This is a genomic window from Paenibacillus sp. Soil750, assembly GCF_001428045.1.
Taxonomy (GTDB): Bacteria; Bacillota; Bacilli; order Paenibacillales; family NBRC-103111; genus Paenibacillus_E; species Paenibacillus_E allorhizoplanae.
In genome coordinates this window covers 288,358-466,639 of record NZ_LMSD01000042.1, presented here as the reverse complement: position 1 = coordinate 466,639, position 178,282 = coordinate 288,358, and the positions used below count along the sequence as shown (strand labels likewise).

Here is a 178,282-nt window from a genome sequence, read left to right as displayed (position 1 = left end):
ATTAAAAAAGATGACTCCTGATGAATTCAGAAGTCACCTTTTAGCGGCCTAATTAGGCCATGGGGTCTTTCTTTTAAAACGTCCACAATTAGGGTCACAGTTCACTATGTGGATGAGGCTTTTTTCTGTTCTGCTTGATGGAGTCCTAAACTTAAGCGTAAGACTCCTTAATAACAGGCTCCGTTAATTTATAGCCGACGTTGCGGATGGTCATGATGTATTCAGGGTGACGGGCATTTTGCTCAATCTTATCACGGAGATGAGAGATATGGACATCAACGATGCGCGTATCCCCAAGGAAGTGATAGTCCCACACGCCGTGAAGCAGTTGTTGTCGACTTAACACTTTCCCACGATGCTTGCAGAGGAAAAGAAGCAGTTCAAATTCTTTCGGAGTCAGCTCGATAGGTGCGCCATTCATTGTCACTTCGCGTTGCTCGGCTTTGACGGAGATTTGGCCGATGGCAATCGGTGCTTCTTCCGTCGTAGAAGGCAGGGTCTGGATACGACGATGAATCGCTTGAATACGGGAGACGAGCTCGAGCGGTGAGAAGGGCTTCGTCATATAGTCGTCTGCACCATTGTCCAGACCAGCTATTTTATCCGTAAGGTCTTGCATGGCCGTCAACATAATAATGGGTACGAGGTTATTCTGACTTCTCAACTTGCGGCATACCTGTAAGCCGTCCATTTTGGGCAGCATAAGATCAAGGACAATGAGGTCGGGGCGGAATGATTGAATGGCACCAAAGACAGCTTCTCCGTCGAATACACAATGTACCTCGAAACCGGCAAGCTTCAGGTTGAATTCAATGAGCATGGAGATGGAAGGTTCGTCATCAACAATTAATATCTTTTTTTTCATTGTTAGCAAGGCTCCTTTTTAATGAAGGATAACTCTAGTATGACGTACCACTATCATCGCGATATTAAGATAAAGTTAACCCAGTGTTAAATTGCAATCGGGCACAGGTTATAATAGGATAGAGAATGAGGTGAATGAATAAAGATGGCTTTTCATATTGTATTAGTAGAACCCGAGATTCCTGCGAACACAGGCAATATTTCTCGCACATGTGCGGCAACAGGTGCTCATCTTCATTTGGTGAGACCCCTTGGCTTTGACACCGATGATAAGACCCTGAAGCGAGCTGGCTTAGATTACTGGCATTCTGTGAAGATTCACTACCACGATTCTTTCGATGAAGTTATGGCAGCGTATGAGGGGCATAGATTCTTCTTTGCGTCGACGAAGGCTAGCAAACGTTACTCTGATTTTGCCTTCCAAGATGGCGATTTCTTCGTGTTTGGTAAAGAGACCAAAGGACTGCCAGAGGAGCTGCTGCGTCAGCATCCGGACACCTTGATCCGGCTGCCAATGTCAGACGCGGTAAGATCATTAAATCTTTCCAACTCTGCGGCTATTATTTTATATGAGGGATTACGTCAAACGGGATTTATAGGTCTTGAGTAGGGAGGCTCATGACCTATATTTTTTGTCGCTCAACCGACATTTCTGACAAGAAAAGAAAGTTTTTGGGGCTTTAGCAGAAGGAATTTCATGATTCACGGCGAATAGTATCGGTAAGCTCGATATGGAAATGTTGGTCGATGTGAAATTGCCGGAAGTGTAGAAAACGTCTGGGAAAAGAGAGGTGAAGTCCTATGATGAAGCCAGCTGGAGTCGTACGTAAAGTCGATCAATTGGGACGAATCGTATTACCTAAATCGTTACGAAAGCGATACCAAATGAACGAGGGAGATCCTGTTGAAATTCTTGTACAGGGTGACCATATCATTCTCGAGAGATATCGTCCGAAATGTGTGTTCTGCGGTAGCATGGAAAGTGTCAGTGAATTCAAAGAACGTTATATCTGCGGCGTTTGCGTAACTGAAATGAACCTGCTTAAGGCGAGAGCCTAGTAGTTAAAAAAAGAAAAAGCATCGTTTCTCCAACTGGAGAAGACGATGCTTTTTTTCTTGGCTTAAAGGCCTTTTGTTTTGTCCTCGTTATAGGAAGCCGTCAACATAGCGACGATAAATAATAGAAAAACGGAATTAACGAGCCAAAATGTTGTGGATAAACCGAACATTGCTGCACCTCCTAAAAGTTTTCGGCAGAAAACTGACTTCGTAAGTATTCCCTATAGGGTTAAAGAACATTTTTGCACATAGTTAAGGCTTATTATACCCAACCATCCCCAAAAAAGAAACGAATATTGTGTGAATAATTTGGGTCATTTGAAAAACAAAAAGTTCGTAGCAAGCGGTCGCAGTCTGCCATCTGATGGGCGATTGATTACGCTGCCACCCCAGACAAGCGTTGTCGAGCCGCCACCATCCAAGTTATAAGCATCCACGACGCCTAGTTGCTGCATTTTATCCTGCAGCTCAGCAAGCGTAGCGCCAGAATTGCCGCTCTCATCGTAGCCATCTGTGACAAGGAATAAGAGTTGGTCATGCTTATAGTTAGCCATCACGGTTCGCGCTGCTCGTGCTGGAGAGCTTTGCCATTGATAAGGAATGGATGTCTTGCTGCCATTTTTCATCAGCACAGGGACGAAGGTTGAACCCATCAACGGGTTCAGCTTATCGAGCTCCGATTGCGAGCTGAACTTGCCGCCGATCAACTTGCGATCTTTGTTCAAGCCGATGAAGGCTGTGTCATTGTTGGTGGGGAAGAAGCCGTTCACATATTTCCCATTCATCACCGTCGTGTCGAGCGGATAGCGTTTTCCACGGTTATCATCCGCGAATCCGCCAGCGTTAATGCCAACAACTGCGCCGTAGCGCGAAGCTGCGGCTAATGTCGTTTCACTGGAGCCGAGCTTATCATTCCCCAGTACGAGCTTGATCGCTTTATCGCTTTTGAGGTTCACTTTAAGAGCATAACCTGAATAATTTTTTTCATTCAAAGCGAATAGCTGAATATCGATATTGCCAGAAGTGGCCTGGCGGATCGGACTGCCAAGCTTAGCTGTAATCCGTGCGTCATAGATAAGTCCGGGTTTGGCGATTTGGGAAGCTGCGCTTTGGAGCATAGCGGTAACTTCTGCCGTGCTCTTCTCGTACAGCTGGAAATACTGCTGAATAACGGTTTTCGTTTGGATCGCGTCATTGTTCGCCTGTGTCAACAGGCTGTTTAAACTGGTCGTCTCTTGTGCAAGATTGATCGGTGTTGAAACAACTGACGATTTCACTGGGATGGAAATATGAAGGGAGACGAAGAGCAGCCAAATCAGCATACCTAGAAAAGGTGCGCAGGCTAGCAACATAACACGATTGATTTGCTGAATCGAATTCGCTGTCATTATTTCAACACATCCAGATTTTTGGTCAGTTCATCTAGCTTCTTCTTGACGTCTGCGAGTTGGGTATAAAGTTGATTACTATTATCGGTCTTGCTGTTAGCGCTATCCTTGGTGAATGCCAGTAATTCATTCAATGAATCTACCTTGGCTTGCAAAGTCTTCATATCGGTAGAGACACTATCCTTCAACTCAGAGACTTGCTTCTGATAATCTTGCTGAACAACTTGTAATTGCTGCTGGGTTTGCTGTGCGATATCGGTCGATATTTGTTGCCTCAGATGTTCAGTGTACATCATCGTAGCTGTTACTCCGACTGCGATCAGCATGACCCAACCCACGAATAGGAAGACATACGTTTTCTTCTTGACCCGGGTTGCTTTCGACGTGCGGGGAAAAGAATTCGCCGTTGCGCTCTCAATGGGCATACTCATGAAAATCACCTCTTACTACTAGTATAGCATATTCCATTATTTTCTCGGAACTTTAGATAGAATTCGCTGTTTTTCGATATTCACCCGGGGTCATGCCCGACATTTTTTTGAAAACTTTGCTGAAATACTTCTCATCCTGATAACCAACCATCTCAGCAACCTGAGAAATGCGAAGATTAGGATTGCAGAGCAGTACCTTGGCCTTACTCATTCGAATTTGTCCTAGGTAATCAGAGAGATTGACGCTAAACTCCTGTTTGAATTTACGGGAGATGTATTCGCGGCTCAGATAGAAACGGCTGGCAATATCCGCAAGCGAAATATCTTCATGATAATGCTTTTCTAGAAAGCTAGCGATTTCGAAAATCACATTGTTATCTTTATGTTGGCTCTCCAAATGGAGCTTGGATACTTGAATGAGGCTGCGTGTCAGCTCTTGCTGCCAGAGGGAAAGGGACAGAATGCCTTTCTCGTCAAGCGTAATAATCGAGGCTGCGTTATCCTCAAGAAGCAGCGGCTGTATGTCTTCCTCACGGCTATCCGGTATTAATTGCTGGATCCAGCGGCGCATCATAACCCGATATTCTCCCCACCAATGCTCAAGCTGAGCAGGCGTAATGACATCACTACTCTTGATGGCGTCAATCCAGATCTGAACAATATCCTGAATCTGCTCGACATTCCCACTGCGCAGAGCTAGATGAATTTGCTCCTCAAATTGGTGAAAAGTCAACGTTTGCTGGGATCCCTTGCTCGGGAGCCAGTTCGTATGAATCCACGTTTCTTTGGTTGTTAGGTTACGTTGCCGCAGGGCATCTCGCGCTTCTTGATAGGATAGTTTCAAATGACTAGGGAAGTTGTGGCTACTCCCAATCCCGAAATCTACACGGGCATGTAAGGCGGTGCGAATGCCGTCATTAATCGTTGCCAACAGTTCTTCTGCTACGGATGGAGCCGACCATAAGAAGAGCACAATTTCATTCGAATTATGCAAGTGTCGGAAGGCGTAGCCGCGCTTATGCGGAACAAGAAATTCATTGCAAATATTAATCAGTGAGAAGAGGAGAAGATCAATATTTTGACTGAATTTATTTTTAATACTAGCTTCCATAGTATCTAAAGAGAGAATCGCAACACGACAAGTTGCAACACTTCTGGATAAGTGAAGTTCACGCTCCAGCTGGTCAGCCACTGGTTCGTAGGTGGAAGGTTCGGCAATTAACGCGGAAAGCAGCTTATCCCAGTAAATAGGTTTAAATTGGTTAACCTCGATATTCAGTTCGCGGTTGGCATGCCGCTGCTCCTCGTCTTTGAGCCAAGTTTGAATCGCTTTGTCCAAAGCCTCGTTCAACTGATCTGGATCAATCGGCTTCAAAATATAATCCGTTCCACCATACTTCACGGTGTGTCGCAGTAAAGAGAAGTCATCGTGACCACTAATGACGATCGTCTTGGCGTCAGGCGCATGGCGATGCAGCCACTCAAGAAGCTTGACTCCGTTCATGATAGGCATCATCATGTCGGTCATAATAATCTCGGGATGCTCACTACTTACCAAGGCAGTCGCTGCCTCTCCGTCGGACGCTTCTAGTATGGTATCGATCCCGTATTGCTTCCAATTCACCAGTAATCGGATGGCATCGCGCACGTGCTTCTCATCATCTACGAGTAGTACTTTCATAATCAGGTAACTCCCTTTTTCATCGGAATATGGATGACAATCCGCACGCCGTGGGGATGGACATGGTCAATCTCCAAAGTTGCATCATCATTGAAATAGAGCTGGATGCGAGTCAGGACGTTGCGTAAACCGATACAGGAATCATCCGCAACGGATGGTGCTTTCAGTCGACTACGGACTTCAAGAATTCGTTGTTCCGTCATCCCGATACCATTATCCGCCACGGTAAGCTTCAAGTAGTCTCCCTCAGGGGTAGTCAGCTTCTCCGATTCGATGTGTAACAGACCGACGTCTTGCAAATGGCTAGGTTTAAAACCATGCTTGAAATAATTTTCGACAAGCGGTTGAAGAATCATTTTAGGAATAGAAATGGTCCCAGTTCCTTCTTCAATCGCATAAACAATATCAAATTGGTGTTCAAAACGCTGCTTCTGCAGCTCCAAATACGCTTTAATATGATCAATTTCTTTGCGAAGAGGAACGACAGATTCATTCGTGTTCATGCTGTAATGCATCATTTTAGCTAACGAATTAATGAGGGTGTAGATCTTAGGTGCTTCATGCTGCAAGGCCAATGTTCCGATCGATTGTAAGGCATTATTCAGAAAATGTGGATTAATTTGCGCCTGCAGCGCCATCAACTGATTCGATTTATTCGCTAGCTCTAGTCGATATTCGCGCATAACCATTTGATTCAAATCCTGCATGAGCCCATGGAAGCGGTTCGCGAGGATCCCCATCTCATCGGTTCTGGTCAACTCAATGTCGCTCTGATGATCACCTAGTCCAGCTTGTCCCGTTTGAATGCGTGTAATGTAACGAATCAATTGTTTAATAGGAGCCGTAAAACGGATGCTAATATACACCGTGCCAGCCATGACAATCAACATCGAAAAAGAAAGGATGAGGGCGTTAATGAAAGTCAATTGGCGAGCGTTCTTGGTGAGCTGTTCATACGGAAGACGCTTTACAATCGTCCAGTTCAAATAGTCTGTACGCATTTTCTCATACATATTAATCCCTGCAAAAGCACCTTTCGACCATTCATAGCTGCCTTTGTCAAGGGTACTGTGCACAGCTTCATCCCCCCAATTACCATCTAATTGAAGTCCCCATTTGCTTGGATCTGGACCGAATACGATACGCCCCGTTTCATCTAATATGTAGAGTTCCTCTTGATCATGAGTGAATAGGCCTTGTGAAATATCTGAAACGAGATCCAAATTCAAATCAATAATAAGCTCACCAATAGATTGATTACTAGGTGAGTACATGATGTTGCGGTGCATAGAAATAACTGGCGTTGGGTTAGAATATGCAGAGAGTGACATGCCATACAAATTGTTCTGATGCTTGATTTCGAAATACACAAGCTTGCCCGCAGGGAACGGCTGCAGTCCCTCGTATTTACCCGCCATGCTTACTTGAATGTCATTGTGGGTAAGGAAAGAACTGTTGCTAACGGAGGCATACAGGTAAATTTGTTTGATTTCTTTAACCGAATGTGACATGACCTGTAGACCGCTTTTGATCACTTTATCGCTCTGATAGTTAATCTCGGGCTGCGTTTGAATGATCTCATAAAATTGGCCTAGCTCAGCAATATTCCTACCTGTGTAAATGGTGGAGGAGGCCTGAACCACCCCATCTAGATAGTTCACGAGATTCGTTTTACCTTGTGAGAGTAGGGCGGAATTGTTGGTCAGCGTATCTTCAGTCACTTTCTGTTTGGTGAAGAAATAGGAGACGCCAAGTGAGGTGAGGAAGGGCACAAGAGTGGCAATCAGCAGAAATAAGATCAATTTATTACGAATACTGTGTCGTATCACGCTTCATCAGCTCGGTTTCTGTATTGGGATTTTCCCCTACATTGTAGCAGGAGAGGTCAACAAATTCCACCTAATGCGTCACCATCGTCTGTGTTTTGGGGTACTGCGGCACTCTATACTTGGAGTACAGTAGCAGAATGGTAAGGGGGACTTCCCAGTGAAAACAAAAAGAATGCTTTCCGGATGGCTTCAGCAATGGGTATTTATCGGACCTGCGTTAGTCTTTTTTGGCATCGTGGTCTTGATTCCATTTCTGATGAGCATCTATTACTCGTTTACCGAATGGAATGGCGTAACAACCAAAGTAACCTTCAATGGACTTGAGAATTTCAAGCAAATCCTATTCCATGATAAGGATTATCGCAATGCTTTTAACTTTACATCACGCTTGACCGTGACGAACGTGATTCTAACCAATCTTGTAGGCTTCTTATTAGCGTTATTGCTCACGCAATCGCTGAAAACAAGGAATGTGTTGCGCACAATCTTTTTTATGCCCAACGTAATTGGTGGTTTATTGCTCGGTTTTATCTGGCAGTTTATCTTTGTAAAAGGGTTTGCAACTCTTGGAAATCTCACGCATATCGGTTTCTTCGAACTGCCTTGGTTAGGTGATTCACCGACAGCTTTCTGGGCAATCGTAATCGTTAGTGTGTGGCAGGGCGCTGGATATCTCATGATTATTTACATAGCTGCCTTGTCGAATGTTCCGAAGGATATGCTGGAAGCAGCATATATCGATGGCGCATCCCGCTTGCAAGTACTGCGGAGCATCATCGTGCCACTCATCATGCCAGCGGTCACCGTGTGCTTGTTCTTGACGATTTCGTGGTCTTTCAAAATCTTTGACTTGAACTTCTCTTTAACCAAAGGCGGGCCATTCAATTCCACAGAGTCGGTTTCCATCAATATTTATCAAGAGGCTTTCCGTAATAATCGGTATGGTTTAGGTACGGCCAAAGCTCTCGTATTCTTCATCGTGGTTGCCATCATTTCAACCATCCAAGTGATGTACACCAAGCGCAAGGAGGTTGAGGTCTAATGGCTTCCGTCAAAAAATATACAGGCCGATTATTTGCTCTTGAAGTTCTTGGCATTCTAGTTGCCTTACTGTTCTTGATTCCGTTCTACTTCGTCATCGCGAATTCCTTAAAAACGTTTCCTGAATTAGCGGCGAATACGGCGAAGCTGCCAAGCTCTTTATATCTAGATAACTACACCAAAGTATGGAGTATTATGAAGTTCCCGAAGGCGTTCTTCAACTCTTTGTTCATTACGGTTTTGAGTAATGTAGGACTCGTAGTCATCTCCTCAATGGCGGCGTACCGCATGGTGAGAAGAGCAAGTAAATTCAATAATCTTGTTTTCTTAGCTTTCGTTGCTGCCATGGTGATTCCATTCCAGTCGATCATGATCCCGCTTGTTCGTGTAGCAAGCCAAGTTGGCTTTATGGATAGTAAGCTGGGATTGGTTGCATGTTATTATGGATTCGGCGTTTCCTTAAATGTGTTCTTGTACCATGGCTTCATCAAATCCATTCCACTCGAAATTGAAGAGTCAGCCAAAGTAGATGGCAGCTCAGCATATGGCGTGTTTTGGAAAATTGTATTTCCACTGCTTAAGCCAATGTCGATTACCATCATCATCTTAAACAGCTTATGGATTTGGAATGACTATCTACTTCCTTCTCTCGTACTTGGAAATCCGGAGCTGCGGACCATTCCGCTTGCTACCTTCTCGTTCTTTGGACAATATACGAAACAATGGGATTTAGCGCTTGCTGGATTAACATTAAGCGTACTGCCGATCGTTATTTTCTTCTTGTTCTTACAGAAGCACATTGTAGAAGGGATTACAGCGGGTTCAGTAAAAGGATGACAGAATTGCAAATATGTTCAAGATATTCCACCTTTATGTTCAATATACTCGGTGTTAAGCCAGGATGTAAGTGTTTACAATGAATCATGTAAGGAAGCAAGGCAAGAACAAGTAAGCGAGTTCAAATAAAGAAACAAGTTAAAGGGAGGCATTACCTAAATGAAAAAATTAACAATGGTTTCAGTGGCAGCAGTATTATCCCTATCCGTATTAGCAGCTGGTTGCGGTAAAAAAGACGAGACAGCGACTCCTGCTCCAACTACGGGTGCATCAACAGCGACAACAACGCCTGCTGCTAGCGGCAAGCCAGTTACCATTAAAATCTTCCAGTTTAAAGTTGAGATCGCAGATCAGCTGGGTAAAATGGTGCAAGAATATCAGAAGTTGAATCCGAATGTCAAAATTCAAGTCGACACAGTCGGCGGTGGAGCTGACTACGGTGCAGCACTTCTTGCGAAGTTTAACGCAGGAGACAAACCGGATATCTTCAACAACGGTGGTTTCACAGATCTAGATAAATGGATCGATAACTTGGAAGATCTATCCGATCAACCTTGGGTGAAAGATCTTGTAGACGTTGCGAAAGAGCCAATGACCAAAGGTGGAAAACTATACGGTCAACCACTTAACCTTGAAGGTTACGGCTTCCAATACAATAAAGATCTTTTCGCCAAAGCAGGTATCACAGAGCTTCCAAAAACGTTCTCTCAATTAGAAGCAGCAGCTAAAAAGCTGAAAGATGCGGGCATCACTCCTTTTGAAACAGGCTATGCCGAGTGGTGGGTACTTGGAAACCATTTCGTGAACCTTCCATTTGCTTATCAAAAGGATCCGAATGCGTTCATCGATGGCTTGAACAAAGGTACAGCGAAAATTACTGGCAACGAAGTGTTCAACCAATGGGTGAAATTATTCGACCTGCAATTGCAATATGGCAACAAAAACCCTCTGCAAACCGACTACAATACACAAGTAACGGATTTCGCAACGGGTAAAGCGGCTATGACGCAACAAGGTAACTGGACACAAGTTCAAATTACGAAAACAAACCCAGACATCAAAATTGGCTTCTTGCCAATGCCGATCAGTGATGATGCAACAGCGAACGACAAGTTGTTCGTAGGTGTACCAAATAACTGGGTAGTCAACAAAAACTCTGCTGTTAAAGACGAAGCTAAGAAATTCCTGAACTGGATGGTTAGCTCCGATATCGGTAAGAAATATATCACAGATGAATTCAAGTTTATCCCTGCTTTCAAATCCATTCCTGCTGACGAGAAAGTACTTGGACCATTAGCAGCAGACATTATCTCTTACAGCAAAGCTGGCAAAACATTGAGCTGGAACTGGTTCAAATTCCCAGGTGGAGAAGCATCCAGTAAGAAATTCGGCGATATCATGCAAGGTTATGTTGCTAAGAAGTATACGAAGGATCAAATGTTGGAAGAATTCCAGAAAACATGGGATAGCCTTAAGAAGTAACCCGAATCTAGACGTACATCAAGCCTCAGCGTGAATGCTGGGGCTTTTTGCTGTTTAACAGATGTTGCAATGGCTGTTACAATGAAGAGGACTGGAGGTTTACCATGAATCTTACTATCAGAGCTTGGTTGCAGAGCAGAGGGAATACGCTTCCACAAGAGAAAAGACTGTCACGCGAAGCTGTTATTTCTTTACTTATTCATTCCATTTTTCAATTCGGTGCTTCCATGTCAGGGGTGTTTCTCAATTTATATTTGTGGCGGTTAACGCATAGTGTTGTCGTGAATGGAACCTACAGCATGATCGTATACATTTTAACACCGATTGGGTTCGCCATTGGCGGGTATATGATTAAGAAGAAGGATCGTATGGTCGCGTACCGGCTAGGTATTGTTCTGATCGGTCTCTTCTATTTAAGCGTGAGTATTGCTGGGGAGCGGTTGGTCGATTATTATGTGCTTTTTGCCATATTTAATGGATTAGCTGGCGCTTTCTACTGGGTCGGTTATTTAACATTGATGTATGATGTGTCGACGGAGCAGAATCGGATTCGCTATCTCGCTTTCAATATGATGTTCTTCACAGCGGCTACGCTTGCAGGACCAGCACTTGCTGGTTTCATCATTCGATTGAAAGAAGGGTTAAGCGGATACACCATCGTCTTCTCCATTGCTTTCTTCATGTTTTTATTGGCCGCGATTATTTCATTGAAAATTAAGGCGTCAAGCGGGCATCACCGTGTGTATTATTTGAAATATACGGGGCTCATTATGAAGAAAAAGCAAGAGTGGTCGAATGCGCTGCTTGGCTTCTTCGGTATGGGCTTGCTGCAGGGTACGATGTTGTTTCTACCGAACATTCTCTTATTCAAAGTACTGCCGCGGGAAGATTTGGTCGGCTATCTCGGTGTCCTCTATTCGAGTTTAAGTATCGTTATGGGGATTTTTATTTCGAAGTACGCTAATGCGGGCAGGGCAAGGATGTATTTGACCATTTCGACAGTGGGTTACCTCGTTGGGGTCTCCTGTATTATAGGAAGTTTGAATGTGTGGTCTGTGGTTGGCTTTATGATTTTGTACTCCATCTTTGCACCACTGCAAGGGAATACCATGACGGGTTTCTATTATAGCCTAATTTCGAGACTTCCTCTTAAGGGGGAATTAAAGGTAGAAAGCGTGGTTGTCCGGGAATTTTTCTTAAATGTGGGTCGGGTTATTTCCATTCTTGTTCTCATTACCTTTGGAAGTGATTTGAATGGGGGTCTTATTCCATGGATTCTATTGATAGCTGCTTTGACGCAGTTTGGCTTGATTTGGTCGATTAAGAATCGGTAGGGATATAAGTGCAAGTTCAACAAGTCCAGTTTTCAGCACCGAGGAGATTGAAAGAAGATAGGAAATGAGGAGCTGAGCGTAGTGTAGTGGAAGCTACGTGAGCACCGGAATTTCCGGCTGAATTCAATATTCGATGTCGAATACGCTTCTTGGAATGCTTCGTGATCAAAAGTGGACAACCACTATAAGGATGATTGCCCTATAATTCGGTTATCCTAGATGGTAGTGAATTGGAGAAATGGGGCATTGTGCAGATGGAGAAAGTAGATAATCTGATCGTCGGAGGAGGCATTGCAGGGCTTCAAGCGGCGATTCAATTAGGCAGATATGAGCATAAGGTACTTGTCGTTGACGCAGGCTACGGCCGTTCGACCCTATGCAAGAGCTATCATAATATTTTAGGTTGGCCAGATGGGATATCGGGGGAAGAGCTGCGACGTGTAGGCAGGCTGCAAGCAGAGCGATTAGGGGTTGCTTTTGTCCAAGATGAAATTGTTCAGGCTGTCGCCAAAGGAAGAATCGGTGATGGGTTTGAGCTATGGGGAAAAAGTGGCCGAGGCTATGAAGCGAGAACGCTTCTACTGGCAACAGGTTTAATGGATCGGATGCCTGAACTCCCGAACCTGAAAGAATGCTTAGGGTTAACGGTATATGTATGCCCCGATTGCGACGGATATGAGATCAAAGATCGAAATACGCTAGTGATGGGTTCTGGTGATGCAGGGGCAGCGATGGCGATTAAGCTCCGTCATCGAACCGAGCAAATGACGTATGTGAATCATCAGCATCGGGCCGTGAAAAGTGAGTATCTAATGGAAATGAAGAAGAAAGGCATCACTTATTTAACGGAAGATCTTGAAGAGGTTCTGGTGGATTCGCCCGGACGATTCCAGGGAGTTGTGCTTAAAGATGGGAGACGCCTTGAAGCGGAACGAGGCTTTATTGCGTTTGGTGGGAATGAAGTGAAATCGGATCTGGCTCGTCAGCTTGGTGCAGAACGTATGGAGAATCGGCATGTGATGACCGATCCTCGCAGTAAAATGACGAGTGTTCCTTTCGTCTGGGCGGCTGGCGATGTTGGCGTTCATGCGGAGCAAGTGACGATTGCGATGGGGGAAGGCTCACAGGCGGCCATCTGGATCAACAAGGCGTTGCTAAGAATGAACGAAGAGGCGAATGTTCATCGGGTTGGGGTAGGGCTATTAAGGTGATGGCAAAACTCTATTTTCCTCAAGGAGAAACTTGGGTTCAACCTATATAAACTATGGGACAGATACGCTAGGGAACGCTGTAACTACGTGCGCATACTCTACTAAGGCTTTCTCGCCGCCGGGGGTGAGATGATAGATACCACGGCTTTGTCGGACGAACCAACGATAGTAGTTTTGCTGCAGAAGTGAGCTCACGTTCATATTGCTGGTCATCTCGCGCAGCTTGCGTGGGCTGAGTGGACCGTGTTGCTGCATCAGATAAGCGCAGTGCAACGATTTCTCTCGGTATGCGGTCATTAGCTTCTGCTGAGAACTGCCGCCGACGTTATAGTCACCGCTGCGCTCATGGAACTCGGTCATTAGCTTGCCGGAAGCCCTCTTGTTAGGGCGTAAAGTATAAGGAGTAGGCTCACAGACGAGATCGACTGTGGGCTGTTTGCGTTTGTAGAATTGGACTGTCAAAACGCCAAGCCCCAGCATGCGACAAAGTCGACGAATATCCTCCCATTGTAAACGGTGGGGGGCTTTTCCTTTGTTAGGCAGCTCGAAGGCTACATACACGTCTTGCGTGAGCTTCAAACGTTCAATGCCTTGAACGAGAAGCGGGATATTAAATCCCTTTTTTAATTCAACAATAACTGGGGGCTCATCGCCTCGAATTGCTACTAAATCACAGTGCTTAACTTCGCCACGGACAGTATAGCCACGCTGCTCGAAGAAGTTTTTAATCGGTGCATATAGCTCCGTTTCGGTCTGGATCGGCATGAGGGTCTCTTTCTCCTCTTTTCGCGCAAAAAGTCTGATAGAATGGCTTTTATTATAGCATAGGTTGCGATAGAATAGGTGGGAGAATAACTTGTACGTACAGGTTAGGAGATGAGAGATATGAGTGAGTTGTTAAATGAATGGTTAGGTAAAAGGTTTACGTGTGCCTGTGGGCAAAAGCACGAGATTCCGATTCGCCGTATTGTCATAGAACGAGATGCTTTAGCAACTGTTGTGGATTATGTGAGGGAAGCTGGTTATGAAGAAATAACGCTTGTTGCGGATGCGAATACGTATGCTGTGGCTGGTAACAAGCTACGCTCTCTGTTGGAAGACGGTCAGGTGAAGGTAGGGACTTGTGTCATTCGCGAGAACGGTATGGGGGAAGTAGCTGCTGATGAAGAAGCTATCGTTCAGTTGATGTTAGACACATCACTGACATCCAAGGTTTTGATCGCTGTGGGATCAGGCACACTCCATGACATTGTGCGTTTCGTTAGTCATCGTACAAATCGGCCATTCCTTTCCGTACCGACAGCACCATCAGTTGACGGGTTTGCCTCTGTTGGCGCTCCGCTCATCGTCCGTGGCTTCAAGACGACGATACCTTGCTCAGCGCCGGAGGCGATCTTCGCTGACTTGGGGCTGCTTGCTGCAGCGCCGCAAGCGATGATTGCAGCTGGCGTCGGCGACATGCTCGGCAAGCATACCTCGCTCGCGGACTGGTCACTCGGCCGCGTGCTGCTGGATGAGCACTACTGTGAGCTGAGTGCTCGCTTGACCTTGGAGGCGGTGGAGCTGTGCACCGCACATCTGGAAGAGATTGCGCAGCGCACTGAGCTGGGCATGCGTCGATTGATGGAAGGCCTGATCCTATCCGGCCTCTCCATGCTCTTGGTCGGCCACTCCCGGCCGGCCTCCGGGGCAGAGCACCATCTCTCCCATTATTGGGAGATGGTGCTTCTGCAGCAGCGCCGTCGGGCGCTGCTGCACGGCGCGAAGGTCGGCGTCGCGACCGTGCTCATGGCGCAGCGCTACCAGGTGCTGCTTGCGCTCACGGCCGACGAGGCCGCTGCGCGCCTAGCGCATGGGCAGGCCCCGAGTGCGCAGACGGATGCGGAACGCATCCGGGCGGCCTACGGGGCCATGGCCGAAGCCATCATCGCCGAGAACGCGTCGGCGATGGGTGGGGGTGCGGCTGCGCTGCAAGCGCGCATCGCGATGCATTGGGGCGATGTGCTCAGCATCGCCCGGGCGGTTCCGCCGCCAGAGCAGCTTGCTGCGTGGCTCGCGGCGGTGCAGGGGCCGGTAGCGCCAGACCAGCTGGGTGTGGAGCCAGCGCTGGTAGAGGCGTCGCTGAAGGATGCGCTGTTCGTGCGCAACCGGTTTACGATCTTGCGCTTACAGCGGCTGCTGTAAGCACAGAGTCAATGGGTTGAGGAGATGCATGACAAGGTTGAAGGGGAACCTAGATGCGCTATTTCATCGAAATCGATCGAAAATGACTTAAAGGGGAACGTAGGTACTCTATTGGTTCGATTTTCATGAATTTTGACATTATTTAAACAAAATAGTGCACTGTAGTTCCCTTACGCTGTTCATTCCCTATATTTTGCCGCGATAGCGCATCCTTGTTCCCTTTGAACGTACCGATATTCCATCTTTCATATAAACGTCAGTCCTCTAGTGAGGGCTGGCGTTTTTCAGTATGTTTCCGTGAATAGTGTAAAAAATCACAACCCCACTTAATTTTTGCCATCCCGTAATGTGGAATTGTTTTCTATACTGTTAGCTAATGCTAGGCGGTTCTACATCATGAAGGAGGCGTAACATGAAATTTGCTAATGAGAAAGTCAGCGATATCCAAATCGCTTATATTGGCGGCGGCTCGATGTATTGGGCTAAAAATCTAATCGCCGATTTAGCGCTGGATGGTCAATTATCGGGCACGATTCGTTTGTATGATCTTGACTATGGGAAAGCCAGAAATAATGAAAAGCTGGGGAATTCGGTTTCTGATTATCCAGAGACGAAATCCAAGTGGACATACAAGGCGTATCCGACGCTTCAAGAAGCGCTGAATGGATGCGACTTTGTCTTTATCTCGATTCTTCCAGGTACCTTCGAGGAAATGGAATCCGATGTCCATGCACCGGAACAATACGGTATTTACCAAGCCGTTGGCGATACAACGGGACCAGGGGGACTGCTCAGAGCGCTTCGCACCATCCCGATGTATGTAGAAATTGCCCAAGCAATCGAGCGATATTCTCCGGATGCTTGGGTGTTTAATTACACGAATCCAATGACGCTCTGTACGCGAACGCTGTATGAAGTGTTTCCTAAAATCAAAGCTATTGGTTGTTGTCATGAAATCTTCGGCGTGCAAGGGTTATTGATTCGCATGCTTCGTGATATGGAAGGAATTGAAGGTGTACACCGTGATCAAGTGAAAGTGAATGTGTTGGGTATTAACCATTTTACTTGGATCGATCAAGCGACGTATCACAATATGGATCTACTTCCGATGTATCGGAAGTTTGTTGATAAATATTATGATTCTGGATTTGAACATAACAAAGATGCTTGGGTTACGAACACCTATACGGCAGCGAACCGAGTGAAGTTTGATCTGTTTCGGCGCTATGGAGTAATTGCAGCAGCAGGTGACCGGCATTTGGCGGAATTCATGCCTCCTTGGTATTTGAAAGATCCAGAAACGGTGCGATCCTGGAAGTTTGGCTTAACGACGGTCCAGAGTCGTGTCGAGAAGCATGCTGCAACCGAGCTTTTTTACGGAAAGCTGCTAAGTGGCGAGGAGAAACTACCGCTCAAGACATCAGGTGAAGAGGAAGTTAGGCAGTTAAAAGGTTTGATTGGACTTGAGCAATTTGTAACCAATATTAACGTTCCTAACGTTGGCCAAATGAAGGGTATTCCGCTGGGAGCAGTTGTTGAAACGAATGCTGTGTTCGCTGCGAATAGCTTGCGTCCGGTCTACGCGGGAGAGCTTCCGATGGAAGTTAATAATCTGGTCCTGCAGCATACGATGAATCAAGAGCTTATTCTGAAGGCTGCTCTTCAAAAGGACAAAGACTTAGCCTTCAAAGCGTTCGTCAACGATCCGCTTGTGACGATTGATATTCACGATGCGGAAGTATTATTCGATCAGATGCTGCACAATACAAAAGCGTACTTACCTGGATGGAATATCTAGTGGCGGGTCGGCCATGAGTGCAGATGCAGCGATATCCAGCGAATCCGTCTCTATAAATCCGCAGGATGATAAAGCTGTTCGCCGGATGATTTTCAAATTGGCAGGTCCATCTTTGACGGAAATGCTGCTCATGAATGCAACCCAAATGGTGATGATGATTCTAGTCGGACATCTCGGGGCCGTTGCCGTGGCAGCAGTTGGCTTAACAAGCCAACCCTATTCCTTATTGACCGTACTATTTGCAGCGCTGAATTCGGGTACAACGGTTATCGTTGCTCGTTCCACTGGAGCGGGGAAGATGGGGGACGCGAATTTAGCTGCTGGGCAATCGCTTATGCTAGGTACTGTCCTATCTGTCCTTATTGTTTCGATTGGCGTCACCTTTGCGGAGAGTCTGCTTCAACTGATGGGCGCTAGTGATGAGGTCGTTCAGGTTGGACTAACCTATGCGAAAATCATGTTTTTCTCAATCGGTTTTTCCTCGATTTCATCTGCTTTATCTGCTATTCTGCGAGGCTCGGGCGACACCCGAACACCGATGATAATCAATGTGCTGGCAGGCTGCATGAATGTGACCCTCGGGTTCTTGTTGATTTATGGTCATCTGGATTTTCCGCAAATGGGCATTACGGGTGCAGCAATTGCTACGTTGGTGGTTCAGTTCGGAGCGATGATTTGCTTTATCGTTGTCATGTTCAGCGGGAGGTTTACGGTTCGTATCGGATGGTCAGAAATCAGCCGTTTGGATCGAGTCATGATCAGCCGAATGTTGAGGATTGGCATACCAAGTAGTCTAGAGCAGTTGATCATGCGATTAGGGATTATGACTTTTGTCAAAATTTGTGCGGGATTAGGGACTGTTGCCATCGCGGCATCGCAAATTGTAACGAGCATCATTGGCATCTCGTTTATGCCAGGTGCTGCTTTTGCTATAGCAGCTTCAACGCTAGTTGGGCAAACCCTAGGAGTAAGCAAACCCGATCTTGCCGAACGATACGTGTGGCAGGTCCGAAAGTACGGCATGATGGTGGCTGGCTTTATGGGGGCGCTTTTTATTTTGTTCGCACCGTATATCCTTAGGCTGTATACAAATGACGAGACGATTATTCGTGAAGGGGCCTGGGCTCTTCGAATCGTAGGCTTTATTCAAGTATCACAAATATCGCAATTTGTTCTTGGCGGCGCGCTGCGAGGGGCGGGCGATACCCGTTATCCGTTATATTCGACGTTCATTGGTGTGTGGGGAATTAGGGTGGTACTGAGCTACTTGTTCGTGTACGTCTTCCATTGGGGCATGATCGGATTATGGACTGCGGTGGCAAGTGATCAATTTCTTAGATCGAATCTAATTTATATGAGGTTCAAACGCGGGGCTTGGAAGCATCTCAAGATTTAATACGCACAAAGGGGACGCGTCAAAATGGGGATTGTGTACGATTCGAATTCGCAAACCTTCCATCTTCAAGGGAAGTCATCAAGCTATATCATGCAGCTGATCAACTCCACCTATGTAGCCCATGTTCATTGGGGGCGCCAAGTGAGGGGAAGCAATCTGGGAGGATTGCTCGCTAGGAGACGACGCTGCTCTTTCTCTCCATCCACAGATCCGGCTGATCTGACACTGTCGTTGGACACATTGCCGCAGGAATATCCGGGATATGGGGGAAGTGATTATCGAGTTCCGGCCTATCAGGTTCAAATGGAAGATGGCACGACAGTCAGTGAACTGATCTATGAGTCCCACCAGATTTACGCAGGAAAAACACCGTTAGAGGGACTTCCATCGACCTATACGGAGGATGAGAGTGAAGCGGAGAGTATCGATATCGTAATGAGTGATAAGTTGATCGGATTAAAGGTGATACTCACTTATACGGTATTTCGTGATTTGGATGCAATAACCCGGTCTGTTCGATTCGTGAATGAGAGTAAACAGTCCATCAAACTGCTGCGCGCACTGAGCTTCGGTATCGATATTTCCCGCAGCGATTTCGATATGCTCCATTTATCTGGCACATGGGCGCGCGAGCGTCATATCGAAAGACGTCCTCTTGCCACAGGTGGTTCTGTGATTGAAAGCCGACGCGGGGCTAGCAGTCACTCGCTGAACCCCTTCATGGCGCTGCTCTCAAAGAAAGCGGATGAAGATCACGGAGAATCTTACGGATTCAGCCTCGTTTACAGCGGTAACTTTGTTGCTCAAGCCGAAGTGGACCCTTATGGTACGACTCGTGTCGTGATGGGCATCAACTCATTTGATTTCTCGTGGCTCTTGGAGCCAGGGCAAACCTTCCAAACGCCAGAAGCGGTACTCGTTTATTCGGCAGAAGGCCTTGGCGGCATGTCGCGGACATATCATAAGCTGTACCGCACACGGTTATGCCGTGGACAATTCCGAGATCGTCACAGGCCGATTCTGATCAACAACTGGGAAGCCACGTATTTTAATTTCAACGCGAATAAAATTGAAGAGCTTGCACGAGTGGGCAAGGAGCTCGGTTTGGAGCTTCTTGTACTTGACGATGGTTGGTTCGGCAAGCGTGACAATGATAAAAGCTCACTCGGCGATTGGTTCGTTGATCGAAACAAGCTCCCGCAAGGCATGCCGGATTTGGTGAACCGTGTGAAACAGCAAGGGCTAGAGTTCGGTCTATGGTTTGAGCCAGAAATGGTTTCCCCAGACAGTGAGCTGTATCGGGCTCATCCCGACTGGTGTCTGCATGTGCCAGGCCGGCGAAGGACAGAAGCACGGCAGCAGTTGATTCTGGACTATTCGCGTCAAGATGTCAGAGAGTATATCGTGAAAGTCATCACCGATATACTTGCGAGCAGTCCCATCACGTACGTGAAATGGGATATGAACCGCAATATGACGGAAATCGGTTCTGCCCAGCTCCCGCCAGAACGGCAGCGGGAAACGGCACATCGTTATATGCTCGGGCTTTACGAAGTGTTGGAGCGGATAACTTCGGCATTTCCGAATGTATTGTTCGAAAGCTGTTCCGGCGGTGGAGGGCGGTTCGATCCAGGCATGCTCTACTATATGCCACAGACATGGACGAGCGATAATACGGATGCCGTTGAACGGCTGAAAATTCAATATGGCACGAGTATCGTGTATCCAATCAGTTCGATAGGCGCTCATGTATCTGCTGTCCCTAACCATCAAGTGCATCGGACGACGCCGCTTGATATGCGTGGGCATGTGGCGATGTCGGGTAACTTCGGTTACGAGCTTGATTTGACCACTTTCACAGAAGCGGACAAGGAAGCCGTGAAGGGGCAAATCGAGTTATACAAACAATTACGGCCACTGATCCAGTTTGGCGAATTTTATCGACTAATCAACCCTTTTGAACAAGCTAGTGCGGCATGGATGTTCGTTTCCGAGGATAAGAAGGAAGCTCTGGTCGCCTTTTTTCAAGTGCTGTCAGAGCCCAATGCACCTCTCAGGAAATTACGATTGAAGGGCCTTGCACCAGAATATAATTATTTGCTAGATGAAGCGGGAGATCCAGATGAGTCTGTGGAAATATTTGGTGGAGATGAACTCATGCATGTAGGTCTTAATTTGCCGATCTGGAAGGGCGATTATCGAAGCCGCCTTTACCGATTGAAAATGGAGGAATAACAAGATGAAAAAGCTGCGTTTCAGTGATTTGCAGGATAAGAGGAACGGTCACATTTTGCAGGATGTATTACCAGGTGCTTATTTGTCTACAGGCGGTTTGTCTTTCGCGAAACGGGGCGAACGCAGTCATACGAATGATGGTCCTGAAGGAAGAGACTACCATGTTCACGGAGATTGTGAAGCTTTCCTTATTTTGCAGGGAACGGGAACGATGGAGTTGAACGGGGAGTTTATTCCGGTAACTACCGGAGATATCGTGATTGTTGAGCCAGGAGAGGATCATCATCTCAATTCCAGCGAAGACGATCCAATTGTCACTGTATGGTGTCATGCAGGCCCGAATCGGCATAAGAATCAACACCAGGAGGATGTCGTGTGAACAAAATCATAAGCACGGATATCCATTCCTTCAATTTATCTAGTGAGGATCATGGGTTTACCGTCACGTTGCAAACAACTAAGCTGCAGGATGGCGTCAATCTTATTACACTGCGATTGGAATCAGAGGAGGCGGCAACGCCTCCCGTCTTCACACTACGTTGGTCGCATCCCGCCTGTGATATTCAAGGCAGCTGGCATCCGGCCCAGGATCGGAATAAGAGCTTTAAGGCCGACTGGATGCGCACTTTGCGCTCCAATGCTGCTGCGTCGGCTCCTGTTTATGCTTTATTTAATAGCAGGGGTCGCAATAGGATGACATTTGCCTATTCAGATGCCCTGAACACGGTACATTACTCTGGAGGCATCAGTGAGGAGACAGCCGATTTCCATTGCTGTGTTCAGTTGTTTACAGAGACGACGGCGCCTTTCCGATCGTATGAAGCGAAGCTCCTCGTAGATACGAGAGATGTGCCTTACTATGAAAGCCTTGATGGCGTTCAAGCGTGGTGGAGCGAAATGCCAGAATATCGTCCGGCGTTCGTTCCAGAGGCTGCTAAGGAACCGATGTATTCGACTTGGTATAGCATGCACCAGAATGTCACGGACACCCATATCGAAGAACAGTGCCGTATCGCCAAAAAGCTGGGGATGGAAGCTGTCATCGTAGATGATGGCTGGCAGACCGCAGATAACCGCAGAGGGTACGCCTATTGCGGAGATTGGGAGACTTATGAGGGCAAATTCCCCGACATGCAGCGGCATGTGGATGCGGTTCATGCATTAGGCATGAAGTTTATCCTCTGGTACTCGGTACCTTTTATTGGCAAATACAGTCAGGCATGGCATCGATTCAAGGATAAAATCCTTCGATTTAATGAAGGACACGGAGCCGCTGTGCTGGATCCGAGATATCCAGATGTCCGGGAATATATCATCAATACGTATGAAAAAGCGGTCAAGGAATGGGGCTTGGACGGCTTTAAGCTTGATTTCATTGATACGTTCTATTCGCCTGAGTTGCAGCTGCCTTCCACAGTGGAAGGTAAGGATTATGAGTCGATACCAGCTGCTGTTGACCGTTTACTGACGGACTCGATTGGTAGATTGAGAGAATTGAACCCTGCTATCATGATCGAGTTCCGTCAAATGTACATTGGTCCTGCGATGCGCAAATACGGCAATATGTTCCGCGCTTCTGATTGTCCGAACGACAGCATCCAGAATCGTGTAAGAACGCTGGATCTAAGGCTGATCTGTGGAAATACGGCAGCCCATGCCGATATGATCATGTGGCATCCGGAAGAGCCCGTGGAAAGCGCTGCCTTGCAGTTGATTAACTGTTTATTCTCGGTGCCACAGGTTTCTGTCCTTTTGGATAAACTGCCTTCTGATCATTTGAAAATGCTTACCTACTGGCTCGCCTTCTGGAAAGAGAATCGCACGCTGTTGCTGGATGGTCTAATTGAGCCGATGAATCCGGAATTGTTATATCCGTTAGTCCGTGCGGTTCTTGAGGATCGAGGGATTGTCGTCGCTTATCATGAGCAAATTGTGCCTATTGATGCAGCTGTGCCGGTGTCTCAGTGGATCGTTGTGAACGGTAGAAGACAGGACGGACTCTATCTAGAGGTTTCAGGTGAAATCGGGATAGCTCAGGTGACCATTCGCAACTGCTGTGGTGAAATCACGGAGGAACAGTCTGTTGAATTGCGATCAGGTATGCATAAGCTTGCGATTCCGGCGTCAGGTCTTGCAACCATCTCCATTAAATAAGATTAGAAACACGGAAGTATTAATATAGGGGGTCAACGATGCGATGAATTATGCAGCACATGAAGGAAGATATGCGGACATGCCGTACAATCGAAGCGGGAAGAGCGGATTAAAGCTGCCGCCGATTTCATTTGGATTATGGCATAATTTCGGTGGCGTCGATCTATTCGAGAACAGCAGAGCGCTTGCGCGTCATGCCTTTGATCTGGGGATTACACATTTCGATCTTGCGAATAATTATGGTCCACCGACGGGCTCAGCAGAAGAAGTGTTTGGGCAAATATTGAAAAAGGATTTGTTGCCGTATCGTGACGAGCTGATTATCGCTACGAAAGCAGGGTACCGCATGTGGGATGGTCCCTATGGGGAACGTGGTTCCCGCAAAAGCATGCTCGCGAGCCTTGATCAAAGCTTGAAACGACTAGGCATGAATTATGTGGATATTTATTATTCGCACCGTTTCGATGCAGAGACGCCTCTGGAAGAAACGATGAGCGCTTTGGATCAGGCTGTACGTCAGGGCAAAGCACTGTATGTCGGCGTGTCCAACTATAATGCGGAGCAAACGGCGCAAGCCGCAGCTATTCTGAAAAGTCTTGGCACTCCGTTCATCATCCATCAAGTCCATTATTCGATGTTCGAAAGACGGTTGGAGCAGGGGCTACAGGATATTTTGGCAAAAGAAGGTGTGGGGTCCATCGCTTACAGTCCGCTCGCCAGGGGACTTCTGACGGATCGTTATTTGGAAAACATACCGGCCGATTCCCGTGCTGCGGGGGGCAGTGTGTTCCTAAGACCTGAGGATATTACGGAGGCTAAGATTGCAAAGTCTCGTCTTTTGAATGCATTAGCTCAGGAGCGGGGGCAAAGTCTTGCGCAGATGGCTTTAGCATGGGTTCTTCGCAAAGGGCTAGTGACTTCTGCTTTAATTGGTGCAAGTAAAGTGAGTCAGCTGGCTGATAATGTGGCAGCGTTGAAGCAGCCTCATTTCACGCAGGAAGAATTGGATCTGATCGATAGCATTTTAAGTAAATAAGGTAAGAGCATCGGGTGGACATTAAAGTCTACTCGGTGCTTTTTATTTTTAGCATAAATGAAAGTATAAATTTAAAGCTAAAAATCGGGTATTACGAAGTTTGAATTTGGAGTTAGTCGATAAAATCGACTAACTCCTGTGCAGGAGAGGCAATAGGAGTGGAGTTAGTCGATAAAATCGACTAACTCGTGTGCAGGGGAGAGGCAATGGGAGTGGAGTTAGTCGATAAAATCGACTAACTCATGTGCAGGAGAGGCAATGGGAGTGGAGTTAGTCGATAAAATCGACTAACTCRTGTGCAGGAGAGGCAATAGGAGTGGAGTTAGTCGATAAAATCGACTAACTCGTGCGTAGGAGAGGCAATGGGAGTGGAGTTAGTCGATAAAATCGACTAACTCGCGAACAGGAGGGGCAATGGTAGCGGAGTAGTACAAGGAAGCAGCAGTGTTCCCGTTTTCAACGATCATAAAAAATCACAACCCTGTGGAAGTTATCCCATGTAACAGATTGAGCAATCCATGTACCATCAGGACATACGGCGTGTAGAAGGAGGAAGAGGAATGAATAAGCAGATGGAGCAGGGGAAGGAAGATTTTGAGGCGCAGATTATGCAGCTGCCAGTTGTGGATACGCACACCCACCTTGTGGGGGATCGACTTTGTGCGAGCGACTTCTGGGAGATTGCCCACTATTTCTGGTTGTTTCGTGAACTGCAGGCTGCTGGTTACCCAGCGAATGCCATGGAGCTACCTGAGGACGAACGGATCGCTGCTTTCTTGGAAGCTTACCATGGATCGAGAAATACGATGATGAATGTGGCGATGACACACATTTTTCGAGATTTATACGGCATTGTCATCCGTGACGCGGCCTCGGTAAAGGAAGCTGACGCAGCCGTTAAACAGAGTGCTGGGCGTGTTACGTGGGCGCAAGAGGTGGCAGATCGATTGAACGTGAGTAGATTCGTTGTGAATATTCCCGAACATGCAGATTTCCAAGGCATGCGTGAGAACGCCATCCTGATCCCGCGCATTGATGGTAAATTAGGGGGCTGGGTCAAGGAAATCGAGTCATCGCCTAATCCAGCTGGGGTATTCGCACAAGTGCGTGAGAAACTGACTCAGCTATTAGATACCTATAAAGAAGCGGGTTATCCAGGAGTTATGACCACATTGCCGAGTTATGAAGCCAGCGCAAACCGCAAGGTTGTGGTCGGGCAAGGCAATACCAAGGATGAGATATTATTGATGCTTCTGCACGAATTAGGGGCTGCTGCTGAGCAAAGGGGACTTCTCATACAGTTGTTTCTCGGCGTGGAACGTTCCTGGTGTGGAACAGCTACTCCGGTCAATGACCCCACTCGTATCCTGAAGCTTTCTGCCTTGTTTGAAGCGTATGCCTGCACGTTTGAGCTCGTAGTGGCATCAGAGCTTAACAATTTGGATATTGTGCAAGCGGCATGGAATTTTCCGAATGTTCATGTAGGTGGGCATTGGTGGTTCAACTTCCGAGCGAGTACCTATCGCGATAGTATGCAGTACCGATTAGAGGCGCTGCCGGCGATCAAAAGCTCACTCATTGTATCCGATGCCAGGTGTATGGAGTGGAGCTACGGCAAGATTCTGCTTGTAAAACGAATTGTGAGCGATTTCCTATGGGGTCAGATCGAGGCAGGCTGGATTGATTATGACACGGCGATCTATGTGGCTGAGAATTGGCTTTACCATAGTGCAGCGAAACGCTACGGGGTTGCACATTGATCCTGTTGTAACCGTTGCCACCGCTCCTACCCCTCTAATAGTTCTAATCATAAAAAAACACAGTGCGCTATAAGTTTCACCATGTTTACCTTGCAACAACCCTAGTAAGATGAAGAAGTCAAATCGATGCAGCATGCAAGAAGGGGAGGAAAACATGGCCAGCAAAATACAGCCATCCGATCAAACAATATATAATTTCTCATCGCAGAGTCAGAAATGGGCTTTTATGCGAAAACATTGGCCGATTTATGTGATCTCATTACCGGGAATTATTTATTTCTTACTTTTTAAATATATCCCATTATTCGGTTCGGTCATCGCGTTTCAAAACTACAACATTTTCAAAGGGATAAAAGGAAGCGACTGGGTAGGATTAGAGCATTTCCAACGCATGTTTGCTTACACCGATTTCCTGCAAATTTTAAAAAATACGATATTAATCGGTATTTATGATATGTGTTTCGCTTTTCCGATTCCAATCGTCTTGGCTCTTCTCATTAATGAAGTACGCATCATGGCTTATAAACGGATTGTACAAACGGTGGTGTATATGCCGCACTTCCTGTCGTGGGTCATCGTCGGAGGCATAGTTGTTGGGGTTTTGTCCCCTTCCACGGGAATCGTCAATCATTTACTCTCCTTGTTCGGCGTTGAGCCTATCTATTTCTTGGGGGAAAACAGCTACATTCGAACCATTCTCATTAGTTCTGGCGTTTGGAAAGATAGCGGTTGGGGAACGATCATCTATTTGGCAGCGATTGCAGGCATTAATCCTGATCTATACGAAGCCTCACAAATCGATGGAGCCAGTCGCATTCGTCAAGTGTTCTCCATCACGATTCCTAGTATTTTACCAACCATCGTTATTTTATTTTTGCTTCAAATTGGTAATTTCCTCGATTTCGGTTTCGAACGCGTCTTCGTATTTCTTAACCCGCTTAACAACGAGAATGGGGAGATTATTGATACGTTTGTGTATCGAGCAGGGCTTGTTGATCGCCAATACAGCTACACGACGGCTATCGGGTTGTTCAAGTCGGTTGTGGGTCTTCTGTTGATAATGATCAGTAATATGTTTAGTAAAAAAATGACGGGCGAAGGCTTGTACTGATACGGAAGGAGACCGGAGGTGAATCGCTATGATTATGACAAGAGGCCATAAAATTTTTAATATATTCAATCTTATATTGTTAGGTGTTCTAGGATTGAGCATGGTACTGCCCCTTATTCACATTATTGCCCAGTCCTTAAGCAATAACACGGCCATTAATGCAGGAGATGTCTCCTTTTGGCCTGTGGGCTTCACATTAGGCAGCTATAAACTTATTTTAGAGGATCCGACCATCTGGATCGGGTTCCGGAATAGTGTCATTATTACGGTATTTGGTACTTTTATTAATTTATTTATGACAACAACGCTTGCGTATCCATTGTCCAGACCTGAATATTTGTATCGTAAATCGATTCTGTTGTTGGTGCTGTTTACTTTAATTTTCAGTGCACCGTTAATACCCAACTATTTGTTGATTAAGCAATTAGGGATGTTGAATACCCTCTGGGCTTTAATGCTTCCGATGGCGATTAGCGCTTTTAATTTATTCGTGATGCGCTCATTCTTCCTGAACCTGCCATCGGAGCTGCTGGATTCAGCGCGAATGGACGGCTGCGGAGAATTCCGGATACTCTGGAATATTGTCTTGCCACTATCTAAGCCTGCGATGGCTACTATGGGCATTATGTATGCAGTCGGTCACTGGAACCGTTATGCGGAGGCCGTCTTCTATATTGATCATCGTCAATGGATACCGCTGCAAGTACGGCTGAGGGAAATTGTATTTACCGATCAGATGGGGCAATCCGACGTATCTTCGGAACTCCTACAGCTCCTATCTCCAGAAGGAATTAAGATGGCAGTCATTGTCGTCGCAACGATTCCAATTCTGTGTGTATACCCGTTCCTACAAAAGCATTTTATCCAAGGTATGATGGTGGGTTCGGTGAAATCTTAATAAAACTAGTGTGAAATTGGCCGCCCCGTAAGTGTAAATGGGGTGGTTTTTTTTGACCTAACGGATTGCAGCTCATATCGTAAATAAAACAACCCCAATCGTAAATTTTTCCATCTATGGAAATAAGAATGTGATTTACACTTATGCAAGCAGAGGAGGGAGGAGATGATCTTACCATTTATAATGGAAGCGATTGCAATAGGAATGAGAACCCCTTGTTTCAAGTAGGTGTAACTGACTCTAAGGAGGCTTTAGAATGTTCAGTAAGAGATTAAAGCAACAAGTACTTAAAAGGGCAGTAAGCATAGTGCTTTCATTGGCACTTGTTCTTACGTTGATTAACATGAATCCAATAGAAACGGTTTATGCAGCTCCGGAAGACAACTTGGGCATTTTGGACATACACGTGAATAAGCCAGTCAGCGCAGAAGTTAATCTTAATCATGCAACAATTGATATATCCTTGCCCTACGGCACCCTATATCAAATGTTGAATGTCACAACCAACGGTGCAAACGCAGTTCTGTACAGAAGTGACGAAACAACGGTGATCCCTTTTGCTACCAGCGGTATTAACAAAGGCGATGCGAAAATGGACCAATTTTCAACCAGTGGAACCACGACGTATTATCTGGTAGTAACCGATATCAATAACAGCAGTAATAGCAAAAAATATACCATAACGGTTTCGGTAGATGCGGCAGTGCCCTCTTTAAGTGGTCCAATGGGGCCAAATGATAAATATTTGCCGCTGAATATTCAGGCAGGCGAGTCCGCTTGGGATGTGATGGGTGCCTCCAAAATTGGCAATGGCAGCGGTACGGGTTCCATCGAAGGACCAACCAGTCCCTCCTCCTACAGCGGGAAACCATGGACGGAGTCGGTATATGACCGTTCAGGGGACTACCCTGTGGCTTCAACTGTGAATGAGTCATGGTTGGGAGACAATATGTATTTGCAAACGATCGGACGAAACGATTTGAATGCGCTTACCAAATATGGCATTGCAGGCATACCAGGCACGTCTAAGCTCAACTCGGACATTTTGCGGTTTCACGAATTTAAACCTTTTGTGACGTCTGAAGGTGTAAGTCGGGACGATGGTGACCGTGGAGCTGTAGGCAGTGATCGTCAGAGATTGGAGATTAAGAGCAATACCAGCGCAGCCAACATCGATGCGAATAGCGTAGGCGGCGATATTATGACCCATCACTGGAGGCTCATGCTCCCGTCGGAAACGTTAAGATTTCAACAAGATGTTGGTGATAAAAAAGCTGGTGACTTTATTGATCCCCACCGGTTTTGGCACATCTTCCAACTGAAAGAAATAGCGGGCAACGCTGCCGGCCAACCGGTGACTACGCTGACTTTAGTTTCCAGCGAAGGCAAGGGGCAGCTTGAATTCAGAAACAATCCAGATGGCAGCTATGCGGATCGCATTAAGCCATTGTTCACGATTCCTTTTGAAAAGGTTGCAGATCGCTGGCTGGATTTTGAAGTAACGATCTTAACAGCAGATAAAGGTTATGTATACGGTAAGCTTGTTGATCTGGAGTCGGGCGATGTGCTGTTCGAAGGCGGGATGACAGCCGAAACCTCAAGACGACCTGAAGTGAGCAATCCGACGACAGGCAGACTTGAAAGAACGGATTTACCTGTTGAAGCAGGTCAACAAAACCGTTCCAAATGGGGGCTTTACCGGGGGTTGTATAACAGCCCGGCTGATGCAGCCTATGCCGATGAATGGCAAGCAGCAACCATGTATCTGTCAGATGTTCACTTAATCAAAAGGGATAAAGACAGTTACATTTTTCCTGACGGCTGGAACCCCAGTGTACAAGCGAAAGATGTTGTTGCATGGGCAAGGCCAGCAACGATTTCAGCTTCCCAAGGTACGGCATTTGGCAGTTTAACTTTACCCTCGAAGCTTGATGTCACTCTGAGTACGGGGAAAACAGAGCAGGTGAATGTAACATGGAGCTCGTCGGGCTATAACCCTGATCATACGGGGATTAATACGATCTATGGTGAGTTTAATGGCTCAGGTATTACGAACTCAACCGATATTAAACCATTTATTGAAGTTAATCTTTCTAGTTATAAAAACTGGGCGGTAACTCCCGGAGCTACGCTTAAGGTTGTGTCTAGCAGCAGCAACAGTAAAAACAACTTTATTGATGATAATGCAACGACGGCTTGGCAGGCCAATAGCTCACTTACCAAAACAGATGGCTACCAATACTGGGCGGCCGTACAACTGGAAAAGAAAATAGACGTGAGTAACATTCAAATTGAGTGGACGAGTAATAGCAAGTTTTTGAAAAATTATCAGGTTTACTACGCGAATGACGCAGCAGCTTTTAATGAACTCAAAGAGGGAAATGCCCTATCAGCGACTTCAGATGCAACGCGTAAACCGCTTGAGACGGCCAATGGTGCCCTATGGCAGCCAATCGCAGGCGTGGGAAAAACGACACAACTAGAAAATAACGAAAAAGCTAATCATACGTTAGCTGTACCGATTGCAGCGCAATATATATTGCTTGTATCCGATGTTACACTCGATAATAGTGCTGGCGGAATCAAAGCGAATGTATTCAATGTTTTCGGCGAACCTTCAGCAATAGATATTCCGGTTATACCGACAGGCTCTGTTAACCTGCTAGATCCATCTCGTTTTACACCGCAGGCTGGCGTCAATCTTAAGGTAAGCTCGGAAGCAAATGATCATCCGGGCGTAGATGCTTTGCGGTCAGGCGGCAGCGGGTATTGGCGGAATGCAAGTCCTAATGTCTATAAAGGGGATTATTCGCCATCCTCACTCGCATTAAGTCTTGACTTAGGCGCGCCTAAAACGATTGATAAACTTTATCTTGAAATCCCTAACACCATCGCCAATATTCAAAGTAATGCTACAAGATTTGAGGTCTATTACACCAATGATCCTGCATCATGGTCAAGTGCACCTACGACTTCAAATGGGGCACAGCAGTATGACTGGAAAGCTAACGGCTGGACGCTAGCTGGTGGTACGGAGACCGAAGGTTTGTGGTCCTATGTGACGTATAACGGTCAACAATGGGGCTATGATACGAAGACGTTTCTGTATCCGTTTACAGCGCGTTATGTCATGATAAACACCGTGTTGGTTGGTCCTAGCGATAAGCGTGCGAATGATACCAATTCCATGATGGGTCTATCCGCCTTAGCGATCTATGGCAAAAATCCATATGCGAATACAACCGCATTAGTGCCGGCTAAGGACACCTACAGTACATGGGATCAGGTTGCACCTGTATCGACAACGATTAACCTGGGTGGGAAAGTGCTTACGAGCATTAAGAAGGGTGACAGTACGCTTCTATTAAATACGGATTACACATTTGCCGGCAATAAGGTTACATTCACACCTCCATACCTTGCCAAGTTGCCACTAGGCACGAATGAATTTACGTTTCACTTCAACAGCGGTGCACCTTCGCTATTTGCACTGGATGTCATAGCCCGTGGTTATGGCGCAAATGACAAGACGATCAAGATGAACGCAATCGAAGGCGTATCTCCTTACAATGTGTTAGGCGGGGCTATGGGCACCGACGAACCTGTAGAAGGTGTCACGAAAAGAATAAGAGACGCTTATCACGCATTCTACGGTAATCAGCCTCGGGCGACAGCCGCGGATGATCATATCACGAGTGTTTGGGATAGCACATTGCAAAAAAATGTATTCAAGATCTTTGAATACGGCAGAGGCTTGAATAATGAGTTCTTGGATAAAACTCGTGATGGCGAGTACGGTCACAAAGGTGTATTTGACCCGAGTGTAGGCTATATCGTTGGCGGCGCAGCTACAACGGATCGGCAAAGAGTTGAGATTCGCCCAAGCGAGGATTCGAATAACGATTTTGTCGCGTACGAAGGCGATTTGGTTTCCTATGAGTGGATGTGGAATATTCCAGACGGCATCCAGTGGAACCAATCAAACTTCAGGCATATCTTCCAGTTGAAGGCTACGAATCGCCAAGCCCCTGATACTTTACCAGGCGGCAACAATGGCGGTGAGAACGGCGCCTATATTCTTGCGATGTCCATTTCTGGAACAACGAACCGAGATTTAGTTGTCAATCATAACCGCTATGATGGCGATAAGACTTTGATGAGAATTCCAATGAAAGAAATTGATGGACACTGGATCAAGGTAGAGTTGAAAGCACACATTTCCGACAGCGGCTGGCTGACCATTAAGATTACGGATCAAGTGACGGGTAAGGTCTATACCTTTGACAGTCCCGATGTCTATCAAGTATTCGGTAATCAAGGGACAGGCGACGGGGTCAAGGACCTATGGCGAAGACCCGAGAGAGCAGGCGGCTTTGAGACCGATTATCCAGCTGCGTTTGATCAATATTTGCGTCCAAAGTGGGGGATATACCGCAGTTCCGCTAACGGTACCAACTCCGCGTATGACGCTGAGCTCGGGCTATCTGACATTACGATAAGCAAGGTTGCATCAGGGTTGTCCTCTGTAAATCTGGCGCTTAATAAGAAGGCGTACAATGTTGGGCCGACAAGTGGTGCTAATCCGATTCAAATGCAATCTGCTACGGCGAATGTATACGGAAATGCTAACAAATTGACCAACGGTGTATTGCAGGACCCAACCAAATGGACGGTAACGAATGTTACCAATTTGGACCAAATCGGCAATTATTCATGGCTGGGTACAGACGGAGAGCGCAAAGGCAGCTTTGTCATCGACCTTGGCGAGGCGATGGATTTTAGCCAGATAAGACTGTTTGCCAAATCCACGAGGTTAAAGGGCGCAACCGTGTTTGTATCCAATGAGATCGGAGATCATTCATCGGCTGCTGAGTTTAACAATATGACCTTTCAACAAGTGGAAAAACAAACAGCCTTAGGTTATACGTATGAGACAGGCACTAGTAATGGTGGTAGCGATTCAACAGATAGTTCGCACCCCATTAACCTGGGCAAGACTTACCACGCCAGATATCTTAAAGTAACGGTGGAGAACGCTTCTGGTGGGAATGCAGGCGCAGATCTGACGGGACCTCCACGCTTGACGCAAGTACAAGTGTTCAATGCGCCACTTCCTCCGCAGCATTTGACGATTGAAGCTAGTGGTTCAGGTAACGTACTGAAGTGGGATGCCAATGTTTTAAGCGAAGGTTATACGGTGTACAATGAGACAACAGTACTGGCTGATTTACCAGCAGGTGCAACTACTTATCTGTTACCGAGTAACCTGACTGATTTCTCCAAAGTGACCGTAAGGTCCAAAGGAACAGATCCGTATTCACGCAAGTTTATGATTTCGGCACCGACCTTACTGAACATGTCAACGGACATCGTAGGGATTGCACCAATAAGCATCACAACGAACGTGGGCGTGGCCCCTGTGTTACCGACGGTGGTCACAGCGGTTTACAGTGACAACACAACGGGACAGCGAGCCGTAATCTGGGACGCTATTGACGCATCCCAATATGCTGTAGCAGGCAGCTTTAGCGTGCAAGGAACCGTCACAGGCGTGACGTATAAAGCTTTGGCCAATATTACAGTTACAGCTGTGGATATTCCACTACCTGTTATTGTTAGTTATTCGCCAATCAACATTACGACAACTGCGGGTACAGCACCCGTATTGCCAACGGTTGTCACAGCGGTTTACAACGACAACACGACTAAGCAGCTAAGCGTCGTCTGGAACAATATTGAGGCTTCGCAATACGCCTCGGCAGGTACCTTTAAAGTACTGGGAACTGTTGGAGGAACCTCCTTGAAGGCAGAAGCAACGATCACAGTCACACAGCGTTCGACGGATCCGGGACCAAGTACAGGGACAGGTAGTGGAACTGGCACTGGTTCAAGTTCAAGTTCTAATTCAGGAACTACAGGGATCATCGATCTGGATAAAGATGCCAAAGTGACGAAAGAAACAACGGCGGATGGAAAGACGGTTACGAAAGTTACCGTAGATAAGGATAAACTGGAGAAAGCATCAGCGATTCCAGTTGTCGTGATTGAAGTGAAGGACAGTGCATCCACCGTAAATGTGGAACTGCCAGGCAATGCGTTCCTGAACGCAATCAGTAAGCAAAGCAACTCGGTGATTCAGATTAAAGCGAATGGAACCACGTATGAGCTGCCAGTCCAATTGTTTAAACACATAGCTAAGGATTCCACCGTAAGTATTGTGATTTCTAAAGTATCCGGCAAAGTCGGAGACGATGTCTATGCAGCGGTGAACAAGTTGAACGCGAAGCAAATCGTTGCGAACCCGATTGATTTTACAATCACGGTCAATGGGAAAGAAATGAATGATTTTGGCGGCGAGTATGTGAACCGCACACTAAGCTTGGGGACATGGACAGGTGACCCTGGCAAGGTAACTGCGGTCTGGATCGATGCAAACAATGGGATCCATTTCGTACCAGCCCTTATTTCGACGAAGAATGGATCATCTGAAGTTACGATTCGCTCGCCGCACAACAGTACGTACACGGTCATCCAATCCAATCAATCATTTGCAGATTTAGCTGGGCATTGGGCCAAGGCGGATGTTGAGCTGCTAGCCAATAAATGGATTGTTAACGGAATCACGGATAAGCAGTTTGCACCAGAGGCGCAAGTTACGCGCGCTGAGTTTGCGGCGATGTTAGTTCGATCGCTTGGACTCGTAGAGAAGAAAGCAGATGTATTCGGCGATGTAAGCCCGCGCGACTGGTTCGCTGGAGCCGTTAGCACGGCGCATCTAGCCGGGTTGATTAACGGTTATGAGGATGGTACCTTTAAGCCAAATGCCAACATCACTCGCGAACAGATGGTGGCGATGTTGATGCGTGCGATGAAAGTTGGAGGGAAGGAAATCCAAGCCAGTACCACGGCGATTGATCGCTTCTCCGACCGTTCGACGATCGGCGAATGGTCGAAGGCAGCCGTCGCACAGGCACTGACCGCAGGTCTTGTTCAAGGCTTGTCGGACAATATCTTCGCACCGACAGAGCTTGCAACACGCGCACAAGCAGCCACGATTCTGAAGCGCATGCTGCAATCTCTACAATTTATTAACTGATTCAAACCCAGACCGCCAAAGTTGTTTGGCGGTCTGGGTTTCACCTTGGGTTTGCGCCCCATGGTAACCTTCATCATGCGGTGACTTCTGAGCTAATTCTAGCTGTCACCCAGTCATCTAAATGGATTTACTCCATCTATTTGTGCCAAATTCCCCGAATATGAGGTATTAGCTGTATTTTCTCCATCTAAATACGGAGATCCTATTACGTTGGAGACAAACGTGATCGTGATGGCACTTTGGAATCGAAATTCAGGTCTTTCTTCAATCGTATAAAATCACATAGCGTCTTAAATTTATACATTCAGAAATCGGATCGTTATCGTTATGATAATCACAGATCGATGGAATCGCTTACAGTAAATGAAGAAAGAAGGGGCTTTCAATGAAAAAAACAATCAGTCTAAGTCTAGCCGTCATGATGGCAGCTACCGCACTAACCGCGTGTTCCTCAGACGGGAAAGTGGCAGGCACGGCTTCACCACAGCCATCAGGCAACGTAAAAGCAGCACCGGTCAAATTCTCGTTACTTTTTCCAACGACAGTCAGCACAGGCTATCACACTCGAATTCCCGATTTAAACAAGGACAAGTGGGTCTTGAAGCTGGAAGAACTAACGAATACGGATTTGGATGTTAGGGTTGTCGAAGATGCCAAGTTCGGGGTGATGTTTGCAAGTAATGATATTCCTGATGTTGTTGGCAGTATCGGTGGTCCTGGCAGTAAGTCGATGTCAGGTTCGGTTGAGAATGGTGTGTTCATGCCGCTGGACGATCTGTTGAAGCAGTATGGACCGAATTTGTTGAAAATGGTACCCAAAGCAGCGTGGGAGAGTGTTTCGTATAACGGAAAGATTTATGGCATTCCCGAATATTTGAGCAATCCTTCCCGTCGTGCCACTTACATTCGCACCGATTTGCTAGCTAAAACGGGACTTCAAGCTCCCAAAACGGTAGATGACTTTCTAAATGTCCTAAGGGCTTTCAAGAAGCTTGGCGTCGAGAGTCCGTATCAAATGAGAGAAAACTTCAAGTATGCGGACGTTCTTCTAGGAGCTTACGACGTACTGCCGTATAAAGATCAATTTGAACTCGTGGATGGTCAAGTGGTTCCTAAATTTTTCGATTCGGAAAATGTACAGAAAGCACTAACCGCCTATAAAACAATGTACGATGAAGGCTTGATTCCGAAGGAATTCGCTACCATTTCCGCTACGGATTACAACAAAAGCCTAGATGCGGGGAAAGCTGGAATTTGGTCGCAGAATGCTTCCGGTTTACCGGGGTCCAAAACCAAGCTAAGAGCGCTCAACCCGGACTTTAAAGCGGATATCATTGATTCTCCTAAGGGTCCAGAAGGTAAAGGCGGTTACTTCCTCTATTCACCTGTCGTTCGAACGTTCTATATTAATAAAAATGTGAAGCAAGACACAGCTGCCGGTATTATCAAAATGTTCGAGTGGATGATGACTTCCAAGGATGCAGAAACATTCTTTACCTTTGGGATTGAAGGCGATACCTATACGAAGGACAGCAGTGGTGCGATTAACTATAAATTCCCAGTAACGAAGGAAGATATTGATGAAGAAGGGTTCCGCAGTGGAACACTTTGGGCGGTACATGACTCTACCTACAATAAACCAAGAATGCAGCTAAATGATGATGGAAAAACGACCTTGAAAGCATTTGACGATATTCTGTCGAAGGAAGGTTTACCTGGCATTGGATTCTATCCTGATTTGAGCAGCTTCGCTAAATTCCCAGATCTTGCAGCGCCTCAGCCAGACGTAGGTCCGAAAATTATCGTCGATCACATGATCAAAATGATTTATGGTAAAGAGCCGATTTCCGATTGGCCGAAAGTGATCGAAGAGTATAAAGCCAAAGGCGGTACCGAAATTATTAAAGAAGCGACAGATCGTTGGAACAAGAAGCAAGGCGCGATTATGATTGACACGAAATAACGAGCTATGAATAGAGGCATCCCTTTCGCAGTATAATTCGCGGAGGGATGTCTTTATTTATTCGGAAATCGTAAAAAAACACATACTGCCGTAAGTTTATACGTTTTTCTTGGACGGTCAATCTCCTATAATGAAGGCAACTAAAATCTATGGAACTTAGGGGGTAATTCATACATGAAAGCGATATTGGTTGGTTTAGGTTCAGCCGGGTTCAGTTGGTATAAACGTCTAAGAGATCAAGGATTATTAGCAGCTGTTGTTGAGGTTGATCTAGCAATGAAAGAGAAGATGCTGGATGATCCGTTCCCTTTTTACACCTCATTAGAAGAGGCTTTGCAGAACGAACAGGCTGATTTTCTAGTCAATGTAACTTCACCTATGCGGCACACAGCAGTGAACCATGCGGCATTTGACCATAAGTTGGCTGTATTGTGTGAGAAACCGATTTCCTTTGATTATGAGGAATCCATCGAGATCGTAGCTCGAGCTGCCAAGGAGAAGATCCCATTTATGATTGCAGAGAATTACCGCAGGATGCCTTATATTCGTAAAATGAAACAGCTCTTGGACGAAGGGGTCATCGGCCGTATTTCGTCTATGGATATACAGTTCTACAGATACCACCATGTTCAGCGGAGATATACCGTTAGTATTCTGGATGACATCGGGGTGCATCACTTAGATATGATCCGCTATTTCACGGGTAGAGAAGGAAAGTCAGTGCAATCCAAGCTGTACAATCCAATTGGTGCTTGGAAAGAAGAAGGAGCGCTTATTAATGCGTATGCTTTATTTGAATTAGAGGATGGCATTACAGCGACCTACAACGCATCCATCTCGGCCAGAGGAACAGAGACGCCATGGAGCGGCAATTGGCGAATCGAAGGAACGGAGGGCGCTATGGAAGTCGTCGATAAAGAAATTCGCCTCATTCGGGATGGCAATGTTGAAGTGATTGATGACATAAGTGGTGTCGATGAAACAGATACACTGGCTGAATTTCTGGCATCACTCCGTGAAGGACGCGAAGCGGAAACGAGCGGCAGGGATTATTTGAAAACCCAAGCACTCGTTCATTACACGAAGTTGGCTAATGCGTCTGGCAGAACGATGTCCATTGAAGTTCCAACAATATAAAGGATTGGGGAAATGAGTATGCTAGCATCAAATTGGCAACAATCAGCACCAGGGGTATGGCGCCTTATGATTGGAAATCCGCAGGGTATAACACCGCTCTCTTTGATGGAGGTGTTACCAAAAACAGAGGCGCTGCAGCAGCTTCCGCAAGTGAATCCTCCTTTTACAAGAGAAGACATTGAAATCGAGGATCTTGGTGATTATCTTATGTTATCTATACCGCTTAATCGTACGGAGAAGCTGTATGGGACAGGCCTTCAATTATTACGAATGAATCAACGCGGAAGAAACCGTTATTTGCGGGTAAACAGTGATCCTAAACAAGATACAGGGGAGACGCATGCGCCAGTACCCTTCTACATAAGTGATCTCGGGTATGGCGTGTTGGTGGATACTTCGCGAATCGTTACGATGTATTGCGGTTCAACGATGAGACAAGAGGAAACGCCAAGCGAGGATATACGTGATCGTAACACCGATAAGGGATGGAAAGCGACACTAGTGGCATCGCGAGTGGAGATCAAACTACCTAGGGAAGGTGCAAACGTTTATTTGTTTGGCGGACCAACTCTTTCTGATGTCGTAGCAAGATATAATTTGTTTTGCGGTGGAGGCACGCTGCCTCCGAAGTGGGGACTTGGCTTCTGGCATCGGGTTCCGACACTGTATACGGACGGACAAGTGCTCGAAGAAGCAGAGCAGTTCCGTCAGCATGATATGCCCTGTGATGTCATTGGACTCGAACCTGGTTGGCACAGCCTGAGCTACCCAGTCAGCTATGAATGGGAGAATAGCCGATTCCCTGAACCTGAACAATTCGTAAAGGAACTGGATCGTAAAGGCTTTCGTGTGAACTTATGGGAGCATCCCTTTGTATCACCGAAGAGTGAGTTGTATGAGGAATTGAAACCGCTGTCGGGAAGTCACTCGGTATGGGGAGGGCTTGCGCCGGATTATTCGCTGCCTGAAGCTGTATCGCTTTATAAGAAGCAGCATGAAGAGAAACATGTCAATATTGGGGTAGCCGGTTACAAGCTAGATGAGTGTGACGGCAGTGATTTGACCAACAACTCCTGGATGTTTCCAGGACATGCTCAGTTTCCATCGGGTCTTGATGGCGAGCAGATGAGACAAATGTACGGGTTAATGTTCCAAAAGATGACGACAGAGCTATTCCGCAGTAAAAACCGGCGAACCTACGGGCTAGTAAGGGCCTCGAATACCGCGGCTTCCTCCATGCCTTATGTTTTGTATTCCGATCTTTACGATCACAAACAATTCATTCGTGGTGTATGTAACGCCTCTTTCAGCGGGTTGCTGTGGACGCCGGAAGTGCGAAGAGCTAGGAATGCCGAAGACTGGGTCAGACGGATGCAAACGGTCATCTTCTCGCCACTTGCGATGCTCAACGCTTGGGGGGATGGCACGAAACCGTGGTCTTTCCCGGAGGTTGAGGACACGGTTCGCCACTATATCAAGCTGCGGATGAGACTGCTGCCTTATTTATATACGGCTTTCGCAGCATATCGAGAGAAGGGGATTCCACCTTTCCGTGCCATGCCGTTCGTAATGTCACCAGCAGAAATCGCAGAAGCTGAGGCGATCGAAGCTAAAGCAGCTGAGCAAACCTTGAACACGACAGATGGCGCTTATGGCAAGAAGAAAGTGAGAGAATGGGACGACCAGTACATGGTTGGAGATGCCCTATTAGTTGCTCCACTTGTCGAAGGAGAGACTGAGCGAGAAGTTCTGCTCCCCTCGGGAATCTGGTATGGATTAGAGACTGGGGAACGATACGAAGGTGGTCGTATCATTCGGATTCAATGCGGTCTAGAACGAATTCCAGTATTTGTTAAAAATGGATCTGTCATTCCGATGATGCCTGCACTGTCGCATGTCCCACCGCTAGGAACGCAAGTTCCACTTGAGCTGATTCATTTCGGTGATGCTGTCGGTGAAGGGAATTTATATGACGATGACGGGGAATCGTTTGACTATGAGACAGGTGCTTGTGGCTTGTGGAAAGCAACAGTCACCCAAGAGGCAGATGGTTCCTATGAAGGGCGACTTACTGGACCGACGGAAATACCGCAAGCATACAGCACTGTCACGTGGCGCTTCGCACAAATTCGTTTGTAGCACCTTCCGTTGAAGAAGCGATCACGGTGAGTTATCATAATTGGGTATTGATTCTGAGCGATGCTAGGGAGGTCTAGACATGCATGTATTGATCGTAGATGATGAGCCTGTCATACGCAGAGGAATCGTGAAGATGGCGGAAATGTACCAACCTGCTTTTTCGCGAATTCAGACAGCTGAGAATGGCGTGGAAGCGTTGGAGCGAATTCGAGCCTGCGAGCCTGATCTTGTACTTGTAGACGTTCGTATGCCGAAAATGGACGGATTAGAGCTCTGCAGAATCATTCATGAAGATTTCCCACAAATCAAAACAGTTGTGATATCCGGGTATAGTGATTTTGAATATGCGCAAAAAAGTATGAATTATGGTGTACGTCATTATATGTTGAAACCAGTTACGACAGCGGATGTCCATGACATGTTGAATCAGTTAATTAAAGAGCCTTCACGCGGCTACATGCCGCCTTCCCGTTATATTGAGTGGATTGATCAGATGGAGCAGCAAATATGGGCTTTGCAAATGGAGGAGCTTGGCAGCTTAATCGATCGTTGGCGTGACTATTGTCTCTCTGTGCAACTATCATTGGCTGGACTTAAAGAACTATTGGATGATTGTTATGCCCTATTAGTCAAGCGCTTCCAAGCCCGTAACTACTCACCTTCCATCACGCAAGCCTATTTGCAGGCAGATAGTGTGAAGGAAGCTGTAGACACATTTAATAAAGGTTTAATTCAAATGGCCAAGGGCTTGCAAGCCGTTCGAAGTGGAAGCTTTAAAGATCCGATGGAAGAGGCCAAAAGCTATATTGACAGCAGGTTATCGGAGGACATCACGTTGGATCAAGTTGCGGCCATGGTCGGATTGACACCGACGTATTTCAGCTCGCTTTTTAAAAAAGTCACACATGAGACCTTTGTTCAGTACCGGATTAATAAAAGAATGATGAAGGCGAAGGAAATGTTAGCCATTCCCTATGTCCGAATCGTGGATGTAGCCACAGATGTTGGGTACGACGATTACCCGCATTTTACAAAAACCTTCAAGAAAATTGTCGGTGTATCGCCTTCTGAATATCGTGCAGGATTGGGTATCAAATGAAAATTAGAGGGTTAACGAAGAAAATATTCGTTTATTTCTTGATCGTTATCATTCTTTCGCTTAGCAGTGTCGGCTTCTTCTCCTACATGACTTCTTCCGGCGAATTAACTGAGATGGTGGAGAATCAAATGAATCAAATCGTCGGAAATGCGGTTCATCATACAGATCTGTACTTGAAGGACTATGAGCGATCGATTGTCTCTCTATTGACGAACAGACAGGTCATGGAGTTTATAGATTTGAAAGCCGATCGGGAGGAATATGACTATTATATTGCTCGAAAAACGATTCTCGAATTGAGTGTTGATCCGTTATTTATTCGAAATCCAAAGTTGGCTTCCGTCTACCTAATCAGCGATAAACTGAATGCCGTCTATTACTATAACGGAGTAGGTGAGCAGTCCTTCAACGCTGAGGATAAGCGAAAACAACGAGAATATTTTCTTGCCAATACAGCGGCTGACGGCAAATTAAGTATTTTGAACCATACCATCATTGAAGGTCAAGAGAATCAAATGCTTACGTTAGTTCGTCGTTTTCGTGGATTTACCTCGCCTGAACTGAGTGGCATACTCGCCATTGAAATGCGATCGGCCGATCTGTCAGCCCTATGGAAAGGGATTGATCTAGGTAAATATGGGTACTTGTTTATCATTGATAATAAAGGTCGATACGTCTATCACCCAGATGGGAAGAAAGTCGGATTGGATGTGCCGTCAGAGTTTGTAGAGAAGCTTGAAAAGGCAGGGACTTCTTCCTTCGTCGACACGAGTGAGGGGGATGAACGCATGTATGTGAGCCGGAAGTCCGATTATTCGGATTGGCAGCTTGTCGTCTCCATGCCGCTGCGTGAACTGCGTAAGCCATTAACGAACATTCGTTCGACAACTTTGATTGTCGGATTATTTACATTGGTGTTGGCGATTTTACTTGCGTACAGATTCGGTAAATCAATTACGAAGCCGATTCAAGTACTGAAAAGCGGGATGAGAGAGACGGAGAAAGGAAACTGGGCTACGATTCCACTCCCCCCTCACAAGGATGAGATTGTTGAGTTGATGGTGCGCTACAATTTGATGGTTAAGCGGCTATCCGAAGCCGTTGACCGCGTGGTTCAGGTTGAAATCAGCAACTCTGAGATTCGTATGGAACGTCAGAAAGCGGAATATCAATCCTTGCAGCTGCAGATCAATCCTCATTTTATGTACAACACACTCGAGACCATTGTTTGCTATGCTACGATTCAGGAATCAGAAGAAATATCTGAAATCGTGAAGGCATTGGCGTACATGCTGCGTTACTCGGTTCAAACGAATCTCGAGGAGATTACCGTTGCTAACGAATTGAAGCATGTTTTGTATTATATTGTCGTTCTGAAGCACAGAATCGGCCGCGATTTCGAGATTGATGTTGCCATAAAACCCGAGTATCTGCTTCATGTCATGGTTCGTTTGACCCTCCAGCCTTTAGTCGAAAACGTGTTTCAGCATGCCTTTCCTGACGGGTTGGAAGATTATCACTTCGTTCGCATTGACGGAGGCGTTGTTGATGGGATTTTCTGGATCAGTGTTGAGGATAATGGATCGGGGATGACGGAGGCCAAATTAATGCAGCTCCAAGCGAAATTGAACGCAAATCGGTTGGCGGATACGGAAACAGATGAAGCAGGCAAAAAGGGTGGCATAGGTGTGCTGAACGTCCATCGCCGTATTCAAATGGTCTATGGGGAGAGCTATGGACTCAGGATTGAAAGCGTGGCAGAGCAGGGGACCAAAATGATCATGGTGATGCCTGCATCGCCTAAACGGAGTGATAAGCCAAATGTTGGATAGGGGGCGTATTCTTGAACAATCGTGAGAAACTGTGGTATTTGCAGCCTGCTAAGTTGTGGGTGGAGGCGCTTCCGATCGGAAATGGTCGGTTAGGCGGGATGATCTTCGGTCACGTACAGGAGGAACGCATTCAGTTAAATGAAGATTCCATCTGGTACGGAGGTCCTAAGGATGGGATTAACCCCGATGGTTCCCGTCATTTGGAGGGAATTCGGGAAATGCTTTTTGAAGGGAAGGTGGAGGAGGCCACGCGATTAACGCGAATGGCTCTTTTCTCCACGCCAAAATATTATAATCCGTATCAACCTTTGGGTGACCTGAGGCTTTATTTTCATGGTCAAAAGGGTGAAGTTGAAGGGTATCGCAGAGAATTGGATATCAAAAATGCCATAGCTCGGACGAGCTATAAGGTAGGTGGAGTCACCTATCGTCGTACGATGTATGCCAGCTACCCTGATCAAGTGATTGTCATCCAACTGGCATGTGATCAACCTGGGCAGCTGAACTTCTCGGCGAATCTGAATCGCAGACCCTACGAGGGAGAATCAGGCAGGTTATCGGCTGACAGCATCTGGATGAGCGGCGAATGTGGGAAGCACGGTGTCGAGTATGCCTGTGTACTGAAGGCAAAAGCTGAGGGAGGCTCTGTCTCTGTCATTGGTGATTTCTTGTCTGTGGAAGGGGCTAGTTCCGTGACGTTGCTGCTAGCTGCAGCGAGTACATTTCGAGAGTCGGATCCATTAGCTGCCTGTCAAACGCATATCGTGGCCGCAGAGCAATTTAATACGGAAGAACTAGAGCGCCGGCATATTCAGGATTATCAGACGTTGTTCAATCGGATGAATCTGCAACTGACGGAGGATGATCCGTTAGATGACTTGGCAACGGATGAGCGATTGAAGCTGCTGCAAGAGTCACATTCGCATTTGGACGTTGGATTGATGGAGCTATACTTTCACTATGGACGGTATTTGCTGATCGCCAGCTCGCGCCCAGGCTGCTTGCCAGCCAATCTTCAGGGCATATGGAATGACAGCTTCACACCGCCTTGGGAGTCCAAATACACGATTAATATCAATACGCAAATGAACTATTGGCCAGCTGAGGTATGCGGACTATCCGAATGTCATGAGCCTTTGTTTGATCATATTGAACGCATGCAAGTAAGCGGTCGGCAAACCGCTAGGGAGCTGTATGGATGCTCAGGCTTTGTCGCTCACCACAACACGAATATTTGGGGAGAAACACGACCAGAGGGCTTGTTTCCAACTTGTGTGATTTGGCCAATGGGAGCGGCATGGCTGAGCTTACATCTGTGGGAGCAATTTCTATTTACGGCAGATAAGGACTTTTTACGGGGGAGAGCCTATCCGATCTTGAAGGAAGCCGCGGCTTTTTTCGTAGATTATTTGGTGGAAGCACCGAATGGGCAGCTTGTGACGGGCCCATCTGTCTCACCCGAAAACGTGTACGTATTGGAAGATGGAACCAGAGGGGCATTGACCATGGGACCCGCCATGGATTCGCAGATCATTCATGCGTTGTTCACGGCATGTATTCAGAGCAGCGATCTGCTGCAGGTGGATGCTGATCTAAGGGAACAGCTCGCAGCGCTACTAGAGCGGCTGCCTAAGCCTCAGATCGGCAGGCACGGTCAGATCATGGAATGGTTGGAGGACTATGCGGAGGAGGATGCAGGTCATCGTCATATTTCTCAGTTGTTTGCCCTGCACCCGGGAACGCAAATAAGCCCGCACCGCACGCCGGAATTGGCTGCTGCCGCTGCTGCGACCCTTCAGCGCAGATTAGCAAACGGAGGCGGGCATACGGGCTGGAGCAGCGCGTGGATCGTTAATATGTTTGCGAGACTCGAGGATGGCGAACAGTCGCATGCGCATTTGAGCCACATGTTGCGGAAATCAACGTATCCCAACCTGTTTGATGCGCATCCTCCTTTCCAGATTGACGGCAATTTTGGGGCTACTGCTGGTATCGTTGAGATGCTCCTGCAGTCACATGCGGATGAGTTATCCTTGCTGCCGGCTCTGCCTTCTGCGTGGCCTCAGGGGGCTGTGAGCGGCTTGCGAGGGCGCAATGGATATGTGATTGATCTTACATGGTCCGATGGCAAATTATCAGAAGCGGTTATCCATGCAACGGTCTCTGGCCTATGCAGAGTGCGCACACGTGAAGCTGTTCTGGTGCGTTGTGGAGGAGAAGACATGCAAGTCGACAGGGATCATATGGTTATCGAATTTCGAGTTGACGCGGGTTGTAAGTATGAGATTTTCAGAAAATAGGGAAGATTGTCTTGGATTCCTAGTCATTTCCATTTTCATAAATCGGGAAGAGAGAAATCCGTTACATTTTAAAATTTCGGGCAAGTTATCCTTCTTGGGTGCATAGGATTGTAGTACACAATTCACCATCACGAGCTGACCTATTGCCATTAAAGGCAGCAGTGAAAGGAGGTACCCATGGACATATTCAAAAGAATTTCAGAGCATCGTACGGAGAAGGATTCATTGAGCTGGACCGGTACGTTCGCGGAGTACATAGAATTGCTTCGCAGTAATCCTGGACTCGCGAGAACTGCGCATTCTAGGGTCTATGACATGATTGCTTCGCAAGGTATCAACGATCAAGTTGGCCACAAATCCTACAAATTTTTCAATCAAGAGATTTTCGGTCTGGATCGTGCCGTTGAGAAGCTAGTGGAAGAATATTTCCACTCCGCTGCCCGTCGATTAGATGTTCGCAAACGTATTTTGTTGCTAATGGGTCCTGTAAGCGGTGGGAAATCCACAATTGTGACCATGCTGAAACGCGGATTAGAGCAGTTCGCCAAAACGGATTTAGGGGCAGTCTATGCGATCAAAGGGTGTCCGATGCACGAAGAGCCGCTTCATTTGATTCCGATGGAGCTGCGACCAGAGATTGAGCGCGAGTTGAATGTGAAAATCGAAGGCAGCCTATGCCCATCGTGCCAAATGCGTTTGAAAACGGAGTACAACGGTTGTATTGAAGATGTGCATGTGGAGCGGGTTTTTGTCTCCGAAGAAGGCCGGGTAGGGATTGGTACTTTCAGTCCTTCAGATCCCAAATCGCAGGATATCGCCGACTTAACGGGAAGCATTGACTTTTCAACGATTACAGAGTTTGGTTCTGAGTCGGATCCACGGGCGTATCGTTTCGATGGCGAGCTGAATAAGGCAAACAGGGGAATCATGGAGTTCCAGGAAATGCTGAAATGTGATGAGAAATTCCTCTGGAATCTACTCTCACTGACGCAAGAGGGGAATTTCAAAGCAGGTCGCTTCGCCTTGATCAGTGCAGATGAGTTGATCATTGCGCATACGAATGAAACGGAGTATAAGTCTTTTATCGCGAATAAGAAAAATGAGGCCTTGCAGTCTCGTATGATTGTTATGCCGATCCCTTATAATTTGCGTGTATCAGATGAAGAAAAAATCTACTACAAGCTTATCGGACAGAGTGATATGTCACACATCCATATTGCACCGCATGCGCTTCGTGTGGCCGCGATCTTCTCGATTCTTACGCGTTTGAAGGAAACGAAGAAGCAAGGGATGGATTTGATCAAGAAAATGCGTATGTACGACGGTGAAGTTGTCGAGGGTTACAAAGAGGCTGATTTGAAGGAAATGCAAAATGAATATCAAGAAGAAGGCATGAGCGGAATTGATCCACGGTATGTTATTAACCGAATTTCCAGTGCCTTGATCCGCCAGGATCTACAATGTATTAACGCCTTAGATGTGCTGCGAGCTCTGAAAGACGGTCTGGATCAACATCCATCGATTACCAAGGATGAGCGGGAGCGCTTCCTGAATTTCATCTCTGTTGCCCGTAAGGAATACGACGATATTGCCAAGAAAGAAGTGCAGAAAGCGTTCGTGTACTCCTTCGAGGAGTCAGCTAGAACTATTTTCGACAACTACTTGGATAATATTGAGGCCTATTGCAACTGGGGCAAGATTAAGGATCCGTTGACCGGCGAAGAGATGGATCCAGATGAGCGCCTCATGCGTTCTATTGAAGAGCAAATTGGTATTTCGGAAAATGCGAAAAAAGCCTTCCGCGAAGAAATATTAATCCGCATCTCCTCGTACTCACGCAAAGGCAGAAGGTTCGACTATAGCAGTCACGAGCGACTGCGTGAGGCGATTGAGAAGAAGCTATTCGCAGATCTGAAGGACATCGTGAAGATTACGACCTCAACGAAAACACCGGATGAGAAGCAGTTGAAGAAAATTAATGATGTGACGAAGCAGCTCATCGACGAGCATGGATATTGCCCGGTTTGTGCCAATGAATTGCTGCGCTATGTAGGAAGCTTATTGAATAGATAGGCTGACGTGCTTGAAGCGAAAGACCTGAGCGGGTGACGACCCCTTAGGTCTTTTTCACTGTGCAGAGGATGCCGATTGTTGCCTAACACGAAATCTATTAATCTCTCATATACTACTTTAGCTTCATATAAGGGAGGTGTAGAAGATTATGGCAGGGAACTCAATGAAAATAACAGGCGCTTATATTTTAATCGCAGTAGGATTTCTAGCTATCATCTTGACCTGGGAGCCATCGCTATTGTCACCGTTGGGGGGGATTTTCATTGCAGGTGTAAGCTTCATAGGGGCCATTCTAATGTGGCAGGATGCAGTCGAGTCAATGCAGGGAGTTGGCAAGGAGAATGTCAACCGAGCCAAAACCGAACGCTGATAAACAAGAGGATAAAGACAATACCCCCCAGAAGTCGAAGTCTGAATCCGGGAAGTGGAACGATTTATTTGGATTCGGCAAAATGATGGACAAACTCCCACTTCATAAACTCTCAGCAAGGATGGCTTATTGCATGTTTTTCGATTTGCTTTTATTGTTTTTTGTTCTTATTCTCCGTGCGACAGATACCAAAATGAATGAGTTTCCGAATGCTTGGGATTTCAGACTAATCGTATTCACAACCATCGTTGTATTCTTCGTAGGGCTGTGTGATTTGATGAAATTTAAGAAATAATCAGGATGAAATCCATGCTAAATGCCTCTTTTGTAAAAAAAAATGGGAAGAGGCTTATTTTTTTATCATGAACTCCTCGAAAAAAATGTAAACTATAGTTTACAGAAAATTCAACCTTTTAATCTATGGGGAATAATGTCGAATAATAAAGGTGGTTTGTAGAAATTTGTCGAATCAAATGGGAAAATAGGATATTTTAGTCTTTTCTAGCAGTTCGTAAGAGAATGAGCCTAAATTGCACATAAAATTCGGAACTATTACAAAGGTGAAAATTTGATTAATATTCCATAAAATTCGCGAATTCGGTACTTGTTTCCTAGTTCTTAAGGTAGGCAACACATCGTATATATGTTACACTTTCAGTAAGAGATTTAGGAGAAAAATGGTTTAAATCCTGATTTTTTGTCGAAATAATATCGTTTGTTTACGTGATTGGGGTCTCCTATGATTGATATACATAGTCATATACTACCAGGTTTAGATGACGGGGCATCTGATCTGGAGCAAGCCGTTCACATGGCAAGGGCAGCCGTGGAACAAGGAATACATACCGTAATTGCTACCCCACATCATGAAAATGGTAGATTCACGAACGATGCAACTTTAGTTGTAGAGCAAGTGAAATTGTTTCAAGAGGAGCTCAATAACAGGAATATTCCTCTTCATATCCATACAGGTCAAGAGATTCGCGTCTATCGGGGATTAATTGACGATCTTGAAGCTGGGCGAACTGCCACGTTAGATGGCTCACGCTACTTGCTTATGGAATTCCCATCAGATCGAATACCTGCGGGAATAGATGAAGTTATGCACGAACTGCTGCTACTGGATATTGTGCCAATTATCGCACATCCGGAGCGTAATCGTGAGATTGCCCAGGATCCTACGAAGCTTCTTGAATTAGTGCAGCTTGGTGCCTTGAGTCAAGTAACGGCTCATTCACTGCTCGGTCACTTCGGTAAGTCCATTGAATCACTGTCATTTGATTTATGCAGGAATCACTTAGCACATTTTATTTCGTCAGACGCACACAACAAGACACATCGTGGGTTCGCGCTTGCTGAAGGATATGAAGCTTTACGTTCAGAGCTAGGGCAAGGAATTGTGAGTTCTTTTCAAAACAATGCCAACAGGATCATACATAACCTTTCTATTGAGACACAATCGCCTGTTTGGTCGAGACCAAAATGGTTTCAGTTTTGGAAATCCAAATAAATGCAAGACAACTAATTTAAAGAGGTGAATTTTAGCATGACGATGAAAAAGAAATTAACGGTTACAACTTTGGCAGCAAGCATCATGTTTGCATCCATTGCTGGACTTCCATTGAGTGAGCAAGGTCTAGCTAATAAACTGGGTATTACGGCGGGGGTTGCTTCTGCTGATACGGCGTCCTTACAAGGTAAACTTGAAGGTTTGCGTGTGGAGTTAGCTAAGGATGCTGATGGGCTTGAAGCAGTTAAGGCGACGAGAGGTCTTGTTGCTGGTGCAGTTGCTAATAATGAAATAACAACAGATGATATAAAAGTTTTACTTGGAAATGTCTGGTCAAAATTTAGCGATGTAGATGTAGATGTAAAAGCAATATTTGCGCTTATTAATGGCTTGGATTTATTCTACGATGAGTCTGGCGAAGCAATCAATGCATTGCTGAACGATTCGCATATTAAACCAGCAATTGACGCTATTTTTACGAAGGTACCTGGTGGGAAAACTTTAACTAAAGCTGATGTTATAGCTTTCCAAGATGCTGCACTTCAAGCGATGGCTTCGGAAGAAAACCAAAACGAGCTACTTGAAAGTGTAGGGAAAGTTTTCTTGCTCGGTGGTTCCTCACAAGATATCAAAGACACGTTGAGTACAATTGTTGACAACGACATTTTGACACAAGATTTACTAATTAGTAACTTTCTGAAATATTACGAAATTTCACTTGGCGATCTTAATGCAGTTCAGAACCGAGTTGCGAATAAGATTGGCCCAACAGCCATTGCAGCAAGAACAGCAATCGAATCTGCTGGTATCAGATACATATTGGCACCGGATTTCAAACTTACTGATTTGGATTCGAGTTCTGAAGTATACGAACCAAATCTTACAGTATTTGACTTGGTATCATTAAATCCTTATTTAAATTGGGAATTGGTAAGCGGGAGTGGCGTGAAATTTGAAGGTGGCAAACTTCTACTTGACGGTGCTGAAACAGGAAAAGGTGTTTTCCAAGCACATGATAAAAAATTTGGTCTTCTGCTGTATATTTCACCTGAGAAAACATTAAATAAAACTGACGACGGAGATGGCGATGGTGGAAACACCGGAGGTAATACTGGTGGTAACACTGGAGGTGTTCTTCCAGTTAATCCTGATCCATCAGTAGAATTGGGTAATCTTTCCAAAGAACTCGTGGGCGCATCCGAAGAAAAGAAACAAGAAATTTTCCAAAAAGCACAAGAAGCAGTAAAAAATGCACTTCAAGAACTAGCGACGTTAGATCTAAGCAAGTCGATTAAAGTTGAAGGTGAGACAGCTAAACCAACGCTTGATGTTGCTGATCTAGCAAACAAGATGAAAGAAATTGCTGCGAAAGCGAAAGTGCTTAACGATCAATTGAAACAATTGAATCCGAATGCAACAGTTGAGAAAATTCAACTTAAGCTTGATTTTGGTTCAATCACTGCCAAAACAACAGAAATTCCGTTAGGTAAAGCTTTGTTGGATGCCGCTATCGCAAATGGTGTAGATACTGTAGCCATTTCCATGAATGGCCTTTCATTAGGCGTAAGTCCAACTGAGTTCGGAGCAGATACTTCACTTAAAGTGACGAATCAAGATACCAAAGTAGCAACAAGCGCAACACAATTGCCTGTAGCAGCTGGGGTATATGAATTTGAATTTACATCTGGTGGAACGCATATCAGTAACTTCAATACACCTGTTGAAGTCACGATTCCAGTTCCTAACGGCAGCAAATTCGATACAGAGTTGTTATCCCTAGCCAAAATCGTTGATGGCAAATTAGAATTCTACGGTGGCAGCTATGAGAATGGCGTTCTGAATGCAATGCGTACTGGATTCTCTACGTATACAGTTGTTGAGAATAAAGTTGAATTCGGCGACACAGCTTCAGTTAAAGCGTGGGCTGGCAGACAGATTCAAGTTGCTGCATCCAAAGGCATCCTAGAAGGTCGTGCTGATCAATCTTTCGTACCGAACGGTCTAGTAACACGTGCAGAATTTGCGAAAATGATCGTAAAAACATTCTCCTTGGAAAGTGCAACAGCAACTGAGAACTTTACCGATGTGAATGATTCGGACTGGTTCAAAGTATACGTGGCTTCGGCAGTTAAGAATGGCATTGTGAATGGTAAAGAAGCAGGGAAGTTTGATCCGAATGGTAATATTACACGCGCAGAAATGGCAGTAATGTCATCCAGAGCGCTAGCACTTAAAGGGATTTCTTTGAGCCCAGCTAAGGTAGACGAAGCACTCAAAGGATTTACAGATGTGGCTGCGATTAACGCATCTTTGAAATCCGGCGTTGCGCTTGCAGCAAGTGAAGGCATTGTTATTGGCGAGGAAGGCAATGTATTTAATCCCAATGCTAACTCTACTCGTGCTCAAGCCGCGGTTGTTATCTATCGTTTGTTGAATAAATAGAAACCGTATATTTCAGGAGGAATCCTCATCTCTACCAGATAGAGGGGGATTCCTTATCTTTTCTAATAAAAAAATGATGAAAACAACGACCAAGGCGAGACATGACATCATGTAGACGGAGGGAATGGCATGGAACTGGATTTAAAAGATTACTTGAAGATTATCAAGAAAAGGGTGTGGATGATACTTTCAATTGTTGTGCTGGTCACAGTAGCAACGGGGATTATCAGCTATTTCTTTATGCAACCCATATATCAAGCTTCAACTAAATTAATTGTAAATAAATCAAGTGATCAAGTAGGTTTATCTCAAGTTGACATCAATACAGTTAATTTAAATATCAGACTTATTGACACGTATAAAGAAATTATTCGTACGCCAAGAATCATGGATAAGGTCGTTGCCGAATACCCACATTTGAAAATGACTGCTGAGCAGCTCGTAAATACGGTCAAAGTGAGCTCAGTTAACAATACACAAGTTATGACTCTCATTGTACAAGATCCTTCTTACGCTCGCGCTGCGAGCATTGCTAATGCCGTGTCGATCGTATTCCAAGATGAAATTCCTAAGATTATGAAAGTCGATAATATTTCATTACTGAATGAGGCCAAAGATATAGAGAATCCAGTGCCAGTGAAGCCGAATAAGAAATTAAACGTAGCTATCGCTTTCGTCGTGTCATTAATGATTGCGCTAGGAGTTGCCTTCCTATTGGAATACTTGAACGATCAACTAACGACTGAAGAAGAAGTTGAACAATATTTAGGGCTGCCAACCCTAGCCATGATTACCAAGATGAGACCAGAAGATTTACAGAACAATCATAGCAAACAGGCGAATGAACAAAGAGTGGGAGGACGTTCGGATGTCAAACTCAACCAATAAAAGACCGATTATCACACATCAGAATCCCAAATCTCCCATTTCGGAAGCGTACAGAGCCCTTCGTACCAACATCCAATTCTCATCTATCGATGAGGAGCTAAGGGTTATCATGGTAACTTCTGCTGGTCCCGGTGAAGGGAAATCAACGACACTGATCAATCTAGCTGTAGCCTATGCACAAACAGATAAGAAAGTATTAATCATCGACGGGGATCTCAGAAAACCAACCATGCACCATACCTTGCGTGTATCGAATCGTTGGGGACTCACGAACCTGTTAACGAATCAACTAACCATTCGGGAAGTACTTCAAGACACCTTTATACCTAACTTGCAGATTATTACTTCGGGACCTATCCCACCTAACCCATCGGAGATCCTCGCTTCCAAGAAGATGATAAGCACGATTGATGAGTTGAAACAGTCTTTTGATGTTATTCTGATTGATGCTCCTCCTGCGATCGCTGTAACCGATTCACAGATCATTGCTTCGCGTACAGATGGTGTTATCTTGGTCGTAAATTCGGATAGAACGAAGAGAGAAGCTGTTCTCAAAGCAAAGCAAAACCTAGATAATGTGCGAGCAAGAATTCTTGGCGTTGTGCTGAACAATGTGGATCGCAAAAATAAAGATGCCTATTATTACTATTACTATGGTGAAAGTCAATAAGATCATTTACGAGTGAGGGATTTCCGTGAAGTTAGGCAGCAAAAAGACAATACTCGTTTTGCTCGATATGGTTCTGATATGGATAAGCGTTTTAATTGCCTATTTGTTAAGGTTTGAATTGCATATTCCTGAAGCCTATATGAGACAGTGGATTGAATATTCAGCGATATCCATGATTGTTGGATCTGCTTGTTTAATCTACTTCAAGATGTATAGACGCGTATGGGAATATGCGAGTATAGGCGAAGTCATATCGATCTTCAAAGCAGTCGTAGCTACCTGTACACTGTCTTATTTCATTATGATTTTGTTACATGAGCCCCGGGTTCCCTTCGCTGTTTACGTCCGTGTTATGGAGAATATGATCCTCATTATAGGGGCAAGTAGATTTATATGGCGAGTTGTTAGAGATAAATACAATAAGAAGCAATCTAACCAACGGAAAGCATTGATCATTGGGGCAGGAGACTGTGGGATCTTAATCGCCAAAGAATTGAAATATAATTCGAATTCTCCCGTGTACCCTGTTGCTTTCGTTGATGATGATCCTTCTAAGTATAAGCACTTCATTATGGGAGTCCCTGTTCTAGGCGACCGCAATGAGATTATTCGAATTGTGGAAACCAATGATATTGACGAAATTATTATTGCAATGCCATCTGTTTCCAAGCTAGAAGTATCCGAAATTATTACGATCTGTAAACATACCAAAGCCAAAATGAAAATCATTCCTAGGATTAATGATTTGATTGAAGGTAAAGTCACGATAAATGCGATTCGAGATGTGCAAGTAGAAGATCTACTTGGCCGTGACCCTATTAACATTGATCTAGATGGCATTGCCAATTATGTACAAGGTAAAGTCGTTCTAATCACAGGTGCCGGAGGCTCCATTGGTTCCGAATTGTGCAGACAAATTGCACCTTTTCATCCCAAAAAGTTAATTCTGTTGGGCCATGGTGAGAACAGTATTTATGTCATCGAGAAAGAAATACATAGACTTTTTCCAACATTACACATAGAACCAGTGATCGCAGATGTTCAGGATTTGGAACGGATGAAGGAAGTTTTTCAATCTTTTCAGCCAAAGGTTATTTTCCATGCAGCTGCTCATAAACACGTTCCACTCATGGAACGCAATCCAGCAGAAGCTATTAAGAATAACGTTTTCGGAACCCGAAATGTTGCAGAATGTGCCCATCAATTTAACGCGGAGAGATTTGTTTTCATTTCTACGGATAAAGCCGTCAATCCCACGAGTATCATGGGAGCTACCAAGCGGATTGCCGAACAAATTATTCAAAGCATGGACCTCGTAAGTCAAACCAAATTCGTAGCCGTGCGCTTTGGTAATGTACTCGGTAGTCGCGGTAGTGTGATCCCGCATTTCAAAGAACAGATCGCTTTTGGCGGACCTGTGACCGTCACGCATCCAGAAATGGTGCGCTATTTCATGACCATTCCAGAAGCTGTTCAGCTCGTTATCCAAGCAGGTGCTTTCGCGAAAGGCGGCGAGATCTTCGTGTTAGATATGGGAGAACCGGTCAAAATCGTTGATCTAGCCACCGACCTCATTCGTCTCTCCGGCTTCGAACCAGGAGTCGACATGGAGATTCAATTCTCAGGCATTCGTCCAGGGGAGAAGTTATATGAAGAGTTGCTTCTAAGCGAAGAAGGGCTTGGGAATACCTCGCATGATCGGATCTTTGTGGGAAGTCCTTTGAAAATTAGCCAGAATGAATTAGCACTGAAGATCTTAAGACTAGAGAAGGTTATTGCTGACAAACATGGAACCGTCTATGAGGCTGTGAAGCATTTGGTGCCGAGTTTTAGTAATGTGGGCTAGAGGGATATTGGCAGTAAGTTTAATATTACAAAATACGTTTAGCTAATGAGGGGGAAATATGATAAACACTGATATGATTAATATTAACATGAGAAATATACCTTTCTCTCCTCCAGATATAACGGATGCTGAAATTGAAGAAGTAATAAAAGTAATGAAGTCTGGTTGGATTACGACTGGGCCAAGAACTAAATTATTTGAGATGAAGATAGCAGAATATATTGGTACAAATAAAGCTGTATGCTTAAATTCAGCAACAGCTGCAATGGAACTTACACTTCGTATTTTAGGTATTGGTGTTGGAGACGAGGTTATTACTTCAGCGTACACTTATACTGCAACTGCTTCAATTATTGATCATGTTGGTGCCAAAATTGTCTTGGTGGATACTGCTGTGGATTCCTTTGAGATGGATTATGACAAACTAGCAGATGCAATTACCGAAAAAACGAAAGCGATCATTCCTATTGATTTAGCAGGGAAAATGTGCGATTACGAAACAATATACAAAGTAATAGAAAGCAAAAAAGAGCTATTTAAAGCAAATAATAAACTTCAAAAGCTGTTTGATAGAGTGATTATAATGACTGATGCTGCACATGCTTTTGGAGCTGAAGCTAATGGAATGAAATGCGGAAAAGTTGCAGACTTTACCTGTTTTTCATTTCACGCGGTAAAAAACCTGACAACAGCTGAAGGCGGTGCAGTTGTTTGGCGAGATAGAAGTGGTTTAGATGATGAGTGGTTATATAAGCAATATATGCTTTATAGTCTTCATGGACAATCTAAAGATGCTCTTGCAAAAACACAAAAGGGCTCCTGGGAGTATGATATTATTTATCCCGCTTATAAGTGCAATATGACTGATATTATGGCTGGGTTTGGGTTAATTCAGTTAAATAGATATGATGACCTAATGAGTAAGCGAAAAGGCATTATTGAAAAGTATGATAATGCGCTTCAACCGTTAGGGATCCAAACTATAGTTCATTACAGTGAAAATTTCTTCTCTTCTGGACATCTTTATTTAACTAGGATACCTGGTATAGGAGTAGTTGAGCGAAATGAGATTATTGTTAGGATGGCTGAGGCTGGGATTGTTTGCAATGTTCATTATAAGCCATTACCAATGTTTACAGCATACCAGAATTTAGGTTTTGATATAAAAGATTATCCAAATGCCTTTAGTATGTATGAAAATGAAATTACATTACCACTTCATACATTATTAAGCAATGATGATGTAGAGTATGTATGTGAAAATTTGATTAAGTTGACGAAAGAGGTAATTTAAGAATAAGTACTGTTGAAGTACAAGAAAGGAGACGTAAATTGATTTTAAGGAAATGGGAAGAATTACCTAGTGAATTTAGAAATGAAAGTGTCAGAAAATATTATGATATTTTAAGTAAAAAAAAATTCAGCCTTTATACTAAACGAATATTTGATATTGTGGGTTCAGTTGTGGCAATCACAATTCTGATACCTTTATTCATTTTTATAAGCATTGCTATCAAGTTAGATTCAGAAGGTCCTATTATATTTCGTCAAGTAAGAATAACTAAATATGGGAAAAAATTCAATATCCTTAAGTTTAGAACAATGATAATTAATGCTGAAAGATTGGGTTCACAGGTCACTACAATGAACGATACAAGAATAACTAAGGTTGGAAAAGTTCTAAGAAAATTAAGACTTGATGAGGTTCCACAACTGGTAAATATTATTTCAGGTGATATGAGTTTCGTCGGGACAAGGCCAGAGGTATGTAAATACGTGGACGGATATACTAATGTGATGAAGGCTACATTACTTATGCCTGCTGGAGTTACATCCGTAACAAGTATTCTATTTAAAGATGAAGAACTTTTATTAGCAGGTTCCGAAGATGTAGACAAAAAATATTTATTTGATGTATTACCATTAAAGATGGAATATAACTTGAAAAGCATAGAGAACTTTAGTTTTTTCAGTGAGATAAGTATATTGTTTAGAACAGTTTTTGCAGTTATAAAATGAGATTAATAAGAACAAATATTGGAATGTTCGAAGTATTTTTGCTTATTTAATGAAAATTTGGGGAATGGATGAAATAAAAATGCGAGAAAAAAAACTAGTAGCATTGCTGACTAATCACGATGATGATGTGTATTGCTTTAGAAAAGAATTAATTGAGAACTTAATTAAAGAAAATTATGATGTATTAATTTCATGTCCGTTTGGAGAAAAGTTAGAACTAATGACTGGCATTAATTATATTTATGATGATGTTAAAATTGATCGAAGAGGTACTAATATATTTACTGATATAAAATTGTTGTTACATTATTATAAGTTATTAAAAAAGTATAAGCCAGATGTAGTCTTAGGATTTACTGCAAAACCAAATATTTATGGAAGCCTCACATCAAGTTTCCTTAAGATTCCTTATATCAATAATGTAACGGGACTAGGAAGTGTACTAAAAAAGCAAGGAACAATAAAGAAATTTATTTTGTTTCTTTTTAAGATAGCTTTTAGAAATTCTCAATGCATTTTTTTTCAAAACGAGGAGAATTTGGAGCTTGCTAAAAAACAAAACTTAATTCAAGGGGAATATCAATTAATACCTGGTTCTGGTGTAAATACAGATCGATTTCCATTGCAAAAATACCCACACGATTCTAATGGAATAGTTTTTAATTACATAGGTAGGGTTCTTAAAGATAAGGGAGTAGATGATTATTTTGAAGCCGCGAAAATTATAAAAAAGAAATATTCAGATATAGAATTTAATGTTATTGGTTTTATTGAGCCAACAGAGACTCATTATATTAAGGTGTTACAACAATTGGAGATGGATAATATTGTAATTTATAGAGGGAGCCAAATGGATGTAAGACCTTACATTGCTAGGGCTCATGCTACAATTCATCCCTCAACATACGGAGAGGGAATGTCAAACGTTTTGTTGGAGAGTGCATCGTCTGGAAGGCCATTAATTACTACCAATATATCAGGGTGTAAAGAGACATTGGTGGATGGTAAGACAGGACTAATGTATCGTGCAGGTGATGTGGAGGATTTGGTATCGAAAATAGAGATATTTTTACATTTAGATAACGAAACGAGAGAAGAAATGGGGAAGAATGGTAGAGAAAAAGTTAAGAGAGAGTTCTCAAGAGATTATGTAGTAATGTCGTATTTAGAGGAAATAGAGAGAATATGAAGAGAAACATTATTTCAATTTTTTATGTAATATATTCATTGTGTAGGCTTTCATTACTAAAGATATTTCATTTTGAAAAACTCAGTTTTTCTTATCTTAATGTTATTTCTCCATTTGCGGAAATAACTCTTGACTCTGGAGCATTCCTAAAACTTGGTAAACCAATGCGTATTAAAAGTGGGGCGAAAATTAGAGTTAGAGAAGGAGCAGAACTTTCTATTGGTAATAACACTTATATTAATCATGGGTGTTTTATTGTTAGTCACAAAAGAATTACTATTGGTAATAATGTGCAATTCGGTCCAAATGTTCTAGTTTATGATCATGATCACGATTTTAGAGTAGGTTTGATAAATGAAGAATATTTATGTTCTAGTGTTGAAATTGGTGATAATGTTTGGGTAGGTGCAAATACTGTTATATTGAGAGGTACTAAAATCGGAGACAATAGTGTAATTGGTGCTGGGAGTGTTATTAAAGGGGAGTTTCCTAAAAATACAGTGATTGTTCAGAAAAGAGATACCACACAGTATTTTATTAAAAGATAAGAATAATAGCAGAAATTTGTTTGGTATTTAGTGAAAAAGTAAAATTCATTACAATAAAGGTGAAGATATTCTTATGCATAGAGGAACAATTTTATACATTGGTGGTTTTGAATTACCTGATAAGGATGCTGCTGCACATAGGGTCTTAAGCAATGCCAAAATTTTTCGAAAATTAGGTTATAATGTAGTTTTTATAGATGTTGATAGAAGTTTAGAAAAGAAACTGGAAATAAGCAATGTTAAGAATATTCAAGGATTTGATTGTTGGTCAAGGAAATTTCCTCAATCTAAAATAGAATGGTTAAAATACTTAGTTAGTATTAACTACATTAAAGAGATTGCAAAAAAATATAATAACATTAAAGCGGTTATTTGTTATAACTACCAAGTAGGTGCTCTGCTAAAGTTAAAGAAGTATTGTAATAAAAACAATATAAAACTAATTTCGGATTGCACTGAATGGTATGAAGATAAGCGGTTAGTAAAAAAAATAGATACTAATATTAGAATGAAGTATATTAATAAAAAAATTGATGGAATAATCTGTATTAGTTCATATTTGAGTAATTATTATAAAGATAGTATTGAAACTATAATTATTCCACCGCTAATTGATATTGAAGAGAAAAAATGGGAGTTGCAACATTCCAAAAATATTTCTAATACTATAAATTTTATATATTCTGGAACACCGGGTAAGCATAAAGACAAATTAAATTTGGTTGTTGAAGCATTAAGTAATCTTGGTACAAAATTTAGTTTTACTTTCAAGATAATCGGTATTACAAAACAGCAATATTTAAATTACTATCCTGAGCATAAAGCAATTATAGTTAGATTGGAAAATTCAGTTTTATTTTTAGGGAAAGTTACTCATATTGAGAGTATAGAATATGTACAGAATGCAGACTTTGTTATATTTATACGAGAAGATAAAAGGGTAAATAATGCTGGATTTCCAACAAAATTTGTTGAGAGTATTACTTGCGGAACTCCAGTGATAACAACTAAAACAAGCGATTTATTTAAATATTTAATTGAAGGTGAAAACGGCTTTTTCCTGAACATTAATAATAAGGAACAAATTCAATCTCTTTTAAGAAAAGTTATTGGAATGAATAACAATGAAGTAATGGAAATGAAAAGAAATTGTGTGGAGTCAACGACATTTCATTATCAAAACTATGTTGAAAACACAGGAGATTTTCTAAGTAAAGTTATGAAATGAGAACTTACTAATTGGAGATGAAAATCATGTTCGAGAATAATACCCTCTTGATTACTGGCGGTACTGGTTCCTTTGGTAACGCAGTAATGAAAAAGTTTTTAGATAGTGATTTAAAAGAGATACGTATATTTTCCCGAGATGAAAAAAAACAGGATGATATGCGAAAACAATATAAAAATGAAAAATTGAAATTCTATCTTGGTGATGTAAGAGATATAGCTAGTTTAAAAAACGCAATGCATGGTGTTGATTATGTGTTTCATGCTGCTGCATTCAAGCAAGTGCCTTCATGTGAGTTTTTTCCTCTTGAAGCTGTGAAAACTAATATCTTAGGAACAGATAATGTACTAACAGCCGCGATTGAATATGGCGTTAAAAAAGTAATTTGTCTTTCAACGGATAAAGCAGCATACCCCATTAATGCAATGGGGATTTCTAAAGCTATGATGGAAAAGGTTTTTGTAGCTAAATCAAAAACAGTTTCGCCAGACAAAACTCTTATTTGTGGAACAAGATATGGTAATGTAATGGCTTCGCGAGGGTCTGTTATACCATTATTTATCGATCAGATTAAGTGTGGCCAATCATTAACAGTAACTGATCCTAATATGACAAGATATTTAATGAGTTTAGAAGAAGCTGTTAATTTAGTAGTATTTGCTTTCCAAAATGCAAAGGCCGGAGATATTATGGTTCAGAAGTCTCCCTCTAGTACGATTGGTAATTTAGCTAAAGCAATAAAGGAATTATTTAATGCAGACAATGAAATCATTGTAATAGGAACTCGTCATGGCGAAAAGAGATATGAAACTCTTCTAACAAAAGAGGAATATTTAATAGCTGAAGATTTACGCGGGTTCTATAGAGTTCCGGCCGATCAACGGGATCTTAACTATGATAAGTATTTTGCGAATGGGGATACAAAGCTTTCTACAGAAGAAGAATATAATTCTGATAATACACAGATTTTGAATGTAGAGCAGATCAAAGAAAAATTACTTGAGTTAGATTATATCCAAACGGAACTTAGAGAATGGTACAAGAGAGGTGAAGTTTATTAATGAAAATCCTTATTACAGGTGCAAAAGGTTTTGTAGGGAAAAATCTCATTGCTGAGCTTAGAAATAAGGGATATAATGAAATATTTGAATTCACTAGAGAATGTGATCGTTCATTGTTGGAGAAATACACAGAAAATTGTGATTTTGTATTTCATTTAGCGGGAGTAAACAGACCATACGATGAACAAGAATTTATTACAGGCAACATCGATTTGACCTCTTTACTACTTCGATTACTTAAGAAATATAAAAACAAAGCTCCAGTGCTATTAACTTCATCAATTCAAGCGGAAATGGAAAATCCATACGGTAAAAGTAAAAAAAGTGCAGAGGATTTATTAATTAGTTACTACAAAGAAACTGGTGTAAAAGTATACATATATAGATTATCAAACGTATACGGTAAGTGGAGTAAACCAAACTACAATACTGTAGTTGCTACATTTTGTCATAACGTAACAAGAGGTGTAGAAATTATTGTAAATAACCCGGAAACACTTCTTACTCTATGTTACATAGATGATGTGTTAGAGGAGTTTTTAAGAGCGATAGAAGATAATCCAACTATTGACAACAAATACTGTGTAGTACCAGTAACACATTCGATTAAACTTGGAGAATTAGCAGAACTATTAAGGAGTTTTAAAGAAAGCCGAGCAATATTAAATATACCCAATATGGAAAATGTCTTAATTAAGAATCTTTATAGTACTTATTTAAGTTTTTTACCAGAGGATAAGTTTTCATATGAGCTTAAAATGAATTGTGATAATAGAGGTTCTTTTACAGAATTCATACGAACCCCTGAAAGAGGTCAAGTTTCAATAAATGTATCAAAACCAGGAGTTACTAAAGGTAATCATTGGCATCATAGTAAAACTGAAAAATTTCTAGTTGTAAGTGGGGAAGCATTAATTAGATTCAGAGGAATCCATTCAGAAGAAATTATTGAATATACTGTAAATGGGGATAAGTTACAAGTGATAGATATTCCCTCTGGATATACTCACTCAATTGTAAATATAGGAGAAAGTGATTTAGTGACAGTAATGTGGGTAAATGAATGCTTTAATTCAGAAAATCCTGATACTTATTTTTTGAAGGTATAATAATACGAAGGAACATTAGATGTATTGAAATAATAAATAAGTAAATTTGGGTATTCACTACTATGGTTGGTACTCTTAATTCTGAAACAATTGGTGTACAAGGCATTAATCTGTAAAAGAATATTTTTATACTTTTATTACTTGTGTTTTATTCAGAGTTATTAAATTTGTAAAATTGAATTGAGTTGTTAAATGTAACTGTATAAGTCTTTTGCAATAAAAAAAGAAATAGAATGGTGTAAAAAAGATCTGTATTGAGAGGAAACGATTTTGATTAATTTACTTGACATAAAAAAAAATCCTCAAAAAGAAATTCAACAAAAAGAGATAGGATTCCTACAATATGTTATTCTAGTAGTTTTCGCAGTCAGTATTGAAATTGCATTTTATGCTGGAGAAACATTGGACAATAAATATTTAAGTTTTTTTGCAATTGGATTATTAATAATCAGTAGTTGCTTCCTTAATATGAAAAATAATATGTACTTATTATTATTTTTATTGCCAAACCAAAGATATATCGTTTTCCCAGGGGATGAAACAACGTTATTAAATATTCTAATCATTATTATGTTATTTAAATTAATATCTAGCAAGGGAAAGTTTTATATACCTAGCATTATTCTTATGCAATTACTAATATTGTATAGTTTAAATATTGTAATGAGATTAGATAGTGTGAATGAAGTATTAATAATAGTTAAAATGTGTATAACAATTGTAACTTTAGTGGGGGTATTTTCCAGGTATGCCTTTGATAATTCCTTTTATTATAATTGTGTTAAATTTTTGGGTATAGGTTGTTTGTTTGCATCTTGTATTGCTCTTTTTGGTAATGATGAGGCTGTTATTGGTGCCACTTCAAGATTTACAGGTGGAATTAATAATAATTCCAATATTTTTGGTGCTGTGCTCTCTTTTTCAATTACTAGCATATTTATTATTATTCTAACATCTATTAAGCAATCGAAACTATTAATTACATTGACTACCATATTATTTATTTTTGGTTTATTAACGGAATCACGTTCATTTGTATTAGCAATTTCTTTTGCAATAATCTATATTTTGGTTTTTGGAGCTAAATTAAGTTCCAGAACTAGAAAGTTAATTATGTGTCTACTTATTTTAATTGGAATTTTTATTGTTGTATCAATAACTAATCCAAGTTCCCAATTTGGTGAAATCTTTAGCTCTGTAACAAATCGAATAATTAACCCGAAGAATGGGGATTTATCAAATGGACGCACGGAATTATGGTATTCATATATCAAGTTTTTAACAACAAATATAGAATATTTATTTCTAGGGATAGGTAATAACTGGAAAAATTTCGGATTTGCTAACGTTGCACACAATGGTGTCTTAGAAGTGACAGCAACATATGGATTAATCGGTCTTATTTTAATAGTATCACTTTTATTTATAAACTGGCGTAAGCTAAGAGGAATATATTTGGAAAAATCAAGTGGGAATATAAAAAAGAGGAGAGTATTATATTATCTTCCCTTATTTACACTAGGAATAACTAATTTAACGGGACATGATTTTTTTAATCTGGCTTTTGTAATACATTTATTTATGAGTTGTGCATGTATTTATAGTTTGAATTCAAATGTACCGCAGAAGCAAGAAATATAGTATTAACCGGATGATGGTAAATTGAATTTGATTAAAATTATTGAGGAGTTTGATATGAGAATATTATGGGTCACAGCGCAGGTACTTCCTGAAGTCGCTAATTTAATTGGGAGTAAGAAAAGTAACTTTGGCGGTTGGGTAACCACGATGTTAGATCAACTAAAGAACGAAGAAAATATCGAAATTGGAGTTGTAATGTGTGCAAATATTGAATATATAGTTTCTGAAAAAATAGATGAAATAACTTATTATATAATCCCAATGGTAAAGAGTAATAAAGATGTCTCTATTGATTCGTGTGAAAAGATAGTTGAACTATTTAACCCTGATTTGATTCATATCGAAGGGACTGAGTTTTCAATACAAAATAGGTTTGCAAAAATTGGTGGAATTAAAAACGTTGTTTCATTACAAGGAATATTAAGTGGATATGAACCTTATCAATATGGACAGTTACCGATTTCTGATATGTTGTTTTCTAGTAAGTTTTTTGAGCTATCAAGTGCATGGGTGATGTTATTAAAAAAACATTTTTTGTTCAATAAAAGGATTCAGATTGAACATGATACGATAAGAAATGCTAAGAATATATTGGGGAGAACATATTGGGATAGAGCACATTCATATTGGATTAATAAGGATGTAGGATATTTTAGTTGTAACAGAATTTTAAGAAAGTCTTTTTATAATCAAAATTGGGTTTATGAAAAATGTGAGAAACATAGTATTTTTGTTGGCAATGGTTACGCAGCATTAAAAGGTATCCATTTTGTAATAGAGGCTGTCAATTTATTGAAGTTTGAATATGAAGAGATAAAGCTTTACGTTGCAGGGATTTCTCATGAATCAATTTCCGGAAAAAATTTCAAAAAAAAATTAGGGTATGCTTATTATATTCGAAGTCTTATTAAAAAATTAAAGTTAGAGAAATATATAATTTTTACTGGAGAACTAGATGAAATAAATATGAGAGATAGATTGCTTAAATGTAATACTTATGTTTTACCATCTTTAATTGAAAATAGCCCTAATACGCTTGGGGAAGCGATGATAATGGGGGTACCTTGTGTGTCTTCATATACAGGCGGTGCATCACAAATGGCAAAAGATGAAGATGAAGTATTGTTCTACAGAGCCAATGACCCGAAATTATTGGCATGGCAAATTAAAAGGGTCTTTGAGTCAGAAGAACTAGCGAATGATTTATCTATCAATGCAAAAAAACATGCAGAGATAACCCACGATCCAAAAAGAAATTTGCAAGCTCTATTAGATGCTTATAGTAAAATATTAGAATAAATAAGTTTCTAAGGAGAAGGAATGAATATTTTTGAAGGTTTGTTATCCAATAAGACAGTTCGATTATTCCATACATCAATATTAACAAAGTTACTAATAGTTTCTATCGGTGTAATAAATTCAGTATTAATTAATAGATATTTAGGTGTCGAGTTGAGAGGAGAATATACTACCACGCTGAATATTGCAAATTTATTACAGCTAATATTGAACTTAGGAATTGGTTCTATTTATCCAGCATTTAAAAGGAAAAATATAGAAAATGTTAAGGATATGTTTTTTGCATTAATTATTTTTCAGTTTATTATATATTTAATAATTTTTTTGGCTTTAATTACTTTTGTTGAAGTGAATTTTAAATATGAATTAATTATAACTATAGTATCAATAGTAGAAACTCAAATAATATCATTGGCAATTGTAGAAGATGTAGTTAAGAAAAATAAAACACAAATTTTTACTAGTTTAATATATACAATATTATTGTTCATTGTATTTTTATTAGCAAAAAGTAGTTTGAATACACTTTTAATAATAGTAATTTTTAATCAATTATTTTTTATTATGATGATAGTATATAAATTTAAATTATATTCTATTTCAATTAATTTAATATCAAAGGAGTTAATTAAGGATGTCTTACGACTAGGAATGCCATCTATGATAATGAACTTATTGATATTTTGTAATTATAATATAGATATATTAATTTTACATGTGATGACAAAAGATTATTACGCTATTGGGCTATATGGTACTGCAGTTACATTAGCTAATATGTTATGGATTGTACCGGATGCGTTTAAGGATATATTATTTAACAGATCCGCAAAAAAGGATAATGTAGATGAAATTGTAGTTTCAATAATATTTAATATATTTCTATGTTTTCTAATTATTATTGTGTTTGTTTTTATTGGCAAACAGTTTTTAATTTTTATGTATGGAAATGAGTATGCAGATGCATTTCACTTAGTATTAATTTTATTTTCAGGTATATTCACTATGATTTTATACAAATTAATACATCCAATTTATATATCAAATGGAAAACCTAATTCAGTGGTAAAAATATTGTTAATATCGGTTGTTTTAAACGTTATTTGTAATGTACTTTTGATACCCGTTTTGGGAACAGTAGGTTCGGCAGTATCTACAGTTTTATCTTATTCAATTTGTGGGGTAATTTTTCTGATGAAATTCAAAAAAGATTTTAATGTAAATTTTATTAATATCATAAGAAGTATTGTAAGAAAACACTTAATAAAAAGATAGTTTAGAATTATATGAGATATTGGAAATGAAAATATTATTATGCAGATAAATAAGCAAAAATAAAGAAATATATATAACTTTAGAGCTAATTTGGAGTGATATTATTATTACTTTACCTTAGAGTTACATTATTATTTATGTAGGGGAGGATTACTATGAGTAGTATAAAAAAAATAATGAAAATTCTAACGTTTCCCTTTTCTTTTTTATACAAGAAAATATTCCCTGTTAGATATGCTAAAAAAATAGGTGTTAATTTTACAATGGGTAATCTTAGCATATACGGTAATATTCATTGGGGATCAGAACCATGGATTATTAGTTTAGGCGAAAATGTTCATTTAACAAATAATGTAACCTTTATAACACATGATGGGGGAACATTAATTTTTAGAAAATATGAGCATGATTTAGAAATTACGAAACCAATTACTTTAGGTAATGATATATATATCGGAAATAATACAACTATTCTACCAGGAGTAACTGTTGGTAATAATGTGGTAATAGGAGCTTGTTCGGTTGTAACAAAAGATATTCCTGGAAATTCAGTTGTTGTTGGAAATCCTGCTAGAGTAATAAAAAGTACAAATGAGTATTTCGAAAAACTAAAGAAGGAATCATTGCATCTAGGGCACTTAAAAGGAAAAGAAAAGGATAGAGCCTTAAGAAAATATTATAATTATCCCAATTAAGGAGAATAGTTAATGAAAAAATTAAAAGTTATGACTGTTGTGGGTACAAGACCAGAGATTATTAGGTTATCTGCTGTTATTAATAAATTGCAAGAATCTGAAGCAATTGAACATATTCTTGTACACACAGGACAAAATTATGATTATGAATTAAATGAAGTGTTTTTTAGTGATTTCAACTTAAAAAAACCTGATTATTTTCTTAATGCTGCAAATGCAACTGCAATAGAAACGATAGGGAATATAATAATTAGAATTGATCCAATCATGGAAGAAGTAAAACCTGATGCATTTTTAGTGTTGGGGGATACAAATAGCTGTTTATGCGCGATAGCTGCAAAGAAAAGGCAAATTCCTATATTTCATATGGAAGCAGGAAATAGGTGCTTTGATCAAAGAGTACCAGAGGAAACAAATAGAAAAATAGTGGATCATTTAGCAGATATCAATCTAACGTATAGTGATATTGCAAGAGAATATTTGTTAAGAGAGGGATTGCCAGCGGATAGAATTATTAAAACTGGAAGTCCAATGTTTGAAGTAATAAATTCTAGGACAAATGATATAAAGAGTTCAGGCGTTTTAAAAAGATTGGAACTCGAAAAAGGTCAATACTTTGTAGTATCTGCACACAGAGAAGAGAATATAAATTCAGAAGCAAACTTTTTAGATTTAGTTGATATTATAAATACGATAGCAGAAAAATATGAAATTCCTGTTATTGTAAGCACACATCCAAGAACAAGAAATATGATCAATTCAAAAGAGGTAGTTTTTAATTCATTAGTTAAAATTATGAAACCTTTAGGTTTTAATGACTATATTAAACTTCAAATCAATTCAAAAGCAGTCCTAAGTGATAGTGGGACTATTAGTGAAGAATCATCAATTCTTGGATTTAGAGCGCTTAATATAAGACAGGCTCATGAAAGGCCGGAGGCAATGGAAGAAGCATCAGTAATGTTGGTTGGACTAAAAAAAGAGCGAGTGTTGCAAGGATTGAATATATTGGAATTGCAACGCGAAAAAACCCTTAGGTTTGTAGAGGATTATAGAATGCCAAATGTATCGGATAAAGTTCTAAGAGTAATATTGTCGTATACAGATTATGTGAATAGGGTTGTGTGGGGAAGGCTCTAAGATAGAATGACTGGAGGGGGACGCGATGTTTAAAATAGCAGTAGCAGGAACAGGATACGTCGGCTTAGTAGCAGGTGCGTGTTTCGCAGAGGTTGGGCACCATGTAACTTGCGTTGATATCGACGAAAATAAAGTAAACTTAATGAAATCAGGTGTCTCACCAATTTATGAAGATGGCTTGGAAGCGTTAATGCAGAAGAATTATGCTGCAGGAAGACTTGAATTTACTACTGATTACAGATCAGCTTATAAAGAGGCAGACGTAATTTTTATAGGAGTAGGAACACCTGAGCAGCCTGATGGTTCTGCTAATTTGTCGTATATTGCAACTGTTGCAAGACAAATTGCTGAAACGATAGTGAAAGATTGTCTTGTTGTAGTGAAATCTACAGTTCCAGTCGGAACAAATGATAAAGTGGAACAATTCATTAATGATTTTTTGGTGAATGATGTGAGAGTAGAAGTAGCATCAAACCCTGAGTTCCTGGCTCAAGGATCTGCAGTACACGATACTCTCTACGCTGAAAGGATTATTATTGGAACTGAAAGCAATTGGGCTGAAGAACAACTGAAGGGGATATATGAACCTTTTCATTTACCAATTGTTTCAGTAAATAGAAGATCAGCAGAAATGATTAAATATGCAGCAAATGACTTCCTTGCGCTTAAGATATCTTATATGAATGATATAGCCAATCTTTGTGAGCTTGTGGGAGCGGATATTCAAGCTGTTGCAAAAGGCATGAGTTTTGATGAAAGAATCGGTAGTAAATTCTTAAATGCAGGAATTGGTTACGGTGGTTCATGTTTTCCGAAGGATACAAAAGCGCTTGAATATATGGCAAGACAACATGGATATGAACTAAGGACTGTGAAGGCTGCAATTGATGTGAATAATGAGCAAAAGACTGTACTATTTAACAAAGCTAGTAAGAGACTAATTACTTTTAATGGACTAAAGGTCGCAATTCTAGGTCTAACATTCAAGCCAGGCACAGATGATTTAAGAGAAGCTGCTTCACTTGAGAACGTGCCATTATTGTTAGAGCAAGGAGCGGAGATCTATGCTTATGACCCAATAGGAAGCACGAATTTCAGAAGTGCATATCCTGAAGGAAGGATTAATAAAGGAAGCATTACATATGTTGAACAAATTGATGACGCGTTAAAAGATGCAAATGTCTGCTTTATTTTTACTGAATGGGGAGATATCAAAGCAGTCCCTCCTGAGACTTTTGAAAAATTGATGAGAACTCCACTGGTCTATGATGGAAGAAATATCTTTAATGTAGCTGATATGAGAGATGCAAGAGTGGAATATCATTCTATTGGACGTACATCAGCATCGAGAGAAGAAATAAAGGAGTTGAAGAACCTTGCATTACAAAGCGTTAGATCCTAGTAAAGTGTATTTGATAACAGGAGCGGCAGGATTTATCGGGTATTTCTTATCTAGGAAGCTTTTAGAACAGGGTTGCACTGTGATTGGATTAGATAATCTAAATGACTATTACGATGTGAAACTTAAAAATACTCGTTTAGAGCTACTAAAACAGCATGAGAACTTTAATTTTATAAAAGTCGATATTTCAGAAAAGTCTACGATTACAAATATCTTTAAAGAGTACAAACCGAATATAGTCGTAAATCTAGCAGCTCAAGCAGGAGTTCGGTATTCTATAGAAAACCCAGATGTGTATATACAAAGTAATGTTATCGGCTTTTATAATATTCTTGAAGCATGTAGAGAATTTCCTGTGGAACACCTCGTGTATGCATCTTCCAGCTCTGTTTACGGTGCAAACAAGAAGGTGCCTTTTGAAGAAACAGATTTCGTGGATCATCCAGTTTCACTCTATGCGTCTACGAAAAAAACAAACGAATTAATGGCACATACATATAGCCACTTGTATAAGATACCTGCTACAGGACTTCGGTTCTTCACGGTTTATGGGCCTATGGGACGACCAGATATGGCTTATTTTGGATTCGCAGATAAGTATTTTGCTGGTGAGCCAATTAAGATATTTAATAATGGCGATTTTGAAAATGACCTTTACCGTGACTTTACATTCATCGATGACATCGTAACGGGAATCGAGCGATTACTAGGAAAACCTCCTGCAGAGTCTGCACCTCATAAGGTCTTTAATATAGGGAATAGCAGCCCAGAAAAGCTTATGACATTTATAGAAACTTTGGAACGAGCTTTAAGCAAAGCTCTGGATAAAGAGGTATTATTTAATAAGGTGTATGAGCCTATAAAACCTGGGGATGTGCCAGCAACTTATGCATCTACAGAATTATTGGAGAAAGCTATTGGTTTTAGGCCAAAGACATCAATAGAAGATGGTTTGCAGAGATTTGCGGACTGGTACGTAGAGTATTATAAAATTGGGAAATAGAATATCTCTGTTAATTGTATAAATAATGACAACCTAGTACTTCCGCCCCTCCCACAATCCAAAAATCACGACGAATTGACCATTGCTGCAAACTATGGATTTGCTACAATAGGTATATAAGTCAATCACATAAATCGGACGATAATGGCAAAGCTGATGAAAATCAGTGACGCAAAGCTATAGGGACTAAGCTGGTTATGCCAGTATGTCAGCCAGCTTCCGAATCATCGTGCCTCCCAGTGATTTATGTGAAATCGAGGAGGGAATTATATGGATAAGTTTTGGCATTCTTTTTGGTTGAGATTTAATGAGGTTATCCTGGATAGCTGCATCTGTGATGTTGAGCGAACGAAGATTTTTAATAAAATTAGCTATCATCGTACGAAATTGTATACATAGTGAAAGCACCCCAAAGGGTGCTTTTTTCGTTCACTGTCTTTTTGACGCCGCGGGTATTGTTTTAAGATAGAAATAGGACTACTGACTATGACTTTGGTCCCTCTTCAAATGTCGAATCCTCAAGTATAATGAAATTATTCGTTGCTTGTACCAAACAGTTATTTTGGACTGTCGGTGAAGCGTCTGCGTTTAAACCCCCAGAATTTAATCCAAATTGCGCCTTCATCATCCTTGAAAAGCTTGATACCTAGTAGTTTCAATGGAGTCCATACTTCCGTAAAATAGTAATTAGGCAAGCGCATCGTCTCCCGTGTATGATGTATATTACTCTCTAATATAACCGCTCTCAATTGAAAAGTATGTCGAAATTTGTCATCTGGTTTGTGTGGTGATTATTTTTGCGTTCTAATGCACTTCGTGGTGCATTTTTTTTGCGTTTTCTGCGACAATATGTGACTTCTGGGCTCATAGAGTTTATAATAAACATATCTATTATGTGACTTGGTTGGTGAATATATGAAGAAAAAGAAGTGGACGAAGCGACTAGTATGGGTAGGAAGTAGTACTGCTCTGCTGCTTGTAATTGGGTATTTTGGCATGAATATAGCTATGTCTTATTTCCTGGATTCGATGATTCCCTCTATGCCTTTGGAGATCAGTCAAGCGGTTGATGAAGAGACTAGTTTAATAGTTTCTGATGTTAGTGATGTTAATAGTAAAACAAACGCAACACCAGCAACGAAGGAGTCTACTAATCCCACTATGAATAAGCTAGATGATGCATCGGCTACGCTTAAACCGAAAGGGACGACGATTCCGTTAGATACGCCAAATGAGAAACAAGTTACTAGTTCAGCTACTCAGAAGACGAATGATTCTAAGAGTGTTGATCAGATTTCTACACCATCTCCAGCAACGTCGAAGAATGGGACAGGCTATGAGGCCCAAATTACGACGGAGAAAGCAAAAGAGGTCCAGGATTCGATCACGCTCAAGGAGAAGGCTTCGGTGACTTCGGTGCTTTTGAAGAAATTAAGTGCGTCGGATCTCCAACTGTTTGCGAAGATGGCTGGTAATGGTTTATCTGTTGATGAAAAGAAGAAAGCCAAGGATATTATTCTGCAGAAGCTATCGGAAGACGAGTATAACCAATTGATTGGAATTGCAGCGAAGTATGGGTTAAGTCAAGGGAAGAAATATGCAGAAACGCAGCCGAAGACTACAAAGTAATGTAATCACAGATGCAAACTACAGTAGGGGGTTGAGATGAGAAAAAGGCTCATACTGACGATCATTGTGCTAGGTATGCTAGGAGTTGGCGGTTATACGGCGTATAGTTATGCGATGAATGTGATTGCAGACAAAATAGCCAATCAACTCGTTGTGGATAGTGAGTCAAGCCAGCAATGGTTGAATTCCATGGATGTGTCCGCTATTGCAGATACGATTGAAATTCCTCCTGCTGTTACACCGAGTGCTGAGAATCCGAAGTCTGTTAGCGAAGATAATTCGAATGGGAAAGTGATCTCTAAGAACTCGAATGAACAGGTCAACGCAGCCAATACTGTGAAGGGGCAAGTGCCAACAACGGGAAATGAACAGAAGAGTTCGACTGCAACGGAGAAGAAGGAAGCTGTTCAATTTGATAATAAGCAGGAGGCTGTAAAGTTCGTGATGAGCCGTTTCTCGGCATCAGAGCTCAACAGGCTTAGGCAAATGGCCAGCGGTGGACTAACACCTGAGAAGAAGGCGGAACTGAAGAAGATCGCGTATACGAAGTTTACATCGGCAGAAATCGCAGCAGTACAGAGAGTGGTTTCTTCCCAATAATACATAGAAGAGGTGTTCAGGAAGTGAAAGCAAGACTACGAATGAAAGCAATTACAGGATTATCCCTAGCAGTGATGATGGGAGTTTCTGCGCAAGCATCAGCAGCACAAGCACCAATGGATGTGGATGTGTATCAGGTTCCGATGCATTTTACGTTTGACGGAAAGGAATATGCACCGCCAGAGGGTCAGCAGGGTTTCATCTATGAAGGCACTACATATGTTCCCATTCGATTCGTGTCCTACTCACTGGATAAAGCTGTCAACTGGGATCCAAATACATACACGGTAACGATTGCTGAGCCTAAGGCGACAGATAAAATTAATATTAGTGAATATAAATTAAATACACAGGTTTTTTCGAAAAGTACGGAGAAGTTCGATAAATCGAAGTTGGCTCCAAGTAATTTGAAGGTATATAAAGAGAAAATTAATTATGTTTTTGATGGTGTTAAGAAGAGCCCGTCTGATGAACTGCCTGGGTATATTGTTGATGGTAGTTTGTTTGTACCTATTCGTTTCTTCTCAGAATCTGTTGGCAAAACAATTAACTGGGATCCGGAAACGTACTCGGTGTCCGCGGTTACGAAGGAAGAGAAGAAGCCTGAGGTGAAATTGCCTGAAGTGAAACCAGAGACGAAGCCTGTAACACCGCCAATAATTGGTGGTGGAGGCGGTGGTGGTGGCGGAATCACAAAACCATCTGAAGCTTCGATTAATGCTGAGGCAAAAGAAAGAATGTCAGCGCTTCAGTCAGAAGCAGCTGGCGTGTTGCTTGATTTGTATGCTAAATATCTTGCAACACATGATGAGAGCTTAAAAGCAAAAGCTAGAGAGTACATCAGAGAAACATCAGATAAAAAGTTTGAGCAAATCATGAGTGACACTGAAACGAAGTTAACGTCGAATGGATACGATAGGTCAATTATTGATACTTATAGAAGTGATTATGAGAAAACGAAGGCAGATCAAGAGGAAGCACTCAAAAACAAATAATGCGCCCATTTTTGGGCTTTCGTTCACCGAGTAGGCAATCGCACACATACAGTATAGTAGAAAATCAAACTATACAGAGAATGTGAGTGATTCCGATATGACGAAGCGTGAAGATCAAGAATTTCGTCCACCGCTCGGAGGGCATGGTGGCGGTATAGGAGGCGGTATAGGACATGGACCTGGCGGAATTGGAGGCCCTGGAGGTATTGGCCACGGCCCAGGAGGCATTGGAGGCATTGGAGGTCCAGGTCACTTCCCTGGTGGACCCGGCCATTTCCCAGGAGGTCCTGGACATTTTCCCGGTGGCCCAGGCCACTTCCATGGCGGAGGCTTTAACAATGTACTACCTTGGGTAGTGGCTCCATTACTATATGGTGCGGCGACACAACCATACTACCCACCATATTATCCGTACCCATATCCATATCCTTATCCCTACCCACCATACTATCAGCAATATCCACCATACCCGACGTACCCTGTGATCAGGGAAGAGGATGATTTGTAGTCTCCAGCATTTAAAATCAAAGCTGCCTAACGAGTAGGGCCCCCCTGCTTGTTAGGCAGCTTTTTTTCTTCTGTTGTCTATTAATATTATTAATTAGAATTATTATAAATAAGGTTGACTTTATTTTTATTTTATTTATAATAATTATTATCTGATATCGATTATCAATGAAATGAAAGAGGCTGTATGGAAGGAGTGCATCACCGATGTATGATGTCATTATTGTTGGAGCTGGTCCCGCTGGAGCTTCTGCGGCGATTTATACAGCACGAGGGAATTTGAAAACATTAGTTATCGATAAAGCACCGAATACAGGAGCATTAGCCATCACGCACAAAATTGCGAATTATCCCGGCGTCATTGGCGAATTGTCAGGTAAGGATCTGCTGGATACGATGCGCGACCAAGCCAAAGGCTTCGGGGCTGAGTTCATCCAAACGACGATTACGGATGTGGATGTCGAAGGCGATACGAAGTATGTGTTTACCGCTGATGGGATGTTTGAAGGCAAGGCGATCATCATTGCAACGGGTTCTAAGGGACGTAACCGCATGCTGCCTGGTGAGGAGAATCTGATGGGGCGCGGCGTGAGTACGTGTGCGACGTGTGATGGTGCATTTTTCGAAGGGAAAACGGTCGCAGTGATCGGGGATTCGGAAGAAGCGCTGGAAGAAGCCCAGGCGCTAAGCAAGTTCACGAAATCCATTCATTTCATCGTGCCTCGACCTGAGCTGCAAGGCGTTCACCACGTTCCAGAGTTGAAAGGCACGAACATTCTTTATAAGACGAAGCCGCTCGAGGTTCTTGGCGATAAGCAAGTGCAAGGTCTCAAAATTCGTACAAGCTCTGGTGGCGAGGAAGTGCTGGATGTAGATGGTGTCTTCGTTTTCCTTTCTGGCAGTAAGCCAGGTACGGATTTCTTACAGGATCAAGTTCCTCTGGATGAGGATGGTTTTATGATCTTAGACAGCTCGATGCAGTCGCCAGTTGCGGGTGTTTTCGGTGCAGGAGAAGTTAGACGAACCCCTGTGAAACAAGCGGTTGTTGCCGCTGCAGATGGTGCGATTGCCGCCATGGCGGTCGATAAATTCATTAATAAACGGGCTCAATTGATCCCGCAATACAAATAATTTAACCTTTTGGGAGATGACCAACTATGTCTAATGTAATCGTATATTCCAGTACTAACTGCCCTTATTGTGTCCAACTGAAAAAATATTTAACGGATCAGCAAGTCGGTTTTGAAGAAAGAAACATCGATTTGAATGATCAATTCGGACAAGAACTGCACGATATGGGCCTCATGTCCTTGCCTGTCACTGTCATCGGTGAGCACAAAATTCTTGGTCTTAACGTCACCAAACTCAAAAAAGCACTAGCCGAAATCGCTAGCTAATCCAATCCATAAACCAAAGGAGATAACATCATGACACAACAACTAACCGTTCAATCACCTGCTACTTTTGCTAAAATAGGGCTGCCAGCCCCGAGCTTCAACTTGCTCTCCACGAAAAATATGGAAACACTTGAAGAAAAAATCTCGCTCGAGGATTACCGCGGCAGATGGCTCGTGTTCTTCTTCTGGCCTTTCGATTTTACATTCGTGTGCCCGACGGAAATTACCGCATTCAGCGATCATTACGAGCAGTTCCTTGACCTAGATTGTGACATCGTAGGTGCATCTGTAGACAGTGTCTACACGCATCGTGCATGGACACAAACACCGCGCGATCAAAGCGGTATTGGACCTGTGAAGTTCCCATTGGTCAGTGACTTCTCCAAAGAAACAGCACGTGCCTATGGCGTCCTAGATGATGAGACAGGTGCTGCTCACCGTGGCTTGTTCATTATTGATCCGGATGGCGTACTACGCTATCAAGTGGTTACGGATATGAATGTAGGTCGTTCGGTTGACGAGACGCTTCGTGTACTTCAAGCACTGCAAGCTGGCGGTCTGTGCCCAGCGAACTGGAAGCCAGGCGATCGCACGTTGTAAACCAAAGAGCCCTAATCGACATCTTGTCGGTTGGGGCTTTTTCCCCTACTCGTATTCGTATCCCCATTTGAAGTATAATGAGTAAACTACAGGCAGATAGTGAGGTCGAATGCAGCATGGCGTCCATTGCGGACAAGGTATTTATGGGTTCTTTAATTTTGATGATGGTAGCTGTTGTCGTTAGCGGGATTGGCTTTCAATTCGTGAATTGGAAATCGCAGGTGACCAATGAACTTGAGGGAGAAACGCAGACGAGCAGCAGTCGAAAGAAATCCGTTATGGATCGACAAGATAAAAGTCTGAAACGCATCGGGCGTTCTTATTTATTTTGGATTGCACTTGCGGGTATGCTCATTTCTATAGGGTTAAGTTATTTATCTAAATAGGTAGTTGGAAAAAAGCGTATAGCTGCTCATGTTCATGATGAGTGTGCTGTACGCTTTATTTGTGTAATTCCAGGTGGCGACAAAAATCTACATGAAACGATTTACAAGATTCTCCAACATTTTCATTGAATGTGCGTTATAAAGAATATAAATATTCTTAATAAAGGAAGGGAATGTTGAATTATGAAAACTTACTCTCAATTGAAAACCGAAATTCAAACGATATCGGATGAAATATCTTTGTTATATAAGATACAAGATGAACTAAACAAGCACTTACAGGAAGTTTGTCTCCACGAGAACAAAATTACCCTAGACAATGTTGAATATTCAGGAATGCTACAAAGCATTGATTACTGTATGGATTGCAGAAAACCATTATCACTTGATAGTTACGCATCAAGTGTTTAAACGAACTTAGTTAGTTTTAGATTTCTTTATGCTAGAACGCAGAACAGTGAATAAGCACGCCTTATTAGGCGTGCTTATTCACTGTTCTTAAATTAACCAGAATCCCGCGCAATAAAACGAGAAGATAACACCACTTTCTCCACCTGTCTCCCCTGATGCTGCAGTCGGTACAGCAGTGTTTCTACAGCTCGAATACCAAGGGCTTCTTTCCCGAGCTCAATTGTACTTAGCGCAGGAGTCGCATAAGCGGCTGCTTCAATATTGTCCAACCCGATGACTTTAACTTGACTAGGCACATCGAGGCCATGACGCTTCAGGATCGGCAACAACGCTAGCGCGAGGTGGTCATTGGCGCAAACAAACCCATCGGGCATGGTTTCCGGCGTCAATGCCGCGACTTTGCGCTCCAATTGGTGAAGCATGTGAGGACCGGAATAGGCAATTTGCCATTTCTTCAAATGGTAGTGCTCAGCGGGTCCAGCCATATCTTCGAGGGCCATGCGACAGCCCCACCATCGCTCTTTGAAGCTTACGGCGAATTGATCATCTCCGATGAAAATAACACGCTTCGCGCCAGCGGAGAGCAGGCGTTGACAGGCCATTTTGCCAGCATCCAAATTATTATTGAGCACACAATCGACTTCGATGAGCGGTTCATGATGGTCAATGAGGACGAGTGGAATCCCACTCTGTTTCAATGAAATAACAGACTGAGCAGGAAAGGTGCCTGCTAGCAGCTGCCCTATGCAATGCGACGGATCGAGATAGGAAGGCATTTGCAATCCCAGTTGATGATGAGGTGCGATAGGAACGATGAGATGCTCAAAGCCCAACTCTTTGCTGGCTGCGGCAATACCGGTGAGAACCTTTCCCCAAAAAGGGTTGTCCTCTAAATAGGTAGACTGAATCCACACCAAGATATAGGGAGTGATTTCAGTTTTGGCGTGTGTATCTCCAATGACATGGCTGATAGATTGATGATGAGTTGGCGTGCGTTGTGGGTGCTTCTGCTTGAGGGTATATCCCATCGCTTTCGCAGTCTCCTGAATACGAAGACGGTTCTCTTCACTGACGCCTGATTTACCAGATAGTGCTTGAGAAACCGTATATTTGGACATACCTAGTCGGTCAGCAATTTGCTGCATGGAAACTTTTGGGCTCATGAGTGACATCCTTCAATGTTATACATACGTTAATTTTTCGAATCGAACCTAACAAATCTATTGTTCCTGATCAGGCGGATATTGTCAATGTGCGTTTATATAATGGAGTTATACAAAAAAAGATTGACCGCAACTCAGAAAGTGAGTAAATTATGTTCATAATTACGAGTTGTTAGCCTAACAAAAATAACAAAATGCATATGAATTGACGATTGAACCCACACATCGATTTGGAGGATGAAGCATGCTTACAACGATCATATTTTACGATCCCACATTTCCATATGAAGGAATTCGACCCGATGACAAGGCTGTTGCACAGCTTGGAGAAATAGGAAGAGTGGTAGGAGCGGAGGGGCTAGAAGCGGCGCTGCAGCAGGGGGCAGATAACTTTATCCATCTTCACGGACGTTACTTTCCGAAGTCAGCTTGGCATGCAATTTTGACTCATGCGCGTAAGGGCAAAGGATTCGTACATCTGGGCAGCGCACCTTTTCGAGTACCGGCTTACCTAGGCTCAGAGGGCTGGGAGCTGGAAATCGAGCAGACAGCCTACCATCAGCAGCTTCAAATTCATGAGATCCTTTCCGTAGACGACGCACCTATTGTCAGCTATACCGCGAATGCCGAGTTACCGTTGCTAGCAGGCAAAGAAAATCTGTTCGCCATTCAACCGACGGTTGGATTCGCGCTGCATGTGACACGTACCGATGATCATCCAGGTCAAATAGGTTCTAGTGGTCCGATGGATGCGCATTTCACGCCATTGTTAAAGGGGATATCGAAGGAAGGACGCGAGGTGGCTGCGCCGATCGTGCTTCTTGAGAATACGAAGGGGGCATTCGCAGGGGGCCGGTGGATTTTCGCCAATGTGGTCACGGATGAAACTTTTTGGGGTAACGGGGGAGCTTCACTAGTAGGTGAGTTATCCGCATATACGAAGCGAGGCGTTACGGAAATATGGTTCAAGCCGAACTACGCTTGTTATGATCCGGGCGACCGCGCAGCTTTGACGGTTCAATTGCAAACACTTGCGAATCGTACAGGTACTGCGTCGGAGAATACGTCTTGGACATTCCATGTCCAAGTATCGAAAGACGGTGCAACAACACCGATCTGGACGACGGAATTCATGATGAATGCGTCACGCGAGCTCTCTTTTAAAAAGGTAAATATTCCTGTTGATATTGAAGCGGGTTATTATACAGCGGTTTGTAAGGCGGTAGCGAATACGGGGGAAACGCGCACGTTTAACCAAGGCTTCTGGGGATATGACGCCGAGTTGCTGCGCGAAGGGACGCCGATCTCTTGTGATCGCGACTACTTCTGGAAGGACGGACGTCCGCTCCCGATCGTTGGGATGACGTATATGACGAGCGATGTGGCGAGGAAGTTTTTGTTCTTGCCAAACGTTTCCGTGTGGGATCGCGATATTGCGCAAATGGTTAAAGCGGGCATCAACCTGCTTCGTACTGGGGTGTGGTCAGCTTGGCGTCAAATCATGTTCGTAGACGGACATCCGTATGAGGAAGTGCTGCGCAGCATTGATGCTTTTATTTTGACTTGCAAAAGACATGGGATCGAAGTCACATTTAATTTCTTCTCTTTTACACCAGAGCTGTGGGAAGGCGTGAATCCATACTTGGATCCGCGCAGCGTGGAGGCGCAGAAACGATTTATCTCTTCGGTGGTGTCCAGACATAAGGAAACGACGAATGTGCATTGGGATCTGATCAATGAGCCGTCGATGTTCAATCCGAGTAAGCCTTTTGCGGGGCCACAGTCGGCGCATGATGCTTTCGAGCATGAGGCGTATGTCGCTTGGTTGGAGGAGCGTCATGGGGATATTCGCAAGCTGCAAGAGCGTTGGAATATGTCTCCTGCGGAACTGCCGAGCTTTGCTAGTGTCCGCTTGTTGGATCCTTCTGAAGTGAACATGAGCACGACGGAAACGGTGGAGAAAAAAGGTTCCCCTTGGCTGGACTATACCCTATTCACCATGGACATGCACAATCGCTGGGCGAAGGAATTGATCGCGACAATTCGCAGTATCAACCCCGCACAGTTGGCGACTGTGGGACAGGATGAGGGATTGGGCGCGCAGCGGCCATCGCCATTCTTTTATGCAGAAGCTGTGGATTATACGACGGTGCATACGTGGTGGTTGATGGATCAGTTGGTGTGGGATGGCATTTTCTCCAAGGCGCCGACGAAGCCGAGTTTGATTCAAGAAACAGGCATTATGTATGTAGAGACGGCAGATGGCCGTGCGAAGCGTTCGGAGTATGAGTTGCGTAATATTTTGGAACGCAAATATGCCTATGCCTTCTCGACAGGTGGAGCGGGTGCTGTTCAGTGGATATGGAATATTAACTTCTATATGAATAATATCAATGAGTCGCATATTGGTGCGCTGCGAGCAGATGGGACGGAGAAACCGGAAGCAGATGTTTCCTACGATTTCGGTGCATTCATGGGAGAGATTCGTGATCTCTTCGTTGGCCGCAAATTAGAGGATGTCGTGGCTGTGTTCCCGTATTCGAATGACTTTTCCACGCGCAAAGTAGCCGGTGATGCAACAGCGAAGCTGACTCGCACTTTAGCTTATGGGATGAACGTACCGTTCCGCGGGTTGAGCGAGTATCATCTTGAGGTATTGACGTCGGATCAACCGAAGTTAATTATTGTGCCAAGTGCGCATAACTTCAGTGATGCCGCGCTGGAGAAATTGACGACGCATGTCCGTGAGAATGGCGGAACGCTGCTGTTTACAGGGCCGCTTGGTTTGAATGAGTACTGGGCACCTGTCGCTCGGTTGACGGATATTGTAGGTGAAACAGTGCTGGGCAACATTGTCCGCGAGGAGGCGATGGTGCTGGACGGTGAGATGGTTCCTGTGTCCTTCGGAGGTGCACGGATCGCTGAATTGAATAAAGAGGTACCACTATCCGATGATGGAAAATGGAATTCGCAGCATGGCGTTGTTCGCAGTTATGAGCTGGGCAAAGGGCAGCTCATCTGGTGTCCACTCCCAGTGGAGCTTGGTGAGCGCGGTGATGTACTCGAGAAGCTGTACGCGTATGCGATGAAGTCAGCTGGTGTGGATGCGGAACTAACGTGGGTGAAAGGCGGGCAGTTGCCGGGCGTGTATGGGCGGAAGCTCAGCTTTGATAGCGGTTCGTTGTTCATCTTCGTCTCGGAGTTCAGCGTGGACACGCAGATCGAAGTGACGGATCCGGCAACGGGCCTGAGCTATGCGTTCGAACTGGAAGCCGAACGTACGGTGATGTTCGCCGTGAATTCTGTCGGCGAGTTGTTGGCAGTGTATCGACCTGAGCAGGTGCAGGTTGAGGTGAAGCAGTAGACGATTAGCGGGTAAGCTAATTGAAGAAGCCTCTGAATGAGATGTAATTCTCATTTGGAGGCTTTTGGTTTTTGGCGGGGGACAGGGAGAGCAGCAGGGTGTCGTCGATGAATGGCCCGCATGAATTAGATTTTGCCGGACTATTGCAATGTTTGGAATTAAAGTGTAGATTAAATACCTAAGTGCATAATCACGGGAGCTTGGTGAGACCAGGCTGAGAGGATAGTTATAACTATCGACCGTTAAACCTGATCTGGATAATGCCAGCGGAGGAACACAAGATCTCTTTGTATACCAAGAGACCGCCTCTATTTATAGATGCGGTCTTTTTTTCGCAGCATGAACCCTCCGCTTGATCAAAATCAACTATAGGAGGCAAGGCAAATGTCAATGGAAACTAGTAATGAAAAGGTCACATCATCAACATCCGCTTTTCCGGGAAGCAAAAAAGTTTATATCGAGGGCTCACGAAAGGACATCAGGGTCCCCATGCGTGAAATCAAATTGAGTCCTACTACTGGGGCTTACGGAGAGCAGGAAAACGCCCCTGTACGTGTATACGACACGAGTGGTGCTTACACAGATGAGGAAATCCAAACCGATATTCGTACAGGTATTGCGCCAAATCGTTTGAATTGGATTATAGAACGCGGCGATGTTGAAATGTATGAAGGAAGAACGATAAAACCGGAAGATAACGGATATACCAAGGAAGAGAACGTTACTGAAGTTTTTCCAGGCTTACATCGTCACCCAATGAGAGCGAAGACAGGTCGTAATGTAACCCAGATGCATTATGCACGGCAAGGTATCATCACGTCCGAAATGGAATATATCGCGATTCGCGAAAATGTATCTCCGGAATTTGTGAAAGACGAGGTCGCTCGTGGCAGAGCGATTATCCCTGCAAATATTAATCACCCTGAAAGTGAGCCTATGATTATTGGACGAAACTTTCTCGTTAAGATCAACGCGAATATTGGGAACTCAGCTGTCTCGTCTTCCATTGAAGAAGAAGTGGAAAAAATGAGATGGGCTACTCGCTGGGGCGCTGATAATATTATGGATCTTTCTACAGGTAAAAACATTCATACCACCCGGGAATGGATTATTCGCAATTCCCCTGTTCCTATTGGTACTGTGCCTATTTATCAAGCACTAGAGAAAGTGAATGGAAAAGCGGAAGATTTGACGTGGGAAGTGTACCGGGACACGCTTATTGAACAAGCTGAGCAAGGTGTCGATTACTTTACAATTCATGCTGGTGTTCTGCTGCGCTATGTTCCTCTTACGGCCAAACGAGTGACAGGTATTGTTTCACGTGGTGGATCCATTATGGCAGCATGGTGTCTCGCCCACCATCAGGAAAATTTTCTGTATACACATTTTGAAGAGATTTGTGAAATCATGAAAACCTATGATGTATCCTTCTCATTAGGGGACGGTTTACGCCCAGGATCCATTGCAGATGCGAATGATGAAGCCCAGTTTGCAGAACTTGAAACATTAGGTGAACTCACCAAAATCGCTTGGAAACATGATGTACAAGTCATGGTAGAAGGTCCTGGTCACGTACCCATGCATTTAATCAAAGAAAATATGGATAAACAACTTGAAATCTGTGACGAAGCTCCATTTTATACCTTAGGTCCGTTGACTACGGATATTGCGCCAGGCTATGACCATATCACTTCTGCTATTGGAGCAGCGATGATTGGCTGGTTTGGTACTGCCATGCTCTGTTATGTAACGCCTAAAGAGCATCTGGGCTTGCCCAATAAAAACGATGTTCGTGAAGGGGTTATCACTTATAAAATTGCTGCTCATGCCGCTGATTTAGCCAAAGGACACAAAGGTGCCATGGACCGCGATAATGCTTTATCCAAGGCACGTTTTGAATTCCGTTGGCATGATCAATTCAACTTATCCTTAGATCCGGAAAGAGCCATTGAATACCATGATGAGACACTTCCTGCAGAAGGTGCCAAGGTCGCTCATTTTTGTTCGATGTGTGGTCCTAAATTCTGCTCCATGCGGATTTCGCAAGATATCCGAGACTTCGCCAAACAACAGGGTCTTGAGGAAGCTCAAGCCATTGAAAAAGGGATGAGTGAAAAGTCCGAGGAGTTTAAGAAAGCGGGCCACGCCCTATATACGTAAGTAATGGTATAGAAAAACCTGAGGCTCTGCCTCAGGTCTTGGTGTAGTTCAAACTTTGGTGCTTGAAAAGGGGCTGAGACAAGGTTCCAACCTCTTTCTCTTCTACTCTTCGACTTCTGCTCTCCCTGTGGAGGTAGGATAGTCGAAAAAATCGACTATCTCGGAGGAACCCGGCACCTTGGGAGGTAGGATAGTCGAAAAAAGGGTTGCTGCGGCAACCCTTTTCCTTGTCTAACCTTCAGTTGATGCATGAAAAATAAGAAGATCGTAACTAGCAATGACACCTTCCTGTATGCCAAACTTAGCCTCGTATTCCTGATACATCTTAGCGAACAAGTCTCTCGTACTGATGCCAGGCAAAGCAACAGCTTCTGATGAGCTAGCTCCCATTCCTTTTACCGAAAAGAGGAAATCTCTTACGGTAGGATAGGTTTCCTTTCGAACCTCACGCTCATATTGGATGCTAGAAAACCCAACCTCAGTAAGCCATTCCTTCCACTGATCCGTCGATTGAAAGGATAAGCCATGCCTCTGCGGCTCTAAACCGCTAGCTCGATAAACTTCATGAAATGACTTGTGCAGTTCATGGAATGTATGGGGTCCGAAGGTAGTGAACACCAGCATTCCACCAGGACGAAGCAGCCGCCGAAGATGACCAAGCGTGTGCACTTGATTACTCAGCCATTGAAAGCAGGCATTCGAGACGATGAGATCAAACGAGGCAGAAGGAGCATCTATCGCCCACACCTCAACATCAGCTTCAAGAAATTGCAAGCGAGCGGATGAGCTTTGGTAGGACCCCGAATCGTATACGGCACTGGATAGGACTCGCTGTTCTGCCACTTTGATCATCTCAGGTGCGATGTCTAGTGCAGTAATAGATACGAATGACGACCACTCCTTCAGCAAAATTTCAGTCAGTGCACCCGTGCCGCAGCCGATTTCAAGGAGGTCGAGTCCCTCTGTGTAACTATCGTCCACCCACCCTTTGAGAGATTGAACAAGACGGTCTGCCAGACTTCGCTGCACACGAGCATGACGGTCATACGAACCCGATGAACTACGGTTAAATTGACGCCCAATCGCAGTTATCCTAGAGCTCATGCCACCATCTCCTCAGTTTATCAACTATGGCCGCTTCCCTATCCCAAAACGGTACATGCCCACAATCTGGAATGGTAAGTAGTTCTGCTTGAGGCAATCCTGCAACAAGCTCTAATGCAGCGCTGTAAGGACAAATCTTATCCTCAGTTCCGTGAACAACAAGAACGGGACAAGCGATAATCGGCAACTTCGTCAAGACTTCCTCACTTCGTAAAATCTGGAGACCAGAGATGAGCCCTGTGATTGTCCATTTACCAATAAATGGAAGTTCTCTCCCGACACCGGCTCCGGCTCTGAATTCAGCTTCCCTAAATAGGTTCTGTCGAAACCGGGTTTCAACCTCTTGCGGATTCTTCCTGAGCCCGATCATCATCTGTTGAATGGCAGCAACGGACCAACCGAGGTCCATCTCTTCCTTTGTCCGAGTGAATCGAGCGTTTGCCGCAAACAACACCAGTCCGTCCCCATAGCCTTTGGCCGCTAATTGCAGTGCCAATAGTCCACCAAGGGACCATCCGCAAATCAACAGCCTGCCACCATCACCACTCGAATGAGCAGCTATTCCATTTGAAGATAGGATATTCTTGGCGACCATTTCAATCAAGATCAACATTTCCTCAGGGGAACCAGCCTCACTGTAATCGACAGAAATATGATGAAAATCTGGCAATAACTCACGCATGGGATCGAAAACTTTATCGGACATACTCCAGCCTGTTAGCCACATGATGGTGGTACTAGCCTCTTGTCGAGTTTTCACTTCGTGGAACTGAGATGTCCTCATGGCTGCACAATTCCTAATCGTAGTCCGATATTTCGGATTCGTGCAGCTGCATCTCTCAGTTCCTTTTCTGTATGGGCCGCCGACAAGGAGAAACGGATTCGAGCAGTGCCAACCGGAACAGTAGGTGGACGTATGGCTGCTGCTGCAATGCCTTCATCTTCAAGTGCACGACTGAATCGTAAGGCCATATCGTTATCGCCGATGATCAGGGGCATAATCGGAGAGTCCCATTCATCAATCGTGAAACCAGATGCCCCCAACAAAGACCGAAATAACATGCTTAACGCGAATAGCTTTTCTCGCCGCCAATGTTCGCCTTGTACCAGAACTAACGCCTCTGAAACACCAGCTACAACAGAGGGAGGCAATGCGGTCGAATAGATGAGCGGCCTCGCTTTGTTCACCAGCCATCGAATGAGCGTGCGACTACCGCAGATATATGCGCCGTAGACACCGAACGATTTGCTGAACGTCCCCATATGTATATCCACATCATTTTGGATTGCAAGCTCATGACATAAGCCCTCTCCATGCTTCCCGTAAATCCCACCACTGTGCGCCTCATCTACCATCAGCATAGCTCCGTACTCGCGTTTGAGCGCGACCAATTCACGCAATGGCGCCTGATCACCATCCATCGAGAAGACAGCGTCTGTTACGATCAGCTTTCGCCGTTTATCTCGGTACTTATGCAAAAATGCCTGCAAATGAGCCATATCCTTATGACGGTACCGAGCGTGCTCCGCTCGACTCAAAATAATACCATCCACAATGCTTGCATGATTCCACTGATCACTGAAAACAACATCGCCTCTGCCAACTAACGCTGCAATAACACCGGAATTAGCCATATAGCCGTTTGCAAAAACAAGTGCTGCTTCATAGTTCTGCCAATAGGCTAACGCTTCTTCAAGACGATCATACGAGGGACGATTACCCGTCACAAGCCTTGAAGCACCTGAACCTGCTCCTTCTGTAAGCAGCTTCTCGCGCATCGCTTCAATAATGGCAGGATGCCCGGAAAGTCCCAGATAGTCATTGGAGGACAAGTTGAGCAGCCTTCGTTCTTCACGCACGGTGTAGCCTGGAGCTTCGCTTACTGGACTAGATGTTCGCAAGGAGCGCTCCAAAGAGGCATCAGCCAGAAACTCAAGTTCTTTTTCTATCCAATTCATAGTTGTCACAACCTTAAAGAGCGTTTAATTCAATTTCAAAGCCCAAATCTTCAATGATTTGGTGATCAGCCGAAACGTCTTGGCCTGCTGTTGTTAAATAGTCACCTACAAAGAGTGAATTTGCGGCGTACAGCGACAAAGGCTGTAGGGAACGGAGGTTAACCTCACGCCCGCCCGCTACGCGGATTTCTTTGGACGGACAAATGAAACGGAACAGGGCCAGTACCTTCAACGCTTTCATCGAAGGCGTGCGGCCTGCGTGTTCTAGCGGGGTTCCCTGAATCGCATTCAGGAAATTTATCGGAATCGAATCCACATCGAGTTCGCGTAATGCATAAGCCATTTCAACAATCTCTTGATGGGTCTCACCCATCCCGATAATGACACCGGAACAGGGGGACATGCCTTGTGTCTTTACTTTATCCACGGTTTCAACCCGTTGGTCGTAGGTATGTGTCGTTGTAATTGATGCGTAATTGGCTTTGCTGGTGTTCAAGTTATGGTTGTAGCGATGTACGCCTGCTTCAGCAAGACGTTCAGCTTGATTGCCTTTCAGAATACCCAGACATGCGCAAATTTTGAGCGGCATCGTTTCACGTATTTCTTTTACTGCGTCTACGACTTGATCCAATTCCTTGTCTGTCGGGCCTTTTCCAGCTGCTACAATGCAATAAGTTCCTGCTTTGCGTGCCAACGCTTCACGCGCCCCGGCAAGAAGCGTATCTTTATCAAGCAGTGTGTACTTGGCAACAGGCGCTGTCGAAACGATGGATTGCGAGCAGTAGCCGCAGTCCTCAGGACAAAGGCCGCTTTTGGCATTGATGATCATATTTAACTTTACTTTTTTACCGTAATAATGTTTTCTCACCTGAAAGGCAGCCTGTAGTAGGAGCAGCACCTCATCATTGTCGGCTTCTAGTACAGCAAGCCCTTCCTCTAGGGTTATACACTCACCATGTAACGCTTTACTAGCTAGTGATTGCCATTTCAAATCAACAGTAATTGTTTTCATTTCAATTATCCTCCTATGTGCGATAGCTTTTGATCGGCTAATGCCTCTCGAATAGGTCCTAATTGTATGGTTTGGCGAACGGTATGTATCCACATTTCTGAATGGGAATCGGCGCGCAAGCGGGGAAACCTCCCCAGCACTTTAAGACCACTGTATTGTTCTATTAACTCCGCATTGGAAGCTATGCTAGGGTCGTCATGCGGCTCAGTCCATTCGCTGTCATTCAAGATAATGCCTGTAATCTGAACGCCACGATTCCTCAGAAACGACACAGTCAGAAGTGTGTGGTTAATCGTACCAAGGCTGGATCGGGCTATAATCAACGTAGGGATCCGAAGCTCGGAGATCAAGTCCACCATAAGGTCGTCGTTGGTAAGCGGTACAGCGACACCTCCTGCACCTTCGATAAGCAGTGTGTCGTAACGTTTTGTAAGAGGTATACCTGCGTCAATGAGCTCAGTGAGCGTAAGGGTCACTCCCTCCTGTTTAGCAGCTAGCAGCGGAGTAAGCGGAGCTTCGAATGTAAATGGCGCCACAGCTTCTGGTCGCTCATCAATTCCCGTAATCTGTAGCAACCTCTCGCTATCTGTCAATCCGCTACCCAGCCGTGCGCCGGATTGAACAGGCTTCCAGACTCCCACATTCAGCCCTTCAGCGCGAAGAGCAGCGGTAATAGCCGCAGTAAGAATGGTCTTCCCGACATCCGTGTCTGTCCCTGTCACAAATAAACCGCGTATGGATTCATCTCTCAATCTACTCATGTCATGAATCGCCTTCTGTAACACGGATGATGGATTCTATTAAAATATCTGTCATAGCATCAAGCTCAGCTTCATTACTAGCAAGCGGAGGGATAAAAACTATCACATTGCCAAGCGGTCTTGTTAGCATTCCGAGTGCTCTGGCACGCTGACTTGTTCGTACGCCGATTCGTTCTGACCAATCATACGGCTCGCGTGAAGCTTTATCGCGTACAAGCTCTATTCCGATCATCAGTCCCTTCTGCCTGATTTCACCGACGTGCGATCGATCCTTCAGCGCTGTGAGTTTACGCTCGACAAATGCTGCCTTAGCTCTTACACCTTCAACCATGTCGCGTTCCTCCATTAGCTTCAAGCTAGCTAAAGCAACAGCACACCCAAGCGGGTTGCCCGTATAGGAATGACCGTGAAAAAATGTCTTCTGTTCTTGGTAATTCGCATAAAATTCGTTGTAGATCTCATCTGTCGCAAGTGTTGCCGCCACAGGCAAATAGCCGCCGGTTAGACCTTTCCCAATCACCATCAAGTCAGGCGATACTCCTTCGAGATCACAAGCAAACATGGAACCCGTCCGACCGAAACCAGTGGCCACTTCGTCAGCGATAAGCAATACCCCATGTTGTCGGCATAGTACTGACATTTCGCGCAGACAGCCCGGCGGCATGACAACGATGCCTCCTGCCCCTTGTACAATAGGCTCCACAATGAGCGCCGCAATCTCATCGGAACGCGTCTCAAGCAATTTACGAAGAGCAGTTAGCGTATCTTCCATTACTTTCAACTCATCACCCCCATGGCGATAAGCGTAGGGATATGGAATGACATGTGAAGGAAATAGCATAGGGCGGAACACCTCGTGATAGAGTGGAATTGCCCCGACGCTTACTGCACCAAGAGTATCTCCGTGGTAGGCTTGATTCATCGTGATGAACCTTGTTTTCCCGCTTGCTCCCTGGTTATGCCAGTATTGAAAGGCCATTTTGATCGCGATCTCAACAGCGGTCGCTCCGGAATCCGAGTAGAACACTTTGTTTAAACCTTTTGGCGAAATCCCCACCAACTTCGCTGCAAGCTCGATCGCTGGTATATTAGCCATTCCGAGCAGAGTGGAATGGGCGACGCGACCCAATTGATCTGTAATCGCTTGATTTAACTCGGGCACATTGTGTCCATGTACGTTGAGCCAGACTGATGAAAAACCATCCCAATAGGCTCGACCTTGGACATCATACAGCCTAATGCCTTCTCCACGCTCAATAATGAGTGGATCAGAGTTTTTGTAGTCTTTCATTTGAGTAAAAGGATGCCATAAGTGATCCTTATTCAGGGCAGTAAGTCGTTCATAATCAGTCAACACCATGTATCACCTTCTGTCATTTATTTGATTGTCAACCAAATTGCATGGAATTAAGTTGACAATAAGCTTTGGCAATTTTATCAAACCGTGAGGATTCTGTAAAGATAATTCCACAGAGAATGGTAGTGACTGAGTGAAGTAGGAAATGAATAGCGGTTAAGCTAATGTCCGCTCACCCCCCTCCACGAACAAAAGCCCCTCAGGGTCATCCCTGAAGGGCTTTTGTCCAGCCTTGCTTTACAATTAAGCTATCTCATCAATACAAGTGCCGCAAACGAGCTTCCCTTTGAAATAGGTCATGTCCTCGAAATTCCCACAGAACACACAAGCAGGCATATACTTCTTGAGTGTAATACGCTCAGGGTCCACATAGACCTCGATAGCGTCACCGATCTCAATATGGAGTGTCCGACGCAACTCAATAGGTAAAACAATCCGTCCCAATTCGTCTACTTTTCTTACAATTCCCGTCGATTTCATACAATTACCTCCTTTTTTCATGAACGAAGGAACTACTTTGTCTAGTTACAAAGACTCATATTCTGTTTATACATCTATTCCACATATGCACTCAAATTCCTTTTATTTACTGGGTGTGATTTTCATGAAGTGGTCAATAGGGATACTGCTGAATGAAAGCGAAAAAAATGTAAACTTACTTCAATAGAAACGTCAACTTTGACCCAGACAATCTTGGTATAGTTAGGAAAATAACAAGCGAAGGTGGAGGTTTCTCATTGATTTGGAATCGATTAGGCGTACTGACGGATGAAGTATCTCCAGATTTCGAAAAAGCGTTAAATTGGGCTGCCGAACAGGGTTTGCAACATGTTGAAGTCAGAGTTGTGAATGGCATGAATGTATCCGTGTTGACTGACGATCAGATCGTTGGCATCCGTAAAATGGTTGAAGAGCGTGGATTGTATGTCTCCGCCATTGCATCTCCTTTGTTTAAATGCGCATTGGATCCGAAGCGATTGGTTGAATCGGGGGACACGTTTGGGCAGAAAGAGCAGAATGTAGAGGAGCATTTTAAGAAACTGGATAGAGTGATCGAAATTGCTAAGCTGCTGGGGACAACGCGCATCCGTATTTTCTCGTTTTGGCGAGAGTTGGAGCCTGAGCAGCATCGTGATGAGATTGTTCATCATTTAAAAAGGGCAGGCGATATTGCAGCGCGCGAAGGCGTAATCCTGCTTCTAGAGAATGAGCCTTCCTGTAATGGAGGCTTTGCGGAGGAAGTGGCGGCACTTGTATCTGCCATCGATTCTCCAGCTGTTCGTGGCCTTTGGGATCCAGGCAATGAAGCGTATGGCGCCAGAGAGGCATTCCCGAGCGGGTACCAGTACATGAAGAATGCTTTGGCACATGTCCATCTGAAGGATGCCTATATTCGTCAAGATGGAACACCGAGATGTGTGCCTCTTGGTTCAGGGGATGCGGCAATAACAGCTCAAATTAAGGCGCTTGAAGCGGATGGGTATGAGGGATTGTATACGATTGAAACGCATTTTGTTCCAGAAGGCGGCAGTCAGCTGACAGGTACGCGAATGACACTGGATGCGCTTCGAGCTCTGCTTGAGGAGGTATAGGGTTGGCTAACTGGAGGTTCGGGATTATCGGCTGTGGCTCGGTTGCTGATTTTCATATCGAGGCTATTCGTCAAATCGAAGAAGCAAGCCTAGTCGTGGTATCTAGTCGAACGGAGGCGAAAGCGCAAGCGGTTGCTGATCGAGAAGGCTGCTCCTGGACGACGGACTATCGTGAGCTCTTGGCCAGGTCTGATGTAGATATCGTCTGTGTAACGACTTCAAGTGGCAGCCACGCGGCCATCGGTTTGGAGGTCGTGAAGGCGGGCAAGCATCTGATTATAGAGAAGCCAATTAGTATGAATGTGTCTGACGCGGAGCGGCTTGTGCAAGCGGCAAAAGCAAATCATGTGACACTCTCTGTCATCTCACAGCGGCGATTTGAAGCTCAGAATCAAGCTATTAAACGGGTGTTGGATGAGGGTTTGCTCGGTAAGCTTCTGCTGGTTGAGGTGTCGCTTCCTTTCCATCGATCCCAGTCTTATTATGATAGCGCGAAATGGCGTGGAACGATTGCCGAAGATGGAGGAGCTCTAATGAACCAAGGGATTCATTGCTTGGATCTGCTGCTATGGTTCGCTGGAGACGTTCACACTGTCTTTGGCAAGGTGGCTACTCAGACGCACGAGATGGAAGCGGAGGATTTAGGTTTAGCCATTTTGCAATTTAAAAATGGCGCGTTCGGTACGATCATGGCGTCGACCAGCATTGCTCCAGGTTTTGCAGCGACGATCAATTTGTACGGTGAAAAAGGCTCGATCAAGTTGGAAGGCTCGACGATTGTCCATTGGACAGTGCCAGGGCGAAGTGAACCGACATGGGCGGAAGCAGGTGCCTACGGCGGCATTACCGATCCGCGCAGCATTGTGTCGGATTTTCATCAAAGCCAGCTGCTCGACGTCATGGCTTCCATCGAAGCCGGCGATGAACCGCTGGTTACCGGAGAATCTGGGCTGCGAGCTGTACAGCTAGTTGAACAAATTTATAAGAGCGCTGCCGAAGGGCGGCAGCTGACTATATGATAATTGGAGGAACGATTCTATGAGCGAGCCACAAGTACAAGTGCAACCTGTTTGGCATGCACGAATCGACGCGTTGAAGGTTAACGTGTATGAGAACCGTATCGGGTTGGGGCAAGCGGCTGGGCTAGATGCAGCCAACCAAATCAAGTCGCTGCTTGCTGAGAAAGCGGCTATCCGTATTATTTTCGCGGCAGCGCCCTCGCAGAATGAAATGCTCGAAACGCTGGCTCAGGATGAAGACATCGACTGGTCACGGATCACTGTGTTCCACATGGATGAATACATCGGGCTCAGAGAGGATGCGCCACAGCGATTTGGGTGTTTTTTGAAAGACCGATTGTTCGATCAGGTTAAGCCGGGTACTGTGCATCTGATTAATAGCATGAACCAGGCAGAGGACGAGTGCAGACGGTATAGCGCACTCCTGGAAGAAGCGCCGATTGATATTGTCTGCCTTGGCATTGGTGAGAATGGTCACATCGCCTTCAATGATCCGCCTGTTGCCGATTTTGCAGATCCGGAATTGATCAAGCGTGTGGAGTTGGATGACGTTTGCCGGCAGCAGCAGGTGAATGACGGATGTTTTGACCGTTTAGCCGACGTGCCGACCCATGCATTAACCCTAACCATTCCAGCTCTGATGACAGGTACTCATCTGTTCTGCTCTGTACCTGGGGTAACGAAGCATCAGGCGGTGAAGCGTACGTTGAACGGAGCGATCTCGACCGAGTGTCCATCGACGATTCTCCGCCAGCATCCGGACTGCACGATGTATCTGGACCGCGATTCCTATGGCCGATAGAACGAGCATCATTCGTGCACGCCATTATGCCACAGGGGCACCTGTCGCGATGACCATCAGCGATGGACGGTTTAGTGAAGTGATGCAGGTAGAAGAATCAGATGGATTGCCGATCGTCGCCCCTGGTTTGGTCGATCTGCAGATCAATGGCTATGCGGGATTGGACTTCAACCAGCTTCCACTGCAAGCGGAGACGGTTAGTCAGATCATCCGCAAGTTGTGGCGGGAAGGGGTCACCTCCAGTTACCCCACTGTCATTACGAACACGCCCGAAGCGATCGCAAGTGCACTCGGCAGTATTGCAAGCGCCTGCTCGGCGGACCCGGCGACAGAACAAGGCATTGCGGGCATTCATCTCGAAGGCCCGTTCATTTCAGCGGATGACGGAGCGCGCGGCGCTCACCGCCTGGATGCCGTAAGGCCGCCGGATTGGGACCTCTTCTGCCGATGGCAGGAAGCGGCGGGCGGCCGCATCAAGATCGTGACGCTGTCGCCGGAATGGCCGGAAAGTGCCACATTCATCAAGCACTGCGTCGATAGTGGCGTGATCGTCTCCATCGGTCACACCGCTGCAGACGCTTCGCAGATTCAGGAAGCTGTCGCGGCAGGCTCGCGGATGTCGACGCATCTGGGGAACGGGGCACACCTGATGCTGCCACGCCATCCCAATTACCTGTGGGAGCAATTGGCGCAGGATGATTTGTGGAGCTGTGTCATTGCTGACGGGTTTCATTTGCCGGATCAAGTGTTGAAGGTCGTGCTGAAAGTGAAGGGGGAACGAGCGCTATTAGTTAGCGATGCCGTAACTATCAGCGGACTTGAACCAGGCGTCTACAAGACGCATATTGGTGGAGATGTTGTACTTACCTCAGAAGGCAAGCTTCACTTGGCTGCTGACCCCCGGCTGCTTGCAGGCTCTGCTCAGATGCTGCTGTGGGGCATTGCACATCTGAGCAGACGGGGCATCGCTGAGTTCCCATCCGCGTGGGAAATGGCCTCGACACGCCCGGCTCGCTTGATGGGATTACCCGTCGCAGAGGGCCTGTCGGTAGGAGCACCGGCTGATTTCGTTCTCCTGGATAGGGTGCAAGCGGACGGCCGCATCCCTTTGCGGCAGACTTACAAAGCCGGCAGGCTCGTCTATGATGAGGGCAGTGAGATTTAAATAGAAGCGCTGATCTGCGCGTTGCATGATAGGGTTGTTCTATTCCGCCAATTGGCATATGCTTGAAGGAAATATGGCTTCGGACAGGTGGTAATCGTATGAGCATGGGGAAGGGAATGTCCTATTTTCAAAGTAAATTAACGCTGAAAAAGGAATTTCCTTTTAAAATATTCAGCTACTCCAGCCTTGCGCTGAAGCAGCCCTTGCATATTCACGAATATACGCAGATTGCTTACGTGCTCAAGGGTGTGTGCAACCATCAGCTGCGTGGCAAGTCGCTGAATGTCAGCAGAGGAGATATGTTCATCATCACCCCAGGGGTGGAACACAGCTTGAGCGCCATTGAAGAACATGAGTTCGAAGTGGTCCTGATTGATTTTCTCCCGTATTTGGTGAGGGAGCAGTTGAAGCCCTTCTCGGATACTTTGCAGCCCTTGCTTCAAAATGCTGACGAATTACCCGAGCTTTCCTCCTTGCCGCAGCCTTGGTTGCATATTGCGAAGTCGAAGCAACTTCTCGTCGAGCAACTGCTTCAAGATATTCAGGATGAATTTGAGCACCGTGAAGCGGGATATGAATATGCCATATGTACGAGTCTTGTCAAGCTGCTCATCATCATGGATCGCGAATATCGGCGTGCTAGGCGCAAGCAACGCGTACAATCAACACCGACGAGCCAGCATCCAATCGAAGAGGTAAAACGATATATACACGACAATTACAGTCAGGATATTCCGCTTGAGCAAGGAGCTTTCCTAGCGAATATGGCGCCTGCTTACTTTAGTACGGTTTTTAAGAAAGAAACAGGCCAGAACTTCGTCGATTATGTGAATGAGGTACGCATCGAAAGGGCAATGGAGCTGATTCAGCGCAACATGCATACGATTACACAAATTGGCTTCCAGGTCGGATTTCATCATCTTAGCCATTTCATCCGAACATTTAAGAAACGAACAGGCATCACGCCTACCGAATATAAGAAAACGTTTGGCAAGACCCCCTAAACCCACGAAGAAAGAGGTAGTTGCGATGACCAAGAAAATTGTGAAGGTAGGTATTATTGGACAGGGACGCAGCGGGCGCGATATTCACGGAAAGTTGCTCGTTCAACTTCCTGAGCATTACCGGATTACTGCGGTTGCGGACTCCATTCCAGAACGTCAAGAGCTGGCGAAACTAGAATACGGATGCCAAGCCTATGCGTCCTGGGAGGAGATGGTGGCCCACGAGGAGCTGGATTTGATCGTGAATGCTTCTCCGAGTCATCAACATTTTCCGATTACGCTGGATTTGCTTAACCGCGGTCTACATGTTTTGTGCGAGAAGCCGTTGGCAAAGACAACGGAGGAGGTTGATCAGCTGATTGAGGCGTCGGAACGAACAGGTGCTATATTGGCTGTATTCCAACAATCCCGTTATCAGCCGGCCTTCGTTCAGCTGCGTAAAGTAATCGAATCCGGTGTGCTGGGTCGCATCGTTCAGATCGATTTCAGCCTGAATGGCTTTGCTCGCCGTTGGGATTGGCAAACGCTGCAAAGCAATAATGGCGGCAGCTTGATGAATACGGGGCCGCATCCACTGGATCAGGCACTGCAGCTGTTTGGTGCGGACGCGCAGCCCGAGGTCATGTGTATCATGGATAGAACGAATACCTTTGGTGATGCGGAGGATTATGTGAAGCTCTTGCTGCGTGGAAAAGGTAGGCCAACGATAGATATGGAAATTTCATCCAGTTCTGCTTTTCCTCATGAACAGTTCAACATTCAAGGAACAAATGGGGGCCTCCATGGAACGGGGGATAAGCTGGAGTGGAAATATTTTAAACCAGAGGAAGCACCTGAACAAAAGCTGATCCGAGAGCCTTTATTTTCAGCGGAAGGGAAGCCTGCTTATTGCAGCGAGAAGCTGCCTTGGCAAACGGAAAGCTGGGAGGTTGCGATTCCAGGTGGGAAGTCAGCTTTCGAGCATATGACGGAGAGGCTGTATTTGATGCTGTATGACACGCTGACCGAGGGGAAAGAGTTGGAGATTACGCCTCAACAGGTGCGTAGACAGCTGTGGGTTATTGAGGAGTGTCAACGCCAGAATCCTCACATTTATACGCAATAAGTAATAAGAAGTAAAGCCCCGAACTCGCTTTTTAGGCGGGGGAGGGGCTTTTTGAGATAGCTTGTGGTGTGAGGACGGCGTTATACCGTGATCTCGCAAGCTTATTAAGGTTTGAAAGACGACTTTAGATAGAACAACTGGATTTCCTGTAGTTAATTTTGCACCTTTTCCTCATTTTCAAGGAATAACTGTATTTCATACAGCTAATAGAGCTCGATTTGATGGGAATAGTGAAATGTGGCGATATTAACTGTACTTTTTACATTTAATTGGATTTTCTTGGCGGACATTCAAAAAATAGCTGTAGTTTATACAGTTAGTTGTCGGCGAGTGTTGGGAAAGTGGCTAGTGAAAGTATATGTGAGCGAGTGGCGGGCTAGTGGTTAGTGAGTGTATATGTGAGCGAGTGGCAGAAATCAGATGCGCTGCCCATCTAGTTAGCCTCTTTTCATAGATGAATCTTATCATCTATCAATAAATGAAAGATTTGCTTATAGGCGAGATCGCCCAGATGTCCTATATTTCTCAGTAAGACTATGCCATTTGCCGTAACTTACGTATGTGTAATCAGGGATACCCAGAGGAGGAGCAGCATGAACTGGATTTTCGAACGGATGGAAGAGTCGCATCTGAGTGATATGGTAGCGCTATGGAATATGGAGTTGTCGGAGTCTTTTCCGATGAGGCTTCGATTGCTGGAGCAGAATGTCGTAGGAGACAGACTTTGGCTAAGGGAAGGATCCTGGGTGGCGCTAGAGCCATCGTCCGGGCGTGTTGTTGGATTCGTCATTGCTAAGAGGGCTAGTGAAGTTACTGCGCGTTTTGGCATTCGCGGGGATATGGGATGGATTCAGGCGCTGATGGTAGACCCCGCGCAAAGGAACAAGGGGATCGGTAGTTACTTGCTTTACAAAGCCGAAGATGCCCTGCAGAAAGTCGGAGCACGGCGGATCATGCTGGGGAATGATCTGCACGGCCGACTATTTCCGGGGATTCCAGATCAACTCAAGGAAACGAAGGCGTGGTTTGAGAAGCGAACTTACACCTTCTTGGAGCAATCTTTCGATCTACTGAACGCGTACGAAGACGATCAGATCGTATCTCTACCAGCTGTCCATGAGGCGACATTCCGAGTGGCCAATCCGCATGATCGAGAAGGCTTAACAGCATTCATGAATCGCTGCTTTCCTGGCACATGGGATTATCAGCATCAGGACTATTGGGAACGCGGGGGTACAGGCAGAGAGTTCGTCCTGTTAGAGAAAGAGGGCTCCATTATTGGGTTCTGCAGAATGAATGATGCGCATTCTCCTTTGTTAGCTCAGAACATTTACTGGTCGCCGCTCTTCGAGGGGGAATTGGGCGGTATTGGTCCACTAGGCATCGATGAGAGCTTCCGAGGACATAAATATGGTATCTCGATTGTACAAGCAGCAATTCATTATTTGTTGCAGCGTGACGTCCGTCACGTGGTCATTGATACGACTCCTTTCGTAGATTTCTACGGAAAGCTGGGCTATCACAGTTGGAAGTGCTACGCGAGATATGCCAAGGATCTATAAGGTATTAATCAAAGAGGGAGCCGTTATGCCGAACAGGCGTAATGGCTCCCTTTATTGTTTGCTCCTTTTATTCAGTTTTTATTATTAAGCCTTCTGAACTCACTAGGAGTAATCCCTGTATGTCGCTTGAAAACACGGTTGAAAGAAGCAGCTGTGAAGTAACCTACGAGCGAAGCGATTTCCTGCACTTTCAGGTCGGTATCCCGCAGCATTTCAATTGATTTATTCATTCGGACGGTGAAGATGTAATCGCTGAAATTCGTTCCCGTTTTTTCTTTGAAGTAGGTCGATAGATACGGACCAGTAATTCCCAGCTTGGCTGAGATGGCTTCCAGTGACAGATCATCTCCGAAATTAGACTCCACATATTCCATGACGAACTTGGTCATGACGTCTGTTTCAGATTTCTTCTCTTTAATGGCGGCTGCAGATCGTGCTAAGAACCAGTGCAAGAAATCCTTGTACTGCGCTAAGGTATGGCATGCTTTCAAGAGATCGTAAGGTGAACCTCTGTCAGAGAACGTGTGGATGGAAATATTTTGGGCGTACATACTCTTCATTGCTTTGTTCACGATATCTTTGGTGAAGTCTTGGAACTGGTGGGCTAGTGCGCCTGCCTTCGCAAGCTGATCGAGCAGCTTATCGGCTAGAGGAATCGTGACGGCATCAGATCCTGCTTGTAGATTAGCTGTCAGCTCGTTCTCCTCAGACGGTGTAGGAATCAGCAGAGCAGGCTGTGGAAGCCATTCCGTAATAATCTGAACATCTTCGCCTAGCCGCCGTTGTTTAATGAGATCTAGCGCGTTCTGATAGGTTTCCACAAAGTCAGATGAGTTCTTGTGAATAGAACTTGGTGCAATGGTGAAGTTGCAATACGCAGAGTCGATATCCAGCATATGCACAAGATGATCTAGATCATCAGGATGCCCAACATCTTCCTCATTTTCGATAAAAAGAATGGACAAGATTTGATCCTTTTCCAATTGAAAGGTTAATGAATCTGTGTACATGCGCGAGAAATGGGCCTCGATCAGCTCTTTATACGTGTTAAAAATGCGCTGATGCCCGTTCGTAATTTCCGTGAGGAATTTATCCTTGAAGTCGATTTGAAAAAGAATGAGCTTGTACGGCTTGTTCGCGTCGATAGAAGTCTGCAGTTGTGAGCCTTTGCCTTCCAGTTTCTTCAATCGTGTCATATAGGCAAATTGCTGCAACAGTGTATTCTTGGAGCGAATATCATTATGAAATTCCTGATTCGATCGGGATAGATCGTGAAGTGTATTGTGAAGCAAGTTGAATTCCTTAATTCGGCTATTCGTAATGTTTTGCAGGCCAACAGGATGATATGCTTCCAGCGAGCGAAGCATATTCGCAAGTGGATTATGGAATCTCCTAGCAATCAGATAGGAAACCGTAAGTGAGATGAATAGGGAAAGTAGGATAAGTACTAGCATATTGAGGTTAAGTCGGTGAATTTGCTTGGTGAGACCTTTGTCGGAAACGACCTCGATATAAGTTAAACCTGTCTCTGCGCTAGTCTGGTAGATGTAATAGGTATTCTTAATTAATGAATAGCCACTTCCAGATTTCCCCTTGATTTCAGCTGGTAGTTGAACCATATCGGAGGAGAAAATCATGTTTTGATTACCATCCATAATCAGGAGGCTACTTTCAGGCTGTGACTGATGAAAGGCTTCATAGACCTTTGAGCTCTTCATGAAGACGATAAAAGCGAAATTCGTATCATACGCACTCTTAATTAGGATGGGCATGAGGCTGCCGATTGGTTTATTTTCGAATGCGGTAAGTGAGTTGAAGACGGCGGAAGGGTAGATTTTGAAGCTTTGTGAGCTTTCCAACTCCTTATTCCAGAAATCGACCGTATAGGAAGACTGGGCATAAAACTTACTGAACATGGTCTCGGCATTCCGGGTACCATCTTTCTCAATGACAAACCGACTATCTTTGAAGTAATAGAGGATGTTTTCTAGATAAAGCAAGGAATTATTAAGTGAGTACTGCAAATTAGTTTGTGCTTTAACCACAATATCGTAGTGGGATAATGGATTACCATTCTTGAGGATCTCTGTGTCATTGCTGAACAGGTAGCCGACCATGATGCTTCGAATCAGCTTGATATGCTTCTCATAATTAGCGACAGTCGTATTCAAATTCAGACCGCTATTGAGAATAATCTCATCCTTAATCCGATCGCGGAAGAAAGAATAGGACCACGTATTAATCGATACGAGCAACAGAATAATCGCGATGAAGCTGAAGAACAAGGTGTAGAACAGTGATACTTGATTTTGGATTTTTGTCGAAAATCGTGCTATCCACTTCATCGTGTCATTCCTTTCCTTAGTAGGAGTTAACCATATTGAGTATAGCATGGAGCACTAGGAGGGGTTCAATACTCTGAGCTTTAAAAAGTTCTCTATTTTCATGATTTATGCCTCATGAAGCGAGGAGAGGGTGCAAAATAGTGACAGATGGTGGATGCTCATGCGGAATTTTCCAATCAGATTGGGATTAAGAATGTTGACTTTCCTTAAGAATCTATGTCGATTTCGGGAATGTAGAAAATGGTGAGGAATCGAAAGTATGCCTAATTGCCCGGATGAATGCGTTACATTAAAGTTTGATGCATAGACAGGATATTCAGACTGGAGGTCAAGGCATGGGGCAATTCCAAAAGAGATGGCAGAACAGCAAGTATTTAATGCTCTTGTTTTTGCCGGCGCTTATTTATTACCTATTATTTAAGTATGTGCCGATGTTCGGGATTTTGATTTCGTTTAAGGACTACAACACCTTTAAAGGTGTGTGGGCGAGTGAATGGGTTGGTTTGAAATTCTATTCACTATTCTTTCATAGTCCCGATTTTCTGAAGCTGCTGAAAAACACAGTGCTCCTAGGGATTTATAAAGTAGTTTTCGGATTTCCCGCACCCATTATTTTAGCTCTCTTATTAAATGAAGTGCGCAGGGCTACATTAAAGCGTTTTGTACAATCGATCAGTTATTTACCTCACTTTATATCCAATGTTGTTGTTGTAAGTATGATGTTCTTATTTCTCTCACCAACGAGTGGATTAGTCAATAAAGTGATCCAGTGGTTCGGATATGATGCCATGAACTTTATGCAGAATGAAAGCTATTTCCGGACGATTTATATTTTGTCAGAAATTTGGCAGCATGTCGGCTGGGAAACGATTATTTATCTAGCAGCGCTAAGTGCGATCGATCCTCAATTATATGAGGCGGCGAAAGTGGATGGCGCAAATCGCAGACTCCAATTGCTGCATATTACAATACCTGGCATTCGGCCGGCAATTATTATTCTGTTTATTTTGAACATCGGACATGTCTTGGATATTGGTTTCGAAAAAGTGCTTCTGATGTTGAATCCTTCCATTTATGCAACCGCCGATGTTCTATCTACCTATGTATATCGGACGGGTATACAGTCATTGAACTACAGCTATGGTACAGCGATCGATTTATTCAGCAGTGTCATTAACCTTATCTTCATTCTGACTGCCAATTGGATTAGCCGCAGAACGAGCGAGACAAGCTTATGGTAGGGAAGGGAGTACGTGTATGAAAAGAAAATTTGGTCTCTTTGATATTGTTTTATTCGTGAGTTTGCTGGGAGTTGTCGTATCGGCACTGTATCCCTTCGTTTATATGATAGCAGTTTCGTTCAGTGGAGTCGTTCCCGTCTTAAAGGGGCAAGTATTCCTATGGCCAAAAGAATTTAATCTGAACACCTATGCATCCGTTTTTGAAAAACCAGAAATTGGAAGGGCTTACCTCAATACGATCTTCTATACCATACTCGGTACGACGCTTTCTTTGTTAGTTAGTGCAGCAGGTGCTTATGCCCTTTCCAAGAAACATATGCTGTTTCACCGTGGCTTCATGATCATGATCGTGATTACGCTATTTTTCAGTGGTGGCTTGATTCCGACGTTCCTAGTGGTCAAAAGCTACCATCTCATCGATACGATTTGGGCGATGATTTTACCAACATTGGTCAATTCCTGGAACCTGATTGTAATGCGTACGTTCTTTGCTGGCATGCCCCAAGAGGTTGAGGAATCTGGCAAAATGGATGGGCTTACGGACATCGGCATCTTCTTTCGGCTCGTATTACCCTTATCCAAAGCGATTCTGGCGACCATTGGTTTATTCTACGGCGTTGCAATCTGGAACAACTTCTTCTCTGCTCTCTTATATTTGCGAGATGCCGACTTGTTCCCTTTACAAATTATTGTTCGCAACATGGTGCTGCAAGGTCAAGGCACGGGTGCTGGCAATATAGGCGGCGATACGATGATCGTAGACGAATCCATTAAATACGCAACCATTATTATTACAACGGTTCCCATCCTGATGATCTACCCGTTCCTTCAGAAGTATTTTGCAAAAGGAGCACTAATTGGGTCGATCAAAGGTTAATATAGAGGTACAAGAACAATGGGAAGCAAGGAACGCAAGACAAGTGAGACATGGAAAGTCGAATCAGTAGAGCAGCATGAAGCCATTCGCACATGGAAAAGCAAATTCAAGGAAATTAGGGAGAGTGGGGCAACGTATGAAGAAGAAGTCGGTCGTTATGTTAGCAACAATTATGAGCATGAGTTTCGTCATGGGTGCATGTTCCAAAGAAAACAGTGTGGCAACACCATCCGCAGCATCGACAGCAGCTGCCTCATCGTCGTCATCAGTACCGAAAGCACAAACCTTCAAGTTTCTAGACTACAGTAACCCAAGCTGGCCTTATGATGCGAATTGGAAAGTATGGGGATATTTGACGGAGAAAACAGGTGTAAAGCTTGATATTCAATTGCCTCCAGGAAATCTGCTTGAAGATGCACTTAGCATAACTGTTGCTTCTGGTGATATGCCAGATTTGATGTGGACACAAACGAAAGCAACCGCTGATAAATTCGGGCAGCAAGGTGCCTTGGTCAACATTCTTGACTATGTGAAGGACATGCCGAACTTGAAGGCTTGGATGGAGAAATATCCAACAGAAGCGCAGAACGTATTATCGTCTAATGGCAAAATGTATGTGTTCCCTAACCAAGGTTTAGGTGAATCTAACCGTCGTACCTGGATGTATCGGGAAGATGTATTCAAGAAGCTCGGTTTAGCTGCACCAACGAACTGGGATGAACTCTATGAGACTTTGAAGAAGCTCAAAACGGCATATCCAGACAGTTATCCGTTGACGTTCCGGAATGGCTTGCGTTATTTGTACGATTTCGGAGCGGGCTTCAACGTACCTGCAGAAGTAGAGAAACGTAAAGCTTCTGTGTTCTTTGACAGCGCATCTAAAGATTGGAAATACGCACCTATTCAAAATGAATACAAAACGATGTTAACCTATTTGAATAAGTTCTATAAAGAAAGCTTGATCCCGAAAGATTTCTTAACGATTGATACGAAAATGTGGCAGGATATCGTTTCCACGAATCGCGCATTCGTAACACTTGACTACATGGGACGTATTGACTTCTATAACAGCGCATTACGTAAAGACAATCCGCAATTCACGATGAATTATATGGCTCCGCCAGCAGGCTGGGCAGGTGGACCTCGTAAGACTGCCTTTACAGCAGTGACAGAGGAAGGCTTCATGGTTTCTTCCAAGTCGACCAAAATCAAAGATGTAATGAAGTATTTGGATTTCTTTTACTCTGAAGAAGGTAAGAAACTTGTTAGCTGGGGGAAAGAAGGAGATACGGCTAGTGGAACTTCCTTCACTACGAAGTATGCGGATATCGCAGATTTGAGAAAGAAAACCGGCTTGTCCACAGATGGAGCTTATACATGGTTTGATTTCAATGCGCATATTTCTGTTTCTTCACCAGAGCTGCAAGCTGCCTATAAAGAAGCACCTAAATATGATGGCGAGAAAAATAGTACACTTGCCTTCACGCTGGAAGAGCAACAAATTTTGGATACGAAGGGTGATTCCTTGAACGCTAATCGTGACGAGAATTTCTCCAAATTCATCATGGGTGCACGCAACTTCAGCGAGTGGGATAAATTCGTTGAAGAGCAGAAGAAACTTGGCTACGAGGAAATCATAAATATTTACAAAAATGCTGACAAACGCGCGAAAGATGCAGTGAAGAAATAGGGTTACAGAGGAATGGCTTACCATCTTTACCACCAACAGCCCCGCCTGAGATAGCGGGGCTTTGTATTATCCAGAGGAGAGGGATGAAGATTATGGTGCTTCGTCGGTTTATGAAAAGGCTGTCAGCTTTACATGCAGCGCTGTTACTCTTAAGCCTGCTGCAAGTGTTCCTTCCACTTCAAACCGCGGATGCGGCGGTTCAGGAGTTTCCGATTTCTTTACAGTTGAACAATATGGATTCGACGACGAATCTAACTGGCGACATCAAAGGCACAGCTGATCTTGCAGTCGTAAATAATTCGGATCCTCAGTATATCAAAGAGGGAACGGGATCCAAGAAGTGGTTATTAGCCTTTAATAATGGCGCTGATGTTGCGGGTTCGGCTCTTATTTATCCCAAATTAGCGCCAAATGTTGATTTAAACGGATATAGCACAATGAAAATATGGGCTTATTCAATAAAGGCAAGAACCGGCGATCAAGCTGATAAGCCTATTCAACTTCGATTTTATATGAAAGGTGACACTAGTAATTATTATTACTACAGAGTCCTTTTGGATTGGACAGGATGGAAGGAAATTGAGGTTCCCCTCAGTGTTGTAAAAACACAGAAGAGCATCGCAACATTGAATAATTGGGGTTCGTTAGATTATGTGCGTTTCGATCAAGCCGCAATCGCCAATACGACGCTTGACTTGGGATTGCAAATTTACTTAGATGACTTCCGGTTGACCAATACGGCATCTGTCCAACCTGTTACGGCAGATAAGGCCTCTGGCGAATATGCAAATAAAGTAACAGTTAGTTTATCCAGCTTATCGACGCCAGCTATACTTACGAAGATATACTATAAACGAGTTGGCATTGATAGTGCGTTCCAACTTTACACAACTCCGCTCACGCTCACATCAAACGGTGAACAGACAGCCAATGTAACGCTGGTTACGAAATCATCGATTAACAATATTGAAAGTGAAGAAACGAGTTACCAGTACTCCATTATTTATCGAGACTATGTAGAAACGGTTAATGTGAACCCTCCAGCGGGATTGTATGCGGAAACGAAGTCGGTTACCTTATCATCACCGACAGTCGGGGCTGCGGTCTATTATAAAATTGAAGGCGTAGATAACGCTTATAAGCTGTATACAACACCCCTTGTGGTTGATCACTCACAGACAGTAACGACGAAAGCTGAATTCGAAGGCAAGGTCAGTGAAGTGAAGAGTTACACGTATAACATTGATTTGTCTGGAAGTTCCAGTATACCAATTGGTAATATGGAAACTTTTGCAGGTTGGACGAACACGACAGCAACCTCTGAAATACCAGCCGTTCTTGGTACGAAATCGGGGAAATGGACAGATCCAACAACGGCCATTAACGTAACAGGGATGACTGGACCTTGGAAGCAAAATGACCAGATTGAATTCTGGATGTATTCGGAGAAAGCATCGAATAAAAAAGTGTATTTCATTCTTGAGTGTAACGTTCCAACGCCAGGGTTCGATTATTTCATGTCTACGTTTTATGTGGATTGGGTAGGATGGAAGAAAGTTGAAGTACCTTTCAATAAAATGCTGAATTCAACGGGATTAGCTGACTTGGCCAATTTCAACCAAGTGATCATACATCCCAATTGGTACAATTTAGATGTGTCGGATCCGACGGATAAATTGTATTTCGATGGTTTTGCTCTGGCTAAGAATGCGGTAGAATCATCCATTAAACAGATTGATAAGAGCACATTACCAGATAGCACGCTGAACTATACATTTTCACTCAAAAATATTAGTGACGTCGATACCGCATATCAAATTTCGCCGAAAACAGCATTTGGACCTGGTTATGATGTAACGGTTACTCCGACAACCGCTGTCGTTGCGAAAGGCGCGGAAACGGATGTGAATCTTCAGGTCAAGGTGCCTGCCTCTGCCCAAGCGGGTGATGTGCAGAAGGCGATTTATACTGTGAAGCCTTTACAAGGTGGTAAAGAAATAACAATTGAATTGAATGCGAAGGTCGGGGCTCCAAGGGTCGCGACGAAGCAGCATCCGTACATTATGACATCTCAAACGCAACTGAATGAGGCGAAGGCTAAGATTCAGAGTTATGGTTGGGCTGAAGATTACCTCAATGCGATTAAAGTGAAAGCAGACAGCTGGTTGAACAAAACGGTCTACTATCCATCCAAACCAGCAGGTGAGAGTGGGAAATTCGTCTGCGGAGATACGCCACTCGTATTTAATTATGACAAACCTCATGAACATTTATGTCCGACTGACAATCAAATATACACAGGTTCGGATGTCGATGCCGGATGGCGGTTTACAGCACATACAGTTAATATCGAGGCGGTACGTAATCTAGCGCTGACTTATGCATTAAGTGGTGAAGCTAAGTATGCGCAGAAAGCCAAAGAGATGCTGCTCAATTATGCGGAGCTATATCCAAGCTACGCGATGCAAGCGCTAAACGGCAGACTGTATTATCAGTCGCTGGATGAAGCGGTTCAAATGATTGAACTCGTTCAAGCCTACGACTTGATTGAACCAAGCGGTCTGTTGAGTGCCGCTGAGAAGTACAATGTGGAGCAGAATTTATTTGCCCCTTCAGCTAAAACCTTGCAAGGTTATGATGTGGGTAAGTCCAACTGGCAAACGTGGCACAATGCCGCAATCGGTGCTGTTGGCGCAGCATTGGAAGATAAGACGCTGATGGATTTCTCTGTCACAGGGAAGAGCGGATTTAATTTCCAAATGGCAAACAGCGTACTGTCCGATGGATTCTGGTATGAGGGTGCGATCGGATATCATTTCTACGCACAGTCAGCGTTGTTCTTCCATGCGCAAGCTTTAAAGAATATGGGGTATGATCTTTTTGCTAGTCCGAATTTCAAGAAAACATTTGATGTTACACTGCAATATGCGTTCCCGGATCTCGGAATTATTAACAGCAACGATTCTGGTAAATATCCTACGAATTTAGGGGCGCCAGGCAGAGTTGTGCCGATGGATTACGAAGGCGTATATGCGGAGTACAACGACGCTGATTACGGTACGCTGTTGAGTATGCTTTATAATGATAGAGAGCGTGCCAGAGGCGGCTTTATTGTGCCGGGCAATACAAACTCGGGTATTGTTGGCGAACAAGCGGTGTTTTACGGGAAATCCGTCATTCCAAATGGAGGAACATTACCGTCCGAAAGTATGAATTTCACGGGACTCGGCCATTCTGTATTGCGTGCGGGTATTGGAGAAGAGCAGCTTTATGCACTTGTTGATTACGGTGTGCACGGCGGTTATCACGGTCATCCGGATAAGCTTCATTTAGAGGTATTCGGCAAGGGTGAGCGGTTAGCCCCTGATCTTGGTATTCCTCCTTATAGTAACTCTATGTACACGTCTTATTACAAAACGACATTCTCTCATAACACCGTCATGGTTGACGGCGATACACAGGCAATACCGACTGTGAACAATGTGGAAGTGTATGAACCGACAAAGTTATTCATGCAATCTAAGCCATTCAATATTATGACGAACACATCAAGTAAAGCCTACGCGGGCATGGGTCGCTATGAGCGAACTGTGGCTGTGACCAAGGATTACATGATCGATCTATTTACACTGGAATCGGCAACGAGACGTCAGTATGATTGGTTATTGCATGGTATTGGCGCATTCACACCTGGCACGACAATGGACACTTTCGCAGGTCCACTAGGGACAAAGGATTCAACGCCTTTCTTCCGAAATGGCACATCCAAGGAGCTGTCCGGTAGTTGGGAAGGTGCATGGAATACTGTCAATGGAAATGGGTTAAAGCTATTTAGCTTAACAAGCTCTCCTAGCGCGACTTCTACGATGATCGTAGGCGAAGCACCTGGGCCAGGTAACGATACAGCTGCTTACACACCTACAGTGGTAAATCGGGTGTATGGCAACAATGCGCAATTCGTGAGCGTACTTGAACCGTACAAAGGTACAAGTAAAATCGAGAACGTGCGCAGAACCGATCCAACACACATCGTGGTGGACATGAAAGATGGTCGTAAGCAATTATTCTATTCGAATAGTGAGAAGGAAGTCGCTGGACAGTTGCAATATTATTTCGTAGACGGTTTGCAACAAACAGCGGAGAATGTGGATATTACAACGAATGTGAACACGAATGAATTACAGCTGGCTGTTGGTGAGTTGTCGGGTGTTAGCAGTGTGACAACGGTGACTTACGCGCCATCCACAACGAAGGTGTTATGGAACGGAAGTGAGGTACCTTTCACCAAAGATAATGGTTTTGTGATGGTAAGTGTGAACGTATCATCTGCACCAGTGTTAACAGCAGATGTGACAACGAACGATACGCTTAGCGCAATCGATATCACGTTCACAGAGGATGCGGCATGGAGAGCGGCCATTACAGCCGTGAAGGATGGCACAACGACGTTGTCACCGACGGATTACACCATCCAAGCAGGGAAGATCACGATTCATGCTGGCGTGTTAGGTGAGGGGAGCCATATAGTAACGGTAAAAGCAGCGAATTATCAAGATGCCGTGGTTACACAGGTTATCCTGCTCGGTGTTCCAGTCGTGATAAGTAACGATGCTCTGCTATCGGACTTAGGTGTAGATCAAGGCATAATAACGTTCGAATCTGCGCAGCTTTCTTATAACGTTGAAGTTCCGAATAGTGTTACCAGTCTTATTTTGACAGTAAGTAAAGCTCATGCAAATCAAACTCTGACAGTGACCGGAGCAACGTATAGATCAGTAACGGGTAGTGTGTACACGTACACAGTGAACGACTTACAGGTGGGATCTAACCTAATAGATATTCAGGTGACAGCCGAAGATGGCATTGCCATGAATCCATATCAACTTCGTGTGAATCGATTGCCAGAAGTGCCTGTTGTTAGCAGCAATGCCGACTTAAGTGGATTAACATTATCTACTGGCGTAATTTCTCCTGCTTTTGCAGCTGGCACAACGTCCTATAGCTTAAATGTGCCTAATTCGGTATCGCGTATATCGGTAACGGCGAATGTGTATGACAGTCATGCGTTGATGACCGTGAATGGCGTTTCAACGAGTAGTGGCCAAGCAAGTGGAGGGGTTAATTTACAAGTAGGTACGAATGAAATTAAAATTGTAGTAACTGCTCAGAACGGTAGTAGTAAATCTTATACAGTAACGGTAAGACGCGGTGCAGATAACAGTAGTTCTTCACCGTCACCGTCAACTTCAACCAACCAACCCATTGTTTCTAAAAATGGGACGTTGACATTACCTCAAGGTAAAACAGGCGAGGTTAGTTTGAATAATGAGGTGAAGATTATAATCCCGGCTGATGCTTCGGCCAAAGAACTGAAGGTCACGATAGACAAAGTGCTAGATACTGCAAAACTGATAACCAGTAAAGAGGTTCTCGCTAGTCCGATTTTTGAGATTTTGAAAAACTTCTCTGAGAACTTCAGTAAGCCAATCACGCTAACGTTTGCTTTTGACAAAACGAGCTTGAAGGCTGACCAGAAAGCAGCGGTTTTCTACTATGACGAAGTTAATAAAGTGTGGATAGAGGTCCCAGGCGGTAAGGTAAATGGGGATCAAATCACTATCGATGTGAATCATTTGACGAAATATGCCGTATTCGCCGTCAACCAAACGACGGTTGTACCTGAGATATCGAATCTTCGTGATATCGCAGGACATTGGGCAGAGGCAGATATTCGAGCAGCGTTGAAAATGGGAATCGTGGATGGGTATGAGGATGGCTCATTTAAGCCGAATCAGTTCGTGTCACGTGCAGAATTCATCGTTATGCTGATGAACGCTTTGCATCCAAATGCCGGGGCAGAAAAGCTGCCGAATTACAGCGATGGTGATACGATCGGCGATTGGGCGAAGCAAGCGATTGCGCTGGCAGCCAAATCGAACCTTGTTCAAGGCTACGAGGACAGCACGTTCCGTCCTGGCAATCCATTGACAAGAGCGCAACTGGCTGTTGTGCTGGCGAACGCGTATGCGCCGGGCACCTCAGGGGTGAAAGCCGTGACATTCGCGGATGTCTCCGACATTCCTGCGTGGGCCCTAGAAGCTGTAGGCATCGTACAAGAAGCGGGACTGATGCAAGGATATGCAGAGAACCTTTTCGGGCCGCTTGCCACAGTTACCCGTGCAGAGGCGATTACGGTGATTACGCGATTGTTGCCTAAGCAAGCTAGCAAGTAAAATCAATTAAGCCATAACTGGAACCCGAAAGATGTACGCTTGGATTCAAGCGTTGTCTTTCGGGTTCTCCATTTGTGGAGCACCCCGCCTCTTCCCAGGCCCCCGCCCCCGACTCCGACGCCCTCGACTCCCCTTAACGCCCCGACACCCCGACACCCCGACACCCCGACACCCGGACACCCCAACACCCGGACACCCCGACACCCGGACACCCCGACACCCCGACACCACGACGCCCCCAATATGAGTAGTGAGAAGTAAGGACAGTAATGAGGAGTTAAGAGTGTAATGAGAATAATTGGTGAGTAGTGAGGATAAAGAGAAGAATGTGGGAAAAGTGGAGTAATGTGAAGTAGTAGTAGGATATGGAGTAATGAGTAGTGAGTAGTGAGTGGAGGCAACCAATATAGTGCCCGATGGAGTAAGGTTGTTGATTTTCTGAGTAGTCTTAAGTCTTCGAGTCCTCTATCTCTGTCAAAAATGCAAAAGAGTACTTTTTGAAAGGTTTTCCCCTCCGTTATGGGAAATTGATGCAAATAGGCATCAATTTAGCGTGATTTCAGGAGATTCTCCTGAAATACGTTAAAAAGGTTACCTATTTGCACGCATTTTCTAATATCGACATTAAATTAGTAGAAATGGTTGTATTTTTGCATTTTTGAGAGTGAGATGGAGTGAAAGGAGAGAAGATGAAGGAAAGATGGATGGATGGATGGATGGAGTATGTTGTCAGGTTAGTAGAATTGGGCATACGAAGCATCGCTCCAAACAACTCTCGTACAAGAAAAATAGGTAAATAAGTCGGTAGAATCGGACTATTAGGCTATTTTAGGGTAGAATGCTCGGTAGTTCAGAGATATCGGGTTATTGGATTTTGAGGAGGAGTTGAGAAGATTGGCAAAAAAAGAATAAGCCAATTGCCTAAGCAACTGGCCTATCCCTCCTTCACTTCAAATTAATATAGTTTGGTGATTTTCCACCAATTGATATCGAAACCGCCGGTCGCCGCATAGAGACCGAATTGATGTGTGCCTGCTGGGATCTGAACCTGATGGGAGACGGTTCGATAAGTGGAAAAGCTGCCAGTATTGGGAATATCGATTTGACCTAGTACGGTTCCGCCGGCGTTGATGTCCAGCGAGATTTTTCCGTTATTATTCGGGGTCGCGATCCGATATTCGACCAAATACGTGCCCGCCGTGGGAATGTTCACATTGCTGAAAGCGATCCAATCTTGGTTGTCAATCGCTCCAACATTTTGGCCACCGCCTGTATCGGGTGTGGTTTCCGTGATGACGCCGCTCATGGAATTATAGCTTTCCGCTTGGAATGTACGGTTATAACAGCCGCCAACGGCGAGTTCGCAGATTTCTGCTTTACTAGTGGAAACCTTGAGATCATCGTACCAGATATAGGAGTCATTCTGAGGTGCGAATGCGGAGGTAGCTCCACCGAAGAACGAAGAGAAGTACGCTTTATCAACCTGATCGGTGTTGCGAACGAAACGCAATCCTGTAATATTGGCTGCCGAAGTGCCGTTATACCAAATTTGGATCTCACCATCCGGATTGGCATTTCCGTTCGTAACGGTGTTGACTTTGAGGCGCTGAACGATGTTAACCCATGATCCTTTCGGATAATAGATGTCGGCACCGTTGTTTTTCAAAACAGCATAGTCTCCATACTGTCCAGCATTACCCATATGATAGTAATAAATAGCGGCTTGCCCGCCTGAACGCCATATCATCCGAGAGCTAAAACCATTGTAGCCCGTACATTCCTGCCCGCCTGAACAAGCGGCACCGCCGGCTAATCCAAGCCCTAGTTTGCCTGCATTTTCGGTCGATCCCCAACTGAAATCGCTGCTAAATCGAACCCAGTAAGATAAATAGTATTCTTGCCCAGGTGTTATGATAAAAGGTGCTTGAGCTCCAGAGTTTTGCGGATCAATTTGTCCTTGTGGATAAAACACGCGAAGTGACTGACCGCCAGAGTGGTTAAAATTGTAGCCGTCGATCCATGTGCGTGTGCTCATCCCAAGGTCCCAGGGGGCACTCCAACCGTCAACACCCCATTGCGCTAAAGTGTAAGCGTTTCCGCGCGCGGGCCGCTCAAACGTATTAACTTTAGGTGCGGCGTATGCAACAACCGACCCCATCATCATGAAGAAAACAAGCACTAAGAGTAACACTTTCTTTTTCATAAAAAACCTCCTGTTAAAATAATAAACGCCTTGTTTCGGAATGAATGATAAGCTGATGCATAATTCATGCTGATCGTTGGTCGTTCGTGTCTTACGACGTTAAACCATCACCTTCTTCCTTCGTCTGGGGAATTCTCTCCACTACGCAGAATTACAAACTCTTGCTGACTCTAAGACTCGATAGATGTCTGCGCTTCTTAATTGTAGTAGCGAAAAGCTAGGTGAACTATCGTCTGATTTTCGGAAAATAGCTCTAAATACGTCTTTGAGAGTCTGTAGGGTTATCACTTTTTAAGAAAATTGATCAAAATGGGTATGTATGGATTATGTTGAATTCTCCATGTTAGAATAGAGGTAAATGGACAACTAGGAGGCACTATGGATCCCATCAGATTGTTGAAAAAAGATGATTTTCAAGACAGTCTTGCCTTGTCGGAGTTTGCTTTTCAATATACGGTTTTGCCGGAGGAGCGGGATGAAAAACTAGCTGTAATGGCATCCCAACAGACCTTGGGATATTTTGTTGAAGATCGATTAGCAGCCAAATTAACAATTCTGGAGCTGGAAACATGGGTAAACGGCAAAGCTTTTGATATGGGAGGTATTGCGGGGGTAGCGACTTGGCCAGAATATCGTCGGCAGGGAATGGTCGGTCAATTGTTGTCCCGTGCACTACAAACGATGAAAGAATCTGGTCAGATTCTGTCTTTCTTGGCACCATTCGCATTTGCTTTTTATCGCAAGTACGGGTGGGAGGCATACATCGAATACATGCGATATGAAATTGCTACCCACCAGCTGCCGAAGCCAGAGGTTGCAGAGGGCAGCACGCTCCAACGGATTGAAGCGGAACCGGCGGTGCTGAATCCGATCTATGAGGCGTACGCCAAACGTTTTAACGGCATGCTCGTGCGGACGGGGGATTGGTGGCGCAATAGTGTCTTTAAAAGGAAGAAAGGGATCGTAACCTTATATCGAAATGCTGCTGGGGAGCCAGAGGGGTACATCATTTACCAAGTGAAGGATAAGGTGTTCACTGTGCATGAGTTAATTGCCTTGACGGAGGATGCGAATCGTGGCCTATGGCGATTGATCTCCAATCATGACTCCATGATTGACAAAGTGGTATGCCAGGCACCGCTTGGCGACCCGTTGCCTTTTGTATTGGCGGATCCTCGGATTAAGCAAGAGGTCGTTCCCTATTTTATGGCACGCATCGTCGATGCTGCGGCGTTTCTTAGGGGTTATCCTTTTAACGCGGTTGTGGAAGGTGTAAGCGAGGGCAAGCCGTTTTATCTTCAGCTTAGTGACGGACATGCGGAGTGGAATAACGGGATATTCCGAATTCAGCCAGGACAGGGTGAAGGGAATGACGTTGTTAAACTAAGTGAGGAACAAACGTTCGCTATCGAGGTAGGCAGCGATAAAAAGGAAGAGCGGCATATCGTCTCGTGTGATATCCAGACCTTATCCGCGCTATTGATGGGTTACAAACGAGCATCGTTGCTTTATCGCATTGGGCGTCTGCAAGGTGACGCAGGTGAGATCTCCAGATGGGAACGATTCATTCCGGAGCGTACAACGTATCTGACGGATTTTTTTTAAAAGAGTGAAAGGCACGGATCTCGGATCCGTGCCTTTTGAGTTCATGGGGTAAGGGAAGGAGGTAAATAGATGGATTTTCTCCAGTTAAATTCAGGTTTTTTCGCTCAAACGCTGAGTAGCAGCTGGATAACCTAAAGTTAATTTTAATCACTTTAGCTAATAGGAACAAAATAGGCGATTTTAACTACATGTTTTACAGTTAAGTCGAGTTTTCGAAGGAATTTCTCGTAAATAGCTGTACATTTTCCAGTTAATGCAAATAGGAGGAGACCGATTCCGCAGGCAAGTCTATTCCACTAACTTTACATCCACGATAACTTCCAAGTCCTGTGTGCCCGAGCCGCGATAGACGCCTTTGACAGGGACGATATCATTATAGTCTCGTCCATGCCCAAGCTTGATATAGCGCCAGTTCACTTCGCAATTGTTCGTTGGGTCATACCCGAACCAGCCAGAGCCGGGGATGAGACATTCCACCCATGCGTGGGAGGCTTGCGTAAAATCCGCGCTGCCTCCTTGCAAATCACCGACGAAGTGGTAGCCACTCACGTAACGGGCTGGAATACCTTTTTCGCGGCAAATGGTGATCATGAAATGAGAGTAGTCCTGACAAACACCACGCCGCAGCTTCAACATTTCGCCTACTGTGGTCTGTACGGAGGTCGCCGAAACATCATAAGTGAAGTCGCGATTGATGGTGGTATAGATGGTTTGGAGTAGATCATATAAGGGTACGCCATCATCGACAATGGCATCGGAGTAAGCTTTCAATTCAGGCGTTAGCCCGGTATAGCTGGTGGGTAATAAATACTCAGCGTATTCATTCTGGAACTCATCTCCGTATCTCGAAGCCTTATCCTCATAAGAAGATCGAAGGGAGACAGGATTGTTATTATTTTCGTGGGTGACAACGGTGGAGACCATCTTGATTGTGAGCTCGCGATGGAGCTTGTTGACCGTAAAGGCGTGCACGCGGTTGTGGAAATAGTCGGAATAGGTGAAGAAAGCCGATACAGGCTCGGTTGTGATCGCATGGTGATAACAGGACTGACGATTGTCCGTTAACGGAGTTAGCCGAATTTCATTGACACTGTCCTGTGCGGAATCGGTGTAGGAATAGCGAGTAATGTGCGTGATCTCCAGCTTCTTCATGCGATAACCTCCTCCCGAGAGGGAAAAAAGACTTTGGACATCCGTACCCCCATCCCATTACAGGAGTCGAGGAGTGTTTGCAATGTCGCTTCTAATTTACCTGATCTCAAATCCTCTTCGTCCATGCAGGCCAAATTCGCTTTCACTTTCCCTGCTAATTTGGCCAGTTTATGCACAGCGTTGGTGAGTTCAGGATCATCCAATTGAATGCCCTTGAACGAGCGCTCCAAAGACTGTATGGAGAATGCAACGGATCGAGGGAAAGTTTCATTTAAAAGCAGAAATTTGATGATGCTATTCAAATTGACCGTATCCGCATACTCTTTTCGATACGATTCGTATCCACTGACGGATTTCAAAACCGCAAGCATGAGCGGATAGGATGAAAAGTCCTCTTTGGCATATTCCGAACAAAGCGATTGAATTAGACGCAGCAGATTCTCTGCACGTTCTAGATAGCGCCCAGCTTCAACGAAATGCCATTCGTTCTGACGAGGCATGACGGAAGTCGCCGAGCCTTGAAACATAGATAGCGTATCCCGGATGAAGCGATAGAACAAATGAGGCGAATCATTCGTGATATCGCGGACTTCTTTTTCTTTTAGCCATAAATAGAGGCCATTCATAATATCCCATAACTCGGATGGCATTTTCTCCCGAATATTTCGCAGGTTAGCACGTGCATGGTTCGTGCAGGCAAGAAGGGAGTTCGCATTATTTTTATCTAGCGTAATGTATTGAAGGACATGTTGTTCGGTGAAGCTGCCGTACTGCTCTAAGAAAACAGCACGGTCTCCGATTGTATCGATGAGCCGGCTCCAGGATTGCTTACTGCTGCCTTCCATGTCCTCACGGATATGATAATACACATCGATCAGCCTCGCGTGATTCTCCGTTCTTTCCGAATATCTACCGATCCAGAATAAAGCTTCCGCTGTTCGTCCCATCATGACCATATCCCTTGGCCTCCATTCGAATTGTAGGTTGCGTTTAGCGAACAACCCACGTATCTTTACATCCCCCGCCTTGCGAAGAATTCACTACGAGGGAGCCTTCTTTCAAAGCAACACGCGTAAGTCCGCCTGGAATCACTTGAATGTCTTCACCCGCGATGACAAAAGCTCGCAAATCAATGTGCCTTGCTGCCATTTGACCATCGATCATGACAGGTGCTCTGGATAGTTGAATCGTAGGTTGTGCAATATAGCGATCGGGGTTAGCTAGTATTTTGAGCCGGAAGTCAGCGATTTCGCTCTCAGAAGCCGTAGGCCCAATTAGCATGCCGTAGCCGCCAGATAGCGAAGTTTCCTTCACGACCATTTCATGCAAATGCGCCAGGACATGCGCTCGCTCATCAGGCCGCGAAAGAATATACGTTGGTACGTTGTTTAAAATAGGTTCTTCATTCAAGTAATATCGAATCATATCGGGCACGTAGGCATAGATGGCCTTGTCATCGGCTACACCTGTACCTGGTGCGTTCACAATGTTGATATTACCTGCGCGATAGGCGTTCATTATGCCAGCGACCCCAAGCATCGAGTTCGGATCGAAAGCGAGTGGATCTAAGAAATCATCATCGATCCGGCGGTAGAGAACATCAATTTGACGAAGTCCTTTGATACCGCGAATGTACACTTTGTGATCAATGACGACCAGATCGTGTCCTTCAACTAACTCTAATCCCATTTGCTGAGCGAGGAACGTGTGCTCGAAATAAGCGGAGTTATAGCAGCCTGGTGTCAAAAGTCCAATGACAGGATCTGATTTGCCAGAAGGACTCAGCTTGCGCAGCGCGGTTAGAAATACGTTTAAGCTATGCTCAATATCTTGAATGGAATGACTGAACACGAGTTCAGGGAATAAGTGCGTCATGATCGATCTGCTTTTATATAGGTAAGAGAAGCCAGAAGGGGAACGGAGATTATCCTCGAGAACGAAATATTCACCCTGCTCATCTCGAATTAAATCAATCCCAGAAGCCGTAACATACACATCGTTTGGAATCGAGAGACGCATCATCTCCGGTCGGAAATAACAATTGGAAAGTACCATTTTTCTGGGAATAATCCCATCCTTCAGTATGGACTGCTCATGATAAATATCTTTGAGGAACAAATTGAGTGCCTTTACGCGCTGCTTGAGTCCACGTTCGAGCTTTATCCACTCTTCCTGCGGGATAATCCTAGGGATAGGATCGAAGGGGAGTGTGCGCTCTAGCGCCTCCGTCTGATCGGGACTATAGAGGGTGAAAGTAATACCTTCTTCCATCATCCGTTTCATCGTAGCGGTCTGGCGTTTGTTTAAGTTACCTGTCTTCATCGACATGAATTGAAGGAAGGTACTTTGATAATGAGGGCGAACCGAGTAGGCGTTCATAAACATCTCATCAAAAAAAGGACGAGGATCATAAGGGGTAGTGACCAGATTCTCAGGTTTGGACATCGCAGCTCCCTGGTTTCATCGATATGCTTTCGGAAGCTACATGTTGCTAAGGGCCCGAAGCAGAAACCAGGCCTCCTTTCTGATCTAAGTTCTTTATTTGTTAGTTTACATGACGTGAGAAGCTGGAGGAGATGTGTATTTTCTTCTATTTTAAATTTTTCAGAAAATTATGTCAATATAGCTAACACATAAAAATACCGACATTCCTCATGAATTTTTTGTTAATGTTCGGAAAATTCATGAAAATTTCAGTTATTTGTCTTGATTTGCATGAAAAATCACTATAATATTGTCGAATAAGACAAATGTAAAAGAAAGTCACATTAAATGTGATAAAGGGGTGTTGTGGTATGTTTGATTGGCTGGGGTTTAGAAAAGGTCTGCCTTTGTGGTGGTCTTACCGCCTGAATCGTCATATCAAGGAAGATGTTGAGCATATTTTCGAAGGAATTGCGCACACAAGAACGGAAATTTTACGTGGTTGGGCCATCGCCTACTGGTCCAATTTGGATCGACTGCTTGAACAGTTAACGGGAACTGAAGCGTTGAAGGAGTCTGCGTCGAAGGATGCATCTGTGGTAGGAAAGCTCCTGACAGCAGCAATGAAGAGTGGAGCTGATTTCTCCGAAGTATTCATTTTGAATGAAAAGGCTGCTGTCGTATACTCCACACACAACGCGCATGTGGGAAGATCGTATGCGGCGGGAGGCGTGCTTGGGAAAGGCTTGGAAGAAACGCGCAAAGGTGTGAAATGCTTATTCGGACCTTTCTCGGACCCGCTTACGCTCCAAATCGGCCCAAGCACTTCGCCATTTCATGATGCGATGACGATCGCTTTCATTTCACCTATTATGGTAGGTGGGCAATGGAAAGGAGCCGTTTGTGGACGCGTACCGAACGATGTGCTCGGAGATCTGATTCAGCGCGAGTCGGGACATGTGTATCCCGATTCGGGTGATAACTATTTATTTATGGCGAAGCCTGGGTTAAATAAGCAAATCGTTCCTGGAACAGCGTTATCGCGAAGCCGATTCGAAGATTTGACCTTTACCCATGGCGATAATTTGAAAGACGGCGTTCGCACCGATTATGGTATCGTTGGCGTCAAGGAGCATACGGAGCTGGAGCTTGTTTTCACGGATCCTGCGACGGGACAGCTGCATCCAGGCGTAGCAGGAACAATTGCTAAGGGAAATAATCTATTCGTTGAATACCCGGGATATTCCGATTATCGTCATATTTCTGTTATTGGAAAAGGTGTGACCTTCCAGTTGCCGCATTGTCCGGACGTGTGGGGAATGATGTGTGAAGGCGATTTGGAAGAGGTTTACCGGATTCGTTCGATCGATTGGAAGATGTTCAGTCTGCAAATACGGTTTATTGTTCTCATGCTGCTTGTTACCACGGGTAGCTTCTGGCTGCTAAATGGACATGTTTCAAATGGTGTCGGCGCGGCAATTATGGTGGGGGTCAATCTACTGTTTGGCGGGATTGGTGCAAGTTTAATTAGACGCCAAGGAAGTAAGCCGATTGCTAAACAACTTGCTCAAATTAATAAATTTATTCGAATTAATGCAGAAGGTAAAGGGGATTTGACGCAGCGTCTGAAGGTTGATGAGTTCGCTGGTGATGAGACGCGTGATTTGGCCAAATGGATCAATAATATGATTGATTCCTTGGAAGGCATCATGCTGCAAGTGAAGCAAGCGGCTGCTGAGGTAAAGGTGAGCCAAGAGCGGATGAATGACTCAACAGGTTCTACGGAGCAATCAACGGGACGGATGAGTACGAAAATCCATGATATGATTCGCTCGCTGCGTGGACAGCTGAAGGATATTGATGTCGCGAAGGACGCTACGCAAAATATGAGCGGAACCTTGCGGGAACTGGAACAGAAGGCTTCAGGGCAGATTGCAGTTGCGCAGGATGAGGTTGAACGTATTGGTCAGAAGATGACCCATATATCGGCGAAGGTAGAGGAAACGAACCAAACCATACAAACTTTCCTGCATACGACGCAAGAAATTCCGAAGCTGCTTAAAGTCATTGAAGAAATCTCCGCGCAGACGAATCTATTGTCATTGAATGCCTCTATCGAGGCGGCACGAGTAGGTGAACATGGCAAAGGATTTGCCGTCGTTGCTGGGGAGATCCGCAAGTTGGCGGATTTGACCAAGAAATCAACCACGGAAATTAATGAGACGATCGAGCACATTGAACGACATGCGAATGAAGCTTTCATCTCGATGGAAGAAGGGACAAAGGTCGTTCTAGAAGGAACACAAATTGTTGCAGCGGCGTCTGAGATTCTTAGCACGGCGAATGCTCACGATACCATGAAAACACAGGTTGTGGAGGAAGTCGTTGCACTTATGGAGAAGATTGCAGCGGTAAGCAAAGAGAACCGTCAGATCTCAGCGGAGGTTGAGCATACTGTGAAAGAGCTCCTGCAAGACATGCATCATGTGCGTCAAACGACGGGTGATGTAGGGGCAATAACGCAATCTATGTTGCTGCTTGTGAATCAGTTTCATTTGACAGAGAGCCGTATTCGTTAAAAGGTTATTATTATCTTTCGCATGTTAACAACCCCATGCCGCATACAATGATAATGCGGTATGGGGTTTTTCTGTTTCCTACAATGTGAATACTTACGTGGCAAGTTTCTAAGGAAACTTTGCGTTAATGCTTACGAAGAAAGTTTTCTTACGAAAAACTCGGAGGAGGATGTCGAATGAGTGACCGTTTGAGCATTCAAACGAATCGGGCAGATAATGTGAATCCTAGTGAATTTAGAATGCTAGCCCAGCGTTTGAAGGAGGAGCATGTGCAAATGCGTGAGCAGCTCTCCGACATTCGAACGCTAGCTGCAGCTTTGTACACCCTTGATGATTGCTCAATTGGGATGTGTCGTCTGATCGAACTTCAGGACGGCATTCTATCCTTGGTGGAGGAGTTGGAGCAGCATTCGGAATGGGAAGAACAAGTGTTATTCCCGAGTCTACAATCATATTTACATCCGACGATGGCCATCTCTGTTTCGCGGTCCATGCATGTGTTGGAGCAGGATCATGATTTGGCCAAAAGAGTCGTACAGTCATACGTCAACGGTGTCAATGCCATGAGCGTGCCGGTCGACATGGACTTCGTCCATGTGATGGCTTCAGAGCTATTGACGGCTTGCCTCATTCTGCTTAAGCACTTCACGTTGGAGGAGGAGCTAGTCTATCCTCTAATTGATCGGATTATGGACCAGATCGAGGATCAGATTAGTTAGGTAGGGTAGCCAAGAGGCCCCTCCCAAGTCAATCGACTTGAGAGAGGCCTCTTCTAGTGAATGTGATAGTTTATGTGGTGGGAAGCGATGCTCCCAATAGCCACGCCACTTTTAGGCTCCATAGGCCACTGCAAGCGTCGCTCCTCCGTAAATAACGGGAAAACCTACATCTAAATCAGTAATTTAAATGGAAAAATCAGCCGAATCGAACGAAATCAGATGTAGTTTTTCCCTCTAATCAAGGCAGGGGCTGCGATTAGAGGGAAATCGATCTGCGGAGGAGGGGCGAGGTGCCGATATTTCCGCGATAGAAAGGGCAAGCCCCCTCTTATGCCTCCAACGCGCTCAACGTTTTCTCTTCGCATTCCTTGGAACAGAAGCTGTCATGCTCCTCTTCACAAGCCTCGCAGCAAATGTGCTTCAAGTGGCATAGATCGTTCGCACAGTTAATGTACCGATCCTCTGCGGTTCCGCAGTGGTAGCATTTGCCCACAACGATATCTTCATCCGTGCGGTTAATCGGTACGGAGATGCGCTCGTCGAACACATAGCATTTTCCATCGAATAAACGACCTTGCACCTCTTCGTCTTTGCCGTAGGTGACGATCCCACCGTCCAACTGATACACGTCGGTGAAGCCTTCGTTGATCAAGAAACCAGATAATTTCTCACAACGGATGCCTCCCGTGCAGTAAGTGAGAATTGGTTTGTTTTTGAACTCCTGCAGATTGTTGCGAATCCACTCAGGGAATTCCTTGGTCGTCTCGACCTCAGGACGAATGGCGCCGCGGAAATGCCCGATATCATACTCATAATGATTACGGCCATCAAGCACGATGACATCTTCATTTTTGAGCTTCTCATAAAATTCCTTCGGCTTCAAATGCGTACCCGTAAGCTCATTCGGATTCACGTCTTCTTCAAGACGGAAGGTGACCAGCTCTTTTTTCGGACGGACAAACAGCTTCTTGAAGGCATGTCCTTCATGCTCATCAATCTTGTAAACCATATCTTTAAACAATGGCATGAGATTCATCATCGCCATGTAGGCTTCCGTTTGCTCTACGGTCCCAGAAAGGGTGCCGTTAATGCCCTCAGGAGCAATCAGAATGCGTCCTTTTACACCGAGCTTTTTGCAATAAGCCAAGTGTTCTCGCGCCAATGCTTCGTGATCAGCAACAGCGACGAATTTATAATACAACAAGATGCGGTATGGAGCGCCATGTTCAGTCATAACAATAACCACCTATACGTATAAAATGACACACTCCATCTTGATGGAGTATACGCATATAGTGACATAAATTCGTGTTTTTTTCAATCAAGCAGCAATTTTTGGATGGTTTGATAAACGAACTGCAACTCAAACTCTACACTTTGAAGCAAATGGAACACGTCAGACAGATCTCGATCCGCGGCTTGCAGTTTCCCTTGTGCCTTCACAGAATCCTCCAACTCGCTTGCCGCGGCAAACACACGATTAGCTGAAAGGTTGCTGGAAGAACCGCGTATACCATGAAGTAAACGAAGAGCCTCCTCAAAGTTACCTGCGTCAATATTACCTTTTAATTGCGCCATCAGCGGGTCGGTTTGGTCTTGGAATTTACGGAGCATCTCACGATAGATATCCGTTTTTCCGCCCATGCGTTGGAGTGCCTCCGCGATATCGAGTCCAGCCGTCCTATGATTCTCCACTTGCAGATGTAGAGTGGATTCAATAGCAACTCTTAACCGCTCGGGTATGATGGGCTTGGAGATCATATCACTCATACCCGCATCTATACAGGCCAACCGATTGTCGAGCGTTGAGTCCGCTGTTAAGGCAATAATCGGAATATGTGCCCATTTCGGCTCAAGACGAATGCGCTTGGTCGTTTCGATCCCATCGAGCTCAGGCAAGTGGATATCCATGAGGATCAAATCAAACTTGTGATTCGCCAAGTCATGCAGAGCCTCGAATCCGTTACCAGCGACTTGAATGCGACAGTTCATCATACTTTCTAGAAGAGAGCGAGCCACCGTTTGGTTAATTTCATTGTCCTCCACAATCAGAATGCGGAGTGGAGCATTACTTAAGCTGTTTAAAGGGAAGAGCGCCCAGTCCTTCTCTCTATCCTTCACCATGGTATCTGTCAAATGGGTATGAACGATATCGCTTTCAGCTTGCAGCGAAGCTAGCGTCCTGTACAAGAGGCTTCGAGAGATCGGCTTGACCAGAATAGCATCGGGTGAGGCTTCTGTAGGTAGCTGTTCAAGAGCATCTCTTCCTGATAACGAAGTGTAAATAATCGTTCTAATCCCCTGTTGTTGGCAAGCTGCCAGCATGCTTAGCCACACTTCCTCTCCATACATATCGTCTGCCTCCATATCGAGCAGAAGGAAGTCGAGAGGGATGTGATCGATGACCTGGAGGGCTTCCTTCCAGGCATACACACCCGCAGCGTCGTTGCAAATGGATTGCAAGCTTTGGACAAGTACCCTATTGAGCGTAGGATGGTCTTCTACGACGAGCATAGCCAGCGGTAAGGGATTGTACGCTTTGTTGTCAGGCAAGTAGAGTGTGAAGGTGAGAAGGACCACAAATTCGCTCCCTATACCTTGCGTGCTGGAGACAGAGATTGAGCCGCCCATATTCTCGATAATATTTTTGGAAATAACAAGCCCAAGTCCTGTTCCTCCATATTTGCGGCTCGTCACCTCGTCACCTTGGATAAAGGGTTGGAATAAATTGGCCAACTGCTTCTCATCCATGCCAATCCCGGTATCCGTGACGCTGAACCTGAGAGTAACTTCATTCTCATGCAACTGATCGACTCCAACACGAAGTATGACGGTTCCTTGCTCCGTGAATTTAATCGCATTGCTGGAAAGATTCAGAAGCACCTGATAGAGTCGCAAAGAATCGCCAATCAGTGCACCAGGCACTTGGTCAGGTATATCGCAAATGAAATCCACAGGCTTATGGCCTAACAGCACACTCAGAGTTTCGCACACGCGATCGATGGTTTCATCTAGCTGAAAAGGGTGATGTTCAATCACGAGCTTATCTACTTCCAGTTTAGAAAAGTCCAGAATATCGTTGATGATATGTGAGAGCGACTGGGAGGAACGAGAGATTTTGCGTATATAATCCATCTGTAGTTCAGTCATTGCTGTTCTCTCAAGCAAGTGGGAAAGTCCAACAATCCCATTCAGAGGCGTACGTATTTCATGGCTCATTCGAGCGAGGAAAACACCTTTGGCCAAATTGGCATCATCCGCCTCCTGTTTTGCTAGGATAAGCTGTTCCTTGGCATGGACTTGTTCCGTGATATCTCTGGTGATTGCCGAGAAATACAGCTCACCATTATCGAGAGGGAAGTGGGGAACGATGATAAGTGATGCGATGATGCGTTGTTGTTTCTTGGTCATGACCTCCGCTTCGATTTCCCAGAAGCCATCTTGGATGGCTGTTTGAAGACCTTCATCGAAATTAATGTCATTCAGGATTTCAACAAACTCATGAAAATGGGTTCGTTCATAATCCGTTCCAACTAATCCCATCGACTGGATGCCGGCGGGATTAATATAGAAGATATAACCGTCTTGATCAAAGGTGAGAATGGCATCCCGCGCGCTTTCAACAATCGTGAACAGCCGTTCCTTTGTCTCATTACTTTCTTTAATATCACTGATATCGCGTGCAATTAAGACGTAACCTTTTAATTCGCCATTCGGATGCGTGATACAGCTAACACTCGCTTGTACATAGATACGGGTGCCGTTTTTATGATACCAGGTCCATTCTAAATCCTCTTTCAAATGGCGCAAGGAACGAATGACGAGTGCTGTACAATCTGCGGGAATCGTCTCTCCTAGTTCTGCAGAATATTGTGCGGCTCTTTCATTCAGCTGTTTTTGATCTAACCAGATTAAAGGAGAGGCGATTTTATGTACGTCTGCAAAAGAATACCCAAGCATCTGCGTAGCTCTGCCGTTGAGATGGTTGATCGTAAAGTTCGGATCCATCACGATCATGGCGTATTGATTATGACGAATAAAAGCTTCAAACGGCTCGAAAAGCTCGCGGATATTCTCCATCATGCCATTGACAGATATGGCGAGGGCACCTAATTCATCTTTACTTTTGAATACGATGGGCTTCATGTGGAAATCACCGGCAGCAACCGCCTCGGTTACTTGGAGAATTTGTTTAATTCTTTTGATAATCAGTTGGTTCGTTGTGAGGTAAATAAGGATGAAAATGATTAGCGCTGCCATGACGATTAATCCTACTGTCGACCAAAGAAGTGGACTTGCAGGAGCCTCAATGGCAGTGATTGGCATGGAATAAGCAAGGTACCAATTTAATTGAGGGATGCGTGCATAGAACCATCGTGTCTTCGTTCCGGTGAGAAAGGATTCGTCGAGGTATCCTTTTCCAGTTCGTAATGCTTGTTGAAAAGCTGGACCTAATTCGGGATATTCAGTGAAAATATTCATCTTAAGAATGGTAGAAGGGTCTGTATCATATAAGATAAGTCCTTCCCGATTCACGATCAGCTGGTCTCCGTTAACGAGTGGAGCTAGTAAATGTTCTTGAAAAACAGGTGTTGCATCCATAGAAACATCGATGATACTAACGACATTATGATGATCATCAAAGATGGGCGCTGTAATCGAGATGACGTAAATGCCCTTCATTTTGCTAAGATGAGGGTCCGATATAAAGGTTTTCCCTTTCAGAGCTTGCTGGAAGCGAAGTTCGCCCGATATGGAGAAAGTCAATCCAGAGGTAAATTGCAAGGTGCCATCCAAACCAGAAATAGCCATGGCGTGATAGCGATTTCCATCTGTTTGCAATTCATGAGTCAGAAATTGTAGTCGTTCTGCTTGCGAACCATTTTTCATAATGCTGACCCGGCTTATAAGCTCAACTTCTGCCAAACGAATCGACAAGAAATCATATAAGTTTCGTGCGGAATTCGATACAGCAGTTATGGATTGCTCGTTCATTTGCTGCAGTAACTTATTTCTCGAAAGTTTATAATTGGTAATCCCTACGACGGCAAGGGAGATGGATGTGATAAGAACAAGCCAGGCGACGAGTTTAAAACGCAAGGATGATGACATTTTCTTCCTCCAAAAACAATGTAATTGTTAGGAAATCTCATAGTTTCATCATGTTTAGAACAGAACTAATTTAATGATTTCAATTTATGATATATCCAACAGATCAATCACGTATACATACTTGTTCAAAATTGGGTCAATTAAATAGGGGGATTTACGTATGCAGATGACAGTACGGACGAAATTTATTGCGGTATTTGCGATCATCTTCTTGATGGTTGTTGGAATGAGCTATACAGCTATGAGTCGCATGGGCGCGTTAAAGGACATGAATACTAGTCTAGCAAACAACTGGATGATGGGGATTCAAGATATTGAGGAAGTTCATTATTACTCGGAGCATTTACTAACCTTGTACTATCAGAAGAAATTAGAGCCAGACGTGAAAAAACATGAACCTATAGACAATGGCATCATAGCAACGATTACACAAATCGACAAGTTGTTAGGAAAATATAAGGATTCTGTGTCAAGTGAAGACGAAGGGGCACGTTTGCAAGAGCTTACTCAGAACTGGGATGGATTTAAAACGGCATTCGTTGCCAATAAACAGCTAGCAAGTGATCCAAGTAAAGTGAAGGAAGCCGCAGAGAGCCTTACAGTGATGTCAGCAGCCTTCACTAAAGCACAGAAATCGATGGCGGATATGGTTAGTTACAACCAAGAGGGCGGTCAGCAAGGTGTAGTAGACAGCACAAAGGAATACAAGAAAAGCGTCCAAATATCACTTACTGTATTGGCTGTGATGCTTGTATTCATGATTGGGACTTGTTATTTCCTCGTAAGTAACATTTCAAATCCTGTTCGAAAAGCATCACAAGCTTTAAATCGTATCTCAAAAGGTGATCTAACCGTTGAACCGATTGTTGTGAAAAATAAAGATGAAATTGGCCATCTCATCAGGGCCGTTAACCAAATGGTGAACCATCTACGCCATTCCGTAGAGCAAATGCTGCATGCTTCGACAAGTGTGGCGGCTTCCTCTCAGCAGCTGTTTGCCAGCTCGGAGCAGAATACCTCCGCTTCACAGCATGTTGCAGTTTCGGTACAGGATTTTGCTAATGGAGCGGATGCGCAAGCTCAAAGCTCTGTGGAGTGTGGGAGAGCCATGGAAGAAATGGCAGCGGGTATTTCCCGTATCGCCGAAACCACAGCTGATGTATCAGAACTATCTATGACGGCTACGAACATTGCGGAGCAAGGCACACATGCCATGGAACGTGTTGTGAATAAAATACAGGCGGTCAGCACCTCCGTTGATGCAGCGAATCAGGTGATTCAGGAGCTTGAGAAGCATTCCCAAAGCATTGGTCAGATTACCACGTTAATTGGGAACATTGCATCGCAAACGAACCTGCTTGCGTTGAATGCAGCGATTGAAGCTGCGCGTGCGGGAGAAAGCGGAAAGGGCTTTGCCGTAGTAGCTGGTGAAGTGCGTAAGCTATCTTCTCAAACAGATGATTCCGTTCGTGAGATCTCGGAACTCATTTCGTCCATTCAACGGGATTCCGCTCGGGCTGTTGGAGTCATGAACAACGGAAGAACAGAAGTGCAGGAAGGTCTATATGAGGTAAGCATTGCCGAGAAAGCATTCGGTCAAATCGTAACAGCTTCGCAAGAAGTAGCTAGCAAAATTCAAGAAACAGCGGCAGCTGCAGAACAGATGGCAGCGAGCTCGGAAGAAGTAGCTGCAACCGTCGCTCAAGTTGGCTTCGTTGCTCAGCAAACCTCAGGTACAGCGCAATCTGTCGCTGCAGTTACCCAGGAACAGCTGGCATCAGCCGAAGAAATTACGGCGTCAGCCAAAAACCTTGCTGGAATTGCCACAGATTTGAATCAAGTGGTAGGCACTTTCCGTCTTTCGTAAATTTAATTTTTAAAAAAATGGTCTAGGATCAGACTTTTCCGAAAGTTGGTGCGTCTAGTTATCGTGAAGGTTAAACAAGCGACACAAACACGATAACTCAGAAGGAGTGAATAGGAAATGAAAAAGAATCCTTGGAACATGTTGAAAATGGGTGTTGTTAGTTGTGCGGTGCTCGTAAGTTTGAGTGCTTCGGTACTGCCAGTTGCGAGCATTGCTTCAGCAGATACCGTTGTAGCTATATCGGCAACTACATCATCAGTACCCGTTGTCATTAAAGAAGTGGTGCTTACTTCCAAAAGTATAGACTTAACGACCAACATCAAAGTACCGCAGTTGAGCGGTATGTTGGATACGAAATACCAAGACGAACTAAATGACATTATTCTCTCACATGCGAACAAAGATTTAGCAAGCTGGGAAAAGGATGCTGCGGAGGCAGCTGCAGCAGCCAAAGATAAGGGATATACGTATCGTCCTTATGGCCTTACGATTGTCTACACTTTGAAATCGGATGGCAAAGGAAATCCATCAGGTGTTGTTTCTCTTACCGTTACTACGTACGGAGAAACGGGCGGCACTGGCATGCCGAGAGTGGATACGTATAATGTGCTGAATGCAGCAGCTGCTCAACGTGTAACGCTGCAGGATCTGCTTGGCGCAGACTACAAGGCAACGGTTGATGCAGGTGTTATTGCCAAGATGGAGGAGGAACCGCAATATTTCTTTAAAGATCAATTTAAAGGGATCTCCTCCGAGCAAGGCTTTTATGTAGAAAAAGGGGCAGCGGTTGTTGTATTCCCGAAATATGCGATTGCAGCTGGTGTCGCTGGAAGTCCAGAATTCCGTTTCATCTTGCCTAACGATCTGACAATTAAACCGAACCCTACTCCGCTGCCTGTTACCGACAAAGTGAAAGTGGATTTGGCTCCTGTTGATGTGGAACAGAATGAGGATGGTGTTACACTTGTTCCTTTCCGTAAAGTAGCTGAAGGTTTGGGCTACACCGTGAAATGGAATCAAGATACGTATGCGGCTGAACTATCGAAAGGTGCGCAGTGGACGAGTGTGAGTGTGGGGAAAGATAGCTATTTCTTTGCCAAAATGGCGCCAGTTGCGCTAGGAGCGGCTCCGGTCATTCTAAACGATACCCTTTATGTGCCTACTAAATTTGTGTCAGACATTTTAAAGGCCGATGTGACTATTGATTCGAAAGGTATTCATATCGCACAGTAATTGAGTGGGAAACATGAATAATCAGTAAAATAAGCCTTCAGTTGCCGATTTAGGTGATCTGGAGGCTTTTTTAACTAACACGTTGTTGTAAGCGTTTGCATATACTAGAACATCCCGCATGTAGGAGGTGTGATCGGTATGTATCTCAAAAATAGTTTGTCAGCACTCATGGGTCTCTGGTTTCTGATGACTCCTTGGGTGTTTGGATTTGGAGATGTAACCAATGCGCTTTTCACCTGTGCACTGTTCGGAAGTCTTCAATTCGTAAGTTCTATGCTAGCTTTAGGGAAAACGGGGAAGCATATGTGGCAGAACTGGGTTTGTGTCGGCAGTGGTGTCGTTTTTATCGTATTCCCAAATGTGTATCACCTATCTTTCATGGCTTTTTTCTCTTTCGTTGCACTTGGGTTTATGACGATTCTCATTAATTACGCTAATTTGTACCCAGATTCACAATAGATTTCTTGAAATACCTATTGATATGTGAATTTAATTATGTCATAATGAATTTATCGAAACGACAATATGAAACACGGAAAGAAATATGTAAAGATCAAATGCCTTAGCTGTTGTTCTACAGTTAGGCTTCTCTTTTTACTAGTTGATAAAGTCGTTATAATAATATTAAATATACATTATAAGGAGTGGTGAATATGAAAGCCTTCATTCTGATTGATTATACGGTGGATTTCGTAGTAGGCAAGCTGCCTTGCGGGGATCCCGCTATTGCCATAGAAGCTCGACTATGTGAGTTGACCAAAAGTTTTGTTATGGAAAAGGACTTTGTCGTTATGGCTGTTGATTTGCATGAGGAAGGAGATCCGTTCCATCCTGAGACGGCCTTGTTTCCACCTCATAATATACGTGATACAGATGGCAGGGAGCTCTTCGGTGGTTTAAAAGAAGTGCATGAAGCTCACAGCGCTGCGATCTATTGGATGGACAAAACGAGATACAGCGCGTTCTGTGGAACAGATCTAGAACTGCAGCTGAGAGCTAGAGGTATTCAGGAGCTTCACCTGGCTGGTGTATGTACAGATATCTGTGTCTTACATACAGCGGTGGATGCGTATAATAAAGGTTTCTCCCTCGTCATTCATGAGGATGCGGTTGCCAGCTTTGATGCAGAAGGCCATGCGTGGGCATTGAGACATTTTGAAAAGACGCTAGGGGCTAAAGTTGTTCATGGTTGGAAAAATTAAGTAAAATGAGATTGTGGAGATGAATGGATGTAGGATGGGGAGGATGAAGGCAATGAATTGGCAAACCATGAATGCGATGAATAACTTAACGCTGCATACCGATAAATATCAAATTAACATGATGTACGCCCACTGGTTACAAGGGACACATACGGAGAGAGCTGTGTTCGAGGTGTACTTCCGCAAGCTGCCTTTTGATGGGGGTTATGCGGTCTTCGCGGGGCTGGAGCGGGTGATTCATTATGTGCAAAATTTGCATTTCGGCGAGGAAGAAATTGCTTATTTGCGTGAGCAAGAGGAGAACTACAAGGAAGAGTTTCTAGAAGCGTTGAGGGCCTTTTCGTTCAAAGGCGATATCCAAGCCGTTCCCGAGGGAACGCTTGTCTTCCCGAATGTGCCGCTTGTTCGGGTGATCGGAAGCATATTCGAAGCGCAATTGGTTGAGACGACGATCCTCAACTTCGTGAACTTCCAGACGCTCATCGCGACGAAAGCCTCGCGCATGAAAGGCGTTGCTCCGCACGATGTGCTGATGGAGTTCGGTACGCGCCGCGCCCAGGAGGCTGACGCCGCCATCTGGGGCGCAAGAGCCGCTTATATCGCGGGGTTCCACGCGACATCGAACCTAAGAGCTGGGATGCTGTTCGGCATCCCAACCAAGGGCACGCACGCACACGCGTGGGTGCAGGCCCACGACACGGAAGCGGACGCCTTCCGTGCGTATGCCGAGGCCCTGCCCGAGCAGGTCACGCTGCTCGTAGATACCTACGACACGCTGCGTAGCGGCGTGCCGAATGCGATTGCGACGGCGCGGCAGCTCGCGAGCCGCGGCAAGCGCTTGAACGCCATTCGCCTCGACAGCGGCGATTTGGCGTATCTATCCCAGCAGGCGCGGCGCATGCTGGATGAGGCGGGCTTTCCGGAGGTGAAGATTGTGGCATCCAATGACTTGGATGAGCACATCATCGCCGGGCTGAAAGCCCAAGGGGCTAAGATCGACAGCTGGGGCATCGGCACCCAGCTGATTACGGCAGCCGACCAGCCGGCGCTGGGCGGGGTGTATAAGCTTGTTGCCCGTGAGAAGGATGGCGCGCTCGTGCCGGTCATTAAGATTTCGGGCAACCCAGAGAAGGTGACGAATCCGGGCTTCAAGGAAGCCTACCGGATTATGAACTTGGCGACGGGCAAAGCGGAAGCTGACTATTTGGCATTACAGGACGAGGTGGATATTCGGGAAGGGCAGCGAATTAAGCTATTCGACCCCATCCATCCGTATCTGTTCAAATATATCGAGAATTATGAGGCCGTTCCGCTTTTGAAGCCAATCTTCGAAGCGGGTGAGCTAGTCTATGAATTGCCAACCTTGGATCGTATTCGTGACTACCATGCTGAGCAAATGCAGACCGTTTGGCCGCAATATTTACGGATGCTGAATCCCGAGGTATATCGCGTTAATTTGAGCGCTGCCTTGTGGCAGCTGAAAATGGATTTAATTCATGCGCATCAGGACTAAGGAGTCTTGATGCCATCAAACGCAGGATTTTGGAATATCCGACTTCGGTGGTATGATTAATAGGAGCTACACGGTAAAGATGCGCTCATTCTAATCTTATTCCGATGGAGGTTATGACGAATGTCTACGAAAGCGAATCAAGCATTTACAGCAGGAGTTACACTCAATAATGGTGTACATATGCCTTGGCTGGGTCTCGGCGTTTATAAAAGCAAGGAAGGTCAAGAGGTCATCGGAGCGGTTCAGACCGCTTTGCAATTAGGCTATAGAAGCATTGATACGGCAGCGGTTTATCGCAACGAAGAAGGTGTTGGCCAAGGTCTGCGTCAAAGCGGTGTACCGCGTGATGAGATTTTCGTAACCACGAAGGTGTGGAACGCGGATCAAGGTTACGAGTCTACGCTGCAAGCGTTTGAAGCGAGCCGCAAACGACTTGGTTTGGAGACGATTGATTTGTATTTGGTGCACTGGGCCGTCTCCGCAACGTACCGCGAAACGTGGAAAGCGCTGGTCCATCTTTACAACGAAGGGCATGTTCGTGCGATTGGCGTGAGTAATTTCCAAATCTCTCATTTGGAGCATGTCATCGATGATACCGGCGTAGTGCCTGCGGTTAATCAAGTTGAATATCATCCGGAACTGTCGCAAAAGGAGCTGCTCACGTATACCCGTGAACACGGCATCCAATTGGAAGCGTGGAGCCCGCTTATGCAGGGCAAGTTGAACCAGCCTGAATTGGCGCAGCTTGCGACTAAATACGGCAAATCAGCAGCACAAATTGTGTTGCGTTGGGATATCCAGCATGGTGTCGTAACGATTCCGAAGTCTGTGACAGAGCATCGTATTCGAGAGAATGCGGACATTTTCGATTTTGAGCTGAGTGCTGAGGATATGGCTTTGGTGGATGCTTTGAATGTCAACAAGCGTATCGGTCCAGATCCGGATCATGTGACGTTCTAGTTTGATTCCATAGAGGAAGAGGAAGCTCCTGATTGTACGGGGTTTCCTCTTTTTTGTTTGATCCTCCCTCCGCTTATTTCAACAAAGCTATCATCTGATACACCTCGCGGTGGTCACCTGGCAGTAAGAAATTCGCGACTTTCAGTTGAGAGGAACCATCGCCGTCAAGAAAAAGCCCATCGACCAACTGCTTCTCCCCTACTTGCTCTTGTACGGCTGTACGGAACTCTTCGCCCGTACAAGGGGTAGGCGCAACCACCAGATACACGTTGTTCATTCGATCATACACAATACCAGATCGCATGCGCTTCTCGTTAATGACAGGCATTTCTTCTGAAATGGCTTGCTCGGCCCATCCCATTGGATTCGTAAGCCCCATGCTTACGCCTCCCTGCGCCCAATATCGGGTGCGATCCAGCACATGTAACTCACTTGCATTTTCGACAATTTGGACGGTAAAGGTCTGCGCCTTCTCATCCCACACAAGTGTACCTCGTTTGCGATCCGTATTGTACCAGCCTGAGCCGTAGTCGCCAGGTTGCCCCTTAACAGGCTGATCATTGGTCACTGCGATGCTTAGCAGATACCCCTGCCAGAAAAATCCGCCATTAATCCCATTGTCCTGCCGATCGGTCACATTCGCTGTAATGGCTTTGAGTCCTATGTTTTCAGGAGTAGTTTGAATGACGTGCAGAAGGACACCGTTCGTCGCAGGCTTAATGCTATACTCGGCACTTGCTTTTGGAGGCGGTTGTGAGGTAGTGTGAAGGCCCCAAATTAAGGTCCATACGAAACTGATAATCACGATAAGTAGATAGATTAGTAGCTGAGCAGCATGCGCTTTGAAAAGGCGAATAAGGTACATAGATTTCTCCATCCCAGCTGTAGTAGCTTCCTTCATTTCTATTAGTCTATGAAAAGAGTAGGAGAGTTATGCCTATTTATCTACGAAAAAAAACGCTTACGAAGGAATCTACCATTCGTAGGCGTTTTTTCTGAAACATCTATGTAGCGACAAGAATTAGAAAATAGGTATGCGCGCCTTATTCCCATCTGTAGCATATAAAATGGCTTCTGAACTAAATAAATCTACACGCTCTAACGAATTAACTAAATTCATGGTGGTGAATTTGTTATGGCGAAGTGCGTTGATCAAAGAGGGAATTAACTTATGGTCCGTGCCGACGAAATTAACGGAAATCGGCTTCTTATTAAATAAAATATTCATTCTCACTTCAACACATCTCCTTCTGATTTTGTTTGCTAAGTAGATATTAAGATTATCATATCTTTCTCAATAAGTTCGTCGATTGGCGTTGTCGGAATTCCACTAGTTCTGTCAGTAGATATTTCATAGTGGTGTTGGACGGCGTATCTGTTTATTTTGTATGATAGGGGGAGTTACGTAAAATTTGGAAACGGAGGGGGCTAGCTTTATGGAGTCTTCACACATTGTTATTGAAGCGGATGGCTTAATTAAAAATTATGGGTCCTTCCAAGCTGTGCGAGGCGTTAATTTCCAGGTCTATCAAGGCGAGGTATTTGGTTTGCTTGGTCCTAATGGTGCCGGAAAAACGACAACGATGGAAATGATCGAAGGGCTGCGGAAGCCTGACGGCGGACGTGCTATTGTGGCTGGATTTGATACACAGAAGGATTTGGGTAAGGTCAAGGAAGTCATTGGTGTTCAATTGCAATCAACTTCGTTATTCGAGTTGTTGACCGTAGAGGAAATTATGAGGATGTATGCCAGCTTCTATCCGAGTTCTGTTCCTATTGGACCGCTTTTAGAAGATATGACGTTGGTTGATAAAAAGAACGGCCGTGTCAAGCATCTGTCCGGTGGGCAAAAACAACGGCTAGCCATTGGTCTAGCGCTTTTGAATGATCCCAAGGTCATCTTCTTAGATGAGCCTACGACAGGGTTAGATCCGACAGCCAGACGAACGCTGTGGGAGATCATTTTGAAGCTGAAAGAGCGAGGCAAAACGATTGTGCTGTCCACGCATTATATGGAGGAAGCGCACGTGCTTTGTGATCGTATTTGTTTAATGGATCAAGGGAAAGTCGTCGCATTAGATACACCCCGTAATCTTGTGTGCAGTTTGCAATCAGATAGCGCGATTGAGTTTAGACTGCAAGATTTGGCGGAAGCGGACAAAGAATCGGTTGTCGAGGAGCTTCACGATATTCGTGAAGTCAAGGGCATCGACGTACGTAAGGATGTGTTCGTCCTTTATACAGATAAGCTACAGGAATCGCTCATTGATCTTGTAGAGAAAAGCGCTGGCGGCAGATGGCAATTGGCAGACTTGCAGACGCGAACGGCTACGCTGGAAGACGTGTTTATTTCCATGACCGGAAGGAGCTTGAAAGAAGAATGAATGCTTATATCCAATTGACGCTAAGCCAGCTTCGGTTTTTTGTCCGGAATCGACAAGTACTCATATTCACCTTGTTCATGCCACTTTTCTTCATGATTATGCTCGGTTCCTTTCTCGGAAAGGGAAATGATATCATCGTCGATGGCGTTGTCATTGATCAGGATCAAAGTGCAGAATCCAGGATCATGGTGGAGGCGCTGCAAGCAAATAGTATTTTGAAACTAAAGCCCGCGGATGACATGGATAAGTCGTTAGAGCAGCTGAAGCATGGGGATCAGAAGTTAGTCGTCGTTATTCAGAAAAATTACGGGCAAGCAGTTGGGCTGAAAGGAGCAGATAGCTCGAAGGCCAGCTTCCTTCAGGTTTATTATGATCAAACGAACCAACAGAGTGCACAGATCGGTTTGCAAACAGTAGGTCAAGTGGCGGATGGCGTTTCCAAGCAAATGTCCAACTATATGCCGATTGTTAAAATTGAACCGGTTGGCGTGCAAGCTTTGCAGCTTCGCTACATCGATTTCCTTGTACCGGGTATTCTGGCGATGATGATCATGACCAACAATCTAAATGGCGTTTCGGGACAAATTGCTTCATGGCGTGAGCGAGGTGTGCTGCGACGCATGCAAAGTACACCGCTGAAAGCGTCGACGTTCATCGCTGCGCAGATTACTGCACGCCTTGTGATGAACACGGCGCAGGCCTTGATCGTACTTCTTGTCGGTGCTTTAATTTTTGGAACGCAGGTGAACGGCTCATGGTGGCTGCTTTTGCTGTTCGTTGTCATGGGAACGTTGACGTTCATGTCGATCGGCTTCATTATCGCTGGTTTGGCCAAAACCCCAGAAAGCGTAGGGCCGATTTCTGGTTTAATCTCTTTCCCGCTGATGTTCTTGGGCGGCGTGTTCTTCTCCGTGTCCAGCATGCCGGAGTTCTTGCAGCCGATCGTGAAATCGATCCCGATCACTCAACTCAGCACTGCTCTTCGGCAGATTATGAATGTGGGCGCAGGCATCGGGGATCTGTGGCAGGAAGGGCTGATGCTGGCCATCTGGCTGGTCGTATCGTTTATTGTGGCGACGTTTACGTTTAAGTGGGAGTAGCTAACTGAAAGCCCAATCTCTCTGAGATTGGGCTTTTTGCTGGGAGTAATAGCAAAATTTATCATAAATCCATAAACGATAAGCCATACTGTAAGGGGAACTTACCTATAAGCAGGAGGACTTGAATGAGTAAACAGCAATGGCAAATTCCAGCTACAGAGGGTCACGGTTTCCAGCTCAAGAAGGGCCAAGTGATTCGAGTTACCGATGTAGAGGGAGAACAAGTTGCCGACTTTGTGGCTTATCGTGAGGATGATATCAGCGAGCGGCTTGACCCTAGCGTTACGATGGACGCTTTACATGCAATGAAAGTGAAACCCGGCGATATGATCTACTCTAATAAATATACCCCTATGCTCACGATTATTAGGGATACGGTAGGACAGCATGATTGGATTAACTCGGCCTGTCGGCCTGAAATGTATGAGCTGCTTTACAATAAGCGAGACCACACCAGCTGTTATATGAACTTAAATGCAGCTCTGGCCCCATTTGAGATCCCTGCCCCAGATCAGCATTATCCCTTTAATATATTTATGAACACCATCATTCAGCCATCTGGACAAATTAGTGTTGAGAAGCCTCTATCTAAAGCCGGAGATTATATCGAGCTTCGTGCAGAAATGGATCTGGTTGTGGCTATATCTGCTTGTCCCTGCGCAGAAAGTCTCTGCAATGGATACAAATGTACACCTATTCGCGTTGACATCATTTGATCTTCTAATGGACTAGCGTCTCTCATACACTAACTTGTACAAGTTAGTGCTATTCAGGGGGGCGAAGTCTATGGATGCTTTTATTACTTATCTGTTTCTTGGCATTTCGTTATCGGCTCCAATCGGTCCAATTAACGCTGCTCAACTCGACAAGGGAGCCAGATTTGGCTTTACTGCGGCGTGGTTGATCGGATTGGGCGCGATGTGTGCCGATTTGTTGTATATGCTGCTGATTTATTTTGGTTTGGCCCATTTCTTAACCACTCCGTTTATGAAAACATTTCTATGGTTGTTTGGCTGTTTTGTACTTATCTACACAGGCGTGGATACGCTAAGAAACGTGAAGATAACCAAGGAAGCCAGCCCCCGCGAGGCCCAATCCAGCGTAAGTTCCTTCCGTTCCGGATTTATTATGGCTCTTACCAATCCGCTAAATATCTTATTTTGGCTAGGCATTTATGGCTCTATTTTAGCCGAAAGCGTACAAAATTATGGCCTTACCCAGGTGCTTTGGCATACCTCCGGTATCTTTGCAGGTATTCTTCTGTGGGATGTTGCTATGGCTACGCTCGCCAGCTCCTTTCACAAGTTCGGGAATCGCACAGTCTTGCAAATTATTTCTGTCATAGCTGGACTTTCTCTCATTGGCTTCGGTATTTACTTTGGCTATCAAGCCTATAAGCAATTATTGAGTTAGTCAGAGGTTTGCCTAGTCCAATATACCTCCTACCGGGATACTCACCTATCTAATTTCCTTCGCATAGTATGCTTCGTACTTACGAAGGAGGTTATTACGACATGGGTGTTTTATATGCCAAAAACTGGCTTGATACACATATGACTACCCTTGCCGCATGGCAACAGGATGCCTTCCGCCAATTCGGCAATATGATTGCAGATCCAAGCAATACGTACCCTTGTATTCCCGGCCGTCAAGGCTTCCTTACCAATAACCTTCGCTTTGGCTTTGCGGCAGATCCGAGATCAGAGCAAGCTGCCCTTGACGTCGTCCAGCTCCTGCAAGCTTATGGCCGATGCTCACAGGAGACAGGGAAATTCGCCTCGCTCGTTATCTTTTTCCACACACCAGCAGACATGCTGAATAGCTTCTCGGTAGAAGACTACGAGGAGCTATTTTGGTCTGTTCTAAGTAGGGTTAGCGCCAATGACACGGCACCATGGCCTGAACATATATCAAAGGATCCATCACACCATTCATGGGAGTTTTGTTGTGATGGGCAGCCTTATTTCTCTTTTTGCGGAACACCTGCCCATGTGGATAGAAAGAGCCGAATGTTCCCACATTTCCTCATTGCTTTCCAGCCGCGATGGGTCTTTGAAGAAATCAACGATTCTACCCCTTTTGGACGCAATATGAAAAAGCGCATTCGCCAAAAGTTAGAGGCCTATGACGGTATCCCCGCACATCCTTCTCTGAAATGGTACGGGCAAGAAGATAACCAAGAATGGAAGCAATACTTCTTGCGTGATGACGAAAGCGTCCCTTCTAAATGTCCGTACACGTTTATGAAAAATAAACTAAAAGCCGTAGGCGTACTATTTCATAAATAGGATATCGTTACGCAGGCTCTCTTCGTTCAGATCTATGCTTCGTCCACCATGTAATTAGGATAATCACCATGACGATAAGAAGGCTAGTCCAGAACCCCGGTCTACCGGATTTCTCCAAGAGTGAACCCGTTATTGCTGCCATGATTAGAAGGATAGCGGTCCAAGATTTTAGTTGTCCGCTAAGTCTCGGCCGAAGTTGTTTCAGATAGGATGCGACGATTAGTAACCACGTATATAGGAGCACCAAGCCCCCAGCTGTGGTTATATGTTCAAAGATTTGGCTTGGCATCACTAGTGCTAAGACGATAGAAACAGATAGCCCGATCGTATTCACACCTAGTGCATACAGTGGTAATTGCTTTTTGCCTTTCCTATTGGCTAGCCATGGCGGGGCATCACCGCCTTCCGCTAAAGCAACCAGCATCGTAGATACGCCGTATAGCGAGGCAACGAGAATAGAAAATCCTGCAATAATCAGAACGCCATTCATCAAGTGCTCGAGAATAGGCAATCCCATGATGTTCAGAGCGAGAAGCAGGGGGCTTATATCAGGTGTTAACTGCTCTTTGGTCATAAAAAGAAGCGCTAAAGTAAGAGATAACACATAGAGGACCGTGATCGTAAGCAGCATAACTCTTCCAGCCTTAGAGGCTTCTTTGGGATTTTGCAAATGGATAGCCATAAAGCCCATGACTTCTATACCGCTAAACGCATAAAACGCATACAAAAGTCCTTTCCATGCGCCTGTCCAACCTGAACTAAACCAATGGGTCGTGCTGCCTTGAATGGTGTTTATGCCATGGCTTCCTTTGAAGAAAACGATGCCTGCAATGGCGATGAATAGAAATACGGCTCCCATTTTAACGATAGCGCATATATTCTCAGTTTTGTTAATTCCTTTCGAACCAAGGATAACAACGAGGAGGGCAAGGAATGAGTAGATAGCGGTCAACAACCAGAGTGGCAGGTTAGGAAACCAGAATTGTGTGAAAATTCCTATTGCCGTTAAGGAACTGCCGAGAATGAGCATTTCTGAGGACCAATATAACCATCCCACGCCAAATCCTGCCCAGCGGCCATATGCTTCCCTCACATAATTTCGAAAAGACCCCTTTTCAGGGTTGGCAGCCGTCATCTGTGCTAAGTCATCATATACAAATAAGGTGGCTAGTGCTGCCAATAAAAATATGACGACAACCAGAAACCCACTCTTCTGAATGGCGATGCCAGAACCTAGGAAGAAACCTGTTCCAATGGTGCAGCCAATTCCAAATAAAGTTAACTGCCACCAGGATAGCTTGTTCGTGTTGTCGTCATTGTTCATATGCCGCAAAGTCACCATAAGTGATTGACCTCCATATTCCTCGCTAAAAGATGAGAAAGCCCAAACAGCGGCCGTTGGGCCGATGCTGGGCTATTCAAGCTGCAAGCTAGTGCACAGACGTTGCTGCTCTGTTATTGGGCGGCATTTGTGGCGCCGCGGTTGCGGGGACGAATGCTGTTAACATGCTTTGCATATCGGACGCTTCTAATTGTGGCACCTGGTAGTAAGCAAGTCTATTTTGATAAAGGAAGATTTCGTAAGCCATTTCTATGAAATTTTGTACCTGAGAGGCTAATACACGCCGAACAACGGGATTCGTCACTTCCACGGCTGTCATGGTTAGCAACGACGCATGCGTTTTGATCAGACCTAGCATATGCCCGCTTATTCCGGCATCCTTCACATCAGCGAGCGATTGGTTAGGCTTTTTCGGCACCGTTGGCTTAATGCCGTAGATTGGCTCCGATAATTGCCTAATCATATACGTGGACGTTTCTTGGCTTGGCTTAAGCCCGGTTGTGAAACACTCAGCGGTTAAATTGTACTGGGCAAGTGTGAACTGGTATTGACGATCCAGAATGTCCAACAGTTCGCTGTCTTGTACAAACTGTCTAAACATCATGAATTGGTCCAGCACATTGATGGTACAGGCCAACACTTCATGTAAATCGAAAAGCTCATGACCGCCGTGGTTTGTGTTCGGCGTAGTTTGCGTTTGATAATTGGGCTGTATTTCCTGTTGCATGACGAAGTCTCCTTTGGGGTTGAGGTAAAGTAACTTCGTTAATGTTAGTCTTAGTTCGTTGGTTTATACATGGCTAGTGTAACATGTACCCGACTCCGACATCATTATTGTGGGAGAGCTTTATTATGCTCTCAGGACTTTTTTACATAATCGGAATTGCTTTGTTTTCGTGGCTCCATTTGATGTGTTTTTTAGTGAAACTGAAGATTACGAGTCGCCCGATCACGTCACCCAACCCGATCTCTCGGTGGTTTGCTCGAAGGATCAGATTTCAAAAAGTGGCTACCAAGGTGCTCCAACAATAATCATTGAAGTGCTATCCGCTTCTACCGCATTAAATGAATTTAATTTAGAATAAATGCACAACCAAAAGCCCAACCCCTCGGGGTTGGGCTTTCTCTTATAGAAACCTCCGATGATGCTTTTTCCCATCAAAGCTAAACAACACCGGCTTATCTTCTACCATCGTATGCATATGAATGGTCTTACCCCACAGCTTATAAATATACGGCAGCGTCCGCTCGACATATTTCAGATCCAGCTCCACACCTTCAAAAGCATGCTTCAGATACAACTCCCCGTTGCGCTGGTAGTCGCCATCCTCAACAACGATGTAAGGGAATCCTCCATTTACTCTGGAGTAAATGAGCTGATCCCGCGTATTTTCCCATGTTTTGTCTGTGATTTTCCACTCAGGGCCTTTCTTCTCAAATACGTACAGATCTAACTCTTCAACAAGTGGTTTATTCAAATAGTTGCGGATAAACGAGGTATCAGATTCATATTCACGAACTTCGAAGATTTTCTTCCTGCCTTGCCCAGGCTTCCGCCCGAATCTGCGGATTTCTTCATCGGTTGGAGCATCCCAATGCTTTTCGATGTCTTCAAATATTTTGACACCCAGATAATAAGGATTTAAGGAATGGCGAGAAGGAACGACGACGGAGGAGTTCAGCTTGGAGTACTCGATCGTTTCTTCCTCGGTCAAATCCAACTCACGTAGGATATGTTGATGCCAGTAGGAGGCCCAGCCTTCGTTCATGATTTTGGTTTCGAGCTGCGGCCAGAAGTAGAGCATTTCATCACGCAGCATGGTCAGGATATCTCGTTGCCATTCTTCCATATAAGGGGCATTTTCCTCTATAAAAAGAAGGAGATCCTTCTCCGGCTTCGGTGGAAAACGCTTCGTATCTTCTTTATCCAAGGAGACAATAGGCTTGTTTCGACTATCTAAGTCCCATAAATCCTCATACCCGTATGTGGCTTCGCCTCGAACGGTTGGTGTAGCTGCCTTGTTATTTTCTTGGCGTTTGCGAGTCTGACCATACGTTAGCGTTAGTACAGGGTCAATGTGCTCTTGGATGGCGAGAACGGCATCTATGAATTGTTCGACCTCATCGATTCCATGCTCTATTTCATATTGGCGGATGCGTTCAGCCGTAGCGGACATGCTCTCGACCATGTTGCGATTTGTTTTGGAGAAGCGTGCGTTATTTTTGAAAAAGTCGCAGTGGGCAAGCACGTGCGCGACAATGAGCTTATTCTGAATCAGCGAATTTCCGTCTAAAAGGAAGGCGTAGCACGGGTCCGAATTGATGACCAATTCGTAAATTTTACTAAGTCCAAAATCGTACTGCGTTTTCATGCGATGAAAATTTTTACCAAAGCTCCAGTGACTGTAGCGTGTCGGCATCCCATAGGCACCGAAGGTGTAAATAATTTCTGCCGGACAGATTTCGTACCGCATGGGAAAGAAGTCGAGCCCAAAGCCTTTCGCGATCTCCGTGATTTCATCAATAGCATATTCCAGCTTTTGGATTTCGGATTTACTCACTGTGCAGGCACTCCTTCCTGTTTGGTAAAAAAGGTTTTCAACGCTTTATACACTTCACCTTTTTCACGGATGACATAATGCAAGAATTTCGGATTGTTGATATGGCGGAAAGCGGACATCAGCGTTGAACTGCGGTTATATTGATTCACTTCCCCGTAGCCAAACATGTTCGAACGCTCCATTAATTGTGTAATCAGCTTCACACAGCGCTCGTTATCGGAAGTTAAATTATCTCCGTCCGAGAAATGGAAGGGATAAATATTGAACTGAGAAGGGGGGTACCTTTTATCAATAATATCAATGGCAGTTTGATAAGCTGAGGAGCAGATCGTGCCCCCACTTTCGCCTTTCGTGAAAAACTCTTCCTCTGTCACCTCTTTGGCTTCGGTATGATGCGCGATGAACACAATCTCAACGTTCTCGTATTTCGTGCGCAAGAAGCGGGTCATCCAGAAAAAGAAGCTGCGGGCTATGTACTTCTCGAAGGAGCCCATGGAACCAGAGGTATCCATCATGGCAATGATGAGCGCATTGGAGTGCGGTTTTTCGATTTCTTCCCATGTTTTGAAACGCAAATCATCTGGTGAAATATGATGGATACCCGGCGAGCTGCCTCGCGAATTGCGGCGCATATTTTCGAGGATCGTCCGTTTCTTGTCGATGTTGGACATGATCCCTTTTTTACGAATATCATTGAAAATAACTTCGGTGGATGTCATATTCCGCTTCTCTTTTTGCTGCAAATTCGGCAGCTCGAGCTCGGAGAACAGCATCGCTTGCAGCTCTTCCATACTCACTTCGGCTTCGTAATAATCCTCGCCAGCTTGATCGCCAGCGCCTTCACCTTTGCCTGGACCTTGGGCAGGCTGCGGGTCTGTTCCAAGTACATCACCAACCTGTGAATCACCGTCGCCTTGACCGACATGCTTGCCTTTGTTGAAGTTGTATCGGAAGCGATATTCGTCTAAGCTTTTTATCGGTACCTTCACGACTTGTTTACCATTGGACATGACAATGCTTTCGTCTGTAACCAAATCAGGAAGGTTCTGTTTAATCGCATCTTTGACCTTCTCTTGATGTCTGGTTTGATCTTGGTATCCTTTGCGGTGGAGTGACCAATCCTCTTTGGAAACGATAAATAAGGGCTCTGTCATGGGGACACCTCCTTGGCGTTTATGATAAGCAGAACGCTAATCAGACATAGGGAATAAAGCTTGTTATTAAATATATTCAAGTATGTGGGGGATATGTGGTGGTGGGAGGATTTTCTCATCGACTTCGACTTTTCAACTGATTGTGTTAAAATAAGGGAAATATTGTAGAGAGCGAGGTACTTTCCATGAAAATGCCTGAACAGGATCATCGTTATAAATTTCAAGATCTGTTAGAATGGGAAGGCAGATGGGAATTAATTCATGGAGAGCCATTTAGCATGACGCCTGCTCCCTCTACGACACATCAACGGATCTTAAGAAGTATTTTTCTTGAACTTCACACATTTCTGCAGGGCTCATTTTGCGAGGTGTTTATCGCTCCATTTGATGTGAGATTAAGTGAAACTGAAGAATACGATAATCCAGATACAGTCTGTCAGCCAGATCTATCTGTCATATGTAATCCCTCTCAAATCGATGATCGAGGAGCAAAAGGCGCTCCCAAGCTCATTGTTGAGATACTATCTCCGGCTACTGCGATAAAAGATAGAAACCAAAAATTTAAAACATATGAAAAGTTTGGTGTTTTGGAATATTGGATTGTTGACCCTGCACATCAAACGGTTGAGGTATATGGACTACAAGAGGGTTCGTTTCAAAAGCGAGAAGTTTTTGGAAGAGAGGACAAGTTGCGTTCATTTGCTTTTTCTGACTGTGTCTTTGAATTAGAAGGAATATTCCAGGCGTAATTTTCAACATAAAACAAAGTCTGTTGATTCTCCCGCGGCCACGCATCGGAGATCAAGCAGACTTTTTTCTTATTTCTGGAATCGGTCAAAGATCAATGGTTTGAACGATCACAATCGGTTATGATGTAAGGTGGATATATTCTCAAACAGGAGCATGCGTTCATGAATCCCAACTCTATCATTCGTACATATTTGCAAAAAGTAAAGAAAGCCAAAGTCTCTCTTCACGAATTAGAAGCTTTATTTCAAGGCCAGCCATGTACCTACGAACAATTCGCTCAGTCGGTACTTGAGCTTGAAGCTGAGGAGATCATTCAGATGGTTCAGAGCAAAGGGAGAACGGGTAAGCGACCATCCCTTGCCTATCAATATAGCGTGCAGAAGAATCGGTTAAAAGTAGATACGCATAAGGACATCCATCAGGCCAGGATGCTGCTGCATCCTGATATTCAACTGGATACTTACTATTCAGTAGGAGCGGAAGTTTGGGAGCAAGACAGGCCCTATTTGGAACGGATTGACGCCTATTTGAAGCGGGGGAAGCTTCCAACCACCCCGGTACCGGCACCGGAGCGCAGCTTTGAGCTAGTCGCAGATGAGAAATGGATAACAGAGAAGCAAGGGAAAGAGCTGCTGACCCGAATCGGTATGTGGGACAAACTATTAATTATTCCTGTAGAAGACCCCTTGATGTTTGCTGTGAATCCATATAGTTTAACGAGTGTAGTTCATAGGCATCTAATCGTTGAAAATAAAACAACGTATCAAGCGCTGCTGCAGGCATTGCCGGATGTTCCGTTTGCTACGCTTATTTTTGGCGGCGGCTATCGCATTACGAGAAGCATTGAGTTGCTGCCGTTGCAGCTCCCGCTCAGGGATGCAACGCACGAATTCTACTATTTTGGCGATATCGATAGAGTAGGCATCCATATTTGGCATCTATTTAATGAGCGGGTACTTGCGCTTTTTGGTAGACCAGCTAATCTAGCCCTTCCCTTTTACAGAGCATGTCTGAGCCTAGAGTTTGCATACGGAAAAGAAAACCAACGTGGCCATGAGCAAGCATTGCAAGATTTTCTCTCTCATTTCACTGTGGAAGAACAGGAAATTATTAACCAGTGTCTAGCAACGGGGGGCTATTTTCCCCAAGAAATAGTATCAACACACGAGCTTTGCAAGATTTGGAGGCACACAGCATGGACTACCTAGAAATTGGTCAGGTGATTTCCGGGTTTCGGGAACGAATGACCAAGCTGGCACTTTTTGATCCGCTCTATGAGCTGCAGAGAAAACGTCAAACAGATCGACAGAACAAACCCATTGATTTTATGGAACTCGGGCTGCTAACGCTGCTTTACTTTTTCGAGCAGAAGTTGATGCGAAACAATAAGGCAGGTGTCAAGGACTTAGCCGAGTTTCTACTCAAAGTGACGGGAATCTTCATTGATTTAGATGAAGCGGGATTTGAGGATCTAGCTAGACAGATCACGCAAGTGTTTCGCCCGACGACAGGGAAGAAGCGGGATTTTACGTTTATGAACTGGGAATCTGGGGTGCAGGAACATATTTACATATCGATTCTGAAAGCGAATGCTTTCGATTTAAAAACGAATACGCAGTACTACACGCTCGACGAGGATGGGTTGGAGCTTATTTTTGCGACCAAGGAATTTTACACCGAATTTCAATTGTCCATTCATCAGTTGGTATTGCGCAAACAGTTGGAAAAGGGTGAGTTTGAAGGCGCTCTGCGACAAATTAACGAAATGCGGATCGACGTGGAAGCTTTGCAGGAACGGATGATTAAGCTCGAGCACGAGTTGAAAAGAAACATTGTGTCGGAGGAAACATTCGGACGTTATAAAGGTCTGTTAGAAGATATTTATTTGCGATTACAAATGGAGAATGAGGAGTTTGAGGAATTACGCCAATTTGTCAAAGAGACCAAGGATCGCGTTCAGGCACAGACCGTTAGACAGGTGGATCAACGACCTTATGAGTTAATTTTACGGATATCCAATGAGCTGGAGAAGGTACATGGCGAGCATTCCGTTCTTTTCCATCAGAGTATGGTGTTGAAATCACATGCCTTGGGCGCAGCGCAAGAATCTTTGTATTATACGGGACTCGATTCCTTTAATTTCGATCAGGATATTGCATCTCTTATCTTTAGTACGCCACTGCCTCCGGAGACGATGAAAGGTGTGATAGCCCCGTTCTTACCTGTGCAAGAGACGAAGATGTGGTCGCTGTTGACGGTGTGGGCTGAGCAAAATTTACTAGAAGACAGCACTGGACAGGAGCGTGAGGATACGTTTCTTGAAATTGGCGGAGACAGCGATGAATACCGATACCAGACGATGCAGAAAAAGTTGTACAAGCATCTGATGGAGCTCCTTCTGCAGATGATGGAAGAGCAGGGCCAAGTTGAAGTGAAACTTTTCATCGAACAGTTCGAAATACGTGAAGATGCCAGATTGCTGAGCGAGAGAGCATTCTATGATTTTTGGATTTATCTGCATCAGAGAAGCCCCTTGCGGGCGGTGGATATGGATCAGCAGCAGAATGAGGAGCAGGCGACATTAATGGAAGATATGTATGCGCTTCTGGGAAGCCGCTGTTTGGTCGTAATTGAACAACAGGACATCATTCAGGTGAATGACAGGTTTAGCATACAGAATATGTTGATTTCATGGGGAGAACAGGATGACAATCGGACTTGAAAATGGAACAGTAATGAAAGCTTTTCGGATCTATACGTTGCTCGCTCGCGATAACGAGGTGGGGAAAGAGTGGCTTCAAGCCTACATGGCGGACGACGTGGTACGCGGACTTGTGGATCAATTTGCGCGAGAAGTCGATTGCGTAACGATCATTGCTGGCGAACAACTGTATATGATTCCGGAGACAAGGCTATCGCCTTTTCATATGAATAACGAAGTGATTAAACGCACTTATCTACGGGCGAATGCTGTGAATGCGGATCTTTATTTGATGTATGTCAGCATTATTGTGCTTATTGGCGCTTTCTATGATAGCTATCAAACGATGGAGCCTACGAGAAGTTTTATCGGGATTGAAGAATGGACAGCGCTTGTGAATGAGCGAATTGCCTTATTGAAGACTCATCCGGAAGCGGAATTAAAAGAGATGGAGAAGGAATTCTCCTATAACTGGACAGCCTTGATCGAAAAATGGAGTGCCATGGACGATATCAAGGAGACGGCCGCGAGGCAAAGCGGGAATACGATCAGCCGGGTTAGTTTCATGGATTCTGTCCGCAAGTTTCTCATCGCGCAAGAATTGGTGATCGATATTGGCAATCAGGAAATTTCGTTGACCGAAAAGGCTAAAGTGGTTGTGCAGCGCTATTTTATGGAACTAGAGTATAACCGTGGTATTTTGGAGTTTTTATATCAAAGCCATGCATTTGAGGGGGAGGGAAGCGAACATGCCAGCGATCTCTAGAATACGATTTACGAATGTCGTCTATGAGGACGGAAATAAGCGTTACAACGACGAGTTGTTTCATTTCGATGGGCATAATGGCGCGATTCTGTTGGAAAATGGAGGAGGCAAGACGGTTTTCATCCAGTCTGCTATTCAAGCCATTTTGCCTCATGAGGAACTAGCTGGGCGTAAAATCAAAGATACATTAAGTCTCGAAAATGGTCCTGCGCACATCGCGATCGAGTGGATTTTAAGTGAACGGCCTCGACGATATGTAGTGACCTGCATCAGCTTATTTCTGACGGCTACAGGGATTGATTCGTATCGGTATGTGTATGACTATCCAGTGCTTGATCCCGACGCGATTGATCGGATTCCTTTTGTTAAGGAAAGTGTCGGTCATCTGCGAGCAGCGGATAAAGGTGAAATTCATGATTATTACCACCAAATGACGGTGAAGAGAATGAATGCGAAGCTGCCAGCGACGATGAAAGAATACAGAAAAATATTGGAAAATGATTACCATATAATAGCTTCAGAATGGGAACGGATTGCTAAGATCAATAGCTCGGAGGGCGGGGTTGAGAGCTTCTTTGACGAATGCAAAACGACTGGCCAGTTGTTTGATCGTTTGTTGATCCCGACGGTAGAAGATGCGATGGCTGGCTATGAACAAGGCGAGTTCGCGAATAATTTTGAAATGCATAGGGACAGCTTCAAAAAATATAAAGAATTAAAAGAAAAAATCGAAGAAAACAAAAAAATCCTCGTGGAATTGGACCAGTATGTGCATCGTTATGCCACGATGGATACGAAGCAGGTGGCTTATGCGGCTGCACAAGCTGAAACAAAGGCCTATTGGCTGCTCGTCAATGAGCAGAAGAATGAGGAAACCGCCAAGCTCTCGGGGTGGCATCAGATGATGTCGACTTGTGATGAGCAATTGCTTGTATTGGCTCGGAAGAAGGAATCGCTGCATATTGCAAAGCAGATGCAGGAGCAATCCGTGTTGGAAACAAAGCTTAGATTAGTTGAAGACGACGTTGAGTTCAAAGAAAAGCTTGTCCGAAGTGCAAGAGAGAGCTACTATTCGTTGCGTTTGGCCGATTACAAGCAGCAATGGACTTCTGCCGAGGAGCGTATGAACTATGTGCAGCGGGAACTTGAACAATTCGGTCACACCCAAGAAGAGGATGTTTTACGGAACGCGTGGAGCCAGAATGGCGGGCAAATTCGCGGTATTTTCAGCAAGATGGAGCACGAGTGGCAGGTAGAACAAGAGAAGCTCAGTCAGGAAGAAGCTGCTCATCAGAATAGGTTGAACCTAGAGGAAACGATTCTGCGTGATCTCTCAAGTGAACTAGAGCTATTAAACAAGCAACTCATTGAACATAGATCCCTTGTACAAGCCCGCGAGAAAGATAGAGATGAGCTGAGGGCTAATATTTTGGTCAATCCGGCAGTCGAGAGCATGGAAGGCAGCATGGCGGACTGGAGTCAACGTTATCAGAAGTTGGATGACAGTAACGTTCAGCTGGTGGAGAAGAACAAGGATTTGGCATTGAGTAAAGAGGAAAGTGAGAGACAACTGGCAAGCGTGAGTGAAAGCCTCAAGACTGCCTTCGTGGAGCGTGCCAATATAGAGCATAAGCTCGAATCATTTAAAAAAGAGCAGCAATCCATGCTTGAAGAAATCGCTTTGTACAGGTCTTCATGGGGAAGACTCTCGTCTGTATATGAGAAGCAGAGTTCGATTGAAGAACGACTTAGCGAGGATACGGCAAAGCTCCTGCTCGAGAAAGAAGCTTACTTGCTGAAAGAGCGTCTTGCTTTTCGCTATATTGATGATTATAGCTCTCAACCCATATTTTTTGCCGATGTCTATGTGGCTGGCTTGGTGGACAAGTGGAGAAACCAGTTCACGTTACTAGAGACAGGTATTCAATATTTGCAGAGTTTGAAGTTAACCGAGCGGGCGATGACGCAACCGCTATGGTCCATCACGTTGATTACGACAGAAGGCGAAGTTGGGTTAGTTACAAGCAAGCTGCAGCAGTATGCAGAAGATATGCAGTACCCGATCCAGGTAATCTCTTCTCAGGAAGCGGCGCGTCTAGCGGGTAGTGATACACCGGCAGCAGCGGAGGGTAGCGCGTGGGTTGAACCGCAGCATTGGCGTGATAATGCGGAGGCGGCGGAATTCATCAACTGGAAACATGCGATCACACAAAAAGGAGAAGAAGTTCGAACAGCGCGCAAAGAAAAGGAGCGTGATCTGCAGCGTACCTCTGAGCTTCAAGCTGCGTTTAGCCGGTTCCTCTTGCAATATCCGCTTGAGGTTGTGCAAGAAATGGAAAGGGGAGTAGGACTTGCGCGCGATTCTGTGCGTGAGCTAGAAGGCCAAGAGGATGCCATCAAGAGATCCATTCGTCAGGCAGAGCAGGTGATTCAGCAGCATAATGCCGTCCTTGATGAGCAAAAAGAGGAAATGATTCGGCTCGGGCAGTGGATTGAAAAAGGGCGGAAGTATATCGAGCTGGGCAAAGAAATCATGACGTTGAACGGGGCGATCGACCAGCTTGACCAGCAGTCTAACGATCAGCAGCATAAGCTGGAAGGTAGAAGGCGCTCAATGGAGCTAGCGAAGCTGCAGAGCGAGTCCGTGAAGGGCAGAATGAGCGTTTTGAGAACGGAGAAAGCGAGTCTGCTAAGCCAAGATCTATATATTGAACTAGCGGATGTGCAGCCCATTGAAGCGAAGCATAGCTTAGATTGGTTGAAAACAGAGAGAAAAGATTTGCATCTCAAGCTCAATCATATATCCCAAGGGCGCCAGCAACTTGAAACGGAATTGAAGCATGCTCAGGCTAGCAGAACAACGTTGGAGCGAGAGATGAACAAGCTTCGCTTGGAACAAGCGGATCTGAACTTGAACGAGGAGCTTGCTTTCTCTGTGACGGGTGAAGATCAGATGTCACAGCTATTGTCCGAGCTCAAGGAACACGAATCACGGCTAATGCGCGATAAGGAAGAATTGGTGCGGGTCGACAAACAATTTAATGAATTGACAGCGCGAATTAAATTACTGATTGAGCAGTATAGTGGTTTACACGAGGGCGAGCGGCCACTAACCTTTACGGAGTCGCTGAGCGTAGTGGATGCCCAAGTCCAGAGTGAGGATGCACGTCTGCAACAGCAGAAATTGGGCTTACAGCAGCAACACACGCAAATCCAGGCGCAATTAAGTAAAATCGGAGATGTGATCGATTACTTAAATCAATACAAAATTTTGCATGGGTTTGAAAATCCACTCATTCAAGCAGCTTTTATTACACAGGAGCAGAAAGCGGAGTTTCTGAATGACCGCATGAAATGGGTGCGGAAATCTGTGGCGTCGCTAATCGCCTTGATGAAAGAACTAGAAGTGGAAGAGTCGACGGTGAAAAAGGCCAGGCTGCATTTTATTGATTTTTGCCGGAAACAAATTAAGGATGTCAAAATGAGAGATATGGCTGAGCAAGGTGTCGAGAACAAAGACAACTATGTGGAGCTGACACAATTTCAGCATAAAATGCACAGCCGCATTGAACGCGTCAATCATGTCGCGGAAGAGACGATGCGCACACACAATCAGCAGCTTGAACAGTATATCATTCATGTGCACAGCCATTTGAAGCTGATCGCGTCTGAACTTCGAGATATTCCCAATAAAACGAGAGTTAAAGTTGAAGATCAGTGGAAGCATATTTTCTCCTTTCTCATTCCTGAATGGGATGAACTTGAGGCGAAAGATCATTTGCGCAAGCATTTGGAATGGGTTTTGACCGAACTAGAAAAAGGCCATTACCGTGATGAGAACGATCAAGAAGTGAAATCAACGGTTCGCAAGGAGCTCGAAAAATGGTTGGATACCAAGCAGCTTCTACAGATTGTTTTGCAAGAAAAAGTCATGAAAGTTTCCTGCCGTAAAGTCACCAATGAGAATAATGTAACGAAGGCTTCCTTCTCATGGGAACAGTCGAACAATTGGTCTGGCGGGGAAAAATGGAGCAAAAATATGACATTATTCTTAGGCTTACTTAACTATGTCGCCGAAAAACGGCAGCATATTCAAGCGAACATGAAGCGGCATCGCACCGTGATCCTTGACAATCCCTTCGGGAAGGCATCGAGTGACCACGTGCTAAGTCCTGTGTTTTTTATCGCTGAGCAGCTTGGCTTCCAGATCATTGCACTGACAGCGCATGCGGAAGGCAAATTCCTCAAGGACTATTTCCCAGTTGTCTTTAGCTGTAGGCTCAGACAGGCAGCCAATGGAAGTAAGCTGGTCATGACCAAGGAGAAGGAAATTAATCAAGCTTATTTCCGTGATCATGCGCCGATTTCGCTGGAAAGATTAGGGGACGTTAAGCAGATTGAGTTGTTTATTTAGGGTGGTATGTTTCGTGAACCAAACGGGAGTATCTGCTGCATTGCGTACCTAACAACGATAGTATGTTCCCCGTTTAATGGACATGAGCGACGCTATTTCTAATAAAGCAGACAGTTTCCTCGTGTAACGGACACCAGCGACGTTATTTACTGTTTTGGAGGCAAAATTGTGCCCCAAACAGGAGAATAACGGCCATGTTGTCCTTTAGAATTTGTAATGGCTACTTTGTCGCTTAATAACGTTCCCTGCGTCCGTTAAACACTGGATTGGCTTTATTTCCTGGCGAAAAATAATTGCCCCATTAAACCACAAAAGTCTGTCTAATCTCCTGCGACCCTGCATCGGAGATCAGGCAGACTTTTTAACAGTGCAATTGAGAACATCGGAGTCTTCAAAATTGGAACGAAATGGTATACTAGTTCCCAAAAGGATGAAGATGGGTGAAATACGCTAACGACAAGGAGAGGGGAATATGAGCACATCGGTTCAGGCTTATATAGCGGAAAATTACGGAGTTCGGATGGAGTCCCATCCGGACCCGCTTTTTACGATGGCAGGACAGCAGCTTTTAACGGAAAAAGGGATGCAAGAGTTCTTAGCTGCTTACTCGCCCTTGATGAAAGCACTCGAACCTGCAGCGGCTGGTGCCTATTTAATTAGCCGTCTCGGGGGTCTGAATGCGGCGATGCAGTATATGGTTACACATGATGAATTATTTGATCTGTCTCCGGAGTTATGGTCGCTGCAATTGTATCGAAGTGAGAAGGGGTTCGTTGAGTTCCGTATTATGCTTCAAGAATTAAGAAAACTTAGTGGTCCAGAGTGCGGACATCGAAGTGAATGGCGTGAAGAACACTTATCCCACTGGTATGCTGGGACTATTCGGCCAATTGTCGAAGCAATCGCCGTTGCCGCCGATATGGACATTCATCATTTGTGGAAAATTATACCGATGCGCCTTCGTTTTATTTTCGAACAATGGAAACAAGTGAATACGTCAGAAGAGTGGCATGCTCGTTATGCTGAGGACCATATATTTGTAACGAAGGAATTGAAAGGTGAAGTATTCGGCCGACTTCGGAATCCCTTGTATGCCAAGGTTGTGACTGTGGATTACCCGGGTTATCCAGGCGAGCCCGACACGAAAATTAAACTGAAGACCGCCTGTTGTATGTACTACCGAACAGAAGGCAGGCAATATTGTTATACGTGTCCCCGGATGAAGCCGCAAGAGCGCGATGAGCGCAAAGAACAATTGCGAGTTCAATTCGCCCAAGAAGCAGCCGCTAAAATTGCTGTGAACTAACGTACGCATACGCGTGTATTGGAATAATTGCAAGAGTTTCACGAAAGTCTGTCTCTAATCTCCCGTGGCTGCGCATGGGAGATAAGGCAGGCTTTTTAGTTGCTTTTTTCTCAATTTTCGCTGCGAGATTGGATAGTCCTTCTTTGGTCATTTTCCTGTTGGTTTTTTTCTGCAATATGCATACAATAAGGGAAAGCACTTATTCGATGCAGCAGGGTGATGAACTTTTTGAAAAATTGGCTAGCTAGTAATATGAAATCGACATTGATTTTCGGTATTCTCGTATTTATTACGATAGCTGGCGGAGTTTTAGGCTACTTCGGACTGCTCCGAGACAGTGACGGGGGATTTACCCTACATACGCATTCGACCTTTCAGCCAGATGTGGTTGTCATGGGAACAGAATTAGAGGGCATGTATCTTGCTCAAAAGGCAAAGAAGGAAGGTCTCGACGTATTAATCCTCGAAACGAAAGGTCGATTAGGCGGGCAACTCATTCAAGGTGAGATGCTCTATCTCGATGGAACCTACGATGATGAAGGCACATTGCTCATGCAAGGCGGCATGAAGGAGCTTTTCCAAGCGTACACACAAGGAAGTATCCGTACAAAAACGGATTTTGCCCATTATTTTCACAAACTTATTGAAGGCATACCCGTTGAGAAAAATATCGTGCTTGAAGACTTGAAAGTGACAGGCAATAAGGTCATTTCTCTCGCCTATCAAGACGGTGATGGGAAAAAGCGGATGGTGAAGCCTTCCTATCTGGTTGATAATTCGGATGACGCTGCGTTGATTCGCAAGCTCAATGTGAAACCGCTTCCTGGGTTAGAAGCGCTATATGGAAGTAAGGAACGCGAATATATGAGTGGTACGTACATGATGAAATTTAAGGGAGTCGATTGGGATAAGTTTCAAACTCAGTTTTGGAAAATGACGAAGATCGAGCGTGCTCATACATTCGGACCTGAAAGCTATGTGAATTCGCACATCGCTTATGGGTTTCCGCCAATCGTATCGACCTATGAACTGCACAACAAGAACGAGCTTAATCTCCGAGGATTGAACATTCTTAATCAAGGTAATGGAGAAATCATGATTAACGCGCTTCAGGTATACGGTATCGATCCAAGCCGCAAGGAAACGATCGAACGAGGGATGCAGCTCGCCAAAGAAGAAATGCCATTCATACGCGATCATCTTCGCAAACATATGGCTGGCTTCGAGGAGTTGGAGCTAGCTGGAGAGCCGAACGAATTGTATATTCGAGAGTTTAATCATTACCCAACAGAATATGTGCTGCAGGCATCGGATTTAATGAGCGGCCGGATGTTCTGGGATAACGTTAGCGTCGGTGGGTATTTCATGGACATTCAAGGCTCACGCTCGAATCGGGAGGGACTGGCTATTGGGCGTCCGGATAAATATGGGATGCCTCTACGAAGCTATTTGCTTCATGATTACGACAACGTTGTCACCGCGGGGAAGCTGGTTGGTGCAACCGCTGTGGCTTACGGGAGCGCAAGAATACAACCGAACGGGGCAATGGCTGGAGAGACCATAGGCGTATTGATGGCGCAAATGCAGGGGAGGAGCCTGAAAGCGACGACCCCAGAGGAGATCGCTCGCCTTCATAAGCGGATGGAGAAGACTTATCAGATCAAGCTGTATGACCAAGTAGCGAAGGACAAAATTACTCATCTCTCAGAGGTGGAGCGGTCAGAGTTGGACAATGGAAGGATTACATTGCTGAAAGGCAACAAAATCGCACATCATTTGCCTTTTATCCGAATCAAACTGGAAGGTCAAGCAATCACTTATAACGGGATCAAGCCAATTGTCATTGGAGGCATACCCTGGGTGCCACTCAGTCAAACGTTTGAGAAGCTAGGCCAAGGTGATGCTACATACGATGAAGAAAATCGACGTATTCACTACACGTTTATGGGAAGGAATGGAACGATTCCTTCGGCAGACGTACAAGTGCTGAACAATTTCGTGCTCGTAAGCTGGGCGAAACTTGCGGAAGAACTAGGCTACCATTGGGATTGGAATGAGTCTCGTGACGAGGTGATTGTGAGGCGGTTATGAGAAGGGGAAATGGTCAATCTAAAAATGCCCGTCAGGATGAACTTTCCTGACGGTTTTTCTTTATTCCTTCTTAAACACCTGTGGAGCTAGGTAGAAATAATGTGACATAAATTGACATTAAACGACTTTTTTCAATCTAAATAGATAACAAATGACGATTAAATCAATATAATGTTACATATGTTGACATTAAAATCATGTGTCGACTATAATGTTCTTACAACAGGAGTGTAATTGTAATCTCCTCTAGCACATTATCGTGCTAAATCGGCAAAGAAGCCGCGCTGACATCTTATTCAAAAGGGTGTCTTGTGGCTTTTTGTGTTTTCACAATTTTGAATAGATGAATTACAATAATGGAGGTTTAGCCCATGATCAAGCTATTGCACTTAGCCGAGTATAATCAGATTGAAAGCAGTCTAAGCAAATTGGCGGACGGCGACTTCCGTGTGAATAATGACGGAGCGGCTGTCAAAGAGAGATCTACCATGATGCCTATCTTGAAGAGAACAATCCGAAGTTTAAAATCACTCGTGCGGGTGGTCGACCATTCTTCCAGAGAACTCCATATTAAGATGGAGGACACGAGCGACAAATCTGCGATGATTTCTGAACAGGTGGAAGGAGTTACCTCTACGATCCGCGATATTGCAGTTGGCATGCAGGACGCATCGGAGCATGTTTCTGACATTGCTGAAGAAATGAATCGAATTCATCACTTCCTTCAAGAAGTTAAGGGGAAGAACGGATCTATTGTGGATTCGTCTGAAGGATTGTCAGAAGCTGTTTCTTTGGGAAAAAGGGAAATGTCTTCCGCAATGGAACAAATGCGCTATATTTCCGGTGAAAGCGTTCAGGTGCAAGAACGGATGAAACGTCTTGGAAAGGTAATTGAGAAAATCGCCGATATTACAAGGTTAATTGAAGAAATCAGCAGTCAAACCCAATTGCTCGCATTAAATGCGAATATTGAAGCAGCTCGTGCAGGGGAACAAGGAAAGGGATTTGCGGTTGTCGCTAAGGAAATTACCAAGTTAGCGGTTCAAACCAAGCAGGGGACCTTAGGCATCCAAGAACTAATTGGGACTGTGACCCAAAGTGCTGATGTATTGGGAGCGTCTATCAATAAGATAGATGTTACAATTGGAACCGGTGTACATACGCTGGAAACTGCTGTTGACAAATATAAAAAGGTGGAAATGTTTCTTGTGCAAATCGTTGGCGAAATGAGAGAAGTTGACGGAAGACTAGAGGGGATAACTGGCAGTACTTTATCGATTACGGATTCTGTCAATCAAACTTCCGCGATGATCCAGCAAGTAGCTGCCGGTAGTGAAGAAGTATTGGCATCCGTTGAAATTCAACAACAAAACCTGTTGGAGATTAATGAAAATATTCAGGAATCGGCTCTAAAAAGCTTGTCACTCCGTTCGTCGGTTTCCCAATTCAGACTACCCTCGGGGCATGACAGTCATCCCCTTCAAATTGAAATGAATCGTTGGATTGAATGTGCTATGGCTATTCGTGCTGTGATGGTTTCCATGATTGAATCGCGTGAGCTTGAGAAGATAAAAGCATGGCATCGAAAAAAGGAGACGAATGAGGCTCATTTAGAGGTTTGCTTTACTACTATTTCAGCAAAAGTGAAAACAGAAAAGGATCGTCATTATTTTGAGGCGTTGTGTGCAGCTTGGAAAGAATTTGGTGACATTAAAGACCAAAATGCGAAATGGATGTTGGAAGGGGAATATGATAACGCGAAGCAATCATTAATTACCAGAGGAAGAATCTGCTTTAAGAAGACGATGGACTTAGTGACCGAGTGGATGGAGGAGGGATAACCCGTGCTTCAGAAAAATAAAAATCTGCACTTCTCCAATGGAGAGGGGCAGATTTTTTAGTTTCCAATGTTTCCCTATGCCCACACCATCTCCCGCCATAAGCAATAGTCTACTTTATATGGTGATTGGGAGTGTGTACACAGATGAATAGATACGGAACGAGTAAGCGACTCGTCAAAATCAAAAGAAAAGCTAGCTTGCACGTGGCAAAGCCAATCCAACAACGCGTGTATGCGATCCGCAAAGTCGCTACGGTGATGTTGCCTTTCTACCGCAAGTTGGCGAGCAGCCGTACGTACTCCGTCCAGTGGGCGAAGGCCGTGCGGGAGGCCGATATTGCACGCATGAATAAGCTGCTGCGCTCCGTCATCGGTTCAGAGCCACTTTCGGCCTTAGCGTCGAATGGCGTGGGGTGGTTCGTCGATTTGTCGCTGCCGAAACCGCTGCTTGTGATCACGAATGGGACAACGATTCGTCCAGGTCAAGTGCAGTTCACGTTCAGTTCCACGATTAATCGTGCGATCGCGAAGGCAGTCATTCCCTTATATCGGGAAATAATTTGCAATCCGAGTTACGCGGCGATGATCGTGAAGGCAATCAATACGCAGAATGAGACCTTGTTGCATCATTTGATACGAAGTACAGTGACGAGTCGGAGACTTGTTTCTGTTCAAATTGATTTCTCTGGCTTTTTCCTCGGGTTCAAATATCCAACGAGTAAATATGTGTATTTGAATGAGATTTTTCGTGAGTATGTCATGTAAAAGGTTATGTTTAGGTGCCTTGATTCCTGTGTTCGGAGGATTTGGAGGTGCTTGGCTGATTGACAGATGGACAAGCCCTGCACAGCTATATCAACTTCCCTCATCGGGAAACCTATCTCCTTCAGCGCTCGTTCCTATCAATAATGGATATGCATCTGTAAACGCTTCATTTGTGATAGTTTTTATCAAGGCAGCGTCCTATATTTCCCAGGTGCAGGATGATATTCTCTTAATAGGAAAGAACAAGGCACACAATCATTAGAACAAACCATTCAGGAGGAAGCGGATATGAACAAAAAATGGGGTAAAATGCTCGGCAGTGTGGGGATTATGACGGTACTTGTCTCCGCAGTTGTTGGATGTAGTAGTGAGAAGGCAGCGGTAGAGACGACGAAGCCAGCGCAAAGTACAGAGACACCTAAAGCGCAAGCAAAACCTGTTACGCTACGGTTTGCTTGGTGGGGGTCTGATGCCAGACATAAAGCAACTTTAACGGCAATTGAGGCTTACACCAAATTGAATCCGAATGTGAAAATCGAAGGCGAGTACCAAGGTTATGAAGGTTACCAACAGAAGATTATGACGCAAATTGCTGGCAACTCTGCTCCTGATCTGATGCAATTGGATTACCCGTGGCTGCCAAGTCTTTCTGCACAAGGTGATATTTTCGTGGATTTGAGCAAAGAATCAGTGATTGATCTTAGCCAATTTCCGAAGAAAATTCTGGATGAATACGATTCCGTAAATGGCAAACTTGTTTCATTGCCGATGGGAACGAATGGTTTTGGGACAATGATTAATAAAGCCTTTTTCGATAAAAATGGTCTTTCCACAGACACGGTCTGGACGTGGGATAAACTCATTGAGGCAGGTCAGAAAATTAGTCAAACCAACAAAGGGAACTATCTTTTCGCACTGGAGCCAGGTACGACAACGGGTGGGTTAGGTGAGTTCATTTTAGGGGAATACCTATATTCCAAAAATGGTACATACTGGGTATCTGATAAACCTGCGATTACAGCACCCAAGGAAGATATCTCCGAGGCATTGACGATGATGAAAAAGCTATTCGACAGCGGCGCTGCGCAGCCATTGGGTGATGCGGCTCTGTTCAGCGGTAAAATGGAACAAAACCCGAAGTGGGTCAATGCGGAAATCGGAATGACATCCGATTGGTCTTCAACGGTTGGTAAGTATAAAACGGCTGCAGGCGAAGGTAAATTCGCCGTGGGGATGCCGATATTTGCCAAGGACGGTAAGGCGCAAGGCGTGAAGACGAAACCGTCGATGATCCTTTCAGTTAACAAAAAATCACCGAACACGGCAGAAGCAGTGAAGTTCAGTAACTGGTTACTGAATAGCAAGGAAGCTGCACTCATCCTTTTGGATACACGTTCTGTACCGACTTCTGAAATTGCTAAGAAAACGTTGGTCGAAGCAAATAAAATTGATCCAAGTGTTGCCAAAATGGTGGACAATGCTGTGAAGAACCCGACGTCACCACCGCCGATTGTTCAGAACAATCCAGAAGTTGCCGATATCATCCGCGATATTTGTGAGAAGGTTGTCTATGGCAGTCTGACCCCTGATAAAGGTGCGGAACAGCTGATCCAACGTGTACAAGATAAATTCAAAGACTTGAAATAAACCGATAGGGTGATGGGCCAGTCGAGACATCACCCTATTCTATTCCACATAAAGTCAGGTGAAATCGGAATGAGTAGCTTTCTTAAATTGACTAAAAAGAATATTGGTCTCGTCTATATCGCACCTTGGTTAATTGGTTTCTTGATTTTTCAGCTGTACCCTTTTGCGTCGTCCTTCATCTATTCCTTTACGGATTACAGCATTACGAATACACCTAGTTTTGTTGGGTTCAAGAACTATATCACGATGTTTACGAAGGATACAGCCTTCTATCACTCCTTGATCATCACTCTTCTGTATGTCGTTATTTCTGTTCCGATGAAGCTGGTTTTTGCCTTGCTTGTGGCTCTCATGCTGAACACGAATATGAAATTCATTAACTTTTATCGGACTGTCTATTATCTACCATCCATTCTTGGGGGGAGTGTGGCTGTCTCCATCTTGTGGCGATTTTTGTTCATGAAGGAGGGGATGGTGAACGGCATCCTGAACGCGATGCATATCCCACCTGTTGATTGGCTTGGAAGTCCCAATATGGCGCTATTCACCTTAAGTTTGCTGTCCGTTTGGCAGTTTGGTTCCTCCATGGTTCTCTTTCTAGCAGGCTTAAAACAAGTTCCCAATGAACTCTATGAAGCTTGTAGGGTGGATGGTGCAACTAAATTTAGAATGTTTTTCACGATAACGCTGCCGCTGATCTCGCCAATTATTTTCTTTAATGTCATCATGCAAATGGTCAATGCTTTCCAAGATTTCACGGGAGCATTTGTCGTAACCAATGGCGGGCCAATGAATTCAACGTATTTGTTTGCACTCAAGCTGTATGACGAAGGCTTTAAATTTTATAAAATGGGCTATGCCTCCGCGCTCTCATGGATCCTATTCATTATCATTTTGATTGTGACATTGGTAACGTTCAAGTCCTCCAAGCATTGGACGTATTATGAGGATGGAGGTGACCGGAAATGACGCTAGCAGGCGTAAGAATAAAACATGTTCTCAACATTGCTTTCCTCACGATTTTCGGATTGATCATGGTGTATCCGCTCATTTGGCTGTTCTTTGCCTCGTTCAAAGCGAATAATGAGATTTTTGGAACGCTTAGTCTTTTTCCTAAACATGTCGTCTGGAATTCATATGCCAAGGGTTGGCAGGGAAGCGGGCAATTTACATTTGGTGTGTTTCTATTTAATACGATCAAAATGGTTGTCCCTGTCGTACTGTTTACATTGCTTTCCAGCACCGTTGTGGCCTACGGCTTCGCACGATTCAACTTCCCACTGAAGAACGTGTTGTTCGCGATTATGATCTCGACGCTCATGCTTCCCAATGCGGTTATCATTATTCCGCGCTATATTTTGTTTAAAGAATTTGGCTGGTTGAATAGCTATTTACCCTTTACGATCCCAGCTCTCTTCGCTTGCTATCCGTTTTTTATTTTTATGCTCGTGCAATTTTTCAGAGGTCTTCCGAGGGAATTAGACGAGTCAGCGACGATAGATGGGTGTAATTCTTTCTCGATTCTGACCCGAATTCTACTCCCATTATGTAAGCCCGCGTTATTCTCAGCAGCGATATTTCAGTTTATCTGGACATGGAATGACTTCTTTAATTCTTTAATTTACATCAATAGTGTGAAAAAGTTTACCCTGGCGCTCGGGCTCCGCATGTCGCTGGATGTCAGCTCAGCCGCAATGTGGAATGAAGTGATGGCGATGTCCATCGTGGCGATTGTACCTTGTGTCATGATCTTTTTCTTTGCTCAAAAATACTTCGTGGAAGGCATTGCGACAACCGGTTTGAAAGGTTAAGGTTTGGGATGTAGGGGATGCAGCACCAAGTTAGAATACTTGGCGCTGCATCCCTTGTTCGACATCGTGAAGTTAGTCGCTAAAACCGACTAACTCTAGCGAAATCAAGGTCTGAGCCCGAGTTAGTCGTCAAAATCGACTAACTCCAGTGAAATCAAAGTCCGTAGCCCCGAGTTAGTCGATAAAACCGACTAACTACAGTGAAATCAAAGTCCGTAGCCCCGAGTTAGTCGATAAAACCGACTAACTCTAGCGAAATCAAGGTCTGAGCCCCCGAGTTAGTCGCCAAAATCGACTAACTCCAGCGAAATCTAAGTCTCCACAGATTTAACATGAGATTCTGGAGATATTGAACCTTTTCTGGTTATTCTGGTGTACAAAGATCAGGGAATGTTTACTATAATAGAGTAAAAACTGCGAGTGAATATACGCTGTGAGCGTTTAAGAACAAAACCCTGCAAATTCTGCAGGGTTTTCACTTCTTTCATTTTTTTTCACTTGTACGAATGTCTCGTCTGCAATTTCAAAAATTCAATGCCACTTAGCATCACGATCCCGATGCCGTGTGTGTCATTAAGAATCCAGCCTAGCTCCTCTTTGTAATAAGCGGGTGTAAAGGAATAGCCGGATCCTCTGCATACGCCATAAATATTGCCGGTGGCATCGATGGCGACCTTGGTGAGTGCTTCCCAACCGAAGGTGACGGCCTTCTTGTAAGGTGTGATTTCATCGAGCCAACCGTATCGAATCCCTCGGCTAAAGGCGTAGATGAACATAGCGGTGCATGAAGTTTCTTCATAGGAGGTGGGATCTGTCAGCACCTGATGCCAAAGTCCATTAACACCTTGCAGCTTCAGGTATCCCTCAGCCAGCTGTTGGAAGAACTGAATGAGCTCCGGTCGCTTACTGTGATCTTGTGGGAGTACAGCAAGCAGCTCGGAAAGTGAGAAAATGACCCATCCATTCCCACGTCCCCATGGTACATAGGTGGCGGTTTCATATTTGAAATCGTATACGTGTGACATGGCTTGTAGCTCTGGTATGTACAAATAGGGTTTGAACAGGAGGAACTGTCTGGCGGCCTCGTCCACACAACGGATGTCACCAGTATGTTTATAATATCGGGTCAAGAAGGGTGTGCTCATGTACAAATCATCTGCCCACAAGGTATTAGTCTGGTATTCACCATCTCGCTGACGATAGAAGGCGCCATTTTCTTTCCTTTCTTGGGTATTCATGATGTAGTCTGCGATGGTATGTGCAATTGTTAAATAGGTGGGGTTTTTGTTGGTCGCATAAGCTTCTAACATAGCTGAGCCGAATGAACCGCAATCATCGAGCATGTTTAATTCGACGAGCTGATGATTAATAGCAGGGTATCCGTAGGTATCTCTATCCCATTTGGCATACGCGTAGAGCTGTGTGCACGCATCGATATGACGGGTGACATAAGAAAGGATATCCGCTCGACCAAGCTCTCGGCCTGCCTGGAGCAGTCCATATAAGGTTACGCCTAGCGGGTAGTTCCATTTGGCGAACAGCTCATTTTCCAAATAGGGTCGTACGCTGTATCCTTCCGCAGATTTCCAATACACATTCTCTTGCGGTTCAAAACGATAGAGGGTGCGTATACTTGCAGGCTTCTCGATCGCTTCATCAAGAGGACCGAGATAAAGCCAGGGTGATCGCGTTCCCTTGATATCTACGGGTAAACGGAAGTCAAGCGAGGTGCTATTCATTTCAGCGAATACGTGATAGTTCCATGATTTCTCGGAACAGGTAGATTCGATAACGATGTCGTGCTTGCCAGCAGAGAGCGTTAGCGTAACATCAAAAGCGCCATGCTCTGATGTAACGACAAGCTCATGATCCACCCATAGTTGGATCGTGCTGTCGGAAGTTCCTTGCAGATGTAACAGGTTATCGCTATCTTCGTCCAAGTAGACAGAGCTCCACGCATACGCTAGTTTCCCAGAATGTGCGCCAAATAACGTAGAGAGGGAGCTGTTAGATGTTGATTCCTGCAAACGTGGGAGCCAATCGAGACCAGTTTCCGCCTCTAGGCTATCTACAGCTGGCAGGGTCCCATCCGTGTAGTCGTGTGGTACATTCCCTAATGCGTATACCCAGCCTCCCATGCCGGTTCGTTCTTGAAATGGAGAGAGGAAATGGATCGGAAACCATTTGCTATTGCTGGAGCCGAAGCGGCAGCCGAATCCGGATGAAGTTTTGATTAACGTGATGAAAAAGGCATTCCAGCCTCTTTTTAACGGGACATTCAGTAGTTTATGATGGTTCACATTGACATCGTCGGCCATCGTCGATCGGTAGAATAAGCTACCATTCACGAAAATTCTAGCTGGACCGTAACAGCTTAAGGACATTTCTGTCACGGTTTCCTGGTTGCTATACACCATAGCGTAGGCATAACCATAGCTGCCAAGCGGGCTTTCCGGGAAGCTGGTATTCAAATTCAAATCGCTGCGTCCATCTTCCATTTGCTTACAGGTATCTGGATGGATCGTTCGGAAGGTAAAACCGCTAGGAGGATTCGTGCTAATATACTTATTGGCAATGGTTTCGATGATTGTAGGAACATGATGGCCTTGTCGATAGTGAATACTTTCTTGACATTCAAAGTACGTCTGCATGGAGGCAACCCCTTCACCAAGATAGGATGGAAATGATATGCAACAATGATAGCAATACTTTTGCGATTTAAAAATTCATCTGGTCAGACATAAACTATCAATTGTAGAGCGCTTTGAAGGGGATGTCGGATGATGCGTATAATCATGTCTTTTGAGGATATGGACGAGAGGGGAAAGCATGCTGTATAGTCTTTTCAATGGCTATGTCCGGCATGTACGGCAGTTAGTAGGGGGATATTTACAGTTATGGAAGCGCTTCAATCTGAAGCGTGGTAAGAGATGACGGGCTAGGCATGGAGGTTGCTATGTATAGATTACTAATTGTGGATGATGATGTTGAAATAAGAAATGGACTGTGTAAATTTTTCCCTTGGGACTCTATTGGATTTCAGGTTGTGGGTGGCGCGGAGAATGGGAAAGAAGCCTATACGTTTATCCGAAATCATCCAGTAGACGTGGTCTTGTGTGATATCAAAATGCCTATCATGTCAGGGGTTGATCTAGCTGCAGAGCTTAGTGTCCATTATCCCAAGATTAATATTATCTTCTTTAGTGCTTACAAAGATTTCGATTATGCTCAAAAGGCAATTGAAGTTGGTGTGAAACGATATATTTTGAAATCCACGAATTTCAATGAACTAGTTCGTGTTTTCACGACGATTAAGACAGAGCTGGATAACCTGAACCAAACCGCAACCCCGCTGCAAGCGAGGAGTCAGCCGGAAGATCTAGCTAATTTTGCCGACAAAATGATCCACACCATTAAAGAGCACGTGGAGCAGAACTATCAGCATGTGACCTTGGAGGATCTGGCGCGAATCGTAAATTTGAACCCCGATTATTTGAGTAAGTTTTTCAAAAAACACGCAGGCATTCTTTTCTCTGAATACTTAACACAGGTTCGTATGCAGCGAGCAGCACAGTTTCTGGATGATATTCAATACAAAACATATGAAATCAGCGAAATGGTCGGCTATAGCAATGCTTTCAATTTTACGAGGGCGTTCAAGAACTACTATGGCATGAACCCGAGGGATTATCGCAATAAGAAGGAGTTGAAATGAGGAAAAAGTTTTTTATCAAAAGCCTAATCCGTTTAATCATTCCTTTATTGATTCCATTAATCATTTTGGGGACATTTTCGATTATTACGACGCAGCGCTATATCAAAAAAGAAGTCAATACGTCCAATTACAAAACGCTTGAACAAACGAAAAGTACAATTGAATTGCTTTTTAATGAGCAGGAGTCGCTTCATTATACCTTTAACTACAATGCGCGATTGATTCAAAAGCTGAAGTCAGTTTTACGTAACGAAGAATTGAACCCGTATGACATAGAGGCTTATGGAACATTCATGAGTATGATGAATTCCCCAGCGAACATTAAACCCTATATTCATTCCATCTATCTGTACTTTTCTAATGACAAAGGGAATTTCCTTGCCTCGAATGAGGGGATTACGAGTATTACCCAGTTCTATGATACGTCATGGTTCCGGACGGCGAGTTCTATGACGAGTGAAGGTAACCTTGTTATCCAAAATAGAACGATAAAGAGATTCTCTTTTGATAAAACCGAAACGCCGGTCGTGACGATCTACAAAAAAATATACGCGCCGGGCTCCACGAAGCCTGATGGCTGCCTTGTGATGAACATTAAGAAGGAAGATATAGAGAAGGTAATGAGTGATTTCTTATACCTACCGCATCAAGCTATTTTTCTTCTGAACACAGGCGGTGAGGTTATTGCGAGCTCGAATGAAGATGAGCTGGATGTTAGTCAATTGCTGGACGCAAGTCAGCTTCCTTCAAACTTTTATGAGAAGACGACTTCGAATGAGCGATACATTATCTCGAGTATTGCTTCTACGCAATATCCGATGACCTATGTGACCGTTTCGCAGGAAAAATATTTTTATCAGTTGCCCATTAAGCTTATGTATGTGACGTTTACACTGCTCATTGTCTCCCTTATCCTGGGTTTCGTTCTTGCTTACTATGTGTCGCGGAAAAATTATAACAATCTCGTAACGATCCTACTTACGATTGACAAGGCAGAACGGGGACTGCCGATCCCAGAGTTGACGGTTAAAATAACAGATGAGTACAGTTTTATCCTGCAAAATATGATTAAATCCTTTATTGAACAAAGCTATTTGAAAATTCAGCTGTCAGAGAAGAAATACAGGCTGCAAGCGATGGAAATGATGGCGCTGCAATCCAATATTAATCCCCACTTTTTGGCGAATACGCTGCGAACTATTTTCTGGAAATCGATGGGCCTAACGGGTGGTCATAACGAAGTGAGTCAGATGATCGACTATTTGTCGGAGGTTGTGCAGTATTCAATTAGCCAGGGGAATAAAATGGTGACGCTAGCTGAGGAGATTTATCATACGAGCAATTATATTGAAATTCTCAAAATTCGCTACAAATCGAAGTTTCAAATCATTTGGGAATACGACGAGGCGATCACCCATCATAAGGTTATGAAGCTTATGCTGCAGCCACTTGTTGAGAATGCCATTTATCATGGGATCAAAGAAAGTGATCACTTCGGCTACATCCGAATTCGAATGAGAGCACGCGGTCCCGTCATTGCGATTACGATATTGGACACGGGGGTTGGAATGACCAGAGCGAAGCTTTTGGCGCTTAGGAAAACGTTGAAAGCAGAAGATCAGGTCGAACATATTGGTCTCTTTAATACAAGTAAACGGCTTCAGCTCACGTTCGGGGATAAGCATCGTTTTCACATTCGGAGTAAGGTTGGATATGGCACAGTGATTGACATTACCTTCCAGACAGAAGCGGGATTGGCGACAGAAACGGATGCGGAGATGGATACGGTATAAATTTCTAGGCAGGCCACTAATCAATTGGGCGTATTTCGTAGTATAATGTTCCTATTGATTATTGGAGGCACATACATGACATTAATTAAACAATTACAAGCACCAGATGAATTTACGGGCTTTTACTTAATTAAAGAGTTGGAAATTAAACAGACGAATACAACACCAGCCAAAGATTTCATGGATATTGTACTCTGTGATGCGAGCGGACAAGTATCCGCCAAAATGTGGGACGTCAGCGCTGCGGATAAAGAAACCTTTTTCCCAATGACCTTAGTGAAGGTACAGGGACTTGTTCAATTGTACCGTGAACGCTTGCAAGTGAAGATTGGGAAAATTCGCAAAGCATTGCCGGAAGATGGCGTGCAAATCACTGATTTTATTCGTTCTGCGCCGATCAGTCCAGCTGATCTGATTCATACGATTAATGGCGTGTTGGCGAGTATTACAAATCCAACAATTCAGTCTATCGTCTCGTTTTGTGTGTCGAAGGTCGGAGATAAGTTAGACCATTATCCAGCGGCTAAGACGCATCATCATGCGTATTTCGCAGGGCTTGCCTATCACATCGTGCGGATGCTGGAGCTTGGTGAGTTTATTTGTAAACAGCGCCCATTTCTCAATTCGGACTTGATCAAAGCAGGCATTATCCTTCATGATATCGCGAAGCCGGAAGAAATGATCGCGCAACTCGGCATCGTTTCCGACTATAGCGTACAAGGGAAGCTGCTGGGACACATCTCGATGGCGTCCAACTGGATTACAGAGGCTGCTCTGCACCTTGGGTTAGATCTTCAATCCGACCTCGTCATTGGATTGCAGCATATTGTCCTTTCCCACCACAACTTGCCGGAGTGGGGAAGTCCTGTACTGCCGCAGCTACCGGAGGCAATCGCTCTACATTACATCGACTCCATGGATGCGAAGCTGCAAATGGTCGAGGACACGCTGCTTGTCACACCGGAGTCCGAGTCTTGGACACCGATGATCCGCGGGTTAGAAAACAAAGCGATGTATCGCTTGAAACTGTAATAGAGGAAAGCTGTTTCCAAGTGGAAAGATCTACTTGGAAACAGCTTTTTGTTCTTGGGGGAGGTAGCTGGTGTTAAGTGCCACCGCAACGCCGCCACTATTACCCGCAGCCGCACCTGCACCCACACTCGCACCCACACTCGCACCCACACTCGCACCCACACCCACACTCGCACCCAAACCCGCCCCCAAACCAGAACCCCAAACCAGAACCCCAACCCGCACCCGCGACCCAGCCTAGGCGCTCATATAAAAGTAAATAGATGGAAAATATGTAGTTAATTTCATGTCATTCTTAGCTTTATTTGAAATAACTGTAAAAAGTACAGCTGTTTTCAGTCGAATCCGCCGAAATCAACAGAATCGAGAGTATTAGATGTACTTTTTCCATCTACTCTCTACATTTCACCCTAAACTTACGAAATAGCTGGAGTTTTTCCAGTTAATTGAATCTGAGCGGGCACGCCCTCCGAGACTTCTCGACCTAATAGTAAATCTCCGCGGGTGGCTCTCTTTACAATCGATTAATGATGCTACTCAACACCCAAGCCTGCCACAATTCTCTTATTCAGCAGCATTATTATCAAGTCTCCACCTCACCAACTAACCAATTCCAATCCCATCAATAGTACCTCAACCCACAAGCTCACTTATAGTAGCCAATCTGTTCTCCTCGATCAATCCTCTCGCCTAGTCGCCCTCAGATAGTCCAAATCAAAGCTCCAAACCCGTCCCTTGTTTGAATCTTTTAATCACCATTTGTGTGTTCACGCGCACAACGCCGTTCAGCTTGTAGATGTTCTTATAGAGGAATTCCTCCAGCGCAGCATCATCCTTTAACAAAGCGTGCATGTGTAAGGAGCTGGTTCCCGTCATTTGGTAGATCGACACCACATTCGGGTCCGCCGAAAGTGTGTTTCCCACTTCCTCCGCGAAGCGCGGCTCCACTTCCACTTCGAAGAATGCACTAACTACCTTCCCTAGCTTCGTTGCATTCAAGCGAATCGTAAAATTTTCGATAATTTCATTGTCAATAAGGTTTTCAACACGCTTTTGAATCGCAACACGCGATAGATTCAGAATCTCACCGATTTTTGCGTAGGACATTCTGCTGTTCTCATGCAGCAACTTAATAATTTCTTGATCGACAGGGTCCAGAACGTGCAAATCTAACATAAACATCACTCCTATTCATTATCTAAAAATATATACAATTGCTCAGTATTTCTTGCTATTTTCAAAATACGACACGAAAAACATTGGAAATACAACTAATGTTAATTAAAAATCACAATATTTTTAAATAAACGAAACAATTTTTGTGATATGCATTTACACAAAGTGTTGACGATATACGAAAGTGTTCATATAATCATGTTAATTAATATAACATAAATTGAACAGAATTAATTTAGTGTTAGATAACATAACATTAAATTAAGCGAGGAGGTGCCGCATGACCAAAAAACTCATCTACAACGGAACCGTCCTGACAATGAATGCCACGAACCAAATGTTCAAACCAGGCTATGTGTACATGGAACATGATGTTATCTGTGAAGTTGGCGAATGGAAATCAGATGGCAGTTTAGATCATCTTCTCACAGAGTCCTCCTACCGTTATAACGCAGAGGGGAAAGTAGTAATCCCCGGCATCGTGAATGGCCACACGCATCTGTTTCAAACATTCATGCGAGGCGTATCCGATCACTCCCCCTTAGCCCAGTGGCTGAAAGAGATCATTTGGCCGATGAGTCTCGCGATGGAACCGGAGGATTTCTATTTGGCCGCATTGATTGGGTGCATCGAGAATTTGAAATCAGGCGCTACCTATATGATGGATCATCACTACATCCATACGTACCCAGAGAATGATGCCAGTGTGTTAAGAGCAATGATTGATTCAGGGATTCGTGGACATTTGGCACGAGGAGGATCCGACCTAGCAGGAGAGGTTCGCTTGCGCGAGACAGGTGAGCAGATTTTCAACGCCACAGATCAATTGCTTGATCAGTGGGAAGGTGCAGGAAATGGCCGCATTCGAATAGCGCTCGGACCACTCAATTTATATGGTTGTTCCCGAGAATATCTCGAACAAGCAGCCGTGTTCAGTCGAGATCGCAAGCTCATTTCTCATGTACATGTCGCAGAAACGAGTGAACAAATCGACACAACGATGGCGCGATACGGTCTTAGAAATTTGGAGCTTCTAAATGAAGTGGGCTTACTCAGCGATCAGACACAGATTGTCCACGGTGTTTGGCTGGATGACGGAGAGCTCGACCTCATCAAAGAAAAACAAGCATCGGTCATCCATTGTCCCGTTTCCAATATGTACCTAGCTTCCGGCGTTGCACGGGTACCTGAGATGCTGCGGATGGGCATCAATGTTGCGCTAGGAACAGATGGTCCTGGCAGCAACAACTGCCAAGATAACCTCGAAGTGCTGAAATTTACTGCTTGCTTGCACAAGGTGAATGAGTTGGATGCCACATTGCTGCCTCCGATGGATGTCCTGCGAATGGCCACAGTGAATGGGGCAAAGGCTGTTGGCCGAAGCCAGGATTTAGGCAGCCTCGAACCAGGGAAGAAAGCAGATCTAGTGACAGTTGATATGATGAAAGCCCATATAAGTCCCGTGCATCGCGCTTCTTCAGCCCTTGTCTATAATGCTAACGGGAATGACGTCGATTTGGTGATGGTAGGCGGGCAAGTCGTTGTGGAGCATGGGAAGAGCACATGGATTGATGAGCAGGAGATTTTGAGAAGAGCGCAAGCCAGAGTTGACGTACTTAGAAGTAAGTTAGCGGGGCAGTATCCTATTTTTGCGAATCAAATGTAGGTCCAATTAGAGGAGGATGAATTCTATGGCATTACAACGTCTACATGATCCCGTTCTTGAAAATGATTGGCATGCGGTGTACCTTGCATCGGAGCTGAAAGATCAACCGGTAGGTGTCATCATTTTAGGAGAAAGAGTAGCTCTTTATCGCTCAAGGCGAGGCGTTCACGCCATGCAAGATCTCTGCGTCCATCGTGGAGCCATGTTATCCAAAGGGTGGGTCAAGGATGATGTGCTGGTTTGTCCGTATCATGGCTGGCAGTACGACTCCTCGGGACAGTGCGTTTGTATTCCTGCACAACCCAAAGGCGAGAAAATTCCGCTTCGCGCGAAAGCCCTGACGTACGCTTGTGAAGAGAAATATGGCTTCATCTGGGTATGTATTGGTGAACCCGCAGCCCCAATCCCGCATTTCGAAGAGTTTGCGAATCCAGAGTACCACCCACTTCCGTGCGGACCCTATAAGGTTGCTGCAGCAGGGACGCGTGTCATTGAAAATTTCACAGACTTCGCTCACTTAATGTTCGTCCATCAGGATTTACTGGGTCACCCAGACTATGCCGAGCTTCCTGATTTCCAGGTAGTGAAAGAAGAGGATCGCATCTATATCGAAAATATTCCGATTTTCCAGCCTGTTGCACATTCGGGTTCAGATAAAAGTGAGGGTACTACATATGTCTATATGAAGGAAGTGTATCGGCCATTGTCAGCTAGACTATCGAAGGCGGATCCAAGTAATGGTCAAACGTTATGGATTATGCTCACCGTACTGCCTGTAGCTGCTGAAGAATGTGTTGTCTTCATGATGGTTTCACGTAACTATGCGTACGATGTTGATGATGCGAATTTCATTAAATTCCAAGACATCGTGTTTGAGCAGGATGCTAGGGTCATTGAGACGCAGAAACCTGAGCTGCTGCCTCTAGATCTGCAAGTCGAGTTAAATCATAAGGTAGATCGCTTCTCCATAGCATATCGTCGTTGGCTAAGAGAATTAGGTGTAGAGGTTGGGACGATTTAGCTCCAAGGTATAATGTTCGGGTTTAAGTAGTATTATTCAATTTACAATAATATTAAAGTTGTAAAAGTAATGAAAAGCCGTACTTTTATTGTGTAAAAATACAAAACGTCAGTCTATTCGTTGACGGAGACAAGTTGTGAAACGTATATTTGACTCAAGGTTAAACAAGATTTGTAGACATAGAAAACCAAATATGGAGGGGAAGTTAACCATGAAACGATTTCAACGTACTCTTGCACTTGCAACGAAACGCCCAGCTGCTGTATCCCTTAGTTTAGTGATGATTTCTAGTTTGTTAGCCGCATGTGGAAGTTCCAGTACTCCCGTTTCCTCGTCAGCGCCAACAGCAGCACCAACGGCGGCGGCGGCTTCTCCTGCAACGTCAGCGGCACCAGCCGCCAAACCGATTGTTCCAGCAACGGTGGTCTTGAACTGGTTCGCGGAGCCTGAGCATGGTGGGAATTTTGCTGCTTTGTCGAAAGGCTATTACAAGGATGCTGGTTTTGATATGACATTGATGCCTGGTGGTCCTTCTGTATCCTCAACACAGATTGTAGCTTCTGGTAAAGCCCAATTCGGGATGGCGAACGGTGATGATATTTTGGTAGCCAGACAAGAAGGAATACCAGTAGTGGCGATTGCAACGTCTATGCAAAAGAGTCCACAAGCTTTGTTTTATCATAAAGATGCCGGTGTGAAAGACTTCGGAGATTTAAATAGTCATAAAGTGTATGTAGCATCCACGGCGAGCTTCTGGCAATTTATCAAAAATAAATACAAATTAACGAACGCACAAGAAATGAAATATACAGGTCAATTAGTGAACTTTGTGAGTGATAAAACGGCGCTAACGCAAGGCTATGTGACCTCAGAGCCATTCACGATGGATCAACAGAAGGTCGAATACGGTACGCTGCTCGTTGCCGATTCTGGTTATAAAATTTACGCAGGTGTGTACTTCACAACGGAGAAGATGATCGCAGAGCATCCGGATCAAGTCAAAGCCTTCGTTGAAGCGACGGTGAAGGGTTGGGATTACTACAAAGATCATTCCGATGAGATTAATCCAAGCATTCAAACGAAAAACCCAGACATGGGCCTCGACATGATGAAATACAGCGCAGCGAAGGAAATGGACTTTGTATTCGGTGGCGATGCAGCGACTAAAGGCACAGGCATTATGACCAAAGAGAGATGGGAAGAAGTGCAGAAGCAATTAGTTGAAGTGGGCGTACTGAAGACTGCTGAGAATATTGATAAAGTGTTCACAACACAATTCTTGCCTAAAAAATAAACAAAACTTCGGGAGGTGGCGGCATTGGCTTCTAACAACAACATCGATCTATGTAACGTCAGATTGCCATTATTAAATGAAGGGGAATTATATTGTCTCTCGATTCGCGATGGTCATTGGACGCATATTCGCATACAAGAAGCAGATGCCGCTGCTCCCAGTTTAACCTCGCTCGAATCATGGAATCCTGATCAACATGTAGAAACATCCAGCATCACAGTACTTGATCTACAAGGTAAAATCGTACTTCCAGGCTTTGTAGATTCGCATATGCATCTCGACAAAGCGTTTTCCTTAACCACCGTGGAGAATATCAGCGGTACGCTGGAAGAGGCGGTTCGCAACTACTCGGCGGCATCGCCTACGTTCTCGAAAGACGAGATTAAAGCTAGAATGATGCGATCGGCGCTGCAGGCTCTGTCTTTTGGTACCACACACATTCGCACGCATCTGGATTTCAATCTTCGATATTCACGGGACATCGCTTTACGCACAATTGAAGCCGCACTTGAAGCCAGAGAGGCCTTAGCGCCATACATGACTTTGCAGCTTTTCCCGATGTGTCCCTACAATTTCATGTCTCTGGATAATGAAGCCATTGAGGAAGCCTTACGGATGGGCGTGGATGGTATCGGTGGTGCACCACATTTATCGGTAACACCGAAGGATGATATTGATTTTATTTTCAAAATGGCAGAGAAATACGATGTTCCAATTGATCTACATTGTGATGAAACCGATAATCCCCAGATGCGAACGGTTGAATATGTAGCAGAGTGCACGAAAGAAACAGGCTATGAGGGCAGAGTGACCGTTGATCACTTGTGTGCATTAGCCTCGATGACTGATGAAGATGCAGGCGGCATCATCGACAAGATGACAGAGGCCAAACTAAAGGCAGTTTCCTTGCCTGCCGTTAATCTGTATTTGCAAGGCAGACAGGATTCATTCCCTGTGAGAAGGGGCGTCACTCGCTTAAAGCAAATTCATGAGCGAGGCATTCCAATCGCAGTTGCATCGGACAATATTCATGATCCATTTCACCCTTTCGGGCGAGGGGATTTACTTCAAATAGCACTGATCTCATCCTATGCTGCGCATATGGGCAGACCCGCAGATCTTCGCACATTGCTGCGGATGATCACGGAAGCTCCCGCAAAGGTTCTTGGACTTTCTGCCTATGGGATTACAGAAGGTTGTCCAGCCAATTTCGTCATCGTAGATGGCAGTTCAATCGAAGAAATTTTTACCATGCTCCCTGAACGCAGATGGGTGTACAGCCAAGGACGCTTCGTCAGATCCCCTGGCACGAAAGCTGCGTGGAACAACAATGCCTTAGCTCAGTTCTGGCAAAAGGCAAGTGAAGCTGTATCGTTCCAAAAGCCCGAATTCGCGAAAGGGTGAACCGTCAAGATGGCTAATCTGTTGGTCATTTATTACAGTGCCTTTGGTCACGTGTATCAGATGGCGCAAGCCGTTGCAGATGGTGCCAGCCAATCAGGTGCGCATCCTGTAAGAATTGTGCGTATACCCGAAATGGCTGCGGATGTGAATCGTGTGATCACACCTGATAAAGACAGACGCCATGCGATGCAGGAGAAGACATCTAGCGCCTCTACGTTATCTAAGCAATTTCGTCTAACGGATCGTTATCAGAAGTACGAAGCTACGCTAGCGCTGCAAAAAGAAATCCCAATCGCGACAAATGATGATTTGCGTTGGGCTGATGGCATCCTATGGGGTTTCCCGACGTATTACGGCTCGATGCCGGCGCAAGTTAAATTGTTCCTTGAGATGGCTGGTGAGCTTTGCATCGAAGGTGCCCTTGAAGGCAAGCCGACCGGCATATTTAATAGTACAGCATCCATTCATACGGGACATGAAGCAGCGATATTAACCGCAATGGTACCTTTATTTCATTTCGGTATGATCTTTGTGGGATTGCCGTATTCGGAGAATCCGGAGTACTTAACGGCAGATGCGATTGGCTGCTCGCCTTATGGGGCATCCACTTTAGCTGGGCCGGATAGTTCACTTTCGCCAGATCCTAGAGAGCTGCTGATGGCAGCGCGATTAGGAGAGCGAGTGGCGGACATTGCGGCTGCAATCAAGCAGTTTCAAACCAAGAAAGCATAAGGCGTGCATCATTTAAAATTGGAAAGCAGAAAGAACCCCTCTTTGAAGAGTTTGGTTCTTTTTTCGCAAATAGATGACCCATCTTACAGGAGGTGCTCAGCATGACATTCAATCGCTATCAAGGGAAAGCCTGGGATCAGTGCTTCTTCCCACGCCTTAGTAAACTACAAGTGGCTGAGATTCCCAAAGAAAATGCATTAATCGTACTGCCAGTCGGAGCTGTTGAGCAGCACGGTCCACATATGCCGGTGTTTACTGACACGTTAATCTCGGAAGTATTATTGACAGAAGCTTTCGAGCAGCTTCCTGATGAAGCGAATATATGGTTGCTGCCAGCTATCCCCTACGGGAAGAGCACAGAGCATCTAGGTCATGCAGGAACCATCACCTTATCGGCAACAACGTTAATGGCTGTTGTGATGGATATTGCCAAAAGCCTACGGCGAAGCGGATTTCAGAAGCTCGTTCTCGTTAACTCGCATGGCGGGAATACCGATCTGTTGAACATGATGGGCAGAGAAATTCGCATCGAAACGGGTTTAGCTGTGTTTCGCTTAGATCCAGGCGGGCTCGGCGGTGCTGATGAATGGATAACACCGCTAGAGAAACAAGCGGGCATTCATGCAGGAGATATGGAAACATCCATCGTCATGGCGGCAATGCCGCATTGGGTGAACATGGATGTAGCACCAACGGAGTATCCGAATTACCCGGAATCCCGTTATTTGGCACTTCGGAATCGCGCCTTCGCTTGGGTGATGGATGATCTCTCTCATACCGGCGTCTCTGGAGATGCAACAGCGGCATCAATGGCCAAAGGTAGGGCTATGACGGAAAAATATGGGACTTACATCGCAGAGGCGCTGCTTGCATTCCAAGCCTTCGATATGCAATCGCTCAAAATCAGCAAGTAGATCTGGTAAGCCACTAACACGTATAGGAGATGACAACCATGTCGAAAAATTCTTCTCTGATTGATACAGCTAGCCGACAAACCGCAGGTTCTACTTTCGTGAGTATGACGAATCTCTCCAAGACCTACCCGAACGGAACGATTGCCTTGCAGGATGTCAACCTGACCATTCAAGAAGGTGAATTCTTATGCTTTGTAGGTCCATCGGGTTGCGGGAAATCGACGATATTCAAAATCATTACAGGCTTATCCAAACCAAGCAAAGGCTCGTTGGATGTCTTTGGAACGACTCCGAAGGAAGCGCGCAAGCAAAGTGACATCGCTTTTGTGTTTCAAGATCATACGCTCTTACCCTGGTCGACGGTTGAAGCGAATGTGAAGCTTCCGCTGGAATTACGTGGAGTGGATAAGAAGACCCAACAACAAGAAGCGGAGCGAGTGCTTGAACTTGTTGGATTGAAGGATTACATGAAAGTGCTGCCTAGGCAGCTTTCTGGTGGTATGAAAATGCGCGTATCCATCGCGCGTGCGCTCATTTCGAGGCCGAAGCTGCTGCTGATGGATGAACCGTTCGGTGCGTTGGACGAAATTACGCGTCAAACCTTGCAGATGGAGCTGCTCAATATTTGGCAGCAGGATAAATCGATGACCGTGTTGTTCGTGACACATAATGTGTTCGAATCGGTTTTCTTATCAACAAGTGTAGTTGTGATGACACCTCGACCAGGTAAAATCTCAGCACGTATTGATATACCTGTTCCTTTTCCAAGAGATGAATCGTACCGAACGACAACGCAATTCAGCGATTTAGTGCGCATTGTGAATGACGCTTTGGACCATTAAGACGAGAGGGTGAAGACAACATGTCCACAGAAGCGGAAGTTACCTGGGTTCATCAGATCGAAGAGCAACTAGGGAAAGAAATCGTATCCATTGATCAAGCAACAAGAGATAAGCTTTCCAAAGATTATTACTGGTACTCTCCTGTACTTAATCGTAGGCTGGAGGGAATAGCATCGGCTGATGTCGTCGTGCTGCCCCGTAATGAAGACGAAGTGGCTAAGGCTTTGGCTTTTGGATATCGCCATGGCATTCCCGTGACGGTACGCGGTGCTGGGACTGGTAATTACGGTCAGGCCGTTCCCTTACAGAAAGGGATCGTTCTGGATCTAAGCCGAATGGATGAAATCCTGGAGATTGGACTTGGCTATGCGCGCCTGCAATGCGGAGTTCGTCTAGGTATTATTGATAAAAAGGCACGTGAAGTGGGGCAAGAAATTCGCATATACCCTAGTACGTATGTG

Annotated in this window: 136 protein-coding genes and 2 riboswitches (1 of these 138 cut by a window edge); of the genes, 106 read left to right on the top strand and 30 right to left on the bottom strand. The window is 44.6% G+C overall.

The features are described 5' to 3' along the window. Positions 1–151: 151 nt before the first annotated feature. Positions 152–865 (bottom strand): response regulator transcription factor, encoded by a 714-nt coding sequence (locus ASL11_RS32870; RefSeq protein ID WP_056624673.1) that lies wholly within the window; start codon positions 863–865, stop codon positions 152–154. Between the two features lie 144 nt (positions 866–1,009). Between ASL11_RS32870 and trmL the strand changes: the two genes are divergently transcribed. Together trmL and ASL11_RS32860 are read left to right on the top strand one after the other, a co-directional pair. Further along, complete coding sequence (gene trmL / locus ASL11_RS32865) at positions 1,010–1,474, top strand: tRNA (uridine(34)/cytosine(34)/5-carboxymethylaminomethyluridine(34)-2'-O)-methyltransferase TrmL (RefSeq protein WP_056624670.1); 465 nt, start codon at positions 1,010–1,012, stop codon at positions 1,472–1,474. 194 nt (positions 1,475–1,668) lie between these two features. Next, on the top strand, positions 1,669–1,923 hold the full coding sequence (locus ASL11_RS32860; RefSeq protein ID WP_056624765.1) for an AbrB/MazE/SpoVT family DNA-binding domain-containing protein: 255 nt from the start codon (positions 1,669–1,671) through the stop codon (positions 1,921–1,923). A gap of 314 nt (positions 1,924–2,237) precedes the next feature. Here the strand turns inward: ASL11_RS32860 and ASL11_RS32855 are convergent, their stop codons facing one another. The 4 genes from ASL11_RS32855 to ASL11_RS32840 are packed head-to-tail and all read right to left on the bottom strand — an operon-like array spanning position 2,238 to position 7,252. Beyond that, positions 2,238–3,311: a phosphodiester glycosidase family protein gene (locus ASL11_RS32855; protein ID WP_056624666.1), complete on the bottom strand. Its 1,074-nt coding sequence runs from the start codon at positions 3,309–3,311 to the stop codon at positions 2,238–2,240. Beyond that, on the bottom strand, positions 3,311–3,742 hold the full coding sequence (locus ASL11_RS32850) for a hypothetical protein (protein WP_056624663.1): 432 nt from the start codon (positions 3,740–3,742) through the stop codon (positions 3,311–3,313). Before ASL11_RS32850 ends, ASL11_RS32855 begins: the two co-directional genes overlap by 1 nt. 52 nt (positions 3,743–3,794) lie before the next feature. Beyond that, positions 3,795–5,423, bottom strand: coding sequence for a response regulator (locus ASL11_RS32845; protein ID WP_056624658.1), 1,629 nt, complete (start codon positions 5,421–5,423; stop codon positions 3,795–3,797). 2 nt (positions 5,424–5,425) lie between these two features. After that, positions 5,426–7,252, bottom strand: coding sequence for a cache domain-containing sensor histidine kinase (locus tag ASL11_RS32840; protein WP_056624655.1), 1,827 nt, complete (start codon positions 7,250–7,252; stop codon positions 5,426–5,428). A 172-nt stretch (positions 7,253–7,424) separates the two neighbouring features. Between ASL11_RS32840 and ASL11_RS32835 the strand changes: the two genes are divergently transcribed. The 5 genes from ASL11_RS32835 to ASL11_RS32815 all read left to right on the top strand — a co-directional run bounded on the left by ASL11_RS32835 (position 7,425) and on the right by ASL11_RS32815 (position 13,157). Next, positions 7,425–8,294: a carbohydrate ABC transporter permease gene (locus tag ASL11_RS32835; protein ID WP_056624762.1), complete on the top strand. Its 870-nt coding sequence runs from the start codon at positions 7,425–7,427 to the stop codon at positions 8,292–8,294. Continuing rightward, positions 8,294–9,130 (top strand): carbohydrate ABC transporter permease, encoded by an 837-nt coding sequence (locus ASL11_RS32830; protein ID WP_056624650.1) that lies wholly within the window; start codon positions 8,294–8,296, stop codon positions 9,128–9,130. The genes ASL11_RS32835 and ASL11_RS32830 overlap by 1 nt, the downstream gene beginning before the upstream one ends. Before the next feature lie 159 nt (positions 9,131–9,289). Continuing rightward, positions 9,290–10,612 (top strand): ABC transporter substrate-binding protein, encoded by a 1,323-nt coding sequence (locus ASL11_RS32825; RefSeq protein ID WP_056624647.1) that lies wholly within the window; start codon positions 9,290–9,292, stop codon positions 10,610–10,612. Positions 10,613–10,716: 104 nt separating this feature from the next. Further along, entirely contained in the window at positions 10,717–11,946 is a 1,230-nt protein-coding gene (locus ASL11_RS32820; protein ID WP_056624644.1) for an MFS transporter, read from the top strand. Positions 11,947–12,200: 254 nt separating this feature from the next. Further along, the gene (locus ASL11_RS32815; protein ID WP_056624759.1) at positions 12,201–13,157 is read left to right on the top strand and encodes an NAD(P)/FAD-dependent oxidoreductase; all 957 of its coding nucleotides are present in this window, start codon (positions 12,201–12,203) and stop codon (positions 13,155–13,157) included. Positions 13,158–13,208: 51 nt separating this feature from the next. Here the strand turns inward: ASL11_RS32815 and ASL11_RS32810 are convergent, their stop codons facing one another. Then, positions 13,209–13,922, bottom strand: a complete 714-nt coding sequence (locus ASL11_RS32810; RefSeq protein WP_056624641.1) for a DUF2161 domain-containing phosphodiesterase — start codon at positions 13,920–13,922, stop codon at positions 13,209–13,211. Between the two features lie 120 nt (positions 13,923–14,042). On the opposite strand from ASL11_RS32810, the gene ASL11_RS32805 reads away from it, so the two are divergent. The 48 genes from ASL11_RS32805 (at position 14,043) to ASL11_RS32575 (ending at position 76,817) form a co-directional block, all read left to right on the top strand. Continuing rightward, complete coding sequence (locus ASL11_RS32805; RefSeq protein WP_063795748.1) at positions 14,043–15,341, top strand: sn-glycerol-1-phosphate dehydrogenase; 1,299 nt, start codon at positions 14,043–14,045, stop codon at positions 15,339–15,341. 412 nt (positions 15,342–15,753) lie between these two features. Next, positions 15,754–17,139 carry a family 4 glycosyl hydrolase gene (locus ASL11_RS32800; RefSeq protein ID WP_056624637.1) on the top strand — a complete coding sequence of 462 codons (1,386 nt, stop codon included), beginning with the start codon at positions 15,754–15,756 and terminating at the stop codon, positions 17,137–17,139. Between the two features lie 13 nt (positions 17,140–17,152). Then, entirely contained in the window at positions 17,153–18,535 is a 1,383-nt protein-coding gene (locus ASL11_RS32795) for an MATE family efflux transporter (protein ID WP_056624635.1), read from the top strand. A 24-nt stretch (positions 18,536–18,559) separates the two neighbouring features. Then, on the top strand, positions 18,560–20,770 hold the full coding sequence (locus ASL11_RS32790) for an alpha-galactosidase (protein WP_056624633.1): 2,211 nt from the start codon (positions 18,560–18,562) through the stop codon (positions 20,768–20,770). A 4-nt stretch (positions 20,771–20,774) separates the two neighbouring features. Further along, the gene (locus ASL11_RS32785) at positions 20,775–21,149 is read left to right on the top strand and encodes a cupin domain-containing protein (RefSeq protein ID WP_056624629.1); all 375 of its coding nucleotides are present in this window, start codon (positions 20,775–20,777) and stop codon (positions 21,147–21,149) included. Continuing rightward, complete coding sequence (locus ASL11_RS32780; RefSeq protein ID WP_200962496.1) at positions 21,146–22,924, top strand: glycoside hydrolase family 36 protein; 1,779 nt, start codon at positions 21,146–21,148, stop codon at positions 22,922–22,924. The genes ASL11_RS32785 and ASL11_RS32780 overlap by 4 nt, the downstream gene beginning before the upstream one ends. Before the next feature lie 43 nt (positions 22,925–22,967). Beyond that, on the top strand, positions 22,968–23,960 hold the full coding sequence (locus ASL11_RS32775) for an aldo/keto reductase (RefSeq protein ID WP_056624626.1): 993 nt from the start codon (positions 22,968–22,970) through the stop codon (positions 23,958–23,960). Between the two features lie 560 nt (positions 23,961–24,520). Beyond that, on the top strand, positions 24,521–25,720 hold the full coding sequence (locus ASL11_RS32770) for a hypothetical protein (protein ID WP_056624623.1): 1,200 nt from the start codon (positions 24,521–24,523) through the stop codon (positions 25,718–25,720). Positions 25,721–25,874: 154 nt separating this feature from the next. Next, a complete protein-coding gene (locus ASL11_RS32765) occupies positions 25,875–26,831 on the top strand; it encodes an ABC transporter permease (RefSeq protein WP_056624619.1) in 957 nt (318 codons plus the stop codon). 28 nt (positions 26,832–26,859) lie between these two features. After that, positions 26,860–27,729: a carbohydrate ABC transporter permease gene (locus tag ASL11_RS32760; RefSeq protein ID WP_056624616.1), complete on the top strand. Its 870-nt coding sequence runs from the start codon at positions 26,860–26,862 to the stop codon at positions 27,727–27,729. A 256-nt stretch (positions 27,730–27,985) separates the two neighbouring features. Then, on the top strand, positions 27,986–34,825 hold the full coding sequence (locus ASL11_RS32755; protein ID WP_056624613.1) for an Ig-like domain-containing protein: 6,840 nt from the start codon (positions 27,986–27,988) through the stop codon (positions 34,823–34,825). Between the two features lie 385 nt (positions 34,826–35,210). Continuing rightward, positions 35,211–36,788, top strand: coding sequence for an extracellular solute-binding protein (locus ASL11_RS32750; RefSeq protein WP_056624609.1), 1,578 nt, complete (start codon positions 35,211–35,213; stop codon positions 36,786–36,788). Between the two features lie 174 nt (positions 36,789–36,962). Beyond that, on the top strand, positions 36,963–37,925 hold the full coding sequence (locus tag ASL11_RS32745; protein ID WP_056624607.1) for a Gfo/Idh/MocA family protein: 963 nt from the start codon (positions 36,963–36,965) through the stop codon (positions 37,923–37,925). A gap of 18 nt (positions 37,926–37,943) precedes the next feature. Continuing rightward, entirely contained in the window at positions 37,944–40,064 is a 2,121-nt protein-coding gene (locus tag ASL11_RS32740) for a glycoside hydrolase family 31 protein (protein WP_082596040.1), read from the top strand. Between the two features lie 79 nt (positions 40,065–40,143). Continuing rightward, positions 40,144–41,163, top strand: a complete 1,020-nt coding sequence (locus ASL11_RS32735) for a response regulator transcription factor (RefSeq protein ID WP_056624602.1) — start codon at positions 40,144–40,146, stop codon at positions 41,161–41,163. Beyond that, a complete protein-coding gene (locus ASL11_RS32730) occupies positions 41,160–42,995 on the top strand; it encodes a cache domain-containing sensor histidine kinase (protein ID WP_056624599.1) in 1,836 nt (611 codons plus the stop codon). Before ASL11_RS32735 ends, ASL11_RS32730 begins: the two co-directional genes overlap by 4 nt. 11 nt (positions 42,996–43,006) lie before the next feature. Next, positions 43,007–45,295, top strand: coding sequence for a glycoside hydrolase family 95 protein (locus ASL11_RS32725; RefSeq protein ID WP_056624596.1), 2,289 nt, complete (start codon positions 43,007–43,009; stop codon positions 45,293–45,295). Between the two features lie 177 nt (positions 45,296–45,472). Then, positions 45,473–47,368, top strand: coding sequence for a PrkA family serine protein kinase (locus tag ASL11_RS32720; protein ID WP_056624593.1), 1,896 nt, complete (start codon positions 45,473–45,475; stop codon positions 47,366–47,368). A gap of 148 nt (positions 47,369–47,516) precedes the next feature. After that, a complete protein-coding gene (locus ASL11_RS32715) occupies positions 47,517–47,738 on the top strand; it encodes a hypothetical protein (protein ID WP_056624591.1) in 222 nt (73 codons plus the stop codon). Beyond that, positions 47,710–48,033, top strand: a complete 324-nt coding sequence (locus ASL11_RS32710) for a hypothetical protein (RefSeq protein WP_056624586.1) — start codon at positions 47,710–47,712, stop codon at positions 48,031–48,033. Before ASL11_RS32715 ends, ASL11_RS32710 begins: the two co-directional genes overlap by 29 nt. A gap of 444 nt (positions 48,034–48,477) precedes the next feature. After that, on the top strand, positions 48,478–49,248 hold the full coding sequence (locus tag ASL11_RS32705; RefSeq protein ID WP_056624583.1) for a tyrosine-protein phosphatase: 771 nt from the start codon (positions 48,478–48,480) through the stop codon (positions 49,246–49,248). A gap of 36 nt (positions 49,249–49,284) precedes the next feature. Further along, on the top strand, positions 49,285–51,690 hold the full coding sequence (locus ASL11_RS32700; protein ID WP_056624580.1) for an S-layer homology domain-containing protein: 2,406 nt from the start codon (positions 49,285–49,287) through the stop codon (positions 51,688–51,690). Between the two features lie 129 nt (positions 51,691–51,819). After that, entirely contained in the window at positions 51,820–52,578 is a 759-nt protein-coding gene (locus tag ASL11_RS32695; protein WP_056624577.1) for a YveK family protein, read from the top strand. Next, positions 52,559–53,248 carry a CpsD/CapB family tyrosine-protein kinase gene (locus ASL11_RS32690; protein ID WP_056624574.1) on the top strand — a complete coding sequence of 230 codons (690 nt, stop codon included), beginning with the start codon at positions 52,559–52,561 and terminating at the stop codon, positions 53,246–53,248. The genes ASL11_RS32695 and ASL11_RS32690 overlap by 20 nt, the downstream gene beginning before the upstream one ends. 25 nt (positions 53,249–53,273) lie before the next feature. Then, entirely contained in the window at positions 53,274–55,094 is a 1,821-nt protein-coding gene (locus ASL11_RS32685; RefSeq protein ID WP_442953114.1) for a polysaccharide biosynthesis protein, read from the top strand. Between the two features lie 73 nt (positions 55,095–55,167). Continuing rightward, a complete protein-coding gene (locus ASL11_RS32680; protein WP_056624753.1) occupies positions 55,168–56,388 on the top strand; it encodes a DegT/DnrJ/EryC1/StrS family aminotransferase in 1,221 nt (406 codons plus the stop codon). 38 nt (positions 56,389–56,426) lie between these two features. Beyond that, complete coding sequence (locus ASL11_RS32675; protein ID WP_056624571.1) at positions 56,427–57,113, top strand: sugar transferase; 687 nt, start codon at positions 56,427–56,429, stop codon at positions 57,111–57,113. Between the two features lie 64 nt (positions 57,114–57,177). Further along, on the top strand, positions 57,178–58,302 hold the full coding sequence (locus ASL11_RS32670) for a glycosyltransferase family 4 protein (RefSeq protein WP_200962495.1): 1,125 nt from the start codon (positions 57,178–57,180) through the stop codon (positions 58,300–58,302). Next, positions 58,299–58,850: an acyltransferase gene (locus ASL11_RS32665; RefSeq protein ID WP_056624565.1), complete on the top strand. Its 552-nt coding sequence runs from the start codon at positions 58,299–58,301 to the stop codon at positions 58,848–58,850. Before ASL11_RS32670 ends, ASL11_RS32665 begins: the two co-directional genes overlap by 4 nt. Before the next feature lie 73 nt (positions 58,851–58,923). Further along, positions 58,924–60,078, top strand: a complete 1,155-nt coding sequence (locus tag ASL11_RS32660) for a glycosyltransferase (RefSeq protein ID WP_056624562.1) — start codon at positions 58,924–58,926, stop codon at positions 60,076–60,078. A gap of 26 nt (positions 60,079–60,104) precedes the next feature. Further along, positions 60,105–61,139 carry a polysaccharide biosynthesis protein gene (locus tag ASL11_RS32655; RefSeq protein ID WP_056624559.1) on the top strand — a complete coding sequence of 345 codons (1,035 nt, stop codon included), beginning with the start codon at positions 60,105–60,107 and terminating at the stop codon, positions 61,137–61,139. Further along, complete coding sequence (locus ASL11_RS32650; protein ID WP_056624556.1) at positions 61,139–62,248, top strand: polysaccharide biosynthesis C-terminal domain-containing protein; 1,110 nt, start codon at positions 61,139–61,141, stop codon at positions 62,246–62,248. The genes ASL11_RS32655 and ASL11_RS32650 overlap by 1 nt, the downstream gene beginning before the upstream one ends. Before the next feature lie 270 nt (positions 62,249–62,518). Beyond that, complete coding sequence (locus ASL11_RS32645) at positions 62,519–63,889, top strand: O-antigen ligase family protein (protein ID WP_056624553.1); 1,371 nt, start codon at positions 62,519–62,521, stop codon at positions 63,887–63,889. A 54-nt stretch (positions 63,890–63,943) separates the two neighbouring features. Next, positions 63,944–65,188: a glycosyltransferase family 4 protein gene (locus tag ASL11_RS32640; protein ID WP_056624551.1), complete on the top strand. Its 1,245-nt coding sequence runs from the start codon at positions 63,944–63,946 to the stop codon at positions 65,186–65,188. 21 nt (positions 65,189–65,209) lie between these two features. Continuing rightward, positions 65,210–66,463: a lipid II flippase MurJ gene (locus ASL11_RS32635; protein ID WP_056624548.1), complete on the top strand. Its 1,254-nt coding sequence runs from the start codon at positions 65,210–65,212 to the stop codon at positions 66,461–66,463. Between the two features lie 155 nt (positions 66,464–66,618). Further along, positions 66,619–67,158 carry an acyltransferase gene (locus ASL11_RS32630; protein WP_056624541.1) on the top strand — a complete coding sequence of 180 codons (540 nt, stop codon included), beginning with the start codon at positions 66,619–66,621 and terminating at the stop codon, positions 67,156–67,158. A 12-nt stretch (positions 67,159–67,170) separates the two neighbouring features. Next, on the top strand, positions 67,171–68,298 hold the full coding sequence (gene wecB / locus ASL11_RS32625) for a non-hydrolyzing UDP-N-acetylglucosamine 2-epimerase (protein ID WP_056624538.1): 1,128 nt from the start codon (positions 67,171–67,173) through the stop codon (positions 68,296–68,298). Between the two features lie 25 nt (positions 68,299–68,323). Then, complete coding sequence (locus ASL11_RS32620) at positions 68,324–69,700, top strand: UDP-glucose dehydrogenase family protein (RefSeq protein WP_056624536.1); 1,377 nt, start codon at positions 68,324–68,326, stop codon at positions 69,698–69,700. Continuing rightward, entirely contained in the window at positions 69,675–70,703 is a 1,029-nt protein-coding gene (locus tag ASL11_RS32615) for an NAD-dependent epimerase/dehydratase family protein (protein ID WP_056624533.1), read from the top strand. Before ASL11_RS32620 ends, ASL11_RS32615 begins: the two co-directional genes overlap by 26 nt. A 136-nt stretch (positions 70,704–70,839) precedes the next feature. After that, a riboswitch (cyclic di-GMP riboswitch) is annotated at positions 70,840–70,927 on the top strand. Positions 70,928–70,973: 46 nt separating this feature from the next. Further along, a complete protein-coding gene (locus tag ASL11_RS37935) occupies positions 70,974–71,102 on the top strand; it encodes a hypothetical protein (protein WP_268796258.1) in 129 nt (42 codons plus the stop codon). A 516-nt stretch (positions 71,103–71,618) separates the two neighbouring features. Beyond that, positions 71,619–72,332 (top strand): hypothetical protein, encoded by a 714-nt coding sequence (locus ASL11_RS32610; RefSeq protein WP_056624530.1) that lies wholly within the window; start codon positions 71,619–71,621, stop codon positions 72,330–72,332. A gap of 36 nt (positions 72,333–72,368) precedes the next feature. Next, positions 72,369–72,932, top strand: coding sequence for a hypothetical protein (locus ASL11_RS32605; protein WP_056624526.1), 564 nt, complete (start codon positions 72,369–72,371; stop codon positions 72,930–72,932). Positions 72,933–72,955: 23 nt separating this feature from the next. Then, complete coding sequence (locus tag ASL11_RS32600; protein WP_056624523.1) at positions 72,956–73,927, top strand: copper amine oxidase N-terminal domain-containing protein; 972 nt, start codon at positions 72,956–72,958, stop codon at positions 73,925–73,927. Positions 73,928–74,024: 97 nt separating this feature from the next. Continuing rightward, a complete protein-coding gene (locus ASL11_RS37270; RefSeq protein WP_157257135.1) occupies positions 74,025–74,435 on the top strand; it encodes a hypothetical protein in 411 nt (136 codons plus the stop codon). Positions 74,436–74,641: 206 nt separating this feature from the next. Beyond that, positions 74,642–75,565 (top strand): NAD(P)/FAD-dependent oxidoreductase, encoded by a 924-nt coding sequence (locus tag ASL11_RS32590; RefSeq protein WP_056624517.1) that lies wholly within the window; start codon positions 74,642–74,644, stop codon positions 75,563–75,565. Positions 75,566–75,591: 26 nt separating this feature from the next. Continuing rightward, on the top strand, positions 75,592–75,831 hold the full coding sequence (locus ASL11_RS32585; RefSeq protein ID WP_056624514.1) for a glutaredoxin family protein: 240 nt from the start codon (positions 75,592–75,594) through the stop codon (positions 75,829–75,831). A gap of 30 nt (positions 75,832–75,861) precedes the next feature. After that, entirely contained in the window at positions 75,862–76,431 is a 570-nt protein-coding gene (locus tag ASL11_RS32580; protein ID WP_056624511.1) for a peroxiredoxin, read from the top strand. Between the two features lie 116 nt (positions 76,432–76,547). Next, positions 76,548–76,817 carry a hypothetical protein gene (locus ASL11_RS32575; protein WP_056624509.1) on the top strand — a complete coding sequence of 90 codons (270 nt, stop codon included), beginning with the start codon at positions 76,548–76,550 and terminating at the stop codon, positions 76,815–76,817. 503 nt (positions 76,818–77,320) lie between these two features. On the opposite strand, the gene ASL11_RS32565 is transcribed toward ASL11_RS32575, so the two are convergent. Then, on the bottom strand, positions 77,321–78,391 hold the full coding sequence (locus ASL11_RS32565) for a LacI family DNA-binding transcriptional regulator (protein ID WP_056624504.1): 1,071 nt from the start codon (positions 78,389–78,391) through the stop codon (positions 77,321–77,323). 244 nt (positions 78,392–78,635) lie between these two features. Between ASL11_RS32565 and ASL11_RS32560 the strand changes: the two genes are divergently transcribed. Further along, positions 78,636–81,755, top strand: a complete 3,120-nt coding sequence (locus ASL11_RS32560) for an alpha-amylase family protein (RefSeq protein ID WP_056624501.1) — start codon at positions 78,636–78,638, stop codon at positions 81,753–81,755. A gap of 182 nt (positions 81,756–81,937) precedes the next feature. Beyond that, positions 81,938–82,047: riboswitch (TPP riboswitch) on the top strand. Positions 82,048–82,139: 92 nt separating this feature from the next. After that, the gene (gene thiC / locus ASL11_RS32555; RefSeq protein WP_056624498.1) at positions 82,140–83,915 is read left to right on the top strand and encodes a phosphomethylpyrimidine synthase ThiC; all 1,776 of its coding nucleotides are present in this window, start codon (positions 82,140–82,142) and stop codon (positions 83,913–83,915) included. Between the two features lie 231 nt (positions 83,916–84,146). Here thiC and bioC read toward each other — a convergent pair whose 3' ends face one another. The 7 genes from bioC to ASL11_RS32520 all read right to left on the bottom strand — a co-directional run bounded on the left by bioC (position 84,147) and on the right by ASL11_RS32520 (position 90,588). Continuing rightward, a complete protein-coding gene (gene bioC / locus ASL11_RS32550) occupies positions 84,147–85,019 on the bottom strand; it encodes a malonyl-ACP O-methyltransferase BioC (protein ID WP_056624497.1) in 873 nt (290 codons plus the stop codon). Further along, positions 85,009–85,803 carry an alpha/beta hydrolase gene (locus ASL11_RS32545; protein WP_056624494.1) on the bottom strand — a complete coding sequence of 265 codons (795 nt, stop codon included), beginning with the start codon at positions 85,801–85,803 and terminating at the stop codon, positions 85,009–85,011. Before ASL11_RS32545 ends, bioC begins: the two co-directional genes overlap by 11 nt. Continuing rightward, positions 85,800–86,978 carry an 8-amino-7-oxononanoate synthase gene (bioF, locus tag ASL11_RS32540; protein WP_200962494.1) on the bottom strand — a complete coding sequence of 393 codons (1,179 nt, stop codon included), beginning with the start codon at positions 86,976–86,978 and terminating at the stop codon, positions 85,800–85,802. Before bioF ends, ASL11_RS32545 begins: the two co-directional genes overlap by 4 nt. Before the next feature lie 13 nt (positions 86,979–86,991). Continuing rightward, positions 86,992–87,990, bottom strand: coding sequence for a biotin synthase BioB (bioB, locus tag ASL11_RS32535; RefSeq protein WP_056624488.1), 999 nt, complete (start codon positions 87,988–87,990; stop codon positions 86,992–86,994). 5 nt (positions 87,991–87,995) lie between these two features. Continuing rightward, positions 87,996–88,751, bottom strand: coding sequence for a dethiobiotin synthase (gene bioD / locus ASL11_RS32530; protein ID WP_056624485.1), 756 nt, complete (start codon positions 88,749–88,751; stop codon positions 87,996–87,998). Position 88,752: 1 nt separating this feature from the next. Next, a complete protein-coding gene (gene bioA, locus ASL11_RS32525) occupies positions 88,753–90,111 on the bottom strand; it encodes an adenosylmethionine--8-amino-7-oxononanoate transaminase (protein WP_056624482.1) in 1,359 nt (452 codons plus the stop codon). 240 nt (positions 90,112–90,351) lie between these two features. Continuing rightward, positions 90,352–90,588 carry an AbrB/MazE/SpoVT family DNA-binding domain-containing protein gene (locus ASL11_RS32520; protein ID WP_056624479.1) on the bottom strand — a complete coding sequence of 79 codons (237 nt, stop codon included), beginning with the start codon at positions 90,586–90,588 and terminating at the stop codon, positions 90,352–90,354. Between the two features lie 257 nt (positions 90,589–90,845). On the opposite strand from ASL11_RS32520, the gene ASL11_RS32515 reads away from it, so the two are divergent. From ASL11_RS32515 to ASL11_RS32485, 7 genes are all read left to right on the top strand, one after another. Next, positions 90,846–91,700 carry a sugar phosphate isomerase/epimerase family protein gene (locus ASL11_RS32515; protein WP_056624476.1) on the top strand — a complete coding sequence of 285 codons (855 nt, stop codon included), beginning with the start codon at positions 90,846–90,848 and terminating at the stop codon, positions 91,698–91,700. 2 nt (positions 91,701–91,702) lie between these two features. Continuing rightward, the gene (locus tag ASL11_RS32510; protein WP_056624474.1) at positions 91,703–92,719 is read left to right on the top strand and encodes a Gfo/Idh/MocA family protein; all 1,017 of its coding nucleotides are present in this window, start codon (positions 91,703–91,705) and stop codon (positions 92,717–92,719) included. Between the two features lie 19 nt (positions 92,720–92,738). Beyond that, positions 92,739–93,521, top strand: a complete 783-nt coding sequence (locus tag ASL11_RS32505; RefSeq protein ID WP_056624471.1) for a glucosamine-6-phosphate deaminase — start codon at positions 92,739–92,741, stop codon at positions 93,519–93,521. 49 nt (positions 93,522–93,570) lie between these two features. Then, entirely contained in the window at positions 93,571–94,686 is a 1,116-nt protein-coding gene (locus tag ASL11_RS32500) for an N-acetylglucosamine-6-phosphate deacetylase (RefSeq protein ID WP_235550645.1), read from the top strand. Between the two features lie 98 nt (positions 94,687–94,784). Beyond that, positions 94,785–95,690, top strand: coding sequence for an AraC family transcriptional regulator (locus ASL11_RS32495; RefSeq protein ID WP_056624465.1), 906 nt, complete (start codon positions 94,785–94,787; stop codon positions 95,688–95,690). A gap of 25 nt (positions 95,691–95,715) precedes the next feature. Beyond that, positions 95,716–96,795: a Gfo/Idh/MocA family protein gene (locus tag ASL11_RS32490; RefSeq protein WP_056624462.1), complete on the top strand. Its 1,080-nt coding sequence runs from the start codon at positions 95,716–95,718 to the stop codon at positions 96,793–96,795. A gap of 593 nt (positions 96,796–97,388) precedes the next feature. Next, a complete protein-coding gene (locus ASL11_RS32485; protein ID WP_063795747.1) occupies positions 97,389–98,357 on the top strand; it encodes a GNAT family N-acetyltransferase in 969 nt (322 codons plus the stop codon). 71 nt (positions 98,358–98,428) lie between these two features. Here the strand turns inward: ASL11_RS32485 and ASL11_RS32480 are convergent, their stop codons facing one another. Next, positions 98,429–100,702, bottom strand: coding sequence for a helix-turn-helix domain-containing protein (locus ASL11_RS32480; protein ID WP_056624459.1), 2,274 nt, complete (start codon positions 100,700–100,702; stop codon positions 98,429–98,431). Between the two features lie 335 nt (positions 100,703–101,037). Here ASL11_RS32480 and ASL11_RS32475 point away from each other — a divergent pair, with 335 nt between their 5' ends. The 4 genes from ASL11_RS32475 to ASL11_RS32460 all read left to right on the top strand — a co-directional run bounded on the left by ASL11_RS32475 (position 101,038) and on the right by ASL11_RS32460 (position 110,743). Continuing rightward, a complete protein-coding gene (locus ASL11_RS32475) occupies positions 101,038–101,943 on the top strand; it encodes an ABC transporter permease (RefSeq protein ID WP_056624457.1) in 906 nt (301 codons plus the stop codon). 16 nt (positions 101,944–101,959) lie between these two features. Further along, positions 101,960–102,820, top strand: coding sequence for a carbohydrate ABC transporter permease (locus ASL11_RS32470; RefSeq protein ID WP_056624454.1), 861 nt, complete (start codon positions 101,960–101,962; stop codon positions 102,818–102,820). A 136-nt stretch (positions 102,821–102,956) separates the two neighbouring features. Then, a complete protein-coding gene (locus ASL11_RS32465) occupies positions 102,957–104,510 on the top strand; it encodes an extracellular solute-binding protein (RefSeq protein ID WP_056624451.1) in 1,554 nt (517 codons plus the stop codon). 83 nt (positions 104,511–104,593) lie between these two features. Then, complete coding sequence (locus ASL11_RS32460) at positions 104,594–110,743, top strand: S-layer homology domain-containing protein (RefSeq protein ID WP_082596036.1); 6,150 nt, start codon at positions 104,594–104,596, stop codon at positions 110,741–110,743. Positions 110,744–111,698: 955 nt separating this feature from the next. Here ASL11_RS32460 and ASL11_RS32455 read toward each other — a convergent pair. After that, positions 111,699–112,946, bottom strand: a complete 1,248-nt coding sequence (locus ASL11_RS32455) for a carbohydrate-binding protein (RefSeq protein ID WP_063795746.1) — start codon at positions 112,944–112,946, stop codon at positions 111,699–111,701. A 378-nt stretch (positions 112,947–113,324) separates the two neighbouring features. Between ASL11_RS32455 and ASL11_RS32450 the strand changes: the two genes are divergently transcribed. Further along, complete coding sequence (locus ASL11_RS32450) at positions 113,325–114,551, top strand: GNAT family N-acetyltransferase (protein WP_056624445.1); 1,227 nt, start codon at positions 113,325–113,327, stop codon at positions 114,549–114,551. A gap of 288 nt (positions 114,552–114,839) precedes the next feature. On the opposite strand, the gene ASL11_RS32445 is transcribed toward ASL11_RS32450, so the two are convergent. The 3 genes from ASL11_RS32445 to ASL11_RS32435 are packed head-to-tail and all read right to left on the bottom strand — an operon-like array spanning position 114,840 to position 118,148. Continuing rightward, on the bottom strand, positions 114,840–115,703 hold the full coding sequence (locus ASL11_RS32445; RefSeq protein WP_056624441.1) for a transglutaminase family protein: 864 nt from the start codon (positions 115,701–115,703) through the stop codon (positions 114,840–114,842). Further along, positions 115,700–116,659: an alpha-E domain-containing protein gene (locus ASL11_RS32440; protein WP_056624438.1), complete on the bottom strand. Its 960-nt coding sequence runs from the start codon at positions 116,657–116,659 to the stop codon at positions 115,700–115,702. Before ASL11_RS32440 ends, ASL11_RS32445 begins: the two co-directional genes overlap by 4 nt. Positions 116,660–116,693: 34 nt before the next feature. Then, positions 116,694–118,148: a circularly permuted type 2 ATP-grasp protein gene (locus ASL11_RS32435; RefSeq protein WP_056624435.1), complete on the bottom strand. Its 1,455-nt coding sequence runs from the start codon at positions 118,146–118,148 to the stop codon at positions 116,694–116,696. A gap of 350 nt (positions 118,149–118,498) precedes the next feature. On the opposite strand from ASL11_RS32435, the gene ASL11_RS32430 reads away from it, so the two are divergent. Both ASL11_RS32430 and ASL11_RS32425 read left to right on the top strand, forming a co-directional pair. Beyond that, positions 118,499–120,706, top strand: a complete 2,208-nt coding sequence (locus ASL11_RS32430; RefSeq protein WP_056624431.1) for a methyl-accepting chemotaxis protein — start codon at positions 118,499–118,501, stop codon at positions 120,704–120,706. Between the two features lie 176 nt (positions 120,707–120,882). Further along, complete coding sequence (locus ASL11_RS32425; protein ID WP_056624428.1) at positions 120,883–121,425, top strand: hemerythrin domain-containing protein; 543 nt, start codon at positions 120,883–120,885, stop codon at positions 121,423–121,425. 328 nt (positions 121,426–121,753) lie between these two features. On the opposite strand, the gene trhO is transcribed toward ASL11_RS32425, so the two are convergent. Both trhO and ASL11_RS32415 read right to left on the bottom strand, forming a co-directional pair. Next, a complete protein-coding gene (trhO, locus tag ASL11_RS32420; RefSeq protein ID WP_056624425.1) occupies positions 121,754–122,659 on the bottom strand; it encodes an oxygen-dependent tRNA uridine(34) hydroxylase TrhO in 906 nt (301 codons plus the stop codon). Positions 122,660–122,742: 83 nt separating this feature from the next. Continuing rightward, a complete protein-coding gene (locus tag ASL11_RS32415; protein ID WP_056624423.1) occupies positions 122,743–126,537 on the bottom strand; it encodes a response regulator in 3,795 nt (1,264 codons plus the stop codon). 160 nt (positions 126,538–126,697) lie between these two features. Between ASL11_RS32415 and ASL11_RS32410 the strand changes: the two genes are divergently transcribed. The 6 genes from ASL11_RS32410 (at position 126,698) to ASL11_RS32385 (ending at position 133,312) form a co-directional block, all read left to right on the top strand. Then, positions 126,698–128,404: a methyl-accepting chemotaxis protein gene (locus tag ASL11_RS32410; RefSeq protein WP_056624421.1), complete on the top strand. Its 1,707-nt coding sequence runs from the start codon at positions 126,698–126,700 to the stop codon at positions 128,402–128,404. 117 nt (positions 128,405–128,521) lie between these two features. After that, complete coding sequence (locus tag ASL11_RS32405) at positions 128,522–129,637, top strand: stalk domain-containing protein (RefSeq protein WP_056624418.1); 1,116 nt, start codon at positions 128,522–128,524, stop codon at positions 129,635–129,637. A gap of 138 nt (positions 129,638–129,775) precedes the next feature. Next, a complete protein-coding gene (locus ASL11_RS32400) occupies positions 129,776–130,096 on the top strand; it encodes an SPW repeat domain-containing protein (protein WP_056624415.1) in 321 nt (106 codons plus the stop codon). A gap of 194 nt (positions 130,097–130,290) precedes the next feature. Next, positions 130,291–130,839, top strand: a complete 549-nt coding sequence (locus ASL11_RS32395) for a cysteine hydrolase family protein (protein WP_056624412.1) — start codon at positions 130,291–130,293, stop codon at positions 130,837–130,839. 67 nt (positions 130,840–130,906) lie between these two features. Continuing rightward, positions 130,907–132,352 carry a nicotinate phosphoribosyltransferase gene (locus tag ASL11_RS32390; RefSeq protein ID WP_056624745.1) on the top strand — a complete coding sequence of 482 codons (1,446 nt, stop codon included), beginning with the start codon at positions 130,907–130,909 and terminating at the stop codon, positions 132,350–132,352. 120 nt (positions 132,353–132,472) lie between these two features. Next, on the top strand, positions 132,473–133,312 hold the full coding sequence (locus ASL11_RS32385) for an aldo/keto reductase (protein WP_056624410.1): 840 nt from the start codon (positions 132,473–132,475) through the stop codon (positions 133,310–133,312). Between the two features lie 73 nt (positions 133,313–133,385). Here the strand turns inward: ASL11_RS32385 and ASL11_RS32380 are convergent, their stop codons facing one another. Beyond that, on the bottom strand, positions 133,386–134,177 hold the full coding sequence (locus tag ASL11_RS32380) for a hypothetical protein (protein WP_056624407.1): 792 nt from the start codon (positions 134,175–134,177) through the stop codon (positions 133,386–133,388). A 156-nt stretch (positions 134,178–134,333) separates the two neighbouring features. Beyond that, positions 134,334–134,546, bottom strand: a complete 213-nt coding sequence (locus ASL11_RS32375; protein WP_157257133.1) for a hypothetical protein — start codon at positions 134,544–134,546, stop codon at positions 134,334–134,336. 202 nt (positions 134,547–134,748) lie between these two features. Between ASL11_RS32375 and ASL11_RS32370 the strand changes: the two genes are divergently transcribed. The 5 genes from ASL11_RS32370 to ASL11_RS32350 all read left to right on the top strand — a co-directional run bounded on the left by ASL11_RS32370 (position 134,749) and on the right by ASL11_RS32350 (position 139,084). Next, a complete protein-coding gene (locus ASL11_RS32370; protein ID WP_056624404.1) occupies positions 134,749–135,696 on the top strand; it encodes an ABC transporter ATP-binding protein in 948 nt (315 codons plus the stop codon). Continuing rightward, entirely contained in the window at positions 135,693–136,796 is a 1,104-nt protein-coding gene (locus tag ASL11_RS32365; protein ID WP_056624401.1) for an ABC transporter permease, read from the top strand. Before ASL11_RS32370 ends, ASL11_RS32365 begins: the two co-directional genes overlap by 4 nt. Before the next feature lie 125 nt (positions 136,797–136,921). Continuing rightward, complete coding sequence (locus ASL11_RS32360; RefSeq protein ID WP_056624397.1) at positions 136,922–137,512, top strand: DUF1989 domain-containing protein; 591 nt, start codon at positions 136,922–136,924, stop codon at positions 137,510–137,512. A 70-nt stretch (positions 137,513–137,582) separates the two neighbouring features. Further along, on the top strand, positions 137,583–138,209 hold the full coding sequence (locus ASL11_RS32355) for a LysE family translocator (protein WP_056624394.1): 627 nt from the start codon (positions 137,583–137,585) through the stop codon (positions 138,207–138,209). Positions 138,210–138,310: 101 nt separating this feature from the next. Then, a complete protein-coding gene (locus tag ASL11_RS32350) occupies positions 138,311–139,084 on the top strand; it encodes a YqcI/YcgG family protein (RefSeq protein WP_056624391.1) in 774 nt (257 codons plus the stop codon). Positions 139,085–139,091: 7 nt separating this feature from the next. Here ASL11_RS32350 and ASL11_RS32345 read toward each other — a convergent pair whose 3' ends face one another. Both ASL11_RS32345 and ASL11_RS32340 read right to left on the bottom strand, forming a co-directional pair. After that, positions 139,092–140,426, bottom strand: coding sequence for an amino acid permease (locus ASL11_RS32345; protein WP_082596035.1), 1,335 nt, complete (start codon positions 140,424–140,426; stop codon positions 139,092–139,094). Positions 140,427–140,514: 88 nt separating this feature from the next. Continuing rightward, positions 140,515–141,153, bottom strand: coding sequence for a spore coat protein (locus ASL11_RS32340; RefSeq protein ID WP_056624390.1), 639 nt, complete (start codon positions 141,151–141,153; stop codon positions 140,515–140,517). Positions 141,154–141,262: 109 nt separating this feature from the next. Here ASL11_RS32340 and ASL11_RS38285 point away from each other — a divergent pair, with 109 nt between their 5' ends. Beyond that, positions 141,263–141,511 (top strand): Uma2 family endonuclease, encoded by a 249-nt coding sequence (locus ASL11_RS38285; RefSeq protein ID WP_162261690.1) that lies wholly within the window; start codon positions 141,263–141,265, stop codon positions 141,509–141,511. A gap of 42 nt (positions 141,512–141,553) precedes the next feature. On the opposite strand, the gene ASL11_RS32335 is transcribed toward ASL11_RS38285, so the two are convergent. Further along, positions 141,554–142,987: a SpoVR family protein gene (locus ASL11_RS32335; protein ID WP_056624388.1), complete on the bottom strand. Its 1,434-nt coding sequence runs from the start codon at positions 142,985–142,987 to the stop codon at positions 141,554–141,556. Beyond that, positions 142,984–144,141 (bottom strand): sporulation protein YhbH, encoded by a 1,158-nt coding sequence (yhbH, locus tag ASL11_RS32330; protein ID WP_056624384.1) that lies wholly within the window; start codon positions 144,139–144,141, stop codon positions 142,984–142,986. Before yhbH ends, ASL11_RS32335 begins: the two co-directional genes overlap by 4 nt. A gap of 185 nt (positions 144,142–144,326) precedes the next feature. Here yhbH and ASL11_RS32325 point away from each other — a divergent pair, with 185 nt between their 5' ends. The 12 genes from ASL11_RS32325 to ASL11_RS32265 all read left to right on the top strand — a co-directional run bounded on the left by ASL11_RS32325 (position 144,327) and on the right by ASL11_RS32265 (position 162,232). Beyond that, positions 144,327–144,890, top strand: coding sequence for a Uma2 family endonuclease (locus tag ASL11_RS32325; protein ID WP_056624380.1), 564 nt, complete (start codon positions 144,327–144,329; stop codon positions 144,888–144,890). Positions 144,891–145,052: 162 nt separating this feature from the next. Continuing rightward, complete coding sequence (locus tag ASL11_RS32320) at positions 145,053–146,099, top strand: Wadjet anti-phage system protein JetD domain-containing protein (RefSeq protein ID WP_056624377.1); 1,047 nt, start codon at positions 145,053–145,055, stop codon at positions 146,097–146,099. Then, positions 146,087–147,613 (top strand): hypothetical protein, encoded by a 1,527-nt coding sequence (locus tag ASL11_RS32315; protein ID WP_056624373.1) that lies wholly within the window; start codon positions 146,087–146,089, stop codon positions 147,611–147,613. The genes ASL11_RS32320 and ASL11_RS32315 overlap by 13 nt, the downstream gene beginning before the upstream one ends. Further along, the gene (locus ASL11_RS32310) at positions 147,597–148,358 is read left to right on the top strand and encodes a DUF6063 family protein (protein ID WP_056624371.1); all 762 of its coding nucleotides are present in this window, start codon (positions 147,597–147,599) and stop codon (positions 148,356–148,358) included. The genes ASL11_RS32315 and ASL11_RS32310 overlap by 17 nt, the downstream gene beginning before the upstream one ends. Next, a complete protein-coding gene (locus ASL11_RS32305) occupies positions 148,342–152,772 on the top strand; it encodes a hypothetical protein (protein WP_056624367.1) in 4,431 nt (1,476 codons plus the stop codon). Before ASL11_RS32310 ends, ASL11_RS32305 begins: the two co-directional genes overlap by 17 nt. A 472-nt stretch (positions 152,773–153,244) precedes the next feature. Then, on the top strand, positions 153,245–154,078 hold the full coding sequence (locus ASL11_RS32300) for a (2Fe-2S)-binding protein (RefSeq protein WP_056624364.1): 834 nt from the start codon (positions 153,245–153,247) through the stop codon (positions 154,076–154,078). A 228-nt stretch (positions 154,079–154,306) separates the two neighbouring features. After that, the gene (locus ASL11_RS32295) at positions 154,307–156,169 is read left to right on the top strand and encodes an FAD-dependent oxidoreductase (protein ID WP_056624361.1); all 1,863 of its coding nucleotides are present in this window, start codon (positions 154,307–154,309) and stop codon (positions 156,167–156,169) included. A 371-nt stretch (positions 156,170–156,540) separates the two neighbouring features. Then, positions 156,541–158,010: a methyl-accepting chemotaxis protein gene (locus ASL11_RS32290; protein ID WP_056624358.1), complete on the top strand. Its 1,470-nt coding sequence runs from the start codon at positions 156,541–156,543 to the stop codon at positions 158,008–158,010. Positions 158,011–158,153: 143 nt separating this feature from the next. Next, positions 158,154–158,774, top strand: coding sequence for a hypothetical protein (locus ASL11_RS32285; protein ID WP_056624355.1), 621 nt, complete (start codon positions 158,154–158,156; stop codon positions 158,772–158,774). A gap of 288 nt (positions 158,775–159,062) precedes the next feature. Beyond that, positions 159,063–160,421: an ABC transporter substrate-binding protein gene (locus ASL11_RS32275; RefSeq protein WP_056624351.1), complete on the top strand. Its 1,359-nt coding sequence runs from the start codon at positions 159,063–159,065 to the stop codon at positions 160,419–160,421. Positions 160,422–160,490: 69 nt separating this feature from the next. After that, positions 160,491–161,390, top strand: coding sequence for a carbohydrate ABC transporter permease (locus ASL11_RS32270; RefSeq protein ID WP_056624348.1), 900 nt, complete (start codon positions 160,491–160,493; stop codon positions 161,388–161,390). After that, positions 161,387–162,232, top strand: a complete 846-nt coding sequence (locus ASL11_RS32265; RefSeq protein ID WP_056624346.1) for a carbohydrate ABC transporter permease — start codon at positions 161,387–161,389, stop codon at positions 162,230–162,232. Before ASL11_RS32270 ends, ASL11_RS32265 begins: the two co-directional genes overlap by 4 nt. A 494-nt stretch (positions 162,233–162,726) precedes the next feature. On the opposite strand, the gene ASL11_RS32260 is transcribed toward ASL11_RS32265, so the two are convergent. Continuing rightward, on the bottom strand, positions 162,727–164,883 hold the full coding sequence (locus tag ASL11_RS32260) for a glycoside hydrolase family 88/105 protein (RefSeq protein ID WP_056624343.1): 2,157 nt from the start codon (positions 164,881–164,883) through the stop codon (positions 162,727–162,729). Positions 164,884–165,188: 305 nt separating this feature from the next. Between ASL11_RS32260 and ASL11_RS32255 the strand changes: the two genes are divergently transcribed. The 3 genes from ASL11_RS32255 (at position 165,189) to ASL11_RS32245 (ending at position 168,772) form a co-directional block, all read left to right on the top strand. Further along, positions 165,189–165,947 carry a response regulator transcription factor gene (locus ASL11_RS32255; RefSeq protein ID WP_056624341.1) on the top strand — a complete coding sequence of 253 codons (759 nt, stop codon included), beginning with the start codon at positions 165,189–165,191 and terminating at the stop codon, positions 165,945–165,947. After that, the gene (locus ASL11_RS32250; RefSeq protein WP_056624338.1) at positions 165,944–167,740 is read left to right on the top strand and encodes a cache domain-containing sensor histidine kinase; all 1,797 of its coding nucleotides are present in this window, start codon (positions 165,944–165,946) and stop codon (positions 167,738–167,740) included. The genes ASL11_RS32255 and ASL11_RS32250 overlap by 4 nt, the downstream gene beginning before the upstream one ends. A 75-nt stretch (positions 167,741–167,815) precedes the next feature. Next, positions 167,816–168,772 carry a 3'-5' exoribonuclease YhaM family protein gene (locus ASL11_RS32245; protein ID WP_056624335.1) on the top strand — a complete coding sequence of 319 codons (957 nt, stop codon included), beginning with the start codon at positions 167,816–167,818 and terminating at the stop codon, positions 168,770–168,772. Positions 168,773–168,802: 30 nt separating this feature from the next. Here the strand turns inward: ASL11_RS32245 and ASL11_RS36845 are convergent, their stop codons facing one another. Continuing rightward, the gene (locus tag ASL11_RS36845) at positions 168,803–168,952 is read right to left on the bottom strand and encodes a hypothetical protein (protein ID WP_157257132.1); all 150 of its coding nucleotides are present in this window, start codon (positions 168,950–168,952) and stop codon (positions 168,803–168,805) included. A gap of 534 nt (positions 168,953–169,486) precedes the next feature. Beyond that, positions 169,487–169,948 carry an Lrp/AsnC family transcriptional regulator gene (locus ASL11_RS32240; RefSeq protein ID WP_056624330.1) on the bottom strand — a complete coding sequence of 154 codons (462 nt, stop codon included), beginning with the start codon at positions 169,946–169,948 and terminating at the stop codon, positions 169,487–169,489. 280 nt (positions 169,949–170,228) lie between these two features. Between ASL11_RS32240 and ASL11_RS32235 the strand changes: the two genes are divergently transcribed. The 8 genes from ASL11_RS32235 to ASL11_RS32200 all read left to right on the top strand — a co-directional run. Then, the gene (locus tag ASL11_RS32235; RefSeq protein ID WP_056624327.1) at positions 170,229–171,614 is read left to right on the top strand and encodes an amidohydrolase family protein; all 1,386 of its coding nucleotides are present in this window, start codon (positions 170,229–170,231) and stop codon (positions 171,612–171,614) included. A 25-nt stretch (positions 171,615–171,639) separates the two neighbouring features. Then, positions 171,640–172,635, top strand: a complete 996-nt coding sequence (locus ASL11_RS32230; protein WP_235550644.1) for an aromatic ring-hydroxylating dioxygenase subunit alpha — start codon at positions 171,640–171,642, stop codon at positions 172,633–172,635. Positions 172,636–172,846: 211 nt separating this feature from the next. Beyond that, entirely contained in the window at positions 172,847–173,929 is a 1,083-nt protein-coding gene (locus tag ASL11_RS32225) for an ABC transporter substrate-binding protein (protein WP_056624321.1), read from the top strand. A 24-nt stretch (positions 173,930–173,953) separates the two neighbouring features. Further along, positions 173,954–175,333, top strand: a complete 1,380-nt coding sequence (locus ASL11_RS32220) for an amidohydrolase family protein (RefSeq protein WP_056624317.1) — start codon at positions 173,954–173,956, stop codon at positions 175,331–175,333. A gap of 9 nt (positions 175,334–175,342) precedes the next feature. Then, complete coding sequence (locus tag ASL11_RS32215; protein WP_056624312.1) at positions 175,343–176,065, top strand: NAD(P)H-dependent oxidoreductase; 723 nt, start codon at positions 175,343–175,345, stop codon at positions 176,063–176,065. Positions 176,066–176,166: 101 nt separating this feature from the next. Beyond that, positions 176,167–176,979 carry a creatininase family protein gene (locus ASL11_RS32210; protein ID WP_056624309.1) on the top strand — a complete coding sequence of 271 codons (813 nt, stop codon included), beginning with the start codon at positions 176,167–176,169 and terminating at the stop codon, positions 176,977–176,979. Positions 176,980–177,017: 38 nt separating this feature from the next. After that, positions 177,018–177,821, top strand: a complete 804-nt coding sequence (locus ASL11_RS32205) for an ABC transporter ATP-binding protein (RefSeq protein WP_056624306.1) — start codon at positions 177,018–177,020, stop codon at positions 177,819–177,821. A gap of 20 nt (positions 177,822–177,841) precedes the next feature. Beyond that, on the top strand, positions 177,842–178,282 hold the 5' end (the start) of the coding sequence (locus tag ASL11_RS32200) for an FAD-binding oxidoreductase (RefSeq protein ID WP_056624303.1). Its footprint extends 903 nt past the window's final position; only the first 441 of its 1,344 coding nucleotides appear in the window; it begins with the start codon at positions 177,842–177,844; the stop codon falls past the right edge of the window.

Coding starts and splice junctions, on each gene's coding strand:
- ASL11_RS32245 (WP_056624335.1), top strand. CDS start 167,816: ATGACATTAATTAAACAATTACAAGCACCAGATGAATTTACGGGCTTT.
- ASL11_RS32470 (WP_056624454.1), top strand. CDS start 101,960: ATGAAAAGAAAATTTGGTCTCTTTGATATTGTTTTATTCGTGAGTTTG.
- ASL11_RS32250 (WP_056624338.1), top strand. CDS start 165,944: ATGAGGAAAAAGTTTTTTATCAAAAGCCTAATCCGTTTAATCATTCCT.
- yhbH (WP_056624384.1), bottom strand. CDS start 144,141: ATGACAGAGCCCTTATTTATCGTTTCCAAAGAGGATTGGTCACTCCAC.
- ASL11_RS32860 (WP_056624765.1), top strand. CDS start 1,669: ATGAAGCCAGCTGGAGTCGTACGTAAAGTCGATCAATTGGGACGAATC.
- ASL11_RS32445 (WP_056624441.1), bottom strand. CDS start 115,703: ATGAAGAAGCTGGAGATCACGCACATTACTCGCTATTCCTACACCGAT.
- ASL11_RS32850 (WP_056624663.1), bottom strand. CDS start 3,742: ATGAGTATGCCCATTGAGAGCGCAACGGCGAATTCTTTTCCCCGCACG.
- ASL11_RS32845 (WP_056624658.1), bottom strand. CDS start 5,423: ATGAAAGTACTACTCGTAGATGATGAGAAGCACGTGCGCGATGCCATC.
- ASL11_RS32480 (WP_056624459.1), bottom strand. CDS start 100,702: ATGAAGTGGATAGCACGATTTTCGACAAAAATCCAAAATCAAGTATCA.
- ASL11_RS32235 (WP_056624327.1), top strand. CDS start 170,229: ATGACCAAAAAACTCATCTACAACGGAACCGTCCTGACAATGAATGCC.
- ASL11_RS32360 (WP_056624397.1), top strand. CDS start 136,922: ATGAGTAAACAGCAATGGCAAATTCCAGCTACAGAGGGTCACGGTTTC.
- thiC (WP_056624498.1), top strand. CDS start 82,140: ATGTCAATGGAAACTAGTAATGAAAAGGTCACATCATCAACATCCGCT.
- ASL11_RS32825 (WP_056624647.1), top strand. CDS start 9,290: ATGAAAAAATTAACAATGGTTTCAGTGGCAGCAGTATTATCCCTATCC.
- ASL11_RS32380 (WP_056624407.1), bottom strand. CDS start 134,177: ATGTACCTTATTCGCCTTTTCAAAGCGCATGCTGCTCAGCTACTAATC.
- ASL11_RS32340 (WP_056624390.1), bottom strand. CDS start 141,153: ATGCAACAGGAAATACAGCCCAATTATCAAACGCAAACTACGCCGAAC.
- ASL11_RS32785 (WP_056624629.1), top strand. CDS start 20,775: ATGAAAAAGCTGCGTTTCAGTGATTTGCAGGATAAGAGGAACGGTCAC.
- wecB (WP_056624538.1), top strand. CDS start 67,171: ATGAAAAAATTAAAAGTTATGACTGTTGTGGGTACAAGACCAGAGATT.
- ASL11_RS32215 (WP_056624312.1), top strand. CDS start 175,343: ATGGCTAATCTGTTGGTCATTTATTACAGTGCCTTTGGTCACGTGTAT.
- ASL11_RS32745 (WP_056624607.1), top strand. CDS start 36,963: ATGAAAGCGATATTGGTTGGTTTAGGTTCAGCCGGGTTCAGTTGGTAT.
- ASL11_RS37935 (WP_268796258.1), top strand. CDS start 70,974: ATGGATAAGTTTTGGCATTCTTTTTGGTTGAGATTTAATGAGGTTATC.
- ASL11_RS32485 (WP_063795747.1), top strand. CDS start 97,389: ATGAACTGGATTTTCGAACGGATGGAAGAGTCGCATCTGAGTGATATG.
- ASL11_RS32560 (WP_056624501.1), top strand. CDS start 78,636: ATGCTTACAACGATCATATTTTACGATCCCACATTTCCATATGAAGGA.
- ASL11_RS32855 (WP_056624666.1), bottom strand. CDS start 3,311: ATGACAGCGAATTCGATTCAGCAAATCAATCGTGTTATGTTGCTAGCC.
- ASL11_RS37270 (WP_157257135.1), top strand. CDS start 74,025: ATGACGAAGCGTGAAGATCAAGAATTTCGTCCACCGCTCGGAGGGCAT.
- ASL11_RS32580 (WP_056624511.1), top strand. CDS start 75,862: ATGACACAACAACTAACCGTTCAATCACCTGCTACTTTTGCTAAAATA.
- ASL11_RS32385 (WP_056624410.1), top strand. CDS start 132,473: ATGTCTACGAAAGCGAATCAAGCATTTACAGCAGGAGTTACACTCAAT.
- ASL11_RS32810 (WP_056624641.1), bottom strand. CDS start 13,922: ATGCCGATCCAGACCGAAACGGAGCTATATGCACCGATTAAAAACTTC.
- bioC (WP_056624497.1), bottom strand. CDS start 85,019: ATGAGCTCTAGGATAACTGCGATTGGGCGTCAATTTAACCGTAGTTCA.
- ASL11_RS32460 (WP_082596036.1), top strand. CDS start 104,594: ATGAAGATTATGGTGCTTCGTCGGTTTATGAAAAGGCTGTCAGCTTTA.
- ASL11_RS32435 (WP_056624435.1), bottom strand. CDS start 118,148: ATGTCCAAACCTGAGAATCTGGTCACTACCCCTTATGATCCTCGTCCT.
- ASL11_RS32490 (WP_056624462.1), top strand. CDS start 95,716: ATGACCAAGAAAATTGTGAAGGTAGGTATTATTGGACAGGGACGCAGC.
- ASL11_RS32240 (WP_056624330.1), bottom strand. CDS start 169,948: ATGTTAGATTTGCACGTTCTGGACCCTGTCGATCAAGAAATTATTAAG.
- ASL11_RS32705 (WP_056624583.1), top strand. CDS start 48,478: ATGATTGATATACATAGTCATATACTACCAGGTTTAGATGACGGGGCA.
- trhO (WP_056624425.1), bottom strand. CDS start 122,659: ATGACTGAACATGGCGCTCCATACCGCATCTTGTTGTATTATAAATTC.
- ASL11_RS32290 (WP_056624358.1), top strand. CDS start 156,541: ATGATCAAGCTATTGCACTTAGCCGAGTATAATCAGATTGAAAGCAGT.
- ASL11_RS32610 (WP_056624530.1), top strand. CDS start 71,619: ATGAAGAAAAAGAAGTGGACGAAGCGACTAGTATGGGTAGGAAGTAGT.
- ASL11_RS32500 (WP_235550645.1), top strand. CDS start 93,571: ATGACCATCAGCGATGGACGGTTTAGTGAAGTGATGCAGGTAGAAGAA.
- ASL11_RS32505 (WP_056624471.1), top strand. CDS start 92,739: ATGAGCGAGCCACAAGTACAAGTGCAACCTGTTTGGCATGCACGAATC.
- bioA (WP_056624482.1), bottom strand. CDS start 90,111: ATGGTGTTGACTGATTATGAACGACTTACTGCCCTGAATAAGGATCAC.
- ASL11_RS32355 (WP_056624394.1), top strand. CDS start 137,583: ATGGATGCTTTTATTACTTATCTGTTTCTTGGCATTTCGTTATCGGCT.
- ASL11_RS32835 (WP_056624762.1), top strand. CDS start 7,425: ATGCTTTCCGGATGGCTTCAGCAATGGGTATTTATCGGACCTGCGTTA.
- ASL11_RS32830 (WP_056624650.1), top strand. CDS start 8,294: ATGGCTTCCGTCAAAAAATATACAGGCCGATTATTTGCTCTTGAAGTT.
- ASL11_RS32755 (WP_056624613.1), top strand. CDS start 27,986: ATGTTCAGTAAGAGATTAAAGCAACAAGTACTTAAAAGGGCAGTAAGC.
- ASL11_RS32765 (WP_056624619.1), top strand. CDS start 25,875: ATGGCCAGCAAAATACAGCCATCCGATCAAACAATATATAATTTCTCA.
- ASL11_RS32415 (WP_056624423.1), bottom strand. CDS start 126,537: ATGTCATCATCCTTGCGTTTTAAACTCGTCGCCTGGCTTGTTCTTATC.
- ASL11_RS32320 (WP_056624377.1), top strand. CDS start 145,053: ATGAATCCCAACTCTATCATTCGTACATATTTGCAAAAAGTAAAGAAA.
- ASL11_RS32260 (WP_056624343.1), bottom strand. CDS start 164,883: ATGCAGACGTACTTTGAATGTCAAGAAAGTATTCACTATCGACAAGGC.
- ASL11_RS32585 (WP_056624514.1), top strand. CDS start 75,592: ATGTCTAATGTAATCGTATATTCCAGTACTAACTGCCCTTATTGTGTC.
- ASL11_RS32735 (WP_056624602.1), top strand. CDS start 40,144: ATGCATGTATTGATCGTAGATGATGAGCCTGTCATACGCAGAGGAATC.
- trmL (WP_056624670.1), top strand. CDS start 1,010: ATGGCTTTTCATATTGTATTAGTAGAACCCGAGATTCCTGCGAACACA.
- ASL11_RS32350 (WP_056624391.1), top strand. CDS start 138,311: ATGGGTGTTTTATATGCCAAAAACTGGCTTGATACACATATGACTACC.
- bioB (WP_056624488.1), bottom strand. CDS start 87,990: ATGAAAACAATTACTGTTGATTTGAAATGGCAATCACTAGCTAGTAAA.
- ASL11_RS32605 (WP_056624526.1), top strand. CDS start 72,369: ATGAGAAAAAGGCTCATACTGACGATCATTGTGCTAGGTATGCTAGGA.
- ASL11_RS32815 (WP_056624759.1), top strand. CDS start 12,201: ATGGAGAAAGTAGATAATCTGATCGTCGGAGGAGGCATTGCAGGGCTT.
- ASL11_RS32650 (WP_056624556.1), top strand. CDS start 61,139: ATGAAAATCCTTATTACAGGTGCAAAAGGTTTTGTAGGGAAAAATCTC.
- ASL11_RS32275 (WP_056624351.1), top strand. CDS start 159,063: ATGAACAAAAAATGGGGTAAAATGCTCGGCAGTGTGGGGATTATGACG.
- ASL11_RS32210 (WP_056624309.1), top strand. CDS start 176,167: ATGACATTCAATCGCTATCAAGGGAAAGCCTGGGATCAGTGCTTCTTC.
- ASL11_RS32740 (WP_082596040.1), top strand. CDS start 37,944: ATGCTAGCATCAAATTGGCAACAATCAGCACCAGGGGTATGGCGCCTT.
- ASL11_RS32695 (WP_056624577.1), top strand. CDS start 51,820: ATGGAACTGGATTTAAAAGATTACTTGAAGATTATCAAGAAAAGGGTG.
- ASL11_RS32410 (WP_056624421.1), top strand. CDS start 126,698: ATGCAGATGACAGTACGGACGAAATTTATTGCGGTATTTGCGATCATC.
- ASL11_RS32800 (WP_056624637.1), top strand. CDS start 15,754: ATGAAATTTGCTAATGAGAAAGTCAGCGATATCCAAATCGCTTATATT.
- ASL11_RS32630 (WP_056624541.1), top strand. CDS start 66,619: ATGAGTAGTATAAAAAAAATAATGAAAATTCTAACGTTTCCCTTTTCT.
- ASL11_RS32720 (WP_056624593.1), top strand. CDS start 45,473: ATGGACATATTCAAAAGAATTTCAGAGCATCGTACGGAGAAGGATTCA.
- ASL11_RS32795 (WP_056624635.1), top strand. CDS start 17,153: ATGAGTGCAGATGCAGCGATATCCAGCGAATCCGTCTCTATAAATCCG.
- ASL11_RS32770 (WP_056624623.1), top strand. CDS start 24,521: ATGAATAAGCAGATGGAGCAGGGGAAGGAAGATTTTGAGGCGCAGATT.
- ASL11_RS32255 (WP_056624341.1), top strand. CDS start 165,189: ATGTATAGATTACTAATTGTGGATGATGATGTTGAAATAAGAAATGGA.
- ASL11_RS32640 (WP_056624551.1), top strand. CDS start 63,944: ATGAGAATATTATGGGTCACAGCGCAGGTACTTCCTGAAGTCGCTAAT.
- ASL11_RS32300 (WP_056624364.1), top strand. CDS start 153,245: ATGAGCACATCGGTTCAGGCTTATATAGCGGAAAATTACGGAGTTCGG.
- ASL11_RS32820 (WP_056624644.1), top strand. CDS start 10,717: ATGAATCTTACTATCAGAGCTTGGTTGCAGAGCAGAGGGAATACGCTT.
- ASL11_RS32455 (WP_063795746.1), bottom strand. CDS start 112,946: ATGAAAAAGAAAGTGTTACTCTTAGTGCTTGTTTTCTTCATGATGATG.
- ASL11_RS32565 (WP_056624504.1), bottom strand. CDS start 78,391: ATGAGCCCAAAAGTTTCCATGCAGCAAATTGCTGACCGACTAGGTATG.
- ASL11_RS32700 (WP_056624580.1), top strand. CDS start 49,285: ATGACGATGAAAAAGAAATTAACGGTTACAACTTTGGCAGCAAGCATC.
- ASL11_RS32305 (WP_056624367.1), top strand. CDS start 148,342: ATGCCAGCGATCTCTAGAATACGATTTACGAATGTCGTCTATGAGGAC.
- ASL11_RS32495 (WP_056624465.1), top strand. CDS start 94,785: ATGAGCATGGGGAAGGGAATGTCCTATTTTCAAAGTAAATTAACGCTG.
- ASL11_RS32425 (WP_056624428.1), top strand. CDS start 120,883: ATGAGTGACCGTTTGAGCATTCAAACGAATCGGGCAGATAATGTGAAT.
- ASL11_RS32450 (WP_056624445.1), top strand. CDS start 113,325: ATGGATCCCATCAGATTGTTGAAAAAAGATGATTTTCAAGACAGTCTT.
- ASL11_RS32520 (WP_056624479.1), bottom strand. CDS start 90,588: ATGAAATCGACGGGAATTGTAAGAAAAGTAGACGAATTGGGACGGATT.
- ASL11_RS32665 (WP_056624565.1), top strand. CDS start 58,299: ATGAAGAGAAACATTATTTCAATTTTTTATGTAATATATTCATTGTGT.
- ASL11_RS32205 (WP_056624306.1), top strand. CDS start 177,018: ATGTCGAAAAATTCTTCTCTGATTGATACAGCTAGCCGACAAACCGCA.
- ASL11_RS32365 (WP_056624401.1), top strand. CDS start 135,693: ATGAATGCTTATATCCAATTGACGCTAAGCCAGCTTCGGTTTTTTGTC.
- ASL11_RS32670 (WP_200962495.1), top strand. CDS start 57,178: ATGGATGAAATAAAAATGCGAGAAAAAAAACTAGTAGCATTGCTGACT.
- ASL11_RS32270 (WP_056624348.1), top strand. CDS start 160,491: ATGAGTAGCTTTCTTAAATTGACTAAAAAGAATATTGGTCTCGTCTAT.
- ASL11_RS32775 (WP_056624626.1), top strand. CDS start 22,968: ATGAATTATGCAGCACATGAAGGAAGATATGCGGACATGCCGTACAAT.
- ASL11_RS32790 (WP_056624633.1), top strand. CDS start 18,560: ATGGGGATTGTGTACGATTCGAATTCGCAAACCTTCCATCTTCAAGGG.
- bioF (WP_200962494.1), bottom strand. CDS start 86,978: ATGAATTGGATAGAAAAAGAACTTGAGTTTCTGGCTGATGCCTCTTTG.
- ASL11_RS32760 (WP_056624616.1), top strand. CDS start 26,860: ATGATTATGACAAGAGGCCATAAAATTTTTAATATATTCAATCTTATA.
- ASL11_RS32315 (WP_056624373.1), top strand. CDS start 146,087: ATGGACTACCTAGAAATTGGTCAGGTGATTTCCGGGTTTCGGGAACGA.
- ASL11_RS32545 (WP_056624494.1), bottom strand. CDS start 85,803: ATGAGGACATCTCAGTTCCACGAAGTGAAAACTCGACAAGAGGCTAGT.
- ASL11_RS32390 (WP_056624745.1), top strand. CDS start 130,907: ATGAATGCGATGAATAACTTAACGCTGCATACCGATAAATATCAAATT.
- ASL11_RS32345 (WP_082596035.1), bottom strand. CDS start 140,426: ATGGTGACTTTGCGGCATATGAACAATGACGACAACACGAACAAGCTA.
- bioD (WP_056624485.1), bottom strand. CDS start 88,751: ATGAGTAGATTGAGAGATGAATCCATACGCGGTTTATTTGTGACAGGG.
- ASL11_RS32310 (WP_056624371.1), top strand. CDS start 147,597: ATGACAATCGGACTTGAAAATGGAACAGTAATGAAAGCTTTTCGGATC.
- ASL11_RS32400 (WP_056624415.1), top strand. CDS start 129,776: ATGTATCTCAAAAATAGTTTGTCAGCACTCATGGGTCTCTGGTTTCTG.
- ASL11_RS32285 (WP_056624355.1), top strand. CDS start 158,154: ATGAATAGATACGGAACGAGTAAGCGACTCGTCAAAATCAAAAGAAAA.
- ASL11_RS32230 (WP_235550644.1), top strand. CDS start 171,640: ATGGCATTACAACGTCTACATGATCCCGTTCTTGAAAATGATTGGCAT.
- ASL11_RS32475 (WP_056624457.1), top strand. CDS start 101,038: ATGGGGCAATTCCAAAAGAGATGGCAGAACAGCAAGTATTTAATGCTC.
- ASL11_RS32265 (WP_056624346.1), top strand. CDS start 161,387: ATGACGCTAGCAGGCGTAAGAATAAAACATGTTCTCAACATTGCTTTC.
- ASL11_RS32690 (WP_056624574.1), top strand. CDS start 52,559: ATGTCAAACTCAACCAATAAAAGACCGATTATCACACATCAGAATCCC.
- ASL11_RS32430 (WP_056624431.1), top strand. CDS start 118,499: ATGTTTGATTGGCTGGGGTTTAGAAAAGGTCTGCCTTTGTGGTGGTCT.
- ASL11_RS32590 (WP_056624517.1), top strand. CDS start 74,642: ATGTATGATGTCATTATTGTTGGAGCTGGTCCCGCTGGAGCTTCTGCG.
- ASL11_RS32655 (WP_056624559.1), top strand. CDS start 60,105: ATGTTCGAGAATAATACCCTCTTGATTACTGGCGGTACTGGTTCCTTT.
- ASL11_RS32395 (WP_056624412.1), top strand. CDS start 130,291: ATGAAAGCCTTCATTCTGATTGATTATACGGTGGATTTCGTAGTAGGC.
- ASL11_RS32680 (WP_056624753.1), top strand. CDS start 55,168: ATGATTAATATTAACATGAGAAATATACCTTTCTCTCCTCCAGATATA.
- ASL11_RS32465 (WP_056624451.1), top strand. CDS start 102,957: ATGAAGAAGAAGTCGGTCGTTATGTTAGCAACAATTATGAGCATGAGT.
- ASL11_RS32635 (WP_056624548.1), top strand. CDS start 65,210: ATGAATATTTTTGAAGGTTTGTTATCCAATAAGACAGTTCGATTATTC.
- ASL11_RS32715 (WP_056624591.1), top strand. CDS start 47,517: ATGGCAGGGAACTCAATGAAAATAACAGGCGCTTATATTTTAATCGCA.
- ASL11_RS32750 (WP_056624609.1), top strand. CDS start 35,211: ATGAAAAAAACAATCAGTCTAAGTCTAGCCGTCATGATGGCAGCTACC.
- ASL11_RS32575 (WP_056624509.1), top strand. CDS start 76,548: ATGGCGTCCATTGCGGACAAGGTATTTATGGGTTCTTTAATTTTGATG.
- ASL11_RS32620 (WP_056624536.1), top strand. CDS start 68,324: ATGTTTAAAATAGCAGTAGCAGGAACAGGATACGTCGGCTTAGTAGCA.
- ASL11_RS32405 (WP_056624418.1), top strand. CDS start 128,522: ATGAAAAAGAATCCTTGGAACATGTTGAAAATGGGTGTTGTTAGTTGT.
- ASL11_RS32710 (WP_056624586.1), top strand. CDS start 47,710: ATGTCAACCGAGCCAAAACCGAACGCTGATAAACAAGAGGATAAAGAC.
- ASL11_RS32440 (WP_056624438.1), bottom strand. CDS start 116,659: ATGGTCATGATGGGACGAACAGCGGAAGCTTTATTCTGGATCGGTAGA.
- ASL11_RS32870 (WP_056624673.1), bottom strand. CDS start 865: ATGAAAAAAAAGATATTAATTGTTGATGACGAACCTTCCATCTCCATG.
- ASL11_RS32660 (WP_056624562.1), top strand. CDS start 58,924: ATGCATAGAGGAACAATTTTATACATTGGTGGTTTTGAATTACCTGAT.
- ASL11_RS32730 (WP_056624599.1), top strand. CDS start 41,160: ATGAAAATTAGAGGGTTAACGAAGAAAATATTCGTTTATTTCTTGATC.
- ASL11_RS32805 (WP_063795748.1), top strand. CDS start 14,043: ATGAGTGAGTTGTTAAATGAATGGTTAGGTAAAAGGTTTACGTGTGCC.
- ASL11_RS32225 (WP_056624321.1), top strand. CDS start 172,847: ATGAAACGATTTCAACGTACTCTTGCACTTGCAACGAAACGCCCAGCT.
- ASL11_RS32370 (WP_056624404.1), top strand. CDS start 134,749: ATGGAGTCTTCACACATTGTTATTGAAGCGGATGGCTTAATTAAAAAT.
- ASL11_RS32325 (WP_056624380.1), top strand. CDS start 144,327: ATGAAAATGCCTGAACAGGATCATCGTTATAAATTTCAAGATCTGTTA.